This is a genomic window from Pseudomonas sp. Z8(2022) (assembly GCF_025837155.1).
In the GTDB taxonomy this organism is placed as follows: Bacteria; Pseudomonadota; Gammaproteobacteria; order Pseudomonadales; family Pseudomonadaceae; genus Aquipseudomonas.
Map to the genome: position 1 here is coordinate 336,483 of NZ_CP107549.1, position 225,162 is coordinate 561,644.

Genomic DNA, 225,162 nt, shown 5'->3' on the forward strand with positions numbered 1-225,162 from the left:
GCAGCAGCGCTTCCATTTCCTTGCCGTCGCCGAACAGCGAGGAGTTCGGGTAGACCTCGACCTTGACCTTGTCGCCCAGGCGCTCTTCGGCCAGCTGCTTGAACAGAACGGCACCCTGACCTTTCGGGGTGTGCTCGGCAACCACGTGGGAGAACTTGATGACAATCGGGTCGGCAGCGTGAACCACGCCAGCGATGGACAGGGACAGGGCGCAAGCCAGCGCCTTGGCAGTAAGTTTGAACATGTGAATGCTTCCTCTTGTTGTGTGTATCGCAGTGCGCCGACGCGCTGCTGACGAACGGACAAGAGCAAGTCTAGGCGGCTTGGAGAAAAACGCCGGGGCATCAGCGAGGCCTGGACTTGTACTTGTGGGTTCGCTTGAGGCTAGCTTAGAGCAACCCTTGTGCCAGTCTGCCGTTGGTGAGTGCCGGGCATCGATGAAAAGCCCGTGGCTGTAAGCTCTGGTGGATTTGTGCCGGATGCCGGGAGGGCGCTCTGGCCTTCCGTCGGCAGGTTCCTAGCGATGCTGTTGGCGGTTTGCCGCCAGTCAGTCGAAGTCCTCTGGCGAGCTTCCGCCAGATCCGGTGAAATTCAGCCCATGCTTGCGCAGTTTGTCGTGCAAGGTCTTGCGCGGTACACCCAGTGCCTCGGCCAGGCTGCGCAACGAACCATGCGGGCGACTCAGTTCGGCGGCGATCAGCGCGCGCTCGAAGGCTTCCACCTGCTCGCTGAGCCCGCCGTTGACCGGTGGCAGATTCGGCGCGTTGCTGTCCAGCGCGAGCTCCAGGCCAAGGGCGAAACGCTCGGCGGCGTTCTGCAGTTCGCGCACGTTGCCCGGCCATGGATGACGCAGCAGCAGCGCACGTTGTCCTGGCTGCAGTTCGCGTGGGGCCAGGGAATGGCGGGCCGCCGCCTCTTCGGCGAAATGCTGGAACAGCAGCAGGGCATCCTCGCCGCGCTCGCGCAACGGCGGAATGGCCAACGGCGCGACGTTGAGACGGTAGTAGAGGTCAGGACGGAAACGCCCGGCATCGGCAGCCTGGCGCAGGTCTTCCTTGGTGGCGGCGATCACGCGGATATCCAGCGGGATCAACTGGTTGCCACCGAGACGCTCGACCACGCGCTCCTGCAGCAGACGCAACAACTTGACCTGAACATCCAGGCTCATGCTCTCGATCTCGTCGAGGAACAGGGTGCCGCCGTTGGCGAATTCGAACTTGCCGATGCGTCGCTTCTGCGCGCCGGTGAAGGCGCCGGCCTCGTGGCCGAACAACTCGCTTTCCACCACTGACTCGGCCAGGGCACCGGCATTGATGGCGACGAAGGGGCCTTCACGACGGCTGGACAGGTCGTGCAGGGCGCGGGCAACCACTTCCTTGCCGGCACCGGTCTCGCCGAGAATCAGGACGTCGGTGGTGATGCCGGCAAGCGCGCCGATCTGTTCGCGCAGGCGCTGCATGGCGGGCGACTGACCAACCAGGCGGCCGGACAGCTGCTGGCGGTCATTGAGCGCCATGCGCAGGCTGCGGTTATCCAGCACCAGACGGCGCAGCTCCAGGGCGCGCCGCACGCTGTCGAGCAGTTCGTCGTTGGCGAAGGGTTTTTCCAGAAAGTCGTAGGCACCGGCGCGCATTGCCTGAACGGCCAGCGGCACGTCGCCGTGGCCGGTAATCAGCAGCACCGGCAGCTCGGCATCGCGTTCACGCAACTGCTGCAGCAGTTGCAGGCCATCGATGCCGGGCATGCGGATGTCGCTGACCACCACACCCGGCCAGCCCGCCGGAATGCGTGCGGCAAGGCCCTGCGCATCACCCAGGCTGAGGACCTTGAGCCCGGCGAGATCGAGCGTCTGACTGAGCGCTTGGCGCAGATGGGCGTCGTCGTCGATCAGCAGTACCTGAATGCGGCTGTCGATGGCGCTGTCGCTGGTCATGGCGAAGGGTCCTCAGAAGGTTGTAGGTTGACGCCGGGGCTGGCCAGGCGCTGGCGCAGGGTGATCAGCGCGCCGCCGGTCGGATGATTGGCCAGCAGCAGTTCGCCGTCCAGTGCCCGCACCAGACTATCGCAGATGGCCAGGCCGAGCCCCAGGCCCTGGGCGCTGGTCTTGGTGGTAAAGAAAGGCTCGCGGGCGCGGGCGAGGGATTCGGCCGAGAAACCGGGGCCGTTGTCGCGCAGCAGCAGATCCAGGTGTTCGGCCTGATGCTCGATGCTGATCCAGATGCGTCGTGGCGGCGCCTTGTCGACCAGGGCGTCGAGTGCGTTGCCAAGCAGGTTGCCGAGTATCTGGCGCAGGCGCGTTTCGCCGGCCTGAACCCAGAGCGTGGCGTCCGGCAGATCGCGGATCAGTTCCACATCCATGGCCCGGCGGCGTTTGGCGAGCAGGGCGAGGGCATCGTCCAGCGCCGGTTGCAGGGCTACCCGTTCTGGGGCGTGGCGGTCACGGCGGGCGAAGGCACGCAGATGCGCGATGATCGAGGCCATACGCTCGGTCAGTTCGCTGATCAGTCTGAGGTTGGCGCGGGCATCATCGCTGCGCTGGTGGTCGAGCAGGGTACTGGCATTCTCGGCATAGCTGCGGATCGCCCCCAGCGGCTGGTTGAGCTCGTGGCTGATACTGGCGCTCATGGTGCCGAGCGCGGACAGTTTGCCGGCCTGGACCAGTTCATCCTGGGCGCGCACCAGTTCCTGCTGGGCCTGCTCGCGTTCCAGTACCTCCTGCTTGAGGCGGCTGTTGAGCAGCTCCAGGTCCTGCGTGCGCTCGGTCACGCGCTGCTCCAGTTCGGCCTTGGCGCGGGTATCCAGGGCGATGCGCTCGAGATAATGACGGCGGCGCAGGATCAGCAGACCGAGCAGCATCAGCAGTGCCAGGAGGGCCGCGGCGCCTACGGCCACGGCGCTGCGCACCAGGCGGTCGAGCAATATGCGTGGGGCGAGGATGCTTACCGTCCAGCCGGTTTCTTCCAGGGCACGATTCTGTGTCAGCCAGGCGTTGGGGTCGAGATCAAGTGCCGGTGGCGCCTGGGTCGGGTAGGGCTGGTTGGCGGCTATTGCCGATTGCTCGGCGCGGCTGAGTGGGCGGCTGGCGTGGAAGCGCCAGTCCGGGCGCGAGGTGAGAATCACCACGCCATAGGCGTCGGTGACCAGCAGCTGTTCCGGGGTGTTGCCCCACAGCGTTTCGGTGTGGTCGAGGTCGACCTTGACCACCAGCGCGCCGATGTTGTGGTCGTTCTCGCGCACCGGGTAGGCGAAGTAGTAGCCGCGCTTGCCGGAGGTGGTGCCGAGGCCGAAGAAGCGTCCCAGGCGGCCGGCCATTGCTTCGCGATAGTACGGGCGAAAGGCGAAGTTGCCGGCGACGAAACTGTCGGGCTTGTCCCAGTTGGAGGCGGCCAGCGTGATGCCGCGCGGGTTCATCAGATAGATCACATCGGCGCCGGTCTGATTCTTCACCCGGGCCAGCAGGCGGTTGGCGTTGTCCAGCACGGCCGGATCATCAGGCGCCTTGAGGGCTGCGCGCAGGCCGGGCAGGTCGCCGAGAATCTGCGGCAGCACTTCGTAGCGGCTCAGCGTACCGAGCAGGTTGGCGACGTAGAGATCCAGCGTTTGCCGGTTCTGTTCGATCAGTACTTCGCGGTAGTAGCGTTCGGCCAGAAAGTGCACCGGCCACAGCAGCGGTGCGAGCAGCAGCGCCAGCAGTACAAGGCTGCGCCAGCGCAGGCGACGGGGAGTGGCAGTGTTCGTGCTCATGGCAAACCGTGCAGAAATGATCGGCGCATTATGCACGTTAAGCGTGCGGCCGGTGACGTGCGCCGGCCGCTGGCTAGGAAAAGCCGGGCGTCAGCTCATGCGCTGCAGGCAGGCGCCCAGTGCCGCGCGCCAGTCGGGCAGGCGAATCTGCCATTCCTCTGCCAGGCGTGCGCCGTCCAGGCGGGAATTGAGCGGGCGCTGCGCTGGAGTTGGATATTCGCTGCTGGGAATGGGCCGCAGCCGGGCGCAGGGTTTGCCGGCGGCGCGCAGGTGCTCGGCGATGGCACTGGCGAAGCCGAACCAGCTGGTTTCGCCCTGACAGGTCAGGTGGTAGGTGCCCCAGCGCTGGCGCCCCTGCTGCCACTTGTCGATCAGCTCGGCGGTGGCGCTGGCGATGCTTCCGGCCCAGGTCGGGGCGCCAATCTGGTCGTCGACCACGCTGAGCTCCTCGCGCTCCTGCAGCAGGCGCTGCATGGTCAGCAGGAAGTTGCGTCCGTGCTGCGAGTAGACCCAGCTGGTGCGCAGGATCAGGTGGTCGCAGCCGCTGATGCGCAGCGCCTGTTCGCCGGCCGCCTTGCTGGCCCCGTAGACGCTCAGCGGATGTGGCGTATCGGCCTCGCGGTAGGGCGTGGCCTTGCTGCCGTCGAAGACGTAGTCGGTGGAGTAATGGATCAGCGGGATGTCCAGTTCGAAGCAGGCATCGGCCATGACGCCCGGCGCCTCGGCATTGACGGTGAAGGCGAGTTCGCGCTCCTGTTCGGCCTGATCGACGGCGGTATAGGCGGCGGCATTGATCACCAGCGCCGGTCGTTCGCGCAGGATGGTTTCGCGCAGGGTTTCCGGGCGCGACAGGTCAAATGCTTCGCGGCCGCGACTGAGCAATTCATGTTTGCCCAGGGCTAGTTGCAGTTCGCGGGCAACCTGTCCGGTGTGGCCGCTGATCAGGATCTTCATGCAAACGTCTCTGCGTCGGTCAGGCTCAGGCCCTGTTGGTCCTTGGCCGAGAGCTGCGGTCTGAGACCGTCGAGCGGCCAGTCGATGGCCAGTTGCGGGTCATCCCAGCGGATGCAGCGTTCGTGAGCCGGGGCGTAGTAGTCGGTGGTCTTGTAGAGGAATTCGGCGTACTCGCTGAGTACCAGAAAACCGTGTGCGAAGCCTTCCGGCACCCATAGCTGGCGCTTGTTTTCGGCAGACAGATGCACGCCCACCCATTTGCCGTAGTTCGGTGAGCTGCGACGTACGTCCACAGCAACGTCATAGACCTCGCCAGCGCTAACGCGTACGAGCTTGCCCTGAGCCTGCTGCAATTGATAGTGCAGGCCGCGCAGCACGCCACGTGCGGAACGCGAGTGGTTGTCCTGGACGAACTCGCGGGTCAGTCCGGTGGCTTCGGCGAAGCGACGTGCGTTGAAGCTTTCGTAGAAGAAACCGCGCTCGTCGCCGAACACCTGGGGTTCGAGAATCAGCACTTCCGGCAGTGCGGTGGCAGTCACCTTCATGGTCGTTCCTCGGCGAGCTTGTGCAAATATTGACCGTAGCCGGTCTTGCCCAGTGCCTTGGCGCTCGCGAGCAGCTGGTCGCGGTCGATCCAGCCCTGCTGATAGGCGATCTCTTCCAGGCAGGCGACCTTCAGGCCCTGGCGCTTCTCTACCGTCTGCACGTACTGCGAGGCGTCGATGAGGCTGTCGTGAGTACCGGTGTCGAGCCAGGCAAAACCGCGACCGAAGCGTTCCACGCGCAGATCACCGCGGGCCAGATAGGCGTTGTTCACGTCGGTGATCTCCAGTTCGCCACGCGGCGAGGGCTTCACTGCCTTGGCGATCTTCACCACATCGTTGTCGTAGAAATACAGGCCGGTCACGGCAAAGCTGGACTTCGGTTTTGCCGGCTTTTCCTCGATCGACAGGGCATTGCCCGCTGCGTCGAATTCGACCACGCCAAAGCGCTCCGGATCGCTGACCCAGTAGCCAAAGACCGTAGCCCCGCTGTCGTGGCTGGCCGCACGCAGCAACATTTCGCTGAAATGTTGGCCATGGAAGATGTTGTCGCCAAGGATCAGGCATACCGAATCATCACCGATGAAGGATTCACCGATCAGGAACGCCTGGGCCAGGCCGTCCGGCGAGGGTTGCTCGGCATATTGCAGCGCGATGCCGAACTGGCTGCCGTCGCCGAGCATCTTCTGGAAGTTGGGCAGGTCTTCGGGGGTGGAGATGATCAGGATCTCGCGAATGCCGGCAAGCATCAGCACCGACAGCGGATAGTAGATCATGGGCTTGTCGTAGATCGGCAGCAGCTGCTTGGACACGCCCAGGGTGATGGGGTGCAGGCGTGTGCCGGAGCCGCCGGCGAGGATGATGCCCTTCATTGTTCCTGCTCCTTAGAGTGCGCCGAGCCGCTGGCCCTGATAGCTGCCATCCTGCACGCGGCGGCACCACTCGAGATTGTCCAGATACCACTGCACCGTCTTGCGCAGGCCTGTTTCGAAGGTCTCCTGCGGCACCCAGCCCAGTTCGCGCTCGATCTTGCTGGCGTCGATGGCATAGCGCAAGTCGTGACCCGGGCGGTCCTGCACATAGGTGATCAGGTCCTCATAGCGATTGATACCGGTTGGCTTCTGCGGAGCCAGCTCCTCCAGCAGCTCGCAGATGCTGCGCACCACATCGAGGTTCTTCTGCTCGTTGTGGCCGCCGATGTTGTAGGTCTCGCCGACCTTGCCTTCGCTGACCACCTTGAGCAGTGCGCGTGCATGATCTTCCACGTACAACCAGTCGCGCACCTGCTGGCCATTGCCGTAGACCGGCAGCGGCTTGCCTGCCAGGGCATTGAGGATCATCAGCGGGATCAGCTTCTCGGGGAAATGATAGGGGCCGTAGTTGTTCGAGCAGTTGGTGATCAGCACCGGCAGACCATAGGTGCGTTGCCAGGCGCGAACCAGGTGGTCGGACGCAGCCTTGCTTGCCGAATAGGGCGAGCTGGGGGCGTAGGGGGTGGCTTCGGTGAACAGGTCATCGACGCCATGCAGGTCGCCGTATACCTCGTCAGTGGAAATATGATGGAAGCGGAAGGCTGCCTTGCGCTCGGCACTCAGGCCGAGCCAGTAGGCGCGCGTATTTTCCAGCAGGCTGTAGGTGCCGACGATATTGGTCTGGATGAATGCTGCCGGGCCATCGATCGAGCGGTCGACATGCGACTCGGCGGCCAGGTGCATGATGGCGTCTGGCTGGAACTCGCTCAGCGTCGCGGCGACGCACTGGGCATCGGCAATATCGGCCTGAACGAAGCGATACCGTGGGTTTGCGTCGATCTCGGTCAGAGATTCCAGATTGCCGGCATAGGTCAGCTTGTCGAGGTTGAGCACCTCATGCTCGGTGTTCTTAATCAGATGGCGGATCAGCGCCGATCCGATGAAGCCGGCTCCGCCGGTAATAAGAATGCGCATCTGCTCATCGCCTCGCTACTTGGCCTTTTGCCATACCCACAAGCCAAGTGCGGTGGTGCAATGAACAAGCGTTGGATATGACGTGGAGCCCAAACAAAAAAGGCCTGCATGAAAGCAGGCCCTGATAATAGATGGTGCCGGCACCAGGAGTCGAACCCGGGACCTACTGATTACAAGTCAGTTGCTCTACCAGCTGAGCTATACCGGCACGGAAGGGCCGCCATTATATCCATTCATCGGCCTGAGTAAAGCCACGTTCGAGCCAGGTTTTTTATGGTTCGGCTATCAACAGCATATGGCTTATGCACAAAGAGAATGCGTATTCGGAACTGGCGCACTCTATCTGTGCGTCTGGTCACGCTTTTGTGTAAGTCCTTGTTTTAAATGACGCTTCGTGATCTGTACAGAAAATGAACAGATGTCTACGAGGCCATTAACGAGCGGTCTGGCAGCATTTGCCCAGAAAGGATCAACAGAGTTATCCACAGCTTCTGTGTACAACTCAGGCGCGCTCGGCCAGCAGAAGCAGGTTGCGTGGGCTCAGGCTGTAGTCGCAGAAGGTACCCAGGCTGACGTTGTAGCCCTGTTCATGCAGATACAGAGCGCGGTCCAGTAGCAGCCAGAGTTCGAGCGGGCGGCGGAAGAGGTTGCGCAGCAACTCCAGATTGCGCACCTCGGCCAGACGGCGCCAGCCGCGCGCTTCCAGGGCGGTCCAGTCCTGCTCGCCAGGTGCAGTTACGCCTCTCAGCGCGGCGAGGTCGTGGCAGAAGCGGGCGAAGGGTTTATGGAACCAGTCGCTGGGCAGAGATGGCGTCGGCAGGTATTCATCGATGCCCCGCAGCTCACGTTGCAACAGGTCGAAGGCCAGACGCCAGGCCATCGACTGGTTGCGCTGGCGGCGTACGCGAGCACCGGCGGTGACCGTTTCACTTAACGGCAGGCCGAGATCTTCGCGCGACAACTGCAGCGCTGAGGCCTGGGCCGCAAGTGACAGTGGCTGGTACTGCAGGGCGGCGATGCGGTTGTAGCAACAGGGGGCGACCGCCAGTTGCGTGCAGCCGTTGCGGCTGGCCAGTTGTAGCAGGCGAACGTGCAGGTCTCCGCAGGCGTGCAGCGCGACCGGAGTGTGTTCGTGGTTCAGACGTGCACTGCAATCATCGGCCAGCACATCCTGCTGTATATGTACGGCATCCAGCCCCAGGCGTTTGCTCAATGCGCTACCGGATTCGATCAGCGCCGGGTCGTATTCCAGGCAGGTCAGGCGCTGGCCATCCCGAGTCAGCCAGCGACCGAGATGACCCTTGCCGGAGCACCAGTCGAGCCAGTGAGCGGGGCACCGGTGAAATCGCAGGTGGCTGGTGAAGGCCTGAATCTGCGCCAGTTTTCTTCCGGGTACATCGACGCCGAGGGCATGTGAGCGCTCCGGGGTGTTCAGGCGTGGCAGCTCGCCCAATTGGCTGAGCGCCTGTGCCTGGCTGGCCAGGGCGGTGAACGGCGTGGGGGCTGTCAGGGCGAATAGATCGTTGTCACTGGCTTCCGCCTGCTCCAGGGAGCGGCTGCGCAGCCAGGCCGCGAGATCGGGTAATTCTGCTTCCCAGGGTAACTGCAGGTGGTGAAACGGACGCGGGCGCCAGAGCGCCTGGTGCTGCAGAAGGTAGCCGTCCAGTGCCTGGAAGCGCGCGAGCAGATCGCCTGAGGTAAGAGGCTCGGACATGGCGTATGGGGCGGTCAGACCGGGCCGCCTGGGCGGCGGCCCGATTGGTTTATCGACCCTGGCAGGCGTCGACGCGCAACCAGCGTTCGAGCAGGCGGAAGGCGCGAACCAGGACGAATGCAATGGCCAGGTAGAACAGGCCGGCGGCGAAGAAGATCTCCACCGGCAGATAGGTGCGGGCGATGATGGTGCGCGCCATGCCGGTCAGCTCCAGTAGGGTGACCGTGCTGGCCAGGGCGCTGGCCTTGAGCATCAGGATCACTTCGTTGCTGTAGGCCGGCAGGCCGATACGTGCGGCTCGCGGCAGGATGATGTAGAGCATCGCCTGCGCGCGCGACATGCCCAGGGCGCGGGCAGCCTCCACTTCACCCGGCGGTACGGCCTGAATGGCGCCGCGCAGGATCTCGGCGATGTAGGCGGCGGTGTGCAGGGTCATGGTGATGATCGCGCACCAGTACGGGTCGCGCAGATAGGGCCACAGCGGCCCCTGGCGCACGGCATCGAACTGCGCCAGGCCGTAGTAGACCAGAAACAGCTGCACCAGCAGCGGCGTACCGCGGAAGAAGAAGATGTAGCCATAGGGAACCGCGCGAACGTACCAGTGCTTGGAAGCGCGAGCGATGCCCATCGGCAGGGCGAGAATCAGGCCGGCGACGACCGCGATGGCCACCAGCTCCAGTGTCAGCAGCGCGCCTTCGGAAAGGCGTGGCAGCCATTTAATGATGACTTCCCAGTTCATGAGGCGCTCCGGACGAAGCCGCGGCTGGCGCGCTTCTCGAGGAAATGCAGGCCGATCATGGCGAGGACGGTCAGGCCCAGATAAATGAAGGCCGCAACCATATAGAAGGTAAAGGGTTCCTTGCTGGCGGTCACTGCAATCTGCGAGCGGCGCATGATCTCTTCTAGGCCGATCACCGAAACCAGTGCGGTGTCCTTCATCAGAATCATGAACAGATTACCCAGGCCGGGCAGGGCGATGCGCCACATCTGCGGCAGGATCAGCTTCCAGAGGATGCGGGTCTTGGACAGGCCAAGTGCCTGGCCGGCTTCACGGTGGCCCTTGGGGATTGCCAGGATGGCGCCACGAAACACCTCGGTAGCGTAGGCGCCGAAGCACAGACCGAGAGCGATGGTGCCTGCGGCGAAGGCGGAGAGTTCCAGACTCTCGACACCGAGCAGGTCGGCCAGGCTGCGCATCAGGCCAACCGTACCGAAATAGATCAGCAGCACCCAGAGCAGTTCGGGCACGCCGCGCACGATGGTGGAATAGCTGCCGCCCAGCCATTGCAGAGGCTTGTACGGCGAAGTCTTGGCCAGCGCACCAAGCAGGCCGAGCACCAGACCTACAGCCAGCGCGCAGAGCGCCAGTTGGATGGTCATCAGGGTGCCGGCGGCCAGGGCGGGGCCGAATCCGTGGAGATCGAGAATCATCGGAGGGCTCGGGCAACTGCGCCGCCGAATGGGCGGCGCAATGCCTTCAGGTCATCAGTAGATGCTGAACGGGAAGTACTTGTCGTTGATCTGCTTGTAGGTGCCGTCTTCGATGATGGCTTGCAGAGCAGTGTTCAGCTTCTCGCGCAGCGGGTCACCCTTGCGTACCGCAATGCCGATCTTGTCGTTGTCGAATACCGGGTCGCCCTTGAACTCGAAGTCCTTGCCGGCATCGCTCTTGAGCCATTCCCAGTTGACGAAGGTATCGGCCAGTACGCCGTCGAGGCGGCCGGAGGCCAGGTCGAGGTAGGCGTTTTCCTGAGTGTCATACAGCTTGATGTCGACCACCTTGTCCAGGTTGTCTTCCAGCCAGGTACCGGCGATGGTGGCGCGCTGGGCGCCGATCACCTTGCCCTTGAGGCTGGCTTCGTCGGTCTTGAAGTCGGCCGACTTGGGCGCGATGAACTGCAGCTTGTTGGTGTAGTAGGGCTCAGTGAAATCGACCGCCGCCTGGCGCTCTTCGGTGATCGACATCGAGGCGATCAGGAAGTCGAACTTCTTGGCGTTCAGGGCCGGGATGATGCCATCCCAGTCGGAAGTGACCACTTCGCATTCGGCCTGCAGCTTGGCGCACAGCGCCTGGCCGATTTCCACGTCGAAGCCTGTGACCTTGCCGCTGGCGTCGATCAGGTTGAAGGGCGGGTAGGCGCCTTCGGTGCCGAGTTTCAGTTTGTCAGCTGCGACAGCGCTGGTGCCGAAAGCCAGGGTAGCGGCTGCGGCCAGCAGGATCTTCTTATAGTTCTGCATGCATGTTGCTCCGTGTTAGCGATTGCTGGACATGAATTGTTTACAGCGTGCCGAGTTCGGGTTGTCGAACACCTGGGCGGGTGGCCCCTGTTCCTCGACCAGGCCCCGGTGGAGGAATACCACCTCGCTGGATACCTGGCGAGCGAAGCTCATTTCGTGGGTAACCAGGAGCATGGTGCGACCTTCATCGGCAAGTGCGCGAATCACATTAAGCACTTCTTGTACCATCTCCGGATCGAGGGCCGAAGTCGGCTCATCGAACAGGATCACCTTCGGTTGCATGGCCAGGGTGCGGGCGATGGCTGCGCGCTGTTGCTGGCCGCCGGAAAGCTGGTTGGGGTAAACGTGGCGTTTGTCGGCGATACCGACCTTGGCCAGCAGCGCCTCGGCCACTTCGATGGCCTCGGCCTTGCTCTGGCCGAGCACGCGGCGTGGCGCCTCGATGATGTTGTCGAGCACGCTCATGTGCGGCCACAGGTTGAAATTCTGGAAGACGAAGCCGATCTCGCTGCGCAGGCGGTTGATCTGCTTGTTGTCGGCGGCAACAAGCTCGCCGTTCTTCGCTGACTTGAGCTTGAGTTCTTCGCCAGCGACAAAAATCTGACCCTGGTGCGGGTTCTCCAGCAGGTTGATGCAGCGCAGGAATGTGGACTTGCCGGAGCCGGAGGAGCCGAGGATGGAGATGACGTCGCCGTCTTTGGCCGTCAGGGAAATGCCCTTGAGCACTTCGAGATCGCCGTAGCGTTTGTGCAGGTTGCGAATTTCCAGCGCGGGCGTCGCCTCGGCCATGGGGTGGGATCCTCTTCTTCTTCGAATGCGCTCCGGCGTACGGCGGGCCGTCCTGGCTGGCGGCCAAGCTAGCATAGCGTTTCCGTGACCGCCAAGCCGTTTGCCGAGCGATAGCACATGGCTGAGTCGTGGGTGTCGCCTGGTTGCAGCTGCTTGTCGCGCAGGCGAAACAATGGCACGCGAAAAATGCCGGAAGCAGAAAGCAAAAAGCCCCAGCGCGTGGCTGAGGCTTCTTGTTTTATATCAGTGGTGCCCAGGGACGGAATCGAACCGCCGACACGGGGATTTTCAATCCCCTGCTCTACCAACTGAGCTACCTGGGCCAACGGGGCGCTATTAGACGGATTTGAAGGATCAGTGTCAAGCGCGGGTTTGAAAAATATTTAATTATTTCGGGCGCTTAGGTTCGTGAGGGGCTGGAGTGGCGTCGTACACCCCAGCGCACTGTCGCGGCTGAAGCCCCTCCCACAAGCATTCTTATTCGCTTGGCGGTACGTAGCCTTCGGCCTGGGCGTAGTCCTCGCCGGAGAGGAACTTGTCCATCTCGGTCTGCAGGAACTTGCGGTCCTCGGCGTTCATCATGTTCAGACGACGCTCGTTGATCAGCATGGTCTGGTGCTTCTGCCACTCGTCCCAGGCCTGCCTGGAGACGTTGTTGAAGATGTCTTCGCCCTTGGGGCCGGGGTAGGGCGCGCGATCCAGGCCGGGCAGTTCCTGTTTGTATTTGCGGCACAGCACGGTGCGGGTCATGTCGGTTCTCCAGCGGTAATGGCTTGCGCCGCGCGTTTCAGCAGTTTCTTCACCGGGGCGGCAAGGCCCAGGCGCGGCGGGGTGGCGAGGTTATACCAGAGCCAGTCGTCCTCGGCCACGCGGCTCGGCTGCTCGGTCACCTGTACCAGCCACGGCTCGATGGTCAGCTGAAAGTGGCTGAAGGTGTGGGTCAGACCCTCCAGCTCGCGGCGCGCGCCGAGTTCGAGCTGTTGCTGCTGGCCGAGCTCGTCGAGCTGCGCGAGGTCGTCGAGTTCCGGCAGGCTCCACAGGCCGCCCCACAGCCCGGTAGAAGGGCGGCGATAGAGCAGGATGTCGCCGGCTGCGTTGACCAGCATTGGCATCAGGGTGCGCTTCTGCGGCAGCGCCTTGCGTGGTTTGGGAATGGGATAGCGGATTTCCAGGCCGAGCAGATGCGCCTGGCAGCCGCTGCGCACCGGGCACAGCAGACAGGTGGGTTTGCTGCGGGTGCAGAGGGTGGCGCCGAGGTCCATCATCGCCTGGGTGTAGTGGCCGATGCGCTCGTGCGGGGTCAGGCGCTCGGCCACGCCCCACAGCTGCCTGGCAACTTTCGGCTCGCCGGGGTAACCCTCCTGCGCCACGTAGCGCGCCAGCACGCGCTTGACGTTACCATCGAGGATCGGTGCACGTAGGCCCATGCTCAGGCTGGCGATGGCGCCGGCGGTGGAGCGCCCGATGCCGGGCAACTCGCTGAGCGCCTCGACGCTGCGCGGGAACTCGCCGCCGTGCTCGCGCATGATGATCTGCGCAGTCTTCTGCAGGTTGCGTGCGCGGGTGTAGTAGCCCAGGCCCGTCCACAGGTGCAGCACCTCATCCTCGGGGGCTTCGGCCAGATCCTTCACGGTCGGCAGCGCGGCCATGAAGCGGTCGAAGTAGCCGAGCACGGTGCTGACCTGGGTCTGCTGCAGCATGATTTCCGAGACCCAGACGCGATAGGGCGTAATGTTCTGCTGCCAGGGCAGATCCTTGCGCCCGTGCTGGTCGTACCAGGCCAGCACGGCGCTGTTGAACTGCTCGGGACTCATCGGTTGAACAGGCCCTTGAGCGCGTCTTTCAGATCCGGGCTGACCTTGTCGCCAAGCTTTTCCTCCAGCTTTTCGGTGAGCTTGTTGCCAGCCAGGCGTGCGGCGATCTTGCCCAGGCCGTCCTGATCCAGGCGGCAGGCCTTGGCGCCCAGCTCCAGCGGGCCGCGGCAGCGCAGCGGCCACTCGATGCCGACGTAGCGCTCGTTGACCTGGCAGGCCGGGTCCGGCATTTCACGCTGATCGCCTTCGATGGTGATGCCGACCTTGTAGTCGAGACCGAGCACGCGCAAGTCGAGATCACCATTGCCGCTGACCACCAGGCCCGGAACCTGGGCCTTGAGATCGGGGTTGTGGGCCACGCCGTTGCGCACGCTGAGGTTGCCCTTGAGCTCGCGGAAGGGCGTGTCCTTGCCGCTTGGCGGGTTGCTCAGCGACTTGCGGTTGAGGGTGGCGATGCCACGGCACAGCTGCTGTTCGAGGTTGGCGTCGACCAGTACGCCGTCGTTGAGGACGAAGCTGGCGTTGCCGTTGAGCGCCTCGGTCCACTCCTTCTGGCTGTTGCCGCGGGTATTGAATTTGGCGTCGAGGTCGAGCTGACCCTTGATCGGCGACGGCTGATCGTCCTTCTTCAGCAGTGGCTCCAGTGGTATGCGGCTGAGGCGTTTTTCCACGCTGATCATCGGTTCGGCCTGGCGCACGTCGATACGCCCGTTGCCGGCGAAGCTGCCACCCTGCATCTTGCCGCGCACTTCTTCCAGGGTGATCAGGCCGCCACGGCCATTGGCCTTGAGGTTGACGTCGGTGAAGGGCTGCTTGTCGTAGGTGAGCTGGCCGAGGCTCAGTGCCAGTTGCAGGTCGAGCTTGCGCAACTGATCCACCGGCAGCACCTTCTCGTTGCTCCAGGCCTGCTGCGTGGGCGCATTGGGTAGCGGGGTGGTGCCATCCTTGCCGGCACTGGCGACGCTGTCCTTGACCTCCGCCTTGCGCGCCGCCGCAGCGCTGCCCTGGGCTTTCGGCGGCAGGTAGCGATCGAGGTCGAGCTTGTCGCCCTTGAGGTCGACGCGCAGCGCCTGCTGGGCGAGGTCGGTTACACCGAGCTTGCCGGTAAAGGTACTGCCGTCGAGCTTGAGGTTGAGCTCTTCGAGTATCATCCCCTTGCTCGAACCATTCAGGCGGCTGGCCAGTTCGAAATGGTTGAGAGCGTCGCTGGCCTGCATCGCCGGCAGTTCGACGCCGATGCCGTCGAGGAACTCGCGCAGGTTGAGCGAGGCGATCGACAGACCGCCGGAGATCTTGGCGTCCTGGTCCAGCTCGCGCACCTTGATCTCGCCGAGGGCGCGCAGCTGGTTGGCAGAGAGCTTGAGGCCATTCCACTCGGCAATATTGGCGGCCTGGTCGACCAGCAGCTGGCCCTGGGCGGAGAAATTCAGGGTCTTGCCCTTGAGCGGCTCGCCGGACGCTTCGCCGGTCAGCTTGAGATCTTCGAACTGGTAGCGCTTGAGCGCTCGGTCGAAACGCAGTTGGCCTTCCACTTCGCTGCGCGCCCGCAGCACCGGCTGGTTGGTGCCGAAGAAAGCGCTGAACTTGAGCGGGATGCTGGCGCCTTCGCGAATCGCGCCGGTTTTCAGCTCGATGTTTTCGACGGTGAACTGCTGGCCCTGCTGTGCGTCGCTGTAGTCGATGCGCGAGTTGCTCAGGGTCAGGCTGTCGATATCCAGCTTCAGCGGCTGGCCGGCCGGTTTCTCGTTCGGCTGGCTCGCAGGCGTGTCGTCACTCGGCTCCGGTTCGCTGGACGCTGGCTGCGTGGTGCTGGCCTGGGCCGGGCGGCCGACGCCTTCCCAGTTGCCATGACCCTTGTCGTCACGTTGCAGGTTGAGATTGAGGCCGTCGACGCGGATGTCGCTCATCTGCACTTCCTTGCGCAGCAGCGGCATCACGCGCACCGACAGGCCGATCATGCGCAGGTCGGCGAAGGGCTTGTCCGGGGTTTCTGCACTGGCCAGGGTGGCGTCGGTCAGCTCCAGACCGAGCCAGGGAAACAGGCTCCAGCCGATGTCGCCGCGTAGCTGCAGCTCCAGATTGGCCTTGTCCCGGGCGATCTGACGGATCTCGTCCTTGTAGTCGTTGGGGTCGAACAGGTGCGTCAGGGCGAACAGCAACGCCACGATGATCAGCAGCAGGCCGAGCACGATCAGACCCAGGATTTTGCCAAAGGCTTTCATGGACAGGTCCTTGTGGAGGTTCTTGATATGGGGCGCGAGTATAACGCCGCCTCAGAGGGAGGCGGCGACACGCTCGGCAATCGCCAGGCTGGCAGTGAGCCCCGGGGATTCGATGCCGAACAGGTTGACCAGCCCGTCCAGACCATGCTCGGCAGGAGTTTGGATGACGAAGTCGGCGGCCGGTTCCCCGGGGCCGGTCAGCTTGGGGCGCACGCCGCAGTAGGCCGGCTGCAGGCGCATGGCGTCGAGCGCCGGGAAGTAGCGGGCGATGGCCGCGGCGAAGGGCGCGCGCAGGCACTCGTCGACGTCGTAGTCGATGGTCTCGACGTACTCCACATCGGGGCCGAAGCGCAGCTGGCCGCCGAGGTCCAGGGTCGCGTGCACGCCAAGGCCGGCGGTGTTGGCCTCGGGCATGGGATAGATCAGGTGCGCGAATGGGCTGGTGCCGGAGTAGGAGAAATAACGGCCGCGGCACAGGTGTAGCTGCGGAACCTCCTGCAGACCGTCGATGCCTGCCGCCAAGCGCTGGGCACCCAGACCGGCTGCGTTGATCACCCGTCGCGCCTGCAGGGCGAACGGCTCCCCGGCGCTGCAGCCTTCGACCTGCCAGCCGCCCGCCACCGGGCTCAGGCGCTCCACCCGGGTATCCAGCACCAGTTGCGCGCCGCCAGCCTCGGCGACTACCAGCAGTGATTGCAGGTAGGCGTGGCTGTCGAGAATGCCGGTGGCCGGGGAGAGCAGTGCCGCCACGCCGCGCACGGCCGGCTCCAGAACGTGCAGCTGTCGGCCATCCAGCGCCTGCAGTTCGCCGGCGCCACAGGCCCGGGCATTGGTCTGCAATTCCTCCAGTTTGGCAATCTCGCCATCCTCCACCGCCACCAGCAGTTTGCCGATGCGCCGGTGTGCCACGCCGTGGCGTTCGCACCAGGCGTACAGGCGCTCGCGGCCCTCCAGGCACAGCTCGGCCTTGAGCGAGCCGGGCGGATAGTAGAGGCCGGCGTGGATTACCTCCGAGTTGCGGCTGGAGGTATGGCTGCCGATCAGTCGCTCGGCCTCGAGGATCAGGCAGTCGCCGGCGGTTTCCGCCAGGCGCGCGGCGCAGGCCAGGCCGAGGGCTCCGGCACCGATGATCAGCAGGTCAGTCTGGTCCATGTGTCCCCTTGATTCAGGTCAATGCGGCTCTACGGCCCGGATTTAATGTGAATGAGCGGCCGCCGTGGCCGTACGACTTATGACTCTGGAGGCCCATCATGTCTCTTGCACGTTGGAATCCGTTTCGCGAGTTCGAAGAGTTCTTCAATCATTATCCGCGGTTGGGCAAGGGCCCCGGCGCTGCCAGTCAGGAACTGCTGACGGCGGCCGACTGGGCGCCGGCGGTGGACATCAGTGAAACCCCGCAGGCCTATCTGATCAAGGCCGAGCTGGCCGGAGTCAAGCGCGAAGACATCCAGGTCCGCGTCGAGGGCGGGCAACTGCGCCTGAGCGGCGAGCGCAAGTTCGAGAAGGAAGAGAAGGACAAGAAACAGCACCGCGTCGAGCGCTTCTACGGCAGCTTCTCGCGCAGCTTCAGCCTGCCCGACGACGCCGACGAGGCGCAGATCAAGGCCGAGTACAAGGATGGTGTGCTCAACCTGACCCTGCCCAAGCGTGAGCCGTCGGCGCCGCGTTCGCGGGAAATCGCCATCGACTGAACTGGTGCACCATGCTGCCGGCCGGGCCGACCGCCGCCGGTAGCCTCGCAAGCCACAGCCCGCCTATAATGGCGGTCTTTTTGTGAGCAGCCGTGGAGCTGGAGAGATGGCCGAACGTACGGCATTCGTCGAGCGCAACACCCTGGAGACCCAGGTCAAGGTCTCGATCAACCTGGATGGCACCGGCAAGGCCAAATTCGATATTGGCGTGCCGTTTCTCGAGCACATGCTCGACCAGATCGCCCGTCATGGCCTGATCGACCTCGATATCGAGTGCAAGGGCGATCTGCATATCGACGACCACCACACTGTCGAGGACGTCGGTATCACCCTCGGCCAGGCCTTCGCCAAGGCCATCGGCGACAAGAAGGGCATGACCCGCTACGGCCATTCCTACGTGCCGCTGGACGAAGCGCTGTCGCGCGTGGTGATCGACTTCTCCGGTCGTCCCGGCCTGCAGATGCACGTGCCGTTCACCCGCTCCGTGGTCGGCGGCTTCGACGTGGACCTGTTCCAGGAATTTTTCCAGGGCTTCGTCAACCACGCCCAGGTGACCCTGCACATCGACAATCTGCGCGGGCACAACACTCACCACCAGATCGAGACCGTATTCAAGGCCTTCGGCCGCGCGCTGCGCATGGCCGTCGAACTGGACCCGCGCATGGCCGGGCAGATGCCTTCAACCAAGGGCTGCCTGTAAATGCAGACGGTAGCCGTAATCGACTATGGCATGGGCAACCTGCACTCGGTGGCCAAGGCGCTGGAGCATGTCGGCGCCGGCCGCGTGCTGGTGACCAGTGACGCCAAGGTGATCCGCGAGGCGGACCGCGTAGTGTTCCCCGGCGTCGGCGCGATCCGCGACTGCATGGCCGAGATCAGGCGCCTGGGTTTCGACGAGTTGGTGCGTGAAGTCAGCGCCGACCGCCCGTTCCTCGGCATCTGCGTCGGCATGCAGGCCCTGCTCGAGCGCAGCGAAGAGAACGACGGCGTCGACTGCATCGGTCTGTTCCCCGGTCAGGTGCGCTTCTTCGGCAAGGATCTGGCCGAGGACGGCGAGCGCCTCAAGGTGCCGCACATGGGCTGGAACGAAGTCAGTCAGGTGGTGCAGCACCCACTCTGGCACGACATTCCGGAGCGCGCGCGCTTCTACTTCGTGCACAGCTATTACATCGAGGCCGACAAGCCGCAGCAGGTTGTCGGCCGCGGTCACTACGGCAAGGACTTCGCGGCCGCGCTGGCCGAGGGCTCGCGCTTCGCCGTGCAGTTCCACCCGGAGAAGAGCCATACCCACGGCCTGCAGCTGCTGCAGAATTTCATCGCCTGGGATGGCCGCTGGTAATGGCCCGCACCAAGGTGCCCAGCCTGGCGCTCGAGCCTGCTCAGGAGCAGGCCGCGCTGCTGATGCTGCAACGCTTTCTCGATGAGCGTTTCGAGCTGCAGCTGGGTACCTTCGAAGTGCAGGAGGTGCTCGATCTGATCACCCGCGAGCTGGCGCCACACTATTACAACAAGGCGATTCTCGACGTGCAGGCGCACCTGAAGGACAGGTTCGAAAGCATCGAGAGCGACCTCTGGGCGCTCGAAAAGAGCTGAGTGCCTTACCGAATTCAAACTTGAGCAGGTTCAACCAATGCTGATTATCCCCGCTATCGATCTCAAGGACGGCGCTTGCGTGCGTCTGCGTCAGGGCCGCATGGAAGACTCCACGGTGTTTTCCGATGATCCGGTGAGCATGGCCGCCAAGTGGGTCGAGGGCGGCTGCCGTCGTCTGCATCTGGTCGATCTGAATGGTGCCTTCGAAGGTCAGCCGGTCAACGGTGAAGTGGTCACCGCCATCGCCAAGCGCTACCCGACCCTGCCGATCCAGATCGGCGGCGGCATCCGCACCCTGGAGACCATCGAGCACTACGTGCGCGCCGGCGTCAGCTACGTGATCATCGGTACCAAGGCCGTTAAAGAACCCGAGTTCGTCACCGAGGCGTGCAAGGCCTTCCCGGGCAAGGTGATCGTCGGTCTGGATGCCAAGGACGGTTTCGTCGCCACCGATGGCTGGGCGGAAGTGTCCAGCGTGCAGGCGACTGACCTGGCCAGGCGTTTCGAAGCCGACGGCGTATCTGCCATCGTTTATACCGACATCGCCAAGGACGGCATGATGCAGGGCTGCAACGTCGAAGCCACCGCCGCACTGGCCGCGGCCAGCCGCATCCCGGTGATCGCCTCCGGCGGCATCCACAATCTCGGCGATATCGAGAAGCTGCTGCTGGCGCGTTCGCCCGGCATCATCGGCGCCATCACAGGCCGCGCCATCTATGAAGGCACCCTGGATGTGGCCGAGGCGCAGAGCTTCTGCGACAACTTCAAGGGTTAAGTCAGGCGTAGGGTGGAAACCGCGAAGCGTTTTCCACCAGTCGATGGTGGGCAAGCAGAGCATTGCCCATCCTACAGAACTGCGAGAGCACCGATATGGCACTGGCCAAACGCATCATCCCCTGCCTGGACGTGGACAACGGCCGCGTGGTCAAGGGCGTCAAGTTCGAGAACATCCGCGATGCCGGCGACCCGGTGGAGATCGCCCGGCGCTACGATGAACAGGGCGCCGACGAGATCACCTTCCTCGACATCACCGCCAGCGTCGATGGTCGCGACACCACGCTGCACACCGTCGAGCGCATGGCCAGCCAGGTGTTCATCCCGCTGACCGTCGGCGGTGGCGTGCGCAGCGTGCAGGACATCCGCAATCTGCTCAACGCCGGGGCCGACAAGGTGTCGATCAATACCGCTGCGGTGTTCAACCCGGAGTTCGTCGGCGAGGCCGCCGCGCGCTTCGGTTCGCAGTGCATCGTCGTTGCCATCGATGCCAAGCGTGTTTCCGCGCCGGGCGAGCCGGGTCGCTGGGAAATCTTCACCCACGGCGGGCGCAAGCCGACTGGCCTGGATGCGGTGGAGTGGGCGCGCAAGATGGAAGAGCTGGGGGCCGGAGAGATTCTGCTCACCAGCATGGATCAGGACGGTGTGAAGAGCGGCTACGACCTGGGCGTGACCCGTGCCATCAGCGAGGCCGTGCGTGTGCCGGTGATCGCCTCCGGTGGCGTCGGCAACCTGCAGCATCTGGCCGATGGCATTCTCGAAGGCAAGGCCGATGCCGTGCTGGCCGCGAGCATCTTCCACTTCGGTGAATACACCGTACCGGAGGCCAAGGCCTATCTGGCCAGCCGCGGCATCGTCGTGCGCTGATCTGCCGCGCCGCAAGGGGCTTAACAGCAGCCCCTCGCGGCGTTTTCATATGCCCGAATCGCCCGCTTGACGCCGCTTTCGCTCAAAGCTGCGGGCAAGTCGACGGCGAAGTGCCGGCGATCCCGCTAGCATGGGCGCATCACCCTCAACTCTTGACTCTCCGCGTCCGCGGAGGGCTTCTTTTGCCGAGCTTTTTTGACACGGAGTCTTCATGTTTCTTCTTCGATTCGCGACCGTCCTGGCCCTGATCTGTGGTCTCAACCTGGCGCGTGCAGAACAACTGGTGCTGCTTACCGAGAATCTTCCGCCGTTCAACATGTCCGCCAGCGGCAACAACTTCGCCCGTGACGACCATGTCACCGGTATCAGTGCCGATATCATGCGTGCCGTCTGCGAACGAGCCGAAGTCGATTGCCAACTGATCCTGCGTTTCCCCTGGCAGCGCGTTTACCAGCAGACCCTGGACGATGTCGGTTACGGCCTGTTCTCGACGGCGCGTACGGCCGAGCGCGAGAAGCTGTTCAAGTGGGTCGGTCCGATCGCCAGTAATGACTGGGTGCTGTTCGCCAAGGGAGGCAGCAGCATCCAGTTGGCATCGCTGGACGATGCGCGGCGCTACCGCATCGGTGGCTACAAGGACGATGCCAAAACCCAGTTCCTGCTGGACAAGGGCTTCGAGGTGCAGACGGCGCTGCGCGACAACGAGAACGTGCACAAGCTCGACCGCGGGCAGATCGACCTTTGGGTAACCTCCGGTCAGGCGGGGCGTTTCGTGGCGCGTCAGGAGGGCTTGCCGAATCTCAAGGTGGTGCAACACCTGTATGCGGCCGATCTGTATCTGGCGCTCAACCTGCAAACCCCTGATGAACTGGTGCAAAAGTTGCAAAAGGCATTGGATTCGCTGCGGGCCGAAGGCGTATTGAAGGCCATCGAAGCCCGCTATTAAGGCATACTGCCAGTAATCGCTGTGCCGGAAATGGCAAGGCGGTTATCCTGAAACAGTCTGCCTTTTATATAGAAAGAGAATCGCCATGCTCAAACGCTTGCTGATCGCGCTGGGTGGCACCCTTGTGGTGCTGGCCGGAGCTGCGCGCGCCGAAGTGGACCCGAATTTCAACGTCGTCCTGCTTACCGAGAACTTTCCGCCCTACAACATGGCGATCAACGGCAAGAATTTCGCCCAGCAAGAGCAGATCAACGGCATCGCCGTGGATATCGTCAAGGAAATGTTCAAGCGTGCCGGCGTTCAGTACAGCCTGACCCTGCGCTTCCCCTGGGACCGCATCTACAAGCTGGCGCTGGAAAAGCCTGGTTACGGTGTATTCGTCACCGCGCGTCTGCCGGAGCGTGAGCAACTGTTCAAGTGGGTCGGCCCCATTGGCCCGGACGACTGGGTGCTGCTGGCCAAGGGCGACAGCACGCTCAATCTGGCCAGCCTGGAAGAAGCCAAGGCGTATCGCATCGGTGCCTACAAGGGCGATGCCATCTCCCAGTACCTGGTCGACAAGGGTATCGAGCACAGCACCTCGCTGCGCGACCAGGAAAATGCACGCAAGCTGGAAGCCGGGCAGATCGACCTCTGGGCCACGGGTGACCCCGCGGGCCGCTACCTGGCCAAGCAGGAAGGCATCTCCGGGCTGAAAACCGTTCTGCGTTTCGACAGCGCCGAGCTGTACCTGGCGCTGAACAAGGAAATGCCGGACGAGATCGTTGCCAGGCTGCAGGCTGCGCTGGATCAGATGCGCGCCGAAGGATTCGTCGACAAGACGCTGAACAACTACCTCTAAGCACCGAACATGCGACCGGCCACGAGCCGGTCGCTGGCCAAGGATGGCAAAGTCGCCGAGTACCCACGACCGGACTCGGGCCTATGCAGGGATGTCGCTAGCCATAACCACAAATCATGCGAGCGGTACGTCTTATGCTGAAAACCCTGAAGAAAAGCCTGTTCATCGCCCTGTTTGTCGTCTCCGGCGTCGCTCACGCGGAACTGCCAGCTGACTACAAGGTAGTGCTGCTTACCGAGAATTTCCCGCCGTTCAACATGGCGGTGGACGACAAGAACTTCGCTCGTGATGACGGCATCGACGGCATCAGCGCCGATGTGGTGCGCGAGATGTTCAAGCGTGCCGGCATCGGCTACACCCTGACTCTGCGCTTCCCCTGGGATCGTCTGTACCGCCTGACCCTGGACAAGCCCAACTATGGCCTGTTCTCTACCACTTACACCCCCGAGCGTCAGCCGCTGTTCAAGTGGGTCGGCCCGCTGGCCAACACCGGCTGGGTACTGCTCGCTGCACCGGGTAACGACATCAGGGTGTCGAGCCTGAAGGACGCCGCCAAATATCGTATCGGCGCCTACAAGAACGATGCGGTCAGCCAGCACCTGGAAAGCCAGGGCCTGGAACCGATCAACGCCCTGCGAGACCAGGAGAACGTGAAGAAGCTGGTGCGCGGGCAGATCGATCTGTGGGCTACCACCGACCCGGTGGGCCGCTACCTGGCCAAGCAGGAAGACGTCAGCGGGCTGAATACCGTGCTGCGTTTCAACGATGCGCAGTTGTATCTGGCGCTGAACAAGGACACCCCGGACGAGGTGGTCGAGCGTCTGCAGAAGGCACTGGACCAGATGCGTGCCGAAGGCTTTATCGACGACATCACCGAGAACTACCTGTAACCCGCGGAGCCTGGCTGTCTGACGCCGCGCATGGCAGCGTGCTAAACCGATGTAAATTGACGCCCCCCACGAAAAAGCCCGGACAGTTGTCCGGGCTTTTTCATTGCGCCGAGTCGGCTCAGTTGCCGCGGGTGACGCTCAGGCCCTTGAGCAGGTTCAGTGCCTGGCTCAATTGGTAGTCGTCATCCTGCGGGCGTTCGGTACGAGCGGCCTGGGCGGCGCGGCTCGGACGGTCCGCGCCGCCGTTGCCGTTGCCCAGGTGTCCCTGCAGGTCGGCTTCCTTGATGCCTTCGTTTTCCTGCTCGCGGGTGACCTTGGCGCGTGCTACCTCGATGTCCGGGACAATGCCCTGGGCCTGAATCGAACGGCCGTTCGGGGTGAAGTACAGCGCCGTGGTCAGCTTCAGCGCGCGGTCGTTGTTCAGCGGTAGCACGGTCTGTACCGAGCCCTTGCCGAAACTGTCGGTGCCCATCAGCACTGCGCGTTTGTGGTCCTGCAAGGCGCCGGCAACGATCTCCGAGGCCGAGGCGCTGCCGCCGTTGATCAGTACCACCAGCGGCACGCCTTCGCTGGCGTCGGCCGGGTCGGCATTGAAGCGCAGTTCGGAGTTGGCCAGGCGGCCTTCGGTGTAGACGATCAGCCCGCTCTTGAGGAAGTGGTCGGCCACTTCCACGGCAGCCTGCAACACGCCGCCCGGGTTGTTGCGCAGGTCCATGACCAGCCCGCGCAGTTTCTTGTTGCCGTTGTCCTGGCGCAGCTTGGTCAGCGCCTTGCCGACTTCTTCGCCGGTGTTGACCTGGAATTGCGAGATGCGCAGATAGCCGTAACCGTCTTCGAGCATCTGGCTCTTGACGCTGCGCACCTTGATAACCGCGCGGGTCAGGGTCAGGTCGAAGGGGCGACCGCCGTCGCGTACCAGGGTCAGTTCGATCTTGCTGCCGGCCTTGCCGCGCATCTTGTCCACGGCTTCCATCATCGACAGGCCCTTGGTCGGCTGGCCATCGATCTTGACGATCAGGTCGCCGGGCTGGATGCCGGCCTTGGAGGCCGGGGTGTCGTCGATCGGCGATACCACCTTGACGAAACCATCCTCCATGCCGACCTCGATGCCCAGGCCGCCGAACTCGCCGCTGGTGCTTTCCTGCAGCTCGGCGAAGGCTTCCGGCTCGAGGTAGGCCGAATGCGGGTCGAGGTTGCTGAGCATGCCCTTGATGGCATTTTCCAGCAGGGTCTTGTCGCTCACCGGCTCGACATAGGCGGCCTTGATGCGGTCCAGCACCTCGGCGAAGGTGCGCAGATCATCCAGTGGCAGCGGGGCCTTGCCGCTCGCTGCCGGTGCTGGCGTGGGGGCGGGCTCGGCCGCTTGCAGGGCTGGAGCGCCGAGCAGCAGCCCGAGGGCCAGAGCCAGGCAGGTGGGGCGAAAGCGATGGGGCATGAAGACAACTCCTAAATGGATGAGGCGCTTATCCCTGCGCGCGGCACCATTGTGCCGGATCACTCGGGCGACCGTTCTGGCGAATGGCGAAGTACAGTGCCGATGCAGCCTGGCCGCCGCTGTTGCCAACGGTGGCGATGGGATCGCCGGCCTTGACCACGTCGCCGGCACTCCTGAGCAGGCTCTGGTTGTGGCCGTACAGGCTCAGGTAACCATTGCCGTGGTCGAGGATGACCAGCAGGCCGGCGCCACGCAACCAGTCGGCGAAAACCACTCGGCCGCCATGCACCGCACGCACCTGGCTGCCAGCGGGGGCGCCGATCAGCACGCCATCCCACTTAGTACGAGCGTCGCCGCCGCGCGGGGTTCCGTAGCGTGCCACCAGTCGGCCATCGACCGGCCATGGCAGCTTGCCGCGAGCACTGGCGAAAGGGCCGCCGTAGACGGCGCCGCTGGTCACCAGCGGGCCGCTTGGCTGGCTGCCGGGGCGCGCCCGCTCCGCCTGCTGGACAGCCAGTGCGCGCTTGCGTGCCTCTTCGGCCTCGCGCGCCTGGCGGGCCAGGGTTTCCTCGATGGTCTTGAGTACGCGCCCCAGTTCGGCCTGCTCCTGCTGGCGCGCCTTGAGGCGCTGGTCACGACTGGCGAAGTCGCGGTTGAGCTTGGCCAGTGCCTGCTGGCGCTCCTTGCGCACCTCGGCGAGCTTGGCGTGACGTTCATCCAGGTCAGCCTTCTGTGCCTGCAGCTGGGCCTGGTGAGTGGTGATTTCCTGCTCGACGTTGGCCAGCTGGCGCAGGGTCTCGTTGAAGGCCGAGAGCTGCTCCAGGCGTGCCTGACTGAGGTAGTCGTAGTAGGTGAGGGTGCGCGAGAACTTTTCCGGGTTCTGCTGGTTGAGCAGCAGCTTGACGTATTCCTGGCGGCCGCTCTGATAGGCGGCGCGGGCCTGGATGGCGATCAGTCGTTGCTGCTCAGTGCGCGCGCTCTGGAGTTTTTTTTTCTCCTGATCCAGGCGCTGGATTTCCTGCTCGCTGCCCTTGAGTTCGCGCTGCAGTTCCTTGACCTGGTTCTCCAGGTTGCCCATCTCGGTCTCGGTCTTCTTCAGCTGCTGCTGCACGCCGGATTTCTCCTGCTGCAGCTTCTCCAGCAGTTTCTTCAACTCGGCGACATCCTGGCGGGCGGCTTCCAGCTGGCGCTGGGCATCGGCGCGCTGATCGGCGATGGCCGGAGCGATCAGGCTGCTGAGCAGAATCAGGGCAAGGATGCGAAGCATGGGCGAGGCGACACCTGGCGGAGTAGCGAATGGCGCTTAGTATGCCTAAAAAACCGGCGGCAAGCTGCAAGCCACGAGCGGCAAGCAGAGCGAAAGTGTCGAGTGGCCCGCATGCAGTTCAGAGTGCGCTCTGCTGACTGCATGCGGGCCACGGCTGCTGCCTCTTATTCCAGCTCGACGATGGTCTTGCCGGTCATTTCGGCCGGTTGTTCCAGGCCCATCAGCTTGAGCAGGGTCGGTGCCACGTCCGCCAGCACACCGCCCTCGCGGATGCGCGCCGGGCGCTTGCCGACGTAGATGAACGGCACCGGCTCGCAGGTGTGCGCAGTGTGCGCCTGGCCGGTGCACTCGTCTTCCATCTGCTCGACGTTGCCGTGGTCGGCGGTGATCAGTGCTTCGCCGCCGACCTTCTCCAGCGCGGCGGTGATGCGGCCGACGCAGGTGTCGAGGGTTTCCACGGCCTTGACCGCAGCCTCGAATACGCCGGTGTGGCCGACCATGTCGCCGTTGGCGTAATTGACGATGATCACGTCATAACGCTGGTTCCCGATGGCATCGACGATCCTGTCGGTGACTTCGGGTGCGCTCATTTCCGGCTTGAGGTCGTAGGTGGCGACATTCGGCGAGGGAATCAGGATGCGCTCTTCGCCTTCGAACGGCTCTTCGCGGCCGCCGGAGAAGAAGAAGGTGACATGGGCGTATTTCTCGGTTTCGGCGATGCGCAGCTGGGTCTTGCCGTTCTTCGCCAGGTATTCGCCGAGCACGTTGGTCAGGGCTTCCGGCGCGAAGGCAGCCGGTGCCGGGATGCTCGCCGCGTACTGGGTGAGCATGACGAAGCCGACCTGCGGCGCGCGCTTGCGCTCGAATTCCTTGAAGCCGGGTTCGACGAAGGCGCGGGTCAGTTCGCGGGCGCGGTCGGCGCGGAAGTTCATGAACACCACGGCATCGCCATCCTCGACCTGCACCGGCGCGCCGATGGTGGTGGCCTTGACGAACTCGTCGCTCTCGCCGCGCTCATAGGCGGCCTGCAGGCCTTCCACGGCCGTGGCGGCGCTGAACTGGCCGGCGCCGTCGACGATCAGGTGATAGGCCTGTTCGACTCGGTCCCAGCGGTTGTCGCGGTCCATGGCGAAATAGCGGCCGGTGAGGCTGGCAATACGGCCCTTGCCGAGGCGGGCGAAGGCTGCGTCGAGCAGTTCGATGGACGGCTGCGCGCTTTTCGGCGGGGTGTCGCGGCCGTCGAGGAAGGCATGCAGGTAGATCCTCTCGGCGCCACGTTTGGCGGCCAGTTCGGCCATGGCGACGATGTGATCCTGGTGGCTGTGCACGCCGCCGTCGGAGAGCAGGCCGAGGATGTGCACCGCCTTGCCGGCCGCCACGGCCTTGTCCACGGCTGCGGTGATGACCGCGTTGTCGAAGAACTCGCCGTCGCGGATGGCCTTGGTCACGCGGGTGAAGTCCTGGTACACCACGCGGCCGGCGCCGAGGTTCATGTGGCCGACTTCGGAGTTGCCCATCTGTCCGTCCGGCAGGCCGACATCCATGCCGCTGCCGGAGATCAAGCCGTGCGGGTAGGTGGCGCGCAAACGGTCGTAAACCGGCGTATTGGCGGCGTGGATGGCATTGTACTCGGGGTTGTCGCTGTGACCGAAGCCGTCGAGGATGATCAGGACCAAGGGTTTTGGCGTGGCACTCATTAAGCTGGCTCGCTCTGCGTCTGAGGGGGCAATGAAACAGCCCGGCATTTTAGGGCCAAGCACCTGGCGCGTCACTGCCAGACGGGGTTTGGCCGACCTGTGGGGCTGTGTATACTGGCCGGCATTTTACCGTCCTGGGTCATATAGATGTTCGCCAACCTGATTGAATTCATCATTAATCACTATGTACTGAGTGGCATGTTCGTCGTGCTGCTGGTGCTGCTGATCGTTACCGAGATGCGCAAGGGCGGGCAGAGCCTGTCGAGCCGCGAACTCACCGCGCTGGTCAACAGCGATCAGGGCGTGGTGCTCGATGTGCGTGCGCAGAAGGATTTCTCCGCCGGCCATATCGTCGGTTCGCTGCATATCCCCTACGACAAGGTGGTTGCGCGTATCGCCGAACTGGAAAAGCACAAGGCCAAGACCATCGTCGTCGTCGACGCCATGGGGCAGCACGCCGGCAGCATCGCCCGCGAACTGAAGAAGGCCGGTTACACCGCCGCCAAGCTCTCCGGTGGCATCGCTACCTGGCGCGGCGACAACCTGCCGCTGGTGAAGTGACATGACCGACGTGGTCATCTACTCCAGCGACTGGTGCCCCTATTGCATCCGGGCTAAGCAGCTGCTGGCCAGCAAAGGGGTGGATTACGAGGAAATCCGTGTCGACGGCGAGCCTGCCATTCGCGCGGAGATGACCCGCAAGGCCGGGCGCACCTCGGTGCCGCAGATCTGGATCGGCAGCACCCATGTCGGCGGTTGTGACGACCTCTATGCCCTGGAGCGCGCCGGCAAGCTCGACGCCCTGCTGCAGAACCCCGCATAAAACAAAACGTTAAGGAAAGGCCAACGCCATGACCGAGCAAGCCAACAGCGGCGCCGCCGCTGCCGAATCGCAGAACCCGCAATTCTCCCTGCAGCGCATCTACGTGAAGGATCTGTCCTTCGAAGCGCCGAAGAGCCCGGAAATCTTCCGTCAGGAATGGACGCCGAGCGTAGGCCTGGACCTCAACACCCGCCAGAAGGCCCTGGAAGGTGACTTCCACGAAGTGGTGCTGACCCTGTCGGTGACCGTCAAGAACGGCGAAGAAGTCGCCTTCATCGCCGAAGTGCAGCAGGCCGGCATCTTCCTGATCAAGGGCCTCGACGCAGCCTCGATGAGCCACACCCTCGGCGCCTTCTGCCCGAACATCCTGTTCCCCTACGCCCGTGAAGCGTTGGACAGCCTGGTGACCCGTGGCTCGTTCCCGGCCCTGATGCTGTCGCCGGTCAACTTCGACGCGCTGTACGCCCAGGAGCTGCAGCGCATGCAGCAGGCTGGCGAAGCCTCCGCTCACTAGGTGCGGCCCGGCTGTATGAAAAAGCGCCCCTCGGGGCGCTTTTTTGTTGTCCGTAGCCCCTTCAGTCGGCTTCGGCGAAACCGTTCTGTCGCCAGGCCTCGTAAACGGTCACGGCCACCGTGTTGGACAGGTTCAGGCTGCGGCAGCCGGCGCGCATCGGCAGGCGTACGCGCTGCTCGGGCGGCAGGGCGTTACGCACTTCTTCGGGCAGGCCACGGCTTTCCGGTCCGAACAGAAAGGCATCGCCGGGCTGGTAGGCGATCTCGTGGAAGGGCTGCGACCCCTTGGTGGTGAAGGCAAACAGGCGTGGCTGGCCAAGGGCCTCGAGACAGCTCTGCAAGTCGGGATGGCGCTTGAGCGTGGCGTATTCGTGATAGTCCAGACCGGCGCGGCGCAGGCGCTTGTCGTCCAGTTCGAAGCCCAGTGGTTCGATCAGGTGCAGCTGGCAACCGCTGTTGGCGCACAGCCTGATAATGTTGCCGGTATTGGGCGGAATTTCCGGTTGAAAGAGGATGACGTGGAACATGCAGCACTCCGAGCACTGGGACGAGCGCCATTCTACGCCGCCAGAAGACCCGCGGCCGCGTTTGCGCTGGCGTTTTATGGCGTCGGTGGTGCTGATCGCCTTTCTCGCCGGCGTGATGCTGGGACGTCTGTTCGAACCGCCGCGCCTGCATATCGAGGCGGTCGAACCCTGGGAGCAGGGGCTGCAACTCTGGTTCAACCGTGAGCCCGAGGCGCGGGTCGAGCGGCTCGATGGTGCCCTGGTATATCGCTACGAGGACGTCTACGGCCGGGTGACTGACGGACAGCTCAGGTTGCCCTTGGGGTTGGTGAACTGGCGACTGCAGCGCGACGGGCGGGATCTGTTGCTGGTGCTGGTGTCGCCCCGCCCGCTGGACGGGGAGTGGCACGCTGCAAGGGAAGATGGGCGCTGGCGGGCGCGCCTGACGCTACGCCCCGAATAAAGAAGGGGATCCCCCGGCCTGCCTGTACCAAGGTCCCCGAAAACGGGTGGTGCCCTGCGCGCGGAGCGGTGCACGCTGTGACGCGGCTGGCGCGTCGAATTAAAGAGGGGATCCCCCGGCCTGCCTGTACCAAGGTCCCCGAAACGGGTGGCGCCCTGCTCGTGGAGCTGCGGCGCACGTCGTGACGCGGCTGCCGCGTCGAATAAAGAAGGGGATTCCCCGGCCTGCCTGTACCAAGGCCCCCAAAAACTGGATTGCCTTAGCATATGCAGAGGCTGTGCCAGTTTTATTAACGAGGCGGCAGAGTCCGATTTTTCTGGGCTTGAGGCACTTGGAGGAGGGATGTGACGCCATTTGCGGCGTCACGGTGCACCAGTGTGCAGCGTGATGCACCGAAGGCGCACCACGCTGTGTTCCAGTCAGCGCGGGAGCAGTCGCAGGGTGCCCTGGCGGTGCGCTTTCACGTCCGCCTCGCTGAAGTGCTGTGGCTGGTATGTGCCGGTCACGTGGGCGCTGGCCTGATCACCGTAGTGGGCGTCGAACGGCACGCCGCTCTGACCCACGGGAATGCCACCCAGGGCCTTGTCGGCGTTGCCGAGATCGACCAGACGCCGGGTCGAAGGGCCGTAGACCACGGGCCAGGGCGCCGGGCCGACCCGGTGCGACAGGTTGTTCGGCATTTCGTGACCGCCTGGCGCGGCCAGCGGACCGACATTGAGCAGCCAGGCCAGAGGCTGCTGCTGGCCAAGCGGGTGGTTGTGGGTGAGGGTATGGCCGCGGCCCCAGGTCCAGGCTGCCGCGTCATCGCCGAACACGCTGCGCAGGTGCTCCAGGCTGGCGCGCCAGGCCTCTGCGACTATCTGTGCGCGGCCTTCACGCTGCTCGCTGCCCTGGCGATTCCACCAGGGCGAATCGGCATTGGCGGTCAGGCGTGGCAGTGCGCTGTCGATCGCGCGGGTTTGCAACAGGCTGTCGAAGAATGCATCACCCAGCTCGTCGGCCATGGCTTCACGGGCGAGTTGATAGGTCAGCTGATTGAACAGGGCGGCTGCCACGGAATCGAGCGGGTGATCGCCATTCCACGCGGCGAGCTGTTCCACCAGCGCGCGCTCCTGGTCGTTCGCCGCCGCACTGCGCAGTTCATCCAGTATCGGTGCCAGCAGACGAGGGCCATAACCGGTACCAGGGTCGAGCTGCAGTGCCTGGCTGTTCTGCGTATCCCATTTCACAGAGGCATCGCTCAGGTGCCGGTTCAGGCGCTGGCCGCGGTCCGGCAGGTTGTAGTAACCGGGAATCTCGATACCACTGGCCGGCACCGGCTGGTAGTTGGCCGAGAGGATGTAGCCGCGCTGCGGATTCTCCTCCTGCGGGTTGGCGCTGAAGGGGTGATAGCCGAGCTTGTCCGCTTCAGCGCTGGCGCCGTCGAGAATGAAGGTCGGGTTGACGCCTTGCGGGCGCAGCGGCAGTTTGGCCGCGGCCCACCAGCCGATATCGCCGCCGGCGCCGGCCCAGACCACGTTGAGACCGGGGGCTTCGATCTTCTCGGCGGCCGTGCGGGCCTTGTCCAGGCTGTTGGCGCGGTTGAGCTGGTAGAAGGCATCGAGCATCGGGTTGTCGGTTTCGAGGAAGGCCCACCACATGGCGATCGGCGTGCTGCCGCTGGTTTCGCCCAGGGCATCGTTGATGATCGGCCCGTGCGGCGAACGGCGCAGGGTGATCTGCACCGGCTCGCCATCCTTGACACGGATGGTTTCCGTGCGTTGCTTGAGGTCGACCCACTTGCCCTGGTACCAGACCTGATTGGCGTTGTCCGGATTGACCCGCTCAGCGATCAGGTCGAGGTCATCGTTCTGGAACATGGTCAGGCTCCAGGCGAAGTCGCGGTTGTGGCCGAGCATCGCACTGGGGATCAGTGCATGGTGGTAGCCGTACAGCTCGTAGCCCGGCGCCTGCAGGTGCGCCTCGTACCAGACCGCCGGTAGCGAGAAGCGAATGTGCGGATCGCCGGCCAGCAGCGGCTTGCCGCTGGCGGTACGGCTGCCGGAAACGGCCCAGGCGTTGCTGCCTTCGAACTGCGGCAGGCCGGTGCCTGCCAGGGCGTCGTTGCTGAGTTGCGCCAGCGCGGACAGGTCCTGCCAGTCGCTGGCCGCGAGGGAGGTGCCGACCACGCCCTGCGGGTGCCAGTCGAGGTCGAACAGCTCAAGGTAGTCGGCGCCCAGTTCGTCGCGGATATGGGTCAGCACCGGCTCGGTGCGCAGGGCAGCGGCAAAGCTGTAGGCCATGTAACCGGCAACGCTGAGGGTGTCGGCTATGGTAAAGGGGCGTGGCTCGATGCCCAGGAGATCGAACTCCAGCGGGCGCGGGCGGCTGGCCTGGTACTGGTTGATGCCTTCCAGGTAGTGCTGCAGCGCCTGGGTGGACGGACTGTCGGCATCCAGGCGGGCGGCGTAGGCGTCGGCATGTCGGGCGAGCTCCAAGGTGCGGAACAGGCGGTCGGTGGGCAGCAGTTTCTCGCCGAGCACTTCGGCCAGTTCACCGCGCGCCAGGCGCCGCAGCAGTTCCATCTGGAACAGACGGTCCTGGGCGTGGACGAAGCCGAGCGCGCGGTACATATCCGCTTCATTCTCGGCGCGGATATGCGGCACGCCGCGTTCGTCGTAGTCGACCGCGACCGGTGCCTGCAGGGCACCGAGCAGCAGTTCGCCGTCGCGTTGCGGTTGCTTGTCGTGCAGATACCAGCCAAGGCCGCCTGCGGTCGCGGCAATCACCAGCGCAAGGGCGGTCAGGGAACGTTTCATCGAGCGATCCTTATTGTTGTAGGGCCAAGCGTGCAAGCATTTTGCTCAGGCGCGCAAACCTCGGCATTGACCAAACGCCTCAAGGTTGAAAGTCTATGGTCAATGTTCGACTGGAATCGCCATGGCCGATAGCGAATTCGTTGCCCTGACCCACTCCTCGACCCTGCGCCGGCTGCTCTACGAGGCTTTGGCAGCGCTGGGGTTGGATCCGACCGACACCTACCGGCGCGCTTATGCGGGTGTGCCGCTGCAGGCGCCGCTGCTGGATGCGCGGGAGGAGCACGACAATGCGCCGCGCTTCTGGCAGGCGCTGGAAGGCATCACCGGCGACGCGAATATAGGCCTGCACCTCGGAGAGGTGATGCAGCCACGGCCAATGGACGTGGTCGGCTACCTGTTGCTGGCGGCGCGCGACCTGCGTCAGGGCCTGCAGGCCTTCGTGCGCTTTCAGCACATCCTCTCCGGCGGTTTTGCTGCGCGCCTGGAAGAGCAGGGCGACGAAGCGCGCCTGGTGATCGATCTCAACTACCGCGAAGTTGGCTCGTTGCGCCAGCAGATGGAATGCTTGGCCGTGCTGCTGAGCAAGATGCTGGCGTCGGCCGCCGGCGGTGAACTGCCATTGCTGGGCGTCGAATTTCGCCACCGGGCGCCACGCAGGCTGGCCGAGCATCGGCGCCTGCTCGGCGTCGAGCCACGCTTCTCGCAACCGCATGACGTGCTGATTTTGCCGCGTGCGCTGCTCTCGCGGCCCTCGCGCAGCGCCAGCCCGCGCCTTTTCGAGGTGCTCAGCGAGGAAGCCGAGAAGCAACTGGCGGAGTTGGTGGAGAACCAGTTGCTGGTGCGGGTGCGCTACTGGCTGGAGGTCAACCTGGGCATTTCGACCTGTAGCCTGGAGGCCTGCGCGCTGGCGTTGGGCAGTAATCGCAGCGCCCTGCAGCGGGCGTTGAGCGAGCAGGGCAGCAGCTTTCGCACCCTGCACGATGAAGTGCGCCGTTTGCGGGCACTGCGCCTGCTCGACCAGGGCCTTGGTGTGCGCGAAGTGGCCCGGGCCTGCGGATTCGCCGAGCTGTCGCCGTTCTATCGTGCTTTCCGCCGGTGGCAGGGCAGTACCCCGAGGCAGTTGCTCAGCGGCTGACCTCGAAGCGCTGGCTGATCTGTCCCAGTCGTTCAGAGGCTGCGGCCAGGCGCTGGCTCTGCTCGGCCAGTCCGTCGGCATCGGCGGCATTGCGCTGGGCGATCGACTGCAGGCTGTCGAGGTTCTGCGTCACCTCACCGGTCACCATGGCCTGCTCCTGGGTCGCCGCGGCGATCAACTGGTTCATCTGGCTGATCGCCGCGATGGTGCTGGCCATCTCGTGCAGCTGCCCGGCAACGCTATCGCTGGCGGCGACGCAGCGTTGCACGCCGTCCTGGCTCAGCTGCATGGCATCGGTTGCACTGCGGCTGCTGGTCTGCAGGCGGGCGATGATCTGCTGGATCTCGGCGGTGGAGTGCGCGGTCTTCTGCGCCAGGTTGCGCACCTCGTCGGCGACCACGGCGAAGCCGCGACCCTGCTCGCCGGCACGCGCCGCCTCGATGGCGGCGTTGAGCGCCAGCAGATTGGTCTGCTCGGCGATGGCGCGGATCACGTCGAGCACGGTGCCGATCTGCTGAGATTGTTCGGCCAGCGACTGCACTTCGCGGTCGGTGCCTTCGATGTTGCTCGCCAGGCTGGCGATCTCCTGGCGGATGCGGCTCACCGCGGTGCTGCTATCGTCGGCCTGGCGGGTGGCGCTGCGCGCCGATTGCGCGGCCTGGTCCGCGTGGGCGGCGACATCCTCGATGGCCTGGCCCATGCGCCGCATCGCATCGCTCATGTGGGTCACTTCGTACTGCTGGCGCTGGGCGCCGTCGCGCAGCTCGGCGGTTGCATCGGACAGGTTGCGGCCCAACTGGTCGAGTTCGATGCTGTCCGCGACGCCGTGGCCAATCAGTTCTTCGAGCTGGTCGAGGAAATGGTTGAAGCGCTGCACCACCTTGCCCTGCTCGGGGCTGCGATAGCGCAGGTCGACGCTGTTCTCCTGGCGGGTGAGAAACTCCGTCGTCTCGCGTAGGGCAACGCCCTCGCGGGCCTCGGCGAAGGTCTGCCGGGCCAGGTAGATGAGGATGGCGCTCTCCAGCACCACGTAAAAGGCATGCAGGAAGATCGTCGGCCAGCTGCCCTCGCTCACCACCATCACCACGGCGCCCTGCTGTTGCAGGGCGAAGAAGCTCAGGTGGTGTGCGGCGATCACCCCGGCTGCCACCGCGATCGGCAGCCAGTCGCGGTAGTACACCAGAAACGCCAGCAGCACGAAGATGCCGAAGTGCATCTCGGCCAGGCCATCGCTCTGGTTGATGTGCAGGGCCGACATGACCATGAAGGCGGCGCCGATGCAGCAGCGCAGCAGCCGGCTGCCGGGTATCAGGTGCAGCAACAGGCTCATGCAGACCACCGTGCTGCCGCCCACCACCAGCGCCTGTGCCCAGGTGTCATGCCAGGCCGCCAGACCGAGGGCGTAGAAAAACATCAGCCACAGTACGCCGAGCATGATGCGGTCGGCCTTGTGGTAGTGGGCGTGCAGAGGATTGTTCGAGGTAACGTGCATGGTGGTGCCTGAATCGTACGCGGGAGCTGAGCGTACGCGTGCTGGGTGAATCGGAAATTGCGCGGGGTCAATCAACTGTTTCTGCCGACCAGTCGCAGAAGCAACCCACCGCGGCGGTATTGCTGGCATTGACCGCGCGGCCTGCCGCCAGCGCTTCAAGTATCGGCTCGATGAAGCTGTTGCTTGAGGTGCAGGTCAGCCCTTCGCTGTAGGGGCCGAAATAGGCAAGCTCGCCCTGCTGATCCCAGATGGCCACGGCCGGACTGGCCGGTAGCTCGGCGCTGCCGGGCAGGGTCTCGAGTGGCTGCAGGGCGCGCAGCTCGGCCGGCAGTTCGCCGCGGCTGCCGGGCTTTTGCAGCACATGAAACTGCACGCCCAGCGGTGCGTAATGGGCGATCAGCTCGGCGAGGTGTTGCTGGTTGCCCACGTTGCACGGGCAGGCCGGGTCCCAGAAATGCACCAGGCGGATCGGGCCTGGCCCGGCCAGATCGGCCGGCAGCTGCAGTCCGGTGCCGGAAAATACCGCCGCGCGCTCGTCGAAGGGCCGCAGATAGCGCGTCTCGAACCACCAGAACGCCAGCAGCATGCCGCCCAGCCAGATAACGGCGAGCAGGCTGGCTAGCAGGATTTTGAGCGAGGGGCGCGGCATGTGACACGGACCGGAGAAAAGGGTGCGTAGCTTGCCATGATGCGCCGGGCAGCTGAATATCGGTTGATCGAGAACGTCGTTGCCCCGCGCCGGTGCGCCGCACAGCTACCCACGGAAAGCCCATGTCAGAGCCATTTCACCCCGATAGACTGCGTCCGTTACTGCGCCCCTTGGCCGCAGCGCGGCTGGATCTGCCGGCGCTGCAGGCCTATCGCAGCTTCTATGGCCTGGATCTGGCGGCGCGTTTTGTCGGGCTGGACAACCGCCTGGGCAGTTTCAATGCCGCCGGATACCAGATTGCCGCGCAGCTGTGGGCGCCGGCCGAGCCGCAGGGCACCCTGCTGCTGCTGCACGGCTATTACGACCATATGGGCCTGTACCGGCACGTGGTCGAGTGGGCATTGAGCATGAACTTCGCCGTGCTGGCCTGCGACCTGCCGGGGCATGGCCTGTCCAGCGGGGCGCGCGCCAGCATCAGTGATTTCGCCGAGTATCAGCAGGTGCTCGCCGGCCTGTTCGAGCAGGCCAGCGAACTCGGACTTCCCCAGCCCTGGCATCTCTGTGGGCAGAGCACCGGCGGGGCGATCCTGCTGGATTATCTGCTCACCGATGGCCAGCGCCCCGAGCTGGGGCAGAGCATCCTGCTGGCGCCGCTGGTGCGGCCACGCGCCTGGGGCTGGTCGAAGCTCAGCTACCGCCTGCTAAGCCCTTTCGTCCGCGAGATCCCGCGGCGCTTCAGTGAAAACTCCAGCGACGCCACCTTCATCGACTTCGTGCACAACCTCGACCCGCTGCAGCCTCGCAGCCTGCCGACGGCCTGGGTCGGTGCGCTGGCTCAGTGGGTACCGAAAATCGAGGCGGCCGGACGCAGCGGGCACAGCCCGCTGATCATTCAGGGCGAGGCGGACATGACGGTGGATTGGCGCTACAACCTCGAAGTGCTGCAGGACAAGTTCCGTCAGCCGGAGATCCTGCGCCTGGCCGAGGCCCGTCATCATCTGGCCAACGAGAACGAGGCGCTGCGACGCAGCTACTTCGACTTCCTGCGCGAGCGGCTGGCTTAGATTCCCTGCGCCGCCGGCTCCAGCTCGTTGCTGCTCATGCCCACTGCCAGGCCGGCCCGCAGCGACCGCAGGGCGGCCTGGTAATAGGCCTTGCCGGCGTCGGACTGGGCGAATTCGACGAACTGCTCCAGCTCCGGGTCGCTCAGATCGCGGTAGACATGCAGCAGGGTGTTGTCGAGATCCTGCTCGATCTGCGCCATCAGGCGCTCACGCTGGCCATTGAGCAGTCCCTGGGCCTGGGTGCCACCGAGCAGGCCGGGAATCATCTGGCTGAGGCTGTCGGCCGCGACGCCGGCCAGCGCCAGACTGACCTCGGCACCGGCCTCCTTGGCGGGGATGGCCTGGGCCAGGTGGCGAATCAGCAGGCGACGGGTGGCATCGGCATCGGTGCGCGGCAGGCCGTTGGCGTACTTGGCCAGTTGATCGCTGCGGGTGGCCAGGGTTTCGGCAGCGACGATCTTGCGCCCCAGCTCGGATTCGAAGAAGGCCAGCGCCGGTCGCGGGTCGGCCAGCTCCATGCGCAGGCTGTTCTGTGCGCGCTGGTCGATGGCGGCAGCGGCGAAACGATGGTTGCTGTTATCCACCAGGGCCTGGAATACCGCCGGCGGCAGGGCGCTGCGATAGCGCTGCTGGGCGGCGTCGAGCGCCTGGTTGAAATGCTCGCGCTGCTGCGGCCAGCCGGCAGCCTGGTACAGGCGCTGGTGATCGTCGGCCTGGACGGGCCAGGCCAGGCCAATCAGCAACAGGGCAAACAGAACGTGCATCGAGAACTCCTTGGCAAACTTTCCGAGCCGGCCGAAGGCTGCTGCGGCCGGCTATTTTCGGCGGCTGGCAGGGGCTTGTCGAGCTATGTCTGGCGGCCATCCGCCGCTGTACAATCTCCGCCATGACCGAAGCCAGCCAGCAAGACCTCTTTTCCAGTCTTATCGACGACCTCGCCAGCCAGGGTTGGTCGCAACGGGCGTTGTTCGCCCCGCAGATTCTGACCCGTGAACTGGCCGCCGAGTGCCGCAAGCGGGCGCACGATGGCGAACTGAACCCGGCCAGCGTTGGCCGTGGCAGTACCCAGCAGGTGCAGGAGGGCATTCGCGGCGACCGTATCCAGTGGCTGGAGCCGGGCCAGAGCGAGGCCAGCGACCGCTACCTGCAACTGATGGATAAGCTGCGCCAGGCACTCAATCAGACGCTGTTTCTCGGGCTCGAGGACTTCGAATGCCATTTCGCCTGCTACGAGCCGGGCGCCTTCTACCTGCGTCACCTCGATCGTTTCCGCGATGACGACCGGCGTACGGTGTCGGCGGTGTTCTACCTGAACGAAGACTGGCAGGCCGAGCAGGGTGGGGCGCTGCGTCTGTACCTCAACGATGGGCGCGAACATGATGTGTTGCCGCAGGCCGGCACCCTGGCATTGTTTCTCTCCGGGGAAATGCCTCACGAGGTGCTGCCGGCCACCCGCGAGCGCCTGTCGCTGACGGGCTGGTTCAGGCGGCGCGGCAACGACGTGCTCTGAACACTTGCGCAACCGGCAGGGAGGATCGATGCAGAAAGTACTGGTCAGCCGCTGCCTGCTCGGGCATCGGGTGCGTTATGACGGCGGCGCTCACGGCCCCTTCGATCTGCTGCAGCAGTGGCTGGATGAAGGGCGGGTGGTGGCGCTGTGCCCGGAAGTGGCGGGTGGTTTGCCCACACCGCGCCCGCCGGCAGAGATCCGTGGCGGCCAGGGAGGCGCGGTACTGGATGGCAGGCTGCCGGTGCTGACCATCGACGGCGAGGACGTGACGGCTGCCTTTGTCGACGGCGCCGAGCAGGCGCTGGCGCTGGTGCGAGAGCATGGCATCGCACTGGCCCTGCTCAAGGCGCGCAGCCCTTCGTGCGGCAATCTGGAAAACTACGACGGCAGTTTCAGCGGCGTTCGTGTGTCGGGCGAGGGCGTGACCGCTGCCTTGCTGAAGCGATCCGGGGTGAAGGTGTTCAACGAAACGCAGCTGGCCGAGGCTGCCGCCGAGCTGGCGCGGTTGGAGCGGGCATGATTGATCCCGGCCGCAATCCGGTGCACGCCGAACATCTCTGACACGCATGAAAAAAGGGAGGCCAAGGCCTCCCTTTCTGTTTGCAGTTCCGGCTTAGAACAGCACGCGGCTGCGAATGGTGCCGTTGACCTGCTGCAGCTTCTCCAGGGCCAGATCGGAATATGCGGCGTCGACGTCGATCACCACGTAGCCGACCTTGTCGTTGGTCTGCAGGAACTGGCCGGAGATGTTGATGCCGTTGTCGGCGAACACCTTGTTGATCTCGCTCATCACACCCGGGATGTTCTTGTGGATGTGCAGCAGACGGTGCTTGCCCGGGTGTGCCGGCAGGGCGACTTCCGGGAAGTTGACCGAGGACACCGACGTACCGTTGTCGCTGTACTTGACCAGCTTCTCGGCCACTTCCAGGCCGATGTTGGCCTGAGCCTCGGCGGTGGAGCCGCCGATGTGCGGGGTCAGGATCACGCGATCCAGGCCGCGCAGCGGGCTCTCGAACTCCTCGTCGTTGGACTTGGGCTCGACCGGGAATACGTCGATGGCGGCGCCGATCAGGTGTTCGTCCTTGATCGCTTCGGCCAGAGCTTCCAGGCGTACCACGGTGCCGCGCGCGGCGTTGATCAGGATGCCGCCCTTCTTCATGGCGCGGATTTCCTTCTCGCCGATCATCCACTGGGTGGACGGCAGCTCCGGTACGTGCAGCGAGACGATGTCGCACAGGCCCAGCAGTTCGTACAGGTCGCCGACCTGCTGTGCATTGCCCAGAGGCAGCTTGGTTACGGTGTCATAGAAAAACACCTGCATGCCCATGGCTTCGGCCAGTACCGAGAGCTGGGTGCCGATGGAGCCGTAACCGATGATGCCCAGCTTCTTGCCGCGGATCTCGAAGGAGTTGGCCGCCGACTTGATCCAGCCGCCACGGTGGCAGGAGGCGTTCTTTTCGGGGATGCCGCGCAGCAGCAGGATGGCCTGGGCCAGTACCAGCTCGGCCACCGAGCGGGTGTTGGAATAGGGGGCGTTGAATACCGCGATACCGCGCTCGCGGGCGGCGTCCAGGTCGACCTGGTTGGTGCCGATGCAGAAGCAGCCGACGGCGACCAGCTTCTTCGCGCAGTCGAAGACCTCGGCGGTCAGCTGGGTGCGCGAGCGAATGCCGATGAAGTGGGCATCGGCGATCTTTTCTTTCAGCTCTTCGCCTGACAGCGCGCCCTTGAGGTACTCGATGTTGCTGTAGCCGGCGGCCTTCAGCGTGTCCACGGCGTTCTGGTGCACGCCTTCGAGAAGAAGGAACTTAATCTTGCTCTTGTCGAGAGAGGTCTTGCTCATCGGAGTACCTGTTGTCCCAGGGATATGTTCAGGGAAGGGCTGAGAGACTCAGCCAGCGCCCGTGGATCACCACATGGCTCGAATCACGGGGTGCGTATGCTAGCATGTTCGCCTTTTTCAATGCTCGGTTGCGACCTGAATGGTTCTCAGGGCGACCATGAATCCTTTGAGAGTTCCGTAGATGACCACCCCCGCCCAGATCGAAGAGCTGAAGACCCTGGTTGAGCCCGGCAAGGTGCTGACCGATGCCGATTCCCTGGAAACCTACGGCAAGGACTGGACCAAGCAGTTCGCTCCGGCGCCCTCGGCCATCGTCTTCCCCAAGACCACCGAGCAGGTTCAGGCCATCGTACGCTGGGCCAACCAGCACAAGATCGCGCTGGTGCCGTCGGGTGGCCGCACCGGCCTGTCCGCGGCTGCGGTGGCGGCCAATGGCGAGGTGGTGGTGTCGTTCGACTACATGAACCGCATCGTCGAATTCAACGAATACGACCGCACCGTGGTCTGCCAGCCGGGCGTGGTGACCAAGCAACTGCAGCTGTTCGCCGAAGAGAAGGGCCTGTATTACCCGGTGGACTTCGCATCGAGCGGTTCCAGTCAGATTGGCGGCAATATCGGCACAAATGCCGGCGGGATCAAGGTGATTCGCTACGGCATGACCCGTAACTGGGTGGCCGGCCTGAAAGTGGTCACCGGTACCGGCGAGCTGCTGGAACTGAACCGCGACCTGATCAAGAACGCCACCGGCTACGACCTGCGCCAGCTGTTCATCGGCGCCGAGGGCACCCTGGGCTTCGTCGTCGAGGCCACCATGCGTCTGGAGCGTGCACCGAAGAACCTCACCGCGATGGTCCTCGGTACGCCTGATTTCGACTCGATCATGCCGGTGCTGCACGCCTTCCAGGGCAAGCTCGACCTGACCGCCTTCGAGTTCTTCTCCGACAAGTGCCTGGAGAAGATCCTCGGTCGTGGCGACGTACCGGCGCCGTTCGAGAGCCGCACGCCGTTCTACGCCCTGCTGGAATTCGAGGCGCTGAACGAGGACGTGGCCAACGAGGCACTGGCAACCTTCGAGCACTGCGTCGAGCAGGGCTGGGTGCTCGACGGCGTGATGAGCCAGAGCCAGCAGCAGCTGGAGAACCTGTGGAAGCTGCGCGAGTACATCTCCGAGACCATCAGCCACTGGGTTCCTTACAAGAACGATATCTCCGTCACCGTCGGCCAGGTACCGGCCTTCCTCAAGGACATCGACGACATCGTGTCGGCCAACTACCCGGATTTCGACGTGCTCTGGTACGGCCACATCGGCGACGGCAACCTGCACCTGAACATCCTCAAGCCTGAGGCGCTGGCCAAGGAAGATTTCTTCGCCAAGTGCGCGGTGGTCAACAAGTGGGTGTTCGAGATCGTCGAGAAATACAACGGCTCGATCAGCGCCGAACACGGTGTGGGCATGACCAAGCGCGACTACCTGCAGTACAGCCGCTCGCCTGCCGAGATTGCCTGCATGAAGGCGATCAAGGCGGTGTTCGATCCCAACGGGATCATGAACCCCGGCAAGATCTTCGCCTGACCGGAAACGCCCGCCTGACAGCGGGCGTTTTCGTATCCGGCCTGGTGTCGGTTAAGGTACGGGACCGGCCACAAGCCGCGATGCCCACAATACGAACAACACAGGAGTCGGTGATGAGCTATCAGCACCAGTACGTCGACGGTACCACCGTCCACTTCCCGCTCGGCAAGGTCGTCTGCATCGGCCGTAATTACGCCGAACACGCCAAGGAACTGAACAACCCGGTACCCAGCGAGCCGCTGCTGTTCATCAAGCCGGGTTCCTGCGTGGTACCGCTCGAGGGTGGCTTCAGCATCCCTGATGATCGCGGTGCGGTGCATTACGAGGCGGAGATCGCCGTGCTGATCGGCAAGCCGCTGTCATCGAGGCCCGATGTCGAGGAAGTGCGTGACGCCATCAGCGGCTTCGCTCCGGCGCTGGACCTGACCCTGCGCGACGTGCAGGCCAAGCTCAAGGAGAAGGGCTATCCCTGGGAAATCGCCAAGAGCTTCGACGGTGCCTGCGTGCTGGCGCCCTTCGTGCCGGGCGATGCCATCGAGGATCTGGCCGATATCGGCATCCGTCTGGTCATCAACGGTGAAACCCGCCAGGATGGCAACAGCCGCGACATGCTCAACCCCATCGTCGGCATGATCCAGCACATGGCCGGGCACTTCGCCCTGCAGCCGGGCGACGTAATTCTCACCGGCACGCCGGTCGGCGTCGGTGCGCTGAACAAGGGCGACGAGCTGGTGCTGGAACTGGTCGGCCACAGTCGCTTCACCAGCCGCGTGCTCTAAGCGGCGTACTGCTCGGCCTCCACTGGGGCCGCAGACCAACCGCCGCCCGCTGGGGCGGCGGAACCCCTGTCGACAGCGGATGTCGGATCGCCATCAAGCAGCCGAGTTGTCGCCGATGCCCGCTCTCTTCCGCAAGCTCCGCCGTCCCCGCTACTGGCTTTCAGGCCTGGCCGTCATCGCCTTGAGTGTGTCGGTGCTGACCCAGCATTGGGATGATCGCGCCCGGCTCTGGCTGCAGGAGCGCTCCACGCCGCTGGTCGACCGCCTGGCCAGTGTCTGGCTGCCGGGTTATCGCGCCGTGATCCAGGCCAAGGCCCTGTACGGTCTGGAGGAGGATGAAACCTCGGGACTGACCTACAACCCGGCCACCGGCACGCTTTTCACCGTCACCGGCAAGAATCCGCTGCTGGTGGAGTTGTCGCTGGAAGGCGAGATTCTGCGCCGTATCGTGCTCAAGGGCTTTGCCGACCCGGAAGCCGTGGAGATGATCGACAACGGGCGCATGGCCATCGTCGACGAGCGCCGGCGCCAACTCACCGCCTTCACGCTGGAGGACGACGATCTCGAACTGGACGCCGCGGACTTCCAGGGCTTCGATCTGGGATTCGCCGATGCCGGCAACAAGGGGTTCGAAGGGCTGGGTTGGGATTCGCGCAGCCAGAGCCTGCTGCTCGGCAAGGAGCGCTCTCCGCTGGGGCTGTTCAGTCTGCCCTTTCCTGGCGAGGACGGCGCTGTCGGAGCGCTGCAGCCGCTGATGGCCGGCAATCTGGGGCTGCGCGATATTTCCTCGCTCAGCGTAGATGGGCGCACCGGCCACCTGCTGGTGCTGTCCGACGAGTCGCGCATGCTGCTGGAGCTGGACCGCAGCGGTCAACCGGTCAGCTTCCTCAGTCTTGCCGGCGGTCTCAACGGGCTGGATCAGGGTATCGAACAGGCCGAAGGCGTGGCCATGGATGACGACGGCAATATCTATATCGTGGCCGAGCCCAACCTCTTCTATGTGTTCAGCAAATCGGCGCCGGATGCCAGTTGAGCCTGGTGGCGCATTCAGCTTGGCTTAAGCGGCGATTCAGTCTGGCTTCAGCTAGCGGCACTAATCTGACCCCGTCACTTACGAACAACGAGGTTCACACCATGAAACGTACCGCCCTCGCTCTTATGGTTCTGCCGCTGCTCAGCACCGCTGCTTTCGCCACCGGCTACACCGGTCCGGGTGCCGCCGCGCAGGTCACCACCGTTGCCGCCGCGCTGGAAGCTGCCGACGATACTCATGTCGTGCTGGAAGGCCAGATCGTCAAGCGTCTGCAGGATGAACTCTATGAGTTCAAGGACGCCACCGGCACCATCCAGGTGGAGATCGATGACGAAGACTGGCCGGCCCAGAAGGTCTCGGAAAACACCAAGGTGCGCCTGACCGGTGAGGTCGACAAGGACTTCAACAGTCATGAGGTCGACGTTGATCGTGTCGAGCTGATCAACTGATCGCAGCTAACCGCCCGCCCGCCACGTGAAATCCGTGGCGGGCTTTTCGTGGTCGTCAGAGAATTTCACCATGCGCCGTCTGCTCTCCATCAACCCCTGGCTGTATCTGCTGTTCTTCGTGTTGTTGGTCGTCGCTGTACTGGGTCAGCAGTATCGGCTGTTCGAACGGGCATGGTTCTCCGTGCAGGAGTGGCAGCATGGCGCGCAGTGGCGCGAGCAGTCGCTGTGGCTGGGCGACTACCGTGTGGCCATCGAGGCCAAGCCCATCGCGGAGATCCGCGATGTCTCGGCGCTGACCTTCGATCCGGACCGCCGCACGCTGTTCAGCGTCACCAACAAACCGGCCAAGGTGGTCGAACTGAGCCTGCAGGGCGATCTTCTGCGCACCATCGATCTGGAAGGTTTCGGTGATCCCGAGGCCATCGAGTACGTGGCGCCCGGGACCTATGTAATCGCCGACGAGCGCGAACAGCGCCTGGTCAAGGTGCGTATCGACGATGCCACTCGGGTACTCGCTGCCGCCGATTTCCAGCAGCTCTCGCTGGGCATCGGCCGCAACGGCAACAAGGGGTTCGAGGGGCTGGCCTATGACGCTGCCAACCAGCGTCTGCTGGTAGCCAAGGAGCGCGATCCGGTGCGTATTTTCGAGGTGCTCGGCTTCCCGCATGTCGAGGAAGGCAAGCCGCTGGCGTTGCAGGTCAATACCGATCCCAAGCGTGATGCCCGCCTCTTCGTGCGTGACCTCTCCAGTCTGGACTTCGATGCGGCGACCGGCCATCTGCTGGCGCTGTCGGACGAGTCGCGCCTGGTGATCGAGCTGAATGCCCAGGGCAAGCCGATCAGCACCCTGTCGCTATTGCGCGGCCAGCACGGCCTCAAGCGCAGCGTGCCGCAGGCCGAGGGCATGGCGATGGATGATGAGGGCAACCTCTATCTGATCAGCGAACCGAATCTGTTCTACGTCTTCAAACAGGCTGCGCGTTGAGTCGCAGGCTTGCGGCGGCAGTGGATGGACTCGAAGCTGCCGCCGAAGCCGTGTGCCTTCAGGCAGTCTGATCGTCCAGCGGCGCAGCCGGGGCGTTCTTCTGCACGGACTCGATACCGCCCTTGCAGGCGGCGAGGCTGCTGTACATCTGACTTTGCCCCACTACCTGGCCATTGGTGGCCTTGAGTACGAAGTAGTGCTTTTCATTACTCGAGGTCTTGATCTCGAAGGCGCCCTCCCGTTGGGAGTTCTTGCGCACCGACTCGATGCCGTTGAGTGCCGAATCCTTGGCCTTGTACATCTCGCTGGTCAGAATCACCTGGCTGTTGCCTGCCAACAGATTGAAGTGAAACTGGCCATCTTTGGCTTTTTTGAGTTCGAACTTCGCTGACATTTTTCTCTCTCCTTATGAGCCGGTGGTTGGCCGGCGCCGCTTTGCTTGCCAAGCAAGCCTAGCCCAGTTCCCGGGGCTTTGAAGGGCAAGGCAGGGAGAGATTCAGTGCGAGTGGCTCTTGCCGACGTGGGTATGTCCGTCATCGGGTAAGGGCTGCACGCCGCCGCTGACATTGAGCTGGCGCAGGATGCCGCAGTCCTCGGATTCCTGTGGGCTGTTGCAGCGATCGCGCAGCTCGGTGAGCTGGTCGCGCAGGGCCAGCAGACTGGTGATCCGCGCTTCGACATGCTCGATGTGCTCGTCCACCAGACTGTTGATGCCGGCGCAGCTCTCGTGGGGCAGGTCACGCAGGGTCAGCAGTCGCTGGATCTCCTCCAGGGTCATGTCCAGTGTCCGGCAATTGCGGATGAACACCAGTCGTTCCAGGTGCTGACTGCCGTAGAGACGGTAGTTGCCTTCGCTTCGCGCCGGGGCGGGCAGCAAACCCTCGCGTTCGTAGTAGCGGATGGTTTCCACCTGGCAGCCAGCCTTTTTCGCCAATTCACCGATTTTCATGCGATCGCCTCCAAGGGTGCTTGACCCTATAGTGACTACAGGGTGTGTACTCGGCAACAGAGACCTGACGGAGATTTGCCATGAGCCGCTGCTGCGACCATTCGCCCCAACCGCCCCATCCTCGCCACGACCACTCCGGGCAAGATCATGACCCGGTGCAGGCGCGCGTGGACGAGCCGCTGAGTGGAGCAGTGAACACCCGTATCCGTATCGAACAGATGGACTGTCCGACGGAAGAACGGCTGATCCGGGACGCGCTGAGCCGCCTGCCCGGTGTGGCAGGACTGCAGTTCAACCTGCTGCAGCGCGTGCTTACTGTCAGTCATGACGAGGGGGCGCTGGCCAGTGTCGTGCCAGCCATTCAGGCGCTGGGCTTCACTCCGCAGGTGGAGGATGACGGCGCTACACAGTCGGCCACCGCGCCTGCGAAGAAGCACTGGTGGCCGTTGGCGCTGGCTGGTGTGGTGGCTGCGGCCTCTGAGGTGGTGCATTTCGCCTCGCTCGGGCCGGACTGGCTGGTGGCTGTGCTGGCCCTTGCCGCCGTCGGCCTGTGCGGGCTGAACACCTACAAGAAGGGCTGGATCGCCCTGAAGAACCACAACCTCAACATCAATGCCCTGATGAGCATCGCCGTGACCGGCGCGCTGCTGATCGGTCAATGGCCGGAAGCGGCGATGGTGATGGTGTTGTTTACCCTCGCCGAGCTGATCGAGGCGCGATCGCTGGACCGGGCACGCAACGCCATTCGCGGGCTGATGGATCTGGCGCCGCCGCGCGCCACGGTCAGGCTGTCCGATGGCAGCTGGCAGGAAAGCGATGTGCAGTCCATCGATCTGGGCGCCGTGGTGCGGGTGCGCCCGGGTGAGCGCATCAGCCTTGACGGTGAGGTGGTCAGCGGTAGTTCGACCGTCAACCAGGCGCCCATCACCGGAGAAAGCCTGCCGGTGGAAAAGCGTGCGGGTGACCCGGTATTCGCCGGCACCATCAATGAGTCAGGTTCGCTGGAGTTCCGCGTGACGGCGGCGGCGCGCGACACGACCCTGGCGCGCATCATCCATGCGGTGGAAGAGGCACAGGGCTCGCGCGCACCGACCCAACGCTTCGTCGATCAGTTTTCGCGTATCTATACTCCGGTGGTGTTCGCCTTCGCCCTGGCGGTGGCCGTTCTGCCGCCGCTGCTGATCGGCGGCGCCTGGTTCGACTGGGTTTATCGCGCCCTGGTGCTGCTGGTGGTGGCCTGTCCCTGTGCGCTGGTGATCTCCACGCCGGTGACCATCGTCAGTGGCCTGGCGGCCGCGGCGCGCAAGGGCATCCTGATCAAGGGCGGCGTCTATCTGGAGAATGGCCGTCATCTGGCGCTGCTGGCTCTGGACAAGACCGGCACCCTGACCCATGGCAAGCCGGTGCAGACCGACAGTCTCCACCTGCTCGATACGGACGAACCCCTGCATGCGATCTGGGCGGCGAGCCTGGCTGCACGCTCCGATCATCCGGTTTCCAGAGCGCTGGCCCGGTGTGCGGAAGGCCAGGGGCTGGTGCTGCGCAACGTCGAGGACTTCGAGGCGCTGCCGGGGCGCGGCACCAAGGGGCGGATCGACGGCAGGTTGCTCTATATGGGCAACCACCGCCTGGTCGAAGACCTCGGACTCTGCTCCGCGCAGTTGGAGGTGCGCCTGGAAGCGCTGGAGCGCCAGGGCCGGAGCGTGGTAGTGCTGTGCGACGAACAGCGCGCGCTGATGCTGTTCGCCGTGGCCGATACGGTGCGCCAGACCAGTCGTGAGGCAATTTCCGAACTGCATCAACTCGGCGTGCGCACCTGCATGCTCACCGGTGACAACGCCCACACCGCCGCAGCCATTGCCGAGCAGGTCGGTGTCGATGAGGCGCGTGGCGACCTGCTGCCGGCGGACAAGCTGGCCTGGGTTGCATCACGGCAGGCGCAGGGCAAGGTGGTCGGGATGGTCGGCGATGGCATCAATGATGCCCCGGCGCTGGCCAGGGCCGAGATCGGTTTCGCCATGGGTGCCGCCGGCACCGACACTGCCATCGAAACGGCCGACGTCGCACTGATGGACGACGATCTGCGCAAGATTCCGGCCTTCGTCCGCCTGTCCCGGCAGACTCACGCGGTTCTGCTGCAGAACATCGTCCTGGCGCTGGGGATCAAGGCGATCTTCCTGGGCATGACGCTGGCCGGTGAGGCGACCATGTGGATGGCGGTGTTCGCCGACATGGGCGTCAGCCTGCTGGTGGTATTCAACGGGTTGCGCCTGCTGCGCAAGTGAATAGCTTGCATCCGTAGCCCTGATGCAATCCGGGAAATCGCTTCAGGGGATCCCCGGATTTCATCCAGGCTGGGTTTTAACGCTTGAGCGTCTTCACGCCTTCGGCGGTACCGAGCAGCAGCAGGTCGGCCGGGCGGGCGGCAAACAGGCCATTGGTGACCACGCCGACGATGGCGTTGATGTCGGCTTCCAGCTTCACCGGGTTGGTGATCGACATGTTGTGCACGTCGAGGATGATGTTGCCGTTGTCGGTCACCACACCCTCGCGGTACACCGGATCGCCGCCCAGCTTGACCAGTTCGCGGGCCACGTGGCTGCGTGCCATGGGGATGACTTCCACCGGCAGCGGGAAGGCGCCCAGCACCGGTACCAGCTTGCTGGCATCGGCGATGCAGATGAAGGTCCTGGCTACCGCCGCGACGATCTTCTCGCGGGTCAGTGCGGCGCCGCCGCCCTTGATCAGGTTCAGGTGCTCGTCGCTTTCGTCGGCGCCGTCGATGTAGAACTCCAGCTCACTGACGGTATTGAGGTCATATACCGGGATGCCGTGACCTTTCAGGCGCGCTGCGGTGGCTTCTGAGCTGGCGACGGCACCGTCGAACTCCATCTTGTGCCTGGCCAGCGCGTCGATGAAGAAGTTGGCGGTGGAGCCGGTGCCGACACCGATGATGCTCTTGCTGTCGAGGCGGGGAAGAATGGTGTCGACGGCGGCCTGGGCCACGGCCTGTTTCAGCTGATCCTGATTCATCGCGGATATGCGCCTGGGAGGGAGTGGAAAGAGGTGCGAATTATAGCCGAAAGGGGCCGTCTTCCGGGCACCGCCGGGGCAGAAAACCCGGCTTCGCGGTGGTCGTGGCCACTTTCGCTGGAGTAGACTTCCGGGCTCCCTCCCAGCCTGAACGCCTGCGAAATCGCCATGCTCGAACAGTACGTGAAGAAGATCCTCACCTCGCGCGTCTACGACGTCGCGGTTGAAACTCCGCTGCAACCCGCCCGTCAGCTCAGTGAGCGGCTGGGCAGCCAGATTCTGCTCAAGCGCGAGGATCTGCAGCCGGTGTACTCGTTCAAGATTCGCGGCGCCTACAACAAGCTGGCGCAACTGTCCCCGGAAGAGCTGGCGCGCGGCGTGGTCACCGCCTCGGCCGGCAACCATGCCCAAGGCCTGGCTCTGGCGGCCAAGCATCTGGGGGTGAAGGCGACCATCGTCATGCCGCGCACCACCCCGGAGCTGAAGGTGCAGGGCGTGCGCTCGCGTGGCGGCAAGGCTGTGCTGCACGGCGACGCCTTCCCCGAGGCGCTGGCGCATTCGCTGAAGCTGGTGGAAGAGAAGGGCTACACCTATATCCATCCCTATGACGATCCGCTGGTGATCGCCGGCCAGGGCACCGTGGCCATGGAGGTGCTGCGTCAGCATCAGGGCCATATCGATGCCATCTTCGTGCCGGTCGGTGGCGGCGGCCTGATCGCCGGTATTGCCGCGTACGTGAAGTATCTGCGTCCGGAAACCAAGGTGATCGGCGTCGAGCCGGATGACTCCAATTGCCTGCAGCAGGCGCTGGCCGCCGGCGAGCGTGTGGTGCTGCCGACGGTCGGGCTGTTCGCCGATGGCGTGGCGGTGGCACAGATCGGCCAGCACACCTTCGATATCTGCAAGGACCACGTCGATGAGGTGATCACCGTCAGCACCGACGAAATCTGCGCGGCGATCAAGGATATCTATGACGATACCCGCTCGATCACCGAACCTGCCGGCGCGCTGGCGGTGGCCGGGATCAAGAAGTACGTGGAGCGCCAGGGCGCCAAAGGCGAGGTGCTGGTGGGCATCGATTCCGGTGCCAACGTCAACTTCGACCGCCTGCGCCACGTGGCAGAACGCGCCGAGCTGGGCGAGAAGCGCGAGGCGATCATCGCCGTCACCATTCCCGAGCAGCCGGGCAGCTTCAAGGCCTTCTGCGAGGCGGTGGGCAAGCGCCAGATCACCGAGTTCAACTACCGCTATCACAGCGAAGGCGAGGCGCACATCTTCGTCGGCGTGCAGACCCACCCGGAGAACGATCCACGCCAGGCGTTGGTCGAGGGGCTGCGCGAGCAGGGCTTCCCGGTGCTGGATCTGACCGACAACGAGCTGGCCAAGCTGCATATCCGCCATATGGTCGGCGGCCATTCCGCGGGTGTCGGCGACGAGATGGTGCTGCGCTTCGAATTCCCCGAGCGTCCTGGCGCTCTGTTCAACTTCCTGCAGAAGCTGGGCGGGCGCTGGAACATCTCCATGTTCCACTACCGCAACCATGGCGCCGCCGACGGTCGTGTACTGGCTGCGCTGCAGGTGCCGGAAGGCGAGCGCCATCTGGTGCCGGCGGCGCTGGACGCCATCGGCTATCCCTACTGGGATGAAAGCGACAACCCGGCCTATCGCCTGTTTCTCGGCTGAACAAGGATCTTGTGATGGAACACTATCTGCTGGTTCGTATTCTCCACAGCGCCCCGGGTGTTTTGCTGCTGCTGGGCCTGATCGCCCACGGCGTCATGCTGTTCAAGGCGCAGCGCAGCGGTGATGCGGCGGTGCTGGCGCGCAAGTTGCGCGTGACCCTGCTGTTCAGCTTCCCGGCATTTGCTGTTCTGGCACTGAGCCTGCCGTTCACCGGCTACTGGCTGGTGGACACCGCCGGCTGGCCGCTGGGGCAGACCTGGCTGCTGCTGGGCAGCATCCTTTATGGCGTGGTGATGCTGATCGGCCTGCTGCTGGCCGGTCGCCTGGCGGCCTGGCGCGCGCTGGGTGAAACGCCGGCGCCGACAGCGCTGAAGCGTCTGTGCCTGATCTACGCCGGGCTGATTCTCCTGCTGCTGATCGCCATCATGGCGTTGATGGGCGCGAAGCCGGCCTGATGCGCATCCTGCTGGTTGGTGCCAGCGGCTTTATCGGCGCCCATTTGCTGCGGGCACTGAGCGCCGCCGGGCATCAGGTCATGGCGACCTCGCGTAGCGGGCGCGGGCCGATGCTGCCTGGCGTTGACTGGCGCGCGCTCGATCTGCTCGATCTGCAGCGCTTTTCCTGGCCCGAGTGCGACGTGCTGATCAACGCCGCCGGGCTTCTGTCCACCGATCCGGAGCAGCTGTGGCGGCTGCAGGCCGAGGCGAGCAGTGCCCTGCTGCGCAACGCCGCTGCGCGCGGCATGCGCCTGCTGCAGATCTCCGCCCTCGGCGCCGGCGATCAGCCCGATGTGCCCTTTCTCGCCAGCAAGGCTGCGGCCGATGACTGCGCCCTGACTCTTGGTGTACCGGCCCTGGTGCTGCGACCTTCGCTGGTAGTGGGTGAGGGCGGCGCCAGCACTGGCTGGCTGCAGCGATTGTCAGTCTGGCCGTGGATACCCCTGCTCAACAACCAGGCGCGCCTGCAGCCGCTGCATGTCGACGACTTGTGTGGCGCGGTGTTGGCGCTGCTGCGCCGGTGGCCCGAGGACAATGCCGTGCTGCCTGTGGTCGGTCCGCAGGCGATGATCCAGGGCGAGCTGATCGACCGGCTGCGCGCCGCCCAGGGCTGGGCGCCGGCGCGATACCTGAGCTTGCCCGCTGCGCTGCTGCAACCCCTGGCGGCGCTTGGCCAGCGCCTCGGCTGGCGTGCGCTGAACCGCCAGACCCTGCTGCTCGCCGCTCGCGACAACCTGGCGGACGGCGCTGCACTGCAACAGGCCTGCGGCTATCGCCCGGCAGCGCTCGCGGCGCGTCTGTATGGCTCGCAGGCGGCACAGACATTGAGCCTGGCCCTGGCCCCCCTGCTGCTGGCAACGCTGGTGCTGATCTGGCTGGGCACCGCGCTGGTCTGTTTGGGACCGGGCTTCGACTGGGGGCTGCGGATCATGGCCGAGATGGGCGTACATGGCTGGCTGGCGAAGCTGGCCGTGGTCGCCGGAGGCTTGCTCGACGGTGTGCTCGGCGTCGGCTTGCTGGTGCAACGCTGGCGCGTCACCGCGCTGCGCGCGCAGATCGCCCTGATGCTGATCTATACGCTGCTGATCAGTCTGTGGCTGCCGCAATACTGGTTCGACCCCTACATGGCGGTGGGCAAGAACCTGGTGCTGATCGTGGCCAGCGCCTGGTTGCTGCGTCTGCACCAGGCATCCAACAAGGAGGTATTCGCCGAATGAGTCTGTATCTGCTGCTCAAGACCCTGCACATCCTGTCCTCGACGCTGCTGTTCGGCACCGGTCTTGGCTCTGCCTACTACGCCCTGCGCGCCTGGCTCAGTGGTGACGTGCGGGTGATCGCCGTGACCTTTCGCCATCTGGTCACGGCGGACTGGCTGTTCATTGCCACCACCGCGGTATTCCAGCCGCTGTCCGGTCTGGGCCTGGTGCATCTCGCCGGTTGGCCGCTGAATCAGGCCTGGCTGCTGTGGAGCATCGGCCTGTACGTGTTCGCAGGCCTGTGCTGGCTGCCGGTGGTGTGGCTGCAGATCCGCCTGCGCGACATGGCACAGGCGGCCGATCAGAATGGGGAGCCGCTGCCGTCGCTGGCGCGGCGCTACATGAGCATCTGGTTCGTGCTGGGCTGGCCGGCGTTCATCGCCTTCATGGCCATCTTCTACCTGATGGTGGCCAAGCCGGTCTGATGGTAGTCGGCGGGCGAGGGCCGCGCGCCTGCGCTCAGCGCAGCGAAATCACCGGCCAGCCGCGCTCAATGGCGGTGGCGCGCAGCACGTCGTCCGGGTCAACCGCCACGGGGTTGCTCACTGCTTCCAGCAGCGGCAGGTCATTGCGCGAGTCGCTATAGAAGTACGCGCCCTCGAGGTTGTGCCCCGTTTCGGCCAGCCACTCGTTCAGGCGGGTCACCTTGCCGGCCTGGTAGCACGGTGTGCCGGTGATCTGGCCGGTGTAGCGGCCGTCTGCGATGCCGCATTCGGTAGCGATCAGGGTTTCCACGCCCAGTCTCTCGGCGATCGGCGCGGTGACGAAGCGGTTGGTGGCGGTGATGATGATCAGCTTGTCACCCGCCTCGCGATGCTGGGCCAGCAGGGCCTCGCCCTTGGCCAGGATGATCGGTTCGATCACCTCGGCCATGAACTCGCGATGCCACTGCGCCAGTTGCGCCATGTCGTGCTGGCCGAGAATCGCCTGGCTGAAATTCTGGTAGGCCACCACGTCCAGCTTGCCGGCGCAGTAGTCGGCATAGAAGGCATCGTTGCGCGCCAGATACTCGGCCGCGTCGACCAGGCCACGTTGGCAGACGAATTCGCCCCAGCTGTGGTCGCTGTCGCCAGCCAGCAGGGTGTTGTCGAGATCGAAAAGGGCCAAGCGCACGGTTCTGTACCTGTTCTGCAAATGTTTGGGGCGCGCCAGAATAGCCGCTTTGGCCGGGCTTTCCCACTGCCGCCAAACCCGCATTGCTGCTGGACTCGGCTTTGTGGAACAATGCCGGAACTTGCGTGTACGAGGTTGCTTGCCGTGATCGATTCTGATGGTTTCCGCCCGAATGTCGGCATCATCCTGACCAATGATGTCGGCCAGGTGCTTTGGGCCAGGCGTATCAATCAGGACGCCTGGCAGTTTCCGCAGGGCGGCATCAATGATCGTGAATCGCCGGAAGAGGCGCTTTACCGTGAACTGAATGAAGAGGTCGGGCTCGAAGAGCAGGACGTGAAGATCCTCGCCTGCACCCGTGGCTGGTTGCGTTATCGTCTGCCGCAGCGTCTGGTGCGTACCCACAGCCAGCCGCTGTGCATCGGGCAGAAGCAGAAGTGGTTTCTGCTGCGTCTGACCGGCGCCGAAGACCGCGTGCGCATGGACCTGACCGGCAAGCCGGAGTTTGATGGCTGGCGCTGGGTCAGCTACTGGTACCCGCTGGGGCAGGTCGTTACATTCAAGCGCGAGGTCTATCGCCGTGCGCTCAAGGAACTTGCCCCGCGCCTGATAGTGCGTGACTGATACGGACCCCAATCGAGCATGCTCAATACGCTGCGCAAGATCGTCCAGGAAGTAAACGCCGCCAAGGATCTCAAGGCGGCGCTGTCGATCATCGTGCAGCGTGTAAAGGAAGCAATGGGCAGCCAGGTCTGCTCGGTCTACCTGCTGGATCCCGAATCCCACCGCTTCGTCCTGATGGCCACCGACGGCCTCAACAAGCGCTCCATCGGCAAGGTCAGCATGGCGCCCAGCGAAGGCCTTGTCGGTCTGGTGGGCAGCCGCGAAGAACCGCTGAACCTCGAAGACGCCGCCAGCCATCCCCGTTACCGCTACTTCGCCGAGACCGGTGAGGAGCGTTATGCCTCCTTCCTCGGTGCGCCGATCATTCACCACCGCCGCGTGATGGGCGTGCTCGTCGTGCAGCAGAAGGAGCGCCGCCAGTTCGACGAGGGCGAAGAAGCCTTCCTGGTCACCATGAGCGCGCAGCTGGCGGGCGTTATCGCCCATGCCGAGGCCACCGGCACCATTCGTGGCCTGGGCCGTCAGGGCAAGGGCGTACAGGAGGCCAAGTTCGTCGGCGTGCCGGGTGCGCCGGGGGCAGCGGTCGGGACCGCTGTCGTGGTGCTGCCCCCGGCCGATCTCAATGTAGTTCCAGACCGCAATGTCGATGACATCGCCTCGGAGCTGGAACTGTTCGACAAGGCGCTGGGCTGGGTGCGCGAGGACATGCAGGATCTGTCCAGGAAACTCGCCACCCAGCTGCGCAAGGAAGAACGCGCGCTGTTCGATGTGTACCTGATGATGCTCGAGGATGCCGCACTGGGTAACGAGGTGCGCAAGATCATCCGCACCGGCCAGTGGGCGCAGGGCGCCCTGCGCCAGGTGGTGCTCGATCACGTCAAACGCTTCGAACTGATGGACGATGCCTACCTGCGCGAGCGCGCCAGCGATGTACGCGATCTGGGCCGCCGCCTGCTCGCCTACCTGCAGGAGGAGCGCAAGACTTCTCTGGTCTATCCCGACAACACCATTCTGGTCAGCGAGGAGCTGTCGCCGGCGATGCTCGGCGAGGTGCCGGAAGGCAAACTGGTCGGTCTGGTTTCGGTGACCGGCTCAGGCAACTCCCACGTGGCGATCTTCGCCCGTGCCATGGGTGTTCCCACGGTGATGGGGGTGGTCGACCTGCCGTACTCGAAGATCGACGGCATCAAGCTGATCGTCGACGGTTATCACGGCGAGGTCTTCACCAACCCCAGCGAGCTGCTGAGCAAGCAGTACGCCGATGTGGTCGAGGAGGAGCGTCAGCTCACCGAAGGGCTCGATGCCCTGCGTGCGCTTCCCTGCGAGACGCTCGATGGCCACCGCATGCCGTTGTGGGTCAACACCGGCCTGCTCGCCGACGTGGCCCGAGCCCAGCAGCGCGGTGCAGAAGGCGTGGGTCTGTACCGCACCGAAGTGCCGTTCATGATCAACGAGCGCTTTCCCAGCGAGAAGGAGCAGCTCGCCACCTACCGCGAACAGCTGCAGGCCTTCCATCCGCTGCCGGTGACCATGCGCACCCTGGATATCGGCGGCGACAAGGCGCTGTCCTACTTCCCGATCAAGGAAGACAACCCCTTCCTCGGCTGGCGTGGCATCCGCGTTACCCTCGACCATCCGGAAATATTCCTAGTGCAGGCCCGTGCCATGCTCAAGGCCAGCGAGGGACTGAACAACCTGCGCATCCTGCTGCCGATGATTTCCGGTACTCAGGAGCTTGAGGAGGCGCTGCACTTGCTGCACCGCGCCTGGGGCGAAGTGCGCGACGAAGGCACCGACGTGCCGCTGCCGCCCATCGGCCTGATGATCGAAATTCCGGCCGCGGTGTACCAGACCCGTGAGCTGGCACGCCAGGTGGATTTCCTCTCGGTCGGGTCCAACGACCTGACCCAGTACCTGCTGGCGGTGGACCGCAACAATCCGCGTGTGGCGGACCTCTACGACTTCCTCCACCCGGCTGTACTGCAGGCGCTGCAAAAGGTGGTCGAGGATGCCCATGCCGAGGGCAAGCCGGTGAGCATCTGCGGCGAGATGGCCGGTGACCCGGCGGCCGCCGTACTGCTGCTGGCCATGGGCTTCGACTCGCTGTCGATGAACGCCACCAACCTGCCCAAGGTGAAATGGCTGCTGCGGCAGATCACCCAGAGCAAGGCCAAGGAGCTGCTGAGCCAGGTGATGACCATGGACAACCCGCATCTGATCTACAGCACCCTGCACCTGGCGCTGCGCAACCTGGGGCTGGGACGGGTGATCAACCCGGCCTCCAATATCCAGGCCTGAACAGCCTTCCCCGTATCACGGTCGGGCTACCCGCGTAACGCGACCTCGCCCAGCACCGCGCCATGCGGCCCGAAACTGCGCTCGGTGATAGTCCAGCGGCCATCGCTGCCAAGGTTCAGCACGGTACTGGCGCGGGTGCCGTACGTCTCACCGACGATAAAGGCCGTCGACAGCAGACGCTCCATCTCCAGTCCGACGCCGGTGTCCGGCAGCAGATGATCGGCCGGCTGATGCCTGTCGGCCAGCAGTTCCAGCAGCGCTTCATCCTCGGCATCGATGCGCTCGCTCAGCGCGCTTCTGGCGCGCAGCAGCTTTGGCCAGGGCGTATCGAGATTGGCGTTGGACAGGCCATAGATGCCGCTCTGCAGCTGCCGGGGCCGACCTTCCTGTGAATTGAAATGCCAGAGCTGATGGCGGTCGCCGAGCAGCAGGTTGAAGCCGGCATGCTCGGCGGCGTCGCGCATGATCCGGTCGAGATAGGCCGGCGCCGGATCGTCGCCCAGCAGGTAGCCGGCCGTCAGCGCGCCGCGTGAGCGTCCGGCCTTCTGCGTCAGGTCGCGGATATTGGTGAGTGCTGCGAAGCGGCCCTGTGCTGTGACGCCGAGCCAGGTCCCTCCCGCCTGCAAGTCGCGGCCGGCGAATACCCCGGGGGCATCCGGCCATTCGCCGAGCGCTGCGCAGGGGCGCGCATGGAACTCGTCGCGATTGGACGCCAGGCGCAGCACTGTAGGGCTTTGTGGCTGCCAGGCGAAGACGATCAGACACATGCGCATTCCTCCAGGGACGGAGTCTGGCAGGCTAGCGAGCTGAGCTGCAGGCGGCAACCGTTCCGTCGATCCGCGTGCCGTTGCGCGGGCATTTCCGCTACCATGCCGCTTTGTTTTGGGGGGTGTCGATGGAACTGCTGCTCTATCTGGTGCTGGGCTCGGCTGCCGGTGTGCTGGCTGGTCTGTTCGGCGTGGGCGGCGGTCTGGTCATCGTGCCGGTGCTGGTACTGAGCTTCACTTCCCAGGGCATGGCACCGGAGATTCTTACCCATCTGGCCGTGGGCACCTCGCTGGCGACCATCGTCTTCACCTCGATCAATTCGCTGCTCGAACATCATCGCAAGGGCGCGGTGCGCTGGCCGCTGTTTCGCTGGCTGACCCTGGGCATTCTGCTCGGCACGGTGCTGGGGGCGATGACCGCGGCGTTGATCCAGGGGGCGGTGTTGCAAAGGATCATCGGTACCTTCGCCATCGTCGTTGCCGTGCAGATGGCGCTGGACCTGAAACCCAAGGCCAGCCGAGGTATTCCGGGCAAGCCGACGCTGACGGCAGCCGGCGGAGTGATAGGCTGGGCATCGGCGATCTTCGGCATCGGTGGCGGTTCGCTGACCGTGCCCTTTCTGGTCTGGCGCAGCGTGCCGATGCAGCAGGCGGTAGCGACCTCGGCGGCCTGTGGGTTGCCGATTGCCATCGCCGGGGCGCTGAGTTTCATGTTTACCGGCTGGGGCAATGCGAATCTGCCGTCATGGAGCTTCGGTTTCGTGTACCTCCCGGCGTTGCTGGGCATCGCCCTGACCAGCATGTTCTTTGCCCGTTTGGGCGCGCGCCTGGCTCATCGTCTGTCGCCCTTGCTGCTCAAGCGCCTGTTCGCCCTGCTGCTGCTGAGCGTGGGCGTGAGTTTTTTCATCTAAGGAGTCCTGGATGCTGCCTTATCCGCAGATCGACCCGGTGGCCATTGCCCTCGGCCCCCTGAAAATCCACTGGTACGGCCTGATGTACCTGGTCGGTATCGGTGGAGCCTGGCTGCTGGCGTCGCGCCGGCTGGAGCGCTTCGACGCGACCTGGAGCAAGGACAAGCTGTCCGACCTGGTGTTCTGGGTGGCCATGGGGGTGATTCTCGGCGGGCGCCTGGGCTACGTGCTGTTCTACGATCTGGCGGCCTACATCGCCGAGCCGGTGAAGATTCTGCGGGTCTGGGAGGGCGGCATGTCCTTCCATGGCGGCCTTATCGGGGTGATGCTGGCTACCTGGTGGTTCGGCAAGCGCAACGGCAAGAGCTTCTTCGAACTGATGGACTTCATCGCGCCACTGGTGCCGATCGGTCTGGGCGCCGGGCGGATCGGCAACTTCATCAATGCCGAGCTGTGGGGCAAGGCCACCGATGTGCCCTGGGCGATGATCTTCCCCACCGATCCGCAGCAACTGGCGCGCCATCCCTCGCAGCTCTACCAGTTCGCCCTGGAGGGCGTGGCACTGTTCACCATCCTCTGGTTCTATTCGCGCAAACCGCGTCCGACCATGGCCGTGTCCGGCCTGTTCGCGGCCTGCTACGGCGTGTTCCGCTTCATTGTCGAATTCGTGCGTGTGCCGGATGCCCAGCTGGGCTATCTGGCCTGGGGCTGGCTGACCATGGGGCAGATTCTCTGCCTGCCGATGATCCTCGGTGGCATCGGCCTGATCACCTACGCCTACAAGCGCCAGCCCGTACAAGGAGCCATCTGATGAAGCAGTACCTCGACCTGATGCGCCACGTGCGCGAACACGGCACCTTCAAGGAAGACCGTACCGGCACCGGCACCTACAGCGTGTTCGGTTACCAGATGCGCTTCGACCTGGCCGATGGTTTCCCCATCGTCACCACCAAGAAGTGCCACCTGCGCTCGATCATCCATGAGCTGCTGTGGTTCCTGCAGGGCGATACCAACATCAAGTACCTCAAGGACAACGGCGTCAGCATCTGGGATGAATGGGCCGACGAGAACGGCGACCTCGGTCCGGTCTACGGCTACCAGTGGCGCAGCTGGCCGGCGCCCAATGGCGAGTCCATCGACCAGATCGCCAAGCTGATCGAGATGATCAAAAAGAATCCGGACTCGCGCCGCCTGATCGTCTCGGCCTGGAACCCGGCGCTGGTCGAGCAGATGGCGCTGCCGCCGTGTCATGCGCTGTTCCAGTTCTATGTCGCCGACGGTAAGCTCAGCTGCCAGCTCTATCAGCGCTCGGCGGACATCTTCCTCGGCGTACCCTTCAACATCGCCAGCTATGCGCTGCTGACGCTGATGGTGGCGCAGGTCTGCGGTCTGCAACCGGGCGAGTTCATCTGGACCGGCGGCGACTGTCACCTGTACGCCAACCATATCGAGCAGACCGACCTGCAACTGACCCGCGAGCCGCTGCCGCTGCCGACCATGAAGCTCAACCCCGAGGTGAAGGATTTGCTGGCCTTCCGCTTCGAGGACTTCCAATTGGTGGGGTACGAGGCGCACCCGCATATCAAGGCGCCGGTGGCCGTCTGAGCTGAGCGAGGCTGACTTGCGCCGGCAGGGTGGACGTCAGCCCGGCGGTTGCATGGCGATTTCGCTGCGCAGACGTTCCACTTGTGCGGCACGTTCGGCGTCCTCCAGGCGTGCGCCTGGATTCAGCGATGACCACTGCGGATGCGCCCGCGCCACGTTCAGGGGCGCGGGCAGCCTGCCCTGGCGCCACAGGGTCTCCTGCGGGGCACTGAGGGTGATGGCGTCCATTGCCGCGTGTCCGCGTACGCCCAGCGCCGCCAGCAGTTGCTGCTGACGCAAGGCGAGCAGGCGCAGCACGGCGTCATCGACGGTCAGCTCACGCTGGCCCTTCAATTTTCCCTTCAGTCTTTCCCCGTAATTGCGCAGAGTCTGCGCGCTGCCACCGATCACCGCGCCCAGTGCAGCGGCGGCGCCCATGGTGAGCCCGCCGACCAGCAGGTCGACGCCGACGCCGGTGGCCGCACCTGCAGCCATGCCACCGCCGACCTTGATGCCGAGCTGCTTGAGGGTTTCCGGGTTGAACAGGTCGTCGCCCCAGCGGCCGTCGAGCAGCGGCAGGTCGGCCGCTTTGGCGTCGCTGCTGCGAAAGGCATACAGGCGCAACAACGCTTCTACACAACGCTGTTCACGCTGGCGAATGGCTTCGCGCAGCTCGGCCACTGCCGCCTGCTCTAAAAGTGGTTGAGCGGCGACACTGCGGCGGCAGGCAGCGCAGTCGATCAGCAGTTCGGCGATCAGGCGGTTGCCGGCCTGGCGTCGGGCCTGGCGCTGCGCCTCGTGATCCTCGATCAGGCGTTGCAGTTGCGGGCGCGAACGCTCCAGCAGCAGGGCCAGGCTTTCATAGAGGCGCCGCTCGCCGTCCTCCGGCGGGGCCACGCTGTCGAACGCCACCAGGGCATGCAGGCCAAGGCGGGCCAGTGCTTCGCGCCATTCGCCCTCGCGGTGGCTGGTGCTGGCGACGAAGTTGAGCACCGGCAGCAGAGGACGGCCACACATGTTCAGCACTGCCAGCTCGTCACGGTACTTGGCCAATACCGGTTCGCGCACGTCGATCACGTACAGCCCGGCATCGGAAGCCATGAGCTGACGCAGCACCTTGGCTTCCTGTTCGTAGCGCTGACGAGCTTCGCTGCCTTCAAGAAAACGGGCCAGCCGCGCCGGACCATCCAGGCGTTCGCCCGGGCGGTCGAGGCGTTCCAGGTAGTCGAGCAGGGCGATGGCGTCTTCCAGGCCGGGAGTGTCGTACAGCTCCAGCAACGCCTGACCGTCCACCGACAGGCGTGCGCCCTCGACGTGGCGCGTGGTGCTGGCGCGCGGCGAGACCTCGCCGAACTCGACGTCGCGGGTCAGGGTGCGCAGCAGCGAGGTCTTGCCGACGTTGGTGTGGCCGACCAGGGCGAGTTTCAACGGTTCAGTCATGGCCGCTCTCCAGCCAGCTCAACGGCGCGCTGTCACCATGCGGCAGGCCCAGGGCGGCGAGTGCCTGATGCCAGTCGGCCAGGCGTGCGCTGTCCAGGCTCTCACCGGGTGCGGGGGGCAGTAGCCAGATGCGCGTGGCGGCAGCCGCGCGGGCCAGTTCGCCGAGCAGCGCCAGAGTGCCGCGATCCGGCGAGCGCCGCGGGTCGCAGACGATGGCCAGGCGCTCAGGGGGGAAGCGGGTCAGTTGCTCGAGCAATTGCCGGCGTTGCTCGCGGCTGTCGATCACTCCGGCATCGGCTACGCCCTTTGGCAAGGGCGCCGGTGGCCAGGGGCGACGGTCGTCCAGCTCCAGGCCGAGCAGCAGGGCGCCGCTGCCGGATTGAGTGTTGGCGCCGCCTTGCGGTTGATGCAGCGCTGCCGGGGCCAGATCGCAAACGCCGAGGCGTTCGCTGTCCGGCTGCAGACGCTGGCGCAGCACCTCGTAGCCGGACAGTCCGAGATCCAGGTGCAGTGCGTTCTTGCCAGCCTGCCAGCACCACAGGCACAGCAGCGCCAGCAGCAGACGCGGCAGCAGGCCGTAGACCAGCACCACGCCGATCAGCCAGCCGGCCCAGCTCTGGCGCGCGCCTTCGCTGGCGATGGCGGCATCACCGCTGGCGCGGATGGTGTCGATATCCGGCAGGCTGAAACCGAGCAGGGCGGGCAGGGCGCCGATGGCCTGGGTCAGGGCGATGAAGGTGTCGCCGCCGAGGATGGTGGTTTCCCAGACGAAACCGTAGCGGCGTGTGGCAAGCAACAGCAGCAGGGTGGCCAGGGCCGCAAGCATGGCCAGCGCCCACAGGCCGTTGACCAGCAGGCCCAGGCCCCAGCGGGTCAGGCGCTGGCGTTGCAGCATCAACAGCAGGGCCGGGGCCAGTTGCGCGGCTCTGGCATCGCGCGCGAGCTTCTCGCTGAGCCACAGCCACAGACGACCGAGTGCGCCGGGGTGATCGCGACTCAGCAGCAGGCCGAGCAACCAGCCGAACAGCATCAACAGATTGAGCCCGAGCAGGCTGCCCAGGGCCCAGAACACGTTGACCGGTTGGCGCCCGTCGCCAAGCGCTGCCAGAGCCAGGCCGGCGCCGCTGAGCAGCGCCAGCAGAACGAGCAGCAGAACTGCCAGGCGTGCGCCTTGCAGCCAGTGCAGCAGCGCCTGCCACTGACCATCGCGGCGAGCCAGAAGCAGGGCGCGATGCTGGATGCGTTCGGCCAGCTCGCCCTGCCCAGCGCGGGCCAGGCGATTGGCCTCGGCGTCTTCGAGCGGGCCGGCGTGCTCTTCGCGCAGGCGAATGGTCTCGCTGAGCCAGAGGCGTTGGAACGGCGTAGGGGAGGAGGCGTCTGTCACGCGGCGTCTCGTCGTTCTGATCAGGGGGGTGAGAATAACCCCTGATCCGCCCTGGTGCGAACCCGGGCGGTTTGCCCGGGCGTGCGGGGCTTGATGAACGGGCCGTTGATGTCGGCAGCCTGGCGGCGACGGGGCAGGCCACAGGTGGGCTGCGGGTGCGCCGGGCGCTCTGCTATGCTCGCGGCCATGAAAACCACACTACCCCTTTCTCTTATCGCTGCTCTCGCGCGCAACCGCGTGATCGGTCGCGACAATCAACTGCCCTGGCACCTGCCGGCGGATCTCAGGCATTTCAAGGCCATGACCCTGGGCAAGCCGATCATCATGGGGCGCAAGACCTGGGATTCACTCGGCCGCCCGCTGCCGGGGCGGCTCAATATCGTGGTCAGCCGCCAGCCCGGCCTGACGCTTGAGGGCGCCGAAGTATTCGCCACCCTGGATGCGGCCATCGAGCGGGCTGACGCCTGGGCGCGCGAGAAGGACGCCGAAGAGCTGATGCTGATAGGCGGCGCGCAACTCTACGAACTGGGGCTGGCGCAGGCCGATCGCCTGTATCTGACGCGGGTGGGGCTCGAGCCGGAAGGTGACGCCTTCTTCCCGGAAATAGACGAGGCGGTCTGGCACATGACCTCCAGCGTCGAGCATGCGGCCGCTGCCGAGATGCCGTTCCATGCCTTCGAGGTGTGGGAACGGCGCGGCGCATAAGAATAACGACCTATCCGGCCGTCTCTGCCGCCTGATTCTCCAGTGCGCGGGACGGCCATTGCCTTGCTGCTGCCGTATTTTCTCTGAATCTTGCTGCAGGTATTTCGATGACCGATCAATCGCCCATCGACGCGCGCCCGAACGCCGTCGCCGCACTCTTCGTGCGTCATCCGCTGTGGGAGGATGCACTGGCCTTGCTGTTCGGCACCGCCCTGGTGGCTCTGGGCATCGCCTTCTACTCGCATGCGGGGTTGCTGACGGGTGGCACCGTCGGCATCGCCTTTCTGGCCAACTATCAGGCCGGCTGGCCGTTCGGGCTGGTGTTCTGTCTGGTCAACCTGCCGTTCTACCTGCTTGGTATCTGGCGCATGGGCTGGGGCTTCACCTTGCGCACCGGCTGCGCGGTGCTGCTGGTTTCACTGCTGGCCGAACTGACGCCGCACTGGGTTTCCTTCGCCCACCTCAGCGCACTCTACGCCACGCTGTTCGGTGGCGCGGCGATGGGCCTCGGGCTGCTCATGCTGTTTCGTCACCGCGCCAGTCTGGGGGGAGTGAACATTCTCGCCCTGTACATGCAGGAGCGCTTCGGCCTGCGTGCAGGCGCCGTGCAGATGGCCATCGACGCGGGCATCGTCCTGGCGGCCATCTTCGTGGTGTCGCCGGACAAGGTGCTGCTGTCGGTGCTGGGCGCGGTGATGCTCAATCTGGTGCTGGCGATCAATCACCGGACGGATCGTTACGTGGGCGTCAGTTGAGCCCTGCAACGAACGAGGGGCTGTCTCGCTGGAGGCAGCCCCTCGTCGGGTTTTGCGACGATCAGATCACTTCGGTGAACTGGATGATCTCGACCCAGTAACCGTCCGGGTCCTTGATGAAGGCGATGTCGCGCATGCGGCCGTCAGTGAGGCGCTTCTGGAAGTCCACGCCGAGGTCTTCGAAGCGCTGGCAGGCGGCCTTGATGTCCGGTACCGATACGCACAGATGGCCAAAGCCGCGCGGGTCGCTGTTGCCGCTGTGGTAGGAGAACTCCGGATCCTTCTCGGTGCCGTAGTTGTAGGTCAGCTCCAGCACGCCGGGGATGGATTTGCGCCACTGATGGCGTGCGGCCGGGTCAGCCGGGATCTGCGATTTGTCGGCAATCAGGGCCAGGAAGTACAGGCTGAATTCGGCCTCGGGGAAATCCTTCTTCTCCAGCAGGGTGAAACCCAGCACGCGGGTGTAGAAATCCAGCGACTTTTGCAGATCCTTCACGCGGATCATGGTGTGGTTGTAGACGAAGTCGGCGGTGGCAGCGTCGGGTTTGGCGGTCACGCCGGGGATGGCGTTGAGCTCGTCGAGGGTCATGGGATTCTCCATCAGGCGGGAAAAAGACTGTATCTGCCTAGATGGCCTCGAAATGTGCTTTTTTCAAGGGACAGACGGTAAGCCTTTGCCTTAGTAAGCCTGTCGCCTTCTATTCAGAGCAGCGGTGATGTCGGGTTTGTTGTAGGAGCGGCTTTAGCCGCGATTGACCTGGAGACGCAAAAGCATCGTGGCTGAAGCCGCTTCTACGGCTCGTGCCAGCGTGCAGGGTGGCTTCAGACCAGCAGCGTGATCAGCTCGGCGCGTGCCCGGTCATCCTCGATATGCAGGATGCCCACACCGACACGCAGCTTGAAACGCCTTGGCCCGGCGCTGCCCGGATTGAGGTAGAGCACGCCGTCACGTACCTCGTGCAGCGGTTTGTGCGAATGGCCGGCGATTACCACGTCGATGCCTGCTGCCTTGGGATCAATGGCCAGCTGCTTGAGGTCATGCAGTACATAGAGGTTGACCGCGCCGAAGCGCAGGGTCAGGTTTTCCGGAATCGCATCGGCCCAGGCGGCCTGGTCGTTGTTGCCACGCACTACCGACAGCGGTGCGATGCGTCCCAGTTCGGCAAGAATGGACGGCCCGCCGATATCGCCGGCGTGAATCAGATGATCGACGCCCTGCAATGCCGCCAGTGCTTCGGGCCGCAGCAGGTTGTGGGTGTCGGCGATCAGGCCGATGCGCATGGGACTCTCCCGTGATGAGCGAGAAGCCAGCTTGCGGCCGAACACGCCTCAATGCAAAACCTGCGGGCAATAAAAAGCCCGGCACCATGGCCGGGCTTTCATCTGCTGCAGCGATCAGCCGTCGAGCAGCGCCTTGTTGCGCACCGCGCCCTTGTCGGCGCTGGTGGCGAGCAGGGCGTAGGCTTTCAGGGCGGTGGTCACCTTGCGTGCGCGCGGTTGCGCCGGCTTCCAGCCTTTCTTGTCCTGTTCGGCGCGGCGGGCGGCCAGTTCTTCATCGCTGACCAGCAGGTTGATGCTGCGGTTGGGGATGTCGATGAGGATCTTGTCGCCGTCGTTGACCAGGGCGATGGCGCCGCCCGAGGCGGCTTCCGGCGAGGCGTGACCGATGGACAGGCCCGACGTGCCACCGGAGAAACGGCCGTCGGTGAGCAGGGCGCAGGCCTTGCCCAGGCCCTTGGACTTCAGGTAGCTGGTCGGGTAGAGCATTTCCTGCATGCCCGGGCCGCCCTTTGGGCCTTCGTAGCGGATGATGACGATATCGCCGGCTTTCACCTCGTCGCCGAGGATGCCCTTGACCGCGCTGTCCTGGCTCTCGAACACCTTGGCGGTGCCTTCGAATACGTGGATCGACTCGTCGACGCCGGCGGTCTTCACCACGCAGCCGTCGAGGGCGATGTTGCCGTACAGCACGGCCAGGCCGCCTTCCTGCGAGTAGGCGTGCTCGACGCTGCGGATACAGCCGTTCTCACGGTCGACGTCCAGGCTCGGCCAGCGGGTGCTCTGGCTGAACGCGGTCTGGGTGGGGATGCCGGCAGGGCCTGCCTTGAAGAAGTGGTGAACCGCTTCGTCCCTGGTCTGGGTGATGTCCCACTGGGCGATGGCTTCGGCCATGTTCGGGCTGTGTACGGTCGCTACGTCCGTGTGCAGCAGGCCGCCGCGGGCCAGTTCGCCGAGGATGGAGAAGATGCCGCCGGCGCGATGCACGTCTTCCATGTGGTACTTCTGGATGTTCGGCGCCACCTTGCACAGCTGCGGCACCTTGCGCGACAGGCGATCGATGTCGCGCAGATCGAACGGCACTTCCGCCTCCTGCGCAGCGGCCAGCAGGTGCAGGATGGTGTTGGTCGAACCGCCCATGGCGATGTCCAGCATCATGGCGTTCTCGAACGCCTTGACGTTGGCGATGTTGCGCGGCAGTACCGACTCGTCGCCTTTCCCGTAGTAGCGCTGGCACAGCTCGACAGCCAGGCGGCCGGCGCGCAGGAACAGCTGCTCGCGGTCGCTGTGGGTGGCCAGGGTCGAGCCGTTGCCCGGCAGGGACAGGCCCAGGGCCTCGGTCAAGCAGTTCATCGAGTTGGCGGTGAACATGCCGGAGCAGCTGCCGCAGGTCGGGCAGGCGCTGCGCTCGTATTCGGCGACTTTTTCGTCGGAGGCGCTGGAGTCGGCAGCGATCACCATGGCGTCGACCAGGTCCAGGCCGTGGCTGGCCAGCTTGGTCTTGCCGGCTTCCATCGGGCCGCCGGAGACGAAGACCACCGGGATGTTCAGGCGCAGGGCGGCCATCAGCATGCCGGGGGTGATCTTGTCGCAGTTGGAGATGCAGACGATGGCGTCGGCGCAGTGGGCGTTGACCATGTACTCCACGGAGTCGGCGATGATCTCGCGGCTCGGCAGCGAATAGAGCATGCCGTCGTGGCCCATGGCGATGCCGTCGTCGACGGCGATGGTGTTGAATTCCTTGGCCACGCCGCCGGCTTTCTCGATCTCGCGGGCTACCAGTTGGCCCAGGTCCTTCAGGTGCACGTGGCCGGGCACGAACTGGGTGAAGGAGTTGGCGATGGCGATGATCGGTTTCTTGAAGTCTTCGTCCTTCATCCCGGTGGCGCGCCACAGAGCGCGGGCGCCGGCCATGTTGCGGCCGTGGGTGGAGGTCTTCGAGCGGTAATCGGGCATGACGGTATTCCTGCGACTAATTCGGTTATGTGTGCGGTGAGCGTCGTCGAGCGGCAGATCGCCGCGGTGTCAGGAGGCTGCATGACGAAACGGGATCACCGTTCGTACGGCCGGGGCTCACGGGCCCGCCGGAGGATTTCTGGCGAGGAATGCTGCGATTCTACGCCCGCCGAGGCGGGCGGGGAAAGGTCGAAGGTCGAGGCTGCCCGGGCGGGTGCTTACTGAGGAATTTCGATGCCGCGCATGCGTTCGGCGCGGCGACGCAGCAGCTCGATGGTCACCAGCAGGGCGATGGACACCAGAATCAGCAGCGTGGCGATGGCCAGGATGCTCGGATTGATCTGCTCGCGCAGGCCCGAGAACATCTGCCGCGGGATGGTGCGTTGTTGCGGGCCGGCCATGAACAGGATCACCACCACTTCATCGAACGAGGTGATGAAGGCGAACAGCGCGCCGGAAATGACCCCGGGGCGGATCAGCGGCATGATCACGTCGAAGAACACGCGAACAGGCGTGGCGCCCAGATTCAGCGCGGCGCGTGCCAGGCTGTAGTCAAAGCCGGTCAGCGTGGCGGTGACGGTGATGATGACGAAGGGCGTACCCAGCGCGGCGTGTGCCAGGATCACCCCGAGGTAGCCGCCGGCCAGACCGAGATCCGAATAGAAGAAGAACATGCCGGCTGCGGTGATGATCAGGGGCACGATCATCGGCGACAGCAGCAGGGCGGTGATGAAACGACGAAACGGCATCTCATCACGTGCCAGGCCGACAGCAGCGACGGTACCGAGCACGGTGGCAAGGAGAGTGGAAAAGATGCCGATGAGGAAGCTGTTCTTGATCGCCAGCACCCATTTGGGGTCGTTGAAAACCTCCCGGTACCAGCGCAGCGAATAGGCCTCCGGGTCCAGCTTGAGCATGCCTTCGGTGAAGCTGAAGAACGGCTCGGAGTTGAACGACAGCGGCACGATCACCAGGATCGGCAGGATCAAAAACAGCAGCACCAGCCAGGAGCCGGCCTTGAGCAGCCAGTTGCCGAGGTGGTGCCAGAGGCCGTAGTAGGCGGGAATCTTCATCGTGTACTTATCCCAACTTGATATTGCTGGCGCCGACGAAGCGGTCGTACACCCAGTACAGCAGCAGGATCAGCCCCAGCAGCAGCGAGCCGAGCGCGGCGGCCAGCTCCCAGTTGTTCGAGCGCTGCATGTGGAAGGCGATGATGTTGCTGATCATCTGCCCGTCGGTACCGCCGACCAGCGCCGGGGTGATGTAGTAACCAACCGAAATGATGAACACCAGCAGGGCTCCGGCGCTGAGACCGGGCAGGGTCATCGGGAAATAGATGCGGATGAACGCCGGGATCGGCTTGTCGCCGAGGCTGAGCGCGGCGCGCATGTAGCTGGGGTCGATGCTGCGCATGACGCTGTACAGCGGCAGGATCATGAACGGCAGCAGGATATGGGTCATGGCCACCACGGTGGCGAACGAGGTGTAGAGCATCTCGAAGGGTTGGCGGGTGAGGCCGATGCCCATGAGGAAGGAGTTGATCACGCCGTTGGTCTGCAGCAGCGCGATCCAGGCGGTGGTGCGCACCAGCAGCGACGTCCAGAACGGCAGCAGCACCAGAACCAGCAGCAGGTTGGCGCGGTTCGACGGCAGGCCGGCCAGGTAGTAGGCCAGCGGATAGCCGAGCAGGGCGCAGAGCAGTGTGATGACCAGCGCCATGCTCAGGGTCTTGGAATACAGTTGCAGGTAGATCTGCGTGTCCTGGCGCACCTGGATGCCCTCGTCGGGGTGCATCTCCAGGTCCAGTGCGGTCAGGTAGTAGTCGTAGGTATAGACCTTGCCGGCACGCTCGATGGCGTACCACAGCTCGGGTTTGCTCCAGTTGCGATGGGCATCGAGCAGCGTCTGTATGCCCTGGGTCTGCAGCTTCTGTTCGTCCAGCCGGCCGACACGGCGGGCGGTGGATTTGACCACGCTGGACATGCCGGTATAGGCGCGGTTGAACTCTTCGGACAGCTTGCCGGACAGGCGTTGTTCGTTGAGCCCGTGCAGTTCCGTGACGAAGACCTGCAGGGTCTTTTCGTCCGGCAGTTGCTTGTGATCTTCCCAGCGCTCGAGTTCGGCCAGGGTCAGGGGAATCAGTTCGGCCACGGTCGGGTGGTACACGCTGCGCCACAACATGGTGCCGATCGGAACGACGAAGGTCACGAGGATGAACAGCAGCAGGGGCGCCACGAAGGCAAACGCCAGCAGCCGTTTGCGGCGATGGGCCGTGGCGGCCTGGTGGGCCTCGCCGACGGTCAGGGAATGCAGAAGTGCACTGCGGGCAGGCATTTTCTCTCCTTGGCCGCCTCGCCCGTTGGGCGAGGCGGCGACTGCGTCACTTCAACAGCCACTCGTTGAACTTCTCACCCAGCGATTCGCCGTAGTCAGCCCAGAACTCGGAGCCGGCCTGGATGCCTTTATCCAGATGCGCGGTCGGCAGGTGCGGAGCGGCGGCCGGGTCGGTCAGCGGCATGGACGACTTGCGGGTCGGGCCGTAGGCCACGTCGGGCATGCCGGCCAGCGGCTTGGAACCGGTGGCGTACTTGATGAACTCCATGGCCAGCTCTTTCTTCTTCGAGCCCTTGACGATGGCCCAGGCGTCGAGGTCGTAGACGTGGCCGTCCCAGACGATCACGAACGGCTTCTTCTCCTGCACGATGGAGTCGTAGAAGCGGCCGTTGGCCGACTGCACCAGCACCGCGCCGCCGTCGTTGAGCAGTTGCGGGGCCTGCGACCAGGAGTCGAACCAGACGATGTCCTTCTTGATGCTGTCGAGCTTGGCGAAGGCGCGTTGCTGGCCTTCAGGCGTGGACAGCACTTCGTAGACCTCCTCGGGTGCTACGCCGTCGGCCATCAGCGCCCATTCCATGTTCACCTGCGGGCGTTTGCGCATGGCGCGCTTGCCCGGAATCTTGCTCAGGTCGAAGAAGTCGCCGATGCTTTCGGCCTTGGTGCCGCCAATGGTGCCTTCATTGAAGGCGAACACCACGGACCAGACGATGTTGCCCACGGCGCATTCACTGGCCAGGGCCTCGGGGATGAAGTCCTTTGCCGCCGGGGTGCCGTCAATGCCGGCCGGCAGCACGCTGTGGTCGAGGGTTTCCAGCAGGCCTTCGGAGCAGGCGCGCTCGAGGTCGATCACTTCGAAGTCGACCACGTCCCACTGGATGTTGCCCGACTCGACCTGGGCCTTGATCTCGGCCACGCCACCGGAGTAGTCCTCGAACAGCACCTTGACGCCGGTGTCCTTCTGATAGGGATCGATGACGTGCTTCTTCTGCGCGGCACCGTAAGACCCGCCCCAGGACACCGCGGTGAGGCTTTCCTGAGCCGTGGCGCTGCTTGCTGTGAAACCCAATGCCGCCACCAGGGCAAAGGTGGAAACGCTGGTAGTCAGTGATCTAGCCATTGCTGTGCTCCATTTGCTTCTACTAGTTGTGTGGGATCAGAGCGTCGCAGGCACTTCCGATCGGTCCAGGGCCTGGCTGTCTTCCGGCAGCCAAGTCAGGGCGACCTCTTCCTGAGCGCTGAGTTGCGGGGCTGAACTGTCGTTCAGATTCTTCACCACCAGCTCGTTGCCGCTGGCGGTTTCGAAGTGGTAGCGGATGTATTCGCCGACGTAATGCCGTGTGACGAAGCGTGCCGAGACCTGATTGCCGGCGCCGCCATGGCGGTTGGTGAAGTTGAGCTTCTCCGGGCGTACCGACACGGTGGTGGGCTGGCCGATCTCGGCGCAGTTGGCCTTCAGCGCTGTGACCACGCCGCCATCAAGCAGGCGCACGGTGACACGGTCGTCGGACACGCTCTCGATCACGCCGGGCAGCTTGTTGCTCTCGCCGATGAAGTCGGCGACGAACAGGTTGGCCGGACGCTCGTAGAGCACATGCGGCGCCGCGCATTGCTGCACCACACCGTTGTTGAACACGGCGATGCGGTCGCTCATGGTCAGCGCTTCGGTCTGATCGTGGGTCACGTAGATCACGGTGAAACCTAGCTGCTCGTGTAGACGCTTGATCTCGAACTGCATCTGCTCGCGCAGTTTCTTGTCCAGCGCGCCAAGCGGTTCGTCCATCAGCACGATGTCCGGGGCGAAGATCAGCGCGCGAGCCAGGGCCACGCGCTGGCGCTGACCGCCGGACAGCTGGCCGGGATAGCGCCCGCCGAATGCCTGCAGTTCGACCAGCGCAAGATACTGGTCGACCTTGGCGCTGATTTCGTCCTTGGGCAGTTTGCGGATCTTCAGCGGGTAGGCGAGGTTCTCGCGGATGGTCATGTGCGGGAACAGCGCGTACTGCTGGAAGACCATGCCGATGTTGCGGTCGTAGGGGGCGATGCTGGTGACGTTGCGGCCATTGATCAGGATCTCGCCGCTGGTCACGTCTTCGAACCCGGCGAGCATCATCAGGCAGGTGGTTTTGCCGGAGCCAGAGGGGCCGAGCAGGGTGATGAATTCGCCCTTGGCCACGTTGAGGTTGAAGTCCTTGACCACCAGGGTTTTGTGATCGTAGGTCTTCTTGACGTTGGTGAATCGCAGGAACGCGTCGTTCCCAGCCTGCGCAGTCATATTCCTCCCCGCTATCGGCAATCTGGAGCCGGCTCGTGGCCAAGGCTCCAACTTCTATAGTCGAGTCACCTCCTTCGTGGGCGGTGATCCTTTATGTCTATAGCCAAAAGCAATAAGCAAGCCAGATGATGGCTTTTCGCTGATAGCGCTCTGCTATGCAGCTTAAAGCCTAGTCCATGCTGGAGGAGATGCGAGGCGGGTGTGGAAGGAGGTAACAGCGGGTGGGGGAAGGGGCACCTGCCGAAACGCACTCGGCAGGTGCAGATTGCTCAACTGTTGGGCAGCAGACGTACGGTCAGGCTCTTGATGTAGCGGGTTTCGTTGATCGCCGGGTGTACGGGGTGGTCCGGGCCCTGGGCGCCGCGCTCGAGCAGCTGGATATTGCGGTCCAGATGGCGCGCGCTGGTCAGCAGGATGTTCTGCAGGTGGTCTTCCTCCAGGTGCATGGAGCAGCTGGCGCTGACCAGGATGCCGTCCTTGTTGAGCAGGCGCATCGCGGTTTCATTGAGACGACGGTAGGCGGCCTCGCCGTTCTTGATGTCCTTCTTGCGCTTGATGAAGGCGGGTGGGTCGGCGATGACCACATCGAAGCGCTCTTCGGCAGCCTTGAGTTCCCGCAGCGCGGCGAACACGTCGCCCTCGACGCAGGTGACCTTCTCGGCGAAGCCGTTGAGCGTGGCGTTGCGCTCCACGCCGTCGAGCGCGAAGCCGGAGGCGTCCACGCAGAACACTTCGCTGGCGCCGAATGCCGCCGCCTGCACGCCCCAGCCGCCGATGTAGCTGAACAGGTCGAGCACGCGCTTGCCCTTGACGTAGGGTGCCAGACGCGCGCGGTTCATGCGGTGGTCATAGAACCAGCCGGTCTTCTGCCCTTCGATCACCGGTGCCTCGAACTTCACCCCGTTCTCTTCCAGTGCCACCCACTCCGGCACTTCGCCGTAGACGGTTTCCACGTAGCGCTCGAGGCCTTCGGCGTCGCGCGCGCTGGAGTCGTTCTTGAGCAGGATGCCGCTGGGCTTGAGCACCTGGATCAGTGCAGCGAGCACGTCGTCCTTGTGCGCTTCCATGGTGGCCGAGGCCAGCTGCACCACGAGGATATCGAAGAAACGGTCGACCACCAGGCCCGGCAGCAGATCGGAGTCGCCGTACACCAGGCGGTAGCAGGGTTTGTCGAACAGGCGCTCGCGCAGGCTCAGAGCAACGTTGAGGCGGTGTACCAGCAGGGATTTGTCCAGCACGTGCTTGACGTCTCGCGACAGCAGGCGGGCGCAGATCAGATTGTTCGGGCTCATGGCGACGATGCCCAGCGGTTTGCCGCCGGCCGCTTCGAGAATGGCCTGGTCGCCGGCTGTGAAGCCATGCAGCGGGGTGGCGGCGACATCGATCTCGTTGCTGTACACCCACAGATGGCCGGCGCGCAGGCGTCGGTCGGCGTTGGCTTTCAGGCGCAGACTGGGCAGGGAAGACATGAGTTCGGGCTCCGCAGGGCAAAGAGCGGGATTATAGCGGTTTGCACGCAGGCCAGGCGGTTACAAAAGTCGACAGCGGGCCTGCCGGTGCTTTCGCTAGACTGTGCGCCATTTCTCACCCTGCGCGATTTCGATCCATGACTTACGAACTTACCGCCGAACAGATTCAGCAATTTCTGCAGGGAATCAGCGTACCGCCGCAACCGCAGATCATGGTCGATCTGCAGATGGAACAGATCATGCCCAACCCGGATCTGCGCAGCATCGCCAAGCTGATCAGTCAGGACCCGGGGCTTTCCGGTGCGCTGTTGAAAATCGTCAATTCGCCGCATTTCGGCCTGACCAACCGCATCGCCTCCATCCAGCAGGCGGTCAACCTGCTGGGCTGCAATACCGTGATCAACCTGATCAATGCGCAATCGATCAAAGGCGAGCTGACCGACGAAGCGATCCTGGTGCTCAACCGCTTCTGGGACAGCGCTCAGGATGTGGCGATGACCTGCCTGACTCTGGCCAAGCGTCTCGGCTATCACTCGCCTGACGAAGCCTACAGCCTCGGGCTGTTCCACGATTGCGGCGTTCCACTGATGCTCAAGCGCTTTCCCAACTACATGCAGGTGCTGGAGGAAGCCTATGCCAGCGCCAGTGACGAGCGCCGCGTGGTCGATACCGAGAACCGCCTGCTGACCACCAACCACGCCGTGGTGGGTTACTTCACCGCACGTTCCTGGCGCTTGCCGGCGCACCTGTGCGAGGTCATCGCCAACCACCACAATGCCCTGTCCATCTTCAGTGACGACTCGGGGCGCGATGCGCAACTCAAGACGCTGCTGGGCATCCTGAAAATGGCCGAACACATCTGCGCGACCCACCGCGTGCTGGGCGGCCAGCCCATCGACATGGAGTGGCAGCACATCGCGCAGCCGATTCTCGAATACGTGGGGCTGTCGGAGTACGACTTCGAGAACCTGCGTGAAAGCATTCGCGACCTGACCATGCTTTGAGCCTGCGCGGCGCATTGCTGTCGCCGCTTGCGCAACCCGGCGCGCGCTACCGCTTTGCGCGCCGCTCCTGCTAAGGTGGCGAACCGCCGTTTTCCTGCCGTATTGCCATGCCCGAATTACCCGAAGTCGAAACAACCCGCCGTGGTATCGCCCCCTACCTTGAGGGGCAGCGCGTCAGTCGTGTGATCGTTCGTGAGCGCCGCCTGCGCTGGCCGATTCCCGAGGATCTGGACGTACGTCTGTCCGGCCAGCGCATCGAGTGTGTCGAGCGGCGCGCCAAATACCTGCTGATCAAGGCCGAGGCCGGCAGTCTGATCGGCCATCTGGGCATGTCCGGCAGTCTGCGTCTGGTCGAGTGCGGGTTGGCGGCGGCCAAGCACGAGCATGTGGATATCGAACTGGAGTCCGGTCTGGCGCTTCGCTATACCGACCCGCGCCGTTTCGGCGCGCTGCTCTGGAGCGAGGACCCGTTGCGCCATGAGCTGCTCAGCAAGCTCGGCCCCGAGCCGCTGGGCGGGCTGTTCGATGGCGAGCGGCTGTTCCAGCTGTCGCGTGGACGCAGCATGGCAGTCAAGCCCTTCATCATGGACAACGCCGTGGTGGTGGGGGTGGGCAACATCTACGCCACCGAAGCGTTGTTCGCCGCCGGTATCGATCCGCGTCGCGAGGCCGGCTCGATCTCGCGAGCGCGCTACCTGCGCCTGGCCGAGGAGATCAAGCGCATCCTCGCTCACGCCATCGAGCGCGGCGGCACCACGTTGCGTGACTTCGTCGGCGGCGACGGCCAGCCCGGCTACTTCCAGCAGGAGCTTTTTGCCTATGGGCGTGGCGGGGAATTCTGCAAGGTCTGTGGCAGCACCCTGCGAGAGGTCAAACTGGGGCAGCGCGCGAGTGTGTACTGTCCCAAGTGCCAGCGTTGAGAACCTGTCCGCGATCTGCCGCGGGTCGGCCCGTTTTTGCCTTGTATGGCTCTAGCTCGCAGCTCGTAAAACAGGTTCTGGTATGAAAACAACAAGAAATACCGAGGTTGATCGATGTCCGGTAACTACTTGCCCTCCAATCCAGCCGCCGAATGGCTGGGGCGCAGCGTACTGAAACTGATGGGCTGGCGGATCGAGGGCGAGCTGCCGAAGCTCGACAGGTTCGTCGCTATCGGCGCCCATCACACGTCCAACTGGGACTTCGTGATCTTCATCGCACTGAAGTTCGTGCTCCGTCTCAATGCCCGCTGGTTCGGCAAGCACAGCATCTTCCGCTGGCCCTTCGGAGGCCTGATGCGCAGCTGGGGCGGCATCCCGATCCGTCGGGACCGCAAGCTCAATACCGTCGAACAGGCGGTGCAGGCCTTTCGTGAGCACGATCAGTTCATTCTGGTGCTGTCGCCCGAAGGTACGCGCAAGAAGGTCGAGCGCTGGAAGATGGGCTTCTACCACATCGGCCTGGGTGCTGGTGTGCCCATCGTGCTGGGCGCGCTGGATTACCAGAACCGGCGTGTGGTGATTGGCCCGACCTTCCACCCCACGGGTGACGAAAAGGCCGATCTGAAGACCATTCTGGCGTTCTTTCGCCCGTATGTGCCGAAAAAGCCGGAGTACGCCTTTCATGGCGATTGACGTCCGTCACGCTGACAATTACCAATGCGCTGTTATAGTTACTGGCACTTTCCCGAATAACCTGAAGGATTGATCCATGAAAGCGTTCCGCACTTCCGCTGTTGTCCTGGCGCTGACCACTGGCCTGCTGGCGCTCTCGGCGCAAGCGGATGTGGTTCAGCAGAACGCCAGCGGTGATCCTCTCTACACCGTCGAAGCGCCCAAGGGCTATGCCATGGTAGGTGACCTGATCATCGCCCGCCCGCTGCTGATCGGCGCCACTGCCATCGGCGCTGCAGCCTTCATCGTCAGCCTGCCGTTCACCGCGCTGGGCGGCAATGTCGGCGAGGCGGCGCAGTCCCTGGTGGTCGAGCCGGGCAAAGAAGCCTTCGTGCGCTGCCTGGGCTGCACCAGCAGCGGCTACAAGCAAGACTGATTCGCTGTAACCTGCTTGTCGCGGCCCCTTGCCTCCTATCGAGGCGAGGGGCCGTTTACGTTTGAACGCCAGGAAAGGAAGAGGCAGTGGTAATGAAGTCCCTGCGCTGGGTGATGTTGTCGCTGGTGATGGCGGGGTTGATCACCTCGTTCTGGTTCAGCCAGGGTTGGCTGCAGCTGTGCGCGGGTCTGGCGATCTTCCTGTTCGGCATGCAGTGTCTGGAAGAGGGGCTGCGGCAGCTGGCGGGCAGCAAGCTGGAACAGGTGCTCGGGCACAGCACTTCGACGCCCTTCAAGAGCCTGTTGTTCGGCGTCGGCGGCACCCTGCTGCTGCAGTCGAGCACGCTGGTGTCGCTGCTGACCATCGCCTTCATCAGTACCGGGCTGATCCAGCTGGCCGGCGGTATCGCCATCCTCTTCGGCGCCAACCTTGGTGCCACCAGCGGTATCTGGCTGCTGGCACTCGCCGGGCAGAACCTCAGCCTCAGCCCCCTGGCATTGCCTCTGATGGTGTTCGGTGTGCTGGCCGGCTTCTTCGGCCCCAGGAGCAAGGCAGCCGGGCGCATCGTGCTGGGCATTGCCTTCATCTTTCTCGGCATCGACCAGATCAAGGAAGGTTTCGCCAGCTTCGGTGACGGTCTGGACATGACCGGCTATCAGGAAGGTGGCCTGCGCGGCGCACTGCTGTTCACCGCCATCGGCATGGCCATCACCGTGGTGCTGCAATCGAGTCACGCCACGCTGATGCTGACCCTGGCGGCCCTGGCCGGTGGTCAGCTGGAACTGGGCCAGAGTCTGGCCATCGCCATTGGCTCCAACGTCGGCAGTAGCGTCACCACCGGCTTCGTCGGTTCGCTGGGTGGCAATCGCAGCGGTCAGCGCCTGGCGCTGGCGCATGTGCTGTTCAATATCACCACCGGCATACTCGCCTTCTGTCTGCTCAGCCCGCTGACCTGGTTGGTTCACGCGTTGGCCGAACCGCTGGGACTGGGTGACAACAGCCTGATCCAGCTGGCGATGTTCCATACGCTGTTCAATGCCATGGGCGTGGCACTGTTCTGGCCGTTGCAGGGCCGCCTGGCTACCTGGCTGCTTCGCTGGCTGCCGGAGCGGGTCGAACCGCCGGTGCTGATCACCGAGCTGGCACCCGAGCAGATCGTCGAGCCCGAGCGTACCCGCGCCCGCTACCTGAATGAGCGCGCGCTGGATTCGGTGGACGCAGCCGCCAGCGCGGTGGTGATGGAGCTGGGCCACCTTGGTCGCCTGAGCCTCGAGGTGATCTGCCATGCGCTCTATCTGCCGGTGGATCAGCTGGCGCATGTCCGCGGCGACGAGCAGCTGCTGCAGAGCAAGCCCACGCACGGAGGCTTCGATGCGCAGCATCTGTACCAGCTGCATATCAAGGGCGTGTATGGCGATCTGCTGAGCTTCATGGGCCGGATGGAGCTGCCCATGGACGAAGCGCACCAGCAGTTCTGGGTGAGTTGCCAGCTGGCGGCCTTGCAGCTGGTGGACGCGGTCAAGGACGCCAAACATCTGCAGAAGAACCTTGGCCACTACCTCGACGCTCCGCCCTCGGCCGCGCGTCATGCCTATGTGGAGCTGCGTCGCCACCTGCTCGCCACGCTGCATGAAGTGCGTGAACTGGCGCGCTCCGACATGCCGGACGAGATGTGGCAATCGCGCCTGCGCTGGCTCGACGATCAGGCGGCGGGCTTCGATGCTCAGTTCCGTCAGCGCCTGTTTGCCGATGTGCGCAGCGGTCGCCTGGACGGCCTGCAGACCAGCTCGCTGATGAACGACCTGGGCTATGTCAGCCGCATCTTCCAGAGCCTGCGCAACGTCCTCATGCTGGGCAGCGAGCAGGCACTGTTCCGTGAGTTGCGCAAGTTCGGCGAGGATCAGGAGAGCCTGATCCAGCTCTCCTGACGCAAGACGTAGCCCGGATGAAGTCCGGGGCTTTGCTCGGTTTCCCCGGATTTCATCCGGTCTGGCGCCACATTCGGTCGATGCACCTCAGGGAATCGCCGAGCCTATCCCGCGCGGATCACTGGCCGCCTGCACTTCGCCGCTGACCTTGTCCCAGAACAGCACCTGCTGGTTGCCGTACTGCCGGTCCAGGCGCTTGAGTTCGTAGCCGCGTTGCTGCAGCTCGGCGATCTGCTCATCGCTGAAGGCATCCGGTTCGTGCTCGATCACATCGGGCATGTACTGGTGGTGATAGCGCGCCACCGCCGGCCAGCGTTCGACAGGCTGGTCGTCCAGGTACTCGAGCATCGACAGCAGCACCATGCTCGGAATGCGACTGCCACCCGGTGTACCGAAGGCGGCGAACTCGTCATTGCTCTCGAGAAAGCTCGGGCTCATCGACGACAGCGGGCGCTTGCCGGCGGCGATGGCGTTGGCCTGGCTGCCGATCAGGCCATAGGCGTTGGAGCCGGCCACGTCCGCGGCGAAGTCGTCCATCTCGTCATTGAGCAGCACGCCGGTGCCGGGGACGGTATAGGCGGCGCCGAACGGCAGGTTGATCGACAGCGTGGCGGCGACCGCGTTGCCCTCGGCATCGAGCACGGCGAAATGCGTGGTGTGATCGCCTTCATGCCAGGTGCCGGCAGGCGGCAGGCTGGAGCTGGGGGTTGCCTGCTCGGGCTCGATGCTGCCTGCAAGTACGGCCAGGTGTCCCGGCGAAAGCAGTTGTTCCTCGGGGTTTCTGACGAAGTCGGGGTCGCCCAGCAGGCCACGGTCACGGTAGGCGCGGCGCAGCGCCTCGACCACGTAGTGCACGCGCTGCACCGGTTGGGCATCGCGCCAGGGCAGCTGTTGCAGCATTGCCAGGCTCTGCGCCAGCGCAATGCCACCGGCCGAGGGCGGCGGTGCGCTGATCAGCTCGCGGCCATCGTCCAGAGTGAAACGCAGCGGCGTGCGGCGGGCGATGCGGTATTCGCGCAGGTCATCCAGAGTCCAGATGCCGCCGGCATGGCGTACGCCGCTCACCAGCCGCTCGGCGACCGGGCCGCTGTAGAAGCCCGCCCGGCCCTGTGTGGCCAGCGCCTGCAAAGTGGCGGCGAGATCGGGCTGGCGCAGCAGATGGCCTTCGGCGGGGACTTCGCCCTGGTGGAGAAACAGCCGGGCGCTCTCGGCGTCATCACGTAGTGCCGCCAGGCGCCAGGTCGCGCGTTCGCGGTAGACGCGGTCCACCGCGAAGCCCTCGCTGGCCAGGCGAATCGCCGGAGCCAGGCTGGTTTTCAGCGGCAGGCGGCCGTGCTGCTCGGCCAGTTCGGCCAGTGCCGCCGGCAGCCCCGGAATGGCAGCAGCCAGTGCGCCATTGAGCGCCAGTTCGCGTTGTACCTTGCCGTCGCGCACATAAAGATCCGGCCTGGCTTCCAGCGGGGCGCGCTCACGGGCATCGAGGAAGTCGTAGCGCGGGGTTTCGCCGGCGCTGCGCAGCAGAAAGAAACCGCCACCTCCGAGACCCGAGCCGTAAGGCTCGACCACGGCCAAAGCGGCGCTGGCAGCGATGGCGGCATCGAAGGCATTGCCGCCGGCGTCGAGCATCCGCTGCGCGGCGGCTGTGGCGGCGGGGTGGGCAGTGGCAATGGCGGGTTGCTGCGGGGCGGCCTGAGCCAACAGGCTGGCGCCGAGCAACAGGGTCGATAGCAGGAGTTTGCGCAACATGCGATCTACCGGAGGCGGCTGAATGAAACTGGCAGCTTAACAGCCTGGTTCCGGCGAAGGCACGACGACAGGAAAGCGGGAGGCCGCCGGCCTCCCGGAGCGGTCAGGCCTTGCCGGTGATGATGCGGTACTTCTGCATCAGCTCATCCCTGCTCTCGACGTTGTTCTCGTCGAGCGGAATGCAGTCGACCGGGCAGACCTGCTGGCATTGCGGCTCATCGTAGTGGCCGACGCACTCGGTGCACAGGTTGGGGTCGATCACGTAGATCTCCTCACCCTGGGAAATGGCGCCGTTGGGGCACTCGGGTTCGCAGACGTCGCAGTTGATGCAATCGTCGGTGATGATCAGGGACATGGAACAACTCCTGTCGAAGCGTTGGCTTCGACACTTTGCGGACAACGATGCGGCGAATTGTGCCGGATTACCGGCAGGGGCGCCATGCGGCCTTGTCGCGCATCATGAGACCGCTGCGGTCATCAGGTGCGCATGGCGCACCGGCGATGCCCCGGCTTCAGTTCTTGTGGAAGCGTTCGTTCAGGGCGTCGGCGACTGCCGGGTGGACGAAATTGGAGATATCGCCACCGAGGGCGGCGATTTCCCGCACCAGGGTCGAGGAAATGTAGGAGTACTTCTCCGACGGGGTGAGGAACAGGCTCTCGACGTTCGGCGCCAGCTGGCGGTTCATGTTGGCCAGCTGGAACTCGTATTCGAAGTCCGATACCGCGCGCAGACCGCGCAGGAAGACATTGGCGTTCTGCTCCTTGACGAAGTGCGCGAGCAGCGTGGAAAAGCCGACCACTTCGACGTTGGGCAGGTGCTTGGTGACCTCGCGGGCCAGCTCGACGCGCTGTTCCAGCGGGAACAGCGGATTCTTCTTGGGGCTGGCGGCAACGGCGATGATGACGTGATCGAACAGCCGCGAGGCGCGCTCGACCAGATCGCCATGGCCTCTAGTGATGGGGTCGAAGGTACCCGGGTACAACACTCGATTCATCGCTTCGTCCTGTTCGAGGCGGCAAGAGTCGCGGATGGTATCGCAGCGTTTCCCTTGCGGCCAAGCGTGACGAAAACTCAGTTGCTGCGCAGGTGCTGATGGCGGCGCTCGTACCAGGCAGTTGAGGGCGATCCGGTCGGCGCTCACCGCACGGCGCCGAGCGACGTCGTAGAGCGCCGCTCAGCTGTTCATCTCAGGCCTTGAGCCGTTCGGCCAGCAGGGTGGCGAGCTTCGAGGTCAGCCCATAGATAGACAGCTGCGGGTTGGCCCCGATGCTGGTGGGAAACAGCGAGCCGTCGTGGATCGACAGGTTCTCCAGCTGGTGATGGCGGCCGAGGCTGTCGGTCACTGCCTGCTGCGGGTCTTCACCCATGGCGCAACCGCCCATCACGTGGGCGCTGCCCAGGCGGGTGCGGTACAGCGCCAGGTCGAGGTTCTCGATCATCTCCCTGGCCTCGCGCCAGGTGCTGACGAACCGGGCATCGGCGTGAGTCGGCATCACCGCCCTGGCGCCCGCAGCGAACTGGATTTCAGCCATGGTCAGGAAGGCACGGCGCACACCGTCCCAAGTGTAATCGGTCATCGGGTAGTCGAGCACCGGGCTGCCGTCGCCGCGAAGCTCCACGCGGCCTTCGGCGCAGTCCGGGTGGAAGCCGTCACGCAGCAGCGCGAGCATCACGTTGGTGTGCGGCAACTGCTCCATGCGCAGGGCGTTCTCGCGGCCGAAGTCGCCGAGCAGGGTGGCGGTCAGCGCCGGCTGCAGCGGCGGCACTTCCAGCTTGTAGGACAGGCGCCCGGTGGTGCCGTCGTCCCACTGGAAGTGATCGGAGTACAGCGACTGCGGCGCGCCGTAGAACGGGTTGATGACCTGTTCGAACTGCGCCGCGGAGAAGTTCACCAGGTGCAGGTAAGTGCGTCGGCCGACGCGCTTGTGCGGGTCGGGCGCCGCGGAGCGCAGCAGGATGCCGGGTGTGTTGATGCCGCCGCCGGCCAGCACGTAATGCCGCGCCTTGACGCGGATGCGCTTGCCGTTGGGCGCTACGCAGCGTTCGTCCATGCCCAGGCAGTCGATGCCGACCACCTTGTCGCCTTCGATCAGCAGCCTGTCGGCGCGCGCCAGATAGAGCAGCTCGCCGCCGGCATCGAGGGTAGCAGGGATGGTGGTCACCAGCATCGACTGCTTGGCGTTGGTCGGGCAGCCCATGCCGCAGTAGCCGAGGTTCCAGCAGCCGCGCACGTTGCGCGGGATCGGCGCCCAGTGATAACCGAGCTTTTCGCAGCCGGTACGGATCACCTCGTTGTTGGCATTGGGCGGTACCATCCAGGGGGCTACGCCCAAGCGCCGCTCCATCTTCTCGAACCAGGGCGCCATGGACTCGACGTCATGCCCTTTCACCTCATGTACTTCGGCCCAGTGCGCCAAGGTCTGCGGCGGGGTACGGAAGCTGCTGGTCCAGTTGATCAGCGTGGTGCCGCCCACGGCCCGGCCCTGCAGGATGGTGATGGCGCCATCCTTGCTCATGCGGCCGATACCTTCCTGATACAGCGAGGGATAGGCCTCGGCTTCCTGCATCCTGAAGTCATCGCTGGTCTTGAGCGGGCCTTCCTCGATCAGCAGCACCTTGTAGCCGGCAGCGCTGAGGATTTCCGCCGTGGTGCCGCCCCCGGCACCGCTGCCGACGATGGCGACGTCGGCCTCCAGCGTCAGGTCGTTTTCCAGGCGCGAACCGTCGTAGGACTTCCAACCCTTGGCCAGGCCATGCTTGAACAGATCGGGTACAGGCATTTCACCTTCTCTATCTTGTAATAGGGCCGTCTGGAATCACGAGCTTGGTGCTCGTCCTCATCGCGGATAAATCCGCTCCTACACAAACAGCCCGTATCCCGTAGGAGCGGCTTCAGCCGCAATGCTCTCTGCAGTTGGGCCGTTATACGGTCGGTGGGCCGGGGTAGCCGCAATGAGCCCAGGCTTCCTGGCGGCTGTACCAGGCCATCATCACCAGTTGCAGCAGCGAGGCGTGGCCCATGCGCAGCAGGCTCAGGCTGCTGTTCTGCCAGCGGCTGAGGAAATTGCGCACGTCATCGGCACTGGCGCTGTCCCAGCTGCCCCATACGCCGGTCAGTGGGCCGCGGGTAAGCGGCAGGGCCAGCACGTCGAACAGCTGCACGGTGAGTTTCAGCATCTCCGGCGACAGGTGCGCCAGGCCGTTGTCGAGACTCTTCAATGTGCCCTCGATGGCCCGCGGCATCTGCTCGGCGCTGACGGCGCCATCCAGCATCACCGGGATCAGCGCACGCAGAAATGGCAGGTCGCTGCTGCGCAGGATCAGATAGCCGCTGGCCGGCGTGCTGGCCGAACAGCCGCTGAGGGTGGCAGTCAGTCCGGCAGTGCCGAGCAGCGCCGAGCCCAGCAGGCCGACCTTGAGCAGGCTGCGCCGCGACAGATTCGGCGTTTGCAGAGTGGTGTCGTTCATTGTCGTTATCACCGAGCGGGCGCCGCCCGCATTGATCAGCGTACGAACAGCTTGTAGACCAGTTTCTGGATCGCCTTGCCGTAAGGCGGGTAGATCAGCCGCGCGGCGTTGAAGCGCTGCTTGATGAACACGCCCTTGGCCTTGCTGAAGGTCAGGAAGCCTTCGTGACCGTGGTAATGGCCCATGCCCGACGGGCCGACGCCGCCGAACGGCATGTCGTCCTGCGCCACGTGCAGCAGGGTGTCGTTCAGGCACACGCCGCCGGAGTGGGTTTCATGCAGCACGCGTTGTTGCTCGCTCCTGTCGTAGCCGAAGTAGTACAGCGCCAGTGGCCGCGGTCGTGCGTTGACGTAGGCGAAGGCGTCTTCGATGCGATCGTAGGGAACGATCGGCAGCAGCGGGCCGAAGATCTCGTCCTGCATCAGCTTCATGTCGTCATTGACGTCCAGCACCAGGCTCTGTGGCAGGCGTCGGCCCTGCGCCTCGGGGTAGAGCGCGACGATGCGCGCGCCTTTGGCCTCGGCGTCCTGCAGGTAGCCATTGAGGCGGGCCAGCTGGCGCTCGTTGATGATCGCGGTGTAGTCCGGGTTGTCCTTGAGCTGCGGGTAGAAACGCTGCACCGCCTCGCGGTAGGCGCTGACGAAGCCGTCGACGCGGTTACGCGGCACCAGCACGTAGTCCGGTGCCACGCAGGTCTGCCCGGCGTTGAGGGTCTTGCCGAAGGCGATGCGCTCGGCGGCGTCCGCTAGCGGTACGTCAGCGGAAACGATGGCTGGCGACTTGCCACCCAGTTCCAGGGTCACCGGAGTCAGGTTCTCGGCGGCGGCGCGCATCACGTGCTTGCCGATGCTGGTGGCACCGGTGAACAACAGGTGGTTGAACGGCAGCTTGGAGAAGGCCATGCCCACTTCCGCCTCGCCCAGCACCACGCTGACCAGATCCTCGGGGAAAATGCGCGCCAGCAGATCCTTGACCAGCTGCGAGGTCGCCGGCGTGGATTCGCTCATCTTGATCATCACCCGGTTGCCGGCCGCCAGGGCGCCGGTCAGCGGGCCGATGGCGAGAAACAGCGGGTAGTTCCACGGCACGATGATGCCGACCACGCCCAGCGGCTGATAAATGACCTTGGCCGAAGCCGGCATGAACTGCATGCCAACGCTGCGCCGTGAAGGCTTCATCCACTTTCTGATGCGTTTGCTGGCGTAATGGATGCCATGCAGGCTGGGCATCAGCTCGGCGAGCAGGGTTTCGTCGGCCGAGCGGTTGCTGAAGTCTGCGGAGATCGCCGCTACCAGCGCATCCTGCTGCTCGGTCAGCAGTTCCTTCAGAGACTTCAACCACTGGATGCGTTGCTCGGCCGGCGGCATCGGGTTGGCAGCGAAGGCAGCGCGTTGCAGGGCGAAGGTGCCGTCCAGTTGGCTGATCTGCTGTTGGCTGTGCTGCAGGTAGGCGATGTCGGCGACCATGGTTTTTTCCTCGATGTTCCGCGGGCAGGCTGTTGAAAAACTATCTACGTTGTCATCGCCGCGTTAAAAACAGGCTCAAAATGCTCATTTACAGCTCGTAAACTCCGCTTTTTCGCCTGTTTTCGCCTTGCGCTGACTGCCTCGCCGACGTTTTTCAACAGCCTGGGCGGCTATGAGCCGCAGTTAGGCTGTGCTGGATTTCTAGAGCAATTACTCTAATGTGTCAAATAGGATGCCGCGTCACTGCTTCAGTCGCACCCTAACCAAAGGCCGGCAGACACCGATGGCCCGCGTCGAGGGGTAACACTGCGGCTGTTTCGCCTGTACCTTTGCCACTTTTGAAGTCGAGATCGAGCTGCGTCATGGCGCCATCCAAGACCCGCGACCGCATCGTTGCCGAGAGCCTGGCCCTGTTCAACAGCCAGGGTGAGCGTAACGTCACCACCAACCATATCGCTGCGCACCTGGGCATTTCGCCGGGCAATCTGTATTACCACTTTCGCAACAAGCAGGTGATCATCGCCGAGTTGTTCGCTCAGTACGAGGCGCAGGTCGACAGTTTTCTGCGTCTGCCCGAAGGCCGCGCGCTGACGGTGGAGGACAAGACCTTCTATCTGGAAGCGCTGCTGGCGGCGATGTGGCATTACCGCTTTCTGCACCGCGATCTCGAGCACCTGCTCGACTCCGACAACGAGCTCGCTGACCGTTATCGCGCCTTCGCCCGACGCTGCCTGGTGGGCGCGCAATCGATCTACCAGGGCTTCGTCGAGGCCGGCATCCTGATGATGACGCCGGCGCAGATCGAGGCGCTGACGCTCAACAGCTGGATCATCATGACCTCCTGGGTGCGCTTTCTCTGCAGCGCCGGGGCGAACGCGGACAACCTCAGCCAGGACATGCTGCGCCGCGGCATCTATCAGGTTCTGGCGCTGGAGGGCGGCTACATTGCGCCTTCCGCGCGTGCGGCGGTCGAGGCGTTGTATGACCGGTTGCATGTGCCGCTGGAACAGGTACTGGGGTGATCGGTTCGGTGTCGCTGTAGCCCGGATGCAATCCGGGTAGCTGTGCCGGAGCATTCCCGGATTTCATCCGGGCTACGACTTCGCGGCTCGGTAGGAGCGGCTTTAGCCGCGAGCTTTTCGCCGCTGAAGCGCCTCCCACGATCTGCAGCGACTGCCTTGTCCGGTTGCAATCCACAAAGGCCTTTGTCGCGTCTTCCCGGAGTTTATCCGGGTTACAGTTCGCCGCTCGCGCAGGAGCGGCTTCAGCTGCGATTATCCAAGGCTCGCCAACCACTGCGGAATCCGCCGTTCCAGGTAATACCCCGGCTTGCGCGGGCTGCCCTCGACGAAGCCGACATGGCCGCCCCTGGCGTGCAGCTCGAACTCGGTGCCGGGGGCTAGTTCGCTGGTCTGCGGCAGGCTGTGGCGGAAGATGAAGGGGTCATCCTCGGCCTGAATGATCAGCGTACGCGTACGGATTTGTCCCAGGTAGAAGCGGCTTGAGGCGCGGCGGTAGTAGTCGTGGGCATCGGCGAAGCCGTGCAGCGGCGCGGTGATGCGCCCGTCGAAATCCCAGAAGGTGCGCATGCCGTCCAGCGGGCCCAGGCGTTCCAGTACCGACAGCCGCTCGCTCTGTCCCCGTTCGCTGAACAGGCGCTGCTTGTTGTTCACGTAGGCGACCATCTCGCGCATGAAATGCGCCTGATAAACCCGCGAGAAACCCAGTCCGATGCGGTCGGCGCACTGATCCAGACGAAACGGCACCGACACCGCCACGGCGCCTTGCAGCTGACTCTGCTCGCCGCTTTCGCCCAGGTACTTGAGCAGCACGTTGCCACCCAGCGAATAACCGACGGCGTATAGCGGCGCCATCGGACGCTGTGCGCGCAGGTGGGCGACAGCCGCTGCCAGATCTTCGCTGGCGCCGGAGTGATAGCCGCGCGGCAGCAGGTTGGGCTCGCCGGAGCAACCGCGCCAGTTCAGCGCCGCGCTGGCCCAGCCTTGCGCGGCCAGGGCCTGCTGCAGGCCGAGGACATAGAGCGAACTGGAGCTGCCGGTCAGGCCATGCAGCACCAGCACCAGCGGCGCATGGGCGTCGTGCGGGCCATGCCAGTCAAGATCGAGGAAATCGCCTTCTTCCAGCCACAGCCGTTCACGCTGGCGTTCCAGCTGCGGCGGCTTGCGGCAGAAGGGGTTCCACAGTGTCTGCAGATGCGGGCCGGGGAGCCACCAGGCGGGTTTGAAGGGCGTGGTCATGGGAATCTTGGTTGGTAGGCGTAGCCCGGATGTAATCCGGGAGTGGTGTCCCTGGATTTTATCCAGGCTACGAAGCTTGTCTCTCCTCTCCCATAAATGGGAGAGGGAGCAGTTCTGTGCAGACCGCCAGCATGAGGTCTACGCGGATGCCAGGGAAGCGCCACGCTGCCACAGCGCGTAATGCACCTGGCCGGTGTGCTTCTCCCGATGCAGGCGCCAGTTACCGGGCAGGCCCAGGGTCGAAGGCGCGGTTTCGCTTTCGGTATAGATCCAGGCGTCGTCGGCCAGCCAGCCTTGTGTTTCAAGCAGGGTGCAGGCGCTCTGCAACAGGTCCTTGTGGAAGGGCGGATCGAGCAGAACGATATCGAAGCGCCTTGGTGCCGGGCGTGCCAGCAGCTGCAGGGCGTCACCCAGCTGTATTTCGCCATTCGTGCATTGCAGCGTCGCCAAGTGCCCACGCAGCGCGCTTACCGACGCCGGGTTGAGGTCACAGGCCAGGCCGCTGGCCGCGCCGCGCGACAGGGCTTCGAGCAGCAGCGCGCCGCTGCCGGCGAAGGGGTCGAGCACGTGGGCGCCTTCCACGTAGGGCGCCAGCCAGTTGAACAGCGTTTCGCGTACCCGGTCCGGGGTCGGGCGCAGGCCCGGACCGTCAGGAAAGGCGAAACGCCGCGAACGCCACTGCCCGCCGATGATGCGCAACTGGCCCTGGCCGCCATGGGCCTTGCCCGCAGCGGGTTTCTGTGGGCTACGGCCGCGCATCAGTGCGGCACCGCGCTGGGCTGCTCGGCCGGGCGCTCGGTGGGCGGCGGCAGCTCCTTCTGTGGCACTGTCGGGCCGGCGGTAACCACCACCAGCGCTTCGGGATCGAGCTGCCTGGCCATGGCAGCCTTCACCTGCTCGGTGGTCAGGTTCTGCACGTCACGCATGAAGTCGTCCAGGTAGCTCAGCGGCAGGTCGTAGAAGCCCATCGATGCCAGCTGGCCGACGATATCGGCATTGCTCGCAGTAGACAGCGGGAAACTGCCGGCCAACTGACGCTTGGCATCGTCCAGCTCCTTCTGCGTAGGCCCCTCGCGCAGGTACTCGCCAAGCAATTGCTTGACCAGCGCCAGCGTGCCTTCGCTGAGGTCGGCACGGGTCTGCAGGTTGATCATGAACGGGCCGCGTGCCTGCATGGCGCTGAAGCCGGAGTAGACGCCGTAGGTCAGGCCGCGCTTCTCGCGCACTTCACTCATCAGGCGGGTGCCGAAGCCGCCGCCACCGAAGATCTGGTTGCCCAGATACAGCGCGGCGTAATCCGGGTCGCGGCGGTCGATGCCGAGTTGGGCGAGCAGCAGATGGGTCTGATTGGACGGGTATTCGATATGACTTTCGCCGGGCTTGGGCGCCTGCGGCTGGGCAATCTTCGCCAGAGCCGGGCCTTGCGGCAGGGCGGCCGACACCTGGTTGGCGATGGCCTCGGCTTCGCTGCGCGAGAGATCGCCGACCAGGGCGATCACCGCATTGCCGGCCGCATAGGCGCGGGCATGAAATGCCTGCAGCTGCTGACGACTGATGGCCGGGATCGATTGCGCCGTGCCGTCGCTCGGGTGGGCATAGGGATGCTGGCCGTACAGGCGCTCGAACAGTTCGAGGCTGGCCAGCTTGCCCGGGTTCTGCTTCTGGTACTCGAAGCCGGCCAGCAGCTGGTTCTTGATCCGCGCCAGCGAGTCGGCCGGAAAAGTGGGTTTGCCCAGCACATCGGCGAACAGTGCCAGCGCCGGTTCACGCTGTTCGCGTGCACTCAGGCTGCGCAGGCTGGCCACGGCCATGTCGCGGTAGGAACCGTTGCCGAATTCGGCGCCGAGGCCTTCGAAGCCGGCGGCGATGGCGCCGACGTCCTTGCCCGGTACTCCCTCGTTGAGCATGGCATTGGTCAGCGTGGCCAGGCCGGGTGCGCCGCCGTCCTGGCTGCTGCCGGCCGCAAAGGTCAGGCGCAGGTCGAACATCGGCAGCTCATGGGCTTCGACGAACAGCACCTTGGCGCCCTGGGCCGTTTGCCAGGTCTGGATATCCAGGGTACGGCGCGTTGGCGCCTTGCCGTCCAGCGCAGCTAGCGACTGCAGCTTGGCGGCATCGCCTGTCACTGCACTGTCGGACAGACTGGCGCAGGCGCCCAGCGCCAGGGCAGTGGACAGAACCAGGCCGAGCAGGCCCAGGCGGCGTTGCTCAGTCTTCATGGCGGGACTCCTCATCGCGGGACTCTTCGGGCAGAACGTGGGCGACACTCAGGCGCCCGTGAACGAAGAAGGTACGGGCAGCCTGCTGGATGTCGGCCGGGGTCACGGCTTCCAGTTCGGCCAGTTCCTGATCGATCAGCTGCCAGGACAGGCCGACGGTTTCCAGTTGGCCGATGCTGGTGGCCTGGCTGGTGATCGAGTCGCGCTCGAATACCAGGCCGGCGATGACCTGGGCGCGCACTCGCGCCAGTTCGTCAGCCGATGGCGGGGCTTTCTTCAACTCCTCCAGCTCGCGCCACAGACCGGCCTCGGCCTGCTCCAGCGTCCTGCCCTTCTGCACGTTGGGCGTCGCCGAGAGGACGAACAGGCTGTCGCCACGGGTGAAGGCGTTGTACCAGGCGCTGGCGCCGGACACGAGTTCCTCGCCGCGCTCCAGGCGTGTGGACAGGCGTGCGCTGTAACCACCATCGAGCAGGGCCGCGGCCAGGCGCAGGGCGTAGACCTGGCGTGGCGTTTCGCTGGTGGCCAGGCCCGGCACGTTGAAGCCCATGATCAGATTGGGCAGTTGGGTCTTGAGATACAGGGTGGTGCGTCGTTCGCCCGCTGCAGCCAGCTCCAGCGGCAGTTTGGCGGTCGGCACCTCGCGGCGCGGGATGTCGCCGAAGTAGCGCTGCACCTGGGTCCTGACCTCATCCACGTTCACGTCGCCGACCAGCACCAGAGTGGCGTTGTTCGGCGCGTACCACTTCTGGTACCAGGCGCGCAGCTCGTCGATCTGCATGCGTTCGAGGTCGGCCATCCAGCCGATGGTGGGGATGCCGTAGCCGCTGGCCGGGTAGGCCATGGCCTTGAAGCGTTCGAAGGCCAGCGAGGACGGGCGGTCGTCGGTGCGCAGGCGGCGCTCTTCCTTGATGACTTCAATTTCCTTGGCGAACTCGTCTGCCGGCAGCTTCAGGCTGGAGAGACGGTCGGCTTCCAGCTCCAGTGCCACGCCCAGGCGGTCGCTGGCCAGCACCTGGTAGTAGGCGGTGTAGTCGTCGCTGGTGAAGGCGTTCTCTTCGGCGCCCAGCTCACGCAGGATGCGCGAGGCTTCACCGGGGCCGAACTTGCGGCTGCCCTTGAACATCATGTGTTCCAGTGCATGGGACAGGCCGGTGGAGCCGGGCGTCTCGTAGCTGGAGCCGACCTTGTACCAGAGCTGGGAGACCACCACCGGGGCGCGGTGATCCTCGCGGACGATGACCTTGAGGCCGTTGTTGAGGGTGAATTCGTGGGTTGGTTGAGCGGAAGACGCGAAGGCCGCGAGTGGCACGCAAAGGGCGCCGAACAGCAGGCCGATGGAACGGCGGGCAATGGCATTCATTGAAAGTCAGACCTGTCGGATAGCCTGGGCGGTCGTACCGCCGGCGGGCGAAGAGGTGCTAGGATACCCCATCCTTTTCCGGGGCGGCGCGGCAGGGCTTTTGCAGCCTGTCAGCGTCCGCTCCCCTGAGATGCAAGCGACCCATGTTTGGTTCCAATGACGACAAGAAGTCGCCGGCCGAGGCTGGCGCGCAGACCCCGCCTGTGACCGAAGAAAAGAAATCCCTGTTCAGCTGGTGGCGCAAGAAACCGGCAGAGACCGTTGCCGAGCCGGCACAGCCCGCCGAGCAGGCTGCTGTCCCGGCACCTGGCGAGCCGTCGACGCCTGAGCCTGTCCCCGAAGCCGCGCCGACAGTCGAGTCGCAAGTGGCCGACGCCATGCCTGCTCCGGCCCCGCAGCCTGCGCCGCCAGTCGCCGAAACCCCGGCTGCCGCACCTGTGCCGGCCGAGCCGCCAGCCGTAGCCGAGCCCGTCATCGAGGCCGCTGCGGTAGCTGCTGCGCCAGCACCTGCCGCCGCATCGGCCACGCAGGACAAGCCCGGCTTCTTCGCCCGCCTCAAGCAGGGCCTGTCGAAGACCAGCGCCAGCCTCGGTGAAGGCATGGCCAGCCTGTTCCTCGGCAAGAAAGCCATCGACGACGACCTGCTCGACGATCTGGAAACCCGCCTGCTGACGGCCGACGTCGGCGTTGAAGCGACCACCACCATCATCGGCAACCTGACCAAGCGCGTGGCGCGCAAGGAACTGGCCGACAGCGGCGCGTTGTACAAGGCTCTGCAGGAAGAGCTGGTCGGCCTGCTCAAGCCGGTCGAGCAGCCGCTGGTCATCGACGGCGCCAAGCAGCCCTACGTGATCCTCGTGGTCGGCGTGAACGGCGTGGGCAAGACCACCACCATCGGCAAGCTGGCCAAGAAGCTGCAGCAAGACGGCAAGAAGGTCATGCTCGCCGCCGGCGATACCTTCCGCGCCGCGGCCGTGGAACAGCTGCAGGTCTGGGGCGAGCGCAACAACATCGCGGTCATCGCGCAGCACACCGGCGCCGATTCGGCCTCGGTGATCTTCGATGCGGTGCAGGCTGCCAAGTCCCGTGGCATCGATGTGCTGATCGCTGATACCGCCGGGCGCCTGCACACCAAGGACAACCTGATGGAAGAGCTGAAGAAGGTCCGTCGGGTGATCGGCAAGCTGGACGAGACGGCTCCGCACGAAGTGTTGCTGGTGCTCGACGCCGGTACCGGCCAGAACGCCATCAGCCAGGCCAAGCAGTTCAACCAGACGGTGAACCTCACCGGCCTGGCGCTGACCAAACTCGACGGCACCGCCAAGGGCGGTGTCATCTTCGCCCTGGCCAAGCAGTTCGGCCTGCCGATTCGCTACATCGGCGTGGGCGAGGGCATCGATGACCTGCGTCCGTTCGAGGCGCAGGCTTTCGTCCAGGCACTCTTCGAGGAGCGTGAGCGCGGATGATCCGATTCGAGCAGGTCGCCAAGCGTTATCCCAATGGCCATGTCGGGCTGCACGAGCTGACTTTCCGCGTTCGCCCCGGCGAATTTCTCTTCGTCACCGGACACTCCGGTGCCGGCAAGAGCACGCTGCTGCGCCTGCTGCTGGCGATGGAGCGGCCCACCAGCGGTAAATTGCTGCTGGCCGGGCAGGACCTGTCGACCATCACCAACGCGCAGATTCCCTTTCTGCGCCGGCAGATCGGCGTGGTGTTCCAGAACCACCAGCTGCTGTTCGACCGTACTGTGTATGACAACGTCGCTTTGCCGCTGCAGATTCTTGGTCTGTCCAAGCCGGAAATCGCCAAGCGCGTCGGCGCAGCGCTGGAGCGTGTCAGCCTGAGCGACAAGGCTGCGCAGGCGCCGGGTGATCTGTCCACCGGCCAGCAGCAGCGCGTCGGCATCGCCCGCGCCATCGTCCACCGTCCGGCGCTGCTGCTGGCGGACGAGCCAACCGGTAACCTCGACCCGCGCCTGGCCGCCGAGATCATGGGCGTGTTCGAGGACATCAATCAGCTGGGCACCACGGTGCTGATCGCCAGCCACGACCTGGCGCTGATCGCACGCATGCGTCAGCGCATGCTCACCCTGCAACGCGGTCGCCTGATCGGTGACGGGGAGGCTGCCTGATGAGCGCATCGAAGATGCCCACGCCGCAACCGGCCGAGCGGGTCGGCGCGGCGCCGCGCAACAAGGTGGTCGATCGCCCGGCCGATGAGCCGGATTTCCGTACGCTGTTCCATGCCTGGCTGGAAAGCCATCGCGCCAGCCTGGTGGATAGCCTGCGCCGGTTGGGGCGCCAGCCCATCGGCAGTTTCTTCACCTGCTGGGTGATGGCTGTGGCGCTGAGTCTGCCCATGGGCCTGTCGCTGCTGCTGGACAATGTCGAGAAACTCGGCGGCTCCTGGCAGCGCGCAGCGCAGATTTCCCTGTTCCTCGACATGTCCGCGGGCGAGCCTGACGGCCAGGCGCTGCGCGAGCAGATCGCGGCAATGGATGACGTCGCCGAAGCGGAGTGGATCAGCCGCGAGCAGGCGCTGGAAGAGTTCCAGCAGCTGTCCGGCCTGGGGCAGGCGCTCAAGGAACTGCCGGAGAACCCTCTGCCAGGAGTCGTGCTGGTGACGCCCAGGGAGGTTGACAGGGCCAAGCTGGAAGCCTTGCGCCAGCGCCTGGCGGAGTTGCCCAAGGTGGAGCAGGCGCAGCTGGATCTGGTCTGGGTCGAGCGTCTGACCGCCATCCTCAAGCTGGGTGATCGCTTCGTCTTCGGCCTCAGCCTGCTGCTGATCCTGGCCCTGCTGCTGGTGATCGGCAACACCATCCGCCTGCATATCGAGAATCGCCGCGCCGAGATCGAGGTGATCAAGCTGGTAGGTGGAACCGATGGCTACGTGCGGCGTCCCTTCTTATATATGGGCGCACTCTACGGTTTCGGTGCGGGCATCTTCGCCTGGCTGCTGCTGGCCTTCGGGCTGGATTGGCTGAACGATGCCGTAGTACGTCTGGCCGGTCTTTACGGTAGCGATTTCGCCCTGGGTGGCGTACCTTCTGGCGACGGTTTTTCGCTGCTGCTCGGCGCCGTGCTGTTGGGCTATATTGGCGCCTGGCTGGCGGTAGCGCGTCATCTGAACGAGCTGGCACCCCGTTAGGGCGCTGTTCGAAACCAATGTACGCACGCTGCAAGTCATTGTTTTGGTTGATATTGACTATCTGATACGGAACTTATCCACAGGCTCCGCATCATATAGCGCAGTGTTACACTGCACGAGTTTCGTGAATCGGAGGATTCGAATGTCCACTTCCTTGCAACCTGTCCATGCCCTTGTTCCAGGCGCCAACCTGGAAGCTTACGTGCATGCGGTCAACAGCATTCCGCTGCTGACGCCCGAGCAGGAGCGTGAACTGGCCGAAAATCTCTACTACCGGCAGGATCTCGAGGCCGCCCGCCAGATGGTGCTGGCCCACCTGCGTTTCGTGGTTCACATCGCGCGCAGCTACTCCGGTTATGGCCTGGCTCAGGCGGATCTGATCCAGGAAGGCAACGTCGGCCTGATGAAGGCGGTCAAGCGCTTCAATCCGGAAATGGGTGTACGTCTGGTGTCCTTTGCAGTGCACTGGATCCGTGCGGAAATCCACGAGTTCATCCTGAAGAACTGGCGCATCGTCAAGGTGGCCACCACCAAGGCGCAGCGCAAACTGTTCTTCAACCTGCGCAGCCAGAAGAAGCGTCTGGCCTGGCTGAACAACGATGAAGTCACCGCTGTGGCCGAAAGTCTGGGTGTCGAACCGCACGAAGTGCGCGAGATGGAAAGTCGCCTTACCGGTCAGGACATGGCGTTCGACCCGGCCGCCGATGCCGACGATGACAGCGCCTTCCAGTCGCCTGCGCATTATCTGGAGGATCATCGCTACGACCCGGCTCGCCAGCTCGAGGACGCCGACTGGAGTGACAGCTCCAGCAGCAACCTGCACGAAGCGCTGGAAAGCCTGGATGAACGCAGCCGCGACATCCTCTACCAGCGCTGGCTGGCCGAGGAGAAGGCGACGCTGCATGACCTGGCCGCCAAGTACAACGTTTCGGCCGAGCGTATCCGCCAGCTCGAGAAGAACGCGATGAACAAGCTCAAGGGCTGTATCGCCGCCTGAGTCTGTCGTTACTCCGAAAAGCCGCACCCTGGTGCGGCTTTTTTTCTGTCTGGAGCCATAGCCTTGAACAAAGCCCCGCTTAAAGCGCAGCACTGGCTGATATTCGTCATCGTTGCAGTGCTGTTCTTCGCCTGGGGCGCCTGGTTGATGCGCGGTACCGAGGTCAGGCCGGTGGCCAATCTGCAGCAGTGGCGCGATGCGCTGTTGCAGCCGCTGGCCGAGGACGAGCTGGCTCTGGGTGATCTGCGGGCGTTGGCCCCGGGGGAGCTGTGGCTGGAGCCGCGCCTCGATGGTATGCGGCTGTCCTATCGGGCGAGGCCTGAGGGGGAGGAGGGCGAGTGGTCGCTGCAGGCCGAACTGGGCTTGAGTCAAGGTCAGCGCGACAGCCTGATGGCAGCACAGGGCCTGGAGCCTGGCGACGCCGAATTGGCTCTGGATGAGTCGCTGGCCGAGCAGATGGCCTCTTTCGCCATTACCAGTCTCAATCTGAATGCGCCGCAAGCGCTGGCCGGCGAGCGCCTGGCCGTCAGCCTCGGGCCGCCGCGCCTGACTCTGGAGCTGACTGACGGCCAGGCCTGGGTTTATCCGCAATGGGGTCTGACCGTGCACCTGCATGGCGAAGACGTCGCGCTGCTGCATGCAGTGCCGCGCAAGGCGTTTCGCAGCCGCTAGCCCGGTCTACAGCCAGCGCGGCCAGCCGTCCGGGCGCTTGGGTTTGAGCTGGTTGAGGTAGTGACTGCCGCCAAGCTGGTTCACCTGCTGGCGGATCCACGCCGCACGCCGGAGCACATAGCTATCCGGACGACCTGCGCTCCAGCGCAGCGGGTTGGGCAGTACGGCGGCCAACTGGCTGGCCTGCTGGCGATTCAGATAGGGCGCGCCAACAGCGAAATGATGTTGTGCGGCCGCTTCGGCGCCGAAGATGCCGTCGCCCCATTCGACGCTGTTGAGGTAGACCTCGAGGATGCGCTCCTTCGACCAGAGCAGTTCGATCAGCGCCGTGAACCAGGCCTCCAGTCCCTTGCGCACCCAGCTACGACCGGACCAGAGGAACAGGTTCTTGGCCACCTGCTGGCTGAGGGTGCTGGCACCGCGTAGCGAACCGCCGCTCTGATTGTGGGCCAGTGCCGCCTGGATGGCGTCCATGTCGAAGCCCCAGTGCTCGGCGAACTTCTGGTCCTCGGCGGCTATCACCGCCATCTTCAGGTGATCCGGCAGCTCGTTCCAGGGGCGCCACTGACGCTTGAGGTCCAGCGCTTGCCCACTGTTCCAGGATTCGATCTTGCGTTCGATCATCAGCGCCGTGCCGGGTGGTGGTACCCAGCGCAATACGAGCACCAGCAGGGCACTGGCCAGCATCAGCCAGAGCAGCAGTTTCAGCAGGCGGCAGGTCAGGGTTCGGAGCATTGAGATTTCGCAATGATCGGAGGGTGGCGCTATTAAAACAAAAAATCGCCGGGTGCGATTTCTGACGTCGCTTGCGACGGCCCGCAGGGATGCCGCCAGGATGGCTGGCAACAGAAAACGCGCCTGACACAGGTCCGGGGCCGGGTGTGACAATGACGACCCTCTTGCCCCGGGTCTCAGTGGTTAAACTGCATCCAGTCGATTCCTTCTGGAGGTTCCATGGCCCGTCTCTGGCTGTTGTTATCCGCTTTCGCCGGCTTTACTGGTGTGGCTCTGGGCGCTTTTGCGGCCCATGGTCTGAAACACCGGCTGACGCCCGAACATCTGACGGTGTTCCAGACCGGCACGCACTACCAGCTGATTCACGCGCTGGCCCTGTTCGGCGTTGGCCTGCTGGCGCTGCACCTGCCCGGACGACTGGTCAACCTGGCCGGCGGGGCCTTCACCCTGGGCATTCTGCTGTTCTCCGGCAGCCTCTACCTGCTGACCCTCAGCGGCATCGGCAAGCTTGGCATCATCACACCCTTTGGCGGTGTGGCCTTCCTGATCGGCTGGCTGTGTCTGGGGCTGGCGGCCTGGAAGCTGACCTGACCCTGGCGTCAGATATGAGGACGAATGGCGCCTTTTAGCCTTGGTCGTGGCCAGTTAAAGGGCTAGAATGCCCGCCCTCTTCCTAGTTGTGACCGAGTCGTCATGCGTATCCAGTTGAATGGTGAAGCCTTCGAACTGCCGGATAACCAGACCGTCGCCGACCTGTTGGTTCGCCTCGACCTGACCGGGCGCCGTGTGGCGGTCGAACTCAATCTGGACATCGTTCCACGCAGCCAGCACGACAGCACCCTGCTCGCCGAGGGTGATCAGGTGGAAGTGGTGCACGCCATCGGCGGCGGTTGACTTCACGAGGAGTATTCCATGAGCCAAGTTCGCAGCGACAAGCCCTTCACCCTGGCTGGTCGTACGTTCCAGTCGCGTCTGCTGGTCGGTACCGGCAAGTACAAGGATATGGACGAGACCCGTGACGCCATCGCCGCTTCCGGTGCCGAGATCGTCACCGTGGCGGTGCGCCGCACCAACATCGGCCAGAACCCCGGTGAGCCGAACCTGCTCGATGTGATCAGCCCCGACAAGTACACCATCCTGCCCAATACCGCCGGTTGCTACGACGCCGTCGAGGCTGTACGTACCTGCCGCCTGGCCCGTGAGCTGCTCGACGGCCACAACCTGGTCAAGCTGGAAGTGCTGGCTGACCAGAAGACCCTGTTCCCCAACGTCATCGAAACCATCAAGGCTGCCGAAGTGCTGGTCAAGGACGGTTTCGACGTTATGGTCTACACCAGCGACGACCCCATCATTGCCCGTCAGCTGGCCGAGATCGGCTGCATCGCGGTGATGCCGCTGGCCGGCCTGATCGGTTCGGGCCTGGGTATCTGCAACCCGTACAACCTGCGCATCATCCTCGAGGAATCGAAGGTGCCGGTGCTGGTCGATGCCGGTGTAGGCACCGCTTCCGACGCCACCATCGCCATGGAACTGGGCTGCGAGGCGGTGCTGATGAACAGCGCCATCGCCGAAGCGCAGGATCCGGTGCTCATGGCTCGCGCCATGCAGCACGCCGTCGAGGCAGGACGTCTGGCCTACCTGGCCGGCCGTATGCCGAAGAAACTCTACGCCAGCGCGTCGTCGCCGCTGACTGGTCTGATCAAGTAAATGACGATCTGCCGTGTGCCGGCCCGCCGGCACGCCAGGTCGTAAAGCAATCTACAAGAGCTCAGCATGACCGATATCCAGCAGCCCGAACTGACCGACGATGGTCGCCAGCGCCGTACCATCAAGAGCTTCGTGATGCGCGCCGGGCGCATGACCGAAGGCCAGCAGCGTGGTCTGGACAAAGGCTGGCCGCTGTTCGGTCTCGAGCTCGAAGACGGCCTGCGCGATTTCGATCAGGTATTCGGTCGCAGTGCACCGCGCACCTTCGAGATCGGTTTCGGCATGGGCCATTCCACTCTGGAAATGGCTGCTGCCGCGCCCGAGCAGGACTTCATCGGCGTCGAGGTGCACAAGCCCGGCGTCGGCGCGCTGCTCAATGGTGCCATGGCGCAGGACCTGAGCAACATCCGCGTGTACAGCTGCGATGCGCTGGAGGTGCTGCGCGACTGTGTCGCCGATGCCAGCCTCGACCGCGTGCTGCTGTTCTTCCCCGATCCCTGGCACAAGTCGCGTCACCACAAGCGCCGCATCGTGCAGCCGGCCTTCGCTGAGCTGGTGCGCCGCAAGCTGAAGATCGGCGGTGTGCTGCATATGGCCACCGACTGGGAAAACTACGCCGAGCACATGCTCGAGGTGATGAATGCTGCGCCGGGCTACCGCAACCTGGCGGCTGATGGCACCTATGTGCCGCGCCCCGAGGAGCGCCCGGTGACCAAGTTCGAGCGCCGCGGCGAGCGCCTCGGCCATGGTGTATGGGACCTCAAGTTTCAGCGCCAGGAGTGATGTCCGGTGATCCTTGCTCGCAGGATCGCCCAGCCTTAGAAACGACAGGATGCATGACTAGATCGGGATAACCCGGCAAAGCCAGGACGGCACCTCACCGACACAACAACGATAAACATGCCTGAAAGGCCTGTAGATATTGGCGACGCCGCTGCCATGGCGCCGCAAGGAGAGCATTGTGTTGAGATCGGTTTCCATTCTTTTGCTGACTGCCCTGGCCCTTCAGGCCCAGGCGAAGGTCGATGCCAGTCAGGCTGCGCGCCTGGAGCGGGACCTGACCCCGCTGGGCGGCGAGCGGGCAGGTAATGCTGCCGGCACCATTCCCGCCTGGACGGGCGGCCTGGCGACTCCGCCAGCTGGCTACCAGCCCGGCATGCACCACCCGGACCCATACGCAGGCGACAAACTGCTGTATCGCGTCGACAGCCAGAACCTGGCGCAGTACGAACCGCAACTGCCGATCGGCCTCAAGACCCTGCTGCAGGAGAACCCCAGCTTCTACCTGCGGGTCTTCCCGACCCGCCGCAGCGCTGCAGCGCCGCAGCGTATCTATGACGCCACGCGCTTCAATGCACAGAATGCCGAGCTGATTTCCGGTGGCAATGGTGTGCAGGGCGCAGCTGCCGGCGTGCCGTTCCCCCTGCCGCAGACCGGTCAGGAGGCCATCTGGAACCACATCATGCGTTACCGTGGTGACCAGATCAGCATGGCCACCAACCAGGCAGCAGTGCTCGCCAACGGCAGCTACAACCTGCTCAAGCTCGAGCGCGACGTCTATTTCCTCTATGGCCGCGAAGGCGTTGCCCCGCAGGATCTGGACAACACCCTGTTCTACTATCGGTACAAGGTCGTGGCACCGGCCAAGCTGGCCGGCTCGGCGCTGGTGGTGCAGGAGACGCTCGATCAGGTACTGGCGATTCGCAAGGCCTGGCGCTTCAACCGCGGTGAGCGCCGTGTACGCCGCTTGCCGATGCTCGCCTATGACACCCTGCAGCCCGATACCAACGGCATGGCCACTTCTGACCAGGTGGACGCCTACAATGGCGCGCCGAATCGTTACGAATGGCAACTGTTGGGCAAGCGCGAGATGCTGGTGCCCTACAACAGCTACGCCGTGCACCAGCAGGGCATTCCTTACGCCGACATTCTGCAGACCAAGCACGTCAATCCCGAGTTGCTGCGCTACGAGCTGCATCGCGTCTGGGTGGTCGAGGCCGACCTGCGCAAGGGCTTCAGCCACCCTTACGCCAAGCGCCGCTTCTACCTGGACGAAGACAGCTGGCAGATCCTCGCCGTCGACCTCTACGACCGCAGCGGCAAGCTGATCGGCCTGCAGGAAGCGCACCCGATCAGCTACTACGACGTGCCGATGTTCGGTTCGACCCTGGAGACCATCTACGACTTCAAGGGCGAGCGCTACTTCGCCGACGGTCTCGACAACAACGAGAAGATGTACGACTTCAACGCCAAGCTGGGGCCGCGCGACTTCACCCCCCAGGCGCTGCGCCGCGAAGGCAACTGAGCCACGGGCCGTGTGAACGGCCCCTCTGCCCACTGTTTGATCCACGACAACACTGCCGCTGCCCGCTGGGCTAGAGTCAGCTATCTGGATCCAATGGAGGCAGGACAATGGGCCTGATGAAAGCTGCGGTATTTGTAGAGCCCGGGCGTATCGAACTGGTGGAAAAACCCATTCCGCCAGTTGGCCCCAACGATGCGCTGGTACGCATCACCACCACCACCATCTGCGGTACCGACGTGCACATCCTCAAGGGTGAGTACCCGGTGGCCAAGGGCCTGACCGTGGGTCACGAGCCGGTGGGGATCATCGAGAAGCTGGGCAGCAACGTGCAGGGCTACCAGGAAGGTCAGCGGGTCATCGCTGGTGCCATCTGCCCCAGCTTCACCTCTTACGCCTGCCAGGACGGCTATCCGTCGCAGGACGGTGGCTGCCAGTGCCATGGCTACAAGCCCATGGGGGGCTGGCGTTTCGGCAACAGCATCGACGGCACCCAGGCCGAGTACGTATTGGTGCCCGACGCCCAGGCCAACCTGGCGCCGGTGCCGGACGGCCTGAGCGACGAGCAGGTGCTGATGTGCCCGGACATCATGTCCACCGGCTTTGCCGGCGCCGAAGCGGCCAATATCAGGATCGGTGATGTGGTGGCGGTGTTCGCCCAGGGGCCGATAGGCCTGTGTGCGACCGCAGGTGCCAAGCTGCGCGGTGCCAGCACCATCATCGCCATCGACGGTGTCAACGAGCGGTTGGAGATCGCCCGCCAGCTGGGCGCCGATGTCACCCTGAACTTCCGCGAAGTGGACGTGGTGGACGAGATCCTCAAGCTCACCGGTGGCCGCGGTGTGGACGCCTCGATCGAGGCGCTGGGCCTGCAGAGCACCTTCGAACAGGCGCTACGGGTGCTCAAGCCGGGCGGCACGCTGTCCAGCCTGGGTGTCTACTCCAGCGATCTGACCATCCCGCTAGGGGCCTTCCATGCGGGCCTCGGCGATCATCGCATCGTCACCTCGCTGTGCCCGGGCGGCAAGGAGCGCATGCGGCGTCTGCTCAACGTGGTGGCCTCCGGCCGCGTCGAGCTTGGCGCGCTGGTGACCCACGAATACCGCCTGGATGACATCGTCGCGGCCTACGATCTGTTCGCCAACCAGCGCGACGGCGTGCTCAAGGTGGCGATCAAACCGTTCTGAAACCTCGGCCCTGCGCGCTGCCGACGGCGCGCAGGGCGTTCTAGTTGCGGTCGGCGAGTATTCCGATCACCACGAAGATCAGGATCAGCACCGGTGCCAGGGTGAAGTTGTTGAAGTAGGCCAGGCCCTTGGCCAGCCAGGGGGTAAGGAACACGATCGCCAGGCCATAGCCCACTGCGCAGAACACCACGAACAGCAGCGTGCGCAGGACGAAGTTGAGGTTGCCGATGGTGCGCTGGACCCAGGCGTTGATGGCCGGGCCGAACAGCACCAGCAGGGTGGCCATGATGGCCAGGGAGATATCGCTGAGGTGGCTGCGGCTCCAGCGCGACAGGGTGACGATCAGGTCCAGTAGCAGATCCATTCAGGCTCCTTGAATGCGAAACGAGCGGCGCGGCGGCATTGGCCGTTGCGCACGAGGGCTCTAGCGTAACGGATTGCCGCCGCGCAGTGGGTGATCTAGGCCAGGAACAGCTGCAGCAGATCGTTGAGAAACAGCTGACCCTTGGGCGTGGCGACCAGGCGCGCCGGATCACGTTGCAGCAGGCCGCGTTGCTCGGCTTCCCGACGTGCTTCGGCCAGTTGCTGCAATGGCAGACCGGTGCGCTGGCCGAACAGCTCGCTCGGCGCGCCTTCGGTCAGGCGCAGCACGTTCATCAGGTACTCGAACGGCAGTTCGTCGGCTTCGAGTACGCGCTCGCCGGCCTGGAAGGCTTTGCTGCGGTCCAGATAGTCCTTGGGCAGACGGGTTTTCCAGGTGCGCTGAATGCGTCCTGCGGGCGTGCTCAATTTGGCGTGGGCGCCGGCGCCGATGCCGAGAAAGTCGCCGAAGGTCCAGTAGTTGAGGTTGTGCCGCGCCTGCTTGCCTGGCCGGGCGTAGGCGGACACCTCGTACTGCGTGTAACCCTCGGCAGCGAGCAGCGCCTGGCCGGCTTCCTGGATGTCCCATAGCAGGTCGTCTTCCGGCAGTTGCGGCGGCTGGCTCCAGAACACCGTGTTCGGCTCCATGGTCAGCTGGTACCAGGACAGGTGCGTCGGGCCCTGGCTGATGGCCGTGCGCAGGTCGAACAGGGCGTCCTCGATGCTCTGCTCGGGCAGGCCGTGCATCAGGTCGAGGTTGAAGTTGTCGAAACCGGCGGCGCGCGCCATGCCGGCAGCGCGGATGGCCTCGTCGCCATCGTGGATGCGCCCCAGCGCCTTGAGCTTGTCCTGCTGGAAGCTCTGCACGCCGATGGACAGGCGATTGATGCCGAGGCTGCGATAGCCCTTGAACTTGGCCTGCTCGAAGGTGCCGGGGTTGGCTTCCAGGGTGATTTCGATGTCAGGCGCGAAAGCGACACGACGCTCTACGCCCTCAAGCAGCCGGCCGAGGGCGCGGTCGGAAAACAGGCTGGGTGTGCCGCCACCGAAGAAGATCGAGATCAGCGGCCTGCCGTGGACGTGCTGCAGGTCGGTATCGAGATCGGCCAGCAGTGCGTCGACGTACTCTTCTTCAGGCAGTGTTGGCCCGGCGGCGTGGGAGTTGAAGTCGCAGTAGGGGCATTTGCGCACGCACCAGGGGATGTGGATGTACAGCGCCAGGGGCGGGAGCAGGAAACTCCCGCCAGCGGTATTGCTCATGCCAGCTCCAGGCGCTGCTTGAGCAGGGCCATGGCTCGGGCGCGGTGGCTGAGACGGTTCTTCTGCTCGGCCGGCAGCTCGGCGCTGGAACACTGGGTTTCCGGTACCCAGAACAGCGGGTCGTAACCGAAGCCGTGTTCGCCACGGGCCTTGTGCAGGATGCGCCCGTGCCACAGGCCCTCGCAGAGGATCGGCAGCGGGTCGTCGGCATGTCGCACCAGTGCCAGGGCGCAGACGAACTGCGCGCCGCGCTGCTCGTCGGGCACGTCCTTGAGAGCCTGGAGCAGCTTGGCATTGTTCGCCGCATCGCCCTGGCCGTCTGCATAACGCGCAGAGTAGATGCCCGGCGCGCCGCCGAGGAAGTCCACTGCCAGGCCGGAGTCATCGGCCAGGGCCGGCAGGCCGGAGATGCGTGCGGCGTTGCGCGCCTTGAGGATGGCATTCTCGACGAACGACAGGCCGGTCTCTTCCGGCTCGACCTGGCTGAACTCGCCGATCGAGCGCACGCGTACGGCGTCGCCGAGCATGGCCTGCAGCTCCTTGAGCTTGCCGGCGTTATGGCTGGCCAGTACTAGCTCCTTGAAAGCACTCACGGGCTTAGTCATCCGGGAACATTTCCTGGTTGAAGGTGATGCGGTGGGCGTCGTCGCCCTGGCGTACGTCGAGGGTGAAGCCGAGCACTTCGCGGGTCTTGAAGGGGAACTGCGCCAGGTAATAGATGGCCTCGCCTTCGCTGACCTGACGGAACGTCAGCGCGGTGCTCTTGCCCAGCAGGTCCTTCACCTCGCCACCGACCACTGCGGTGCTGGGCTTGCCGGCCTTGAGCACGGCGACGTTGATCACGCCCTGGGTCTTGCTGCGCACCAGGCCGGCGGCGCTGGCGATATCCGGCTGGATGAAGCTGGAATTGAACACGCTGTAGTGCACGTCGAGATCGCCGAAGCTCTGCTTGCGCTCGGCGACAGCCGGCAGGGCCATGCACAGGGCGATCAGGAAGGGAATGATGCGGCGCATGATGTTCTCCTCGTTCAGACCGCGACGCGGTGGGCGGACAGGCCCGCGCCGCTGATGCGGTAGATGCCGATCTCGCCCAGCAGGTTGGGCCAGATGCGGCTGGCGATACCGTGGCGATGGTCGCGGTCCACCGCCAGGCGTTCTTCCACACGGGCGCCCTGGGCGTGGCACAGGCGCTCGAAGTCCTCGAAGGTGCAGAAGTGGATGTTCGGCGTGTTGTACCAGGTGTAGGGCAGGAAGTCCGAAACCGGCATGCGACCTTTTGTCGTCAGGTACCAGCGGCAGCGCCAGTGGCCGAAGTTGGGGAAGGTGATGATGCAGGTCTTGCCGACGCGCAGCATCTCGGCCAGTACCTTGTCCGGGTAGTGCAGCGCCTGCAGCGACTGGGTCATGACCACCACGTCGAAGCTGTTGCTGGCGAAGTTGCCCAGGCCCAGGTCGAGGTTCTGTTCGATGACGTTGACGCCGCGCTCGATGCACAGGGCGATCTTGTCCGGGTCGATTTCCAGGCCGTAGCCGGAAACCTGCTTGTTGTCGCGCAGCCAGGCGAGCAGCTCGCCGTCGCCGCAGCCCAGGTCGAGCACACGGCTGCCCGGGGCGATCCATTCCTGGATGATGTCCAGATCCGCTCGCATGCTCATACCTCGATTCGCTTCATGTAGCTGCCGAATGCCTGCAGGTAACGCGGGATCGGCATGAGGAAGGCGTCGTGGCCCTGCGGTGCGTCGATCTCCAGGTAGCAGACGTTCTTCTTCGCCGCCGTCAGCGCGTCGACGATCTCCCGCGAGCGGGCGGGGGAGAAGCGCCAGTCGGTGGTGAAGGACATCAGGCAGAAGTCCGCCCTGGCCACGGCCAGGGTCTTGGCCAGGTCGCCGTCATGCGCGGCGGCCGGGTCGAAGTAGTCCAGCGCCTTGGTCATCAGCAGGTAGGTGTTGGCGTCGAAGCGACCGGAAAATTCCTCGCCCTGATAGCGCAGGTAGCTTTCCACCTGGAACTCGACGCTGTGGAAGTCGTAGTTGAGCTTCTCGCTCTTCAGGCCGCGGCCGAATTTCTCGCCCATGGCGTCATCGGACAGGTAGGTAATATGGCCGACCATGCGCGCCAGCATCAGGCCGCGCTTGGGGATCACGCCCTGTTCCTGGAAATGTCCGCCATGGAAATCCGGGTCGGTGAGAATGGCCTGACGCGCCACTTCATTGAAGGCGATGTTCTGCGCCGACAGCTTGGGCGCCGAGGCAATGGCCAGGCAGTGACGCACGCGCTCGGGGTAGCTGATGGTCCATTGCATGGCCTGCATGCCGCCGAGGCTGCCGCCGATCACTGCCGCCCACTGCTCAATGCCCAGAGCATCGGCCAGGCGTGCCTGGCTGTGTACCCAGTCTTCGACGGTCATCACCGGGAAGTCGGCGCCATAGGGCTTGCCGGTTGCCGGGTTGGTGCTGCTGGGGCCGGTGGAGCCGTTGCAGCCGCCGAGGTTGTTGAGGCTGACGACGAAGAACTTGTTGGTGTCGATCGGCTTGCCGGGGCCGATGCAGCTGTCCCACCAGCCGGGTTTACGGTCATCCGGGCTGTGGTAGCCGGCGGCGTGATGATGGCCGGACAGGGCGTGGCAGATCAGCACGGCATTGCTGCGCTTGGCATTGAGCTCGCCGTACGTTTCGACGACCAGCTCGTACTCGGCCAGGCTGCGCCCGCAGGCCAGGGCCAACGGTTCGCTGAAACGGAACACCTGGGGGCTGACCAGGCCGACGGAATCTTCGGGAAATGCAGTAGGCATGGAGGCGCTGCTAATGAATCGGAGGAGGCCGCCAGTCTAAAGAGCACCGTCGGCAGCAGCAAGCGAGCAGGACGTCCGCTTGCGCTACAGACCTTGCTGGCGTGCTGCCACCGGCAGGCTGACCACCTTGCCCTGGCGCTGAACAGGTGCCGGGCGGCGCAGCACGCGGAGCATGTCGCTGGCCTGGGCCAGTTGCTGCTCCAGCTCTTCCTGGTAGCGCGCCAGTTGCTGGCTGCGCTTGCGCGTCTGCTGGGTTTCCTGAGCCAGCGCCTTGAGGCGCAGCATGTGGCTTTCCAGCATCTGCTTGTGTTCCAGGGTGTGCTGCATCAATGGCATCAGCGCGTCGGCGGCCCACTGTTCGGCGTCCAGGCGCAGGCGCTGGTGCAGACCGATCACTTCCTGGGCCAGGGTGGCGAAGAAACGCCGGGTCAGGCTGCGTTGCTCGGTAAGCAGGGTTTTCACGTGCAGGCGGAACTGGTCGCCCTTGGCCTGCAGCTTCTGCAGCTCGCGCAGGTAGCGCTGGATCTTGAACTGCGGCGCGTCGACGCCACCCAGCGGATTGCCTTCGTTATGCCGGCGATAGATGGCGGCGACCATCTTGTTGGCCATCTCCGCTTCGTGCTCCAGGTTGTGGAGATCCTGCTCGACGGCGCGGAAGAACTGCAGGATGGCCTGGTTGATGCCGAGGGTGGTCCAGCTGCCGGTGAGGTTGCGGCGGACTTCGTTCAGGTGCTGTTCCAGGCGTTCGGCACGTGCGGCATGGCGCAGCAACTGACCCTGGCGCTGCAACAGGCGCTGATTGGTCTTCAGGCCGAGCAGGCGCTTGTGGTGCTGGTTGTGGTCTTCCTTGGTCTTGGCGGTCAGCTCGAACAGCAACTGGCCGTTGTCCTGTTCATGATTGCCGAGCAGGGCCAGTTGTTCGCTGACCTTTTCCAGGCGCAGGTTGAGTACATGCTGGCTGTTATTCACCAGCGCCAGAACCTGGCGCACCACATGATCTTCGATCAGGCGTTCCTTCTGCGTGACGATGCGCTCGCACAGCAGATTCTCCAGGTTGGCGAGCTGGCTGCGGGCCAGCAGTAGCTCGTCCTTGCGCACCTTGGCCAGCAGCGCCTGCTTGGCCGACAGAGGCAGCACGTCCTGCTTGGCGATGCCCAGTTGCTTGGCGGTGGCGCTCTGTATCTGGCTGATGGCGTTCTGCACGAAGGACTCGCCGGCCAGGTCGTCCCAGAGCACGTCGATCTTGTTCAGCACCGCGAACAGGCTGGTCTGGGTGTCTTCATCGAGCTGACGGATGTGCTGCTGCCAGATGCTCATGTCGCTGGCCGTCAAGCCGGTGTCGGCGGACAGCAGGAAGATGATCGCCTGGGCGTTGGGCAGCATCGACAGGGTCAGCTCCGGCTCGCTGCCCAGGGCGTTGAGGCCGGGGGTGTCGAGGATGCGCAGGCCCTGGCGCAGCAGCGGATGATCGAAGTTGACCATGGCATGGCGCCAGGCTGGTACCAGCACCTGGTCGCGCTTGCCAGTGCTTTCGAGCATGTCCGGGTGGAAGCCGAGCTGGATCGCCTGTTCCACCGGCATGGGCTTGGTCTTGGCCACCTGGCTGAAGGCAAGGGCCATGTTTGCCGGGTCGCTGGTATCCAGCGGGATGTTCACCCAGTGGCGAGGGATGCGCTTGAACTGCGCGATGCTGGCCGAGGCCGTGCGCGTCTCGATCGGCAGCAGGCGAATGTAGGGGCGTTCCGAGCGCGGGTCGAAGAACAGCTCGGTAGGACACATGGTGGTGCGCCCGGCATGCGAAGGCAGCATGCGCTGGCCGTACTCGGAGAAGAACAGGCTGTTGATCAGCTCGGTCTTGCCGCGTGAGAACTCGCCGACGAAGGCCAGGGTGATGTGGTCGGTGCGCAGGACCTTCAGCGCGCGTTCGAGCTTGGCCTGAACGGCATCGGAGTTGAGCCGGTTGTGCTCCAGCCAACTGCGATAGCGCGTGATCTCGCGCATCAGTTCGCGTTTCCAGGTGACGTAGGCATCTACCTGCTGGCTGAGACGTTCCATGCTCATCCTGGCTCTCCTCTCGGCAAGATCATCCACTTGCTGGGGCTGCGTGACGGTTCGGTTGGGGTTGCCGCCACGAAGCACGGCGTATCACGAGAACACCCTGCATTATGCGAGCTGCAGGGTCGCCGTCAATTGGCCGCGGCTACAGTCCCGCCTTATGGTCGGCCAGGGCTGCCGAGTGGTCGTCAGGTGCGCTGCAGGCCGGGGATCGGCGGCAGCGTCTGTGGGGCGCGGATGCGCAGGCGCTTCTGCCGGTTGAGCTCGCCGCTTTCCAGGCTTACCTGGCTCTTGGCGACGCCGAACGCCTTGGCCAGGAAGGCCTGTAGGTGCGCGTTGGCCTTGCCGTCGACCGGCGGAGCGGTGAGGCGGATCTTCAGTCGCTCGCCATGCAGCCCGGCGAACTCGTCCTTGCTCGCCTTGGGCTGCAGATGACAGTCGAGGATCAGGTCCTCACCGTCCCAGCGGTAGAAGCTCATGCTCAGAGGAAGGGGCTGAGCATCGGTGGCAGGCCGGTGGAGGCGGCCAGGGCGCCGATCACGAAGCGGTCGATCAGGTTGATGGTGATGAAGGCGAAGATCGGCGAGATATCCAGGCCGCCGAGGTTCGGCAGCAGCTTGCGAAATGGTGCCAGCAGCGGTTCGCAGATCTGGTTGACCAGTTGCGCGCCGGGGTTGTAGCTGCCCGGGGCGACCCAGGAGAGGATCACGCTGATGATCAGGGCGAAGAAAAATACCTTGAGGAACAGCGAGGTCACGCCGATTACCGACCATACCAGCAACTGCGGGATGAAACCGGCGACGTTGTAGCCAACCAGCGTCAGGGTCACGATCATCAGCAGCAGCTGTACCAGCAGGGCCAGGATCAGCGACGCCAGGTCCAGCCCGGCGAAGCCCGGGATGATGCGGCGCAGCGGTGTCAGCAGCGGCTGCGTGGCCTTGACGATGAACTGGCTCAGCGGGTTGTAGAAGTCGGCACGTACCAGTTGCAGGATGAAGCGCAGCAGCACGATCAGCAGGTACAGGCTGCCGAGGGTCTGGATGATGTAGATGAGGGCTTCGATGAGTCCGGACATGTGTGCTTCCTTATTGACCCAGTTGTTCGGCCAGTTCGGCCGAGCGATTGGCAGCGGCATCGAGTGCCTGTTGTACCAGCGCTTCGAAGCCGCCGGCCTGGAAGGTTTTTATCGCTGCTTCGGTGGTGCCGTTCGGTGAGGTCACACGGCGCCGCAGTTCGGCGGCGTCGACATCACTCTCGCTGGCCATGCGTGCCGCTCCGAGGGCGGTCTGGATGCTCAGCTGGGCTGCGGTTGCACGTGGCAGACCGAGCTGCTCGCCAGCCGCGGTCATGGCCTCGATCAGCAGGAAGAAGTAGGCCGGACCGCTGCCGGACACGGCGGTGACGGCATCGAGCTGGGCTTCTTCTTCCAGCCACAGGGCCAGGCCCACGGCACTCAGTACCTGCTCGGCCTGGGCTTTCTGCGCGGCACTGACGCGCGGGTTGGCGAACAGCCCGGAAACACCCTGGCGCAACAGCGCCGGCGTGTTGGGCATGCAGCGCACGATGGCGCGCTCGCCCAGCCACTTCTCCAGGCTGGCGCAGCTGATGCCGGCGGCGATGGAAACGATCACCTGACCGGCGGTGAGATGCGGCGCCAGATCCAGGCAAACCGCCTTCATCACCTGCGGCTTGACGGCCAGCACGATCAGATCGGCCCCTTCGATGGCCTCGACGTTATCGCTGAACAGGGCGATGCCATGCTGCTGGTTCAGTCGCCCACGTTGCTCGGCACCCGGCTCGCTGGCGCGAATGGCGTCGGCGGGTACGCCTTGGGCTCGCAGGCCCCCGATCAGGCTGGCTGCCATGTTGCCGGCGCCGACGAAGGCGATGGTCGGGTTGCTCATTGGAAGTTCCTTCATTCAGTGAGTGGGCTGGCCGTAATCACGGGCGCCGAACAGCGCAGTGCCGATGCGCACCCAGGTGGCACCTTCGGCAATGGCGGCTTCCAGATCATGACTCATGCCCATGGACAGGGTATCGAGATTCAGCGTCAGCTCATCGCGCAGTTGGCGCAGACGGGCGAAAGCGGCATGTTGCGCGGCGATATCGTCGGTGGGTTCGGGAATGGCCATCAGCCCGCGCAGGCGGAGGTTGGGCAGGGCGACGACGGCCTGGGCCAGCTCCGGCAATTCTTCGGGACAGCAGCCGGATTTGCTGTCCTCGCCGCTGACGTTGACCTGCAGGCAGATGTTCAGCGGCGGCAGATCCGCAGGGCGCTGATCGGACAGGCGTTGGGCGATTTTCAGGCGGTCCACGGAATGCACCCAGTCGAAATGCTCGGCGATGGGCCGGGTCTTGTTCGACTGAATGGGGCCGATGAAGTGCCAGATCAAGGGCAGGTCGGTCAGTTGGGCCTGCTTTTCCAGCGCTTCCTGCAGGTAGTTCTCGCCGAAATCGCGCAGGCCGGCGGCGTGCGCGTCCCGGATGGCTCCGGCCGGCTTGGTCTTGCTCACCGCCAGCAGGCCGATGTCGGCCAAATTGCGCTGTGAGGCTTGCGCCGCCTCACGGATACGCGCTCCGACCTTTGCAATATTCTCTGCTATCGTGGACATTACCTGCGCTCTATAAAGCCCGACCCCTAGAGGGTTTGCGGCATTCTACCTGCTTGCTTGTAATTGGGGAGTCCCATGGATATCACTGAGCTGCTCGCCTTCAGCGCCAAGCAAGGCGCGTCGGATTTGCACCTCTCGGCGGGGCTACCGCCGATGATCCGCGTCGATGGCGATGTGCGTCGCATCAACCTGCCACCGCTGGATCACAAGCAGGTACACGCGCTGATTTACGACATCATGAATGACAAGCAGCGCAAGGATTACGAGGAGTTCCTCGAAACCGACTTCTCCTTCGAAGTTCCGGGCGTGGCGCGCTTCCGGGTCAACGCATTCAACCAGAACCGTGGCGCCGGTGCGGTATTCCGTACCATTCCGTCCAAGGTGCTGACCATGGAAGACCTGGGCATGGGCGAGGTGTTCCGCAAGATCACCGACGTGCCGCGCGGCCTGGTGCTGGTTACCGGTCCTACCGGTTCGGGTAAGTCGACCACCCTGGCGGCGATGCTCGACTACCTCAACAGCAACAAGTACCACCACATCCTCACCATTGAAGACCCGATCGAATTCGTGCACGAGTCGAAGAAGTGTCTGGTCAACCAGCGTGAGGTGCACCGCGACACCCACGGCTTCTCCGAAGCCCTGCGCTCGGCCCTGCGTGAAGACCCGGACATCATCCTGGTGGGTGAGATGCGTGACCTGGAGACCATCCGCCTGGCGCTGACCGCCGCGGAAACCGGTCACCTGGTATTCGGCACCCTGCACACCACCTCCGCCGCCAAGACCATCGACCGGGTGGTCGACGTGTTCCCGGCCGAGGAGAAGTCCATGGTGCGTTCGATGCTGTCGGAATCCTTGCAGGCGGTAATCTCGCAGACCCTGCTGAAGAAGATCGGCGGCGGTCGTGTTGCCGCTCACGAGATCATGATCGGTACACCTGCGATTCGTAACCTGATCCGCGAGGACAAGGTCGCGCAGATGTATTCGGCGATCCAGACCGGTGGTGCGCTGGGCATGCAGACTCTGGATGCCTGCCTCAAGACCCTGGTATCCAAGGGACTGGTCAGCCGCGACAGCGCGCGCGAGAAGGCCAAGAGCCCGGAAAACTTCTAACAGCCGCAGCGACTGCGCCGCACGCCGCCAGTCGCCAGGCCCGCTCCGGGCCTTTATCGGGCGTGCAGATGATTGGCGAGACCGACAATGGAATTCGAAAAACTACTGCGCCTGATGGTCGAAAAAGGCGGCTCCGATCTGTTCATCACCGCTGGCGTACCGCCATCGATGAAGGTCAACGGCAAGATCATGCCCGTGACCAAGAACGCCATGTCGCCGGAGATGACCCGCGAAACCGTGCTGGGTGTGATGAACGAGGCGCAGCGCCGCGAGTTTGCCGAAAAGCACGAATGCAACTTCGCCATCAGCGCCCGCGGCGTCGGCCGTTTCCGTGTCAGCGCCTTCTATCAGCGCAACCTGGTGGGCATGGTACTGCGTCGCATCGAGACCAACATTCCCACCATCGATGATCTGAAACTGCCGGAAATTCTCAAGAAGTTGGCGTTGACCAAACGGGGTCTGGTGCTGTTCGTCGGTGCCACCGGTACCGGTAAATCGACCTCGCTGGCGGCGATGATCGGCTACCGCAACAAGCACAGCAGCGGTCATATCATCTCCATCGAAGACCCCATCGAATACATCCACCAGCACCAGAACTGCATCGTCACCCAGCGGGAAGTGGGCATCGACACCGAGTCGTTCGAGGTGGCGCTGAAGAACACCCTGCGTCAGGCGCCGGACGTAATCCTCATCGGTGAGGTGCGTACCCGCGAGACCATGGACCACGCCGTGGCCTTCGCCGAAACCGGCCACCTGTGCCTGGCCACCCTGCACGCCAACAACGCCAACCAAGCGCTGGACCGCATCATCAACTTCTTTCCGGCCGACCGGCAGAATCAGGTGTGGATGGACCTGTCGCTCAACCTCAAGGCCATCGTCGCCCAGCAACTGGTACCGACCCCGGATGGCAAGGGGCGCCGCGCGGTGATCGAGGTGCTGATCAACACCCCGTTGGCCGCCGACCTGATCCGCAAGGGCGAGGTGCACGAGCTCAAGGGCCTGATGAAACGCTCCACCGAGCAGGGCATGCAGACCTTCGACCAGGCTCTGTACAACCTCTACACCCAGGGCGAGATCACCTACGAAGACGCGCTGCTCTACGCCGACTCGGCCAACGACCTGCGCCTGATGATCAAGCTCGGTTCGGAAACCGATGGCGATCACCTCACCAGCATGGCCCAGGGCCTGTCGCTGGAAGTCAGCGAGGAAGATCCGGGGCGTCGTTTCCGCTGATGCCTGAAGGGGACGCGATGCGTCCCCTTGGTTTATCCGCCAATGCGTTTGCCCTTTCTGCCGGCCAGCACCCGTGCCTGGCCATCACGCTGCGCGCCGGCGCGCGCTTCGCTCATCAATTGTGGAATCAACGGTCCTTCCGGCAGGTTCTTCCAGAACCTCGGCGGCAGGTGCTGCTGCATTACCGTGCGGTTCAGCCGCGCCGGGTTGAAGGTGCTACCGTAATAGGCACGCCACAGCGCCTGGCCAGCATCGTCGGGGTGCTGTGCCCAACGCTGCCATTGCGGCGGGCAACAGCGTTCATGCCGCAGGTGCTGGCCGTCCCAGAACACGCCATCGCGCGGCGTTGCGATCAGCCAGCTGTGCCTGCCCAGGCGTTCGGCGAAATGACCGCTGGCAGAAGCGAGGATGTCGTGCGCCGGCTCGAACCAGGCGACGAAGTCCGGCGCGCCGGCATCCTTGCATGGTTGAAAGCGCACGAAAGCATGCAGGTGGTGCGCCTCGCGTCGCACCGCCTTGAGCCGGCGCTGCAGCTCGCTGCCGTCGGCATCGCCAGCCAAGACGGCGCTGCGCTCGCCCTGCACGAAGCGCCAGAGCACGCGGTAGAGCAGGCTCCAGCGCTCCTCGCCGCGGTATTGCGCGGCGCTTTCCAGCAGCTCGAGCAGTTCGGGCGAAACACGCAGTCGACCGCTGGGTTCAGGCGCGGGTTCGGCGGGTTCATCGAACAGGCCGGGTGCGGCCTCTTCGTCCAGCCACTGCAACTGATGGGGCGCAAGCCCCTGCAGCAAGGCGCGGCGTGCGGCCTGGCGCCAGGTGGCGAAGGTGCCGTCGAAACGCAGGCTGTGCATCACCACAGCGCCATCTGTGCCGGTGTATCGCGCAGCTGCTGGCGCAGCACCACGGACTCGTATTCGGCCCGCGGCGGCCGGTAGTCCTGGGTGACGATGAACGGCTTGGCCTTCTCCAGCACGCAGCGCAGGCGCGTCAGATCCTCGAAACGGATGCGCCGTTCACGCCTTAGTGCGCCCAGGCGCCGTGCGCTGAGCACGCCGATGCCGGGCACGCGGGCGATCAGCGACTCGTCGGCGCGGTTGAGGTCGACTGGAAACTGCCCGCGGTTGGCCAGCGCCCAGGCCAGCTTGGGGTCGATATCCAGGGCCAGGTTGCCGGGGCCGGCGAGCAGTTCGCCGGCGCTGAAGCCGTAGCCGCGCATGAGGAAGTCGGCCTGGTACAGGCGGTGTTCGCGCAGCAGGGGCGGCGCCTCGAACGGCACGCTCTTCGGGCTTTGCGGGATGGGGCTGAAGGCCGAGTAGTAGACGCGGCGCAGGCGGTAGTCCTGATACAGGCTCTGGGCGTTATGCAGGATGGTGCTGTCGTCGGTGGCGTCGGCGCCGATGATCATCTGCGTACTCTGGCCGGCCGGGGCAAAGCGCGGCGCGCGGCGCTCCTCCTTGGCCTCGCGCTCGCCGAGGTGGATGCTGTGCATCGCCTGGTGGATGCTGCCGACATTCTTTTCCGGAGCCAGGCGTACCAGGCTGGTCTCGGTGGGCAGTTCGATGTTGACGCTGAGGCGGTCGGCGTACAGACCGGCTTCGGCGATCAGCTCCGGGGCGGCATCGGGGATGGTCTTCAGATGGATGTAGCCGCGAAACTGATGCTCCTCGCGCAGCAGCCTGGCGACGCGGATCAGCTGTTCCATGGTGTAGTCGGCCGAGCGGATGATGCCGGAGCTGAGGAACAGCCCGCTGATGCAGTTGCGCTTGTAGAAATCCAGGGTCAGCGTCACCACTTCCTCGGGGGTAAAGCGCGCACGCGGCACGTCGCTGGAACGGCGGTTGATGCAATACTGGCAGTCGTACAGGCAGAAGTTGGTCAGCAGAACCTTCAGCAGGGCTACGCAGCGCCCGTCCGGCGTGTAGCTGTGGCATATGCCCATGCCGTTGGTCGAGCCGATGCCATCCTTGCCCCTCGAGCTGCGCTTCGGCGCGCCGCTGCTGGCGCAGGAGGCGTCGTACTTGGCGGCGTCGGCGAGAATGGTGAGTTTGTCGATCAGTTGCATGGCACGCGATATCGATACTGTATTTATATACAGTGTATGGGCACGGTGCAGCTATCAAGGCATTTGTTGTGTTGCACCCTTTCGGCGCTCATGAAACCTTATCCAGGCACGCAGCGTCTGAAGCTGCATCTCGCACAAGGAGTTCGTCATGCAACGACAGGATACGCACAGCAAGCTGATCGGCTACCTGCTGTGGATCTTCGGTTTTCTCGGTTCGCACCGCTTCTACTACGGCAAACCGGTAACCGGCACGATCTGGTTCTTCACTCTTGGTCTGCTGTTCATCGGCTGGATCATCGACCTGTTCCTGATCCCGTCCATGGATCGCGAGGCAGACCTGCGCTTCACCGCCGGTGACATCGATTACAACGTGGCGTGGATCCTGCTGACCTTCCTCGGCGTGTTCGGTGTGCACCGCATGTATCAGGGCAAGTGGATCACCGGGATCATCTACCTGCTTACCGGCGGCCTGTTTCTGGTGGGCGTGCTCTATGACTTCTGGACGCTGAATACGCAGATTTCGATCAGGAACGCCCAGCGCGGTTGATCCGCTGCTGCCTCGGTTGCGCGAGGTAGTTGCTGCGTTCAGATCAACGAGGGCAGAAAGAAGGGCATCCTGCGGGATGCCCTTTTTCGTTGCGGCTGACTGGCTCAATCGTCGCTGTCGTCGTCATCGCCACCATCGACGTTCATGCCCAGTTCCTTGATCTTGCGCGTCAGCGTGTTGCGGCCCCAGCCCAGTAGCAGGGCGGCGTCGCGACGGCGGCCGGCGGTGTGCTTGAGGGCGGTCTCGATCATGATGCGCTCGAAGGCCGGCACGGCGCTGTCGAGCAGATTGGACTGGCCACGCGCCAGGGCCTGATCGGCCCACAGACGCAACGCCTGCTCCCAGTTGGTGACCGGTGCGGCGTCCTGCGGCTGGGTCAGCAGCTCCGGCGGCAGGTCGTCGACATGCACCTCGCGACCGGAGGCCATGACGGTGATCCAGCGGCAGGTGTTCTCCAGCTGGCGCACGTTGCCTGGCCAGGGCAGGTGCTTGAGGTAATCCTCGGTTTCGCTCTTGAGCAGCTTCGGCTCCACTGCCAGTTCCTGCGCCGCGCGGGCGAGGAAGTGGTTGGCCAGGGTCGGAATGTCTTCGCGACGGTCGGCCAGACGTGGAATGTGGATGCGGATGACGTTGAGGCGGTGGAACAGGTCTTCGCGGAACTTGCCGGCCTGTACCAGGGTTTCCAGATTCTGGTGGGTGGCGGCGATGATGCGCACGTCCACCTTGACCGGGGTGTGGCCACCGACACGGTAGAACTCGCCATCGGCCAGCACGCGCAGCAGACGGGTCTGGGTATCGGCCGGCATATCGCCGATCTCGTCGAGAAACAGGGTGCCGCCATCGGCCTGCTCGAAGCGGCCGCGACGCTGGTTGGCGGCGCCGGTGAAGGCGCCTTTCTCGTGGCCGAACAGCTCGGACTCCATCAGATCCTTGGGGATCGCCGCCATGTTCAGGGCGATGAAGGGTGCCGCCGCGCGCGGGCTGTGACGGTGCAGGGCGTGCGCCACCAGCTCCTTGCCGGTGCCCGACTCGCCGTTGATCAGCACGGTGATATTGGAGTGGCTCAGACGGCCGATGGCGCGGAACACCTCCTGCATCGCCGGCGCTTCGCCGATGATCTCCGGCGTGCGGGCCTGCACAGTGGGTGCGGCCAGGCTCTGTTGTTCCTGGGCATGCTGGAAGGCGCGCTTGACCAGCGAGACTGCTTCGTCGACGTCGAACGGCTTGGGCAGGTATTCGAAGGCGCCGCCCTGGTAGCTGGCGACCGCGCTGTCCAGGTCGGAGTGTGCGGTCATGATGATCACCGGCAGGCGCGGATACAGCTCGCGGATGCGCGCCAGCAGGTCGAGACCGCTGGCACCGGGCATGCGGATGTCGGAGATGATCACGTCCGGCTGCTGGCGGGTCAGGCGGCTGAGGACACCGTCTGCACTGTCGAAACTCTGAGTGGTCATGCCTTCCTGCTGCAGGGCCTTTTCCAGGACCCAGCGGATGGAACGATCGTCATCGACAATCCAGACGGTTTCACTGCGGCTCATGGCGAGGGTGCTCCTTGTTCCAGCGGCAGGAAGATCGAGAATACGGTGTGGCCGGGATAGCTCTCGCACTCGATCAGCCCCTGGTGCTGACTGATGATGTTCTGGGTGATGGCCAGGCCCAGGCCGGTGCCGTCGGCACGCCCGCTGACCATGGGATAGAAGATGGTGTCCTGCAGCTCGGGCGGAATGCCGGGGCCGTTGTCGATGATCTCGACCTTGACCACCAGGCGGTGACGGGTATGGCCGATGGTGAACTGGCGCAGGGTACGGGTACGCAGCGTGATGCGGCCCAGGCCCATGTCGTTCTTCTGTCCCGCGATCGCCTGCATGGCGTTGCGCACAATGTTGAGTACGGCCTGGATCATCTGCTCGCGGTCGATCAACAGGTCGGGAATGCTCGGGTCGTAATCGCGCACCAGAGTGATGCCACCCTGACTTTCCGCTTCGATCAGATTGGCGACGCGCTCGAGCACTTCATGCACGTTGGTCATCGCCAGCGATGGCAACTTGTTCGAGCCAAGCATACGGTCGACCAGGTTACGCAGGCGGTCGGCCTCTTCGATGATGACGTTGGTGTAGTCCTTGAGATCCTCGTTGGGCAGCTCGCGCGAGAGCAGTTGCGCCGCGCCGCGAATGCCGCCGAGCGGATTCTTGATTTCGTGAGCCAGGCCGCGCACCAGCAGCTTGGTAGTCTCCTGCTTGGAAAGCTGCGCCTCCTCCTTGGTGATGCGCAGCAGGCGATCACGCGGGTGCACTTCCAGCAGCAGCAGGGTTTCGCCCATGCTGAACAGGGGCGTTACGGCGTAGTCCACGGTCAGCGTCTGGCCGGTGGCCGAAGTCAGCACGGCTTCACGCTTGTTGAACGGGTGCGCCTGTTCCACCGCCTGGCGCAGCGAGGACAGCGCCTCGGGGGATTCGGTGAACAGGTCGCTGATGAACTGGCCATGGCTGCGCTGGCCGCTGACGGCCAGAAGCATCTCCGCCGCCGGGTTCATGTACTCAAGGCATAACTGGCTGTTGAGCAGCAGGGTGGCGGTGGTCAGGTTGTCCAGTAGTAGTCGGTGCAGCGCGTCGTCGATGGTCATAGGCAGTGCGTTCCGGCGATGGGCAGGAAAATGCAAGAAGCAAACCAAAGCCCCGAAAAGACGCATATTTTGTCGCCGACGCTGGTCAATAGCGTCCTGTTGGTCGTCGTAAGCGACTTTATCGGTGGCTTTTGGCCATTTTCTGGTGCGATCTGCGGGTTTTCAGTCAGTCGCTGGCTTGAAGGGGTACAGAGGAGCGACCCAAAACAGGGAGAGCTTAGGAGGGAGAGTGCGAGATTGCACCATTAAGGTGCAATCTGTCTCAGAAGAAGGGCAGGATGCTGACGTCTTCCTTGGGTTTGTCCTTCAGTGGGCATTCCAGGCGGACACCGTAGTCGTCCTTCTTGCACGGGTTTATCTTGCGTTTCTGCGCCAATGTCATGCGGTGCATGTGGAAGGGCTGTGCAGGTGTGCGTTCGACGATCAGACCGGCAGAGTCGATGATTTCTGCCACTAATTGGTGCGTGCCGCGGTCGATGTGCTGCAGGGAGAACACCGGGCTGCGGCTGATCTCGCCCTGGGGTTCTCCGTCGAGCAGCAGACGGTAGCTATGGCCAGGCAGCAGGCCGGGTTCGCTGTTTAGGGTCACGATCATGTCGCCGGAACCGTGGTGGATCGAAGCGTCCGGTTCCGGCACCAGGATGCGCAGGACCTGGTAATGCACGGTTGGCTTGGTGACCGCAGGTGGCGGCGCCATGCGCACCGTGGAGGTGGGCTGTCTCAGCTCCACGTTGTTGGAGGGCGCGAGCATCACCCGTTCGGCGTTGCTGCTGCGCGGTTTGTCGGTGAATACCCGGTTACCTTCGGCGTCGATATAGGTGTAAACCTGGCCGAGAGCGACCGGGGCGACGAGCAGAAGCAGGAGTAACGGAAAACGCATGTTCACTTGGTGGGCTTCGGTGCTGGGCTGGGTGGCGCAGAGCGCGCCGGGCTGTTTACGCTGATGCGCTGCACGGTGAAGGTCTGCGTGGCGCTCTGCTGGATGATACGGTCGCCTGCCATCACGGCCACGGCCAGTGCATGTTCGCCACGGTCGATATTGGTCAGTTGCAGGCTGGGAACGTTGCTGGCCTGGCCGTAGGGCTCGCCATCGAGAATCAGGCGCAGTCGGTGGCCAGGTTGCAGGCGTGGCTGAATACTCACGCCGACGATGAAGGTGCCGTTGTTCACGCGCATGGCTTCATCGTCCGGAAGGCCGGTCAGGCTCAGTTCGGCGTAGGGCGCTTCGTTCTGCGCCTGGGTATCGTCGCTGGCCGCTGGAATGCTGGGTGTCTTCATCTCCACCGTATTGGTTGGCGGCAGTTCCACGCTTTCAGCAGCCGCGCCATCCGGCGGCTGGTTGGTGAATACCGTGTTGCCGTTGGCATCGGTGTATTTGTAGATCTGTGCACTGGCCGGCAGGGTCAGGGCAAGCAGCAGGCAGGCGAGTAACGGGCGCATGGGCCAATCCTTCCGCGGATGATGCGCTAAGCCTTGCACTGCTATCGATTCCTGGCAAGCGCAGGGCAGCGCTGCTGTGATGTTTGGCTACAAATCGGCTGGCCGCGGGTGCCGATCTCATAGGGCGACGTGAGCTGTCGACGCTGCGCGCACCTTCTGCGGCAGAGCCGGGGCCTCTCGTTGCGCACGGCGGCAGCAGGATGAAAAAAGCCCCGCCAGGCAGGGCCTGGCGGGGCTTTCGAACGCGCCATCAGGCGGCGCGAGACTGGCTTAGACGCTGTAGTACAGGTCGTATTCCAGCGGGTGTACGAAGGTACGGACCTTGATTTCTTCTTCGCTCTTCAGCTCGATGTAGGCATCGATGAAGTCGTCGGAGAACACGCCGCCCTTGGTCAGGAACGCGCGGCCCTTGTCCAGCTCTTCCAGGGCTTCTTTCAGGCTGCCGCAAACCTGCGGGATCAGCTTGCCTTCTTCCGGCGGCAGGTCGTACAGGTTCTTGTCGGCGGCATCGCCCGGGTGGATCTTGTTCTGGATACCGTCGATACCGGCCATCAGCAGGGCAGCGAAGGCCAGGTACGGGTTGGCAGCCGGATCCGGGAAGCGTGCTTCGATGCGGCGGGCTTTCGGGCTCGACACGTAAGGAATGCGGATGGAGGCGGAGCGGTTGCGTGCCGAGTAGGCCAGCATCACAGGCGCTTCGAAGCCCGGGACCAGACGCTTGTAGGAGTTGGTCGACGGGTTGGTGAAGCCGTTCAGTGCCTTGCCGTGCTTGATGATGCCGCCGATGAAGTACAGGGCGGTTTCCGAGAGGCCGGCATAGCCTTCGCCTGCGAAGGTGTTCTTGCCATCCTTGGAGATGGACATGTGCACGTGCATGCCGCTGCCGTTGTCGCCATACAGAGGCTTGGGCATGAAAGTCGCGGTCTTGCCATAGGCGTCGGCGACGTTGTGCACGCAGTACTTGAGGGTCTGAACTTCGTCGGCCTTCTTCACCAGAGTGTTGAACTTCACGCCGATTTCGTTCTGACCGGCAGTGGCCACTTCGTGGTGGTGCACTTCGACGACCAGGCCCATTTCTTCCATGGCGTTGCACATGGCAGTACGGATTTCGTGGTCGTGGTCGCACGGCGGAACCGGGAAGTAACCGCCTTTGACGGCCGGGCGGTGGCCCTTGTTGCCGCCTTCGACGTCGCCGTCGGTCATCCAGGAGCCTTGCTCGGAGTAGATCTTGAACATGGAGCCGGAGATGTCGGACTTGAACTTCACTTCGTCGAAGATGAAGAACTCGGGCTCCGGACCGACGAATACGGTGTCACCGATGCCGGTGCTCTTCAGGAACTCTTCGGCGCGCTTGGCGATGGAACGCGGGTCGCGATCATAGCCCTGCATGGTGCTCGGCTCGATGATGTCGCAGACGATGATCAGAGTCGGCTCTTCGGTGAACGGGTCCAGCACGGAAGTTTCGTCGACCGGCATCAGGATCATGTCGGAGGCTTCGATGCCTTTCCAGCCATGGATGGACGAGCCGTCGAACATCTTGCCGTGCTCGAAGAAATCTTCGTCGAGGGCGTCACGGGCCGGCATGGTCACGTGGTGCTGCTTGCCCTTGGTGTCGGTGAAGCGCAGGTCTACCCACTTCACGTCGTGTTCTTTGATCAGTTGAACAGCCTTAGACATGTTGTCCTCCAGGTGGAAAAGGCTCTTGTCGTTATAAGCCTTGATATGCGGTGAAGCCCGGCGGGATAGTCCTTCAGGGCAACCTGCCTCACAAGGGAGCAAATTGCATGCCAGTGCCCTGTAATGGGCAAGGTGCCCGAAACTCAAGCACTCCGCCGGCTGTGGCGAATTTCCGAGGTGATATTTGCACCATTAAGGAGCCCTTGATTTTGACTATGCCCATTTTTGGTGCGTCGAAAGTTTGATGCAGTATTTTTGGTCAAAGCTTGAACAATTTCCGCTATAATCCGCGCCCCTGTTTTTTCGTCCCCCAAGCGGGCGGCCTATTCATGAAGCTCATCGTCAAAGTTTTCCCGGAAATCACCATCAAGAGTCGCCCGGTGCGCAAGCAGTTCATCCGCCAGTTGGGGAAGAACATTCGCTCCGTGCTGCGCGATCTTGACCCCGATCTGCGGGTTACGGGTGTCTGGGACAACCTGGAGGTCGAGACCGACCTGGACGACCCCCGGCTGCTTGAAGAGATGACCGAACGTCTGCGCAACACGCCGGGCATTGGCTTGTTCCTCGAGGTCAACGAGTACCCGCTGGGTGATCTGGACGAGATTACCGAACACTGCAAGCGCCACTACGCCGACCAGTTGCCGGGCAAGATTTTCGCCGTGCGCTGCAAGCGTGGCGGCAAGCACGCGTTCAGCTCCATTGATGTCGAGCGTCATGTCGGCTCGCGTCTGCGCCAGGAGTGTGGGGCTGCCGGCATCGACCTGAAGAAGCCGGAAGTCGAAGTGCGCATGGAGATTCGCGACCAGCGTCTGTTCGTGGTGCACAACCGTCATGAGGGGCTCGGCGGCTACCCGCTGGGGTCGCTGGAGCAGACCCTGGTGCTGATGAGCGGCGGCTTCGACTCCACTGTCGCGGCCTATCAGATGATGCGCCGCGGTCTGGTCACCCACTTCTGCTTCTTCAATCTCGGTGGTCGTGCCCATGAACTGGGCGTGATGGAAGTGGCGCACTACATCTGGCAGAAATTCGGTCGCTCGCAGCGCGTGCTGTTCGTCAGCGTGCCGTTCGAGGAAGTGGTCGGCGAGATCCTGTCCAAGGTCGACAACAGTCAGATGGGTGTGATCCTCAAGCGCATGATGCTGCGCGCCGCCACCCGTGTCGCCGAACGTCTGGAGATCGAAGCGCTGGTCACCGGCGAGGCGATCAGCCAGGTGTCGAGCCAGACCCTGACCAACCTCGCAGTGATCGACTCGGCCACCGACATGCTGGTGATGCGTCCGCTGATCGCCAGCCACAAGCAGGACATCATCGACACCGCGACGCGGATCGGCACCGCCGAGTTCGCCAAGAACATGCCCGAGTACTGCGGCGTGATTTCGGTCAACCCGACCACCCGTGCCCGGGGTTATCGCGTGGAGAAGGAGGAGGCGCAGTTCGACATGGCCATCCTCGACCGCGCCCTGGAGCGCGCGACGCAACTGCCCATCGACCGCGTCATAGACGAACTGGGCAAGGACGTGCAGGTCGAGGAAGTGCGTGAGGCACTGGCCGGGCAGATCGTCATCGACATTCGCCATCCCGACGCAGCCGAGGACGCGCCGCTGGAAGTGCCAGGGGTCGAAGTGCAGGTACTGCCGTTCTACGCGCTGAACAACAAATTCAAGGAACTGGATGAGAACCGCCAGTACCTGCTGTATTGCGACAAAGGCGTCATGAGTCGCCTGCATGCCCATCACCTGCTGAGCGAGGGGCATGCCAATGTGCGCGTTTATCGTCCGGCATAGGACTCCGGGGTTGAATGGCGGCAGCATTCGCCATCGCCCTCCCGACCGTTCAGTCCACTGACGCCTTTCCTCTTTATTCGTCGTCCAGACTGGGCGACACACGAATCCTCTGATCGAGATACACACAGTGATCGAAAAACTGCGCAACATCGCCATCATCGCCCACGTCGACCATGGCAAAACCACCCTCGTCGACAAACTGCTGCGTCTGTCCGGCACCCTCGACCGCAAAGAGGCGGAAAACGAGCGCGTCATGGACTCCAACGACCAGGAGAAAGAGCGCGGCATTACCATTCTCGCCAAGAACACGGCGCTGAAGTGGGGCGACTACAACATCAACATCGTCGACACCCCCGGACACGCCGACTTCGGCGGTGAAGTGGAACGTGTGATGAGCATGGTCGACTCCGTGCTGCTGGTAGTCGACGCCCAGGACGGCCCGATGCCGCAAACCCGTTTCGTGACCCAGAAGGCGTTCAAGGCCGGCCTGCGTCCGATCGTCGTGGTCAACAAGATCGACCGTCCGGGCGCGCGTCCTGACTGGGTCATCGACCAGATCTTCGACCTGTTCGACAACCTCGGTGCCACCGACGAGCAGCTGGACTTCCCGATCGTCTACGCCTCGGCCCTGAACGGCATTGCCGGCATGGATCACGAGAAGATGGACGACAACATGGACGCCCTGTTCCAGGCCATCGTCGACCACGTGCCGGCCCCGGTCGTCGACCTCGACGGCCCGTTCCAGATGCAGATTTCCCAGCTGGACTACAACAGCTTCCTCGGCGTGATCGGCATCGGCCGCATCGCCCGCGGTACCATCAAGGCCAACAGCCCGGTGACCGCCATCGGCGCCGACGGCAAGAAGCGCAACGGCCGTATCCTCAAGATCATGGGCCACTCCGGTCTGCAGCGCGTCGAAGTGCAGGAAGCCACTGCCGGTGACATCGTCTGCGTATCCGGTATGGACGAGCTGTACATCTCCGACACCCTGTGCGACCAGAACAACGTCGAGGCCCTGCCGCCGCTGACCGTCGACCAGCCGACCGTGAGCATGACCTTCCAGGTCAACGACTCGCCGTTCGCCGGCAAGGAAGGCAAGTTCGTCACCAGCCGCAATATCAAGGACCGTCTGGACAAGGAGCTGCTGCACAACGTCGCCCTGCGCGTCGAGCCGGGCGAGACTCCGGAGAAGTTCAAGGTTTCCGGTCGTGGTGAGCTGCACCTGTCGGTACTGATCGAGACCATGCGTCGCGAAGGCTTCGAGCTGGCCGTAGGCCGTCCGGAAGTGGTGATCATCGAGAACGAGGCCGGCGAGAAGCAGGAACCGTACGAGAACGTCACCATCGACATCGAAGAGCAGCACCAGGGTGCAGTGATGGAGCAGATGGGCCTGCGCAAGGGCGATCTGACCAACATGATCCCCGACGGTAAGGGTCGTATCCGCCTGGAATACACCGTTCCGGCGCGCGGCCTGATCGGCTTCCGTAACAACTTCCTGACCCTGACTTCGGGTACTGGCATCCTGACCTCGACCTTCAGCCACTACGGCCCGATCAAGGCCGGTGAGGTCACCAACCGTCAGAACGGCGTACTGGTCTCCATGGCCACCGGCACTGCGCTGACCTACTCGCTGGAAACCCTGCAGGCGCGCGGCAAGCTGTTCCTCGAGCCGGGCCAGGAGATCTACGAAGGCCAGCTGTGCGGTATCAACAGCCGTGACAACGACCTAGTGATCAACCCGACCAAGGGCAAGAAGCTCGACAACATGCGCGCTTCCGGCAAGGACGAAGTCATCGCCCTGGTACCGCCGATCAAGTTCACCCTCGAGCAGGCGCTGGAATTCATCGCCGACGACGAGCTGGTTGAAGTGACGCCGAAGTCGATCCGTCTGCGCAAGAAGTACCTGAACGAGAACGACCGCAAGCGCTTCGAACGCGCCAAGGTCTGAGTCTTCCCAGGCTGAAATGAAAAGCCCCGCCAGAGCGATCTGGCGGGGCTTTTTTGCTATCGCGGTATCTATACGAGAGTTGTAGGCCTGCGACCTACTACACCGCCAAAAGTGGCCCGGATGCGGGAGCTGTCGACATCACAGGCGCGATCAGCTTTCAGTAATCGCGCTATGCCGGGTTGCTCTCACGCTGCTCCTTCTCGCGCTTCAGGTCACGATACTCGCGGTAGTGCTCATAGGCGGCCTTGGCGACGACTGTCAGGCCGATGGTGGCGAGGATGTTCTTCAGCATACTGGTGCCCCTGCTGATGGTGATGGGTCAGTGATTTAGACGCTGCAGAAAATCGTTCAAACGCGTCTTCATGATTTCGCTGCGTGTTGCAGGTTTCGAGTCGAGAGCGTCACTATGACACTTGGGGCAGGTGCTGTGCCAGTCGATGCCGATTATGAGGCAATCGCTCAAAGGAATCGTGGTGCCTTGCCAGTTGCAGGCTGTGCAACGGAATGTGCGTGGCTGGGGTGGTATTGGCATGTCGAGATCTCCCTTGCTCGAAATAGGGATACTCTGCGGCAGGGGGGCGACAGATTGTGTCGCCATTGGCGCTTGGCTGAAATTATCTGCGGCCTGCAGGGTTTCCTTTGATATTGTTTGGCCATCAGTCAAAGGAGGCAGCATGTCGTATCAGGAGCTCAAGCAGCGCCATCGCCAGGAACGTGGCGCTCAACATTCAAATCTGCGTCTGCGCGTACATCGTGCCCTGAGCTGGCTCGACCGGGCCGAGCAAGTTAAGCTTCGTGGTGGACAGCCCAGGCCGCTTTTCAGGTGGAGTACGGTAGTGCCTGATTCGGTAGCGTCGGTGGTGCTACCCATGCGATGTCGGCGCTGGCTACATCGGGGCTGATCATCGATGAGAGTCAGGGGCAGAGGAGTCCTGTTCTTGTAGGCCTCAAGAACGTAGCTAGGGCATGAGGATGGCTTTCAGTCGCGTGGAAGTCTGATGATCCTTCATCGCGCATGATTGATATGTCACGCGCAAATGGCAGTGTCCGGACCGGTTTATTGATGACGTGTCGGTTGCGGAAGATCGGAATCCATAAACGAGAACCCCGGCACTCTGCATGCCGGGGTTCGTTTTGAGGGTTCAGCGTGCGTTGGGCCTGCAGGCCAACACCCCGTAGAGCGTCAGCCCGATCAGCACCAGCAGGCTGAGCGTCATTACTCGCCTGCTACCTGGCGCAGGTTCTGCGCCGGGGTATCGTCGAGGTTGTTGAGCATGCGCTCGCTGTACCAGTCGAGGAAGTTGATCACGCCGAACTCGTAGGTCCTGGAGTACGGGCCAGGCTGGTAGGCGGTGGAGTTGATGCCGCGCTGGTTTTCCTCGCCCAGACGGCGATCCTGGTCGTTGGTGGCGTCCCAGACTTCGCGCAGGCGTGCCACGTCGTAGTCGACGCCTTCGACCGCGTCCTTGTGTACCAGCCACTTGGTGATGACCACCGACTCCTGGGCGCTGATCGGCCACACGGTGAAGTTGATCAGGTGATCGCCCATGCAGTGGTTCCACGAGTGCGGCAGGTGGAGGATGCGCATCGAGCCCAGATCCGGATCGGTGATGCGGCCCATCAGCTTGTTGCAGCCCGGCTTGCCGTCCATGGTCATGGACACGGTGCCCTTGAGCAGCGGCATGCGCACGATGCGGTTGCGCAAGCCGAAGCTGGCGTGGGCGTAGGGAATGTTGTCCTTCTCCCAGCGGCTGGTGCACTCGGCGACCTGGTCCTTGAACGCCTGGCTGGCGCGCGGGTCGGTGACGTCGTCCCATTCCAGCAGGGTGTTGAGCAGTTCCGGGTGCGAACCGTTGCAGTGGTAGCACTCGCGGTTGTTCTCGATCACCAGTTTCCAGTTGGCCTGCTCACGCATGACGCTTTGCACCGCGACCTTGGTGTTCTCCATGTCGTACGGCTCCATGTAGTGAGCCAGGGTCGCAAGGAACTCGTCGATGGCCGGCGGGTTGTCCGCCAGGCTGATGAAGATGAAGCCGCCGGCGGTCTTGCAGTTGACCGGCTTGAGGCTGTAATCGGCCAGGTTGAAGCCTTCGCCCATTTCGGTGCCGGCGAACAGCAGGCGGCCGTCCAGTTCGTAGGTCCACTGGTGGTACGGGCACACCAGCTTGGCGACCTTGCCCTTGTCGCTGACGCAGAGGCGCGAGCCACGGTGACGGCAGACGTTGTGGAAGGCATGGATCTGACCTTCGGCGCCGCGGACGACGATGATCGGGTTGTTACCGATCTGTACGGTGATGAAGTTGCCCTTGGTCGGAATCTCGCAGGTCATGCCGGCGATCAGCCATTCCTTGTGGAAGATCTCCTGCATGTCGACCTGGAACAGGCGTTCGTCGTTGTAGAAGGGCTGCGGCAACGAGAAGCTGTGGTCGCGCTCGTGCAGCATCTGCGCAGTGGCCTTGCGGACGGGCTCTAGCGGGTCGCCCAGGCTCAGATTTTGGGTGCAGTCCATGTTGGCTCCTCAGTGGCGGGCGTGGCGCCTGCCGGAAAAGTGGCTGATACGGTATGTGCCGCAAGGTGTCGATCAATCGCTGTCGCCTGCAAGGGGCGTACATGCTTGGTGAGGCGGAGTGTGGATCCGGCGCACGGGCAAACCTTATCCATGGGCGACATGACCGGATTTGTTTCCGACGCGCCAGGCCCCGTGCCATCGGGCAGGTCGCGATAAGCATGCGAATGTCGCTGGCAGATAAATGACGGCAGGCGGCCTTTCGCACAATCGGTGACATATAGGCCGATATCCGGCCGTGTGGAGAGCTGTTCATGACCACCAACGCCTTCCTCAATCCGGTTACCACCCAGACCTGGACCAATGGCCGCCATCTGGTGCGTTGCGTCAAGGTGATCCAGGAAACCTGGGACGTGCGCACCTTCTGTTTCATGGCCGACCAGCCGGTGCTGTTCTTCTTCAAGCCGGGTCAGTTCGTCACCCTGGAGCTGGAGATCGACGGCCAGCCGATCATGCGTTCCTACACCATTTCCAGTTCGCCTTCGGTGCCCTACAGCTTCTCCATCACCATCAAGCGGGTGCCGGGCGGCAAGGTGTCGAACTGGCTGCATGACAACCTCAGCGAAGGCGACGAGGTGCCGGTGCACGGCCCGGTCGGTCTGTTCAACGCCATCGATTTTCCGTCCGACAAGGTGCTGTATCTCTCCGGTGGCGTCGGCATCACCCCGGTGATGTCGATGGCGCGCTGGTTCTACGACACCAACGCCAATGTCGACATGGTCTTCGTGCACAGCGCCCGTTCGCCGAAGGACATCATCTATCAGCGCGAGCTGGAGCACATGGCCGCGCGCATCAACAATTTCAGCCTGCACGTGATTTGCGAGAAGCATGGCCTGGGCGAAGCCTGGGCCGGCTATCGCGGCTATCTGAACAAGCCGATGCTGGAACTGATCGCGCCGGATTACCTCGAGCGCGAGATCTTCTGCTGCGGTCCGACGCCGTACATGAGCGCGGTCAAGCACCTGCTCGAGGCGTCCGGCTATGACATGAGTCGGTATCACGAAGAAGCCTTCGGCCCGACGCCGCCGGAGATTCGCGCCGAGGTCAAGGAGCTGGCCGCCGAAGCAGCCGATGCGCCGGAGTTGCCGGTGGCCGAACTCAATCAGGTGGAGTTCATCAGCACCGGCAAGAGCATCCGTGTGGCGCCCGGCGAAACCGTGCATGCCGCTGCGGCCAAGCTCGGTTTGCACATTCCCAAGGCCTGCGGCATGGGCATCTGCGGCACCTGCAAGGTGATGAAGACGTCAGGCGAAGTGGACATGGAGCACAACGGCGGGATTACCGACGAGGACGTGGCCGAGGGCTACATCCTGTCGTGCTGCAGCGTGCCGAAGGGGGATGTCGCCATCGATTTCTGATGGCGAACCTTCAGTTGCCCCGCAGGTTGCTGTGGCGCGCGGCCAGCACGCCGAGGGTCAGGCTGGCCAGCACCACGCAGCTGCAGAAGCCGGTCACGGCCACCGCCATGCCCCAGTGATCGGCGATCCAGCCCATGCCCATCATCGGCACGATGGCGCCGACATAGCCAGCTACCCAGTAGGTGGCCACCAGCCCGGAGCGGTTGTGCGGCTGGGCTATGCGGCTGACGATCTTCGACCCGGTCATCATCGATAGTCCGTGGCCGAGGGCGGTCAGCAGCACGCCGGTGGCGAACAGCAGCGTTGAGCCTTGCGAGAAGTTGAAGATCATCAGGCCGTTGCTGCTGGCCATGGCCAGCATTCCCGCAGCCCCCGCCACGAACAGCTGCAAGCGTGAACAGAGCACCTGCAGGCCTGCCGAGGTGAAGAGGATCGCGGTGATCGCCGCACCACCGACGATCGGCCCGTGCCAGCTCACCATGCGCTCGAGAAACAGCGGCGCCAGCGAGGCGTACAGGCCGAACACGCCGAAGGCCAGCAGCGGAAAGCCGCAGGCCAGGACGAACACACCGCGGTTCCCCGCTTCCGGCCGGGTCAGGCGCGGCAGGCAGTTGTGCAGGCACTGGCGCAGCGTGACCGGCTTGCCGTCCGCAGCAGGCGGCAGGCCGTGCAGGCCGGCCAGCGCCAGGGCGCCGAGCAGCAGGCTGGGTACATAGGCGAGCAGGATCGGCTGCGGCAGCCACTGACCGACGATGCCGCCGAGCAGCGGGCCGAGGCCGAAACCGAAGGCGATCAGCACGCTGGTCAGCATCGACACCCGCGCCCGTGCCTCTGCCGGCGACAGCTGCATCAGGCCCACGGTGCCCGATATGGTCAGCATGCTGGCGGCGATTCCCACCAGATAGCGGCCCGTGGCCAGGCTGGGGACGTCCCAGGCCAGCAGCGTCAGCAGGGTGCTGAGCAGCATCAGGATCACCCCGTAGCGCATCACCCGGCGAAAGCCGAGCAGGTCGGAGAGCCGGCCGAACAACAGCAGACCGGTGAGCGAGCCGAGCATGTAGATCACGTAGATCAGCGATATCTGGCTGACCGGCAGGCGCCATTGCTCCTGGTAGATGGGGTAGAGCGGGCTGATCAGCGCGGTGCTCATGCCGCCGACGATCATGGCGAAGGCAACCCGGAAGAAGGGCGTGCCGAGGCGGTTCATGGGCTCATCCTGCATGCTGATGGGTCATAGCTGGGCGAAGCGCCGGAGGATCTTCTCCAGGGCGCCGCGCGTGATGTGTCGTTCCTCGTCGCTGAGGTCGGCGAGCAGCTGCTGCTCGATTTCCAGGCTGCGCTGGAGGATCTGCCTGGCGATGTCCCGGCCGGCCTCGGTCAGCGAGATGCATTTGGCGCGGCGATCCTGCGGCTCGTGGTGCCATTGCACCAGCTGGCGTTCGCGCAGCTGGCCGAGCACCCGCACCAGCGACGAGGTGTCCAGCGCCAGGGCCTCGGCCAGTGCCTTCTGGCGCATCGGCTGGTCGTGTACGTAAAGCGCCAGCAGTGGCGCGCGGGTGGCATCGGTAAGCGCCAGGTCCCTGAAACTGAGGTCGACCTGGCGCCGCCACTGGCGATACACGCCGCCGATCAGCAGGCCCAGGCGCTCGCGCATCTGCTGCCGCGTTTCCGGGCAGTCGGGAGAGTTGGTTTGCATGTCAACTATTCTGCTCCCGGGCAGCGGGAGCAGCAACTGCGGGCGTGCGCAAAGTCTGCGCGGTGCCGGTGCCCGGTCGGACGACCTGCAGATGACGGATGCGGGAAGTGTCGCCGCATATCGTCTGGATCAGGCGCTCATCACCTCGCGGATATCGGCGGCCAGTTGGCGCACGCGAGCTTCGTCGGTATCCCAGTTGCACATGAAGCGTGCGCCACCGGCGCCGATGAAGGTGTAGAAGCGCCAGCCGCGTGCGCTCAGGGCGGCGATGGCCGGTTCCGACAGTTGCAGGAACACGCCGTTGGCCTCCACCGGGAACATCAGACTGACCCCCGGCACGTCCGCGACCAGCGTGGCCAGCAGCTGCGCGCAGCGGTTGGCATGGTTGGCATATTTGAGCCAGGCGTCATCCTGCAGGATGCCGACCCAGGGCGCCGACAGGTAACGCATCTTCGAGGCCAGCTGGCCGGCCTGCTTGCAGCGGTAGTCGAAGTCTTCGGCCAGCGCCTTGTTGAAGAAGATGATCGCCTCGCCCACGGCCATGCCGTTCTTGGTGCCGCCGAAGCACAGCACATCGACCCCGGCCTTCCAGGTCAGCTCGGCCGGACTGCAGCCGAGGAAGGCGCAGGCGTTGGAGAAGCGCGCGCCGTCCATGTGCAGGTGCAGGCCCAGCTCGTCGCAGACCTGGCTGATGGCGCGCACTTCTTCCGGGCGATAGACGGTGCCGACTTCGGTGGCCTGGGTAAGGGTGACGACGCGCGGCTTCGGGTAGTGGATGTCCTGACGCTTGAGGGCGATCTCGCGGATGGCCTGCGGCGTCAGCTTGCCGTTCTCGGCTCTGGCCAGCAGCAGCTTGGAACCGTTGGAGAAGAACTCCGGCGCGCCGCATTCGTCGGTCTCGACGTGGGCGGTCTCCGAGCAGATCACGCTGTGATAGCTCTGGCACAGCGAGGCCAGGGCTAGGGAGTTGGCGGCAGTGCCATTGAAGGCGAAGAAAACCTCGCAGTCGGTCTCGAACAGGCGGCGGAAGTGGTCGGCGGCGCGGGCCGTCCATTCGTCATCCCCGTAGGCGCGCTGGTGGCCCTGGTTGGCCTCGGCCATGGCGGCCCAGGCTTCGGGACAGATGCCGGAATAGTTGTCGCTGGCGAATTGCTGGGCATTGTCGGGCATTGGCGCGCTCCTTGTGAAAATCTTGGCGGCAGGTCTGCCGGCAAAGCGTGCACTTTACTCGGGGAGCTTCTGTCCCGGCGTGCGTCGCGGCGACGAGTTATTGCGCTGATGCGTACTGCCCGGTCCGTTCGTGAACCGCCGTTCGGCCTGGAGATGGAACTTGAGACTCGGCGTGGGGCTCACACCTAACAGAGGGTGGCACTCGATCCGCCCTTCGCAATCAAGAAAAGGAGTGTCATATGACTTATCGTCACCTGCTCGCCCTTGCCCTGCCGCTGGCTGTGGCGCTGCCCGTTACCGCTACCGAGTGGTCCGACAGCGCCAAGACCGAGTTCGTACAGCAGTGCATCGCTGGCGCGCCGGCGGGATATGAGGAGCCACAATTGCGAGCTTATTGCGACTGCGCCGCGACCAAGGTCAGTAAAGAGTTCAGCGAGGCCGAGTTGCAGGAAATGTCCCGTCAATCGCCTCCCGATGCGGCCATGCAGCAGCGTCTGGTGAATGCGTCCAGCAGCTGTGGCGACAAGCTCAAGCCGTAATCATCGGTTGAGCAATTGACGCGCATTCGGGCCGGAGCCCCACGGGCTTTGGCCTGGCGACGCATTTCCACAGCCAGTGCACAGCATGGCCCACAGTATTTGTGCACAAGCCAGAGCTATCTCATTGATCCTGTTCGATTTTTAGCCGTCTCGCGGAAAGCCGCGGCAGCTCTGCCGTCTGGCCTGCACCGAACAGGCTATACACACTTTCATCCACATCTTCTGTGCATATCCCCAGCGGTTCTCGCCTCCATGGAGTGTCGCGGGTGGATAAGCCATGCGCCCGGTTCTGCTGTGCGCAAAACGACCTTCTGCGCCGATCCACCAGCGGGCCGGCCCTGCAGCCACCGATCTACAGCTTTTCCACAGGATGATCCACGCTTTCTGTGCATGGCTCGATTGGCTAACCGATTGATATCGATCAGGAAATGATCTTGGCGGCGAAGGCCGTACAGGCTCTGCTGTCGCGCGTTGTGTGCACGGCTTATCCACAGCTTGATCCCCGTCATTTGTGTATGGAACGTCAGGCTCGCAGCGACGCGCCTGATTGCGACAAGGCCATGTCGCAAACGAATGCTCTCGCGGCGTTGGCAGGCATTTGAGGGGCCAGGGGCGGCCCTACCATCGCTGCACAGGGCCTTGCCGGCCCGTCAGTCCAGGACCGCCGCCTACAGGCGCTGCAGGAGAGTCGAGATGTTCAGCAAGCAGGATCAGATTCAAGGTTACGACGACGAGTTGCTCGCGGCGATCAATCAGGAAGAACGCCGTCAGGAAGAGCATATCGAGCTGATCGCCTCGGAAAACTACTGCAGCCAGCGTGTGATGGAAGCCCAGGGCAGCGGCCTGACCAACAAGTACGCCGAAGGCTATCCGGGCAAGCGCTACTACGGTGGCTGCGAATACGTCGACAAGGTCGAGCAGCTGGCCATCGACCGTGCCAAGCAGCTGTTCGGCGCCGACTTCGCCAACGTCCAGCCGCACTCCGGCAGCTCGGCGAACTCGGCCGTCTACCTGGCGCTGCTCAACGCCGGGGACACCATTCTCGGCATGAGCCTGGCCCACGGCGGTCACCTGACCCACGGGGCCAAGGTGTCGTCGTCGGGCAAGCTGTACAACGCCGTGCAGTATGGTCTGAATCCGGCCACCGGCCTGATCGACTACGACGAGGTCGAGCGTCTGGCCGTCGAGCACAAGCCGAAGATGATCGTTGCAGGCTTCTCCGCTTATTCCAAGACCTTGGATTTCCCCCGTTTCCGCGCCATCGCCGACAAGGTCGGGGCGCTGCTGTTCGTCGACATGGCGCACGTCGCCGGTCTGGTGGCTGCCGGTCTGTATCCGAACCCGATTCCCTTCGCCGACGTGGTCACCACCACCACCCACAAGACCCTGCGTGGTCCGCGTGGCGGTCTGATCCTGGCCAAGGCCAACGAAGAGATCGAGAAGAAGCTCAACTCCGCGGTATTCCCGGGCGCCCAGGGCGGCCCGCTGATGCATGTGATCGCGGCCAAGGCGGTGTGCTTCAAGGAGGCCATGGAGCCCGAGTTCAAGGCCTACCAGCAGCAGGTCATCGACAACGCCCAGGCCATGGCCAGGGTCTTCATCGAGCGCGGCTTCGAGGTGGTTTCCGGCGGCACCGACAACCATCTGTTCCTGCTCAGCCTTATCAAGCAGGGGCTGACCGGCAAGGAGGCCGATGCTGCCCTGGGCCGCGCCGGCATCACCGTTAACAAGAACGCCGTGCCCAACGACCCGCAATCGCCGTTCGTGACCTCGGGCATCCGCATCGGTACCCCGGCCGTGACCACCCGCGGTTTCAAGGTTGCCCAGTGTCAGGCGCTGGCCGGCTGGATCTGCGACATCCTCGAGCACCTCGGCGATGCCGATGTCGAGGCGCAGGTGGCCAAGCTGGTCGCCGGTCTGTGTGCGGACTACCCGGTGTATCGCTAAGCCCACTTCCTTTCTCGGCCCCTCTCCCGTGTGCGGGGGAGGGGAGCAGAACCCTGGAGCATGCCCATGCAACGTTATTCCGGCTTCGGCCTGTTCAAGCACTCTTTCAGCCACCACGAAAACTGGCAGCGCATGTGGCGCAACCCGACGCCCAAGCCGGTGTATGACGTGGTCATCGTCGGTGGCGGCGGCCACGGCCTGGCCACGGCCTACTACCTGGCCAAGGAATTCGGCGTGAAGAACGTCGCCGTGGTGGAGAAGGGCTGGCTCGGCGGCGGCAACACCGCGCGCAACACCACCATCGTCCGCTCCAACTACCTGTGGGACGAGTCGGCGCAGCTCTACGAGCACGCCATGAAGCTGTGGGAAGGGCTGTCGCAGGACCTCAACTACAACGTCATGTTCTCCCAGCGCGGCGTCTACAACCTCTGCCACACCCTGCAGGACATGCGTGACGCCGAGCGCCGCGTCAGCGCCAACCGCCTCAACGGCATCGACGGCGAACTGCTCGACGCCAAGCAGGTGGCCGAGGAAATTCCCTATCTCGACTGCAGCAAGAACACCCGCTACCCGGTGATGGGCTCGACCGTGCAGCGCCGTGGCGGTGTGGCCCGTCACGACGCCGTGGCCTGGGGCTTCGCCCGCGCCGCCGACGCCCTCGGCGTGGATCTGATCCAGAACACCGAGGTGATCGGCTTCCGCAAGCAGAACGGCGCGTGCATCGGCGTGGAAACCACCAAGGGCTTTATCGGCGCCAAACGCGTCGGCGTAGTCACCGCCGGCAACTCCGGGCATATGGCCCGCCTCGCCGGCTTCCGTCTGCCGCTGGAATCGCACCCGCTGCAGGCGCTGGTTTCCGAGCCGATCAAACCCATCATCGACAGCGTGATCATGTCCAACGCCGTGCATGGCTACATCAGCCAGTCGGACAAGGGCGACCTGGTCATCGGCGCCGGTATCGACGGTTACAACGGCTATGGTCAGCGTGGCTCGTACCACACCATCGAACACACCCTGCAGGCCATCGTCGAGATGTTCCCGGTGCTCTCGCGGGTACGCATGAACCGCCAGTGGGGCGGCATCGTCGACACCTGCCCGGACGCCTGCCCGATCATCTCCAAGACTCCGGTGGACAACCTTTTCTTCAACTGCGGCTGGGGCACCGGCGGCTTCAAGGCTACTCCGGGCTCGGGCAACGTGTTCGCTGCCAGCCTGGCCAAGGGCGAGATGCACCCGCTGGCCAAGCCCTTCTCCATCGACCGTTTCCACACCGGCGCACTGATCGACGAGCACGGCGCCGCTGCCGTGGCTCACTAAAAGAGCGCGTAGCGCAAAGCTGATGACCCTCTCCCATTCATGGGAGAGGGTGCCCGAAGGGCGGGAGAGGGTAGCGCGGCCAACGCCGTAGCCCTCTCCCCCGACCCCTCTCCCACAAGTGGGAGAGGGGAGACAAGATAAACCCCGTTGGCATCTGCGAGCGGGGAGCGTTTCAGGAGGCCAACATGCTGCACATCTTCTGTCCCTACTGTGGCGAACTGCGCTCCGAAGAGGAATTCCATCCCAAGGGCCAGGCGCATATCGCCCGTCCGCTCGACCCGGATGCGCTGAGTGACGCCGAGTGGGGCGAATACCTGTTCTTCCGCGACAACCCGCGCGGCATCCACCACGAACTGTGGGTGCACGCCGCCGGTTGCCGCAAGTACTTCAACGTCACTCGTCATACCGTGAGCTACGAAATCCTCGAGACCTACAAGGTCGGCGAGAAGCCGCAGTTCACCGCCGACAACGCCGAAGGCAGCCAGGCCGCGGCTAAAGGAGTCTCGGCATGAGCCAGATCAATCGTCTTGCCAAGGGCGGTCGCATCGACCGCAGCCAGCCGCTGAGCTTCCAGTTCAACGGCCAGACCTACCAGGGCTATGCCGGCGACAGCCTGGCCGCTGCCTTGCTGGCCAATGGCGTCGACATCGTCGGTCGCAGCTTCAAGTACTCGCGCCCGCGCGGCATTGTCGCCGCCGGTGCCGAAGAGCCTAACGCCATCTTGCAGATCGGCAGCACCGAGGCGGCCCAAGTGCCCAACGTGCGTGCCACCCAGCAGGCTCTGTATGCCGGTCTGGTGGCCAGGAGCACCAACGGCTGGCCGAGCGTCAACACCGACCTGATGGGCATTCTCGGCAAGGTCGGCGGCGGCATGATGCCGCCCGGGTTCTACTACAAGACCTTCATGTACCCGCAGAACCTGTGGCACACCTACGAGAAGTACATCCGCAAGGCAGCCGGCCTGGGTCGTTCGCCCACCGAGGTCGATCCGGACATCTACGACCAGATGAACCAGCACTGCGACGTGCTGGTGGTCGGCGCCGGCCCTGCCGGTCTGGCCGCCGCACTGGCTGCCGGGCGCAGCGGCGCGCGGGTGATTCTCGCCGACGAGCAGGAAGAGTTCGGCGGCAGCCTGCTCGACACCCGCGAAACCCTCGACGGCAAGCCTGCCTGTGAGTGGGCAGCGCAGGCGGTGGCCGAGTTGCAGGGCATGAGCAACGTCACCCTGCTGCTGCGCGCCACGGTCAACGGTTACCACGACCACAACTTCCTCACCATTCACCAGCGCCTGACCGATCACCTCGGCGAGGTCGCGCCGCTGGGGCAGGCCCGTCAGCGCATGCACCGCGTCCGCGCCGGGCGCGTGGTACTGGCCAGCGGCGCCCACGAGCGCCCGCTGGTGTACGCCAACAACGACGTGCCGGGCAACATGCTGGCCGGTGCGGTTTCCACCTACGTGCGTCGCTACGGCGTGGCTCCGGGCAAGCAGCTGGTGCTGTCGACCAACAACGACTACGCCTACCGCGTGGTGCTCGACTGGCTCGACGCCGGTCTGCAGGTGGCGGCCGTGGCCGACGCGCGCAGCAACCCGCGTGGCACCTGGGTCGAGCAGGCACGCGCCCGTGGCGTGCGCATCCTTACCGGCAGCGCGGTGATCGAAGCGCGCGGCAGCAAGCGCGTGACCGGTGCGCGCATCTGCGCCATCGACGTGCAGGCCCATCGTGTTACCAGCAGCGGCGAAATGGTCGACTGCGACCTGATCGTCAGCTCCGGCGGCTACAGCCCGGTGGTGCACCTGGCGTCGCACCTGGGCGGTCGCCCGCAGTGGCGCGAGGATATCCTCGGCTTCGTGCCGGGCCCGGGCAACGGTGTGCAGAAGCGCATCGATGCCGGTGCGGTCAACGGTGTGTTCGCCCTCGGCGACGTGCTCGCCAGCGGCTTCGAGGCCGGTGTTCAGGCCGCCGCGCAAACCGGTTTCGAAGCGGTCAGCGGCAGCCTGCCGCAGACCGAAGCGCTCAAGGAAGAACCGATGCTGGCGCTGTTCCAGGTGCCGCACGAGAAGTCCACCGCACGTGCGCCGAAGCAGTTCGTCGACCTGCAGAACGACGTCACCGCGGCCGGCATCGAGCTGGCCACCCGCGAGGGCTTCGAGTCGGTCGAGCACGTCAAGCGCTACACCGCGCTGGGTTTCGGCACCGACCAGGGCAAGCTGGGCAACATCAACGGTCTGGCCATCGCCGCCCGTTCCATGGGCATCAGCATCCCGCAGATGGGCACCACCATGTTCCGCCCGAACTACACCCCGGTGAGTTTCGGCGCGGTTGCCGGTCGCCACTGTGGCGAGCTGTTCGAGCCCAAGCGCTACACCGCGATGCAGGCCTGGCACCTGAAGAACGGCGCCGAGTTCGAGGACGTCGGCCAGTGGAAGCGGCCGTGGTACTTCCCCAGGGCCGGTGAAGACATGCACGCCGCCGTGGCCCGCGAGTGCCTGGCGGTGCGCAACAGCGTCGGCATCCTCGACGCCTCGACCCTGGGCAAGATCGACATCCAGGGCCCGGACGCACGCGAGTTCCTCAACCGCGTCTATACCAACGCCTGGACCAAGCTCGATGTGGGCAAGGCGCGCTACGGTCTGATGTGCAAGGAAGACGGCATGGTCTTCGACGACGGCGTTACCGCCTGTCTCGGTGACAACCACTTCGTCATGACCACCACCACCGGCGGCGCGGCGCGCGTGCTGGAGTGGCTGGAGATCTACCACCAGACCGAATGGCCGGAGCTGAAGGTGTACTTCACCTCGGTCACCGACCACTGGGCGACCATGACCCTGTCCGGCCCCAACAGCCGCAAGCTGCTGGCCAAGGTCACCGACATCGATCTGGACAAGGACGCCTTCCCCTTCATGAGCTGGAAGGAAGGCAAGGTCGGTGGCGTGCCGGCGCGGGTGTTCCGCATCTCCTTCACCGGCGAGCTGAGCTACGAGGTCAACGTCCAGGCCAACTACGCCCTCGGCGTGTGGGAGCAACTGATCGAGGCCGGCAAGGAGTTCGACCTCACGCCCTACGGCACCGAGACCATGCACGTGCTGCGCGCCGAGAAGGGTTTCATCATCGTCGGCCAGGACACCGATGCCTCGGTCACCCCCGAGGACCTGGCCATGGGCTGGTGCGTGGGCAAGACCAAGAGCTTCTCCTGGATCGGCAAACGCGGCATGAACCGCGCCGACTGCCTGCGCGAAGACCGCAAGCAGCTGGTGGGGCTGAAGCCGGTCGATCCCAAGGCCGTGCTGCCGGAAGGCGCGCAGCTGGTGTTCGATCCCAAGCAGTCCATCCCCATGCAGATGGTCGGCCATGTCACCTCCAGCTACATGAGCGCGACGCTCGGCCACAGCATCGCCATGGCCATGGTCAAGGGCGGTCAGCAGCGCATGGGCGAGCGGGTGTTCGCCCCGCTGGTCGATGGCAGCGTGATCGAAGCGGAAATCTGCAGTTATGTGTTCTATGACCCGAAAGGGGATCGCCAGAATGTCTGATATCAATCTCTATCAACAGCGCCCGGAGCACGTCACCGGGCAGTCGCCTCTGCACCACGCGGGGCTCCACGAACTGGCGGGCAAGGGCAGCAAGAGCGCCGGGATCGTCCTGCGCGAGCACGCGCTGCTGGGGCATCTGATCCTGCGTGGCGACGCCAGCGACGCGGCCTTCGCCGGTGGCGTGCACAAGGCCCTGGGCCTGGAGCTGCCGGGCGCGCTGAGCGTGGTGGCCGATGGCGAGACCTCGCTGCAGTGGCTGGCGCCGGACGAGTGGCTGCTGATCGTGGCAGGCGGCCGCGAATTCGAAGTCGAAGGCAGGCTGCGTGAAGCGCTGGCCGGGCAGCACATCTCGGTGGTTAACGTCAGCGGCGGGCAGACCCTGCTGGAGCTGTCCGGCGACAAGGTGCGCGAGCTGCTGATGAAGTCCACTTCCTACGACGTGCATCCGAACAACTTCCCGGTGGGCAAGGCGGTCGGCACGGTATTCGCCAAGTCGCAGCTGCTGATCCGCCATGTGGGCGAAAGCACCTGGCAACTGGTGATCCGCCGCAGCTTCGCCGACTACTTCTGGCTGTGGCTGCAGGACGCCAGCGCCGAGTACGGGCTGGCGGTCGAAGCCTGAACCACACACGAACCGTCCCCTCTCCCGCTTGCGGGAGAGGGTTAGGGAGAGGGCAGCCTTACCCTCTCCCCCAGCCCCTCTCTCATGAATGGGAGAGGAGTGCCATTCAGCGGAGTCCTTTACGATGAGCCGCAACCCCGATACCTGGATTCTCACCGCCCACTGCCCGAGCGTGCTCGGCACCGTGGATGCGGTGACGCGCTTTCTGTTCGAGCAGCGCTGCTACGTCACCGAGCACCATTCGTTCGATGACCGGTTGTCCTCGCGCTTCTTCATCCGCGTCGAATTTCGCCAGCCGGAGGACTTCGACGAGGGCGCATTCCGCGCCGGCGTGGCCGAACGCCTGGCGCCCTTCGGCATGCAGGTCGAGCTGACTCCGCCGGGCTACCGCGCCAAGGTGGTGCTGATGGTGTCCAAGGCCGACCACTGCCTGAACGATCTGCTCTACCGCCAGCGCATCGGCCAGCTGGCCATGGATGTGGTGGCGGTGATCTCCAACCACCCGGATCTGGAGCCGCTGGCGAAGTGGCACGACATTCCCTATCACCACTTCCCGCTCGATCCGGCGAACAAACCGGCGCAGGAGCGTCGCGTGCTGCAGGTGATCGAGGACACCGGCGCCGAGCTGGTGGTGCTCGCCCGCTACATGCAGGTGCTGTCACCGGAGCTGTGCCGCAAGCTGGACGGCTGGGCGATCAATATCCACCACTCGCTGCTGCCCGGTTTCAAGGGTGCCAAGCCCTATCACCAGGCCTACCAGAAGGGCGTCAAGCTGGTCGGCGCCACCGCGCACTACATCAACAACGACCTCGACGAGGGGCCGATCATCGCCCAGGGCGTCGAGGCGGTGGACCACGCCCACTATCCCGAGGACCTGATCGCCAAGGGCCGCGACATCGAATGCCTGACCCTGGCGCGGGCGGTCGGTTATCACCTCGACCGTCGCGTGTTCCTCAATGCCAACCGCACGGTGGTACTCAACGCCTGAAGCGGGCTGTCCCCGCAAGCAGAGTGGGCACCGGCCCACCACAAGATTTCACCAAGAGCATTTGGGCCGAGGCGGTTCGCCGCCCGGTCCATTTAGCGGATCACCGCCCTGCCAGGTTGTACCGGCGGTGACCGGCAGCAGACGAAAGAGGCTCCAGTGCAAGCTTGCGCGGCCGTCGGTCGCTCCTTGCATCCACAACAAGAAGGAGAGTTACGCATGTCTGATAATCGTGGTGTGGTTTACCTCGGCGCGGGCAAGGTCGAGGTGCAGAAGATCGACTACCCGAAAATGCAGGACCCGCGCGGCAAGAAGATCGAGCACGGGGTCATCCTGAAAGTCGTTTCCACCAACATCTGCGGCTCCGACCAGCACATGGTGCGCGGCCGTACCACTGCACAGGTCGGCCTGGTGCTGGGACACGAGATCACCGGCGAGGTGATCGAGAAGGGGCGCGATGTCGAGCGTCTGCAGATCGGCGATCTGGTTTCCGTACCCTTCAACGTCGCCTGCGGCCGCTGCCGCAGCTGCAAGGAACAGCACACCGGCGTGTGCCTGACCGTCAATCCGGCGCGTGCCGGCGGTGCCTACGGCTACGTCGACATGGGCGACTGGACCGGCGGCCAGGCCAAGTACGTGCTGGTGCCTTACGCCGATTTCAACCTGCTCAAGCTGCCGGATCGCGACAAGGCCATGGAGAAGATCCGTGACCTGACCTGCCTGTCCGACATTCTGCCCACCGGCTACCACGGCGCCGTTACCGCTGGCGTCGGCCCGGGCAGCACCGTATACGTTGCCGGCGCCGGCCCGGTGGGGCTGGCCGCTGCCGCCTCGGCGCGCCTGCTCGGCGCGGCCGTGGTCATAGTCGGTGATCTCAACCCGGCGCGTCTGGCGCACGCCAAGGCCCAGGGCTTCGAGATCGCCGACCTGTCGCTGGACACCCCGCTGCACGAGCAGATCGCAGCGCTGCTGGGCGAGCCGGAAGTGGACTGCGCCATCGACTGCGTGGGCTTCGAGGCCCGTGGTCATGGTCACGAAGGCGCCAAGCACGAGGCACCGGCCACCGTGCTCAACTCGCTGATGCAGGTCACCCGAGTGGCCGGCAAGATCGGCATCCCCGGTCTGTACGTCACCGAAGACCCCGGCGCGGTGGACGCGGCGGCGAAAATGGGCAGCCTGAGCATCCGTTTCGGCCTCGGCTGGGCCAAGTCGCACAGCTTCCACACCGGCCAGACACCAGTGATGAAATACAACCGTGCGCTTATGCAGGCGATCATGTGGGATCGCATCAACATCGCCGAGGTGGTCGGCGTGCAGGTCATCAGCCTGGACGATGCCCCGCGCGGTTACGGTGAGTTCGATGCCGGTGTGCCGAAGAAATTCGTCATCGACCCGCACAAGATGTTCAGCGCGGCGTGATGCCGAGCGGCGTGGCCCGGTGCTGTTGCGGGCCACGCGTGTTTGCGTTGACGGCGCGCTGCGCGCGTCGCAGACAGGTTTACGGCCAGGCGCATTGGTCCGCGCCTTCTTCCAGGGAGCTTTCGGGCTCCCTTTTTTCGATGGCGCTAAGTCAGGTAGCGACCGGTCCTCATGCGCTGGTTGCCGAGCTGCTCGATCCCGGCGCGTGCCGCCGGCTTACTGCAGGGCGTACTTCTTCACCTTGTCGAACAGCGTGGTCTTGGCCAGGCCCAATGCCTGCGCTGCCTGGCTGAGATTGCCGTCGTGGCGCTCCAGCGCGGCGGCCAGCAGGTTGCGCTCGAAGGCTTCCACTGCCTCGTTGAAGCCGAGGCCGGTGCTGTCGGTCAGGCCGCTTTTCTTGAACACCGGCAACCCCAGGGCGAAGCGCTCGGCGACGTTGCGCAGTTCGCGTACGTTGCCAGGCCAGTCGTGTGCCATCAGCGCGGCCAGAGTCTGTCTATCGAGCTCCGGTACGGAACGGTCGAAGCGCAGCGCGGCCAGTTGCAGGAAGTGTTCGAACAGCAGGGCGATGTCCTCGCGGCGTTCGCGCAGCGGTGGCAGTTCGAGGGTGACCACGTTGAGCCGGTAGTACAGGTCGCTGCGAAACTCACCGCGCTTGCCCAGCTCGTCGAGGTCGGCCTTGGTCGCGGCGATCACCCGGCAGTCGACGCTGATCGGCTGGTTCGAACCGAGACGCTCCAGGCTGTGTTCCTGCAGTACGCGCAGCAGCTTGATCTGCAGGTTCAGCGGCATGCTCTCGATCTCGTCGAGGAACAGGCTGCCGCCATCGGCATGCTCGATCTTGCCGATGCGGCGCTTGCTGGCGCCGGTGAAGGCGTGCGCCTCGTGGCCGAATATCTCGCTCTCGAACAGGCTTTCCGGCAGGCCGCCACAGTTCAGCGCGACGAACTGCTTGCTCTGCCGTCGGCTGAAGTCGTGCAAGCAGCGCGCGACCAGCTCCTTGCCGGTGCCGGTTTCGCCTTCGATGAGCACGTTGGCGCTGGTGTCGGCGACGTTGGCGATCAGCTCGCGCAACTGCTGCATGGCCGGCGAGCGGCCGATGATGCGCTGCTCCAGCGCCTGGCGCCCGGCCAGCTGGCGGCGCAGCGAGCTGACCTCGCGGGCCAGACTGCGCTGCTCCAGGGCGCGGCGGGCAACGTCCACCAGGCGTTCCGGCGAGAAAGGCTTCTCCATGAAGTCGTAGGCTCCATCACGCATCGCGCCGACCGCCATGCCGATATCGCCATGACCGGTGATCAGCACCACCGGCAGGCTCGGGTCACGCTGCTTGAGACGCTTGAGCAGTTCCAGGCCGTCGATGCCGGGCAGGCGAATATCGCTGACGACGATGCCCGCAAAGTCCGCGTCGATCTGGGCCAAGGCTTCTTCGGCGCTGCCGACGCCAATGCAGGGGATGTCTTCCAGCGCCAGAGCCTGCTGGCAGCCGAGCAGCACATGGGGGTCGTCTTCGACGATCAGGACGGTGAGGCTGTCGCTCATGGTAGCGGCTCTCTCGGGTATGGCAGGCTGAGGACGAAGGCGGTGCCGCCTTCCTCGGGGTGGCGCACGGTAAGGCTGCCGCCGGCCGCGGCGGCCAGGCTGGCGGAGAGCGTCAGACCGAGGCCCAGGCCCTGTTCGCCCGGCTTGGTGGTGAAGAAGGGTTCGAACAGATGGGCGCGGGTTTCCGGGGCGATACCGGGGCCATTGTCGCGCACCTCCAGTTGGTAGTGCTCGGCCTCGCGGCTGCCGCTTAGCCAGATGTGCCGATCGGTCTGCGCCTGCAGGGCGTCCAGGGCGTTGCTGAGCAGGTTGACCAGGATTTGCTCCAGGCGAATCTGTTCGATGGTCAGGTGCGTCTCGGCGAATGTGTGGTGGATCTGCACGCGAGTGCGCTGCAGGCGCGGGTGCAACAGCAGTAGCGCCGCATCCACGGCCTGCTGCAGCGAAGCCTCGCCCTGATCGCCGTTGCGGCGGGCGAAGGCGCGCAGGCTTGCGGTGATCTTGCCCATGCGATCGACCAGTTCGGCGATGTTCTGCAGGTTGCTGCTGGCGACATCCAACGCGCCGCGCTGAAGAAAACGCACGGCATTGGCGGAGAGTGTGCGCAGTGCCGCCAGCGGCTGGTTCAGCTCGTGGGCGATACTGGTGGACATCTGCCCGATCACCGCCAGCTTGCCGGCCTGGACTAGCTCGTCCTGGGCCTGGCGCAGGGTGGTCTCGGCTTGCTGGCGCTCGCGCACTTCGGCCTGCAGGCGTTCATTGCTGGCTTGCAGGTCGGCGGTACGCTCGGTGATCTTGCGTTCCAGCTCGTCGTTGGCCGCCTGCAGCGCCTCGCGGGCGGCCAGGCGAGTGGCGATGACCTTGCGCCGCTCGTTCCAGGCGATCATCAGAAAGGCCAGCAGGGCTGCCGCCACCGCCGCCAACATGCCGCGGCTCATGGCTGCGCTGCGCTGCTCCTGCAGCGGGCTGAGCAGCGTCAGGTGCCAGGGCGTGTCTTCCAGGCGGCGGGTCTGCAACAGGTAGTTGGCGGGGACGCCGGCGGTAGCGAAGCTGACCTGCTCGATGCCGTCGTCCACTGGCGAGCGGTTGAACAACTGCAGTTCGTCCAGCGCCGCCCAATGATATTGCAGGCTGCGCGCCAGGCGCTCCTTGGTTGCGTCATCGAGCGGGCGCACGGCCTTGAGGCGCACCATCGGATCGCTGGCGAGGATGATGATGCCGTTTTCGTCGCTGACGTAGGCCTCCAGCAGGGCACGCTGCCAGCGCTCTTCGAGAGCGTCGAGACGTACCTTGACCACCGCCACGCCAATGATGCGCTTTCCGTCGCGCAGACCATGGGCGAGGTAGTAACCGGGTTCGCCGGTGGTACTGCCGATGCCGTAGAAGCGCCCGGGGCGACCCTTGATGGCGTCTTGGTAATAGGCGCGGAATGACAGGTCTTCGCCGAGGTAGCTGTCGGCTTCGTCCCAGTTGCTGGAGGCGATTACCCGGCCGTCCGGATCAAGCACATAGATGGCCAGGCTGCCGGCACGCTCGTTGAGTCCCTGCAGGTACATGTTGACGTGATGACGGCGGTAGGCCGTGGGTGCCAGCAGCAGGCGCGAGACGTTGCCTTCGAGCTCCAGCAGGCTGGGCAGGTAGGTGTACTTGTTGATTTCGCTCTCGACGGCGCGGGCGTTGAGTTCCAGCTGGCGCTCGCCGTTCTCGGCCAGCGCCCGGATGCCGGCGCGATCACTGATGTGATAGCCAGCGTAGCCGCAGCCGAGCACAGGCAGCATGAACAACAGAATCAGCGACAGGTGACGGAGCAGACGCGGTTTCACGGTCAGATCGGCGCGAGAAGGGGCGAGCAGGCATTGCATCATAGTCGTCCCCTGGCTGGCCAGTTGCCCAAGCGGCGTTGCGGTGCGCCTTCCCGGGCCAAGGTCGGATGCAACCCGGGAAGGCAGCCCGTCATTCCCGGGTTGCATCCGGCTACCAGATCAGTGCTGGAGAATCTTCGCCAGGAACTGCTGGGCGCGCTCGGAGCGGGCATTGATGTCGCCGAAGAACTCCTCCTTCGGACAATCTTCGACGATCTGGCCGGCGTCCATGAAGATCACCCGGTCGGCGACCTTGCGGGCGAAACCCATCTCGTGGGTCACACACATCATGGTCATGCCTTCGTGGGCCAGCTGTACCATCACGTCGAGCACCTCGTTGACCATCTCCGGGTCGAGTGCCGAGGTCGGCTCGTCGAACAGCATCACCACCGGGTCCATGGCCAGGGCGCGGGCGATAGCGACGCGCTGTTGCTGACCACCGGAGAGCTGGCCTGGGTGCTTGTGTGCATGGGTGGCGAGGCCGACACGGTCGAGCAGGGCCAGGCCCTTCTTGCTGGCTTCTTCCTTGCTACGGCCGAGCACCTTGATCTGCGCGATGGTCAGGTTCTCGGCGATGGTCAGGTGCGGGAACAGCTCGAAGTGCTGGAATACCATGCCGACGCGTGAGCGCAGTTTTGGCAGGTTGGTCTTCTTGTCGGCGATGGAGGTGCCGTCGACGTTGATGTCACCCTGCTGGAATGGCTCCAGCGCGTTGACGCACTTGATCAGGGTCGACTTGCCCGAGCCGGACGGCCCGCACACCACCACCACTTCGCCCTTCTTCACCTCGGTGCTGCAGTTGGTCAGCACCTGGAAGTCCCCGTACCACTTGTTGACGTTCTGGATGGAAATCATACGGCTAACCTCTTTTGCAAAAGCTTGACCAGGCGCGAGGCGGCGAAGCTGACGGTGAAGTAGACCAGGCCGGCGAAGATCAGGAATTCATGGGGCTGGCCGATGATGTCGCCACGCGAGCGGGCGGCGTTGAGGAAGTCCATCAGGCCCACGGTGTACACCAGCGAGGTGTCCTGAAAGAGGATGATGCTTTGCTGCAGCAGCAGCGGAGTCATCTTGCGGAACGCCTGCGGCAGGATGATCAGCCGCATGCTTTGCCCGTAGGTCATGCCCAGGGCCGAGGCGGCGCCCATCTGACCCTTGGGAATGGCCTGGATGCCGGCGCGGACGATCTCGCAGAAGTACGCCGCCTCGAACATCACGAAGGCCACCAGGCACGAGCTGAACGCACCTACCGGGGTATCCTCGCCAGTGATCCAGCGCAGGATGAACGGCACCGCGAAGTAGAACCAGGTGATCACCAGCAGCAACGGGATCGAGCGGAAGTAGTTGACGTAGGTTGCGGCGATGTTCGACAGCAGCCTGCTGTGCGACAGGCGCATCAGGGCCAGCAGGGTGCCCAGCACCACGCCGCCGAGCACGCCCAGCACCATCAGTTGCAGGGTGACCAGCATGCCGTCCCAGAGCCCCGGCAGGGCGGGAATGATCTGGCTGAAGTCCATCATTTACCCCCTACGGAAATCAGGCCCGGCACCGCAACCTTCTTCTCGATCATGCGCATGAGCAGCATCAGGCTCATATTCAGGGTGAAGTAGATCAGCGTGGCCAGGGTAAAGGCCTCGAACAGGTTGGCGCTGAACTCGGCGGTCTGCTTGGTCTGCGCCAGTAGCTCCATGAGGCCGATCAGCGACGCTACCGAGGAGTTCTTGAAGATGTTGAGGAACTCGCTGGTCAGCGGCGGAATGATGATGCGGTAGGCCTGCGGCAACAGCACGTTGGTGTAGATCTGCGGCAGGCGGAAACCCATGGCGTAGGCCGCCGCGGTCTGCCCCTTGGGCAGCGCCTCGATACCGGTGCGTACCTGTTCGCAGACTCGCGCCGCGGTGAACAGGCCAAGACACACCACCACCGAGAGGTAGGCCGAGGTGGCCGGGTTGAGATCCTGCTTGAACCACAGCTCCAGCGGCTCGGGCAGCAGGTCCGGCACCAGGAAGTACCAGAGGAACAGCTGCACCAGCAGCGGCACGTTGCGGAAGATTTCCACGTAGGCGGTGGCGATGCCAGCCAGCCAGCGGTTCGGCAGGGTGCGCATGACACCGAGCAGCGAGCCCAGCGCCAGGGCGATGATCCAGCCGGCCAGGGCGATGGCGATGGTCCAGCCCAGGCCGGTTATGAACCAGTCCAGGTAGGTTTCGCTGCCGATGCCGGTGGACTTGAAGTAGATACCCCAGTCCCAGTTGTAATTCATTACGGTTTCCCCTCTTGTGAGGACAGGATCTGCTGCGCGTCGTCGCTGCGCGACCCGGGTACGGCTATGTTGGCGAAGCGTGAAACGCAGGCAGCACCTGCCCGTCTCCGTCCAGCGGAGGGCTCGGCTTCGTCAGGAATTAGGTTGGGGAAGCCGTTGGCTTCCCCGGAGTCCCCACGCCGTTACGCCTCGTGAGCGTGGCGGCGCATCACCGTCAGATCTGTTCTGCAGATTTGTCGGTCGGATTGGCGATCAGCTTCTTCAGCTCGTCGCTCATGGGGAAATTCAGGTTCAGGCCCTTCGGTGGGACGGGCTGCTGGAACCATTTGTTGTAGATATCGTTGATCTCGCCGGAGGCGAAGGTGGCGCTGATGGCCTTGTCGACCACTTGCTTGAAGCCGGTGTCACCCTTGCGCACCATGCAGCCGTAGATCTCGAAGGATTGCGGGGTGCCGACCACAGCCCAGTCATCCGGCTTCTTGGCCTTGGCCATTTCGCCGGCGAGCAGGGCGTCGTCCATCATGAAGGCGACGGCGCGGTTGGACTCGAGCATCAGGAACGACTCGCCGTGATCCTTGGCAGAGATAACGTTCATGCCCATTTTCTTCTCGGCGTTCATTGCCTTGATCAGGCGTTCGGAGGTGGTGCCGGCGGTGGTCACCACGTTCTTGCCCTTGAGGTCGTCGAAATCGTTGATGCCACTGCTCTTCTTGGCCAGCAGGCGGGTGCCCACTTCGAAGATGCCAACGGAGAAATCGACCTGCTGCTGACGCTCGATGTTGTTGGTGGTGGAGCCGCACTCCAGGTCCACGGTGCCGTTCTGCACCAGCGGAATGCGGGTCTGCGAGGTGACTAGGTTGTAGCGTACCTTCAGATCCGGCATGCCCAGTTCCTGCTTGATCGCCTCGACCACCTTCAACTGCAGGTCATGGGAGTAACCGATCGGCTGACGCGAGTTGTCGCCGAAGTAGGAGAAGGGAATGGACGAGTCACGGTGGCCCAGAGTGATGGTGCCGCTGTCCTTGATCTTCTTCAGGGTGCCGGTCAGTTCCTCGGCGATCACCGGAGTGGAAAGGAAGGCGGCGGCAATGGCCACGCTCAGTACGCGGTGGAAGGTACGCATGAATCGAGTCCTCAATGTTGTTGTTGTGATGGCACGCAATGCCACTTTGCTCAGGGAAGGTCTACTGCATTCCTACAGTGACTTGAGCAGGTTGTGTGCCAGTACTTTCGAGGTGTTCGATTTTTCATTAAGTAATTGATTTATATGGAGTTATTTTTAATTCTTCAGAGGGGTTTGATCATCGCTCGTTCGCTCTTCCGACTATCTCGCAGTGGTGCATTCGGAAAACCGAACGCGACCTGCACGCAGTCGCCAGTCAGCCGTGGTTTTCGCTGCGCAACTGTTCGATGCGTTTGTCCTTGGCCAGCCACAGGTCCGAAACCCAGTCCTGCACCTGCTGGCGGAAAGCCGGATCGTTCTCGTAATCACCCTGATACAGCGCCGGATCGAGTTCGCGGGTCTGGATATCGATGATCACCTTCGGCACCTGGCCGCTGAGCAGCGCCCAGAATCCCGGTACCTGCCTGCCGGGATATACCACCGTCACATCCAGCACGGCATCCATCTGCTCGCCCAGCGCTGCGAGCACGAACGCCACGCCGCCGGCCTTGGGCTTGAGCAGATAGCGGTAGGGCGATTGCTGCTGCGCCTGCTTGGCCGGGGTGAAGCGGGTGCCCTCCAGGTAGTTGACCACGGTCACCGGCAGACGCTTGAACTTCTCGCAGGCGGCCCTGGTGATCTCCAGGTCCTTGCCTTTCATGTGCGGATTCTTCTGCAGAAAGGCCTTGGAGTAGCGCTTCATGAAGGGGTAATCGAGCGCCCAGAAGGCCAGGCCGAGAAAGGGCACCCAGACCAGTTCCTGCTTGAGGAAGAACTTGAAGTAGGGCGTCTTGCGGTTGAACGCCTGCACCAGCGCCGGGATGTCGACCCAGGACTGATGATTGCTGATCACCAGATAGGAGCGGTCGCGGCGCAGGTCGGCGTTGCCGCGTATGTCCCAGTGCGTCGGGGTGAGCAGGGCGAAGATGCGCTTGCAGTTCTCCGCCCAGAATTCGGCCACCCACATCACCCCGCGTGAGCAGGTGTCGCGCGCGGCCTGTCCGGGCAGCACAAACTTGGCCAGGGCGATCAACATCATCGGGCCGATCAGGATCAGGGTGTTGCTCAGCAGCAGGACTACATTGAGCAGGCCGGTCAGCAGGGAACGCATATCAACTCCTTGGCGGGCGCGGAGGGCCATCTTATGCAAGCACGGGGCATTGCTCAAAAAGTCGATTGATGGCCTATCCGGAGAAAGTATTTCCTCCTCTCGATAAGCGTCATGCTCAAGCGGATCTCCTTAGCCGATCTACGCGTCGGAATGTACGTCCAGGAATTCTGTGGTTCGACGAATACACCTACATGCATTCGGTCTCGGTGTGCGCGCTGATGATCGCGTTGGCACGTCAGCTTGGCTTGCCTGCAGAGACAGTCCGCGAGGCGGGCCTGGCCGGATTGCTTCAGCGGGCGTCTGGCAGTGATGCTGGAGCAGAACCCGAGGGCGCTGCTGGCGCCGAGGGTGAGGTGGCCGCCGACTTGAGCAAGCCGGGCATCGAGGATCGCATCGTCGGACGCGAGTCAGCAGCTGCCTGGGGCTTCGAGCATCTGGACGAACTCTGGAGTGGCATAACTCGGTCGCGAGCGCGGCGGTAACGCCTTGTCATCCTTGAGGGGGAACACAGCAGGGCTGCGGCAGTCGGATAACGGGACTTTCCCTGCACAGGAGTGCCGATCTTGAAATACGCCCTGTTTCTGCTGGCCGCTGCAGTCAGCCTGCCGACCATGGCCAACCAGCAACCCGATCTTTACGGCCGCTACGAGCTGATCAAGCTCCCCGCCCTCGGCCAGACCCTCAAGGCCAAGATGGATACCGGCGCAATGACCGCCTCGCTGTCAGCCAAGGACATCGAGCCGTTCAAGCGCGATGGTGAAGACTGGGTACGCTTCCGCCTGGCCGTCGAGGGCGCCGAGGATACGGTTTACGAGCATCCGCTGGTGCGCATCGCCGAGATCAAGAAACGCGTGGAAGAGAGCGATGCCGACGTTCAGGAAGTTGCCTACTCGCAGCGCCCGGTGATCGAGATGCCGATCTGCCTGGGCGACGAGGAGCGCACCATCGAGGTCAACCTGACCGACCGCAGCACCTTCAGCTATCCGCTACTCATTGGCGCCCGCGCCATGCGCGATCTTGGTGCGGCCGTGGACCCGGCAGAGCGTTATACCCGCGCTCGTCCGCAATGCTGAGCAATCTGTCGCATTACCGAAAAGCCTGATACTCATTGGCCACTACACTCGTCGAGAGTGCCCGGTAACGGCTTCCTTTCCAGGTAGCGTCGGGCCTGCTTCTTGCTACGTGCATTGCTTGCTAGGCCGTAGGCCTCTCTAGGTCGCCGAGGTGTCGCTATGACGGGAGTACTCAAGCCGGGTGTACGGCTGCTACAGCGTTTCAGTTTTGCCCACAAGTTCCAGCTGGTGTTCCTGTTGTTCGCGTTGCCGCTGGGCTACGCGCTGTGGGTGATCGGCAGCGAGCACCTGTCACGGCTGCAAGCGGTCGATGACGAACTGGAAGGTGCGCAGGCGCTCGATCGTATGGCGGACGTGCAGCAGGAACTGATTGCCCAACGCACGCTGCTGGCGCGCTGGAAAGGTACCGAGAAAGCCGCGGAAGGGTTGCTGCAGGCGCGCGATGCGCGGCTTGACGAAGCGCTGCAGCAGGCGGCCGAGCCGTTGCGCAGTGGGCTGATCAGCGATCAGGCGCGGCAGCACTTCCAGGCGCTCCTCGGCGAGCGCGATGGCCTGCGTACGGCCGAGCTGGGCAAGGTGGCGCTGCCTGATGCGCTGGAACGCTACCAGAAGGCGCTGCTTTACCTCATTGCCCTGCGTGAGCAGGTGGCGACCGATAGCGCGCTGATTCTCGATCCGCACCTCGACACCTACCTGATGATGGAGCAGATCACCTACATCATGCCGAGGCTGCTGGAGCAGCTTGGTACCTTCGCGGCGCAGGGCCATGGCGCCGTGGTCTCGCAACACTTCACCCTGCAGAGCCGTGTGCTGATCCGCGACCTGCGACGCGGCCTGGACGAGCAGCGGGCGCAGCTGGTCAAGGCGCAGGCCACCCTCTCGCACGAAGCGCCGCGCGCCATGCGCCAGTTGAGCGCACCGCTCGATGCGTCGCTCAAGGCCTTCGACGATTTCCTCGCGCAGATCGACCGGGACATGTTCGAAGCCAGCCCCATGGCGCTTACGCCCGAGCAGTTCATCCAGCGTGTCGAGACCCTGGAGACTCAGCTGCAGGGGCTACAGCAGGCTCTCTACCGGCAGTTCGGCGCCAGCCTGCGGTACTACCGCCAGCAGGCGCTGCACTCGATGATCGAGGTGGTCGGTGCCTTCAGCGTCCTGACCCTGCTGGCGATGTACGTGCTGATGTGCCTGAACGCCTCGATCCGCATCAGCACCGGCAACATCATCGAAGCCGCGCGCGACCTGCGCGACGGTGATCTGCGTGTGCGCATGGAGGTCAACGGCCATGATGATCTGGCTGCCATTGCCCAGGCCCTGAACACTGCGGTCGAGCAGATGCGCGACTCGCTGCAGGGGGTCAATCGCGAAAGCCAGCAACTGGACGGCACCGTGCAGTTGCTGGGCAGCCAGGCGCGCGATGCGCTGGACGCGGTCGAGCAGCAGCAGGCGCAGATGAGCCAGATTGCCACTGCCGCGACGCAGATGGCGGCTACCGCGCAAAGCGTGGCGCAAAGTTGCGAGCAGGCCGCCATGGAGGCGCAGCAGACCCGCGAGGTGGCGCTCGGCAGCAACCAGCGCAGCGAGCGTACCAGCGCCAGCATGCGTCAGCTCAGCAGCCGTCTGGGCGACAGCGCTGCGGCGTTGCAGCAGCTGCGCGAACAGACCCAGCAGATCAACCGTGTGGTCGAGGTGATCAAGAGCATCGCCGAGCAGACCAACCTGCTGGCGCTCAATGCCGCCATCGAAGCAGCGCGCGCCGGTGAGGCCGGGCGCGGCTTCGCCGTGGTCGCCGACGAGGTGCGTTCGCTGTCCAAACGTACCCAGGACTCGACCCAGGAAATCGCCCAGACCGTGGAGAACCTGCAACGGGTGGTCGGCCAGTCGGTCACCCTGATGGAGGACGCCTGCAACCAGGCCGATGGCGACATCGGCAGCGTGCTGGCGATGGGCGACGACTTGCAGAACATCGTCGACTCGGTGCAGCGCGTCAGCGACCGCCTGGCGCAGATCGCCACCGCAGCCGAGCAGCAGGCGGCCACCGCCGACGAGGTCAGCGGCAATATTCAGCAAGTCGATCAGGCCGCCGGGCAACTGCTCGATGCGGCCCAGGCGGTCAGCAGCGCCGCCGGGCAGTTGCGCAGGGGCAGCGAGGAGCTGGCGCACAATACCGGACGATTCCGGCTCGACTGAGCTGACCGCGGTGGCCAACTCTGCTAAAAACCAATAACAACGAAAGGAGCCGCCCGCATGAAAACCGTCGCAGAAGTTATTCGCAGCAAGCCCCACGCCTACGTGTACAGCGTCGACAGTGAGGATTCGCTGCTCGACGGTCTGCGGATCATGGCCGAGAAGGGGATCGGAGCGCTGGTGGTGCTTTCCGGCGGGCGTCTGGTCGGCATCGTCAGCGAGCGTGACTATGTGCGCAAGGTGGCCCTGGCCGAGCGCTCGCTGCTCAACACCAGGATCAGCGAAATCATGACCCGCGAGGTGATCAGCGTCGGCCCGCGTGACAGCGTGCAGCACTGCATGGAACTGATGACCGAGCGCCGCCTGCGTCACCTGCCGGTGCTGGCCGAGGGCGAGCTGATCGGCCTGCTGTCCATCGGTGACCTGGTCAAGGAAACCATTGCCGAACAGGCCGACCTGATCCGTCAGCTGGAGCAGTACATCCGCGGCGAGATTCCGTAAGCAGCCCGCCGGAGCCGAAAGCCCTCTCCGGCTTGACGCTGGTCGCGGCCCTCGGCAGTCTGCCGCGGTCGAACCCCAGGTGCAGGACGCCCGATGCCGCAGATACTCATAGTCGAAGACGAAGCCGCGATTGCCGACACACTGGTCTATGCCCTGCAGGCCGAAGGCTTCGTCACGCACTGGTCGAGCCTCGGCGGCGAGGCGCTGACGCTGCTGGAGAACGGCACCTTCGACCTGGCCATTCTCGACGTTGGCCTGCCCGACATCAGCGGCTTCGAGGTGTGCAAGCGCCTGCGGCGTTTCTCCGAGGTGCCGGTGATCTTCCTTACCGCACGCAGCGAGGAAATCGACCGTGTGGTAGGGCTGGAAATCGGCGCCGACGACTATGTGGTCAAGCCCTTCAGCCCGCGCGAAGTGGCGGCGCGGGTCAAGGCCATACTCAAGCGTGTGGCGCCGCGCGAAGCGCCGGCGGTCAACCCGGCGGGCGCGTTCCGGATCGATGATGCAGCCTTTCGCATGCACTATCACGGCCAGGCGCTGAGCCTGACCCGCCACGAATTCCGCCTGCTGCGCACGCTGCTTGGCCAGCCGCGCCGGGTCTATTCGCGCGAGCAGTTGCTCGACGCGCTTGGCGTGGCCAGCGAGGCCGGCTACGAGCGCAATATCGACAGCCATATCAAGAGCCTGCGCGCCAAGCTGCGTACCGTCGCCCCCGCGGAAGAGCCGATCCAGACCCATCGCGGTCTCGGTTACAGCTACGAGCCGGAGGCCTGAGCCATGCCGCTCGGTGTGCGCATATTCCTGGTCTACTTCCTCTTTGTCGGTCTGGCCGGCTGGTTCGTGCTGAGCACGGTGATGGACGAAATCCGCCCCGGCGTGCGTCAGAGCACCGAGGAAACTCTGGTCGACACCGCCAACCTGCTGGCCGAGATCCTGCGTGACGAGGTCAAGGCCGGCACCCTCGGCCAGGGCCGCCTGCACGAGGCACTGGAGGCCTATGGCCGGCGCCAGCCGCAGGCAAGCATCTGGGGGCTGACCAAGGCCGAGGTCAACCACCGCATCTACGTCACCGATGCCCAGGGCATCGTCCTGCTCGACTCCACTGGCTTAGCGGTGGGCCAGGACTATTCGCGCTGGAACGACGTGCTGCTGACCTTGCGCGGCCAGTACGGCGCCCGCTCGACCCGCGAGGTCGCGGACGATCCGGATTCGTCGGTGATGTACGTGGCAGCGCCGATCCGGGACGGCGAGCGCATCATCGGCGTGGTTTCGGTGGCCAAGCCCAACCGAACCTTACTACCCTATATCGAACGCTCGCAGAACCGTCTGAGCTGGCTCGGTGCCGGGCTGATCGGCCTTGGCCTGCTGATCGGCGCGGCGCTGTCCTGGTGGCTGAGCGCCGCGCTGGGCAAGCTCACCCGCTACGCCCAGGCGGTCAGTGAAGGCCAGCGCGCCGAGGCGCCGAAAGTGCGCGGTGGTGAACTCGCGCAACTGGCCCAGGCGGTCGAGCGTATGCGTACCGAACTGGAAGGCAAGGCCTACGTCGAGCGCTACGTACACACCCTGACTCACGAACTGAAGAGCCCGTTGGCGGCCATCCGTGGCGCCGCTGAACTGCTCGACGGCGATATGCCAGCCGAGCAACGCCAGCGTTTCGTGGCCAATATCCAGCAGGAAAGCGCGCGCCTGCAGAACCTCATCGAACGCCTGCTGCACCTGGCCCAGGTGGAACAGCGCCAGGGCCTGGAAGAGCGCGTGACAGTGCCGCTGGCGCCACTGGTGGACGAACTGCTGCAAGCGCAGCAGGCGCGCATCACCGCCGCCAATCTGCATATCGAACAGACGCTGCCATCAGGCATCAACCTGCGTGGCGAACGCTTCCTGCTACGCCAGGCGCTGGCCAATCTGCTGGACAACGCCCTCGACTTCACCCCACCTGGCGGACGCATCCGCATCGCCGCCGAACGCCACGGCGAGCGCATCGTGTTGCGTCTGTTCAATCAGGGCGAAGCCATCCCCGACTACGCCCTGGCACGTCTGACCGAACGCTTCTACTCCCTGCCGCGCCCCAATGGTGGCCGCAAGAGCACCGGCCTGGGCCTGAACTTCGTGCAGGAAGTGATAGAGCTGCATGGCGGCGAGTTGCAGATCGGTAACGTCGAAGGCGGCGTGGAAGTACGGCTGGCGTTGCCCGCGTAGAGGGGATGAGCAACGCGCAAGCCAGCCACGGTGGACAAGCTTCGCGTTGTCCACCCTACGCCACGATTCACCGTAGGGTGGATGACGCTTTTTCATCCACCGTTGGGGCTTGTCCGGGCTACTTGCTAACGTTTGGTTAAGGGGCGGGCTTTAGTCCGTCCCAGTGAGCGAAGCGAACGGTTTGAACCAGTTGTTAGCGGTGATACCACGTGGCATTTTTGATTTTTCTTGTCGGCGTATATTTTTTAAGAAGCTCAGCCATTTCTGCTAAATTCTCATATCCTTCAAAACGCAGATTGCTGAAAGATTTAGGGATGGTCTGAAGTAGCCCTACATTTCCGTGTCGACTTCGGCCTCTGCCGATTTTGAACGCACCAACCAATCAAAAACGGTCAGGTTGCCCGCTCAGCTCACCGTTTTTGGCCGTCACGAGCACCTCGTAGCGGCCATTCCCCACATTACAGGCGCACCTCTCCTGCGCTAGGTTCTGTACGAAAAGTCCGAACGGGTAGAATCGGCGCCATGACCGGCTGGAGGCCCGCATGGCAAAGCGTTACGAACTCCCGGATGCAGCTTGGGAGCTGATCGCGGATCTGGTTTCCCCCGAGCAGAAAATGGGGCGACCTCGCAGTGATGACCGGCTGATGCTCAACGGCCTCCTCTGGATCCTGTGCTCAGGCGCAGCTTGGCGTGACCTGCCAGAGCGGTTTGGCCCATGGTCGACGGTGTATCAACGGTTTCGTGACTGGCGGGATGACGGTACGTTCGACCAAGTTCTTGAGCGTTTGCAGATTCGATTGAATCAGGAAGGACTGATTGATCTGGATACCTGGATGATCGACTCGACAGCGGTACGAGCAACCCGAGCCTCTTCTGGCGCCGGGAAAAAGGGGGGCCAGAAGAGCCGGTAGACCATGCGTTGGGACGTAGCCGAGGTGGCCTGACCACCAAGATTCATATGCTCTGCGATGCCAACGGCGTGCCTCTGCGCTTTTTGCTGTCGCCGGGCCAGGCCAGCGACATCTCGAATGCTCAGGCACTCCTGGATCAGGTTCGTATCCCCGGCAAGCCAGGCCGACCTCGCAAGCGCTGCCGCTGGCTGTTGGCAGACAAGGGCTACGATGCCGAGCACTTGCGTCAGTACTGCGACCGTTACCGGATGCAGCCTGTGATTCCGCTGCGAACCATGAAACGCAAGCCCAAGCCGGGACTACCAAGGCTGTTCGACCGCCCGAAATACCGACAGCGCAACATTATCGAGCGGATGTTCGGCTGGCTGAAGGAGAGCCGCAGAATCGGCACTCGCTACGACAAGCTGGCAAGAAGTTTTGCCGCAATGGTCACGCTGGCTTGCACGCTGCGGTGCCTACGACAGTACTTTTCGTACAGAACCTAGTCAGCAAATGTCCGCGCGCCATCCACAGATTCGATAGGGCAAACAAGGTCATCAGCTGAGCCGTGTTCTTCGCCAGGCCTCGGAAGCGCGTTTTCACATGACCAAACTGCTTCTTGATCACCCGGAACGGGTGTTCTACCTTGGCGCGCACCTGGGCCTTGGCTTTCTCAATCTTGCGCTTGGCTTTGTAGAGCGGGTTGCTCTTGCCCAGCTTCTTATACGTGCTACGGCGCGCCGCAATCTGCCAGATGACTTCGCGTCCTTCATGCTCGGGCCGCTTCTCGACGCCGATGTAACCCGCATCGGCAGCAACCATGTTTTCTTGGCCGTGCAGCAGTTTGTCGACCTGAGTAACGTCTGCAACATTGGCTGCCGTACCGACCACGCTGTGTACCAATCCCGACTCTACATCGACCCCGATGTGAGCCTTCATACCGAAGTAATACTGGTTGCCCTTCTTGGTCTGGTGCATTTCCGGGTCGCGCTTGCCGTCCTTGTTCTTCGTCGAACTGGGAGCATGGATCAGCGTGGCATCGACGATGGTGCCTTGGCGCAGCGACAGACCACGATCTCCCAGGTAGCCATTGATCACGCCAAGGATGCCGGCCGCCAGTTCATGTTTCTCCAGCAGACGACGGAAGTTGAGGATGGTGGTTTCGTCGGGAATGCGCTCCAGGCTTAGCCCAGCGAACTGACGCAGGATCGTCGTCTCGTACAGCGCTTCTTCCATCGCCGGATCGCTGTAACCGAACCAGTTCTGCATCAGGTGCACACGCAGCATCGCCATCAACGGGTAGGCCGGACGACCACCTTCACCCTTTGGGTAGTGCGGCTCGATCAAGGCAAGCAGCCCCTTCCACGGCACCACCTGATCCATCTCGATTAGGAACAATTCCTTGCGGGTCTGCTTGCGCTTGCCGGCGTACTCGGCGTCGGCGAAGGTCATCTGCTTCATCGGGATACTCGGCGGGTAGAGTCCGGTTATTTTGCCAAAATCAGGAAGTCTTCTTCAGAGTTTCCTTAGTGGTTAGTAGCAGGGATTTAACATTGCCTTTTATGCTCTGAATTCTAAGGCTTTCTATATCCGATAACGGCATGCTCACAACCGAGCCCTTGTGAGATATATCGATTTTGTTTTCAGACTCAGTTATGGCTACGGTTGGGTAGGATGAATCGTGATTTTTTATGTTTTTATATGCGCTGGATAAATGCTTTATGAGCAGTAAGGCCGTAACCACAGATAGTATTTTGTGATACATACTCTCACTGACAATGAGCATCCAGACAGCACCTGAAATTATGCCAACCACCAGTAGTGCGGCGAATATTGCTTTTCGCTTGCCGCTACGTTTGTATTTTTCTGATACGTGGAAATTCATATATGCCGCTAACTATAAATAGACACCAAATGGTGCATAACCAGCGGGCTGTTTTGGTGGATAACCTTCTTGGTCATTTCGAGGTCCTTCTCTATCTCGCGGTCTGCAGCGAGGCGGTGGGGTGTTTTGCAGTTTATACACCATGTCGGATAACCGCGGGTAAGTGCTGTCTCGCGATGTCCATCCGGCGATCTTCCAACTGCCGGGGTATCGCTAAACAGGCATCAGGGATCGCGGATAAATCCGCTCCTACAGGTTGGGTAGCGGTTCCAGTGCAGGGGCGTGGACTTGTAGACGCATCAGCTCCACCTGCCACCAGCTCGGCAGCAGTTTGCGTACTTCGGGGCGGGCGAAGCGGTCGTCGATCAGGTAGAGCACGCCCTGGTCTTCCGGCGTGCGGATCACCCGGCCAGCGGCCTGCACCACTTTCTGCAGGCCGGGGTAGAGGTAGGTGTAGTCGTAGCCATTGCCGAACAGGGCGTCCATGCGCTGGCGGATTTCTTCGTTGATCGGGTTGAGCTGGGCCAGGCCGAGGGTGGCGACGAAGGCGCCGATCAGGCGCTCGCCGGGCAGGTCCACGCCTTCGCCGAATACCCCGCCGAGCACGGCGAAGCCGATGCCGCGCCCGCCGATCTGGAAGCGTTCGATAAAGCCCTGGCGGGCCGCCTCGTCCATCTGCCGCGACTGTGTCCACACCGGTATCTGCGGGTAATCGCGGCGCAGCTGCTGCAGCACCTGTTCCAGATACTGATAGCTGCTGAAGAAGGCCAGGTAGTTGCCCGGGCGCTCGGCGTACTGGAGCGCCATCAACTGGCAGATCGGCGTGAGCGAGGCGTCGCGATGCTGGTAGCGGGTGGACAGGTTGCGCACCACCTGTACGTGCAGCTGTTCGGCACTGAACGGCGAGGCGACGTCCAGGCACTGGGTCTCGATAGGCAGGCCGAGCAGGTCGAGGTAGTAGTGGCTGGGGCTGAGGGTGGCGGAGAACAGCGTGGCGCTGTGGGCGTCCTCGAAGCGCGGGCCGAGAAAGGGTGCCGGCAGGATATTGCGGATGCACAGGGTGGAATGGCTGCGCCCGTTGCCGACCTCGACGCGGCTGATATCGAACAGCGAGTGCGGGCCGAAGCTTTCCGCCAGGCGGCAGAACAGCATGGCGTCGAGATAGAAGCTGAGCAGCTCGCCGGCATTGCCTTCGGGCTGATCGGTGAGCAGGTCGGTGATGGCGCTGACTGCCTTGCCCAATGCGACGAGCAGCAGGTCCGGCGCCAGCGGGTAGACCTGATAGGGCACCTGCTGCTCGCGGTGCAGTTGATCCCAGTGACGGTCGACCCGTTCCAGCACGCTCCTCAGTCGCTTCGGTGCGTCGCGGCACATGGCCTTGAAGCGCGCCTGATCCAGTTCGGCGCTGTACATGCCGCGCCCGCGATCGACCAGATTGTGCGCCTCGTCCACCAGCAGGCAGACGCGCCACTGGTTGATCAGGGTGAGGCTGTGCAGCAGGGCGCCGAGGTCGAAGTAGTAGTTGTAGTCGCACACCACCACGTCGCTCCAGCGGCACAGCTCCTGGCTCAGGTAGTAGGGGCACACGCCATGGGCGATAGCGATGTTGCGCACGGCCTGCTGATCCAGCCAGCGTTCCTTGAGCGCGGCACTGCGCGCTGCCGGCAGGCGGTCGTAGAAACCCCTGGCCAGCGGGCAGGAGTCGCCATGGCAGGCTTTGCTCGGGTGCTCGCAAGCCTTGTCGCGGGCGACGTGCTCCAGCACGCGCAGCGGCGTTTCCGGTTCGCGCAGGCGTTGCAGGGCATCGAGTGCCAGGCGCCGGCCGGGCGTCTTGGCGCTGAGGAAGAACAGGCGGTCGAGCTGCTGGCCGGGCATGGCCTTGAGTTGCGGGAACAGGGTGCCGAGGGTCTTGCCGATGCCGGTGGTGGCCTGCGCCAGCAGGTAGTGGCCGTCGCGGGCGGCGCGGTACACGGCCTCGGCCAGTTGCCGCTGGCCATGGCGGAATTCGCCGTAGGGGAAGCTCAGGTTTTCCAGCGCCTGGTTGCGCGCCTGCTGGTGCGCCTGTTCCTGCCGCGCCCAGTCGATATAGCGGCGGCAGTGCAGGGCGAAGAACTCGCCCAGCGAGGCCGCGCTATGGCGCTCGCGGAACACCGTTTCCTCCTGGGTGATGACGTTGAAGTAGACCACCGCCAGGTCCAGCTCATCGAGTTCCAGTTGCTGGCACAGCAGCCAGCCGTAGATCCTGACCTGCGCCCAGTGCAGCAGACGATGGTTGGCCGGGATGCGCGAGATATCGCCGCGGTGGGTCTTGATCTCTTCCAGCAGGCGATATTCCGGGTCGAAGCCATCGGCGCGGCCGCTGACCGTCAGCCCTTCGAACTCGACGACAAGCGGCAGCTCGGAGAGGTAATCCGGGCCACGTCGGGCGACCACGGTGGCGTGCCCGGCCATGCCTTCGGCGGCGGTGGGCGAGGGGGTAAAGCGCAGGTCGAGGTCACCTTCCTTGGCGGTGAACTCGCACAGTTCGCGCACGGCGACGCGCAGGCTCAATCGCTCCACTCCACGTAGCAGACGCTGACCGGCATGCCGTGCTCGGCACAGAACGCCAGCCAGCGTTTCTGGTTGTCCTGCAGGCGGTCGCCGGGACCTTTCACTTCGATCATCCGGTAGCGGCCCTCGGCCGGCCAGAACTGGATCAAGTCGGGCATGCCGGCGCGGTTCTCGCGGATATCGGCCAGCAGGCGGCGGAACCAGGCGTCCAGGTGGGCGGGCGGCAGACAGCTCAGGGCCTGTTCCAGGCGCTCGGCGTCGAGCAGCTCCCAGAACACGAAGGGCGACTGGATGCCGAATTTTTCGGCATGGGTACGACGCATGGCTTCGATGTAGCTGCCGTCTTCCAGACGTGCCAGGCACGCGGCGAACAATGGAGCGCGCCGCGCATGGAAGTCGGCGCGGTGCAGATCCACCGGGCCGCTGTGGAAGGGGTGGAAGAAGGCGCCGGGCAGCGGGGCGAAGATCGCCTCCCAGCAGAGCAGGCCGAACAGCCCGCAGATCAGCGTGTTCTCCACGTAATGCACGGGCGCATCAGGTTCGGCCAGGTGGGCGGCCACGGCCAGCTCGACACTGGCGGCGCGTGGCAGGCGCAGGTCGAGGCGATCCTCGCGGAGCTTTGCCGCCTTGGCTGCCGGCGCCAGGCCGAGGCGCTTGCGCAGACGTGTTCGGGCGCGTTCGGCCAGTTGCGCTTCCTCGGCATTGTGTGGCGCCGCAATCACCTGTTCGGCCATGGTCAGCGCCTGGGCGTCCTGGCCGAGGCGCTCCAGCACACGGATCTGCCGTTGCCGCGAGCCCACTGCACGGGTGTCGCGGTACAGCGCCAGTGCCGACTCCAGTTCACCTGCGCGCTCCAGATGCTGCGCCAGTTGCAGCAGAAGGCGCTGGTGGCGCTCGTCTATATGCGGGTTGTCGCTGCTGAAATCGCCGAGCAGCAGCAGCACTTCGCTGACCGGCAGGCCGGTCTCGCTAGCCTCGCGACAGGCGCGCAGGTGAAGGTAGTCGTCCACGTCCTGGCGGTGGCGAAAACCGCGCGAGCCCGGGGTGATCGGCACCTGTTCGTAGCGGAATATCCCCAGGTCGGCCAGCACGAACTCCGACCAGTCCTGCGCCAGGTTGCCGAAGAACATCAGGCGCAGGCGGTCGCACAGCGAGCCGATGGCCAGGCTCAGCAGGCGATCGTCCAGTTGCGGGCACCAGTCGGCCAGGCTGCGGGGTTCGCCATGCAGCTCGCGCAGGTGATCGAGCAGTTCGCTTTTCTTCAGGTTGCTGCGCGGCAGCTGGTTGGAGAAGTGCGCGGCCAGTTCGTCCTTGAGCAGCAGGGCGCCGAGTTCATCGAAGCTCAGGGCGGCGCAGTCGATCAGCCAGTTCCGCTCCAGCAAGGGTGCCGCTGCGCCGGGAATGTCGCCGATCTCGGCGTAGCGCAGCTTGCTGAGACGAAAGTGCACGCCCTTGCGCATCACCAGGCGTACCAGCAGCGCCTGGGCGGGCAACGGCAGCTGGATAAAGTCCTCGACGAAGGCGCGCTCGGCATCGTCCATCAGCTCGCGGTGATGGACGTCGAGCCAGTCGAGAGCCTTGCGGAAGTTGGCCAGGTAATAGAGTTCGGGAGCGTCGAGGGCGAGCATGTGGCGAATTTTTACTGGTTTTTTATACAGATGCCAGTGCCGTTCGCCCGCTGGGCAGTAGACGGAGTTGCTGTCGCCTGGTCGTCGGTGACGGCTATCCGACTGATTGGAAAGCGTTTTTTCAGGTATCGACAGCGTCGATGGTCACTATCCCGAGATGTGTCTTTTGCCGTTCCGGGGCGTGCGTAACATGACAACCGTAGCCAGTTACTTGCCCCCCTCTTCAGGAGAACGAACATGAAAAAGCACATTCTCGCCAGCCTCGTCATTGCCACCCTGTCCGCCAGTGCATTCGCTCTGCCGCAGATTACCGCTCAACAGTCCGCGGCTCCGGTGGTCGCTGAAGATGGCGCTGATCGTGTTGGTATCAATCGTGTCGCCGAAGGTGGCGCCGAGCGTACTCTGGAGCGCTTCCGCATTGCCGAAGACGGCGCTGATCGCGTTGGTCCGAACCGCGTAGCCGAAGGTGGCGCAGATCGCGTTGGTCCGAACCGCGTAGCCGAAGGTGGTGCAGATCGTGTTGGTCCGAACCGCGTAGCCGAAGGTGGTGCAGATCGCGTTGGCCTGAACCGTGTAGCAGAAGACGGCGCCGACCGCGTTGGTGCCAGCCGTATCAGCTGAGCCGGTCATCCGCCACGCGGGAGCAGTCTTATGCCGCATCGCAGTTAGAAAGGGCGCCCTGAATCGGCGCCCTATCTTTTCACCCATTCTCCACTGTAGTGGTCAACAATTCCCGGACACAGAATTGAGTTTTTCTTCCGCAACCGCCGGCGGTACGAAGCCGTTGTGCTGATGCGGCCTTATCCAGTTGTACCGCTGCATGAGGTAGCGGCCGATGTCCTGCTCGGCCAACGCTGTCGTCATGTAACCCACTGTCGGCACCCACTCCGTTTTCAGGCTACGAAACAGCCGCTCCATGGGCGAATTGTCGTAACAATTTCCCCTTCGGCTCATGCTCTGAATCATCCGATAGCGCCAGAGCCGTTGGCGGAAACCCCGGCTGCCATATTGGCTGCCCTGGTCGCTGTGAAACAGCACGCCTTGTGGTCTGCCACGCATCTCGTAAGCCCTGTCGAGCGCTTTGACGACCAGTTCCGCATCAGGCTTGGCGGACATCGCCCAACCCACCACTCTGCGGCTGTACAAGTCCAAGACCGCCGCCAGATAGCTCCATCGACCCTCTGCCCAGATATACGTGATGTCGCCACACCAGACCTTGTTTGGCGCAGCCACGGTGAACTTGCGATCAAGCACATTGGGAATGTCGGGGCGCTCGACCGTGGCCTTCTTGTACGCATGAGAACCGGGCTGTTTGCTGATCAGTCCTTGTTCCTTCATCAATCTTCTGACTCTGAAACGCCCGACGTTAACGCCTTCATCCCGCAGCATGGCAACCAGACTGCGACTGCCCGCTGAGCCACGACTTTGGTTGAACAGCTCGTTGACACGACTGCGTAGGTTCACTCGGCGGACATCGATATGACGCCGCCGGGCCAAGTGGGCGTAATAACAAGACCGGGGTAGCTCGAAGACTGAACACAACAGTTGAACAGGGTAGTGCTTTACCAACTGCCGAATCGACTTCAACGTCTGCGCCCGTGTTCCTCGGCCATCAAGAGCGCAGTGGCCTCCTTTAATATTTTCTTCTCAAGCTCCAGCCGGTTGATACGGGCCTGAAGCTCCTGAATGGTCTGCTGCTCCGGTGTGAGCGCCTTGGCAGTGGGCGTAACGCCCCCGCGCTCCAGCTGCAACTGGGTAACCCAGCGGCGCAATAAGCTCTCACCTACATCGAGAGATCTGGCGGCCTCGGGACAGCTGTAGCCTTGGTCGAGCACCAGGCTGGCAGCCTCTCGCTTGAAAGTCGGGGTGAAGGTACGTCGTTGTCTGCTCATCGAACACCTCTGTATGGCGAGCATTCTCGCCCTAAATGGGTGTCTGGGGTTAGTAGACCACTACACCACACAATCTCCACGCTCGCCCCATACGGCTCCCACCTTCGCTGCCCAGACTCTGCCGTACCTTCACTCGCTACGGAGAGCCGTACCATGAGCCGTTCCCTGGGCTTCAAGCTGGGCGCCATTGCCCTGCTGATCCTGCTACTGATGATTCCCCTGCTGATGATCGATGGCCTGGTCGACGAGCGTCAGGGCCTACGCCACGAGGTGCTGCAGGATATTGCGCGCAGCTCCAGCTACCGCCAGCAGATCACCGGACCGATCCTGGTGCTGCCCTACATCAAGACCACTCACGAGTGGAAAACCAACGAGAAGACCGGCGAGCGCTACAGCGAGGAGCGTCAGCGTCGCGGCCGTCTGTATTTCCTGCCGGAGCGCTTCGTGGTCGAAGGCCATGTCGGTACCGAGCTGCGTTCCCGCGGGATTTACGAGGCGCGCCTTTACCGCAGCGACAGCCAGGTCAGCGGTCAGTTTCGCCTGCCGGCGCGCCTCGGGCTGGGTGACGAGCTGGGTTTCTACCGCTTCGAAAAACCCTTCCTCTCGGTCGGCATCAGCGATATCCGTGGTATCAGCAACGACCTGCAACTGCGCCTGAACGGCCAGACCCTGAGCTTCGCTCCGGGTAGCGCCGACGATAAGTTCGGCGCCGGCGTGCATGCACCGATCCCGGCGCTGGACAACCAGGGCGGACAGACGCTGGAGTTCGCCTTCGACCTCAAACTGCAGGGCACCGAGCAGCTCTCTGTGGTGCCGGTAGGGCGTGACAGCCGGGTCAGGCTGACTTCCGACTGGCCGCACCCGAGCTTCGTTGGTGAGTACCTGCCGAGCAGTCGCGAGATCGGCGCCGCGGGTTTCACTGCCGAATGGCAGACCAGCTTCTTCGCCACCAACCTGGAAGAAGCATTGCGTGACTGCGTGGGTGGTGATCGCTGCCAGGGGCTGTTCGGTCGCAACTTCGGGGTCAGCTTCGTCGACCCGGTGGATCAGTACCTGAAGACCGATCGCGCGATCAAATACGCGCTGCTGTTCATCGCCCTGACCTTTGCCACCTTCTTTCTCTTCGAGGTGCTCAAGCGCCTGGCCGTGCACCCGGTGCAGTACGCCCTGGTGGGGCTGTCGCTGGCGCTGTTCTACCTGCTGTTGCTGTCGCTCTCCGAACACCTCGAGTTCGCTCTGGCCTACCTCCTGTCTGCCAGTGCCTGCGTGGGCCTGATCGGCTTCTACGTCAGCTTCGTGCTGCACAGCTGGCAGCGCGGCCTGGGCTTCGGCGCCTTGCTGGCGGCGCTATACGCCATGCTCTACGGCCTGCTCAGCGCCGAGGACTACGCCCTGCTGATGGGCTCGTTGCTGGTGTTCGGCGTGCTCGGCAGCGTGATGGTGCTGACCCGCAAGCTGGACTGGTACGGCGTCGGTCGCACCGCAGCCTGAATCTGATCGGCGCGGCGCTGGCCGCGCCGCCTTTGTGGAGATAATCCCATGCGTCTTCTCATGCAGTTTTCCGCCTGCCTTGGCCTCGGTCTGGTGGTAGCGGTGATGATCCTTATCGGTCTGATGTTCTTTGGCTGGTTCAACCTGATCGACGGCCTGCTGCTGACCGGCAAACCGCTCGCCAGCCTCAGCCTGATGCTGCTGTCGGAGGGATTCTGGAGCGCCCTGACCGGTATCCAGAACGCGACGAGCAACGGCACGCTGCGCTCGTTCCTGTCCCTCTGCGCGGCGCTGGGCCAGGTCGGCCTGGTGCTGGCGCTGGGTTTCATGCGCCTGTGGTACCGGGCATGAGCGGGCATGTCGGTCTGCGCGAGGAGGCGCGTGCCGGGCATCTGCTGGCGCTGCGTATCGCCTGGCTGTTTCGCGATGCCCGTCATGCGCAGCTGGTGGGTAGCCGGGTAGACTCGGTGCTCGTTGAACGGGAGTACTTCAGGGATGAAAAAGAGACTGGCCACCGGCCTCGGTTGCTTGCTGCTGGCGAGCCTGGCGCACGCCGATGATTGCCGGCAGCAACTGCCAGCCTGGATCGAGATGGCCCATCCGGGTCATACGGCCGGCCAGGTACTCGAGGATGAGCGCGGGCGCTACCGGGTGGATGCCGAGCAGAGCATCTGCAAGGTGTGGCCGGCGCGTCCTCAACTGACCCTGCTTGCGATGCCGCGGGTGCGCGCCGAACACGATGACTACGGGGAAGCGGACCTGGAACTGCTGGTGTTCGATAGCGCCAGACAGCGTTTCCTGGCGCGCCTGGTCGCGCCCAATCGACTGGATTGGGATGCGGTTTTTATCGAGGACTTGCGGTTCGATACCGCGCCTTATCGCCTGCGCGCAGACGATATTGCATTCGGTGTGCGGATATCGCGGCGCGGCAGCTCGCGGCCCAATCCGTTCTATGAAACCCGGCTCGATCTTTACCAGCTGGACACCGATAGCCTGCGCCCATTGTTGAGCGAGTTACCGGTGAGAACGGCTGGAGGCGAGTGGGATACCAACTGCAGCGGAGCGTTCAGCGAAACCAAGGGCGTGCTGGTCATCACCGAGCAGGTCGGTAATCAGGGTTATCGCAAGCTGTGGCTCAAAAATACGCGCGTCGAACGGCGTACGGCGATGATCGACGGCGAATGCCGGACGGTCGAGGAAAGTACTCATCGTTATCAGCTCCCCATCGAATACGGCGATGAGCGCTATCTGCTGCCAATCGAGCTGGTTTCCGATCCGCTCTGAATGCGCCCAGACCGGATGCGGCCGGGCTATGGGGTGCTGTCCTGTCGGCGGCATTGGCAATGCCGTTTTGCTTCCGGTTTCGGCGCTGCCGGATAAACCGCCGCGATGCAGCTAATACCAATGTCTATCTGTCGGTCGAAGCTGGCCTGCTGCTAGCTTGAAGCTGCATCAGAATAACAATAACCGGAGGCGTCTATGACTTCTGAACAAAGCAATGCCGCGGCCTATTGGAAGGCCAATGTGCGGCTCATCACCTGGAGCCTGGTTGTCTGGGCGCTGGTTTCCTACGGATTCGCCATGGTTCTGCGCCCGATGGTCGCGGGAATCTCGGTTGGCGGCTCCGACCTCGGATTCTGGTTCGCCCAACAAGGCTCCATCCTCTTCTTCATCGGGCTCATTTTTCACTACGCGTGGAGACTGAACAAACTCGATAAAGAATTTGGCGTCGAGGAGTAAGTGGTCATGAGCCAATTCGTTATCAACATGTTGTTCGTGGGGGCGTCATTCGCGCTCTACATCGGCATCGCCATCTGGGCGCGTGCCGGTTCCACCAAGGAGTTCTACGTCGCTGGCGGTGGTGTGCATCCGGTCACCAACGGCATGGCGACAGCCGCTGACTGGATGTCCGCTGCTTCCTTCATTTCCATGGCGGGCCTTATCGCCGCCGGTGGTTATGCCAACTCCACCTTCCTCATGGGCTGGACCGGCGGCTATGTGCTGCTGGCGATGCTGCTGGCGCCCTACCTGCGCAAGTTCGGCAAGTTCACCGTGCCGGACTTCATCGGTGATCGTTTCTACAGTCGTGGCGCCCGCCTGACTGCAGTGATCTGCCTGGTGATCATCTCCGTGACCTACGTGATCGGTCAGATGGCTGGCGCTGGTGTTGCCTTCTCGCGCTTCCTCGAAGTGAGCAACTCCACCGGCATCTGGATCGCTGCGGCGGTGGTCTTCGCCTACGCCGTATTCGGCGGCATGAAGGGCATCACCTACACCCAGGTCGCTCAGTACGTGGTACTGATCGTGGCCTACACCATCCCGGCGATCTTCATCTCCCTGCAGCTGACCGGTAACCCGATTCCGCCGCTGGGGCTGTTCGGTGATCACGTCGAATCCGGCGTGCCGCTGCTGCAGAAACTCGATGAAGTGGTGCGTGACCTGGGCTTCGCTGCGTATACCGCGGATGTCGAGAACAAGCTGAACATGGTGCTGTTCACCATGTCGCTGATGATCGGTACTGCCGGTCTGCCGCACGTGATCATTCGCTTCTTCACCGTGCCGAAAGTGGCTGATGCTCGTTGGTCCGCTGGCTGGACCCTGATCTTCATCGCCCTGCTGTACCTCACCGCTCCGGCCGTTGCCTCGATGGCGCGCCTGAACCTGGTGACCACCATCTATCCGGAAGGCGCTTCGGCCCCTGCCCTGTCCTACGAAGAGCGTCCTGAGTGGGTCAAGAACTGGGAACAGACCGGCCTGATCAAGTGGGAAGACAAGAACGGCGACGGCCGTATCCAGATGTACAACGATGCTGCACCGGCCTTCACCGCGACCGCTCAGGAGCGTGGCTGGAACGGTAACGAACTGACCGTGAACAACGACATCCTGGTACTGGCCAACCCGGAGATCGCCAATCTGCCTGCCTGGGTAGTCGGTCTGATCGCGGCGGGCGCCATTGCGGCGGCACTGTCGACGGCGGCTGGTTTGTTGCTGGCAATTTCTTCGGCGATCAGTCATGACCTGATCAAGACCTTGATCAATCCGAAGATCAGCGAGAAGAACGAGATGATCGCGGCGCGGCTATCTATGGCGGCTGCGATTCTGCTGGCAACCTATCTGGGCTTGAATCCACCAGGGTTCGCCGCGCAGGTGGTGGCGCTGGCCTTCGGTATTGCAGCTGCGACCCTGTTCCCGGTGCTGATGATGGGGATCTTCTCCAAGCGCATGAACGACAAGGGTGCGATCTGCGGTATGGTCGCCGGCCTGGTGATCACCTTGCTGTACATCTTCACCTACCTGGGCTGGTTCTTCATTCCGGAGACCAACATGCTGCCCAACACCCCGGACCAGTGGTTCATGGGTATCTCCCCGGCTTCCTTCGGTACCGTCGGTGCGCTGATCAATTTCGCTGTGGCTTACGCCGTATCGCAGGTCACCGCCGCACCGCCGCAGGAAATCCAGGATCTGGTGGAAAGCGTACGTACCCCCAAAGGTGCTGGTGCCGCGCTGAGCCACTAAGCATAATCCTGGCCTGACGCCATCTGTCGATGGTCCAGGGTCTGACAGACGGGCCTCCACTGGAGGCCCGTCTTTTTTCGGGAACAACCATATGTTGTGGACTTTGCTTGCCATCGTGGTGGCGGGGCTCGGCGCTGCCGGTATCGCTCTGCTGCTGCGTAAACTGACGCGTAACAAACTGCCGAAGTGGATCGTGCCGCTGTTCGGTGGTCTGGGGATGCTGGGTTATCAGGTGTTCTACGAGTATTCCTGGTTCGAGCATCAGCAGGCGCGCCAGCCCAAGGAGTCGGTCGTGGTCGCGACCGAAGCGGGCCACGTGTTCTGGCGCCCGTGGAGCTACTTCGTGCCGATGGTTACCGCCTTCACCGTGCTCGACAGCAAGAGTGTCGTGCGCGATCAGGTGGAAGACGCGCAAGTGGCCGAGTTCATGCTCTATCGCTTCGAGAAGCAGCACATCGATCACGTGTCGCATCAGGCACATCTGCTCAACTGCACGACCGCCGAACTGTTGCCGCTGGATGAGAAGAAGCAGCCTCTGCTGGCGCAGCTCAAGCGCATCGACAAGGAAGATGCGCTTTATCGTCTGACCTGCCAGTAACCAGCAGAACCTAAACGTGCCTTGCCAGCCCTTCGGCAAGGCGCGTGTTCCGCGCTTTTTACGCGTCGATAGACCCAGGTCAATATCCACGCCTGCCACCTGCATAGAATCGCCAGCCCCTGATTTTTCGAGCTTGCGGTCATGCCCCGTTTTCCCGAACTGTTGTCGCCAGCCGGCACCCTGAAGAACATGCGCTACGCCTTCGCCTACGGCGCCGATGCGGTGTATGCCGGGCAGCCGCGTTACAGCCTGCGCGTGCGCAACAACGAGTTCGACCACGCCAACCTGGCGCTCGGCATCAAGGAGGCGCACGCGCAGGGCAAGCAGTTCTACGTGGTGGTCAACATCGCCCCGCACAACGCCAAACTCAGGACCTTCCTCAAGGACCTGGCGCCAGTGATTGAGATGCAACCCGATGCGCTGATCATGTCCGACCCCGGCCTGATCATGCTGGTGCGTCAGCACTACCCGCAGATGCCGATTCACCTGTCGGTGCAGGCCAATGCGGTGAACTGGGCCAGCGTCGAGTTCTGGCGCCAGCAGGGGCTGAGCCGGGTGATCCTCTCACGCGAGCTGTCGCTGGAGGAAATCGAGGAGATCCGCAGCGAGGTGCCGGGCATGGAGCTGGAAGTGTTCGTCCATGGCGCGCTGTGCATGGCCTATTCCGGGCGCTGCCTGCTGTCGGGCTACATCAACCGCCGCGACCCCAACCAGGGCACCTGCACCAATGCCTGCCGCTGGCAGTACCAGGCCACGCCCGCGAGCGAGAACGAACTGGGCGAGATCGTCCGTGTGGTCGAGCCGACGCTGGGCCGGGGCGCACCGACCAGCCAGGCCTTCGTGCTCGAAGAGGCTGGGCGGCCGGGTGAGGAAATGGCCGCCTATGAGGACGAGCACGGCACCTACATCATGAACTCCAAGGATCTGCGTGCGGTGCAGCACGTCGAGCGTCTGGTGCGCATGGGCGTGCATTCACTGAAGATCGAAGGGCGTACCAAGAGCCATTTCTACGTGGCGCGCACCGCGCAGGTCTACCGCCGCGCCATCGACGATGCGCTGGCCGGCAAGCCGTTCGACCCTAGCCTGCTTGGGAGCCTGGAGTCACTGGCGCATCGTGGCTACACCGAGGGCTTCCTGCGCCGCCATGTGCATGACGAATACCAGAACTACGAGCGCGGCAGCTCGGTCTCGGAACGCCAGCAGTTCGTCGGCGAGCTGACCGGTGAGCGCCGTGGCGACCTGGCCGAAGTGCGGGTGAAGAATCGTTTCGCCGTGGGCGACGGACTGGAACTGATGACCCCGCAAGGCAACCTGCGCTTCAGCCTGGAGCACCTGCAGAGTGCTCAGGGGCAGGCGCAGCAGGTAGCGCCGGGCGACGGCCATGTCCTGTACCTGCCGCTACCGGCAGATGTGCAACTGGAATACGGGCTGCTGATGCGGGATCTGTAGGTTTTCGCAGGGTGGTTGAGGCGATGCGCAGCCGCGGCAACCACAAAACCGTAGGAGGGGCTTTAGCCGCGATAAACGCTCGCCGCTGAAGCGCCTCCCACCTGAACAGTTTGTGCGGTTGGAGGAAGCGCCAGCCACGGATACACAGCTTGCCTCGACCACGAACCCGTAGGAGCGGCTTTAGCCGCGATGTCTGCCGCGCCGCTGCGCATCTGTAGGAGCGCGCTGCCAGGCGATTGGCAGCGTGCGGCTACATGGCGTGCTGGCGCCGGCGCCGGCTGGCCAGCTGGCGCTCCAGCTCGCAGAGGCTGTCGATGCCCTGACGGCGCGCCTTGCTGAACAGCATCAGCGCCAGTTCGGCGGTGACCAGCGCATCGGCGCTGGCGTTGTGCCGCTGGTGTACCTGCAGGCCGAACTCGGCGACCCATTCATCGAGCCCGCCCTGGCGAACACGCGCGTGCGGGCAGAGCAGCGGGGCGATTTCGGCGACATCGAAGAAACTGTGCTGCAGACGATAGCCCAGGTGCTGCTTCAGCGCGCGGGCCAGCATGCGCTGGTCGAAACCGGCATGGAATGCCAGCAGCGGGCTGCTGCCGACGAACTCCATGAAGTCCAGCAACGCCTCGGCGGGGTCGACACCACGCGCCACTTCGCTGGGGGCGATGCCATGGATCAGGGTGCTGGCGCTGGCCTGATGGTCGCGCTGGTGCAGGGTGCACTCGAACTGCTCGGCGAAATCGATGGCGCCGTGGTCGATCACCACCGCGCCGATGGCCAGCACCTGATCACGGCGCATGTTCAAACCGGTGGTTTCCAGATCGAGTACGACGAAACGCTGTTCATGCAGGGGGCGTTCGTCGAACGCGGCCGGTGCGCTCAGGGCCTGGCGGCGCTGCAACTGCTGCTGGGTCAGGGCCGGGCCGCGGCCGGTGAACCAAGTGAACTTGCTCATAGCTGGTACCTCATGGCCAGGCTGCTCTGCAGACGCTGTGCCTGGCGGAACGACTCGCGCAGAATGCGTCGGTCCAGGTGATTGAGGTGGTCGGGATCGACCCGATTGGAGTAGGGCTGCTCGTTGCGCGCCTGCAACTGATGCTGCTGCATGCGCGTCTGCTGAATGAAATGGTAGGCCTCCTCGTAGGCCGCGCCGTCCAGCGTATCGATCACGCCCTTGGCGATCAGCGCGCGCAGACGCTCCAAGGTGCCGACCGCACCGATGCCATTGGCCAGCGCCAGCAGGCGGGCGCCGTCGACGAAGGGCGTCAGGCCCTGCACCTTGAGGTCGAGGGTGTCCTTGTCGGCGCCGGAGCGTGCCACCACGAAATCACGGAAGCGTCCGACCGGCGGGCGCTGGCGCAGGGCGTTCTCGGCCATCATCTTCTGGAACAGGCTGTTGTTGGCGACGCGTCCGAGCAGTTCGCTGCGCAGTTGCTCGCAGCCTTCGTTCGGGCCCCAGATGGTGCGCAGATCGAAGTAGATCGACGAACTCAGCAGATTTTCCGGCGTGGCTTCGAGGACGAACCCGGCGAAGCGTCGCGACCATTCCTGGCGTGACAGGCACAGCTCGGGGTTGCCGGCCATGATGTTGCCCTTGCACAGGGTGAAGCCGCACTGCGCCAGGCGCTGGTTGATCTCGCGCGCGATCGGCAGCAGGCGCTCGCGAATCGCGGCGGCCTCGCTGGCATTCTCGGCTTCGAAGAGGATGCCGTTGTCCTGGTCGGTGTGCAGGGTCTGTTCGCGGCGGCCTTCGCTGCCGAAGCACAGCCAGGTGAAGGGGATGCCCGGATCGCCCATTTCCTCGAGGGTCAGCTCGATCACCCGGCACACGGTGTGGTCGTTGAGCAGGGTGACGATATGGGTGATCTGCGTCGAGCTGGCGCCGTGGGCGAGCATGCGGTCGACCAGCAGGCGGATGTCGCTGCGCAGCCCGGCCAGGGTCTCGACCTTGCCGGCATGGCGAATGGTGCGCGCCAGGTGTACCAGGTCGACGCGCTGCAGGCTGAACAGATCGCGCTCGGAAATCACCCCGCAGAGTTTCTCGTGCTCCACCAGGCAGACGTGAGCGATGTGCCGCTCGGTCATGGCGATGGCGGCATCGAAGGCGCTGGCATCCGGTGCCAGATGGAAGGGGTTGGGCGTCATCAGCTGGTCGATCGGCTGGGCCAGATCCACCCCGTCGGCGACCACCCGACGCAGGTCGCGCAGGGTGAAGATGCCCACCGGCTTGTCGGCCGCATCGAGCACCACGATGCTGCCCACGTGCTGGTCGTGCATCAGCCGCACCGCGTCGCGTAGCGGCGTGTCGGGCGCGCAGCCAATGGGTTGGCGCATGGCCAGTTCACCCAGGCGGGTATCCAGCGAATACTGCGCGCCGAGGGTTTCCACCGCGCGCAGTTGCACCTGCTGGTTGACCTGGTCGAGCAGGCTGCTGACGCCGCGCAGGGCGAAGTCGCGCAACGGGTTGGAGACGGCGAACAGCTTGATGAAGGCGTGCTTGGCCAGCAGCAGGCAGAAGGTGTCTTCGGCGGCCAGGTGTTCGGTGCGCGTGGCGCGTTCGCCGATCAGCGCCGCCAGGGGGAAACACTCGCCAGCGGTGATCTCGAAGGTGGTCTCGGTGCCGCGTCTCGCGCTGTGCGGGCGCTCGCCGTGCACGCGGCCCTGCTTGACGATGTAGAAGTGCTCGACCGGACCATCGCTGGGCTTGATGATCGAGTCGCCCTCGGCATAGAAGCGCAGCTGGCAGTGCTCGACCAGAAACGCCAGATGAGCGGTGTCCATCTGGTTGAAAGGCGGGAACTTCTGCAGGAACTCCATGGTGCCGTGGATGTTCTGAAGCACTGCAGTTTTGCCCGCATCGGCCATCGCGTCGGCCTTGCTCATGGGCTTGCGCCTCGCAGTTTCGGGATGCTGCCAGTGTGGCCCCGACCCAGGGGCGTTGCCCATTGCACCTAAGTAGGGTGTGGGCGAGGGTGTTGCCCCCGGCTCAGGCTTGTACAGGGCGCGTCCGGCGTCAGGAGTATTCGCCACTACCCGACATGAAAAACCGCCCCGTAGGGCGGTTTTTCATGCATGCAGCATCAGCATCACAGACCGTTCTTGGCCTTGAACTCGCGGCGACGACGGTGCAGCACCGGCTCGGTGTAGCCGTTGGGCTGCTTGGTGCCTTCGAGTACCAGCTCCAGCGCGGCCTGGAACGCGACGTTGTTGTCGAAGTCCGGAGCCATCGGGCGGTACAGCGGGTCGCCTGCGTTCTGGCGATCCACCACCGGCGCCATGCGCTTGAGGCTCTCGACCACCTGAGCTTCGCTGACGATGCCGTGGCGCAGCCAGTTGGCCAGCAGCTGGCTGGAGATGCGCAGGGTAGCGCGGTCTTCCATCAGGCCGACATCGTTGATGTCCGGCACCTTGGAGCAGCCGACGCCCTGGTCGATCCAGCGCACCACGTAGCCGAGGATGCCTTGCGAGTTGTTGTCCAGCTCGTTGCGGATTTCTTCTGCCGACCAGTTGGTGTCCTTGGCCAGCGGGATGGTCAGGATGTCGTCCACGGAAGCCGGGGTGCGCTTGGCCAGCTCGGCCTGACGGGCGAACACGTCGACCTTGTGGTAGTGCAGCGCATGCAGGGTAGCGGCGGTCGGCGACGGTACCCAGGCGGTATTGGCGCCGGACAGCGGGTGGGCGATCTTCTGCTCGAGCATGGCGGCCATCAGATCCGGCATGGCCCACATGCCCTTGCCGATCTGAGCGCGGCCCTGCAGGCCGGTGGCCAGGCCGACGTCGACGTTGTTGTTCTCGTAGGCGCCGATCCAGGTCTCGCTCTTCATGGCGGCCTTGCGCACCACGGGGCCGGCTTCCATGGAGGTGTGGATCTCGTCACCGGTACGGTCAAGGAAGCCGGTGTTGATGAATACCACGCGCTCGCTGGCGGCCTTGATGCAGGCCTTCAGGTTGACGGTGGTGCGGCGCTCTTCGTCCATGATGCCGACTTTCAGGGTGTTGCGGGCCAGGCCCAGGACATCCTCGACGCGAGCGAAGATTTCGCTGGTGAAGGCGACCTCTTCCGGGCCGTGCATCTTCGGTTTGACGATGTACACGCTGCCGGTACGGGTGTTCTTGCGCGTGGTGTTGCCGATCAGGTTGTGCACCGCGATCAGGCTGGTGAACAGCGCGTCCATGATGCCTTCCGGCAGTTCATTGCCCTGCTCGTCGAGGATCGCCGGGTTGGTCATCAGGTGGCCGACGTTGCGCACGAACAGCAGCGAGCGGCCATGCAGGGTCAGCTCCGAACCGTCCGGTTTGGTGTAGACGCGGTCCGGGTTCATGGTGCGGGTGAAGGTGGTGCCACCTTTGGTGACTTCTTCGGCCAGATCGCCCTTCATCAGGCCCAGCCAGTTCTTGTAGACCACCACCTTGTCGTCGGCATCGACGGCAGCGACGGAGTCTTCGCAGTCCATGATGGTGGTCAGCGCAGCTTCCATCAGCACGTCTTTCACGCCTGCGGCGTCGGTGCTGCCGATGGGGCTGGAGGCATCGATCTGGATCTCGAAGTGCAGGCCGTTGTGCTTGAGCAGTACGGCGACCGGCGCACTGGCCTCGCCCTGGAAACCAACCAGCTGCGCGTCGTCGCGCAGGCCGCTGTTGCTGCCGCCCTTGAGAGCGACGACCAGCTTGCCGTCGACGATGGCATAACCGGTGGAGTCTGCGTGGGAGCCGGCAGCCAGCGGTGCGGCCTCGTCGAGGAAAGCGCGGGCGAAGGCAATGACCTTGTCACCGCGCACCTTGTTGTAGCCCTTGCCCTTCTCGGCGCCGCCTTCTTCGCTGATCACGTCGGTGCCGTACAGCGCATCGTACAGCGAGCCCCAGCGGGCGTTGGACGCGTTCAGGGCGAAGCGTGCGTTCATCACCGGCACGACCAGCTGCGGGCCGGCCAGGCGGGCGACTTCTTCGTCGACGTTGGCAGTAGTGGCCTGGAAGTCTTCCGGCTCCGGCAGCAGATAGCGGATTTCCTGGAGGAAGGCCTTGTAGGCTGCCGCGTCATGAGCCTGACCCTTGCGCGCCTGGTGCCAGGCATCGATCTGCGCCTGCAGTTCGTCACGCTTGGCCAGCAGGGCACGGTTCTTCGGCGCCAGGTCCTTGATGACCGCAGCGGCACCGGCCCAGAACTTGTCGGCAGCGATGCCGGTACCGGGGATGGCTTCGTTGTTCACGAAGTCGTACAGGGCTTTGGCGACCTGCAGGCCACCGACTTGAACGCGTTCAGTCATCACTTGCCTCACTCTCTGAGCTTTACTCAATAGCCGCGTCGGGCTTCTCTGAAAACGACCTGCGTGATTAACGCCTGCGCTTTCAGAGAGGCTCGCCGGAGACGGGCTGGCCGTCTTGTAGTCCGTGGCGCGGCATACTACATCAAGATTCCGGGGAAATGCAGTGGGTGCGCGTCAGACTGCGACCAAAAGACTAAACCCGGTCACGCTGAATACGCTATGCGTACAAAAAACTGCGCTATTGTTCCATAAAATATGTAAAAACGTACACGATTAATTGCCCGCGCTACTGACAACGGCGGCAATATGGCCTACGCGCGACCTTGCCTATACTGGCTGAACCTCTACTGGAGCCTGCCATGAAGGTTGCCGCCGCCGTCTCCGCTGATCTTGCCGACCTCACCCGTCTGTTCGCCGGCTATCTGCGCTTCTATCAGGTGCCGCGGTCTGACGCGGATGTCGCCGCCTTCCTCGGTGCACGCCTGCAGCGCGGTGATTCGCAGTTGTTCATCGCCCGTGACGGGCGCGGCAGGGCGCAGGGTTTCGTGCAGCTGTATCCCTTCCTGTCCTCGCTGGCGCTGGAACCGGCCTGGTTGCTCAGCGATCTGTATGTCGATGAAGACGCGCGTCGTTGCGGCGTGGGCGAGGCGCTGATGAATGCCGCCCGCGCCCATGCCGAGGCCAGCGGCGCCTGCGGGCTGCAGCTGGAGACGGCGAAGAGCAATCTGGCCGGCCAGCGTCTGTATGAGCGACTGGGTTATGTGCGTGATGAGCGCTTCTTCACCTACTGGCTGTCGCTGCGCGGCTGACTTTTCCAACCTGTGAACGAGTGAGGTGGTAGATGGATCATCTGATACTGACGGTGATTGCCGAGGACCAACCGGGCCTGGTCGAGCGTCTTGCCGCTTGCGTGGCGAAACATGGCGGCAACTGGCTGGAGAGCCGCATGGCGCGCATGGCCGGGCAGTTCGCCGGGATCGTCCGGGTGGACGTGCCGGCCGAGGCCCACGGCGGGCTGATCAGGGAGCTCGAAGCGCTCGGCGCGCAGGGTATCCGCGTGCAGCTGGCGGCCAGCGGCAGCGAACCGGGCGGGCGTTTCGCCGCGATTCGCCTGGAGCTGGTGGGCAATGACCGGCCCGGCATCGTACGCGACATCACCCGCGTGCTGGCAGAGCAGGGCGTGAACCTGGAGAGCCTGCTCACTGAAGTGGCGCCAGCGCCGATGAGTGGCGAGTTGCTGTTCACCGCCGAAGCGCTGCTGGCCGTGCCGGAGACGCTGCCCCTGGAAAAGTTGCAGACGCGCCTGGAAACCCTGGCCGACGATCTCATGGTGGAGCTGAATCTGCGCACCGAAGAGTGATATCCACGGCTGGCGTGGATCAGGCTGTGGATAAACTGGGGAGCCCCGACGCACCGCATAGTGTTTCGGGGCTTTTCATTGGCTGGCTAAAAAATCAGCAGGATCAACGGCTTGTGCACAAATGCCGGGGATGGATCTGTGGATAAGGCGGGGGTGAAACGGGCCGGGCCAGATACGGCGAGGCCTGGCGGCAACTGGCTGTTTTCTGCGCAGCTGCCGGATGATCGGCGTCCGGTAGGAGCACGGGCAGCAGGGTGCGCCGTGCATGATTCTCAAGCCTCCGAGCGCTTGCGCAGGTTCAGCCAGATATCCAGGCTGTATACAAAAAGTCCCGCCCAGATGCAGGCGAAGGCCAGCAGCGTGCTTGGCGAGAAATGCTCATCGAACAGCAGAATGGCCTGCAGCAGCACCAGCGTTGGGGCCAGGTACTGCAGGAAACCCAGGGTGGTGTAGGGCAGATGCCGCGCTGCGGCGTTGAAACAGACCAGCGGCACCAGCGTGATCGGGCCGGCAGCAGCCAGCCAGAACGCCTGGCTGCTGGTCCAGAAGCTCGCCTGGCTGCTCATCGCCGCAGGATGCAGCGCCAGCCAGGCCAGCGCCACCGGCAGCAGCAGCCAGGTCTCCACCACCAGGCCGGGCAAGGCCGCCACCGGAGCCTGCTTGCGGATCAGCCCGTAGAAACCGAAGGTCAGCGCCAGCACCAGCGATACCCACGGCAGGCTGCCGACCTGCCACAGCTGCTGCAGCACACCCAGCGCAGCCAGGCCGACCGCCAGCCATTGCAGGCGGCGCAGACGCTCGCCGAGGATCAGCAGGCCAAGCAATACGTTGATCAGCGGGTTGATGTAGTAGCCCAGGCTGGCTTCGATCATGCGTTCGTTGTTGACCGCCCACACGTACACCAGCCAGTTGGTCGCGATCAGCAGGCCGCAGCCGGCCAGCACGGCCAGGCGCTTGGGGTTGTCGCGCAGCTCGCGCCACCAGCCCGGGTGCTTCCAGACAAGCAGCAGCAAACCACCGAACAATGCCGACCACAGCACGCGGTGGACGATGATTTCCATCGCCGGCACGCTCTGCAGGGCTTTGAAGTAGAGCGGGAACAGTCCCCAGATGATATAGGCGGTAAGACCCAGAACGTACCCGCGTTGCGGGTTGGCGGTGGCCATCGAAAATCCTTGGTTAGGCAGCTAACGGTTGCCACGAAATTCTAGCTTTGCGGCCACCGGCTTGTCTGTTCGTTAAGCCTTTTTGCAGGCTGAGGCGGCGGCAAAGTCGTAAGGCAAAGTTTACACGGCGCGCGCAACTGTACTGGTGCGCGCGCGTTGCACGTTGCTCTGGATGTCAGAACAGCCGTAGCGGCTCTTCATCCAGGGCCGCCAACTGTTCACGCAGTGCGAGAATCTGGTCGCCCCAATAGCGTTCACCCGCGAACCAGGGAAAGGCCAGCGGAAAGGCCGGGTCGTCCCAGCGCCTGGCGATCCAGGCGCTGTGGTGCATCAGGCGCAGGGCGCGCAATCCCTCGATCAGCGGCAGCTCGCGGGCGGCGAAGTCGTGGAATTCCTGATAGCCATCGACCAGTTCGGCGAGCTGGCCCAGGCGCTCATGGCGCTCGCCGGCCAGCATCATCCACAGGTCCTGTATGGCCGGGCCCATGCGGCAGTCGTCGAGGTCGACCATATGAAAGGCGTCGTCACGGCACAGCAGGTTGCCGGGGTGACAGTCGCCATGCAGACGAATCGGCTGATAGCGCACGCGGGCGAACAGGTCGTCGAGGCGAGCGAGCAGATCGCGCGCTACCGACTCGTAGGCCGGCAGCAGGCTGCGTGGCACGAAACCGCCATCGAGCAGCGAGGCCAGGGCGGCGTGGCCGAAGTTGTCCACAGCCAGGGTCTCGCGATGGACGAAGGGGCGGCTGGCACCAACCGCATGCATGCGCCCGAGCAACTGGCCGAGGCGGTACAGTTGGTCGAGGTTGCCCGGCTCCGGCGCACGCCCGCCACGGCGCGGGAACAGGGCGAAACGGAAACCGCCGTGTTCGAACAGCGTCTCGCCATCGTGGGCCAGTGGCGCGACCACCGGAACCTCGTGCTCGGCCAGTTCGAGGCTGAAGCCATGCTCCTCGCAGATCGCTTCATCGCTCCAGCGGTCCGGGCGATAGAACTTGGCGATCAGCGGTGTTTCGCCCTCGATGCCCACCTGATAGACGCGGTTCTCGTAGCTGTTGAGTGCCAGTACCCGGGCATCGCTGAGATAGCCAAGGCTCTCCACGGCATCGAGTACCAGATCCGGGGTGAGAGTGGAAAAGGGATGGCTCATGAGCAGCTCCGCGACAATGGGCACACAGTGTAGCGGGTTACGCGGTTACAGCTGGGTGCCGAGCAGTACCTGACTGGCAGCGAACTGTGCGCGCACCGGATCACCCACGGTGACATTCAGCATCGCCAGCTGCTCGGGCTCGACCGAAGCGCACAGCGTCTGGCCGTTGGCCAGGCTTACGCGTACTTCGCTCGGGCCGCCGTTGCCCGGCAGAATTTGTTCGATATCGCCTTCCAGTGCATTGCGCCCGGGGTCTGCCGGCTGGTCCAGCGCCTGCAGCTCCAGCCAGCCGGCCTTGATCAGGGCGACCACGCTGCAGCCTTCGCTCAGTTGCAGGTTTTCCGTGCTGTCATGGGTGATCAGCGCCTGCAGGCGGCTGCCGCCGGGCAGTTCAACGTCGATCAGGTCGTTGTGCCCGCGTCCGTTAATCGCGCGCACGCGGCCGGTCAGCTGGTTACGCGCGCTGGTGCGCAGCATCAGGCGGCCGAGCAACTCCAGATCGGCATCGTCACCGGCGGCCTGCAGCAGTTGTACCTGCAGTGTCTGCAGACGGCGCTGCAGGGCCAACAGGCGCTCACCCGCAGGCGTCAGGCGCGCGCCGCCACCGCCCTTGCCGCCGACGCTGCGGCTGACCAGAGGCTGTTCGGACAGGTTGTTGAGCTCGTCGATGGCATCCCAGGCGGCCTTGTAGCTAAGCCCTGCTGCCTTGGCGGCGCGGGTGATGGAGCCCTGTTCGGCGATCTGTTCGAGCAGCGCCAGACGCTTCGGGCGGCGGCTGAGCAATTGGGCGAGGGGGTCGAGTGGCGACATGGTTCGGGTGGCCAGAAAGGATGCCGGGCAAGGTGCGTGACTGCGTCGGGCACGTCAAGTCAGCCATCGCCCGGGCGCGGTGTGCGTGCCAGGCAGTAGACGTCGACGCGCTGGGCGCCGGCGCGACGCAGCAGGTGGGCGAGCATCCCTGCGGTGGCGCCGGTGGTGAGCACGTCATCGACCAGCGCCAGATGAGCGCCGGCAACTCCGGCTTGCAGTTCCAGGCTGAAGGCCTGGCGCAGATTGCGCTTGCGCGTGGCGGCATCCAGGCCCTGCTGGGCAGGCGTATCGACACGCCGCCGCAGCCAGTCATTGTGCACCGGCAGTTGCACGATGGCGCCAAGCCAGTCGGCGAGCATCTGCGCCTGATTGAAGCCGCGTTGTCGTTGCCGCCTGCGTGCCAGCGGCACCGGCAGCATTGCCTGCGGCCGCGGCAGGCCTTCGTCATAGGCGTGAAGCAGATGCTCGGCCAGCAGTTCGGCAAGCAGGCGGCCATAGGGCCATTGCCCCTGGTGCTTGAAACGGGTGATCAGGTTGTCGACCGGGAAGGCATAGCGCCAGGGCGCTTCCACGCGGCTGAAACTCGGCGGCTTGTTCTGGCAGGCGCCGCAGATCATGCCCTGAGCCGGCAGCGGCACTGCGCAGAGCCGGCAGTGCGCCCCGAGCCAGGGCAGCTCGGCTTCGCAGGCGGTGCAGATGCTGTGTGTGGGGTGATCCGTGACTTCGTCGCAGAGCTGGCATTGGCGGCGTGGCTGCAGCCAGGGAAGGCGTTGCAGAAGACGGAGGTCGAACGTCGGCATGGCGGCTCGTCCGTGAGCAGTGGTGCCGGAAGTCTAGTCGGCGTCAGCGAATCAGCCAGCCCATGACCACCAGACCGAGAAACAGCCAGATCACGCCGCCGATGATCGAACCACGCAGCAGCGAGCGCACGCCACTGAAGAGAAGCAGCAGGCCGATGATCAGCAGGATGACGCTGAAGATCGATACGTCCATGCCGATCGCCCTGGCCAGGCCATGCAGGAAGTCGTCGATGGCATCGGCCATGGCGCCCAGCACGCCCGACAGCATGTCGACGATAAAACGGATGGCGCGACCCAGCGCTTCGCCGAGCCCTTCGAAAAAACCTTCAGCCTGCATGCAGAACATCCTGTGTGAGGGGTAAGCATTGGGCCCTGTGCCATGACATAAGTTCTATCTGGTCATTAAGTGATCAAATGTAAACCTGTGTGTTTCTTGAGGTTGACAGCATCCAATCGCCACTTATGATGGCCAGAGCCTGAATGCCCCCTATGGGCCTCCCGACAACAGATGCCACCAAGCATCGAAGGACTTCTCAGATGAGCGCAACCGCCCAAACCAACACCCGCCACGACTGGAGCCTCGCCGAGGTCCGCGCGCTGTTCGAGCAGCCTTTCAACGACCTGCTGTTCCAGGCGCAGAGCGTTCATCGTCAGCACTTCGATCCCAACCGCGTGCAGGTTTCGACCCTGTTGTCGATCAAGACCGGCGCCTGTCCGGAAGACTGCAAGTACTGTCCGCAGTCCGGTCACTACAACACCGGTCTGGACAAGGAAAAGCTGATGGAGGTGCAGAAGGTGCTGGAGGCCGCTGCCGAGGCCAAGGCCATCGGCTCCACGCGCTTCTGCATGGGCGCGGCGTGGAAGCATCCGTCGGCCAGGGACATGCCCTACGTGCTGGAAATGGTCAAAGGCGTGAAGAAGCTCGGTCTGGAAACCTGCATGACCCTCGGCCGTCTGGACCAGGAGCAGACCCGTGCCCTGGCCGAAGCGGGGCTGGACTACTACAACCACAACCTCGATACCTCGCCGGAGTTCTACGGCAACATCATCACCACCCGCACCTACGCCGAGCGCCTGCAGACCCTGGCCTATGTGCGCGAGGCGGGGATGAAGATCTGTTCCGGCGGCATCCTCGGCATGGGCGAGTCGGTGGATGACCGTGCCGGCTTGCTGATTCAACTGGCCAACCTGCCGGAGCACCCGGAGAGCGTGCCGATCAACATGCTGGTCAAGGTCAAGGGCACACCGCTGGCCGAGGAGAAGGACGTCGATCCGTTCGACTTCATCCGCACCCTGGCCGTGGCGCGCATCATGATGCCGAAATCCCACGTGCGCCTGTCCGCCGGGCGCGAGCAGATGAACGAACAGATGCAGGCCCTGGCCTTCATGGCTGGCGCCAATTCGATCTTCTACGGCGAGAAGCTGCTGACCACCGCCAACCCGCAGGCGGACAAGGACATGGCCCTGTTCAAACGCCTCGGCATCAAGCCCGAAGAGCGCGAGGAACATGCCGACGAGGTGCACCAGGCAGCCATCGAACAGGCCCTGATCGAGCAGCGCGATTCCCAGCTGTTCTACAACGCCGCCTCGGCCTGATATCTCAACGCAGGCGCGGAGGGCTCGCCCGCGAGTTCGCGCCTTCAGGTACTGCAATGTCCTTCGATCTCGCTGCTCGGCTGGCCGAGCGCCAGGCTGCCGATCTGTTCCGCCAACGCCCGTTGTTGCAGACCCCGCAGGGGCCACGGGTGCAGGCGGACGGTCAGCAGTTGCTGGCCTTCTGTTCCAATGACTACCTGGGCCTGGCCAATCACCCGGAGGTGATTGGCGCGCTGCAGCAGGGCGCTGAAAAATGGGGCGTCGGTGGCGGCGCTTCGCATCTGGTGATCGGTCACAGCACCCCGCACCACGAGCTGGAAGCGGCACTCGCCGAGTTCACCGGGCGACCCCGCGCACTGCTGTTCTCCACCGGTTACATGGCCAATCTGGCGGTGGTTACCGCGCTGCTCGGGCAGGGCGACAGTGTGCTGGAGGATCGTCTCAACCATGCCTCGCTGCTCGATGCCGGCCTGCTTTCCGGGGCGCGTTTTTCGCGTTACCTGCACAACGATGCGGTTAGCCTGGTCAGCCGTTTGCACAAGGCCAGCGGCAATTGCCTGGTGGTCACCGACGGCGTGTTCAGCATGGACGGTGATCTCGCCGACCTGCCGGCGCTGTGCGCCGAGGCGCGTGCGGCGCAGGCCTGGGTGATGGTCGACGATGCCCATGGTTTCGGCCCGCTGGGCGCGAGCGGTGGCGGTATTGTCGAACACTTCGGGCTGGGCCAGGATGAAGTGCAGGTGCTGGTCGGCACCCTGGGCAAGGCCTTTGGCACCGCCGGCGCCTTCGTTGCCGGCAGCGAGGAACTGATCGAGACGCTGATCCAGTTCGCGCGTCCCTATATCTACACCACCAGTCAGCCGCCAGCGGTAGCCTGCGCCACGCTGAAGAGTCTGCAACTGCTGCGCAGCGAGCACTGGCGCCGCGAGCACCTGAACCGCCTGATCGCGCGGTTTCGTCAGGGCGCAGCCGAGATCGGCCTGAGCCTGATGGACAGTCCCACCCCGATCCAGCCGATTCTCGTTGGCGACAGCGCGCGTGCGCTCAAACTGTCCGCACTGCTCAAGGCGCGTGGTCTGCTGGTCGGCGCCATCCGCCCGCCGACTGTCCCGGCTGGCAGTGCCCGTCTGCGCGTAACGCTGTCCGCCGCGCACAGCGATGGGCAGCTCGAACAGTTGCTGGACGCGCTGGCCGAGTGCTGGCCGCAGGTGCAAGCCGATGCGTGAAACGCTGATCCTCCTGCCGGGCTGGGGCTTTGACGGCGCCGCGCTGCAGCCATTGGCCGATGCCCTGGGTGGCGATGTTCAGGTGCAGGTATCCGCTCTGCCGCGGCTGAGCAGCTCGGCCGCTGCCGACTGGCTCGACGAACTGGATGCGCGTTTGCCGCATGACTGCTGGCTGGCCGGCTGGTCGCTTGGCGGCATGCTCGCCAGTGCCCTGGCTGCACGTCGTGGCGAGCGCTGCCGCGGCCTGATCACCCTGGCCAGCAATGCCTGTTTCGTCGCCAGTGAGGTCTGGCTGAGCGCGATGCCGGCAGAGACTTACGCTGCCTTCTATAAGGGTTGCGAGGAAAATGGCGCAGCGACCCTCAGGCGTTTCGCCATGCTCTGCGCTCAAGGCAGCGCCGATGCACGCGGCCTGTCACGGCAACTGCAGGGCAAGCTGATGCCCGCTGAGGAACCCTCCCTGCTGGCCGGGCTGCGCCTGCTGGCGAGCCTGGACAATCGCGCCGTGCTGGCTGATTTCGCCGGGCCGCAGTTGCACCTGCTGGCCGAGCAGGATGCTCTGGTGCCGGCAGCGGTTGTCGCTGATCTGCTGGCGCTGTTGCCTGCCGGCGAGGTGGATGTGCTGGAAGAGTGTGGCCACGCCTTCGTGTTCGACCAGGCGGATTCGCTGGCGGCGCTGATGCTCGATTTCATCCGCGAGGCCCGTGATGTCTGAGTCCTGCGTGCGCCTTCATGAACCCTCCGGTGCAAATGTCACTCCCCCCGCCTTGCCGGATAAGCGGCAGGTCGCTGCATCCTTTTCCCGCGCGGCAGAAAGCTACGACTCGGTGGCCGAGTTGCAGCGGACGGTCGGCGCGCAGCTGTTGGCGCGGCTGTCTGCCTCGTTGCAGCCCCGTCGCTGGCTGGACCTGGGCTGCGGCACGGGGCATTTCACCCGTGCCCTGGCCGGACGCTATGAGCGTGGCGAAGGCATTGCCATGGATATCGCCGAAGGCATGCTGCGTCACGCCGGCCCGCTGGGCGGCGCCGCGCATTTCGTCGCAGGCGATGCCGAAGCGTTGCCGTTGCAGGACGCCAGCATCGATCTGCTGTTCTCCAGCCTGGCGCTGCAGTGGTGCGCCGATTTCCCGCAGGTGCTGAGCGAGGCGCGGCGTGTGTTGCGTTCTGGTGGTGTGCTGGCGTTTTCCAGCTTGTGCGCGGGGACCTTGCAGGAGCTGCGTGACAGCTGGCTGGCAGTCGACGGCTTCGTTCACGTCAATCGTTTTCGCCGTTTCGAGGATTACCAGCAGCTGTGCGCGGCCAGCGGTTTGCAGTTGCTGACCTTGCAGCGTCAGGCCGAAGTGCTGCATTTCCCGGACCTGCGCAGCCTGACCGGCTCGCTCAGGGATCTTGGCGCACATAACCTCAATCCGGGGCGCCCGGGCGGGTTGACCGGGCGCTCGCGCATTCGCGCGCTGATCCAGGCCTATGAGCGCTTTCGTCAGCCACAGGGCCTGCCGGCGACCTATCAGGTCGTGTACGGCGTGCTGCAGAAAGCGCACTAGCCTCCACCCGGAACATCGATTCAGGAGTTTTCATGGCCCTCGCCTATTTCGTTACCGGCACCGATACGGAAGTCGGCAAGACCACCGTCGCTGCCAGCCTGCTGCATGCCGCGCGCCTGCGGGGCCTGAGCACGGCAGCGGCCAAACCGGTGGCGTCCGGTTGCGTGAAGACGGAGCAGGGGCTGCGTAATGACGATGCGCTGGCCTTGCTGGCGCAGTGTTCGTTGCCGCTGCGTTATGAAGAGGTCAATCCGCAGGCTTTCGAGCCGGCCATCGCGCCGCATCTGGCGGCCCGCGAAGCGGGCGTCGTGCTGGATGTCACCAGCCTGTATCAGCCTGTGCGGGAGGTGCTGGACAGGGGCGCCGATTTTTCTCTGGTAGAGGGGGCAGGCGGCTGGCGCGTGCCGCTTTCCGGCACGCAGACCCTCTCGGACCTGGCCATCGCGCTGGGTTTGCCGGTGATTCTGGTGGTCGGTGTACGCCTGGGCTGCATCAACCACGCCGTGCTGACTGCCGAGGCCATCGCCCGTGACGACCTGCAGTTGGCGGGCTGGGTGGCCAACATCGTCGAGCCGCAGACCTCGCGTCTGGAAGACAACCTGGCGACCCTTGCCGAGCGCCTGCCCGCACCGTGCCTGGGTCATGTGCCGAGGCTGGAGAGTGCCCGGGCCGATGCCGTTTCGGCTTGTCTCGACCTGGGCCGATTGCCTGGCTGGTAATAAACAGCAACCTGGCCATAGCCTTTTGCCTGTACATTTTTTAGCCGGTTTCTGCTTCAATGCGGGCTATCGAGCTACATCCCCAGAGGCTGCCAATGGACATTTCCACCAACGCATTCAGTTCGGCTCTGAGCGGCATTCAGGCCGGGCAGCGCCGCGTCGAACAGGCAGCCAGCGATATCGCCGGCAACACCGTAAATCCACTGCCGCAGCCCGCTCAGACCTCGTCGCAGAATCAGGTCAACCCGAGTTCGCAAGTGTCCGAGCGCAATCGGCCCGACGTGGCCGAAAGTCTCGTGGCATTGCGCATTGGTGAAAATGAAGTGCGTGCCAACGCGCGCGTCGTCGACACGGCAGACGAGGTGCTGGGCACGTTGATCGATACCCGTGCATAGGTAGTTTCATCACGGCTAGCCGGTAGCGGGGCAGGAGGCGCTCATGCAGATTGGCAACAGCCTGCCGGCTTTCACCCCAGCGTCCTCCGCCAGTCCGGCCAGGTCGCAGCCATCCGATGCGTCTGCCGACATCACCCGTGCCGATCAGGCGCCAGGCAGCGCTGTACGGGAGCAGCAAGCCAACTCCGCCGCCCCCGAACCGAAGGAGGCGGATCGCGACGCCAGTTCCACCACCCGAGCAGGTGAAGCCGAGCTCAGTCCCCAGGCGCAACGCCAGCAGCAACTGGAAATCGCCAACCTCGTGCAGCGCGACCGTGAGGTTCGCACGCATGAACAGGCGCACGCCGCCGTTGGCGGACAGTACGCCGGTTCGCCCACCTACAGTTTCAGGCGTGGCCCCGATGGCCAGCGCTACGCCGTGTCCGGCGAGGTCAGCATCGACACCGCCCCCGTCCCCAACGATCCCGAAGCAACGCTGCGCAAGATGGACGTTGTGTTGCGTGCCGCGCTCGCGCCAATCGAGCCCTCGCCGCAGGATCGTCGCGTAGCGGCGCAGGCCCAGGCGCAAGCAGCGCAGGCGCGTGTGGAGTTGGCCCAATTGCGTCGGGAGGAGGCCGACAAGGCCGTCGAGGAGCACAAGGCACGTGACGACGCCCGCTCAGCCGATGAAACGGCGCCAGAGCAGGCGCGGCAGACACCGTCGCCTGCGCCTGATCTCGATCTGTATCGGCGCCTGGGCGAACTGTCAGCGTCGGGGGCCAGCATCGATCTGGTCGCGTAGCGGCCGATTGGCAGCGCTTGACAAGGGGTTGGCGTAAACGTATGTTTCAAACGCCTGTTTGATTGCTTCGGCCGCAGCCTCGTGGCCAGGCAGCCGGGAGTGATCCCGAGAGCGACCGCCAAGACGGTCCCCCCAACTACTGGAATCCACCGCAGAGGTTTACCGTTATGCCTGATTACAAGGCCCCCTTGCGTGACATTCGTTTCGTTCGTGACGAGCTGCTGGGCTATGAAGCTCACTACCAGAGCCTGCCGGGCTGTCAGGACGCCACGCCGGACATGGTCGACGCCATCCTCGAAGAAGGCGCCAAGTTCTGCGAGCAGGTTCTGGCACCGCTGAACCGCGTGGGTGACACCGAGGGCTGCACCTGGAGCGAATCCGGCGTGAAGACTCCGACCGGTTTCAAAGAGGCCTATCAGCAGTTCGTCGAAGGCGGCTGGCCGAGCCTGGCTCACCACGTCGACCACGGCGGTCAGGGTCTGCCGGAATCTCTGGGTCTGGCGTTCAGCGAAATGATCGGCCAGGCCAACTGGGCCTGGGGCATGTACCCGGGTCTGTCCCACGGCGCGATGAACACCATCGAAGCCCATGGCACCGACGAGCAGAAGCACACCTACCTGACCAAGCTGGTTTCCGGCGAGTGGACCGGCACCATGTGCCTGACCGAGCCGCACTGCGGTACCGACCTGGGCATGCTGCGCACCAAGGCCGAACCGCAGGCTGACGGTACCTACAAGGTTTCCGGCACCAAGATCTTCATCTCCGCCGGCGAGCACGACATGTCCAGCAATATCGTGCACATCGTGCTGGCCCGCCTGCCCGACGCCCCGCAAGGCACCAAGGGCATTTCCCTGTTCATCGTGCCGAAGTTCCTGCCTGCCGCCGACGGCAGCGCCGGCGAGCGCAACGCCGTTTCCTGTGGCTCGATCGAGCACAAGATGGGCATCCACGGCAACGCCACCTGCGTGATGAACTTCGACGGCGCGACCGGCTACCTGATCGGCCCGGCCAACAAGGGCCTGAACTGCATGTTCACCTTCATGAACACCGCTCGCCTGGGTACCGCGCTGCAAGGCCTGGCCCACGCTGAAATCGGTTTCCAGGGTGGCATCAAGTACGCTCGCGAGCGTCTGCAGATGCGTTCGCTGACCGGCCCGAAAGCACCGGAAAAAGCCGCTGACCCGATCATCGTCCACCCGGACGTGCGTCGCATGCTGCTGACCATGAAAGCCTTCGCCGAAGGCAGCCGCGCGATGGTGTACTTCACCGCCAAGCAGGTCGACATCGTCAAGTACAGCCAGAACGAAGAAGAGAAGAAAGCCGCCGACGCGATGCTGGCCTTCCTGACTCCGATCGCCAAGGCGTTCATGACCGAAGTCGGCTTCGAAGCTGCCAACCACGGCGTACAGATCTATGGCGGCCACGGCTTCATCGCCGAGTGGGGCATGGAGCAGAACGTTCGCGATGCCCGTATCTCCATGCTGTACGAAGGCACCACCGGCATTCAGGCCCTCGACCTGCTGGGTCGTAAGGTCCTGATGACCCAGGGCGAAGCCCTCAAAGGCTTCACCAAGATCGTGCACAAGTTCTGCCAGGCCAACGAAGGCAACGAGGCCATCAAAGGTCTGGTCGCACCGCTGGCTCAGCTGAACAAGGAGTGGGGCGACCTGACCATGAAAGTGGGCATGGCCGCGATGAAAGACCGCGAAGAAGTCGGTGCCGCTTCGGTGGATTACCTGATGTACTCCGGTTACGCCTGCCTGGCCTACTTCTGGGCCGACATGGCTCGCCTGGCTGCCGAGAAGCTGGCTGCCGGTACCGACGACGAGGCCTTCTACAAGGCCAAGCTGCAGACCGCGCGCTTCTACTTCGAGCGCATCCTGCCGCGTACCCGTGCCCACGCAGCTGCCATGCTGTCCGGCGCCAACAACCTGATGGAAATGGACGAAGAGCATTTCGCTCTGGGCTACTGAGTCCTGATCGGTTGAAGTACAACGCCGCCCCTCGGGGCGGCGTTGTCGTTTTTGCGCCGAACACTGAAGTGAATGTCGCATCCGGTCGCTGTTTTAAGGCGTCGAAGCAGGCAGAATGCCTTCAACTCCCGCCAAGGATTCAGCGTGATACGTCTGGCCAATCTGCGCCTCAGTCACTTCCTTTCCTCGCTGCCCCTGTTGCTCGGTGCGTTGCTGGCTGCGCGTCTGCCGGTGTTGAGCGAGTTCTTCTCCTCCCTGTTCAATGTGCTGCCGACCCTGCTGTTGCTGCTCGGTGGTGCCTTCTGTCTGGTCTATGGCCGCCAGCGCGAAGTGTTCCTGCTGCTGGCGCTGTATGTCGGCTACTTCCTGCTGGACATTCAGGTCGATCACTTTCGTGACCACGGCCAGGTGCGTGAAGACGCTGCACTGGTCTTTCACCTGGTCAGCCTGTTGTTGCCCCTGCTCTATGCCCTCTACGGCTGTTGGGAGGAGCGTTCGCATCTGCTGCAGGACATCTTTGCCCGCACCCTGGTGCTGGTGGCGGTCAGCGCCGTGGCTGTCGGTCTGGCGCGGCGCTATCCGCAGGGCGTCGCCGAGTGGCTGGCGCAGATTCACTGGCCGGTGCTGCATGGGGCCTGGATGACGCTCGCGCAATTGTCCTATCTGGCCTTTTTCGTGGCGTTGGGTGCATTGCTGGTGCAGTACCTGCGCCGCCCGCGGCCGCTGCATGCGGCGCAGCTGGTCGGGCTGTCCGGCCTGCTGTGGATGTTGCCGCTGGTCTTCATCCTGGCCAACGCGCTGCAGGTGATGATCAGTCTGGTGATGCTCATGCTGGTGGCGGCCGTGGCGCATGAGGCCTATCAGATGGCCTTCCGTGACGAGCTGACCGGGTTGCCCGGTCGGCGCGCGCTCAATGAGCGCCTGCAGCGTTTGGGCCGCGACTACGTGATCGCCATGGTCGACGTCGACCATTTCAAGAAATTCAACGACACCCATGGCCATGACGTCGGGGATCAGGTCTTGCGGCTGGTTGCCAGTCAGCTGCGCAAGGTCGGTGGTGGCGGCAGGGCGTATCGCTATGGTGGCGAGGAATTCACCCTGCTGTTTCCGGGCAAGAACGTGGAGCAATGCCTGCCGCATATGGAAACGGTGCGCCTGGCCATCGAGCAGTACCGCATGCAGTTGCGTGACAAGCAGAGCCGCCCGCGTGACGACCGCGAGGGCAGGCAGCGACGTGCCGGCAAGGCGACAGGCGAAGTATCGGTGACCGTGAGCATGGGGGTGGCCGAGCGCCAGACGGAGCAGCGCAATCCGCATGAGGTGATCAAGGAGGCGGACAAGGCGCTCTACAGTGCCAAGGCTGCCGGACGCAACTGCATTCGCAGCGCCGGCCATCGTCGCGGAGCCGTCAAGCTGGCCGCCGGGAGCGAATGAGCCCTGGCCGGCGAATGCTTGCAGCCAGGTTCTGCCTGCAGGTAGAGGGTTTTCAGATCACGCAGTTTATGACTTTGTATGGATTATTGGTCACAACACGACCCTATGTGTCTATAAAGTTGTTCAAGTAAACTCGGCTCTCTCACGTAAGTCCGTTTTTTCGAGGATGTGTCATGGCCGATTACAAAGCCCCCCTGCGCGACATGCGCTTCGTGCTCAATGAAGTATTCGAAGTCTCCAAGCTCTGGGCCGAGTTGCCGGCCTTGGCCGAGGTGGTGGACGAAGACACCGCCAGTGCCATTCTCGAGGAGGCCGGCAAGGTCACCGCAGGCAGCATCGCGCCGCTCAACCGCAGCGGTGACGAAGAAGGCTGCTCCTGGACCGACGGCGTGGTGAAAACCCCGGCGGGCTTCCCCGAGGCCTACCGCACCTACGCCGAAGGCGGCTGGGTGGGCGTGGGCGGATCGCCGGAGTTTGGCGGCATGGGCATGCCCAAGGTGATCGGCGCCCAGGTCGAGGAAATGGTCAACTCGGCCAACCTGTCCTTCGGCCTGTACCCGATGCTGACCGCCGGTGCCTGCCTGTCGATCCTCAACCACGCCAGCGAAGAGCTGAAGAACCAGTACCTGCCGAACATGTACGCCGGTGTATGGGCCGGTTCGATGTGCCTGACCGAGCCGCACGCCGGTACTGACCTGGGCATCATCCGCACCAAGGCCGAACCGCAGGCCGATGGCAGCTACAAGATCACCGGCACCAAGATCTTCATTACCGGCGGCGAGCACGACCTGACCGAGAACATCATCCACCTGGTACTGGCCAAGCTGCCGGACGCCCCGGCCGGTCCGAAGGGCATCTCGCTGTTCATCGTGCCCAAGGTCATGGTCAACGCCGACGGTTCGCTGGGCGAGAAGAACTCCCTGGGCTGCGGCTCCATCGAGCACAAGATGGGCATCAAGGCCTCGGCCACCTGCGTGATGAACTTCGACGGCGCTACCGGCTACCTGGTTGGCGAGGTGAACAAGGGCCTCAACGCCATGTTCACCATGATGAACTACGAGCGCCTGGGCGTGGGTATTCAGGGCCTGGCCCTGGGTGAGCGCTCCTATCAGAGCGCCATCGAATACGCCCGCGAGCGCATCCAGAGCCGCGCGCCGACCGGCCCGGTAGCCGAGGACAAGGCCGCCGACCCGATCATCGTGCACCCGGACGTGCGTCGCATGCTGCTGACCATGAAGGCGCTGAACGAAGGCGGCCGCGCCTTCTCCAGCTATGTCGCCATGCAGCTGGACACCGCCAAGTACAGCGAGGACAAGGAAACCGCCAAGCGCGCCGAGGAGCTGGTCGCCCTGCTGACCCCGGTGGCCAAGGCCTTCCTCACCGACATGGGCCTGGAAACCACCGTGCATGGCCAGCAGATCTTCGGCGGCCACGGCTTCATTCGCGAATGGGGCCAGGAGCAGCTGGTACGCGACTGCCGTATCACCCAGATCTATGAAGGTACCAACGGCATCCAGTCGCTGGACCTGGTCGGGCGCAAGATCGTCGGCAGCGGTGGCAGCTTCTACAAGCACCTGTCCGACGAGATCAAGGGCTTCGTGGCCTCCGCCGATGCGAGCCTCGACGAGTTCACCAAGCCGCTGGCCGCTGCCGTACAGAACCTGGATGAGCTGACCGCCTGGGTGCTGGACCGCGCCAAGAGCAACCCGAACGAAATCGGCGCTGCCTCGGTGGAGTATCTGCAGGTGTTCGGCTACACCGCCTACGCCTACATGTGGGCACTGATGGCCCGCGCCGCGCTGGGCAAGGAAGGTCAGGACGATTTCTACGCCAGCAAGCTGGGCTCCGCGCGTTTCTACTTCGCCCGCCTGCTGCCGCGCATTCACTCGCTGAGTGCGTCGGTCAAGGCCGGCAGCGAATCGCTGTATCTGCTGGATGCCGCGCAGTTCTGATCACGCCGCATCGTCTGAAAGGAGCCCCGGCCCGCGTGCCGGGGCTTCTGCATTTACGGGGTCAGAAAATCTCGTACGGGAACTCGATGATCAGGCGAACCTGATCTGAGGACACGTCGGATTTGCCATTACCGATACGGTGCGTGGCCTGGCGCAGTTTGAAGGACAGGTCCTTGGCAGGGCCGCTCTGCACTACGTAACCCACGGCGATATCACGCTCCCAGTGATCTTCGCTGTCGGCGTAGTAGGCGTAGGGGCTGGTCGGATCCATCTTGCTGCCATCGACGTCGGTACCACGGATATAGCGAGCATGGAAGGTCAGGCCGGGCACGCCATAGCTGGCCATGTTCAGATCATAGAACAGACCCCAGGAGCGTTCGTTGGGGCCGTTGAAGTCCACAAGCTGTGAGGAGTTGGCCAGGTAGATGGAGTCGTGGTAGGTGCCCGGCCCCATGCCCAGGTAGTCGAACGGCTGGTCGCCATTGATGCGCTGGTGGGTCAGTTTGAAGGTATGCGCGCCGAGGGTATAGGCCGCAGCGAACGACCAGGCGGTAACGCCGATTTCGCCAGCCAGCTTGCGGCCTTCGTCATTCGAGCGATAGATATTGAAGTCGAAGTTCAGGCTCTGGTCGTCGCTCAGCGAGTAGGTGTAGTTCGTGTTGGCGTAGTACTGACGCCAGATGTCCTTGTACTCGGAACCGTATAGGCTGACGCTGAGGTTGTCGGTGATGGCGTAGTTGCCCCCAACGAAGTCTACCGTGTCGGTACTGACACCCGCATAGGACGCATAGAAATCATCGTCGCTGTTGGTGCTGTTGAAGTCCTTGGATGCGGTGATGTGTCCGGCTTCGAGATCCAGACCAGCCCACTCGGAACTGGTCAGCCAGAAACCGGTGGCGGTACCCGGAACCAGACGCGCATCGGCTGGGGCGAAAACCGGGTTGTAGGGGCGCAGATTGTTGCCATAACGCAGTTCGGTGCTGGATATGCGCATTTTCACCGATGCGCCTGCAGAACCGGCTGCATCCTTGGTGCCTTCGCCATCCGGCACCAGCACGCCGGCCTGCCCGGAGTAGCCACGACCACCATCGAGTTTGATCGCTGAATAGGCACTCAGATCAACACCGAAACCAACGGTGCCCTGGGTGTAGCCGGAGGTGTAGTCGAGACGAAGACCCTGGCCCCATTCGCGCCGGTCATCCGCGCCGCTGTGGCGGTCGTGATTCCAGTAGATGTTGCGAGTCATGAACTTCAGGTGACTGTCTTCTATGAAGCCCTGGCTTTCGGCCTGATTGGCCAGGGCCAGTGGTGTCCCCGTTGCGGTGCTGATGGCCAGGGCCAGTAGTGTTTTCCTGCGAAATGACATGACTTTGCTCTCCGTATGTTTATAGACATCGTTGGCGGCAGAGAAAGGGGTGTCGCGTCCTCCCTTGATCAGGCGAGTGTGTTGAAAGGGCCGTTGTGCTGGCCGTGAAGCAGCGAATCCCCCGAAGTTCGCATGCGGCGAACCCGGGGGAGGGTACGGAGGTGAAGGGAGGTGCAATGGGTGAGAGCGACAGCCGCCGGTCAGATAGCGACGTGATGGCGCATTGATAATGGGTGGAGGTCGCTTTTTGTGTACGGCGGGTCATGCAGAGCCTTTGCATAACCGGCCAACATAGAGCCGCGAGGGATGATCACATCCCAGCTTGAGAGGTCCCTGCTCGTTCTCCAGCAGCACTCCGCTGTGCGCGGGCAGCACCTGCCGGTCGCCCTCCGATATCTGATAGCGCACGCTATGGGACGTCGTATTCCACAGCAGCAACGCTTCGGCATCGATTCTCAGCGTCTGCTCGCCGTCCAGCCACAGTGATCGCAGCTCATGATTCCAGGCGCCGCGCCGGGTCATGAGATTGAGGTCGGTGATCGGACCATCCTGCAGGTGTGCGCTGATCGCTTCTTCGCCATCGAATGCCACGGCTGCGCCGCCACTGATCAGCGTCTGGCGCTGGCCGTTCTGTCGTTGCAGATGCAAGCCGTTACCGGCGAGCACAGCCAGGCTACGGTCGACTCCCGGAAAGCTGGAGAAGGCGCCGTCCAGTGCAACCTGCGCACTGCTGATGCGCCAGGCGAAATCATCCAGGCTGGCGCCCACTGGCGAGATGGCCAGCTCCAGAGTGGTGCCGCCTCCGTTCTTCCAGGGCATCGCACGGGCCGTTGCCGGATCGAGCGGGGTAAAGGCCATGAGTCCTCCAAATGTATATACATAGCGGTTAAGCCGACGAACGGTTCCGATCGCAGGTTCCGTGTCCCGGTCTCCGAGATAGAGGCTGGCGGCCCGCCGGATAGCGATGTTCACACATCTCAGGGGCCTGCTTAGCCTTGATCAATGCCAGCTTCTGCCGATCAGGCTGGCTTGACGTCGATTCGAACCGCTCATATTGTATATACAAAACAAGTCGGGAGAACCCCATGCCCATGCATTCCACCTCGAAACAGCTCTGGCGCGATGTACAGGTCTTCGATGGCCTGGCGCAGCTGGACGAGGCGATGAACGTGCTGGTCGAGAACGGCCGCATTGCCGGCCTGTGGTCATCGCGTACTTTCGACGAGACGCTGGCGCAGGGTGCAGTGGAGGCAGGTCGCGGCGGCGTGATGACCCCAGGCCTGGTCGACTGCCATACCCATCTGGTCTATGCCGGCGACCGCGCCGGCGAGTTCGAGCAGCGCCTGGAAGGCGTCAGTTACGAGGAAATCGCCCGCGCCGGCGGCGGCATCCTCAGCAGTGTGCGCGCCACCCGTGCCGCCAGCGTGGATGACCTGATCGCCGCCAGCCTGCCGCGCCTCGATGCGCTGCTGGCCGATGGCGTGACCACGGTGGAGATCAAGTCCGGCTACGGCCTGACCGTCGCCGACGAACTGAAGATGCTGCGTGTGGCCCGTCGCCTGGGCGAGCTGCGGCCGGTGCGGGTCATCACCACGCTGCTCGGTGCCCATGCCCTGCCGCCGGAGTACAGCGGCCGCGCCGATGACTACGTGAGCCTGGTCTGCGAGGAGATGATCCCAGCGGCCGCCGCCGAGGGCCTGGCCGATGCGGTGGACGTGTTCTGCGAGGGCATCGGCTTCTCCCCGGCGCAGTGCGAGCGCATCTACCAGGCAGCCCAGGCCCATGGCCTGGCGATCAAGGCGCATGCCGAGCAGCTCTCCAACCTCGGTGGCAGCGCCCTGGCGGCGCGTTATGGCGCCCTGTCCGCCGACCATATCGAGTATCTGGACGAGGCCGGAGTGCGCGCCATGGCCGAGGCCGGCACGGTGGCCGTGTTGCTGCCCGGTGCCTTCCACATGCTGCGTGAAACCCGGTTGCCGCCCATCGCGCTGCTGCGCCAGTACGGCGTGCCCATGGCCGTGGCCAGCGACGCCAACCCCGGCACCTCGCCGATCTGCATGCCGACGCTGATGGCCAACCTGGCCTGCACCCTGCTGCGCCTCACCCCGCGTGAAGCCCTGGCCGGCATGACCGCCCACGGTGCCCGTGCCCTCGGCCTGGCCGAGCTGGGCCGTATCACCGTCGGCGCCCCGGCCGACCTGTGCCTGTGGGATATCCGGCAACCGGCCGAACTGGCCTATGCGGTGCAGGCCGGGCGCCTGCGCCAGCGCGTGTTCAATGGAGCCGTCACTCATGCTCGCTGATCGTCACAGCATGGCCGCCTGGAGCGGTCGTACCGACCCGGAAGCCGACAGCGCGCGCTGGCACCAGCGCATCCAGGCGCTGGCCGAAGGCAGCCAGCCGGGCCTGGCCCTGCTCGGTTTCGCCTGCGACGAGGGCGTGCGCCGCAACCATGGCCGCGTCGGCGCTGCCGGCGCGCCGCAGAGCGTGCGCAAGGCGCTGGCCAACCTGGCCTGGCACCGCCAGGCGCCGGCCTACGACGCCGGTGACGTGACCTGCGAGGACGGCGACCTGGAGGCGGCGCAGGCGCGCCTGGCGCACAACGTCTGTGCACTGCTGGATGCCGGCCATCTGCCGCTGGTGATCGGGGGCGGCCACGAGGTGGCCTTCGGCAGCTGGTCCGGCCTGGCCGAGCATCTCTCCGGCAACCCGGCGCCAAAAATCGGCATCGTCAACTTCGACGCGCATTTCGACCTGCGCGACGCGACCCATGTGCATTCCTCCGGCACGCCCTTCGCGCAGATTGCCGACCAGTGCGCCGCCCGCGGCTGGCCGTTCCGCTACGCCTGTGTCGGCGTCAGCCGCGCCAGCAACACCCGCGCGCTGTTCGCCCGCGCCGCCGAGCTGAACGTGCTGGTGCGCGAGGACCGGGAGATCCGCGAGTCCACCCTGGCCACCATCGGCGCCGAACTGGACGCCTTCGCCGCGGAGTGCGACGCGCTCTACCTGACCATCGACATCGACGTGCTGCCGGCCTGCGAAGCGCCCGGCGTCAGCGCGCCGGCCGCCCGGGGCGTGCGCCTGGAACTGCTTGAGCCGCTGCTCGAACGGCTCAAGGCCAGCGGCAAGCTGCGCCTGGCCGACCTGGCCGAGATCAACCCGGAATACGACACCGACAACCGTACCGCCAGGGTGGCGGCGCGGCTGATTCACCTGCTCAGCCTCTGAGCTTCCACGGACGGCGCTTTCCCGCACAACAACAAATACGAGGAAAACCCGATGTCCATTACCGCCCGCCGCGGCCAGGAGCCGTGTCATGTCTGAGTCGCTATCCTTGAGCAGCGGCGTGTCGCGCCAGCGCGCCCTGACCCGTCTGCTGGGCTACAGCCTGATCGGCCTGCTGCTGTTCTTCGTGCCGTTCGACATCGGCGGTCGCTCGACCATTCTCCTCGACCACGCCGCCAGCGCCCTGCAGCAGCATGCGCGGCCGCTGGTGATCGGCCTGGCGCTGCTGTTCATGCTCTGGGGCGCGCTGGCGCCCTGGCTCGACGGCAGCTGGCGCAGGAGCGCGACCCATCGGGTATTCAGTGTGCTCAAGGTGGCCGGCCTGCTGATCGGCGTGGCCTACCTGCTGCACCTCGGCCCGGACGCGCTGTTCCAGCCGGACATGCTGCCATTCTTGTTCGACAAGCTGGTGCTGAGCCTGGCGCTGATCGTGCCGCTGGGTTCGCTGGCGCTGGTGTTCCTGATCGGCTTCGGCCTGCTGGAGCTGATCGGCGTGCTGATGCAACCGGTGATGCGGCCGATCTGGCGCACCCCGGGCAAGTCGGCCATCGACGCTGTGGCGTCCTTCGTCGGCAGCTACTCGGTGGGCCTGCTGATTACCGACCGCATGTACCAGCAGGGCCACTACAGCGTGCGCGAAGCGGCGATCATCGCCACCGGCTTCTCCACCGTGTCCGCGCCGTTCATGGTGATCATCGCCAAGACCCTGGGCCTGATGGGCCAGTGGAATCTGTATTTCTGGGGCGCCATGGCGGTGACCTTCGCCGTCACCGCCATCAGCGCGCGCATCTACCCGCTGTCGCGTCTGCCGTCCGAGTCCGCACCCGAGGCGCAACTGCGGCCCGGTGAAAGCCGTCTGGGCAGCGCCTGGCGCGCCGGCATGCAGCAGGCCAGCATCGCCCCTTCGCTGGGCTCGGCGCTGCGCGAAACCTTCCTCGACGGCCTGCGCATGACTGCTGCGATCCTGCCGAGCATTCTCGCCGTCGGCCTGCTCGGCTTGTTGGCCGCCAAGTACACCCCGCTGTTCGACGCCCTCGGCGTGCTGCTCTACCCGCTGACCTGGCTGTTCGGCCTGGCCGAACCCATGCAGGTCGCCCGTGCCATTTCCGCCGGCCTGGCGGAGATGTTCCTGCCGGCGATGCTGCTCAAGGACGCCGACGTGCTGGTGAAGTTCGTCACCGCCATCGTCTCGGTCAGCAGCGTGCTGTTTCTCTCTGCCTCGATTCCCTGCGTGCTGGCCACGCGGATCCCGCTGAGCCTCGGCCAGCTGCTGCTGATCTGGCTGCAGCGCACCCTGCTCAGCCTGCTGCTGGCCATTCCGCTGGCCTACCTCGCTCAATTTCTGGGTTGGCTCTGACCGCCCATCACTGACCCGTTCCACAGGAGCCCCGCAACATGACCAAGTTCCGCGACACCGAAATCCGCGCCCCGCGCGGCACCCAGCTCAATGCCAAGAGCTGGCTGACCGAAGCGCCGCTGCGCATGCTGATGAACAACCTCGACCCGGACGTGGCCGAGAATCCCAGGGAACTGGTGGTGTATGGCGGCATCGGCCGCGCCGCGCGCAACTGGGAGTGCTACGACAAGATCGTCGAGACCCTCAAGGAGCTGAACGACGACGAGACCCTGCTGGTGCAGTCCGGCAAGCCGGTCGGCGTGTTCAAGACCCACGCCAACGCCCCGCGCGTGCTGATCGCCAACTCCAACCTGGTGCCGCACTGGGCGAGCTGGGAGCACTTCAACGAACTGGATGCCAAGGGCCTGGCCATGTACGGCCAGATGACCGCCGGCAGCTGGATCTACATCGGCAGCCAGGGCATCGTTCAGGGCACCTACGAGACCTTCGTCGAGGCCGGTCGCCAGCACTACGGCGGCAACCTCAAGGGCCGCTGGGTGCTGACCGCAGGCCTCGGCGGCATGGGCGGCGCCCAGCCGCTGGCCGCCACCCTGGCCGGCGCCTGCTCGCTGAACATCGAATGCCAGCAGAGCAGCATCGATTTCCGCCTGCGCAGCCGCTATGTCGACGAGCAGGCCACCGATCTGGACGACGCCCTGGCGCGCATTGCCAGGTACACCAGCGAAGGCAAGGCCATCTCCGTCGCCCTGCTGGGCAACGCCGCCGAAATCCTGCCGGAGCTGGTGCGCCGTGGCGTGCGTCCGGACATGGTCACCGACCAGACCAGCGCCCACGACCCGCTCAACGGCTACCTGCCGATTGGCTGGACCTGGGAGCAGTACCGCGACCGCACGCAGACCGACCCCGCCGCCGTGGTCAAGGCCGCAAAGCAGTCCATGGCCGTGCATGTGCAGGCCATGCTCGACTTCCAGAAGATGGGCGTGCCGACCTTCGACTACGGCAACAACATCCGCCAGATGGCCAAGGAAGAGGGCGTGAGCAATGCCTTCGACTTCCCCGGCTTCGTCCCGGCCTATATCCGTCCGCTGTTCTGCCGTGGCATCGGCCCGTTCCGCTGGGCGGCGCTGTCCGGCAACCCCGAAGACATCTACAAGACCGACGCCAAGGTCAAGGAACTGATCCCGGACGATGCCCACCTGCACCGCTGGCTGGACATGGCCCGCGAGCGCATCGCCTTCCAGGGCCTGCCGGCGCGTATCTGCTGGGTCGGTCTGGGTCTGCGTGCCAAGCTCGGCCTGGCCTTCAACGAGATGGTACGCAGCGGCGAGTTGTCGGCGCCCATCGTCATCGGCCGCGACCACCTGGACAGCGGCTCGGTATCCAGCCCCAACCGCGAGACCGAAGCGATGGCCGACGGCTCCGATGCCGTATCCGACTGGCCGCTGCTCAACGCCCTGCTCAACACCGCCAGCGGCGCCACCTGGGTCTCGCTGCACCATGGCGGCGGCGTGGGCATGGGCTTCTCCCAGCATTCGGGTATGGTCATCGTCTGCGATGGCACCGACGAAGCCGCCGCGCGCATTGCCCGCGTGCTGACCAACGACCCGGGCACCGGCGTGATGCGTCACGCCGATGCCGGTTACCAGATCGCCATCGATTGCGCCCGCGAGCAGGGTCTGAAGCTGCCGATGATCGGCTGAACCTCTGGGCAGGCCTGTCGCCTGCCCAGCCCATTTACCGCTGCGCGGGGCCGGCCGTTTGCGTCATCATCCGGCCGGGCCCGCGAGCCGAACCAGTCGTGGAAGAACACTCGATGAGCACCCTGAACCTGAAACCCGGCCAGCTGACCCTGGCCGACCTGCGCGCCGCCTACCAGGCGCCCGTGCACCTGACTCTGGACGCCTCGGCCCACCCGGCCATCGACGCCAGCGTCGCCTGCGTCGAGAACATCATCGCCGAGGGCCGCACGGCCTACGGCATCAACACCGGCTTCGGCCTGCTGGCCTCGACCCGCATCGCCAGCGACGACCTGGAAAAGCTGCAGCGTTCGCTGGTGCTGTCCCACGCCGCCGGCATCGGTGAGCCGCTGAGTGACGCCATGGTGCGGCTGATCATGCTGCTGAAGATCAACAGCCTGGCGCGCGGCTTCTCCGGCATCCGCCGCAAGGTGATCGAGGCGCTGATCGCCCTGGTCAACGCCGAGGTCTATCCGCATATCCCGCTGAAGGGCTCGGTCGGCGCGTCCGGCGACCTGGCGCCGCTGGCGCATATGTCGCTGGTACTGCTGGGCGAAAGCCAGGCGCGGCACAAGGGCCAGTGGCTGCCGGCCAGCGAAGCACTGGCCGTCGCCGGCCTGGAGCCGATGACCCTGGCGGCCAAGGAGGGCCTGGCGCTGCTCAACGGTACCCAGGTGTCTACCGGCTACGCCCTGCGCGGGCTGTTCGAGGCCGAGGACCTGTACGCCGCCGCCAGCGTCTGCGGCGCGCTGAGCGTCGAGGCGCTGCTGGGTTCGCGCTCGCCGTTCGATGCGCGCATCCATGCCGCCCGCGGCCAGCGCGGGCAGATCGATGCGGCCGCCGCCTTCCGTCACCTGCTCGGCGACAGCAGCGAGATCGGCCGCTCCCACGCTGATTGCGACAAGGTGCAGGACCCGTACTCGCTGCGTTGCCAGCCGCAGGTCATGGGCGCCTGCCTGACCCAGCTGCGCCAGGCCGCCGAGGTGCTGCAGATCGAGGCCAACGCCGTGTCGGACAACCCGCTGGTGTTCGCCGCCGAAGGCGAGGTGATTTCCGGCGGCAACTTCCACGCCGAGCCGGTGGCCATGGCCGCCGACAATATCGCGCTGGCGATTGCGGAAATTGGCTCTCTCAGTGAACGCCGCATCTCGCTGATGATGGACAAGCACATGTCGCAGCTGCCGCCGTTCCTGGTGGCCAATGGCGGGGTCAACTCCGGCTTCATGATCGCCCAGGTCACCGCCGCGGCCCTGGCCAGCGACAACAAGGCGCTGGCCCACCCGCACAGCATCGACAGCCTGCCCACCTCGGCCAACCAGGAGGACCACGTGTCCATGGCGCCGAACGCCGGCAAGCGCCTGTGGGACATGGCCGCCAACACCCGCGGCATCCTCGCCGTCGAGTGGCTCGGCGCCTGCCAGGGTCTGGACTTCCGCGAGGGACTGAAAAGCACCCCGGCGCTGGAACAGGCGCGGCAGACACTGCGCGCGCGGGTGCCGTACTACGTCGAGGACCGCTTCTTCGCCCCGGACATCGCCGCCGCCGACGAACTGCTGGCCGAGCGCGTACTGACGCCGCTGCTGCCAGCCGGCATGCTGCCGTCGGTAGGCTGAGAACGGCGGTAGCGTAGCCCGGATGCAATCCGGGGCCTTGATATAGGCCCCGGATTGCATCCGGGCTACGGTCTTTGTGCAGGAGCCGCGCCCCGCGGCGAATGGTGATCATGCCGCAGCTCTTGCTGAGTGGCCGCGACCGCTTACGTCCTGAGGCAGGGCTCCTGCGAGATCATTCGTAGGGCTGATGTATCATCCGCGCACCGGGCATTACCAAGGAGTTGCCGTGACCAGTCCCACCCCGCGCTACAAGGCCATCGAGGATTTTCTTCTCGAGCGCATTCACGGCGGTGCCTATCCGGTCAATCACCAGATTCCGCCCGAGGAGCAGTTGGCCCGAGATTTCGGCGTCAGCCGCATGACCGCCAACAAGGCGATCCAGAATCTGGTGCAGAAGGGTTATCTGGTGCGTCAGGCCGGGCTTGGCACCTTCGTCACCGATCGCAAGGCCGAGTCGCCGCTGCACGAGGTGATGAACATCGCCAGTGAGGTGCGTGGTCGTGGGCACGCGTACAGCAACGTCGTGGTGCGTTGCGAGGCCATCGCAGCCGATGACGAGGTGGCCCTGCGCCTCGGCTTGCGTCTGGGCGGTGAGGTGTTTCACAGCATCCTCGTGCACCTGCAGGATGGCCTGCCGATCCAGCTCGAGGACCGCTTCGTCAATCCGCGCTGGGTGCCGCATTACCTGCAGAGCGATTTCACCCAGGTCACGCCCAACGAGGTGCTGGTCGCCAGTTGCCCGATCTCGGACGTCGAGCATGTAGTGGAAGCGGTGCTGGTAGATGCGCGCACGGCCGAACTGCTGCAAATCGACCCGGCCATGCCCTGCCTGAGCGTGATTCGCCGTACCTGGTCGGACGATCACCTGATCAGCTACGCGCGGCTGATCCATCCTGGTGATCGCTACAAGCTGCGCTCGCTGCACAAGCGCAGAGGCTAGGCTTTCCCTTAGCGGCTAAAGCCCGCCGCGCCGGTCAGTCGGTGATCAGCTGATCAACCAGCGACGGGTCGTCGATAAAGCGATTGCGTGTACCCTGCAGCGTTTCGATCTTATCGTTGCGCGCCTTTTCCTCTGCATCGGGCGGGTCCATGCGGTGCCAGGCCTTGTACATAGGCACCAGGCCGACGATGGGCAGGCCGTACTCGACATGCATGTAGAAGATCGCCCGGGCGATGTTGCCCTTGGCTTCGTCGCGCGGCTCCACCAGCTGGAAGCTGGTCTTCAGGTCGCAGCCGATATCGGCGAACTTGCTCGGTATGTCATCGCCCAGGTCGGCGAACTGCGCGTTGCGCCGCACCAGCTCCACGCGTGCCAATGCCGGGTAGTAGTTGTGCAGGTCGGCGACGATGTATGGGTAGCGCGGGTTCATGATGGTGCACTGACGGTCGGTGACGCAGCGCATCGAGCTTTTGAGCTGCTTGCTGCTGTAGATCGGGCTGGCCGTCAGCGTGCCGCTTTCGCGGGCGAAGGGCTGGGCACAGTACAGCGTGGTGCCGCCGTTGCCGTAGAGGTTCTGCCAGAATGCCTGGTCGATCGCCTGTTTGACGTCGCTCAGCTGGGTCTGGCCGTTGGCCAGGGAGGAGGTGCTGATGGCGGCTGAGAGGCAGCCGATCAGCAGGGTGACCGTGCGAATCATATTCATGCCCCCGTGACTCCGTTGTCGGCGTCTGTTGTTTTTGTAGGACGAGGTGAAGTCTAGCAAGACGTGCGTCACAAAAAACATCGCAAAATGCGCTGGCCAATTGGGGATGGCTCGGGACAGGTGAGAGCCGTCCCGAATCGTCTTTCTACGAGGGAATCGTGTAAGCGATGGCTTACACGATGTCGCGATTATCGCCACTGTCGATCGATCAGGTACGGGCGTACTCTTCCGCTTATGGATTCAGCGCAGGAAGCGCCTAGACAAACAGGGACACACTGGACAGCCACCAGGACGGTGAGCAGATCAAGGATGTCAGGACAACAGTCTGCAAGGCCCCGCAATCGCGGGGTTTTCTTTTTTCTGCCCGGCAGTTTTCCCCTCTCTTCTGCCTTTCAGGCGGCTTGCTGTTCGCTGTGTAAGCGCTCGAACCAGTCCAGCGTCTCGTCCCACAGCCGCTGCGCCGCAGGGCGGAAATACCCCATATGACCGATATTGCCCAGGCCCTCGGCTTGTGAATCGAGCGTGCGCGCCTGATAGGGCGCATTGACGTAGGCGGCCATGAAGGCGTCGCGCGAGGCGGGCGGCGCCCACAGGTCATCCAGCGTGTTGAGCGCCATGATGGGCGTGCGTACCTGGGCGAAGCGCTCGGCCAGCCCCGGCATCTGCGGGTCGTCGAAGAAGTAGCGGGGGAAGCGGCACCAGCGCTTCCACTGGCGGTAGACCCCCAGCGGCAGATCTTCGCCCATGCCCAGCTTGCTCCAGGCCAGATAACCCTTGTAACTCGTCATCAGCGGGCCGATCAGCCGCCACATGGTCAGCACGCGAAGCTGCTCTGTTCGGGGCATCCAGCCGTGCCAGCCGGCGCCGGTGCCGAAGGTGCAGAAGCCGGCGACCTGATCATGGTTGGGCAGCAGACCGAAGGCGTGGCCGCCGAAGGAATGGCCGATCATGAACAGCGGGTGTTCGGGATGCCGGTGCTGATCCACCGCCGCGGCGAGGTCGAGATGGGCCCAGTCCAGATACTCCATCTCGAAACCGCGCAGGTTGTCCGGCCTGGACTGGCCGATGCCGCGGTAGTCCAGGGTCAGGGTGTTGAAACCGCGGCTGGCCGCATGTTCGGCGAAGCGCCGGTAGAAGCCCTGCGGCACGCCGGTGGCCCCGGCGATCAGCAGCTGCGCCTTGGGATGCTCTGCGTGATAGCGCGTAGCGGCCAGAGGGTAATCGTCGAGGGCCAGCAGGGGCTGGGTTTCGCGGCGAACTGGGGTGTTCATGGCTGGGGCTCCATGCGGTGCTGGCGGCTCAGGTTGAGCAGGGTGGTCGCGGCCTGTTGCAACGGTTCGCTGCTGCCGGCGACGCGCGCCTGCAGCAGGCCGCCTTCGTAGAGCGCGACGAACAGCGCTGCCAGACCTTGCGGCTGCGGATAACCATGGCGCTGCAGCTGCTGTTGCAGCGCCTGGCGAATGAGGGTGAAGGCGTTGGCCAGGGCGGCACGGATCTGGTGATCATCCGGGCCGCTTTCCAGGGCGACGGCCGCCAGCGGGCAGCCACGTTCGAATGCGCTGTCCTGCAACTGGCCGAGCGCGCCCTGTAGCCAGCTGCCCAGCGCGTCGAGCGGGTCGGGCTGGCGCTCGAAGAGTGCAGCGAAAGCCTGTTCGGCGCGCTGGCCGACACGTTCGATGGCGGCCACTGCGAGTTCGGTCTTGCCGCCCGGGAAGTGATGGTAGAGGCTGCCCTTGGGCACGTCGGCGGCGGCCAGCAGTTCGCTCAGGCCAACGCCGTGCAGGCCTTTGCGCTGCAGGGCATCGACCATGCTGTCGATGAGTTTGTCGCGAGTGGTTCTGTTCATGGCCTGGATTATCTAGACCGGTCGGTCTAGTGGCCAGTGTCATTCCGGACGTGGATCAGGCCATATCGGCAATTCGTTCCTGCGTCAGGTGGTTTCCCAGGCACCGTCGAGCGCGGTGCGCAGCAGATCGATCATTGCCTGCTGACGCTGTGCATCGCGATAGACCAGTCCCACCTGCAGGGGAATCCGCGGCTCGCTCAGAGGCTTCCAGAGCAGGCCGTGGTGGGCGTGCATCTGCCTGGCGCGGCCGGGCAGCACGCTGGCCAGGGTGGTGTGCGGCAGGCTGTCGAGAATGCCGTTCATATGGTTCAGCTCTGCCTGCACCTGCGGCCTCCGGCCGAGCAGGGCGAGTTGCTCCTGCCAGATCTGCCGAATGCGAAATTCTTCGCCGAGCAGCAACATCGGCAGCTCTGCCGCCTGGCTCAGCGATACCTTGCGGAATTCGCGCAGGGGATGATTCTCCGGCACCACCAGCTGCAATTCGTCCTCGTACAGCGCCAGGCTGTGCAGGCCCGGCTGACGCGGCGGCAGGAAGCCGATGCCGATGTCCAGACCGCCGCTGAGCAGACGGCGCTCGATGTCCACGCCCGAGAGTTCATACAGCTTGACCACCAGTTGCGGCTGCGCCTGATGCAAACGCTCCAGCAGCAGCGGTACCAGGCTGGCGTTGACCGTCTGCAGTACGCCAATGGACAGGCTGCGCGGCCCGGGGCCGCGGAAACTGCGCAGTGCCTCGCGCGCGCGCTCCATGCCGTCGAGCAGCGGTACGGCATGGTTGTACAGCGTATGGGCAGCCAGCGTCGGCAGCAGGCGCCGGCCGTTGCGCTGGAACAGGCCGACATCGAGATCGCCTTCCAGTTGGCGGATCTGCTGCGACAGAGCCGGCTGGGAAATGCTCAGGCGCTCGGCAGCCCGGCCGACATGGCCTTCTTCATAAAGCGCGACGAAATAGCGAAGCTGACGAAAATCCATAAGTTTCCATTATGAATCAAGCAGGGAAATCGAAATGTCAAAATGGCCTGAAGCTCCCTAGTCTAGCTACATGATCAACAGCCGATAAGGCCGGAGCGATCGGTGAAGCAGATCGAGATCCAGGGTGTATTCATAGGTAAAGCCGAAGAAGTTGCCGGTGGGCTCAGTGTCGCGCAACGCAAGCAGCGAGTCGATCACCGTCTCTGGCTGTGGCCGCAAGGGCTGGGCAACGACGAACAGGGCGACGCCCGTTTTCATGGCGGCCCCGAGCGAGCCCTGCATCATTACCCGGCGGAACACTACCGCCATTGGCAGGCGCTCTACCCGCAACTGGACTGGTCACAGCCGAGCTTCGGCGAAAATGTCTCCAGCCTGGGGCTGACCGAGGCGCAGGTGTGCATCGGTGATGTATTTCGCTGGGGCGACGTGTTGCTGCAGGTCAGTCAGCCGCGTTCGCCCTGCTATCGCCTCAACCGCGACGGTCTGCACCCGGAGCTGCCTCAGGCCGTTCAGGATAGCGGACGCTGCGGCTGGTTCTATCGGGTACTCAAGCCGGGGTTCGTCAGCGCCGAGCTGCCATTCGAGCTGGTGCAACGCAGCTACCCGAGCCTGAGCGTGGCGCGGGCCCTGCAGCATTTCTACCATTCGCCCATGGAGCGCGCCGGCTTGCAGCAATTGCAGATGTGTCCGGCGCTGTCGGCACGCTGGCGCGAGATCGCCGCGCAACGCCTGCGCAGTGGCCGTCTGGAGAGCTGGTCGGAACGCCTGCTCGGCCTGCCGTTGGAGGGAGCGGTTGCCGAGGTGGGGCGTCGTTATGCGTGATGGTATGGCACGGCTGCAACTGATGGGCGAGCACGCCGCACCGGTATTCGTGCGTGGCCAGGGCTCCTGGCTGTGGGATGCCGATGGGCGCGCCTATCTCGATTTCGAACAGGGGCAGGGCGGCAACAGCCTGGGTCATTGCCCGACCCTGTTGCTCGACGCCATGCGCCGTCAGGCCGAGCTGTTGATCAGTCCGGGGCGAGAACAGTGCAGCCGTGGTCAGCTCAAGCTGGCGTCGCGGCTATGTCAGGCCACCAGTAGCGAACGGGCGGCTTTCTGCAGTGATGCCGCGCAGGCCAATGCTCTGGCCGTACGCCTGGCGTTGCAGGGCGCGCGGCAGCAGAATCCGGCGGCCGATACGCTGGTGTTGCTCGATGACAGCCACCACGACCTGCCTGCGCATCTGGGTGACACCCGGCTGGTACGGGTGCCGTTCAATGACCTCGAGGCTCTGACCGCCGCGGTCGATTCACGCTGCGCCGCCGTGCTGATCGAGCCGGTGCAGCAGTCCGCCGGCGTGGTGCCGGCGACCCTGGAATACCTGCAAGGCGCGCAGCGGCTCTGTCGCGAGCAGGGCGCCGTATTGATCCTCGATGAGACAGGCAGCGGTATGGGACGTTGTGGCGCGCTGCTGGCCGAGGAACTCTACGGCGTGCGCGCCGACCTATTGACCCTCGGCTGCGCGCTCGGCGGCGGTCTGCCACTGGCTGCCGTACTGGCGCGTGGACGGATCGCTGAAGAAGCCGCAGCCCTGATCCCCGCCTATCCCGCCGAGGCGTTGCTGACGGCGGCCGGTGTTGCGGTGCTTGGCGCCGTGCTCGAAGGCAGCTTCTTCAGCCAGGTGCGTGACGTGACCGAGCATCTGCGCGAAGGCCTGGCACGGCTGTCGCGGCAGCATGGCCATGGCTCGCTGAGAGGCCACGGCCTGTTGCTTGGCCTGCCCCTGATCGGCCTCTCGGCACGTGTGGTGCAGTGTGCCGCACGTGAGGAAGGTTTGTTGATCGGCATTGCACGCAGCGACTGCCTGCGTCTGTCTCCGGCTCTGACGGTGAGCCACGGCAATGTCGAGGAAATGCTGCGTCGCCTGGGTCGGGCGTTGCAACGAGTCGAACAGCGCTGCGAGGAGGTGGCCTGATGCGTATTGCCCTGATTCAACACAGTGCAGGTGTCGGGCCTGCGGCCATTCATCAGTGGCTTGGCGAGCACCAGGCCAACTGGTACCGGGTGTATGCCGGGGAGTCCTTGCCGAGCCTGGAGGATTTCGAGCTCCTGGTGCTGCTCGATGGCTCGCTGAGTGTGCACGATGAGCGTCAGTACGCCTGGATGGGCGCTGAGAAGTGCCTGATTCATCAGGCCCTCATGACACGCAAGCGGGTATTCGGCAGCGGGCTGGGGGCCTTGCTCCTGGCCGAAGCCCTGGGCGCTCGTATCTCGAGTGGGGCGGATGTTGCGCGAATCGGCTGGTGGCAGCTGGAGAAGGAGCAGCAATCCAGCCAGTCTCCGGTCGGTCGCATGCTGCCGCACCGTCTGCTGGCAATGCACTGGCAGCGTGAAAGCTGCAGCCTGCCGCACGGCGCGATAGCCCTGTACGGATCAAAAGGCTCTGCCTTGCAGGGCTTCGTCTGGCAGGAGCGCGCCATCGGCTTGCTCTGCCAGCTGGAAAGCGATGCCGAGAGCCTCGACGAACGCCTGCAGGAGGAATCTGCCGACCTCGCTCTGCCGGGTGAGGTGCAGGACCGCGCCAGCATCCGTGATGGCGCACCGCACGCTGCGTCGGCCAACGCCACTCTGTTCCGCCTGCTCGATTACCTCTCGGGTGCTCATGCCCACATGACCTGAACACCCTTTTGCGAGCCTGTCGCAGCGCCCCGTCGTCTACCGCCGGGGCGTTTTTTATGCGCGCTCAACCGACGTGCTTGGTGACCCAGGCGGCGTAGGCGTCGATGAACTTCTGCAGGAAAGGCTTGATGCCATCGCTGAGCACACCGTTCTCGTCGAAGAAGTTGCCGGCACCGCCGAGGTAGGCTTCCGGCTGCTGCAGCACATATACGTCGAGGAACACCAGACACTGGCGCAGGTGGTGGTTGGCGCCGAAACCGCCGACGGCGCCTGGGGAGGCGCTGAGCACCGCGCCGGGTTTGCCGCTGAAACCACTCTGACCATAGGGGCGTGAGCCGACGTCGATGGCGTTCTTCATCGCACCGGGGATCGAGCGGTTGTATTCCGGGGTGATGAACAGCACGGCGTCGGCGGCCTTGAGTTTGCTGCGAAACGGCGCATAGGAGGCCGGAGCGGTATCGCCGTCGGCGTCTTCGTTGTACAGCGGCAGGTCACCGATCTCGAGGATTTCCAGGTTCAGCGAAGCGGGTGCCAGGTCGGCCAGCGCCAGGGCCAGCTTGCGGTTGATGGAGGCCTTGCGCAGGCTGCCGACCAATACGGCCACGTTGTAGATCTTGCTCATGGTTGTTCTCCGGCGGTGAATAAGCAGGCAGCAACTATAGACCCGCCAGACGAGGCGGGTTCCCTCGTTATCTCGGAGCAATGCGCCAGCCATGGTAATAGCCGGTGTCAGCCTTTGAGCAGAATCGTCGCCACGATCACCGCGGCCAGCAGCATCGGGCCTTAGCGGCCCGATTTGCGGGAGCAAACGCAGACGCCGCCCCGGACAATACGAAGTCAGCCTACGAACTGTTGGCCGTATGCGCTCCGGGGCTTCTGGCATTGGCTGATTGGCCCGGTTGTTCTGCCTGCAGCATGGGGTGGGCAGGAATTTGCCTCATGCTGGCTGTTGCAGGCGCAAGGTGCGCCGATCCGCACGGGCAATGTCAACGGTCATTGGACAATGGCATTCGCGGCGCGCTTCTGGAATAGTTGAGCGGCTGCGCGTAACCCGCCAGCACCTGCCGAACGCCCACAAGGCCTGCCCGGCAGTCGAGACACCTGCCGTGTCCCTTTCGCGCGCTGACCAGGCGCGCCAGGCGAGCCATCCGCTCGCCGCTGGATCCGTACCGCTTTGCCGGTGCCACAACGATAACGCCAAGATCCACACAAGGACGCCCTGATGAAACTCAAGCGACTCTTCTCCGCGCTCGCCGCCGGCGCTGCGCTGACCGCCCTGTGCGCCACCGCGCAGGCGCGTGAATACTCCGTCTCCACCGTGCTTTCCGACGCCTTCCCCTGGGGCCAGGCCGCGCAGAAATGGGCCGATCTGGTCAACGAGCGCTCCGCAGGGCGCATCACCCTGCGTGTCTACCCCAACGCGCAACTGGTCGCCGGCGACCAGACCAAGGAATTCTCCGCCATGCGCTCGGGCCTGATCGACATGGCCGTGGGTTCGACCATCAACTGGTCGCCGCAGGTGCCGGAACTCAATCTGTTCTCCCTGCCGTTTCTGATGAAGAACGATGCCGACCTCGATGCCATCACCCAGGGTGAAGCCGGCAAGCTGGCCTTCGCCGCCATCGAGCAGCGCGGCATCGTGCCGCTGGCCTGGGGCGAGAACGGCTTCCGGCAGATCTCCAACTCGGCCAAGCCGGTACGCAGCCCGGCCGATCTGGCAGGCCTGAAGATCCGCGTGGTCGGCTCGCCGCTGTTCCAAGACACCTTCACCGCCCTCGGCGCCAACCCCACGCAAATGAGCTGGGCCGACGCCAAGCCGGCACTGACCACCGGCGCGGTGGACGGCCAGGAGAACCCGCTGTCGGTCTTCGACGTCGCGCGTGTCGACCAGGTCGGCCAGAAGTACCTGACCCTGTGGGACTACATGGCCGACCCACTGGTGTTCGCCGTCAACCAGCGCGTATGGACATCTCTGCCCGAGGAAGATCGCGAGCTGCTGCGCCAGGCTGCCATCGACGCCGGCAAGTGGGAGATTGAGCTGTCGCGCGGAGCTCAGGCTCAACGCCTGGCCGACGTACGTGAGCGCGGCGTGGAAGTGATCGAGCTGACCGACGCCGAGCGCGCCGCGTTCGTCGAGGCCACTGCCAGCGTGCAGGAGAAATGGGCACCGCGCATCGGCGACGCGCTGATGGAAGCCGCGCGCAAGGCCGTGGCCCAGCCCTGATTCGTTTCACCTGATCGGAAGCTCCCTCTGCCTGCTCTGCTCCCCTCTCCCATTCATGGGAGAGGGGCCGGGGGAGAGGGCAGAGGCGCCACCGCATGAGCGCATCGCTCCGGTCATTCGAGGTTCTTATGAGCAAGCAAGTCGACGCGCCGCTGGAGCGCGTGCTCGCCACCCTGGCCCTGGTGATCATCAGCCTGATCAGCCTGGCCAACGTCGTGGTGCGTTATTTCACCGATGCATCCTTTGCCTTCACCGAGGAAATCTCGGTGTTCCTGCTGGTCATCCTCACCTTCGCTGGTGCTTCGGTGGCCATGCGTAGCAACCGACACATTCGTATCGGCCTGCTCGAGCGCCTGTTCCCGCGTCTGCGCACGCCTTTGATCCTGCTGCAGTGGCTGGCCAGCATGCTGGTACTGGGGCTGGTCTGCTGGTACGGCGGGCAGTTCGCCTGGGAGGAGTTCCAGTGGGATTCCGAATCGCCCGGCCTCGGTCTGCCCAACTGGTGGTACGTGATCTGGCTGCCGATCCTGGCGCTGCTGGTGTTCGTGCGTCTGACCCAGATGACCGTCGATCGTCTGCGCGGGAGGATCAGCGATGAGCCCTGATCTCTGGCTGATCCTCAGTTTCGCCGTACTGCTGGCGCTCGGCGTGCCGGTGGCCTTCGCCCTGGGACTGTCCGGGGCCATCGGCATCATCGCCGGCCTGTCGCCGGACATGCTCGCTACCCTCGGGACCAACACCTACAACGGTGTGGCCAAGTACCCGTTGATCGCCATTCCGCTGTTCATCCTCACCGGCCTGGTATTCGAGAAGGCCGGCGTGGCATTGCGTCTGGTGCGCTTCGCCCAGGCGCTGATCGGTCCACGTCACGGTGGCCTGGCCCTGGTCGCGGTGCTTGTGTGCCTGATCATGGGCGGCATGAGCGGTTCCGGCCCGGCCGATGCTGCTGCCGTGGCCATGGTGATGCTGCCGAGCATGACCAAGGCGGGCTACCCCAGGCCGTTCTCGGCAACCTTGATCGCCGCTTCGGCCTCGACTGCCATCCTGATTCCTCCGTCCATCGCGCTGATTCTCTATTCCATCGTGGTGCCGGGAGTCGATCTGCGCGCACTGTTCGCTGCCGGTCTGTTCCCGGGCATTCTCGCTGGTCTGGTGCTATTGCTGCCGGCCTGGCTGCTATCGCGCCGCTATGGTTGGGAATCCCCGGAGGAAGGCGAGCGTCCGCCGCTGGGCGAGAGCTTCAGACAGGCGCTGCCGGCGCTGTTTGCCCCGGTGCTGATTCTCGGCGGTCTGCGCAGCGGCCTGTTTACGCCGACGGAAGCCGCAGTGGTTGGCGTGGCCTATGGCGTGCTGATCGGCCTGTTCCTCACCCGTGAGCTGGACTGGCGCAGCCTCTGGCGTCTGTGCGGCGAGGCAGGGGTAATCTCTGGCGTGGTCATGCTGATCATCGCTCTGGCGGGCATCTTCGCCTGGGCCGGCACCATGCTCGGCACCTTCCGTCATCTGGCCGAATGGCTGATCTCACTGTCGGACAACGGCTGGGTGCTGCTGGCGCTGGTGATGGTTGCCGTGTTGCTGGCCGGCATGCTGCTCGACGCCATCTCGATCTATCTGATCCTGATGCCGATCCTGATCCCGGTCATGCAGCACTTCGGCTGGAACCCGGTATGGTTCGGCATTCTGCTGGCGATGAACATCGCCATCGGCCAGTTCACTCCACCGGTGGCGATCAATCTGATGGTCACCACGGAGGTTGCCAAGATACGCCTGGAGCAGACCGTCGGCTGGGCGGCGCTGTTTGTCCTGGTGATGTCCAGCGCCCTGCTTCTGGTCGCGATCTTCCCCGAAATCGCCCTGTGGCTGCCGCGTGTAATGGGATACGCGGTATAAGGCAGGCAGTCTATAGTTGCCTGAAGGTGCGCAGCGGGGGGCTGCGCACCACCGAGGGTGGCGGTGCAATGAGATGGATGACAGCGACTATAAAAATCACAAGAACGTAGGCGCTGGGCTGCGCGAGTCGGACAAGCGCGTGCTGATGCGTACCATCCTGCTTGCCACCAGCCTGACTCTCGGCGGCTTCTCCGTCCTGCAGGCTCTGGCCGGCAACTATCTCTTCGCCATCCTCGAAGTGCTGTTTACCGCCCTGTTGCTGTTCGGCGCCTGGCGCATTGGCCGCGCTCGGCATCTGTACCTGTGGATCTACCTGTATCTGATCCCGACCTTCAGCTTCATCCTTTACATCATCGTCATGCCGGAGGCCTCGTCTGCGGCTTTCGTCTGGCTGTACATGATCCCGCTGCTGGCCTACCTGCTGCTGGGAAAGCAGCGTGCCTTCCTGCTTGCCGCGCTGTTCATGCTTGCCGGGCTGCTGCTGTATTTCGCCGACAATCACCTGCACCTGGATACTCGCGGCCTGATCGACGTCGGAAATGCGGCGCTGTGCGGCGTGTTGATCCTGCTCTTCGTGCATATCTACGATGGCTTGCGCATGCAGGCCTACGAGGAGCTGGAACGCCTGGCACAGACCGATGCGCTGACTGGCGTGGCCAGTCGTGGCAGCTTCCAGCAAGCGTTGCAGCGCAGCATTCAGGAGGCCGAGCGCAGCAACGAACATCTGGTGCTGGTGCTGCTCGACGTCGACTACTTCAAACAGGTCAACGACCAGTGGGGGCACGAGGCGGGGGATATGGCGTTGCAGCACATCTGCCGGCTGCTGCAGCAGCGCCTGCGCATCACCGACTTCCTCGGGCGCCTGGGAGGGGAGGAGTTCGGTCTGCTGCTGCGCCACACTGACGGAGTTGGCGCTGCCCCGCTGGTGGAAAAGCTGCGCAAGCAGATTGCCGAGCAACCGCTGCACTACGGCGGCGAGCAGATTGCGCTGTCTGCCACCTTTGGCCTGGCGGCCTGGCCTGTGGATGGCCGTAACGCCGCCGACCTTTACCGCACCGCCGACCGCCGTCTGTACAGCGGCAAGCAACGCGGGCGCAACCAGCTGGTCAGCACCGACCTGCCTGTCGAGTTGCTGCTGGACAAGCTCGACGTGCGTTTCTGAACGCCGCTCAGCGTGCCGCGCTGGCCGCGACTGCTGGCACGCAGGGCTGCTGGCCGGCGCCGGCCAGGTTCTCGACGTTGTTCAGCACGTTATGGCCCTGATTGACCTTCTGCGCGTTCTCCGCCACCTGCACGCGCTTTGCATAGGTAGCGGAGTTGCCGTTGAGGTTGTTCTGGGTCTCCAGCACGCTGTTGGCTATGTCCAGCAGGCTGCGGCCGGTGGCGATAAGGCTGCTGGTTGCGCTCGGGGCGCAGGGATCAGTAGCCAGCTGAGCATTCTGCTGGTCCTGGGGTTGCGTGTTCTGTGCCAGGCAGCCGCTCAGCGAGGCCACCGCAGCGGTGCTCAGAGCGATAGCCAGGCTTCTTCCCGTGATGTTCATCAGACATTCCCTTTAATGACCGTGCCCCGACCCACTGCCAAGGCATTGCCCGGATTCTAGGAACGAGGTCTCAGGCAAGAAATAGTACGGGTGTACTGATGTCGAATCGCCTGCCAAGCAGTTCCTTGCGCCGGTGGTGGGCTCCGGCCTAAGGTGCCAGCTCCAGTACAGGAGCTGTAATCAGCAGGGAATCCTCATGCCCGCGAGCGTCTCCACTTCTCACGACACCGAGCGTGCCCAGGCCGGGGTACGCATGATCTTCGTGGCAGCCGCGGGCAGCTATACCGCAGCACTCCATCTTTTATCCCTGATCGACTCAGGGCTGGTCTGGAAGATCTTTCTGCTCGAAGGCCTGTTCTGCATCGTCGCCACACTCATCTGGGCAGATGTCCTGCGCCGTCCGGGCCACTATCGTGGGCGTCGCCTGCTAACCATGTTTACCGACTACAGCGGCATCACTCTGGCCCTGGCCAATGGCGGTGCGGCCATGTTGCCGGTCTATGCGATCCTGATCTGGATCACCATCGGCTATGGCCTGCGTTACGGCTCCGGTTACTTGCTGTTGGCCACCGTCATGGCTATGGCGTCGCTGGCGGTGACCGCCAGCATCTCGGCCTATTGGCAGTCGCAGCCCTACCTGATCATCACGCTGCTGCTCACCACCCTGATGGCGCCGGCCTACATGCATGCCCTGCTCAGACGCTCGCGTCAGGCGGTCGAGGCCGAGCAGGCAGCCATCCGCGCCAAGGCGCAGTTTCTCGCCCAGGCCAGCCATGACCTGCGTCAGCCCATTCACTCAATCAGCCTGTTCACCGCGTGCCTGCGAGACAGCCGCCTGGGCGCCGAGCAGCAACGGCTGGTGGAGAACATCGACAAATCCCTGCACAGCGTCGCGCGTCTGTTCCGCAGCATTCTTGATATGTACTCGCTCGACAGCGGCAAGGTGGTGCCGCAGCTGGAGCCGCTGGCGTTGCGTCCTCTGCTTGAACAGCTCATCCAGCAGAATGCCGAGGCGGCGCGCTGGGCCGGGGTGGAGGTGCGGTTGCGTTGCCCGCCGGTTCAGGTGCGGGCCGACCCGGCACTGCTCACCACCATGCTGCAGAACCTGCTTTCCAATGCATTGAAATATGCTCCGGGCAAGCCGCTGCTGATCGCCTGTCGGTGTCGTGGCCCGGAGGTTGCCATCGAGGTCTATGACAAGGGGCGCGGCATAGCCTCCGGGCATCTGGACAGCGTCTTCGAGGAGTTCTACCGCGTACGCCAGGAGCGCGACAGCGATGTCGAGGGCATGGGCCTGGGTCTGGCCATCGTCAGGCGTCTCGGCGCGCTGATGGGGATGCGGGTCAGCATTCGTTCCGTGGAAGGTCGCGGCACGCGTGCGGTGATCGACGGCCTGCAGTGGATCGAGACACCCAGTCAGCTTCCTGCTGCCAGACGCAGCGACCGCGAGGCGCCGCGCATGCTCGACGGCTTGCGCGTGTGCCTGATCGAGGATGACCGCAACGTGCTGCTGGCTACCGCGACCCTGCTGCAGAAATGGGGCTGCGAAGTCTCCAGCTTCAGCGGCCTGCCCGATGCATCGAAGCATTTCGATCTGGTGGTGACGGACTTCGACCTCGGCACCGACGCCTCGGGCGCCGACTGCATCCAGCACCTGCGTCGCGGCAGTGGACGCGACGTGCCGGCGATCATCATGACCGGCCACGACGTGCGTCGAGTTCAGCAACAGCTGGGTGACAACGAAATCCCGATCCTGTCGAAACCGGTGCAGCCAGCCGAGCTGCGCTCGCTTCTGGTGGCGCTGAAACTTCGCCTCAAAGCTGCATGAGGATCACACCAGCCCGGCCTTGGCACCCTTGGCTGCGGCCGCGGCGCGGGTGCTGACGTCCAGCGTGCGCAGCAGCGATGAAACATGGATGCGTGCGGTAAAGGGGGAGATCGCCAGCTCGCGGGCGATCTCCTTGTTCGACAGGCCGCGCACCACCAGCCGTAGAAGTTCCTGCTGCCGAGGCGTCAGCTGCTCCAACAGATGACGGTCCCCGGCGAAGGCCGGCACCCCGGCGGGGCCAAGAGTCAGGACGAATTCCCCGGCGCGTACGGCCAGCAACGCGTCGGCAATTGCATCAGGTGGTGTCGCCTTGCCGATGAAACCGTCGGCGCCTGCTGTCATCACTTCATCGATCAGCTCGCGGTTGTCGACCATTGACACGACCACGATAGAGCTGCGGGCAAACGTCTGGCGCAGTGTGCTGATGGCCTGCGGCGACTGGCCGGGGAAGAGCAGGTCGAGCATGAACAGGCTCGGCGCCGCGCCCGCTTGCGCCAGGCTCAGCACTTCATCCATGTCTGCGGCTTCGAGGATGCACGCCTGGGGAAAGACGCGCTGGGCGATGCGGCACAGACCATCGCGGAAAACCGGATGGTCGTCGGCCACTATGATGCGTTCTTGTTGTAATTGTTCGGGCATATGGGCGCTTCCGTCTTGGAGCCAGACTAAAGTCATCGCCCGGACGGTGCCAGTGGCTGGTTCTCAGTATGACGACTGGTTTCGTCGGAACCGCATGGCGTTGCCTGCAGTCTGTTCTGATACCCCCTTATGGAATGTAAAGGAGTACCACATGGACCTTATCCGTATCCTCATCGCCATCCTGCTGCCGCCGTTGGGCGTGTTCCTCCAGGTCGGTTTCGGCGGCGCGTTCTGGCTTAACATCCTGCTCACCCTGCTTGGCTACATCCCCGGCATCGTGCATGCGGTGTACATCATCGCCAAACGCTGAGGTCTGTCCCCAGCGCGCTTGCTTACTGATGTCGCGTTTTCTCCCCTCTCCCATTCAGGGGCTACATCGGAAACAGCGAAGCACCGCTTCGCCCGCTGTTGCGACCCTAACTCTGCGAAGGGCTGGGGCCGGGGGAGAAGCAGACGATCATGCAGCAAGCAGTTTGCCTATCTCGCCCCTGGCGACGGCTCGCCATTTCTCCCTGACGAATCCCCTTACTCCCGCCGCAAAAAATGCACGCTGAACAGCTGCGCCGGATCGCTCCATATGGCGACCGAGGCGAAGCCGCATGCGCCTGCCAACTCACGAAAGCCGCTCGGCGTGTATTTGTAGGAATTCTCCGTATGCAGGGTTTCGCCTGCGGCGAAGTCGAACACGCGATCCTCGATGCGCACCCGCTGCGCCTGCCGGCTGACCAGATGCATCTCGATGCGTGACTCGGCTTCGTTGTAGAAGGCTCGATGCTGGAAGCCGCGTGGGTCGATATCGCTGTCCAGCTCGGTGCGAATACGCTCGAGCAGGTTGAGGTTGAACAGCGCAGTGACCCCGGACGCATCGTTGTAGGCGCTTTCCAGTACCTGACGGTCCTTGATCAGATCCACACCGATCAGCAGGCCACTGCCGGCCGGCAGCGTCCGATGCAGGTTACAAAGAAAGGCTTGGGCTTCTTCCGGATCAAAATTACCGATGCTGGAGCCGGGGAAGAACGCCAGTGGCCGTTTGCCCAGCGCCTCGGCGGGCAACTTCAGTGGTTGGCTGAAATCGGCGCACAGCGCGTGTACGTCGAGCCAGCGATAGTCGGCAGCCAGCCGGCGTGTGCAGATATCCAGGAACTCACGGGAGATATCGATGCCCAGGTAGCGCGCCGGGCGCAGGGCTTCGAGCAGCAGGCGGATCTTGCGGCTGGCGCCGCTGCCCAGCTCCACCAGGCTGACGTTGCGCCCGGCCAGCTCGGCGATATCCTTGGCCGCCAGGCGCAGGATGGTTTCCTCGGTGCGAGTTGGATAGTACTCCGGCTGCTGGCAGATCAACTCGAACAGCTGGGAACCGCGGTGATCGTAGAAGAACTTCGGCGACATCGCCTTTGGGCTGGTCGCGAAACCACGAAGGGCTTCCTCGCGTAGCGCCTGCTGTTCCCGACTCAGGGATTGTTCGTGGGTACGGAGTGCCAGTGCCATGCTCAGAGCTCCTTGGCCAGACGCAGGCCGGAGAACTGCCAGCGCATGGTGGGGTAGAAGAAGTTGCGATAGGTGGGGCGCACGTGGTCCTCAGGCGTGGCGCAACTGCCGCCACGCAACACCACCTGCCCGGACATGAACTTGCCGTTGTACTCACCCAGGCTGCCGCCCAGCGGCCGAAAGCCGGGGTAGGGCCGATAGGCGCTGGCCGTCCATTCCCAGACATCGCCGTAGAGTTGCTGCAGGCCATCGCCGGCAGCTGCAGCCACCGGCTGCAGATGGCCGCTCTCGACAAAATTGCCCCACAATGGCTCGTCCTGCGCGGCGACTTCCCATTCTTCTTCGCGTGCCAGACGTGCCTGCGCCCAGGTGGCAAAGGCCTCGGCCTCGAAATAACTCAGGTGGCAAACCGGTGCATCCAGATCCAGCTCGCGTGGGCCGCCCAGGGTCAGCTCCAGCCAGTCGTCACCCTCGCGCTGCCAGTACAGCGGCGCCTGCCAGCCAGCGCGCTGGATATGGTCCCAGCCGTCCGCCAGCCACAAGGCGGTGTTGCGATAACCGCCATCGCGAATGAACTCCAGGTACTCGCCATTGCTCACCGGCCGGCTGGCCAACTGAAAGGCCTCGACGAACACCCGATGGCGCGGCCGCTCGCAGTCGAAGGCAAAGCCTTCGCCGCTATGGCCAACCTGGCGCAACCCGGCGGGGAACTGAATCCAGCGCAGCTCGCTCGCGCTTGCTCCGCCCGGCTTCAGGTCATGCCGGTAAACCGGCCGTAACGGGTTCTGCGCCAGGATGTGCTTGATATCCATCAGCAGCAGCTCCTGATGCTGCTGCTCATGCTCCAGCCCCAGCGCGACCCGCTGCAGCACCTCATCGGCAAGTTCACTGCCTGACTGGAGCAACTGCGCCATGGCCAGATCGACATGGCTGCGATAGGCGTACACCTCGCTTACCGTCGGCCGCGACAACAACCCGCGCCGCGCCCGCTCGAAGGGCGTGCCGTGGGTCTTGTAGTAGGAATTGAACAGATGGTCGTAGCGTTCATCCAGCGGGCGATAGCCCGGCAGGAAGGGAAGCAGCACGAAGGCCTCGAAGAACCAGGTGACATGCGCCAGATGCCATTTCGGCGGGCTGACGTCCGGCATGCTCTGAATCACATAGTCTTCAGCTTCCAGCGGCTCACAGAGCCGTTCACTGGCGGCGCGTACCCGCTGGTAACGCTGCCATAGCTTTTCGAGGTGCGACGGTGAAACGGCGATCCTGCTGGTGCGGTCTCGCATAACACGCATCCTTTGCTGGCGCCGCGGAACGCGACGGTTCTTTAAGCCGACCGGGCTAGAAGGGCAAAGGTTCAGGGAAAATGTGAGGCTGCGGGGGCCAGGGCGAGAAACAAAAAAGCCGCGCAATGCGCGGCTTTGAAGGTGGTGGGCCCACACGGACTCGAACCGTGGACCAAAGGATTATGAGTCCTCTGCTCTAACCAACTGAGCTATAGGCCCCCAGAAGGCCGGCGGATTATACCGGTGGGTTCTCGTCAGCGCCAACCGCTTGACCTGGCGGGAGAAATTTCCGCGCGAAGGCTTCGGCCGAGAGGGGGCGACTGACCACGTAGCCCTGGATCTGCAAGCAGCCTTCGGCGGCGAGGCAGAGTTCCTGGGCCTTGGTTTCCACGCCTTCGGCGATCACTGTCAACTGCATGCTGTTGCCCAGAGCGATGATGGCGCGGGTGATCGCCAGGTCATGCGGGTCATCCGGCAGGCCGCGGACGAAGGATTTGTCGATCTTCAGCACGTCCAGTGGCAGGCGTTTGAGGTAGCTGAGCGAGGAGTAGCCGGTGCCGAAGTCGTCGATGGCCAGCTGCACGCCGAGCTGCTTGAGGCGGTGGAGGATTTCCAGCGCATCGTCGGCCTGGTTCATGATGAAGTTTTCGGTGATCTCCAGTTGCAGCAGTTGTGGCGCCAGATTGTGGTGTTGCAGCAATGCTCTGATGCGTGCTAGCAAGCCGGGTTGGTGCAATTGCGCACCGGCAAGGTTGACCGATAGGGCGCCAAAGCCGAGGCCGCTTTCCTGCCACTGCTGCAGCTGGCGGCAGGCCTGTTCCAGCACCCAGTCGCCCAGCGGCAGGATCAGCCCGCTTTCTTCGGCCACCGGGATGAAACGATCCGGTGGAATCTCACCGAACACCGGGTGCGGCCAGCGCACCAGTGCTTCGGCGCCCACCAGGCCCTGGCTGCGCACGCAGAACTTGGGCTGGTAGTGCAGGCACAGTTCGTTGCGTTCGAGGGCGCGGCGCAGCTCCTGCTCCATGGCCATGCGTTCGTTGACCTGGAAGGTCAGCGAGCGGGTGTAGAACTCGTAGCGGTTTCGCCCCTTCGCCTTGGACTGGTACATGGCCGTATCGGCGTTCTTCACCAGGGTGGCGACATCCAGGCCGTCCGCGGGATAGAGGCTGATGCCGATGCTGGCACTGATGAAGAACTCGTGATCGTCGAGCTGAAACGATGCGCCGAAGCAGGCGAGAAGCTTCTGTGCGACCTGCTCGGCATCATTCGGCTGATGCAGGCCGGGCAGCAGGATGATGAACTCGTCGCCGCCCAGTCGAGCCACGGTGTCGATATCGCGCAACTGCCGTCTCAGGCGTTCGGCGATGGCTCTGAGCAACTGGTCGCCGACCGGATGGCCGAGGCTGTCATTGATCTGCTTGAAGCGGTCGAGGTCGAGGAACAGCACGGCACCAAGCTGGTCGCCGGTACGCGTGCCGTCCAGGGCGCTGCGCAGGCGGTTCTCGAACAGCAGGCGATTGGGCAGACCGGTCAGTGGGTCGTGGTGGGCCTGATGGTCGAGCCGCGCCTGAGCGTGCTTGAGGCTGGAGATATCGGCGAACACACCGACGAAGTGGGTGATCTGGTTGTCGCTGTTGCGCACGGCGCTGATGGTCAGCCATTCCGGGTACAGCTCGCCGTTCTTGCGCCGGTTCCAGATTTCCCCCTGCCAGTGCCCGTTGGCAGCCAGGCCGTGCCACATGGTGGCGTAGAAGGCGTTGTCGTGCTGGCCGGAGGAGAGCAGGCTGGGGCGCTGGCCGAGGACTTCGGCCTCGCTGTAACCGGTGATCAGGGTAAAGGCTCGGTTGACCGCGGTGATGCGCTGTTCGAGGTCGGTGATCATCACGCCTTCGGCGGTACTTTCGAAGACGGTCGCGGCCTGTTGCAGTTCTTCCTGCATCTGCTGGCGTTCGGTGATGTCGCGGGCGATGGTCAGCAGGCATTCCTCGCCATTGATCGACAGCGGCTGCGCGGAGAGTTCGCACAGGCGCAGGTGGCCGGCCCGGGTGCGTACCGGGGCGATCATGTCGCGCACGACGCCATGCTCGTGAACGGCCTGCACCATGCGCTCACGGTCTTTCGGATCGGCCCAGATGCCCAGGCTGAGGGTGCTCTGCTCGCCGACCTGGTCGTTGCCGTAACCGGTGATGCGGCTGAAGCCTTCGTTGGCTTCGACCAGCAGGCCGTCGCGCAGGCGGGTGATCAGCAGGCCATCGGGCGAGGCGTGGAAGGCCTTGGCGAACTTCTCCTCGGATATCTGCAGCTGCTGCTGGGTGCTTTTGAGCTGGGTGATGTCGCGTACCACCACCACCACTGCCTGCGTGTTGTCGAGCAGGAACGGGCTGGCGGAGATGAGCCCGGTGAACAGGCTGCCGTCGGCGCGGCGAAAGGGCATTTCCAGGTTGTGCAGACTGTCGTCCTGCAGGCGCAGCAGCAGGCTCGGGCCGATGCCGGGTACGCCCCACAGGTCGAGTTCGGTGGCGGTTTTGCCGATGGCCTGTTCGAGGCTGATACCGGTCTGCTCGGTGAAGGCGGTGTTGACCTCCAGCAGCACTCCATCTGCCTGACGCGCAATGACCAGCAGATCCGGGCACTGCTGAACCACCGAGGCGTACTTCTGTTCCGATTGGCGCAGTGCGTGCTCGGTCTGCTTGGCTTCGCTGATGTCGATCATCAGGCCGCGAACTACCTGCTGCTCGCCCCGTTGCAGCAGGGTGGCGATATCGCGCACCCACACCGTACGGCCGTCGGCGGCGAGCAGACGGTATTCCAGCGCGTGATCATTGCCGGTCGAGCACTGATCGAGGCGGTTGCGCAGCGTGCGCTGCTGGTCGTCGGGGTGCAGGTGGCGTTGCCAGAAACCGGGTTCGAGCCACTCGCTCAGGGGGTAACCCAGGAGCTTTTCCGCATGAGGTGAAACATAGGTGTAGGTAAGGTCGCTCGACTCGGTTTCCCAGGTGATGGCCGAGAGGCTTTCGACCATGTCGCGAAAGTGCTGCTCGCGGCTGCGCAGT

The 225,162-nt window shown here is 64.1% G+C and carries 211 protein-coding genes, 3 tRNA genes and 1 pseudogene (2 of these 215 running past the window's edge); 107 read left to right on the forward strand and 108 right to left on the reverse strand.

The window, feature by feature from the left end; genetic code table 11:
• The 18 genes from dctP to OEG79_RS01615 all read right to left on the reverse strand — a co-directional run.
• Positions 1–244, reverse strand: the 5' end (the start) of a protein-coding gene (dctP, locus tag OEG79_RS01530) for a C4-dicarboxylate TRAP substrate-binding protein DctP (RefSeq protein WP_264147132.1). 749 nt of this gene lie to the left of the window's left edge; 244 of the gene's 993 nt are visible here — the first part of the coding sequence; the start codon lies at positions 242–244; its stop codon lies beyond the left edge, outside the window.
• A gap of 303 nt (positions 245–547) precedes the next feature.
• The gene (locus OEG79_RS01535; protein ID WP_264147133.1) at positions 548–1,933 is read right to left on the reverse strand and encodes a sigma-54-dependent transcriptional regulator; all 1,386 of its coding nucleotides are present in this window, start codon (positions 1,931–1,933) and stop codon (positions 548–550) included.
• A complete protein-coding gene (locus OEG79_RS01540; RefSeq protein ID WP_264147134.1) occupies positions 1,930–3,744 on the reverse strand; it encodes a sensor histidine kinase in 1,815 nt (604 codons plus the stop codon). Before OEG79_RS01540 ends, OEG79_RS01535 begins: the two co-directional genes overlap by 4 nt.
• A gap of 90 nt (positions 3,745–3,834) precedes the next feature.
• Positions 3,835–4,698, reverse strand: a complete 864-nt coding sequence (gene rfbD, locus OEG79_RS01545; protein WP_264147135.1) for a dTDP-4-dehydrorhamnose reductase — start codon at positions 4,696–4,698, stop codon at positions 3,835–3,837.
• Positions 4,695–5,243, reverse strand: coding sequence for a dTDP-4-dehydrorhamnose 3,5-epimerase (gene rfbC, locus OEG79_RS01550; protein WP_264147136.1), 549 nt, complete (start codon positions 5,241–5,243; stop codon positions 4,695–4,697). The genes rfbD and rfbC overlap by 4 nt, the downstream gene beginning before the upstream one ends.
• Positions 5,240–6,112 (reverse strand): glucose-1-phosphate thymidylyltransferase RfbA, encoded by an 873-nt coding sequence (gene rfbA, locus OEG79_RS01555; protein ID WP_264147137.1) that lies wholly within the window; start codon positions 6,110–6,112, stop codon positions 5,240–5,242. The genes rfbC and rfbA overlap by 4 nt, the downstream gene beginning before the upstream one ends.
• A gap of 12 nt (positions 6,113–6,124) precedes the next feature.
• A complete protein-coding gene (rfbB, locus tag OEG79_RS01560; RefSeq protein ID WP_264147138.1) occupies positions 6,125–7,186 on the reverse strand; it encodes a dTDP-glucose 4,6-dehydratase in 1,062 nt (353 codons plus the stop codon).
• Positions 7,187–7,318: 132 nt separating this feature from the next.
• Positions 7,319–7,394: transfer RNA gene (locus tag OEG79_RS01565), tRNA-Thr, on the reverse strand.
• A gap of 294 nt (positions 7,395–7,688) precedes the next feature.
• Entirely contained in the window at positions 7,689–8,900 is a 1,212-nt protein-coding gene (locus OEG79_RS01570; protein ID WP_264147139.1) for an SAM-dependent methyltransferase, read from the reverse strand.
• A 49-nt stretch (positions 8,901–8,949) separates the two neighbouring features.
• Positions 8,950–9,639 (reverse strand): ABC transporter permease, encoded by a 690-nt coding sequence (locus tag OEG79_RS01575; RefSeq protein ID WP_264147140.1) that lies wholly within the window; start codon positions 9,637–9,639, stop codon positions 8,950–8,952.
• Positions 9,636–10,331, reverse strand: coding sequence for an ABC transporter permease (locus OEG79_RS01580; RefSeq protein WP_264147141.1), 696 nt, complete (start codon positions 10,329–10,331; stop codon positions 9,636–9,638). Before OEG79_RS01580 ends, OEG79_RS01575 begins: the two co-directional genes overlap by 4 nt.
• 54 nt (positions 10,332–10,385) lie before the next feature.
• Entirely contained in the window at positions 10,386–11,138 is a 753-nt protein-coding gene (locus OEG79_RS01585; protein WP_264147142.1) for an ABC transporter substrate-binding protein, read from the reverse strand.
• Positions 11,139–11,153: 15 nt separating this feature from the next.
• Complete coding sequence (locus OEG79_RS01590; protein ID WP_264147143.1) at positions 11,154–11,927, reverse strand: ABC transporter ATP-binding protein; 774 nt, start codon at positions 11,925–11,927, stop codon at positions 11,154–11,156.
• Between the two features lie 247 nt (positions 11,928–12,174).
• A tRNA-Phe gene (locus tag OEG79_RS01595) sits at positions 12,175–12,250 on the reverse strand.
• A gap of 154 nt (positions 12,251–12,404) precedes the next feature.
• Positions 12,405–12,677, reverse strand: a complete 273-nt coding sequence (locus OEG79_RS01600) for an oxidative damage protection protein (RefSeq protein ID WP_264147144.1) — start codon at positions 12,675–12,677, stop codon at positions 12,405–12,407.
• The gene (gene mutY / locus OEG79_RS01605; RefSeq protein ID WP_264147145.1) at positions 12,674–13,741 is read right to left on the reverse strand and encodes an A/G-specific adenine glycosylase; all 1,068 of its coding nucleotides are present in this window, start codon (positions 13,739–13,741) and stop codon (positions 12,674–12,676) included. The genes OEG79_RS01600 and mutY overlap by 4 nt, the downstream gene beginning before the upstream one ends.
• Entirely contained in the window at positions 13,738–15,963 is a 2,226-nt protein-coding gene (locus OEG79_RS01610; protein ID WP_264147146.1) for an AsmA family protein, read from the reverse strand. The genes mutY and OEG79_RS01610 overlap by 4 nt, the downstream gene beginning before the upstream one ends.
• A 51-nt stretch (positions 15,964–16,014) precedes the next feature.
• Complete coding sequence (locus OEG79_RS01615; RefSeq protein WP_264147147.1) at positions 16,015–17,115, reverse strand: NAD(P)/FAD-dependent oxidoreductase; 1,101 nt, start codon at positions 17,113–17,115, stop codon at positions 16,015–16,017.
• A 98-nt stretch (positions 17,116–17,213) separates the two neighbouring features.
• On the opposite strand from OEG79_RS01615, the gene OEG79_RS01620 reads away from it, so the two are divergent.
• The 9 genes from OEG79_RS01620 to OEG79_RS01660 all read left to right on the forward strand — a co-directional run bounded on the left by OEG79_RS01620 (position 17,214) and on the right by OEG79_RS01660 (position 23,565).
• Positions 17,214–17,654 carry an Hsp20/alpha crystallin family protein gene (locus OEG79_RS01620; protein WP_264147148.1) on the forward strand — a complete coding sequence of 147 codons (441 nt, stop codon included), beginning with the start codon at positions 17,214–17,216 and terminating at the stop codon, positions 17,652–17,654.
• A 106-nt stretch (positions 17,655–17,760) separates the two neighbouring features.
• Positions 17,761–18,354: an imidazoleglycerol-phosphate dehydratase HisB gene (hisB, locus tag OEG79_RS01625; protein WP_264147149.1), complete on the forward strand. Its 594-nt coding sequence runs from the start codon at positions 17,761–17,763 to the stop codon at positions 18,352–18,354.
• Positions 18,355–18,993, forward strand: a complete 639-nt coding sequence (hisH, locus tag OEG79_RS01630; protein ID WP_264147150.1) for an imidazole glycerol phosphate synthase subunit HisH — start codon at positions 18,355–18,357, stop codon at positions 18,991–18,993.
• Positions 18,993–19,247: a DUF2164 domain-containing protein gene (locus OEG79_RS01635; protein ID WP_413247522.1), complete on the forward strand. Its 255-nt coding sequence runs from the start codon at positions 18,993–18,995 to the stop codon at positions 19,245–19,247. Before hisH ends, OEG79_RS01635 begins: the two co-directional genes overlap by 1 nt.
• A gap of 37 nt (positions 19,248–19,284) precedes the next feature.
• Positions 19,285–20,022: a 1-(5-phosphoribosyl)-5-[(5-phosphoribosylamino)methylideneamino]imidazole-4-carboxamide isomerase gene (hisA, locus tag OEG79_RS01640; protein ID WP_264147151.1), complete on the forward strand. Its 738-nt coding sequence runs from the start codon at positions 19,285–19,287 to the stop codon at positions 20,020–20,022.
• A 95-nt stretch (positions 20,023–20,117) separates the two neighbouring features.
• Positions 20,118–20,888 carry an imidazole glycerol phosphate synthase subunit HisF gene (gene hisF / locus OEG79_RS01645; protein WP_264147152.1) on the forward strand — a complete coding sequence of 257 codons (771 nt, stop codon included), beginning with the start codon at positions 20,118–20,120 and terminating at the stop codon, positions 20,886–20,888.
• Positions 20,889–21,099: 211 nt separating this feature from the next.
• Positions 21,100–21,834, forward strand: a complete 735-nt coding sequence (locus OEG79_RS01650; RefSeq protein ID WP_264147153.1) for a substrate-binding periplasmic protein — start codon at positions 21,100–21,102, stop codon at positions 21,832–21,834.
• 85 nt (positions 21,835–21,919) lie between these two features.
• On the forward strand, positions 21,920–22,675 hold the full coding sequence (locus OEG79_RS01655; protein ID WP_264147154.1) for a substrate-binding periplasmic protein: 756 nt from the start codon (positions 21,920–21,922) through the stop codon (positions 22,673–22,675).
• 134 nt (positions 22,676–22,809) lie between these two features.
• Complete coding sequence (locus OEG79_RS01660; protein ID WP_264147155.1) at positions 22,810–23,565, forward strand: substrate-binding periplasmic protein; 756 nt, start codon at positions 22,810–22,812, stop codon at positions 23,563–23,565.
• A gap of 118 nt (positions 23,566–23,683) precedes the next feature.
• Here the strand turns inward: OEG79_RS01660 and OEG79_RS01665 are convergent, their stop codons facing one another.
• From OEG79_RS01665 to gpmI, 3 genes are all read right to left on the reverse strand, one after another.
• A complete protein-coding gene (locus OEG79_RS01665; protein WP_264147156.1) occupies positions 23,684–25,000 on the reverse strand; it encodes a S41 family peptidase in 1,317 nt (438 codons plus the stop codon).
• Between the two features lie 28 nt (positions 25,001–25,028).
• The gene (locus tag OEG79_RS01670) at positions 25,029–26,267 is read right to left on the reverse strand and encodes a murein hydrolase activator EnvC family protein (RefSeq protein WP_264147157.1); all 1,239 of its coding nucleotides are present in this window, start codon (positions 26,265–26,267) and stop codon (positions 25,029–25,031) included.
• A gap of 164 nt (positions 26,268–26,431) precedes the next feature.
• The gene (gene gpmI / locus OEG79_RS01675) at positions 26,432–27,964 is read right to left on the reverse strand and encodes a 2,3-bisphosphoglycerate-independent phosphoglycerate mutase (protein WP_264147158.1); all 1,533 of its coding nucleotides are present in this window, start codon (positions 27,962–27,964) and stop codon (positions 26,432–26,434) included.
• A 147-nt stretch (positions 27,965–28,111) separates the two neighbouring features.
• On the opposite strand from gpmI, the gene OEG79_RS01680 reads away from it, so the two are divergent.
• The 3 genes from OEG79_RS01680 to secB are packed head-to-tail and all read left to right on the forward strand — an operon-like array spanning position 28,112 to position 29,301.
• On the forward strand, positions 28,112–28,525 hold the full coding sequence (locus OEG79_RS01680) for a rhodanese-like domain-containing protein (protein WP_264147159.1): 414 nt from the start codon (positions 28,112–28,114) through the stop codon (positions 28,523–28,525).
• A 1-nt stretch (position 28,526) separates the two neighbouring features.
• The gene (grxC, locus tag OEG79_RS01685; protein WP_264147160.1) at positions 28,527–28,787 is read left to right on the forward strand and encodes a glutaredoxin 3; all 261 of its coding nucleotides are present in this window, start codon (positions 28,527–28,529) and stop codon (positions 28,785–28,787) included.
• A gap of 28 nt (positions 28,788–28,815) precedes the next feature.
• Positions 28,816–29,301, forward strand: a complete 486-nt coding sequence (secB, locus tag OEG79_RS01690; protein ID WP_264147161.1) for a protein-export chaperone SecB — start codon at positions 28,816–28,818, stop codon at positions 29,299–29,301.
• A gap of 61 nt (positions 29,302–29,362) precedes the next feature.
• Here secB and trmL read toward each other — a convergent pair whose 3' ends face one another.
• Positions 29,363–29,827, reverse strand: coding sequence for a tRNA (uridine(34)/cytosine(34)/5-carboxymethylaminomethyluridine(34)-2'-O)-methyltransferase TrmL (gene trmL / locus OEG79_RS01695; protein ID WP_264147162.1), 465 nt, complete (start codon positions 29,825–29,827; stop codon positions 29,363–29,365).
• Here trmL and OEG79_RS01700 point away from each other — a divergent pair.
• Positions 29,826–30,269: a hypothetical protein gene (locus tag OEG79_RS01700; RefSeq protein WP_264147163.1), complete on the forward strand. Its 444-nt coding sequence runs from the start codon at positions 29,826–29,828 to the stop codon at positions 30,267–30,269. The two genes, trmL and OEG79_RS01700, sit on opposite strands and share 2 nt — an antisense overlap.
• Positions 30,270–30,688: 419 nt before the next feature.
• Here OEG79_RS01700 and OEG79_RS01705 read toward each other — a convergent pair whose 3' ends face one another.
• Positions 30,689–33,067, reverse strand: a complete 2,379-nt coding sequence (locus OEG79_RS01705; RefSeq protein WP_264147164.1) for a penicillin acylase family protein — start codon at positions 33,065–33,067, stop codon at positions 30,689–30,691.
• 121 nt (positions 33,068–33,188) lie between these two features.
• On the opposite strand from OEG79_RS01705, the gene OEG79_RS01710 reads away from it, so the two are divergent.
• Positions 33,189–34,202, forward strand: a complete 1,014-nt coding sequence (locus tag OEG79_RS01710) for an AraC family transcriptional regulator (RefSeq protein WP_264147165.1) — start codon at positions 33,189–33,191, stop codon at positions 34,200–34,202.
• Here OEG79_RS01710 and OEG79_RS01715 read toward each other — a convergent pair.
• A complete protein-coding gene (locus OEG79_RS01715) occupies positions 34,192–35,694 on the reverse strand; it encodes a methyl-accepting chemotaxis protein (RefSeq protein WP_264147166.1) in 1,503 nt (500 codons plus the stop codon). The two genes, OEG79_RS01710 and OEG79_RS01715, sit on opposite strands and share 11 nt — an antisense overlap.
• 67 nt (positions 35,695–35,761) lie before the next feature.
• A complete protein-coding gene (locus tag OEG79_RS01720; RefSeq protein ID WP_264147167.1) occupies positions 35,762–36,343 on the reverse strand; it encodes a DUF6436 domain-containing protein in 582 nt (193 codons plus the stop codon).
• Between the two features lie 122 nt (positions 36,344–36,465).
• On the opposite strand from OEG79_RS01720, the gene OEG79_RS01725 reads away from it, so the two are divergent.
• Complete coding sequence (locus OEG79_RS01725; RefSeq protein WP_264147168.1) at positions 36,466–37,407, forward strand: alpha/beta hydrolase; 942 nt, start codon at positions 36,466–36,468, stop codon at positions 37,405–37,407.
• On the opposite strand, the gene OEG79_RS01730 is transcribed toward OEG79_RS01725, so the two are convergent.
• Positions 37,404–38,171 carry a hypothetical protein gene (locus OEG79_RS01730; protein WP_264147169.1) on the reverse strand — a complete coding sequence of 256 codons (768 nt, stop codon included), beginning with the start codon at positions 38,169–38,171 and terminating at the stop codon, positions 37,404–37,406. The two genes, OEG79_RS01725 and OEG79_RS01730, sit on opposite strands and share 4 nt — an antisense overlap.
• Positions 38,172–38,293: 122 nt before the next feature.
• On the opposite strand from OEG79_RS01730, the gene OEG79_RS01735 reads away from it, so the two are divergent.
• Both OEG79_RS01735 and OEG79_RS01740 read left to right on the forward strand, forming a co-directional pair.
• Positions 38,294–38,917, forward strand: coding sequence for a 2OG-Fe(II) oxygenase (locus tag OEG79_RS01735; protein WP_264147170.1), 624 nt, complete (start codon positions 38,294–38,296; stop codon positions 38,915–38,917).
• Positions 38,918–38,945: 28 nt separating this feature from the next.
• Positions 38,946–39,437: a DUF523 domain-containing protein gene (locus OEG79_RS01740; protein WP_264147171.1), complete on the forward strand. Its 492-nt coding sequence runs from the start codon at positions 38,946–38,948 to the stop codon at positions 39,435–39,437.
• 93 nt (positions 39,438–39,530) lie between these two features.
• Here the strand turns inward: OEG79_RS01740 and serA are convergent, their stop codons facing one another.
• Positions 39,531–40,760 (reverse strand): phosphoglycerate dehydrogenase, encoded by a 1,230-nt coding sequence (gene serA, locus OEG79_RS01745; RefSeq protein ID WP_264147172.1) that lies wholly within the window; start codon positions 40,758–40,760, stop codon positions 39,531–39,533.
• A gap of 181 nt (positions 40,761–40,941) precedes the next feature.
• On the opposite strand from serA, the gene OEG79_RS01750 reads away from it, so the two are divergent.
• From OEG79_RS01750 to OEG79_RS01770, 5 genes are all read left to right on the forward strand, one after another.
• Positions 40,942–42,333: an FAD-binding oxidoreductase gene (locus tag OEG79_RS01750; RefSeq protein ID WP_264147173.1), complete on the forward strand. Its 1,392-nt coding sequence runs from the start codon at positions 40,942–40,944 to the stop codon at positions 42,331–42,333.
• A gap of 113 nt (positions 42,334–42,446) precedes the next feature.
• The gene (locus OEG79_RS01755; protein WP_264147174.1) at positions 42,447–43,112 is read left to right on the forward strand and encodes a fumarylacetoacetate hydrolase family protein; all 666 of its coding nucleotides are present in this window, start codon (positions 42,447–42,449) and stop codon (positions 43,110–43,112) included.
• A gap of 115 nt (positions 43,113–43,227) precedes the next feature.
• Positions 43,228–44,145 carry an SdiA-regulated domain-containing protein gene (locus tag OEG79_RS01760; RefSeq protein WP_264147175.1) on the forward strand — a complete coding sequence of 306 codons (918 nt, stop codon included), beginning with the start codon at positions 43,228–43,230 and terminating at the stop codon, positions 44,143–44,145.
• A gap of 101 nt (positions 44,146–44,246) precedes the next feature.
• Positions 44,247–44,594: a NirD/YgiW/YdeI family stress tolerance protein gene (locus OEG79_RS01765; protein ID WP_264147176.1), complete on the forward strand. Its 348-nt coding sequence runs from the start codon at positions 44,247–44,249 to the stop codon at positions 44,592–44,594.
• Between the two features lie 70 nt (positions 44,595–44,664).
• Positions 44,665–45,579, forward strand: coding sequence for an SdiA-regulated domain-containing protein (locus OEG79_RS01770; RefSeq protein ID WP_264147177.1), 915 nt, complete (start codon positions 44,665–44,667; stop codon positions 45,577–45,579).
• 58 nt (positions 45,580–45,637) lie between these two features.
• Here OEG79_RS01770 and OEG79_RS01775 read toward each other — a convergent pair whose 3' ends face one another.
• Entirely contained in the window at positions 45,638–45,973 is a 336-nt protein-coding gene (locus OEG79_RS01775; protein ID WP_264147178.1) for a YegP family protein, read from the reverse strand.
• Between the two features lie 102 nt (positions 45,974–46,075).
• Positions 46,076–46,528 carry a Cd(II)/Pb(II)-responsive transcriptional regulator gene (gene cadR, locus OEG79_RS01780; protein ID WP_264147179.1) on the reverse strand — a complete coding sequence of 151 codons (453 nt, stop codon included), beginning with the start codon at positions 46,526–46,528 and terminating at the stop codon, positions 46,076–46,078.
• 80 nt (positions 46,529–46,608) lie between these two features.
• On the opposite strand from cadR, the gene OEG79_RS01785 reads away from it, so the two are divergent.
• A complete protein-coding gene (locus OEG79_RS01785) occupies positions 46,609–48,813 on the forward strand; it encodes a heavy metal translocating P-type ATPase (protein WP_264147180.1) in 2,205 nt (734 codons plus the stop codon).
• Between the two features lie 76 nt (positions 48,814–48,889).
• On the opposite strand, the gene rpiA is transcribed toward OEG79_RS01785, so the two are convergent.
• Positions 48,890–49,561 (reverse strand): ribose-5-phosphate isomerase RpiA, encoded by a 672-nt coding sequence (rpiA, locus tag OEG79_RS01790; RefSeq protein WP_264147181.1) that lies wholly within the window; start codon positions 49,559–49,561, stop codon positions 48,890–48,892.
• A gap of 168 nt (positions 49,562–49,729) precedes the next feature.
• On the opposite strand from rpiA, the gene ilvA reads away from it, so the two are divergent.
• From ilvA to OEG79_RS01810, 4 genes are read left to right on the forward strand one after another with little or no spacing between them, the layout of a single operon-like run.
• Complete coding sequence (gene ilvA, locus OEG79_RS01795) at positions 49,730–51,244, forward strand: threonine ammonia-lyase, biosynthetic (RefSeq protein WP_264147182.1); 1,515 nt, start codon at positions 49,730–49,732, stop codon at positions 51,242–51,244.
• Between the two features lie 14 nt (positions 51,245–51,258).
• Complete coding sequence (locus tag OEG79_RS01800) at positions 51,259–51,699, forward strand: DUF2269 domain-containing protein (RefSeq protein ID WP_264147183.1); 441 nt, start codon at positions 51,259–51,261, stop codon at positions 51,697–51,699.
• A complete protein-coding gene (locus tag OEG79_RS01805; protein WP_264147184.1) occupies positions 51,699–52,958 on the forward strand; it encodes an SDR family oxidoreductase in 1,260 nt (419 codons plus the stop codon). The genes OEG79_RS01800 and OEG79_RS01805 overlap by 1 nt, the downstream gene beginning before the upstream one ends.
• The gene (locus tag OEG79_RS01810) at positions 52,955–53,422 is read left to right on the forward strand and encodes a DUF2269 family protein (RefSeq protein WP_264147185.1); all 468 of its coding nucleotides are present in this window, start codon (positions 52,955–52,957) and stop codon (positions 53,420–53,422) included. The genes OEG79_RS01805 and OEG79_RS01810 overlap by 4 nt, the downstream gene beginning before the upstream one ends.
• A gap of 34 nt (positions 53,423–53,456) precedes the next feature.
• On the opposite strand, the gene OEG79_RS01815 is transcribed toward OEG79_RS01810, so the two are convergent.
• Positions 53,457–54,110, reverse strand: a complete 654-nt coding sequence (locus tag OEG79_RS01815; protein WP_264147186.1) for an HAD family hydrolase — start codon at positions 54,108–54,110, stop codon at positions 53,457–53,459.
• A 144-nt stretch (positions 54,111–54,254) separates the two neighbouring features.
• Here OEG79_RS01815 and OEG79_RS01820 point away from each other — a divergent pair, with 144 nt between their 5' ends.
• Positions 54,255–54,734 carry an RNA pyrophosphohydrolase gene (locus tag OEG79_RS01820; RefSeq protein WP_004373919.1) on the forward strand — a complete coding sequence of 160 codons (480 nt, stop codon included), beginning with the start codon at positions 54,255–54,257 and terminating at the stop codon, positions 54,732–54,734.
• Positions 54,735–54,752: 18 nt separating this feature from the next.
• A complete protein-coding gene (gene ptsP / locus OEG79_RS01825; protein ID WP_264147187.1) occupies positions 54,753–57,032 on the forward strand; it encodes a phosphoenolpyruvate--protein phosphotransferase in 2,280 nt (759 codons plus the stop codon).
• Positions 57,033–57,058: 26 nt separating this feature from the next.
• On the opposite strand, the gene OEG79_RS01830 is transcribed toward ptsP, so the two are convergent.
• On the reverse strand, positions 57,059–57,799 hold the full coding sequence (locus OEG79_RS01830; RefSeq protein WP_264147188.1) for an NRDE family protein: 741 nt from the start codon (positions 57,797–57,799) through the stop codon (positions 57,059–57,061).
• A 128-nt stretch (positions 57,800–57,927) separates the two neighbouring features.
• On the opposite strand from OEG79_RS01830, the gene OEG79_RS01835 reads away from it, so the two are divergent.
• From OEG79_RS01835 to OEG79_RS01845, 3 genes are read left to right on the forward strand one after another with little or no spacing between them, the layout of a single operon-like run.
• Positions 57,928–58,710 carry a sulfite exporter TauE/SafE family protein gene (locus OEG79_RS01835; protein WP_264147189.1) on the forward strand — a complete coding sequence of 261 codons (783 nt, stop codon included), beginning with the start codon at positions 57,928–57,930 and terminating at the stop codon, positions 58,708–58,710.
• 10 nt (positions 58,711–58,720) lie between these two features.
• Complete coding sequence (gene lgt, locus OEG79_RS01840; RefSeq protein ID WP_264147190.1) at positions 58,721–59,521, forward strand: prolipoprotein diacylglyceryl transferase; 801 nt, start codon at positions 58,721–58,723, stop codon at positions 59,519–59,521.
• Positions 59,521–60,315 (forward strand): thymidylate synthase, encoded by a 795-nt coding sequence (locus OEG79_RS01845; protein ID WP_264147191.1) that lies wholly within the window; start codon positions 59,521–59,523, stop codon positions 60,313–60,315. The genes lgt and OEG79_RS01845 overlap by 1 nt, the downstream gene beginning before the upstream one ends.
• 36 nt (positions 60,316–60,351) lie before the next feature.
• On the opposite strand, the gene OEG79_RS01850 is transcribed toward OEG79_RS01845, so the two are convergent.
• Complete coding sequence (locus OEG79_RS01850; protein WP_264147192.1) at positions 60,352–61,734, reverse strand: GTPase/DUF3482 domain-containing protein; 1,383 nt, start codon at positions 61,732–61,734, stop codon at positions 60,352–60,354.
• Positions 61,727–63,118 carry a DUF2868 domain-containing protein gene (locus OEG79_RS01855; RefSeq protein WP_264147193.1) on the reverse strand — a complete coding sequence of 464 codons (1,392 nt, stop codon included), beginning with the start codon at positions 63,116–63,118 and terminating at the stop codon, positions 61,727–61,729. Before OEG79_RS01855 ends, OEG79_RS01850 begins: the two co-directional genes overlap by 8 nt.
• 174 nt (positions 63,119–63,292) lie before the next feature.
• Between OEG79_RS01855 and OEG79_RS01860 the strand changes: the two genes are divergently transcribed.
• Positions 63,293–63,823, forward strand: a complete 531-nt coding sequence (locus OEG79_RS01860) for a dihydrofolate reductase (protein WP_264147194.1) — start codon at positions 63,293–63,295, stop codon at positions 63,821–63,823.
• Positions 63,824–63,930: 107 nt separating this feature from the next.
• Positions 63,931–64,578, forward strand: coding sequence for a YitT family protein (locus tag OEG79_RS01865; RefSeq protein WP_264147195.1), 648 nt, complete (start codon positions 63,931–63,933; stop codon positions 64,576–64,578).
• 61 nt (positions 64,579–64,639) lie between these two features.
• On the opposite strand, the gene gloA is transcribed toward OEG79_RS01865, so the two are convergent.
• The 8 genes from gloA to OEG79_RS01905 all read right to left on the reverse strand — a co-directional run bounded on the left by gloA (position 64,640) and on the right by OEG79_RS01905 (position 73,893).
• Positions 64,640–65,167 (reverse strand): lactoylglutathione lyase, encoded by a 528-nt coding sequence (gloA, locus tag OEG79_RS01870; RefSeq protein ID WP_264147196.1) that lies wholly within the window; start codon positions 65,165–65,167, stop codon positions 64,640–64,642.
• 233 nt (positions 65,168–65,400) lie between these two features.
• Positions 65,401–65,859, reverse strand: a complete 459-nt coding sequence (locus tag OEG79_RS01875) for a metallophosphoesterase family protein (RefSeq protein ID WP_264147197.1) — start codon at positions 65,857–65,859, stop codon at positions 65,401–65,403.
• 114 nt (positions 65,860–65,973) lie between these two features.
• On the reverse strand, positions 65,974–67,812 hold the full coding sequence (ilvD, locus tag OEG79_RS01880) for a dihydroxy-acid dehydratase (protein ID WP_264147198.1): 1,839 nt from the start codon (positions 67,810–67,812) through the stop codon (positions 65,974–65,976).
• A 218-nt stretch (positions 67,813–68,030) separates the two neighbouring features.
• Entirely contained in the window at positions 68,031–68,885 is an 855-nt protein-coding gene (locus tag OEG79_RS01885) for an ABC transporter permease (RefSeq protein ID WP_264147199.1), read from the reverse strand.
• 7 nt (positions 68,886–68,892) lie between these two features.
• On the reverse strand, positions 68,893–70,128 hold the full coding sequence (locus OEG79_RS01890) for an ABC transporter permease (RefSeq protein ID WP_318840866.1): 1,236 nt from the start codon (positions 70,126–70,128) through the stop codon (positions 68,893–68,895).
• Between the two features lie 67 nt (positions 70,129–70,195).
• Positions 70,196–71,269 (reverse strand): ABC transporter substrate-binding protein, encoded by a 1,074-nt coding sequence (locus tag OEG79_RS01895; RefSeq protein ID WP_264147201.1) that lies wholly within the window; start codon positions 71,267–71,269, stop codon positions 70,196–70,198.
• Between the two features lie 36 nt (positions 71,270–71,305).
• Positions 71,306–72,424 (reverse strand): ABC transporter ATP-binding protein, encoded by a 1,119-nt coding sequence (locus OEG79_RS01900; protein WP_264147202.1) that lies wholly within the window; start codon positions 72,422–72,424, stop codon positions 71,306–71,308.
• 269 nt (positions 72,425–72,693) lie between these two features.
• Complete coding sequence (locus tag OEG79_RS01905) at positions 72,694–73,893, reverse strand: class I SAM-dependent rRNA methyltransferase (protein WP_264147203.1); 1,200 nt, start codon at positions 73,891–73,893, stop codon at positions 72,694–72,696.
• Between the two features lie 137 nt (positions 73,894–74,030).
• Between OEG79_RS01905 and OEG79_RS01910 the strand changes: the two genes are divergently transcribed.
• The 5 genes from OEG79_RS01910 (at position 74,031) to OEG79_RS01930 (ending at position 78,853) form a co-directional block, all read left to right on the forward strand.
• Positions 74,031–74,897: an HDOD domain-containing protein gene (locus tag OEG79_RS01910; RefSeq protein ID WP_264147204.1), complete on the forward strand. Its 867-nt coding sequence runs from the start codon at positions 74,031–74,033 to the stop codon at positions 74,895–74,897.
• A gap of 107 nt (positions 74,898–75,004) precedes the next feature.
• Positions 75,005–75,817, forward strand: coding sequence for a bifunctional DNA-formamidopyrimidine glycosylase/DNA-(apurinic or apyrimidinic site) lyase (gene mutM, locus OEG79_RS01915; protein ID WP_264147205.1), 813 nt, complete (start codon positions 75,005–75,007; stop codon positions 75,815–75,817).
• Positions 75,818–75,931: 114 nt separating this feature from the next.
• Positions 75,932–76,510 carry a lysophospholipid acyltransferase family protein gene (locus tag OEG79_RS01920; protein WP_264147206.1) on the forward strand — a complete coding sequence of 193 codons (579 nt, stop codon included), beginning with the start codon at positions 75,932–75,934 and terminating at the stop codon, positions 76,508–76,510.
• Between the two features lie 76 nt (positions 76,511–76,586).
• On the forward strand, positions 76,587–76,925 hold the full coding sequence (locus OEG79_RS01925; RefSeq protein ID WP_264147207.1) for a multidrug transporter: 339 nt from the start codon (positions 76,587–76,589) through the stop codon (positions 76,923–76,925).
• A gap of 92 nt (positions 76,926–77,017) precedes the next feature.
• Entirely contained in the window at positions 77,018–78,853 is a 1,836-nt protein-coding gene (locus OEG79_RS01930) for a Na/Pi cotransporter family protein (protein ID WP_264147208.1), read from the forward strand.
• Positions 78,854–78,940: 87 nt separating this feature from the next.
• On the opposite strand, the gene ggt is transcribed toward OEG79_RS01930, so the two are convergent.
• The 6 genes from ggt to OEG79_RS01960 all read right to left on the reverse strand — a co-directional run bounded on the left by ggt (position 78,941) and on the right by OEG79_RS01960 (position 85,534).
• Positions 78,941–80,599, reverse strand: coding sequence for a gamma-glutamyltransferase (gene ggt, locus OEG79_RS01935; protein ID WP_264147209.1), 1,659 nt, complete (start codon positions 80,597–80,599; stop codon positions 78,941–78,943).
• A gap of 103 nt (positions 80,600–80,702) precedes the next feature.
• Positions 80,703–80,954 carry a YfhL family 4Fe-4S dicluster ferredoxin gene (locus tag OEG79_RS01940; RefSeq protein ID WP_264147210.1) on the reverse strand — a complete coding sequence of 84 codons (252 nt, stop codon included), beginning with the start codon at positions 80,952–80,954 and terminating at the stop codon, positions 80,703–80,705.
• A 157-nt stretch (positions 80,955–81,111) separates the two neighbouring features.
• Entirely contained in the window at positions 81,112–81,594 is a 483-nt protein-coding gene (gene coaD, locus OEG79_RS01945; RefSeq protein ID WP_264147211.1) for a pantetheine-phosphate adenylyltransferase, read from the reverse strand.
• A gap of 193 nt (positions 81,595–81,787) precedes the next feature.
• Entirely contained in the window at positions 81,788–83,380 is a 1,593-nt protein-coding gene (locus OEG79_RS01950; protein WP_264147212.1) for a GMC family oxidoreductase, read from the reverse strand.
• Positions 83,381–83,522: 142 nt separating this feature from the next.
• Positions 83,523–84,068, reverse strand: a complete 546-nt coding sequence (locus OEG79_RS01955) for a twin-arginine translocation pathway signal protein (RefSeq protein WP_264147213.1) — start codon at positions 84,066–84,068, stop codon at positions 83,523–83,525.
• A gap of 35 nt (positions 84,069–84,103) precedes the next feature.
• Positions 84,104–85,534, reverse strand: coding sequence for a coniferyl aldehyde dehydrogenase (locus tag OEG79_RS01960; protein ID WP_264147214.1), 1,431 nt, complete (start codon positions 85,532–85,534; stop codon positions 84,104–84,106).
• Between the two features lie 362 nt (positions 85,535–85,896).
• Between OEG79_RS01960 and OEG79_RS01965 the strand changes: the two genes are divergently transcribed.
• The gene (locus tag OEG79_RS01965) at positions 85,897–86,556 is read left to right on the forward strand and encodes a TetR/AcrR family transcriptional regulator (protein WP_264147215.1); all 660 of its coding nucleotides are present in this window, start codon (positions 85,897–85,899) and stop codon (positions 86,554–86,556) included.
• Positions 86,557–86,808: 252 nt separating this feature from the next.
• Here OEG79_RS01965 and OEG79_RS01970 read toward each other — a convergent pair whose 3' ends face one another.
• The 4 genes from OEG79_RS01970 to OEG79_RS01985 all read right to left on the reverse strand — a co-directional run bounded on the left by OEG79_RS01970 (position 86,809) and on the right by OEG79_RS01985 (position 91,374).
• Positions 86,809–87,792 carry a hydrolase gene (locus tag OEG79_RS01970; protein WP_264147216.1) on the reverse strand — a complete coding sequence of 328 codons (984 nt, stop codon included), beginning with the start codon at positions 87,790–87,792 and terminating at the stop codon, positions 86,809–86,811.
• Positions 87,793–87,930: 138 nt separating this feature from the next.
• Positions 87,931–88,551 (reverse strand): 16S rRNA (guanine(966)-N(2))-methyltransferase RsmD, encoded by a 621-nt coding sequence (gene rsmD / locus OEG79_RS01975; protein ID WP_264147217.1) that lies wholly within the window; start codon positions 88,549–88,551, stop codon positions 87,931–87,933.
• The gene (locus OEG79_RS01980) at positions 88,551–90,011 is read right to left on the reverse strand and encodes a M16 family metallopeptidase (protein ID WP_264147218.1); all 1,461 of its coding nucleotides are present in this window, start codon (positions 90,009–90,011) and stop codon (positions 88,551–88,553) included. Before OEG79_RS01980 ends, rsmD begins: the two co-directional genes overlap by 1 nt.
• Entirely contained in the window at positions 90,001–91,374 is a 1,374-nt protein-coding gene (locus tag OEG79_RS01985) for a M16 family metallopeptidase (protein WP_264147219.1), read from the reverse strand. The genes OEG79_RS01980 and OEG79_RS01985 overlap by 11 nt, the downstream gene beginning before the upstream one ends.
• A 143-nt stretch (positions 91,375–91,517) precedes the next feature.
• Here OEG79_RS01985 and ftsY point away from each other — a divergent pair, with 143 nt between their 5' ends.
• The 5 genes from ftsY (at position 91,518) to OEG79_RS02010 (ending at position 96,190) form a co-directional block, all read left to right on the forward strand.
• Positions 91,518–92,840, forward strand: coding sequence for a signal recognition particle-docking protein FtsY (ftsY, locus tag OEG79_RS01990; RefSeq protein ID WP_264147220.1), 1,323 nt, complete (start codon positions 91,518–91,520; stop codon positions 92,838–92,840).
• Positions 92,837–93,505 carry a cell division ATP-binding protein FtsE gene (ftsE, locus tag OEG79_RS01995; RefSeq protein ID WP_013717545.1) on the forward strand — a complete coding sequence of 223 codons (669 nt, stop codon included), beginning with the start codon at positions 92,837–92,839 and terminating at the stop codon, positions 93,503–93,505. Before ftsY ends, ftsE begins: the two co-directional genes overlap by 4 nt.
• A complete protein-coding gene (ftsX, locus tag OEG79_RS02000; protein ID WP_264147221.1) occupies positions 93,505–94,521 on the forward strand; it encodes a permease-like cell division protein FtsX in 1,017 nt (338 codons plus the stop codon). The genes ftsE and ftsX overlap by 1 nt, the downstream gene beginning before the upstream one ends.
• Before the next feature lie 142 nt (positions 94,522–94,663).
• The gene (gene rpoH / locus OEG79_RS02005) at positions 94,664–95,518 is read left to right on the forward strand and encodes an RNA polymerase sigma factor RpoH (protein ID WP_264147222.1); all 855 of its coding nucleotides are present in this window, start codon (positions 94,664–94,666) and stop codon (positions 95,516–95,518) included.
• A gap of 63 nt (positions 95,519–95,581) precedes the next feature.
• Positions 95,582–96,190 (forward strand): hypothetical protein, encoded by a 609-nt coding sequence (locus OEG79_RS02010; protein ID WP_264147223.1) that lies wholly within the window; start codon positions 95,582–95,584, stop codon positions 96,188–96,190.
• A 6-nt stretch (positions 96,191–96,196) separates the two neighbouring features.
• Here the strand turns inward: OEG79_RS02010 and mtgA are convergent, their stop codons facing one another.
• On the reverse strand, positions 96,197–96,925 hold the full coding sequence (mtgA, locus tag OEG79_RS02015) for a monofunctional biosynthetic peptidoglycan transglycosylase (RefSeq protein ID WP_264147224.1): 729 nt from the start codon (positions 96,923–96,925) through the stop codon (positions 96,197–96,199).
• A 219-nt stretch (positions 96,926–97,144) separates the two neighbouring features.
• Between mtgA and OEG79_RS02020 the strand changes: the two genes are divergently transcribed.
• From OEG79_RS02020 to OEG79_RS02045, 6 genes are all read left to right on the forward strand, one after another.
• Positions 97,145–97,516 carry a DUF423 domain-containing protein gene (locus tag OEG79_RS02020; protein ID WP_264147225.1) on the forward strand — a complete coding sequence of 124 codons (372 nt, stop codon included), beginning with the start codon at positions 97,145–97,147 and terminating at the stop codon, positions 97,514–97,516.
• Positions 97,517–97,618: 102 nt separating this feature from the next.
• On the forward strand, positions 97,619–97,819 hold the full coding sequence (gene thiS, locus OEG79_RS02025; protein ID WP_264147226.1) for a sulfur carrier protein ThiS: 201 nt from the start codon (positions 97,619–97,621) through the stop codon (positions 97,817–97,819).
• Between the two features lie 18 nt (positions 97,820–97,837).
• Positions 97,838–98,632: a thiazole synthase gene (locus OEG79_RS02030; RefSeq protein ID WP_264147227.1), complete on the forward strand. Its 795-nt coding sequence runs from the start codon at positions 97,838–97,840 to the stop codon at positions 98,630–98,632.
• A gap of 66 nt (positions 98,633–98,698) precedes the next feature.
• Positions 98,699–99,415, forward strand: a complete 717-nt coding sequence (trmB, locus tag OEG79_RS02035) for a tRNA (guanosine(46)-N7)-methyltransferase TrmB (RefSeq protein ID WP_264147228.1) — start codon at positions 98,699–98,701, stop codon at positions 99,413–99,415.
• Positions 99,416–99,593: 178 nt separating this feature from the next.
• Entirely contained in the window at positions 99,594–100,937 is a 1,344-nt protein-coding gene (locus tag OEG79_RS02040) for a DUF1329 domain-containing protein (RefSeq protein ID WP_264147229.1), read from the forward strand.
• Positions 100,938–101,044: 107 nt separating this feature from the next.
• Positions 101,045–102,121: an NAD(P)-dependent alcohol dehydrogenase gene (locus OEG79_RS02045; protein ID WP_264147230.1), complete on the forward strand. Its 1,077-nt coding sequence runs from the start codon at positions 101,045–101,047 to the stop codon at positions 102,119–102,121.
• Between the two features lie 40 nt (positions 102,122–102,161).
• On the opposite strand, the gene OEG79_RS02050 is transcribed toward OEG79_RS02045, so the two are convergent.
• The 11 genes from OEG79_RS02050 to OEG79_RS02100 form a co-directional block, all read right to left on the reverse strand.
• Positions 102,162–102,485: a DUF3392 domain-containing protein gene (locus tag OEG79_RS02050; RefSeq protein WP_061240213.1), complete on the reverse strand. Its 324-nt coding sequence runs from the start codon at positions 102,483–102,485 to the stop codon at positions 102,162–102,164.
• 95 nt (positions 102,486–102,580) lie between these two features.
• Entirely contained in the window at positions 102,581–103,741 is a 1,161-nt protein-coding gene (gene hemW / locus OEG79_RS02055) for a radical SAM family heme chaperone HemW (protein WP_264147231.1), read from the reverse strand.
• The gene (gene rdgB, locus OEG79_RS02060; protein WP_413247523.1) at positions 103,738–104,346 is read right to left on the reverse strand and encodes an RdgB/HAM1 family non-canonical purine NTP pyrophosphatase; all 609 of its coding nucleotides are present in this window, start codon (positions 104,344–104,346) and stop codon (positions 103,738–103,740) included. The genes hemW and rdgB overlap by 4 nt, the downstream gene beginning before the upstream one ends.
• Positions 104,339–104,755 (reverse strand): DUF4426 domain-containing protein, encoded by a 417-nt coding sequence (locus tag OEG79_RS02065; protein ID WP_264147232.1) that lies wholly within the window; start codon positions 104,753–104,755, stop codon positions 104,339–104,341. Before OEG79_RS02065 ends, rdgB begins: the two co-directional genes overlap by 8 nt.
• Before the next feature lie 14 nt (positions 104,756–104,769).
• Positions 104,770–105,390 (reverse strand): methionine biosynthesis protein MetW, encoded by a 621-nt coding sequence (gene metW / locus OEG79_RS02070; RefSeq protein ID WP_264147233.1) that lies wholly within the window; start codon positions 105,388–105,390, stop codon positions 104,770–104,772.
• Positions 105,391–105,392: 2 nt separating this feature from the next.
• On the reverse strand, positions 105,393–106,532 hold the full coding sequence (gene metX / locus OEG79_RS02075; protein ID WP_264147234.1) for a homoserine O-succinyltransferase MetX: 1,140 nt from the start codon (positions 106,530–106,532) through the stop codon (positions 105,393–105,395).
• An 84-nt stretch (positions 106,533–106,616) separates the two neighbouring features.
• The gene (locus OEG79_RS02080) at positions 106,617–108,593 is read right to left on the reverse strand and encodes a dynamin-like GTPase family protein (RefSeq protein ID WP_264147235.1); all 1,977 of its coding nucleotides are present in this window, start codon (positions 108,591–108,593) and stop codon (positions 106,617–106,619) included.
• Between the two features lie 182 nt (positions 108,594–108,775).
• Positions 108,776–109,066 (reverse strand): DUF167 domain-containing protein, encoded by a 291-nt coding sequence (locus OEG79_RS02085; protein ID WP_264147236.1) that lies wholly within the window; start codon positions 109,064–109,066, stop codon positions 108,776–108,778.
• Positions 109,067–109,068: 2 nt separating this feature from the next.
• Positions 109,069–109,662 carry a YggT family protein gene (locus tag OEG79_RS02090; RefSeq protein ID WP_264147237.1) on the reverse strand — a complete coding sequence of 198 codons (594 nt, stop codon included), beginning with the start codon at positions 109,660–109,662 and terminating at the stop codon, positions 109,069–109,071.
• Between the two features lie 10 nt (positions 109,663–109,672).
• A complete protein-coding gene (proC, locus tag OEG79_RS02095) occupies positions 109,673–110,491 on the reverse strand; it encodes a pyrroline-5-carboxylate reductase (protein ID WP_264147238.1) in 819 nt (272 codons plus the stop codon).
• 15 nt (positions 110,492–110,506) lie between these two features.
• On the reverse strand, positions 110,507–111,199 hold the full coding sequence (locus tag OEG79_RS02100; protein ID WP_264147239.1) for a YggS family pyridoxal phosphate-dependent enzyme: 693 nt from the start codon (positions 111,197–111,199) through the stop codon (positions 110,507–110,509).
• Positions 111,200–111,274: 75 nt separating this feature from the next.
• On the opposite strand from OEG79_RS02100, the gene OEG79_RS02105 reads away from it, so the two are divergent.
• Complete coding sequence (locus OEG79_RS02105) at positions 111,275–112,309, forward strand: type IV pilus twitching motility protein PilT (RefSeq protein ID WP_004373763.1); 1,035 nt, start codon at positions 111,275–111,277, stop codon at positions 112,307–112,309.
• A gap of 87 nt (positions 112,310–112,396) precedes the next feature.
• On the forward strand, positions 112,397–113,542 hold the full coding sequence (locus tag OEG79_RS02110) for a PilT/PilU family type 4a pilus ATPase (RefSeq protein WP_264147240.1): 1,146 nt from the start codon (positions 112,397–112,399) through the stop codon (positions 113,540–113,542).
• Between the two features lie 32 nt (positions 113,543–113,574).
• On the opposite strand, the gene OEG79_RS02115 is transcribed toward OEG79_RS02110, so the two are convergent.
• Both OEG79_RS02115 and OEG79_RS02120 read right to left on the reverse strand, forming a co-directional pair.
• Complete coding sequence (locus tag OEG79_RS02115; RefSeq protein ID WP_264147241.1) at positions 113,575–114,390, reverse strand: TIGR03915 family putative DNA repair protein; 816 nt, start codon at positions 114,388–114,390, stop codon at positions 113,575–113,577.
• Positions 114,390–115,601 (reverse strand): putative DNA modification/repair radical SAM protein, encoded by a 1,212-nt coding sequence (locus OEG79_RS02120; protein ID WP_264147242.1) that lies wholly within the window; start codon positions 115,599–115,601, stop codon positions 114,390–114,392. Before OEG79_RS02120 ends, OEG79_RS02115 begins: the two co-directional genes overlap by 1 nt.
• Positions 115,602–115,749: 148 nt before the next feature.
• On the opposite strand from OEG79_RS02120, the gene OEG79_RS02125 reads away from it, so the two are divergent.
• Positions 115,750–116,148 carry an NINE protein gene (locus OEG79_RS02125; protein WP_264147243.1) on the forward strand — a complete coding sequence of 133 codons (399 nt, stop codon included), beginning with the start codon at positions 115,750–115,752 and terminating at the stop codon, positions 116,146–116,148.
• A gap of 104 nt (positions 116,149–116,252) precedes the next feature.
• Here the strand turns inward: OEG79_RS02125 and ntrC are convergent, their stop codons facing one another.
• The 5 genes from ntrC to glnA all read right to left on the reverse strand — a co-directional run bounded on the left by ntrC (position 116,253) and on the right by glnA (position 121,888).
• Complete coding sequence (ntrC, locus tag OEG79_RS02130) at positions 116,253–117,686, reverse strand: nitrogen regulation protein NR(I) (RefSeq protein WP_264147244.1); 1,434 nt, start codon at positions 117,684–117,686, stop codon at positions 116,253–116,255.
• Positions 117,683–118,771: a nitrogen regulation protein NR(II) gene (gene glnL / locus OEG79_RS02135; protein ID WP_264147245.1), complete on the reverse strand. Its 1,089-nt coding sequence runs from the start codon at positions 118,769–118,771 to the stop codon at positions 117,683–117,685. The genes ntrC and glnL overlap by 4 nt, the downstream gene beginning before the upstream one ends.
• 262 nt (positions 118,772–119,033) lie before the next feature.
• On the reverse strand, positions 119,034–119,651 hold the full coding sequence (locus OEG79_RS02140; protein WP_264147246.1) for a DUF4124 domain-containing protein: 618 nt from the start codon (positions 119,649–119,651) through the stop codon (positions 119,034–119,036).
• 2 nt (positions 119,652–119,653) lie between these two features.
• Positions 119,654–120,211, reverse strand: coding sequence for a DUF4124 domain-containing protein (locus OEG79_RS02145; protein WP_264147247.1), 558 nt, complete (start codon positions 120,209–120,211; stop codon positions 119,654–119,656).
• 270 nt (positions 120,212–120,481) lie between these two features.
• On the reverse strand, positions 120,482–121,888 hold the full coding sequence (glnA, locus tag OEG79_RS02150) for a glutamate--ammonia ligase (RefSeq protein ID WP_264147248.1): 1,407 nt from the start codon (positions 121,886–121,888) through the stop codon (positions 120,482–120,484).
• Between the two features lie 329 nt (positions 121,889–122,217).
• On the opposite strand from glnA, the gene thiI reads away from it, so the two are divergent.
• Entirely contained in the window at positions 122,218–123,672 is a 1,455-nt protein-coding gene (thiI, locus tag OEG79_RS02155) for a tRNA uracil 4-sulfurtransferase ThiI (protein ID WP_264147249.1), read from the forward strand.
• Between the two features lie 127 nt (positions 123,673–123,799).
• On the forward strand, positions 123,800–125,620 hold the full coding sequence (gene typA, locus OEG79_RS02160) for a translational GTPase TypA (RefSeq protein WP_264147250.1): 1,821 nt from the start codon (positions 123,800–123,802) through the stop codon (positions 125,618–125,620).
• A 169-nt stretch (positions 125,621–125,789) separates the two neighbouring features.
• On the opposite strand, the gene OEG79_RS02165 is transcribed toward typA, so the two are convergent.
• Positions 125,790–125,912 carry a hypothetical protein gene (locus OEG79_RS02165; protein WP_264147251.1) on the reverse strand — a complete coding sequence of 41 codons (123 nt, stop codon included), beginning with the start codon at positions 125,910–125,912 and terminating at the stop codon, positions 125,790–125,792.
• Between the two features lie 924 nt (positions 125,913–126,836).
• Positions 126,837–128,129 (reverse strand): glycine-betaine demethylase subunit GbcA, encoded by a 1,293-nt coding sequence (gbcA, locus tag OEG79_RS02170; RefSeq protein ID WP_264147252.1) that lies wholly within the window; start codon positions 128,127–128,129, stop codon positions 126,837–126,839.
• A 311-nt stretch (positions 128,130–128,440) separates the two neighbouring features.
• On the opposite strand from gbcA, the gene gbcB reads away from it, so the two are divergent.
• The gene (gene gbcB, locus OEG79_RS02175) at positions 128,441–129,544 is read left to right on the forward strand and encodes a glycine-betaine demethylase subunit GbcB (protein ID WP_264147253.1); all 1,104 of its coding nucleotides are present in this window, start codon (positions 128,441–128,443) and stop codon (positions 129,542–129,544) included.
• A gap of 10 nt (positions 129,545–129,554) precedes the next feature.
• Here the strand turns inward: gbcB and OEG79_RS02180 are convergent, their stop codons facing one another.
• From OEG79_RS02180 to OEG79_RS02190, 3 genes are all read right to left on the reverse strand, one after another.
• Positions 129,555–130,751 carry an MFS transporter gene (locus OEG79_RS02180; RefSeq protein ID WP_264147254.1) on the reverse strand — a complete coding sequence of 399 codons (1,197 nt, stop codon included), beginning with the start codon at positions 130,749–130,751 and terminating at the stop codon, positions 129,555–129,557.
• Positions 130,752–130,775: 24 nt separating this feature from the next.
• Positions 130,776–131,240 carry a MarR family winged helix-turn-helix transcriptional regulator gene (locus OEG79_RS02185; protein ID WP_264147255.1) on the reverse strand — a complete coding sequence of 155 codons (465 nt, stop codon included), beginning with the start codon at positions 131,238–131,240 and terminating at the stop codon, positions 130,776–130,778.
• A 129-nt stretch (positions 131,241–131,369) separates the two neighbouring features.
• Positions 131,370–132,410 (reverse strand): low specificity L-threonine aldolase, encoded by a 1,041-nt coding sequence (locus OEG79_RS02190; protein WP_264147256.1) that lies wholly within the window; start codon positions 132,408–132,410, stop codon positions 131,370–131,372.
• A gap of 239 nt (positions 132,411–132,649) precedes the next feature.
• Here OEG79_RS02190 and OEG79_RS02195 point away from each other — a divergent pair, with 239 nt between their 5' ends.
• The 8 genes from OEG79_RS02195 (at position 132,650) to fdhA (ending at position 142,771) form a co-directional block, all read left to right on the forward strand.
• Entirely contained in the window at positions 132,650–132,949 is a 300-nt protein-coding gene (locus OEG79_RS02195) for a hypothetical protein (RefSeq protein ID WP_264147257.1), read from the forward strand.
• 693 nt (positions 132,950–133,642) lie between these two features.
• Complete coding sequence (glyA, locus tag OEG79_RS02200; RefSeq protein ID WP_264147258.1) at positions 133,643–134,896, forward strand: serine hydroxymethyltransferase; 1,254 nt, start codon at positions 133,643–133,645, stop codon at positions 134,894–134,896.
• Positions 134,897–134,962: 66 nt separating this feature from the next.
• Complete coding sequence (locus OEG79_RS02205) at positions 134,963–136,213, forward strand: sarcosine oxidase subunit beta family protein (RefSeq protein ID WP_264147259.1); 1,251 nt, start codon at positions 134,963–134,965, stop codon at positions 136,211–136,213.
• Between the two features lie 185 nt (positions 136,214–136,398).
• Positions 136,399–136,725 carry a sarcosine oxidase subunit delta gene (locus tag OEG79_RS02210; RefSeq protein ID WP_264147260.1) on the forward strand — a complete coding sequence of 109 codons (327 nt, stop codon included), beginning with the start codon at positions 136,399–136,401 and terminating at the stop codon, positions 136,723–136,725.
• Complete coding sequence (locus OEG79_RS02215; protein WP_264147261.1) at positions 136,722–139,745, forward strand: sarcosine oxidase subunit alpha; 3,024 nt, start codon at positions 136,722–136,724, stop codon at positions 139,743–139,745. The genes OEG79_RS02210 and OEG79_RS02215 overlap by 4 nt, the downstream gene beginning before the upstream one ends.
• The gene (locus OEG79_RS02220) at positions 139,738–140,367 is read left to right on the forward strand and encodes a sarcosine oxidase subunit gamma (protein WP_264147262.1); all 630 of its coding nucleotides are present in this window, start codon (positions 139,738–139,740) and stop codon (positions 140,365–140,367) included. The genes OEG79_RS02215 and OEG79_RS02220 overlap by 8 nt, the downstream gene beginning before the upstream one ends.
• Positions 140,368–140,491: 124 nt before the next feature.
• Positions 140,492–141,355 (forward strand): formyltetrahydrofolate deformylase, encoded by an 864-nt coding sequence (purU, locus tag OEG79_RS02225; RefSeq protein WP_264147263.1) that lies wholly within the window; start codon positions 140,492–140,494, stop codon positions 141,353–141,355.
• Between the two features lie 216 nt (positions 141,356–141,571).
• Positions 141,572–142,771: a formaldehyde dehydrogenase, glutathione-independent gene (fdhA, locus tag OEG79_RS02230; protein WP_264147264.1), complete on the forward strand. Its 1,200-nt coding sequence runs from the start codon at positions 141,572–141,574 to the stop codon at positions 142,769–142,771.
• A gap of 216 nt (positions 142,772–142,987) precedes the next feature.
• On the opposite strand, the gene OEG79_RS02235 is transcribed toward fdhA, so the two are convergent.
• The 7 genes from OEG79_RS02235 to OEG79_RS02265 form a co-directional block, all read right to left on the reverse strand.
• A complete protein-coding gene (locus OEG79_RS02235; RefSeq protein WP_264148661.1) occupies positions 142,988–144,262 on the reverse strand; it encodes a sigma-54-dependent transcriptional regulator in 1,275 nt (424 codons plus the stop codon).
• Between the two features lie 44 nt (positions 144,263–144,306).
• On the reverse strand, positions 144,307–146,175 hold the full coding sequence (locus OEG79_RS02240) for a sensor histidine kinase (RefSeq protein ID WP_264147265.1): 1,869 nt from the start codon (positions 146,173–146,175) through the stop codon (positions 144,307–144,309).
• A gap of 117 nt (positions 146,176–146,292) precedes the next feature.
• Positions 146,293–147,027, reverse strand: a complete 735-nt coding sequence (locus tag OEG79_RS02245) for an amino acid ABC transporter ATP-binding protein (protein WP_264147266.1) — start codon at positions 147,025–147,027, stop codon at positions 146,293–146,295.
• On the reverse strand, positions 147,024–147,692 hold the full coding sequence (locus OEG79_RS02250) for an amino acid ABC transporter permease (RefSeq protein ID WP_264147267.1): 669 nt from the start codon (positions 147,690–147,692) through the stop codon (positions 147,024–147,026). Before OEG79_RS02250 ends, OEG79_RS02245 begins: the two co-directional genes overlap by 4 nt.
• A complete protein-coding gene (locus OEG79_RS02255; RefSeq protein WP_264147268.1) occupies positions 147,689–148,435 on the reverse strand; it encodes an amino acid ABC transporter permease in 747 nt (248 codons plus the stop codon). Before OEG79_RS02255 ends, OEG79_RS02250 begins: the two co-directional genes overlap by 4 nt.
• Before the next feature lie 214 nt (positions 148,436–148,649).
• Positions 148,650–149,558, reverse strand: coding sequence for a glutamate/aspartate ABC transporter substrate-binding protein (locus tag OEG79_RS02260; protein WP_264147269.1), 909 nt, complete (start codon positions 149,556–149,558; stop codon positions 148,650–148,652).
• Positions 149,559–149,814: 256 nt separating this feature from the next.
• The gene (locus OEG79_RS02265; protein WP_264147270.1) at positions 149,815–150,708 is read right to left on the reverse strand and encodes an acyltransferase; all 894 of its coding nucleotides are present in this window, start codon (positions 150,706–150,708) and stop codon (positions 149,815–149,817) included.
• Between the two features lie 176 nt (positions 150,709–150,884).
• Here OEG79_RS02265 and OEG79_RS02270 point away from each other — a divergent pair.
• From OEG79_RS02270 to OEG79_RS02300, 7 genes and pseudogenes are all read left to right on the forward strand, one after another.
• Positions 150,885–150,998: pseudogene (locus OEG79_RS02270) on the forward strand (hydrolase); the annotation flags it as partial.
• Positions 150,999–151,271: 273 nt separating this feature from the next.
• Entirely contained in the window at positions 151,272–151,781 is a 510-nt protein-coding gene (locus OEG79_RS02275) for an ATP-dependent zinc protease (protein WP_264147271.1), read from the forward strand.
• A 159-nt stretch (positions 151,782–151,940) separates the two neighbouring features.
• Positions 151,941–153,971: a methyl-accepting chemotaxis protein gene (locus OEG79_RS02280; protein WP_264147272.1), complete on the forward strand. Its 2,031-nt coding sequence runs from the start codon at positions 151,941–151,943 to the stop codon at positions 153,969–153,971.
• Positions 153,972–154,028: 57 nt separating this feature from the next.
• Positions 154,029–154,469 (forward strand): CBS domain-containing protein, encoded by a 441-nt coding sequence (locus OEG79_RS02285; RefSeq protein ID WP_264147273.1) that lies wholly within the window; start codon positions 154,029–154,031, stop codon positions 154,467–154,469.
• Positions 154,470–154,562: 93 nt separating this feature from the next.
• The gene (creB, locus tag OEG79_RS02290; protein WP_264147274.1) at positions 154,563–155,243 is read left to right on the forward strand and encodes a two-component system response regulator CreB; all 681 of its coding nucleotides are present in this window, start codon (positions 154,563–154,565) and stop codon (positions 155,241–155,243) included.
• A gap of 3 nt (positions 155,244–155,246) precedes the next feature.
• Complete coding sequence (gene creC, locus OEG79_RS02295) at positions 155,247–156,668, forward strand: two-component system sensor histidine kinase CreC (RefSeq protein ID WP_264147275.1); 1,422 nt, start codon at positions 155,247–155,249, stop codon at positions 156,666–156,668.
• A 542-nt stretch (positions 156,669–157,210) separates the two neighbouring features.
• Positions 157,211–158,064, forward strand: a protein-coding gene (locus tag OEG79_RS02300) for an IS5 family transposase (protein WP_264145361.1) whose coding sequence is annotated in 2 segments (ribosomal slippage) — positions 157,211–157,553 and positions 157,553–158,064 — 855 coding nt in all. Because the reading frame shifts where the segments join, the coding sequence is not laid out codon by codon here.
• Here the strand turns inward: OEG79_RS02300 and OEG79_RS02305 are convergent.
• From OEG79_RS02305 to OEG79_RS02315, 3 genes are all read right to left on the reverse strand, one after another.
• Positions 158,009–159,019 (reverse strand): IS5 family transposase, encoded by a 1,011-nt coding sequence (locus OEG79_RS02305; protein ID WP_264147276.1) that lies wholly within the window; start codon positions 159,017–159,019, stop codon positions 158,009–158,011. The two genes, OEG79_RS02300 and OEG79_RS02305, sit on opposite strands and share 56 nt — an antisense overlap.
• A 673-nt stretch (positions 159,020–159,692) precedes the next feature.
• Entirely contained in the window at positions 159,693–161,993 is a 2,301-nt protein-coding gene (locus OEG79_RS02310; RefSeq protein ID WP_264147277.1) for an ATP-dependent DNA helicase, read from the reverse strand.
• A complete protein-coding gene (locus tag OEG79_RS02315) occupies positions 161,990–163,621 on the reverse strand; it encodes a VRR-NUC domain-containing protein (RefSeq protein ID WP_264147278.1) in 1,632 nt (543 codons plus the stop codon). The genes OEG79_RS02310 and OEG79_RS02315 overlap by 4 nt, the downstream gene beginning before the upstream one ends.
• A 237-nt stretch (positions 163,622–163,858) precedes the next feature.
• Between OEG79_RS02315 and OEG79_RS02320 the strand changes: the two genes are divergently transcribed.
• Complete coding sequence (locus OEG79_RS02320; protein WP_264147279.1) at positions 163,859–164,242, forward strand: phage infection protein; 384 nt, start codon at positions 163,859–163,861, stop codon at positions 164,240–164,242.
• Positions 164,243–164,344: 102 nt separating this feature from the next.
• On the opposite strand, the gene OEG79_RS02325 is transcribed toward OEG79_RS02320, so the two are convergent.
• Positions 164,345–165,513, reverse strand: a protein-coding gene (locus OEG79_RS02325) for an IS3 family transposase (protein ID WP_264145293.1) whose coding sequence is annotated in 2 segments (ribosomal slippage) — positions 164,345–165,252 and positions 165,252–165,513 — 1,170 coding nt in all. Because the reading frame shifts where the segments join, the coding sequence is not laid out codon by codon here.
• 153 nt (positions 165,514–165,666) lie between these two features.
• Between OEG79_RS02325 and creD the strand changes: the two genes are divergently transcribed.
• The 7 genes from creD to yegQ all read left to right on the forward strand — a co-directional run bounded on the left by creD (position 165,667) and on the right by yegQ (position 172,567).
• Complete coding sequence (gene creD, locus OEG79_RS02330; protein ID WP_264147280.1) at positions 165,667–167,004, forward strand: cell envelope integrity protein CreD; 1,338 nt, start codon at positions 165,667–165,669, stop codon at positions 167,002–167,004.
• A 48-nt stretch (positions 167,005–167,052) separates the two neighbouring features.
• Positions 167,053–167,355: a hypothetical protein gene (locus OEG79_RS02335; protein ID WP_264147281.1), complete on the forward strand. Its 303-nt coding sequence runs from the start codon at positions 167,053–167,055 to the stop codon at positions 167,353–167,355.
• A gap of 144 nt (positions 167,356–167,499) precedes the next feature.
• Entirely contained in the window at positions 167,500–168,288 is a 789-nt protein-coding gene (locus OEG79_RS02340; RefSeq protein WP_264147282.1) for a hypothetical protein, read from the forward strand.
• A 195-nt stretch (positions 168,289–168,483) separates the two neighbouring features.
• Positions 168,484–168,744: a DUF4212 domain-containing protein gene (locus OEG79_RS02345; RefSeq protein ID WP_256835824.1), complete on the forward strand. Its 261-nt coding sequence runs from the start codon at positions 168,484–168,486 to the stop codon at positions 168,742–168,744.
• A gap of 6 nt (positions 168,745–168,750) precedes the next feature.
• Positions 168,751–170,520, forward strand: coding sequence for a sodium:solute symporter family protein (locus tag OEG79_RS02350; RefSeq protein WP_264147283.1), 1,770 nt, complete (start codon positions 168,751–168,753; stop codon positions 170,518–170,520).
• Positions 170,521–170,611: 91 nt separating this feature from the next.
• The gene (locus OEG79_RS02355; RefSeq protein ID WP_264147284.1) at positions 170,612–171,118 is read left to right on the forward strand and encodes a hypothetical protein; all 507 of its coding nucleotides are present in this window, start codon (positions 170,612–170,614) and stop codon (positions 171,116–171,118) included.
• Positions 171,119–171,259: 141 nt separating this feature from the next.
• Entirely contained in the window at positions 171,260–172,567 is a 1,308-nt protein-coding gene (gene yegQ, locus OEG79_RS02360; protein WP_264147285.1) for a tRNA 5-hydroxyuridine modification protein YegQ, read from the forward strand.
• A gap of 250 nt (positions 172,568–172,817) precedes the next feature.
• On the opposite strand, the gene OEG79_RS02365 is transcribed toward yegQ, so the two are convergent.
• The 3 genes from OEG79_RS02365 to OEG79_RS02375 form a co-directional block, all read right to left on the reverse strand.
• Positions 172,818–173,519: a PolC-type DNA polymerase III gene (locus tag OEG79_RS02365; protein WP_264147286.1), complete on the reverse strand. Its 702-nt coding sequence runs from the start codon at positions 173,517–173,519 to the stop codon at positions 172,818–172,820.
• On the reverse strand, positions 173,516–175,447 hold the full coding sequence (locus tag OEG79_RS02370; RefSeq protein ID WP_264147287.1) for a putative nucleotidyltransferase substrate binding domain-containing protein: 1,932 nt from the start codon (positions 175,445–175,447) through the stop codon (positions 173,516–173,518). The genes OEG79_RS02365 and OEG79_RS02370 overlap by 4 nt, the downstream gene beginning before the upstream one ends.
• A gap of 203 nt (positions 175,448–175,650) precedes the next feature.
• On the reverse strand, positions 175,651–177,828 hold the full coding sequence (locus tag OEG79_RS02375) for a malate synthase G (protein ID WP_264147288.1): 2,178 nt from the start codon (positions 177,826–177,828) through the stop codon (positions 175,651–175,653).
• A 359-nt stretch (positions 177,829–178,187) separates the two neighbouring features.
• Here OEG79_RS02375 and OEG79_RS02380 point away from each other — a divergent pair, with 359 nt between their 5' ends.
• Both OEG79_RS02380 and OEG79_RS02385 read left to right on the forward strand, forming a co-directional pair.
• Positions 178,188–178,637, forward strand: coding sequence for a GNAT family N-acetyltransferase (locus tag OEG79_RS02380; RefSeq protein ID WP_264147289.1), 450 nt, complete (start codon positions 178,188–178,190; stop codon positions 178,635–178,637).
• Between the two features lie 32 nt (positions 178,638–178,669).
• Positions 178,670–179,188: a glycine cleavage system protein R gene (locus OEG79_RS02385; RefSeq protein WP_264147290.1), complete on the forward strand. Its 519-nt coding sequence runs from the start codon at positions 178,670–178,672 to the stop codon at positions 179,186–179,188.
• Between the two features lie 272 nt (positions 179,189–179,460).
• Here OEG79_RS02385 and rarD read toward each other — a convergent pair whose 3' ends face one another.
• The 5 genes from rarD to OEG79_RS02410 all read right to left on the reverse strand — a co-directional run bounded on the left by rarD (position 179,461) and on the right by OEG79_RS02410 (position 183,451).
• Positions 179,461–180,354, reverse strand: a complete 894-nt coding sequence (rarD, locus tag OEG79_RS02390) for an EamA family transporter RarD (RefSeq protein ID WP_264147291.1) — start codon at positions 180,352–180,354, stop codon at positions 179,461–179,463.
• 175 nt (positions 180,355–180,529) lie between these two features.
• Positions 180,530–181,504 carry a serine/threonine protein kinase gene (locus OEG79_RS02395; protein WP_264147292.1) on the reverse strand — a complete coding sequence of 325 codons (975 nt, stop codon included), beginning with the start codon at positions 181,502–181,504 and terminating at the stop codon, positions 180,530–180,532.
• A gap of 45 nt (positions 181,505–181,549) precedes the next feature.
• Complete coding sequence (locus tag OEG79_RS02400) at positions 181,550–182,314, reverse strand: TOBE domain-containing protein (protein WP_264147293.1); 765 nt, start codon at positions 182,312–182,314, stop codon at positions 181,550–181,552.
• Between the two features lie 59 nt (positions 182,315–182,373).
• Positions 182,374–183,114, reverse strand: coding sequence for a ComF family protein (locus tag OEG79_RS02405; protein WP_264147294.1), 741 nt, complete (start codon positions 183,112–183,114; stop codon positions 182,374–182,376).
• 43 nt (positions 183,115–183,157) lie between these two features.
• Entirely contained in the window at positions 183,158–183,451 is a 294-nt protein-coding gene (locus OEG79_RS02410) for a hypothetical protein (protein ID WP_264147295.1), read from the reverse strand.
• 200 nt (positions 183,452–183,651) lie between these two features.
• On the opposite strand from OEG79_RS02410, the gene bioB reads away from it, so the two are divergent.
• The 10 genes from bioB to OEG79_RS02460 all read left to right on the forward strand — a co-directional run bounded on the left by bioB (position 183,652) and on the right by OEG79_RS02460 (position 194,734).
• Complete coding sequence (gene bioB / locus OEG79_RS02415) at positions 183,652–184,710, forward strand: biotin synthase BioB (protein ID WP_264147296.1); 1,059 nt, start codon at positions 183,652–183,654, stop codon at positions 184,708–184,710.
• Positions 184,711–184,766: 56 nt separating this feature from the next.
• Complete coding sequence (gene bioF, locus OEG79_RS02420; protein WP_264147297.1) at positions 184,767–185,936, forward strand: 8-amino-7-oxononanoate synthase; 1,170 nt, start codon at positions 184,767–184,769, stop codon at positions 185,934–185,936.
• Positions 185,929–186,651, forward strand: a complete 723-nt coding sequence (locus tag OEG79_RS02425) for an alpha/beta fold hydrolase (RefSeq protein WP_264147298.1) — start codon at positions 185,929–185,931, stop codon at positions 186,649–186,651. Before bioF ends, OEG79_RS02425 begins: the two co-directional genes overlap by 8 nt.
• A complete protein-coding gene (gene bioC, locus OEG79_RS02430; protein WP_264147299.1) occupies positions 186,644–187,480 on the forward strand; it encodes a malonyl-ACP O-methyltransferase BioC in 837 nt (278 codons plus the stop codon). Before OEG79_RS02425 ends, bioC begins: the two co-directional genes overlap by 8 nt.
• Before the next feature lie 32 nt (positions 187,481–187,512).
• A complete protein-coding gene (gene bioD / locus OEG79_RS02435; protein WP_264147300.1) occupies positions 187,513–188,199 on the forward strand; it encodes a dethiobiotin synthase in 687 nt (228 codons plus the stop codon).
• 95 nt (positions 188,200–188,294) lie between these two features.
• Entirely contained in the window at positions 188,295–188,594 is a 300-nt protein-coding gene (locus tag OEG79_RS02440; protein WP_264147301.1) for a hypothetical protein, read from the forward strand.
• A gap of 43 nt (positions 188,595–188,637) precedes the next feature.
• A complete protein-coding gene (locus OEG79_RS02445; RefSeq protein ID WP_264147302.1) occupies positions 188,638–189,375 on the forward strand; it encodes a putative metalloprotease CJM1_0395 family protein in 738 nt (245 codons plus the stop codon).
• Positions 189,376–189,542: 167 nt separating this feature from the next.
• A complete protein-coding gene (locus tag OEG79_RS02450; protein ID WP_264147303.1) occupies positions 189,543–191,348 on the forward strand; it encodes a phenylacyl-CoA dehydrogenase in 1,806 nt (601 codons plus the stop codon).
• 144 nt (positions 191,349–191,492) lie between these two features.
• Positions 191,493–192,782 carry a GGDEF domain-containing protein gene (locus tag OEG79_RS02455; RefSeq protein ID WP_264147304.1) on the forward strand — a complete coding sequence of 430 codons (1,290 nt, stop codon included), beginning with the start codon at positions 191,493–191,495 and terminating at the stop codon, positions 192,780–192,782.
• 173 nt (positions 192,783–192,955) lie between these two features.
• A complete protein-coding gene (locus OEG79_RS02460) occupies positions 192,956–194,734 on the forward strand; it encodes an acyl-CoA dehydrogenase C-terminal domain-containing protein (protein WP_264147305.1) in 1,779 nt (592 codons plus the stop codon).
• Between the two features lie 61 nt (positions 194,735–194,795).
• Here OEG79_RS02460 and OEG79_RS02465 read toward each other — a convergent pair whose 3' ends face one another.
• Both OEG79_RS02465 and OEG79_RS02470 read right to left on the reverse strand, forming a co-directional pair.
• Positions 194,796–196,100 carry an OprD family porin gene (locus tag OEG79_RS02465; RefSeq protein ID WP_264147306.1) on the reverse strand — a complete coding sequence of 435 codons (1,305 nt, stop codon included), beginning with the start codon at positions 196,098–196,100 and terminating at the stop codon, positions 194,796–194,798.
• A gap of 261 nt (positions 196,101–196,361) precedes the next feature.
• Positions 196,362–196,958, reverse strand: a complete 597-nt coding sequence (locus OEG79_RS02470) for a HutD family protein (protein ID WP_264147307.1) — start codon at positions 196,956–196,958, stop codon at positions 196,362–196,364.
• A gap of 227 nt (positions 196,959–197,185) precedes the next feature.
• On the opposite strand from OEG79_RS02470, the gene hutI reads away from it, so the two are divergent.
• From hutI to hutC, 6 genes are all read left to right on the forward strand, one after another.
• On the forward strand, positions 197,186–198,403 hold the full coding sequence (gene hutI / locus OEG79_RS02475) for an imidazolonepropionase (RefSeq protein ID WP_264147308.1): 1,218 nt from the start codon (positions 197,186–197,188) through the stop codon (positions 198,401–198,403).
• A complete protein-coding gene (gene hutG / locus OEG79_RS02480) occupies positions 198,393–199,328 on the forward strand; it encodes a formimidoylglutamase (RefSeq protein WP_264147309.1) in 936 nt (311 codons plus the stop codon). The genes hutI and hutG overlap by 11 nt, the downstream gene beginning before the upstream one ends.
• Before the next feature lie 88 nt (positions 199,329–199,416).
• On the forward strand, positions 199,417–200,742 hold the full coding sequence (locus OEG79_RS02485; protein ID WP_264147310.1) for a YjiH family protein: 1,326 nt from the start codon (positions 199,417–199,419) through the stop codon (positions 200,740–200,742).
• Positions 200,743–200,780: 38 nt separating this feature from the next.
• On the forward strand, positions 200,781–202,442 hold the full coding sequence (gene hutU, locus OEG79_RS02490; RefSeq protein WP_264147311.1) for a urocanate hydratase: 1,662 nt from the start codon (positions 200,781–200,783) through the stop codon (positions 202,440–202,442).
• 113 nt (positions 202,443–202,555) lie between these two features.
• Positions 202,556–204,091 (forward strand): histidine ammonia-lyase, encoded by a 1,536-nt coding sequence (gene hutH, locus OEG79_RS02495; protein ID WP_264147312.1) that lies wholly within the window; start codon positions 202,556–202,558, stop codon positions 204,089–204,091.
• A gap of 226 nt (positions 204,092–204,317) precedes the next feature.
• Positions 204,318–205,031: a histidine utilization repressor gene (gene hutC, locus OEG79_RS02500; RefSeq protein WP_264147313.1), complete on the forward strand. Its 714-nt coding sequence runs from the start codon at positions 204,318–204,320 to the stop codon at positions 205,029–205,031.
• 34 nt (positions 205,032–205,065) lie between these two features.
• Here hutC and OEG79_RS02505 read toward each other — a convergent pair whose 3' ends face one another.
• The 4 genes from OEG79_RS02505 to OEG79_RS02520 all read right to left on the reverse strand — a co-directional run bounded on the left by OEG79_RS02505 (position 205,066) and on the right by OEG79_RS02520 (position 208,552).
• Positions 205,066–205,725: an endonuclease gene (locus tag OEG79_RS02505; RefSeq protein WP_264148662.1), complete on the reverse strand. Its 660-nt coding sequence runs from the start codon at positions 205,723–205,725 to the stop codon at positions 205,066–205,068.
• Positions 205,726–206,126: 401 nt separating this feature from the next.
• Positions 206,127–207,005: an alpha/beta fold hydrolase gene (locus OEG79_RS02510; RefSeq protein ID WP_264147314.1), complete on the reverse strand. Its 879-nt coding sequence runs from the start codon at positions 207,003–207,005 to the stop codon at positions 206,127–206,129.
• Positions 207,002–207,580: a TetR/AcrR family transcriptional regulator gene (locus OEG79_RS02515; RefSeq protein ID WP_264147315.1), complete on the reverse strand. Its 579-nt coding sequence runs from the start codon at positions 207,578–207,580 to the stop codon at positions 207,002–207,004. The genes OEG79_RS02510 and OEG79_RS02515 overlap by 4 nt, the downstream gene beginning before the upstream one ends.
• Positions 207,581–207,664: 84 nt before the next feature.
• Positions 207,665–208,552, reverse strand: coding sequence for a LysR family transcriptional regulator (locus OEG79_RS02520; RefSeq protein WP_264147316.1), 888 nt, complete (start codon positions 208,550–208,552; stop codon positions 207,665–207,667).
• A 102-nt stretch (positions 208,553–208,654) separates the two neighbouring features.
• On the opposite strand from OEG79_RS02520, the gene OEG79_RS02525 reads away from it, so the two are divergent.
• Genes OEG79_RS02525 through OEG79_RS02535 form a run of 3 tightly spaced genes read left to right on the forward strand, consistent with a single transcriptional unit; the run spans position 208,655 to position 211,213 of the window.
• Positions 208,655–209,374 (forward strand): MOSC domain-containing protein, encoded by a 720-nt coding sequence (locus OEG79_RS02525; protein WP_264147317.1) that lies wholly within the window; start codon positions 208,655–208,657, stop codon positions 209,372–209,374.
• Positions 209,367–210,509, forward strand: a complete 1,143-nt coding sequence (locus OEG79_RS02530; protein WP_264147318.1) for an aspartate aminotransferase family protein — start codon at positions 209,367–209,369, stop codon at positions 210,507–210,509. Before OEG79_RS02525 ends, OEG79_RS02530 begins: the two co-directional genes overlap by 8 nt.
• Positions 210,509–211,213, forward strand: coding sequence for a type 1 glutamine amidotransferase (locus tag OEG79_RS02535; RefSeq protein WP_264147319.1), 705 nt, complete (start codon positions 210,509–210,511; stop codon positions 211,211–211,213). The genes OEG79_RS02530 and OEG79_RS02535 overlap by 1 nt, the downstream gene beginning before the upstream one ends.
• 64 nt (positions 211,214–211,277) lie before the next feature.
• Here OEG79_RS02535 and OEG79_RS02540 read toward each other — a convergent pair whose 3' ends face one another.
• A complete protein-coding gene (locus tag OEG79_RS02540) occupies positions 211,278–211,835 on the reverse strand; it encodes an NADPH-dependent FMN reductase (protein WP_264147320.1) in 558 nt (185 codons plus the stop codon).
• Positions 211,836–212,435: 600 nt separating this feature from the next.
• Here OEG79_RS02540 and OEG79_RS02545 point away from each other — a divergent pair.
• The 4 genes from OEG79_RS02545 to OEG79_RS02560 all read left to right on the forward strand — a co-directional run bounded on the left by OEG79_RS02545 (position 212,436) and on the right by OEG79_RS02560 (position 216,489).
• The gene (locus tag OEG79_RS02545) at positions 212,436–213,437 is read left to right on the forward strand and encodes a DctP family TRAP transporter solute-binding subunit (protein ID WP_264147321.1); all 1,002 of its coding nucleotides are present in this window, start codon (positions 212,436–212,438) and stop codon (positions 213,435–213,437) included.
• A gap of 128 nt (positions 213,438–213,565) precedes the next feature.
• Complete coding sequence (locus OEG79_RS02550) at positions 213,566–214,042, forward strand: TRAP transporter small permease (RefSeq protein ID WP_264147322.1); 477 nt, start codon at positions 213,566–213,568, stop codon at positions 214,040–214,042.
• On the forward strand, positions 214,032–215,327 hold the full coding sequence (locus OEG79_RS02555) for a TRAP transporter large permease (protein ID WP_264147323.1): 1,296 nt from the start codon (positions 214,032–214,034) through the stop codon (positions 215,325–215,327). Before OEG79_RS02550 ends, OEG79_RS02555 begins: the two co-directional genes overlap by 11 nt.
• Positions 215,328–215,400: 73 nt before the next feature.
• Complete coding sequence (locus OEG79_RS02560) at positions 215,401–216,489, forward strand: GGDEF domain-containing protein (protein ID WP_264147324.1); 1,089 nt, start codon at positions 215,401–215,403, stop codon at positions 216,487–216,489.
• Positions 216,490–216,496: 7 nt separating this feature from the next.
• On the opposite strand, the gene OEG79_RS02565 is transcribed toward OEG79_RS02560, so the two are convergent.
• Entirely contained in the window at positions 216,497–216,868 is a 372-nt protein-coding gene (locus OEG79_RS02565; RefSeq protein ID WP_264147325.1) for a hypothetical protein, read from the reverse strand.
• Positions 216,869–217,064: 196 nt separating this feature from the next.
• Between OEG79_RS02565 and OEG79_RS02570 the strand changes: the two genes are divergently transcribed.
• Positions 217,065–218,696 (forward strand): hybrid sensor histidine kinase/response regulator, encoded by a 1,632-nt coding sequence (locus tag OEG79_RS02570; protein ID WP_264147326.1) that lies wholly within the window; start codon positions 217,065–217,067, stop codon positions 218,694–218,696.
• 3 nt (positions 218,697–218,699) lie between these two features.
• On the opposite strand, the gene OEG79_RS02575 is transcribed toward OEG79_RS02570, so the two are convergent.
• Positions 218,700–219,335 (reverse strand): LuxR C-terminal-related transcriptional regulator, encoded by a 636-nt coding sequence (locus OEG79_RS02575; protein ID WP_264147327.1) that lies wholly within the window; start codon positions 219,333–219,335, stop codon positions 218,700–218,702.
• Between the two features lie 151 nt (positions 219,336–219,486).
• Here OEG79_RS02575 and OEG79_RS02580 point away from each other — a divergent pair, with 151 nt between their 5' ends.
• Complete coding sequence (locus OEG79_RS02580; protein ID WP_003084988.1) at positions 219,487–219,645, forward strand: YqaE/Pmp3 family membrane protein; 159 nt, start codon at positions 219,487–219,489, stop codon at positions 219,643–219,645.
• 215 nt (positions 219,646–219,860) lie between these two features.
• Here OEG79_RS02580 and egtD read toward each other — a convergent pair whose 3' ends face one another.
• The 4 genes from egtD to OEG79_RS02600 all read right to left on the reverse strand — a co-directional run.
• Positions 219,861–220,823, reverse strand: a complete 963-nt coding sequence (egtD, locus tag OEG79_RS02585) for an L-histidine N(alpha)-methyltransferase (protein WP_264147328.1) — start codon at positions 220,821–220,823, stop codon at positions 219,861–219,863.
• Positions 220,824–220,825: 2 nt separating this feature from the next.
• Positions 220,826–222,106: an ergothioneine biosynthesis protein EgtB gene (egtB, locus tag OEG79_RS02590; protein WP_264147329.1), complete on the reverse strand. Its 1,281-nt coding sequence runs from the start codon at positions 222,104–222,106 to the stop codon at positions 220,826–220,828.
• Between the two features lie 142 nt (positions 222,107–222,248).
• A tRNA-Ile gene (locus OEG79_RS02595) sits at positions 222,249–222,325 on the reverse strand.
• A gap of 16 nt (positions 222,326–222,341) precedes the next feature.
• Positions 222,342–225,162: the 3' portion of a bifunctional diguanylate cyclase/phosphodiesterase gene (locus tag OEG79_RS02600; RefSeq protein ID WP_264147330.1), read on the reverse strand. 914 nt of this gene lie beyond the right edge of the window; the window shows 2,821 of its 3,735 coding nt (coding positions 915–3,735); its start codon lies off the right edge, out of view; it ends in the stop codon at positions 222,342–222,344.

Bases quoted from the DNA above. Each gene is read 5' to 3' on its own strand.
- OEG79_RS01535 (WP_264147133.1), bottom strand. From the start codon at position 1,933: ATGACCAGCGACAGCGCCATCGACAGCCGCATTCAGGTACTGCTGATC.
- OEG79_RS01540 (WP_264147134.1), bottom strand. From the start codon at position 3,744: ATGAGCACGAACACTGCCACTCCCCGTCGCCTGCGCTGGCGCAGCCTT.
- rfbD (WP_264147135.1), bottom strand. From the start codon at position 4,698: ATGAAGATCCTGATCAGCGGCCACACCGGACAGGTTGCCCGCGAACTG.
- rfbC (WP_264147136.1), bottom strand. From the start codon at position 5,243: ATGAAGGTGACTGCCACCGCACTGCCGGAAGTGCTGATTCTCGAACCC.
- rfbA (WP_264147137.1), bottom strand. From the start codon at position 6,112: ATGAAGGGCATCATCCTCGCCGGCGGCTCCGGCACACGCCTGCACCCC.
- rfbB (WP_264147138.1), bottom strand. From the start codon at position 7,186: ATGCGCATTCTTATTACCGGCGGAGCCGGCTTCATCGGATCGGCGCTG.
- OEG79_RS01570 (WP_264147139.1), bottom strand. From the start codon at position 8,900: ATGTCCGAGCCTCTTACCTCAGGCGATCTGCTCGCGCGCTTCCAGGCA.
- OEG79_RS01575 (WP_264147140.1), bottom strand. From the start codon at position 9,639: ATGAACTGGGAAGTCATCATTAAATGGCTGCCACGCCTTTCCGAAGGC.
- OEG79_RS01580 (WP_264147141.1), bottom strand. From the start codon at position 10,331: ATGATTCTCGATCTCCACGGATTCGGCCCCGCCCTGGCCGCCGGCACC.
- OEG79_RS01585 (WP_264147142.1), bottom strand. From the start codon at position 11,138: ATGCAGAACTATAAGAAGATCCTGCTGGCCGCAGCCGCTACCCTGGCT.
- OEG79_RS01590 (WP_264147143.1), bottom strand. From the start codon at position 11,927: ATGGCCGAGGCGACGCCCGCGCTGGAAATTCGCAACCTGCACAAACGC.
- OEG79_RS01600 (WP_264147144.1), bottom strand. From the start codon at position 12,677: ATGACCCGCACCGTGCTGTGCCGCAAATACAAACAGGAACTGCCCGGC.
- mutY (WP_264147145.1), bottom strand. From the start codon at position 13,741: ATGAGTCCCGAGCAGTTCAACAGCGCCGTGCTGGCCTGGTACGACCAG.
- OEG79_RS01610 (WP_264147146.1), bottom strand. From the start codon at position 15,963: ATGAAAGCCTTTGGCAAAATCCTGGGTCTGATCGTGCTCGGCCTGCTG.
- OEG79_RS01615 (WP_264147147.1), bottom strand. From the start codon at position 17,115: ATGGACCAGACTGACCTGCTGATCATCGGTGCCGGAGCCCTCGGCCTG.
- OEG79_RS01620 (WP_264147148.1), top strand. From the start codon at position 17,214: ATGTCTCTTGCACGTTGGAATCCGTTTCGCGAGTTCGAAGAGTTCTTC.
- hisB (WP_264147149.1), top strand. From the start codon at position 17,761: ATGGCCGAACGTACGGCATTCGTCGAGCGCAACACCCTGGAGACCCAG.
- hisH (WP_264147150.1), top strand. From the start codon at position 18,355: ATGCAGACGGTAGCCGTAATCGACTATGGCATGGGCAACCTGCACTCG.
- OEG79_RS01635 (WP_413247522.1), top strand. From the start codon at position 18,993: ATGGCCCGCACCAAGGTGCCCAGCCTGGCGCTCGAGCCTGCTCAGGAG.
- hisA (WP_264147151.1), top strand. From the start codon at position 19,285: ATGCTGATTATCCCCGCTATCGATCTCAAGGACGGCGCTTGCGTGCGT.
- hisF (WP_264147152.1), top strand. From the start codon at position 20,118: ATGGCACTGGCCAAACGCATCATCCCCTGCCTGGACGTGGACAACGGC.
- OEG79_RS01650 (WP_264147153.1), top strand. From the start codon at position 21,100: ATGTTTCTTCTTCGATTCGCGACCGTCCTGGCCCTGATCTGTGGTCTC.
- OEG79_RS01655 (WP_264147154.1), top strand. From the start codon at position 21,920: ATGCTCAAACGCTTGCTGATCGCGCTGGGTGGCACCCTTGTGGTGCTG.
- OEG79_RS01660 (WP_264147155.1), top strand. From the start codon at position 22,810: ATGCTGAAAACCCTGAAGAAAAGCCTGTTCATCGCCCTGTTTGTCGTC.
- OEG79_RS01665 (WP_264147156.1), bottom strand. From the start codon at position 25,000: ATGCCCCATCGCTTTCGCCCCACCTGCCTGGCTCTGGCCCTCGGGCTG.
- OEG79_RS01670 (WP_264147157.1), bottom strand. From the start codon at position 26,267: ATGCTTCGCATCCTTGCCCTGATTCTGCTCAGCAGCCTGATCGCTCCG.
- gpmI (WP_264147158.1), bottom strand. From the start codon at position 27,964: ATGAGTGCCACGCCAAAACCCTTGGTCCTGATCATCCTCGACGGCTTC.
- OEG79_RS01680 (WP_264147159.1), top strand. From the start codon at position 28,112: ATGTTCGCCAACCTGATTGAATTCATCATTAATCACTATGTACTGAGT.
- grxC (WP_264147160.1), top strand. From the start codon at position 28,527: ATGACCGACGTGGTCATCTACTCCAGCGACTGGTGCCCCTATTGCATC.
- secB (WP_264147161.1), top strand. From the start codon at position 28,816: ATGACCGAGCAAGCCAACAGCGGCGCCGCCGCTGCCGAATCGCAGAAC.
- OEG79_RS01700 (WP_264147163.1), top strand. From the start codon at position 29,826: ATGCAGCACTCCGAGCACTGGGACGAGCGCCATTCTACGCCGCCAGAA.
- trmL (WP_264147162.1), bottom strand. From the start codon at position 29,827: ATGTTCCACGTCATCCTCTTTCAACCGGAAATTCCGCCCAATACCGGC.
- OEG79_RS01705 (WP_264147164.1), bottom strand. From the start codon at position 33,067: ATGAAACGTTCCCTGACCGCCCTTGCGCTGGTGATTGCCGCGACCGCA.
- OEG79_RS01710 (WP_264147165.1), top strand. From the start codon at position 33,189: ATGGCCGATAGCGAATTCGTTGCCCTGACCCACTCCTCGACCCTGCGC.
- OEG79_RS01715 (WP_264147166.1), bottom strand. From the start codon at position 35,694: ATGCACGTTACCTCGAACAATCCTCTGCACGCCCACTACCACAAGGCC.
- OEG79_RS01720 (WP_264147167.1), bottom strand. From the start codon at position 36,343: ATGCCGCGCCCCTCGCTCAAAATCCTGCTAGCCAGCCTGCTCGCCGTT.
- OEG79_RS01725 (WP_264147168.1), top strand. From the start codon at position 36,466: ATGTCAGAGCCATTTCACCCCGATAGACTGCGTCCGTTACTGCGCCCC.
- OEG79_RS01730 (WP_264147169.1), bottom strand. From the start codon at position 38,171: ATGCACGTTCTGTTTGCCCTGTTGCTGATTGGCCTGGCCTGGCCCGTC.
- OEG79_RS01735 (WP_264147170.1), top strand. From the start codon at position 38,294: ATGACCGAAGCCAGCCAGCAAGACCTCTTTTCCAGTCTTATCGACGAC.
- OEG79_RS01740 (WP_264147171.1), top strand. From the start codon at position 38,946: ATGCAGAAAGTACTGGTCAGCCGCTGCCTGCTCGGGCATCGGGTGCGT.
- serA (WP_264147172.1), bottom strand. From the start codon at position 40,760: ATGAGCAAGACCTCTCTCGACAAGAGCAAGATTAAGTTCCTTCTTCTC.
- OEG79_RS01750 (WP_264147173.1), top strand. From the start codon at position 40,942: ATGACCACCCCCGCCCAGATCGAAGAGCTGAAGACCCTGGTTGAGCCC.
- OEG79_RS01755 (WP_264147174.1), top strand. From the start codon at position 42,447: ATGAGCTATCAGCACCAGTACGTCGACGGTACCACCGTCCACTTCCCG.
- OEG79_RS01760 (WP_264147175.1), top strand. From the start codon at position 43,228: ATGCCCGCTCTCTTCCGCAAGCTCCGCCGTCCCCGCTACTGGCTTTCA.
- OEG79_RS01765 (WP_264147176.1), top strand. From the start codon at position 44,247: ATGAAACGTACCGCCCTCGCTCTTATGGTTCTGCCGCTGCTCAGCACC.
- OEG79_RS01770 (WP_264147177.1), top strand. From the start codon at position 44,665: ATGCGCCGTCTGCTCTCCATCAACCCCTGGCTGTATCTGCTGTTCTTC.
- OEG79_RS01775 (WP_264147178.1), bottom strand. From the start codon at position 45,973: ATGTCAGCGAAGTTCGAACTCAAAAAAGCCAAAGATGGCCAGTTTCAC.
- cadR (WP_264147179.1), bottom strand. From the start codon at position 46,528: ATGAAAATCGGTGAATTGGCGAAAAAGGCTGGCTGCCAGGTGGAAACC.
- OEG79_RS01785 (WP_264147180.1), top strand. From the start codon at position 46,609: ATGAGCCGCTGCTGCGACCATTCGCCCCAACCGCCCCATCCTCGCCAC.
- rpiA (WP_264147181.1), bottom strand. From the start codon at position 49,561: ATGAATCAGGATCAGCTGAAACAGGCCGTGGCCCAGGCCGCCGTCGAC.
- ilvA (WP_264147182.1), top strand. From the start codon at position 49,730: ATGCTCGAACAGTACGTGAAGAAGATCCTCACCTCGCGCGTCTACGAC.
- OEG79_RS01800 (WP_264147183.1), top strand. From the start codon at position 51,259: ATGGAACACTATCTGCTGGTTCGTATTCTCCACAGCGCCCCGGGTGTT.
- OEG79_RS01805 (WP_264147184.1), top strand. From the start codon at position 51,699: ATGCGCATCCTGCTGGTTGGTGCCAGCGGCTTTATCGGCGCCCATTTG.
- OEG79_RS01810 (WP_264147185.1), top strand. From the start codon at position 52,955: ATGAGTCTGTATCTGCTGCTCAAGACCCTGCACATCCTGTCCTCGACG.
- ptsP (WP_264147187.1), top strand. From the start codon at position 54,753: ATGCTCAATACGCTGCGCAAGATCGTCCAGGAAGTAAACGCCGCCAAG.
- OEG79_RS01830 (WP_264147188.1), bottom strand. From the start codon at position 57,799: ATGTGTCTGATCGTCTTCGCCTGGCAGCCACAAAGCCCTACAGTGCTG.
- OEG79_RS01835 (WP_264147189.1), top strand. From the start codon at position 57,928: ATGGAACTGCTGCTCTATCTGGTGCTGGGCTCGGCTGCCGGTGTGCTG.
- lgt (WP_264147190.1), top strand. From the start codon at position 58,721: ATGCTGCCTTATCCGCAGATCGACCCGGTGGCCATTGCCCTCGGCCCC.
- OEG79_RS01845 (WP_264147191.1), top strand. From the start codon at position 59,521: ATGAAGCAGTACCTCGACCTGATGCGCCACGTGCGCGAACACGGCACC.
- OEG79_RS01850 (WP_264147192.1), bottom strand. From the start codon at position 61,734: ATGACTGAACCGTTGAAACTCGCCCTGGTCGGCCACACCAACGTCGGC.
- OEG79_RS01860 (WP_264147194.1), top strand. From the start codon at position 63,293: ATGCTCGCGGCCATGAAAACCACACTACCCCTTTCTCTTATCGCTGCT.
- OEG79_RS01865 (WP_264147195.1), top strand. From the start codon at position 63,931: ATGACCGATCAATCGCCCATCGACGCGCGCCCGAACGCCGTCGCCGCA.
- gloA (WP_264147196.1), bottom strand. From the start codon at position 65,167: ATGACCCTCGACGAGCTCAACGCCATCCCCGGCGTGACCGCCAAACCC.
- OEG79_RS01875 (WP_264147197.1), bottom strand. From the start codon at position 65,859: ATGCGCATCGGCCTGATCGCCGACACCCACAACCTGCTGCGGCCCGAA.
- ilvD (WP_264147198.1), bottom strand. From the start codon at position 67,812: ATGCCCGATTACCGCTCGAAGACCTCCACCCACGGCCGCAACATGGCC.
- OEG79_RS01885 (WP_264147199.1), bottom strand. From the start codon at position 68,885: ATGAAGATTCCCGCCTACTACGGCCTCTGGCACCACCTCGGCAACTGG.
- OEG79_RS01895 (WP_264147201.1), bottom strand. From the start codon at position 71,269: ATGGCTAGATCACTGACTACCAGCGTTTCCACCTTTGCCCTGGTGGCG.
- OEG79_RS01900 (WP_264147202.1), bottom strand. From the start codon at position 72,424: ATGACTGCGCAGGCTGGGAACGACGCGTTCCTGCGATTCACCAACGTC.
- OEG79_RS01905 (WP_264147203.1), bottom strand. From the start codon at position 73,893: ATGTCTTCCCTGCCCAGTCTGCGCCTGAAAGCCAACGCCGACCGACGC.
- OEG79_RS01910 (WP_264147204.1), top strand. From the start codon at position 74,031: ATGACTTACGAACTTACCGCCGAACAGATTCAGCAATTTCTGCAGGGA.
- mutM (WP_264147205.1), top strand. From the start codon at position 75,005: ATGCCCGAATTACCCGAAGTCGAAACAACCCGCCGTGGTATCGCCCCC.
- OEG79_RS01920 (WP_264147206.1), top strand. From the start codon at position 75,932: ATGTCCGGTAACTACTTGCCCTCCAATCCAGCCGCCGAATGGCTGGGG.
- OEG79_RS01925 (WP_264147207.1), top strand. From the start codon at position 76,587: ATGAAAGCGTTCCGCACTTCCGCTGTTGTCCTGGCGCTGACCACTGGC.
- OEG79_RS01930 (WP_264147208.1), top strand. From the start codon at position 77,018: ATGAAGTCCCTGCGCTGGGTGATGTTGTCGCTGGTGATGGCGGGGTTG.
- ggt (WP_264147209.1), bottom strand. From the start codon at position 80,599: ATGTTGCGCAAACTCCTGCTATCGACCCTGTTGCTCGGCGCCAGCCTG.
- OEG79_RS01940 (WP_264147210.1), bottom strand. From the start codon at position 80,954: ATGTCCCTGATCATCACCGACGATTGCATCAACTGCGACGTCTGCGAA.
- coaD (WP_264147211.1), bottom strand. From the start codon at position 81,594: ATGAATCGAGTGTTGTACCCGGGTACCTTCGACCCCATCACTAGAGGC.
- OEG79_RS01950 (WP_264147212.1), bottom strand. From the start codon at position 83,380: ATGCCTGTACCCGATCTGTTCAAGCATGGCCTGGCCAAGGGTTGGAAG.
- OEG79_RS01955 (WP_264147213.1), bottom strand. From the start codon at position 84,068: ATGAACGACACCACTCTGCAAACGCCGAATCTGTCGCGGCGCAGCCTG.
- OEG79_RS01960 (WP_264147214.1), bottom strand. From the start codon at position 85,534: ATGGTCGCCGACATCGCCTACCTGCAGCACAGCCAACAGCAGATCAGC.
- OEG79_RS01965 (WP_264147215.1), top strand. From the start codon at position 85,897: ATGGCGCCATCCAAGACCCGCGACCGCATCGTTGCCGAGAGCCTGGCC.
- OEG79_RS01970 (WP_264147216.1), bottom strand. From the start codon at position 87,792: ATGACCACGCCCTTCAAACCCGCCTGGTGGCTCCCCGGCCCGCATCTG.
- rsmD (WP_264147217.1), bottom strand. From the start codon at position 88,551: ATGCGCGGCCGTAGCCCACAGAAACCCGCTGCGGGCAAGGCCCATGGC.
- OEG79_RS01980 (WP_264147218.1), bottom strand. From the start codon at position 90,011: ATGAAGACTGAGCAACGCCGCCTGGGCCTGCTCGGCCTGGTTCTGTCC.
- OEG79_RS01985 (WP_264147219.1), bottom strand. From the start codon at position 91,374: ATGAATGCCATTGCCCGCCGTTCCATCGGCCTGCTGTTCGGCGCCCTT.
- ftsY (WP_264147220.1), top strand. From the start codon at position 91,518: ATGTTTGGTTCCAATGACGACAAGAAGTCGCCGGCCGAGGCTGGCGCG.
- ftsE (WP_013717545.1), top strand. From the start codon at position 92,837: ATGATCCGATTCGAGCAGGTCGCCAAGCGTTATCCCAATGGCCATGTC.
- ftsX (WP_264147221.1), top strand. From the start codon at position 93,505: ATGAGCGCATCGAAGATGCCCACGCCGCAACCGGCCGAGCGGGTCGGC.
- rpoH (WP_264147222.1), top strand. From the start codon at position 94,664: ATGTCCACTTCCTTGCAACCTGTCCATGCCCTTGTTCCAGGCGCCAAC.
- mtgA (WP_264147224.1), bottom strand. From the start codon at position 96,925: ATGCTCCGAACCCTGACCTGCCGCCTGCTGAAACTGCTGCTCTGGCTG.
- OEG79_RS02020 (WP_264147225.1), top strand. From the start codon at position 97,145: ATGGCCCGTCTCTGGCTGTTGTTATCCGCTTTCGCCGGCTTTACTGGT.
- thiS (WP_264147226.1), top strand. From the start codon at position 97,619: ATGCGTATCCAGTTGAATGGTGAAGCCTTCGAACTGCCGGATAACCAG.
- OEG79_RS02030 (WP_264147227.1), top strand. From the start codon at position 97,838: ATGAGCCAAGTTCGCAGCGACAAGCCCTTCACCCTGGCTGGTCGTACG.
- trmB (WP_264147228.1), top strand. From the start codon at position 98,699: ATGACCGATATCCAGCAGCCCGAACTGACCGACGATGGTCGCCAGCGC.
- OEG79_RS02045 (WP_264147230.1), top strand. From the start codon at position 101,045: ATGGGCCTGATGAAAGCTGCGGTATTTGTAGAGCCCGGGCGTATCGAA.
- OEG79_RS02050 (WP_061240213.1), bottom strand. From the start codon at position 102,485: ATGGATCTGCTACTGGACCTGATCGTCACCCTGTCGCGCTGGAGCCGC.
- hemW (WP_264147231.1), bottom strand. From the start codon at position 103,741: ATGAGCAATACCGCTGGCGGGAGTTTCCTGCTCCCGCCCCTGGCGCTG.
- rdgB (WP_413247523.1), bottom strand. From the start codon at position 104,346: ATGACTAAGCCCGTGAGTGCTTTCAAGGAGCTAGTACTGGCCAGCCAT.
- OEG79_RS02065 (WP_264147232.1), bottom strand. From the start codon at position 104,755: ATGCGCCGCATCATTCCCTTCCTGATCGCCCTGTGCATGGCCCTGCCG.
- metW (WP_264147233.1), bottom strand. From the start codon at position 105,390: ATGCGAGCGGATCTGGACATCATCCAGGAATGGATCGCCCCGGGCAGC.
- metX (WP_264147234.1), bottom strand. From the start codon at position 106,532: ATGCCTACTGCATTTCCCGAAGATTCCGTCGGCCTGGTCAGCCCCCAG.
- OEG79_RS02080 (WP_264147235.1), bottom strand. From the start codon at position 108,593: ATGAGCATGGAACGTCTCAGCCAGCAGGTAGATGCCTACGTCACCTGG.
- OEG79_RS02085 (WP_264147236.1), bottom strand. From the start codon at position 109,066: ATGAGCTTCTACCGCTGGGACGGTGAGGACCTGATCCTCGACTGTCAT.
- OEG79_RS02090 (WP_264147237.1), bottom strand. From the start codon at position 109,662: ATGTCCGGACTCATCGAAGCCCTCATCTACATCATCCAGACCCTCGGC.
- proC (WP_264147238.1), bottom strand. From the start codon at position 110,491: ATGAGCAACCCGACCATCGCCTTCGTCGGCGCCGGCAACATGGCAGCC.
- OEG79_RS02100 (WP_264147239.1), bottom strand. From the start codon at position 111,199: ATGTCCACGATAGCAGAGAATATTGCAAAGGTCGGAGCGCGTATCCGT.
- OEG79_RS02105 (WP_004373763.1), top strand. From the start codon at position 111,275: ATGGATATCACTGAGCTGCTCGCCTTCAGCGCCAAGCAAGGCGCGTCG.
- OEG79_RS02110 (WP_264147240.1), top strand. From the start codon at position 112,397: ATGGAATTCGAAAAACTACTGCGCCTGATGGTCGAAAAAGGCGGCTCC.
- OEG79_RS02115 (WP_264147241.1), bottom strand. From the start codon at position 114,390: ATGCACAGCCTGCGTTTCGACGGCACCTTCGCCACCTGGCGCCAGGCC.
- OEG79_RS02120 (WP_264147242.1), bottom strand. From the start codon at position 115,601: ATGCAACTGATCGACAAACTCACCATTCTCGCCGACGCCGCCAAGTAC.
- OEG79_RS02125 (WP_264147243.1), top strand. From the start codon at position 115,750: ATGCAACGACAGGATACGCACAGCAAGCTGATCGGCTACCTGCTGTGG.
- ntrC (WP_264147244.1), bottom strand. From the start codon at position 117,686: ATGAGCCGCAGTGAAACCGTCTGGATTGTCGATGACGATCGTTCCATC.
- glnL (WP_264147245.1), bottom strand. From the start codon at position 118,771: ATGACCATCGACGACGCGCTGCACCGACTACTACTGGACAACCTGACC.
- OEG79_RS02140 (WP_264147246.1), bottom strand. From the start codon at position 119,651: ATGCGTTTTCCGTTACTCCTGCTTCTGCTCGTCGCCCCGGTCGCTCTC.
- OEG79_RS02145 (WP_264147247.1), bottom strand. From the start codon at position 120,211: ATGCGCCCGTTACTCGCCTGCCTGCTGCTTGCCCTGACCCTGCCGGCC.
- glnA (WP_264147248.1), bottom strand. From the start codon at position 121,888: ATGTCTAAGGCTGTTCAACTGATCAAAGAACACGACGTGAAGTGGGTA.
- thiI (WP_264147249.1), top strand. From the start codon at position 122,218: ATGAAGCTCATCGTCAAAGTTTTCCCGGAAATCACCATCAAGAGTCGC.
- OEG79_RS02165 (WP_264147251.1), bottom strand. From the start codon at position 125,912: ATGCTGAAGAACATCCTCGCCACCATCGGCCTGACAGTCGTCGCCAAG.
- gbcA (WP_264147252.1), bottom strand. From the start codon at position 128,129: ATGGACTGCACCCAAAATCTGAGCCTGGGCGACCCGCTAGAGCCCGTC.
- gbcB (WP_264147253.1), top strand. From the start codon at position 128,441: ATGACCACCAACGCCTTCCTCAATCCGGTTACCACCCAGACCTGGACC.
- OEG79_RS02180 (WP_264147254.1), bottom strand. From the start codon at position 130,751: ATGAACCGCCTCGGCACGCCCTTCTTCCGGGTTGCCTTCGCCATGATC.
- OEG79_RS02185 (WP_264147255.1), bottom strand. From the start codon at position 131,240: ATGCAAACCAACTCTCCCGACTGCCCGGAAACGCGGCAGCAGATGCGC.
- OEG79_RS02190 (WP_264147256.1), bottom strand. From the start codon at position 132,410: ATGCCCGACAATGCCCAGCAATTCGCCAGCGACAACTATTCCGGCATC.
- OEG79_RS02195 (WP_264147257.1), top strand. From the start codon at position 132,650: ATGACTTATCGTCACCTGCTCGCCCTTGCCCTGCCGCTGGCTGTGGCG.
- glyA (WP_264147258.1), top strand. From the start codon at position 133,643: ATGTTCAGCAAGCAGGATCAGATTCAAGGTTACGACGACGAGTTGCTC.
- OEG79_RS02205 (WP_264147259.1), top strand. From the start codon at position 134,963: ATGCAACGTTATTCCGGCTTCGGCCTGTTCAAGCACTCTTTCAGCCAC.
- OEG79_RS02210 (WP_264147260.1), top strand. From the start codon at position 136,399: ATGCTGCACATCTTCTGTCCCTACTGTGGCGAACTGCGCTCCGAAGAG.
- OEG79_RS02215 (WP_264147261.1), top strand. From the start codon at position 136,722: ATGAGCCAGATCAATCGTCTTGCCAAGGGCGGTCGCATCGACCGCAGC.
- OEG79_RS02220 (WP_264147262.1), top strand. From the start codon at position 139,738: ATGTCTGATATCAATCTCTATCAACAGCGCCCGGAGCACGTCACCGGG.
- purU (WP_264147263.1), top strand. From the start codon at position 140,492: ATGAGCCGCAACCCCGATACCTGGATTCTCACCGCCCACTGCCCGAGC.
- fdhA (WP_264147264.1), top strand. From the start codon at position 141,572: ATGTCTGATAATCGTGGTGTGGTTTACCTCGGCGCGGGCAAGGTCGAG.
- OEG79_RS02240 (WP_264147265.1), bottom strand. From the start codon at position 146,175: ATGATGCAATGCCTGCTCGCCCCTTCTCGCGCCGATCTGACCGTGAAA.
- OEG79_RS02245 (WP_264147266.1), bottom strand. From the start codon at position 147,027: ATGATTTCCATCCAGAACGTCAACAAGTGGTACGGGGACTTCCAGGTG.
- OEG79_RS02250 (WP_264147267.1), bottom strand. From the start codon at position 147,692: ATGATGGACTTCAGCCAGATCATTCCCGCCCTGCCGGGGCTCTGGGAC.
- OEG79_RS02255 (WP_264147268.1), bottom strand. From the start codon at position 148,435: ATGAATTACAACTGGGACTGGGGTATCTACTTCAAGTCCACCGGCATC.
- OEG79_RS02260 (WP_264147269.1), bottom strand. From the start codon at position 149,558: ATGCGTACCTTCCACCGCGTACTGAGCGTGGCCATTGCCGCCGCCTTC.
- OEG79_RS02265 (WP_264147270.1), bottom strand. From the start codon at position 150,708: ATGCGTTCCCTGCTGACCGGCCTGCTCAATGTAGTCCTGCTGCTGAGC.
- OEG79_RS02280 (WP_264147272.1), top strand. From the start codon at position 151,941: ATGACGGGAGTACTCAAGCCGGGTGTACGGCTGCTACAGCGTTTCAGT.
- OEG79_RS02285 (WP_264147273.1), top strand. From the start codon at position 154,029: ATGAAAACCGTCGCAGAAGTTATTCGCAGCAAGCCCCACGCCTACGTG.
- creB (WP_264147274.1), top strand. From the start codon at position 154,563: ATGCCGCAGATACTCATAGTCGAAGACGAAGCCGCGATTGCCGACACA.
- creC (WP_264147275.1), top strand. From the start codon at position 155,247: ATGCCGCTCGGTGTGCGCATATTCCTGGTCTACTTCCTCTTTGTCGGT.
- OEG79_RS02305 (WP_264147276.1), bottom strand. From the start codon at position 159,019: ATGAAGCAGATGACCTTCGCCGACGCCGAGTACGCCGGCAAGCGCAAG.
- OEG79_RS02315 (WP_264147278.1), bottom strand. From the start codon at position 163,621: ATGCTCGCCCTCGACGCTCCCGAACTCTATTACCTGGCCAACTTCCGC.
- OEG79_RS02320 (WP_264147279.1), top strand. From the start codon at position 163,859: ATGAAAAAGCACATTCTCGCCAGCCTCGTCATTGCCACCCTGTCCGCC.
- creD (WP_264147280.1), top strand. From the start codon at position 165,667: ATGAGCCGTTCCCTGGGCTTCAAGCTGGGCGCCATTGCCCTGCTGATC.
- OEG79_RS02335 (WP_264147281.1), top strand. From the start codon at position 167,053: ATGCGTCTTCTCATGCAGTTTTCCGCCTGCCTTGGCCTCGGTCTGGTG.
- OEG79_RS02340 (WP_264147282.1), top strand. From the start codon at position 167,500: ATGAAAAAGAGACTGGCCACCGGCCTCGGTTGCTTGCTGCTGGCGAGC.
- OEG79_RS02345 (WP_256835824.1), top strand. From the start codon at position 168,484: ATGACTTCTGAACAAAGCAATGCCGCGGCCTATTGGAAGGCCAATGTG.
- OEG79_RS02350 (WP_264147283.1), top strand. From the start codon at position 168,751: ATGAGCCAATTCGTTATCAACATGTTGTTCGTGGGGGCGTCATTCGCG.
- OEG79_RS02355 (WP_264147284.1), top strand. From the start codon at position 170,612: ATGTTGTGGACTTTGCTTGCCATCGTGGTGGCGGGGCTCGGCGCTGCC.
- yegQ (WP_264147285.1), top strand. From the start codon at position 171,260: ATGCCCCGTTTTCCCGAACTGTTGTCGCCAGCCGGCACCCTGAAGAAC.
- OEG79_RS02365 (WP_264147286.1), bottom strand. From the start codon at position 173,519: ATGAGCAAGTTCACTTGGTTCACCGGCCGCGGCCCGGCCCTGACCCAG.
- OEG79_RS02370 (WP_264147287.1), bottom strand. From the start codon at position 175,447: ATGAGCAAGGCCGACGCGATGGCCGATGCGGGCAAAACTGCAGTGCTT.
- OEG79_RS02375 (WP_264147288.1), bottom strand. From the start codon at position 177,828: ATGACTGAACGCGTTCAAGTCGGTGGCCTGCAGGTCGCCAAAGCCCTG.
- OEG79_RS02380 (WP_264147289.1), top strand. From the start codon at position 178,188: ATGAAGGTTGCCGCCGCCGTCTCCGCTGATCTTGCCGACCTCACCCGT.
- OEG79_RS02385 (WP_264147290.1), top strand. From the start codon at position 178,670: ATGGATCATCTGATACTGACGGTGATTGCCGAGGACCAACCGGGCCTG.
- rarD (WP_264147291.1), bottom strand. From the start codon at position 180,354: ATGGCCACCGCCAACCCGCAACGCGGGTACGTTCTGGGTCTTACCGCC.
- OEG79_RS02395 (WP_264147292.1), bottom strand. From the start codon at position 181,504: ATGAGCCATCCCTTTTCCACTCTCACCCCGGATCTGGTACTCGATGCC.
- OEG79_RS02400 (WP_264147293.1), bottom strand. From the start codon at position 182,314: ATGTCGCCACTCGACCCCCTCGCCCAATTGCTCAGCCGCCGCCCGAAG.
- OEG79_RS02405 (WP_264147294.1), bottom strand. From the start codon at position 183,114: ATGCCGACGTTCGACCTCCGTCTTCTGCAACGCCTTCCCTGGCTGCAG.
- OEG79_RS02410 (WP_264147295.1), bottom strand. From the start codon at position 183,451: ATGCAGGCTGAAGGTTTTTTCGAAGGGCTCGGCGAAGCGCTGGGTCGC.
- bioB (WP_264147296.1), top strand. From the start codon at position 183,652: ATGAGCGCAACCGCCCAAACCAACACCCGCCACGACTGGAGCCTCGCC.
- bioF (WP_264147297.1), top strand. From the start codon at position 184,767: ATGTCCTTCGATCTCGCTGCTCGGCTGGCCGAGCGCCAGGCTGCCGAT.
- OEG79_RS02425 (WP_264147298.1), top strand. From the start codon at position 185,929: ATGCGTGAAACGCTGATCCTCCTGCCGGGCTGGGGCTTTGACGGCGCC.
- bioC (WP_264147299.1), top strand. From the start codon at position 186,644: ATGTCTGAGTCCTGCGTGCGCCTTCATGAACCCTCCGGTGCAAATGTC.
- bioD (WP_264147300.1), top strand. From the start codon at position 187,513: ATGGCCCTCGCCTATTTCGTTACCGGCACCGATACGGAAGTCGGCAAG.
- OEG79_RS02440 (WP_264147301.1), top strand. From the start codon at position 188,295: ATGGACATTTCCACCAACGCATTCAGTTCGGCTCTGAGCGGCATTCAG.
- OEG79_RS02445 (WP_264147302.1), top strand. From the start codon at position 188,638: ATGCAGATTGGCAACAGCCTGCCGGCTTTCACCCCAGCGTCCTCCGCC.
- OEG79_RS02450 (WP_264147303.1), top strand. From the start codon at position 189,543: ATGCCTGATTACAAGGCCCCCTTGCGTGACATTCGTTTCGTTCGTGAC.
- OEG79_RS02460 (WP_264147305.1), top strand. From the start codon at position 192,956: ATGGCCGATTACAAAGCCCCCCTGCGCGACATGCGCTTCGTGCTCAAT.
- OEG79_RS02465 (WP_264147306.1), bottom strand. From the start codon at position 196,100: ATGTCATTTCGCAGGAAAACACTACTGGCCCTGGCCATCAGCACCGCA.
- OEG79_RS02470 (WP_264147307.1), bottom strand. From the start codon at position 196,958: ATGGCCTTTACCCCGCTCGATCCGGCAACGGCCCGTGCGATGCCCTGG.
- hutI (WP_264147308.1), top strand. From the start codon at position 197,186: ATGCCCATGCATTCCACCTCGAAACAGCTCTGGCGCGATGTACAGGTC.
- hutG (WP_264147309.1), top strand. From the start codon at position 198,393: ATGCTCGCTGATCGTCACAGCATGGCCGCCTGGAGCGGTCGTACCGAC.
- OEG79_RS02485 (WP_264147310.1), top strand. From the start codon at position 199,417: ATGTCTGAGTCGCTATCCTTGAGCAGCGGCGTGTCGCGCCAGCGCGCC.
- hutU (WP_264147311.1), top strand. From the start codon at position 200,781: ATGACCAAGTTCCGCGACACCGAAATCCGCGCCCCGCGCGGCACCCAG.
- hutH (WP_264147312.1), top strand. From the start codon at position 202,556: ATGAGCACCCTGAACCTGAAACCCGGCCAGCTGACCCTGGCCGACCTG.
- OEG79_RS02510 (WP_264147314.1), bottom strand. From the start codon at position 207,005: ATGAACACCCCAGTTCGCCGCGAAACCCAGCCCCTGCTGGCCCTCGAC.
- OEG79_RS02515 (WP_264147315.1), bottom strand. From the start codon at position 207,580: ATGAACAGAACCACTCGCGACAAACTCATCGACAGCATGGTCGATGCC.
- OEG79_RS02520 (WP_264147316.1), bottom strand. From the start codon at position 208,552: ATGGATTTTCGTCAGCTTCGCTATTTCGTCGCGCTTTATGAAGAAGGC.
- OEG79_RS02530 (WP_264147318.1), top strand. From the start codon at position 209,367: ATGCGTGATGGTATGGCACGGCTGCAACTGATGGGCGAGCACGCCGCA.
- OEG79_RS02535 (WP_264147319.1), top strand. From the start codon at position 210,509: ATGCGTATTGCCCTGATTCAACACAGTGCAGGTGTCGGGCCTGCGGCC.
- OEG79_RS02540 (WP_264147320.1), bottom strand. From the start codon at position 211,835: ATGAGCAAGATCTACAACGTGGCCGTATTGGTCGGCAGCCTGCGCAAG.
- OEG79_RS02545 (WP_264147321.1), top strand. From the start codon at position 212,436: ATGAAACTCAAGCGACTCTTCTCCGCGCTCGCCGCCGGCGCTGCGCTG.
- OEG79_RS02550 (WP_264147322.1), top strand. From the start codon at position 213,566: ATGAGCAAGCAAGTCGACGCGCCGCTGGAGCGCGTGCTCGCCACCCTG.
- OEG79_RS02555 (WP_264147323.1), top strand. From the start codon at position 214,032: ATGAGCCCTGATCTCTGGCTGATCCTCAGTTTCGCCGTACTGCTGGCG.
- OEG79_RS02560 (WP_264147324.1), top strand. From the start codon at position 215,401: ATGGATGACAGCGACTATAAAAATCACAAGAACGTAGGCGCTGGGCTG.
- OEG79_RS02565 (WP_264147325.1), bottom strand. From the start codon at position 216,868: ATGAACATCACGGGAAGAAGCCTGGCTATCGCTCTGAGCACCGCTGCG.
- OEG79_RS02570 (WP_264147326.1), top strand. From the start codon at position 217,065: ATGCCCGCGAGCGTCTCCACTTCTCACGACACCGAGCGTGCCCAGGCC.
- OEG79_RS02575 (WP_264147327.1), bottom strand. From the start codon at position 219,335: ATGCCCGAACAATTACAACAAGAACGCATCATAGTGGCCGACGACCAT.
- OEG79_RS02580 (WP_003084988.1), top strand. From the start codon at position 219,487: ATGGACCTTATCCGTATCCTCATCGCCATCCTGCTGCCGCCGTTGGGC.
- egtD (WP_264147328.1), bottom strand. From the start codon at position 220,823: ATGGCACTGGCACTCCGTACCCACGAACAATCCCTGAGTCGGGAACAG.
- egtB (WP_264147329.1), bottom strand. From the start codon at position 222,106: ATGCGAGACCGCACCAGCAGGATCGCCGTTTCACCGTCGCACCTCGAA.